The 230,686-nt window shown below is 62.0% G+C and carries 200 protein-coding genes, 3 tRNA genes and 5 pseudogenes (1 of these 208 cut by a window edge); 111 read left to right on the plus strand and 97 right to left on the minus strand.

Annotation, left to right across the window (positions count from 1 at the left end):
* The 8 genes from AB4Y32_RS00005 to AB4Y32_RS00040 all read left to right on the plus strand — a co-directional run.
* The coding region (locus tag AB4Y32_RS00005; protein ID WP_368719971.1) for a type II secretion system protein GspG at positions 1-116 on the plus strand (116 nt) is incomplete at its 5' end.
* Between the two features lie 126 nt (positions 117-242).
* Positions 243-743: a GspH/FimT family pseudopilin gene (locus AB4Y32_RS00010; protein WP_439899690.1), complete on the plus strand. Its 501-nt coding sequence runs from the start codon at positions 243-245 to the stop codon at positions 741-743.
* Positions 743-1,165 (plus strand): type II secretion system minor pseudopilin GspI, encoded by a 423-nt coding sequence (gene gspI, locus AB4Y32_RS00015; RefSeq protein WP_368719392.1) that lies wholly within the window; start codon positions 743-745, stop codon positions 1,163-1,165. The genes AB4Y32_RS00010 and gspI overlap by 1 nt, the downstream gene beginning before the upstream one ends.
* Positions 1,143-1,847 carry a type II secretion system protein J gene (locus AB4Y32_RS00020; protein WP_368719393.1) on the plus strand — a complete coding sequence of 235 codons (705 nt, stop codon included), beginning with the start codon at positions 1,143-1,145 and terminating at the stop codon, positions 1,845-1,847. The genes gspI and AB4Y32_RS00020 overlap by 23 nt, the downstream gene beginning before the upstream one ends.
* Positions 1,848-1,869: 22 nt before the next feature.
* Positions 1,870-2,964, plus strand: a complete 1,095-nt coding sequence (gene gspK / locus AB4Y32_RS00025; RefSeq protein WP_368719394.1) for a type II secretion system minor pseudopilin GspK — start codon at positions 1,870-1,872, stop codon at positions 2,962-2,964.
* A gap of 28 nt (positions 2,965-2,992) precedes the next feature.
* Complete coding sequence (gene gspL, locus AB4Y32_RS00030; protein ID WP_368719395.1) at positions 2,993-4,387, plus strand: type II secretion system protein GspL; 1,395 nt, start codon at positions 2,993-2,995, stop codon at positions 4,385-4,387.
* Positions 4,384-4,887 (plus strand): type II secretion system protein GspM, encoded by a 504-nt coding sequence (gspM, locus tag AB4Y32_RS00035; RefSeq protein WP_368719396.1) that lies wholly within the window; start codon positions 4,384-4,386, stop codon positions 4,885-4,887. The genes gspL and gspM overlap by 4 nt, the downstream gene beginning before the upstream one ends.
* Positions 4,888-4,909: 22 nt before the next feature.
* A complete protein-coding gene (locus AB4Y32_RS00040) occupies positions 4,910-5,689 on the plus strand; it encodes a type II secretion system protein N (RefSeq protein ID WP_368719397.1) in 780 nt (259 codons plus the stop codon).
* 102 nt (positions 5,690-5,791) lie between these two features.
* On the opposite strand, the gene AB4Y32_RS00045 is transcribed toward AB4Y32_RS00040, so the two are convergent.
* Together AB4Y32_RS00045 and AB4Y32_RS00050 are read right to left on the minus strand one after the other, a co-directional pair.
* Positions 5,792-7,390 carry an efflux transporter outer membrane subunit gene (locus AB4Y32_RS00045; protein ID WP_368719398.1) on the minus strand — a complete coding sequence of 533 codons (1,599 nt, stop codon included), beginning with the start codon at positions 7,388-7,390 and terminating at the stop codon, positions 5,792-5,794.
* A gap of 288 nt (positions 7,391-7,678) precedes the next feature.
* Complete coding sequence (locus AB4Y32_RS00050) at positions 7,679-8,041, minus strand: hypothetical protein (protein ID WP_368719399.1); 363 nt, start codon at positions 8,039-8,041, stop codon at positions 7,679-7,681.
* Between the two features lie 277 nt (positions 8,042-8,318).
* On the opposite strand from AB4Y32_RS00050, the gene AB4Y32_RS00055 reads away from it, so the two are divergent.
* Complete coding sequence (locus AB4Y32_RS00055) at positions 8,319-8,855, plus strand: MarR family winged helix-turn-helix transcriptional regulator (RefSeq protein WP_368719400.1); 537 nt, start codon at positions 8,319-8,321, stop codon at positions 8,853-8,855.
* A 138-nt stretch (positions 8,856-8,993) separates the two neighbouring features.
* Positions 8,994-10,637, plus strand: coding sequence for a DHA2 family efflux MFS transporter permease subunit (locus AB4Y32_RS00060; protein ID WP_368719401.1), 1,644 nt, complete (start codon positions 8,994-8,996; stop codon positions 10,635-10,637).
* 56 nt (positions 10,638-10,693) lie between these two features.
* Here AB4Y32_RS00060 and AB4Y32_RS00065 read toward each other — a convergent pair whose 3' ends face one another.
* From AB4Y32_RS00065 to ada, 4 genes are all read right to left on the minus strand, one after another.
* Positions 10,694-11,170 (minus strand): hypothetical protein, encoded by a 477-nt coding sequence (locus tag AB4Y32_RS00065; protein ID WP_368719402.1) that lies wholly within the window; start codon positions 11,168-11,170, stop codon positions 10,694-10,696.
* Between the two features lie 246 nt (positions 11,171-11,416).
* Complete coding sequence (gene gshA / locus AB4Y32_RS00070) at positions 11,417-13,030, minus strand: glutamate--cysteine ligase (RefSeq protein ID WP_368719403.1); 1,614 nt, start codon at positions 13,028-13,030, stop codon at positions 11,417-11,419.
* 283 nt (positions 13,031-13,313) lie between these two features.
* Positions 13,314-14,252, minus strand: coding sequence for a DNA-3-methyladenine glycosylase (locus tag AB4Y32_RS00075; protein ID WP_368719404.1), 939 nt, complete (start codon positions 14,250-14,252; stop codon positions 13,314-13,316).
* Positions 14,249-15,379 (minus strand): bifunctional DNA-binding transcriptional regulator/O6-methylguanine-DNA methyltransferase Ada, encoded by a 1,131-nt coding sequence (ada, locus tag AB4Y32_RS00080; RefSeq protein ID WP_368719405.1) that lies wholly within the window; start codon positions 15,377-15,379, stop codon positions 14,249-14,251. Before ada ends, AB4Y32_RS00075 begins: the two co-directional genes overlap by 4 nt.
* 397 nt (positions 15,380-15,776) lie before the next feature.
* Here ada and AB4Y32_RS00085 point away from each other — a divergent pair, with 397 nt between their 5' ends.
* Positions 15,777-16,190, plus strand: coding sequence for a VOC family protein (locus AB4Y32_RS00085; protein ID WP_368719406.1), 414 nt, complete (start codon positions 15,777-15,779; stop codon positions 16,188-16,190).
* Between the two features lie 42 nt (positions 16,191-16,232).
* On the opposite strand, the gene AB4Y32_RS00090 is transcribed toward AB4Y32_RS00085, so the two are convergent.
* On the minus strand, positions 16,233-16,811 hold the full coding sequence (locus AB4Y32_RS00090; protein WP_368719407.1) for a YaeQ family protein: 579 nt from the start codon (positions 16,809-16,811) through the stop codon (positions 16,233-16,235).
* Positions 16,812-17,342: 531 nt separating this feature from the next.
* Positions 17,343-17,684 carry a surface attachment protein Sap1 gene (sap1, locus tag AB4Y32_RS00095; RefSeq protein ID WP_368719408.1) on the minus strand — a complete coding sequence of 114 codons (342 nt, stop codon included), beginning with the start codon at positions 17,682-17,684 and terminating at the stop codon, positions 17,343-17,345.
* 495 nt (positions 17,685-18,179) lie between these two features.
* On the opposite strand from sap1, the gene AB4Y32_RS00100 reads away from it, so the two are divergent.
* The 4 genes from AB4Y32_RS00100 (at position 18,180) to AB4Y32_RS00115 (ending at position 19,890) form a co-directional block, all read left to right on the plus strand.
* Complete coding sequence (locus AB4Y32_RS00100; protein ID WP_368719409.1) at positions 18,180-18,806, plus strand: LysE family translocator; 627 nt, start codon at positions 18,180-18,182, stop codon at positions 18,804-18,806.
* A gap of 147 nt (positions 18,807-18,953) precedes the next feature.
* Positions 18,954-19,121 carry a hypothetical protein gene (locus AB4Y32_RS00105; RefSeq protein ID WP_162849289.1) on the plus strand — a complete coding sequence of 56 codons (168 nt, stop codon included), beginning with the start codon at positions 18,954-18,956 and terminating at the stop codon, positions 19,119-19,121.
* A 36-nt stretch (positions 19,122-19,157) separates the two neighbouring features.
* The gene (locus AB4Y32_RS00110; RefSeq protein WP_368719410.1) at positions 19,158-19,289 is read left to right on the plus strand and encodes a hypothetical protein; all 132 of its coding nucleotides are present in this window, start codon (positions 19,158-19,160) and stop codon (positions 19,287-19,289) included.
* 307 nt (positions 19,290-19,596) lie between these two features.
* Positions 19,597-19,890, plus strand: a complete 294-nt coding sequence (locus AB4Y32_RS00115; RefSeq protein WP_368719411.1) for a hypothetical protein — start codon at positions 19,597-19,599, stop codon at positions 19,888-19,890.
* 246 nt (positions 19,891-20,136) lie between these two features.
* Here the strand turns inward: AB4Y32_RS00115 and AB4Y32_RS00120 are convergent, their stop codons facing one another.
* Together AB4Y32_RS00120 and mnmE are read right to left on the minus strand one after the other, a co-directional pair.
* Positions 20,137-21,363: a tyrosine-type recombinase/integrase gene (locus AB4Y32_RS00120; protein ID WP_368719972.1), complete on the minus strand. Its 1,227-nt coding sequence runs from the start codon at positions 21,361-21,363 to the stop codon at positions 20,137-20,139.
* 147 nt (positions 21,364-21,510) lie between these two features.
* Positions 21,511-22,911: a tRNA uridine-5-carboxymethylaminomethyl(34) synthesis GTPase MnmE gene (gene mnmE, locus AB4Y32_RS00125; RefSeq protein WP_368719412.1), complete on the minus strand. Its 1,401-nt coding sequence runs from the start codon at positions 22,909-22,911 to the stop codon at positions 21,511-21,513.
* Between the two features lie 357 nt (positions 22,912-23,268).
* Here mnmE and AB4Y32_RS00130 point away from each other — a divergent pair, with 357 nt between their 5' ends.
* A complete protein-coding gene (locus tag AB4Y32_RS00130) occupies positions 23,269-23,691 on the plus strand; it encodes a transcriptional regulator (protein WP_368719413.1) in 423 nt (140 codons plus the stop codon).
* A gap of 97 nt (positions 23,692-23,788) precedes the next feature.
* On the opposite strand, the gene yidC is transcribed toward AB4Y32_RS00130, so the two are convergent.
* The 4 genes from yidC to rpmH all read right to left on the minus strand — a co-directional run bounded on the left by yidC (position 23,789) and on the right by rpmH (position 26,436).
* Positions 23,789-25,441: a membrane protein insertase YidC gene (yidC, locus tag AB4Y32_RS00135; RefSeq protein WP_368719414.1), complete on the minus strand. Its 1,653-nt coding sequence runs from the start codon at positions 25,439-25,441 to the stop codon at positions 23,789-23,791.
* A 30-nt stretch (positions 25,442-25,471) separates the two neighbouring features.
* Positions 25,472-25,702, minus strand: coding sequence for a membrane protein insertion efficiency factor YidD (gene yidD, locus AB4Y32_RS00140; protein ID WP_090873624.1), 231 nt, complete (start codon positions 25,700-25,702; stop codon positions 25,472-25,474).
* Positions 25,703-25,775: 73 nt separating this feature from the next.
* Complete coding sequence (gene rnpA / locus AB4Y32_RS00145; protein WP_439899692.1) at positions 25,776-26,276, minus strand: ribonuclease P protein component; 501 nt, start codon at positions 26,274-26,276, stop codon at positions 25,776-25,778.
* Positions 26,277-26,301: 25 nt separating this feature from the next.
* Positions 26,302-26,436 carry a 50S ribosomal protein L34 gene (gene rpmH / locus AB4Y32_RS00150; protein ID WP_004198824.1) on the minus strand — a complete coding sequence of 45 codons (135 nt, stop codon included), beginning with the start codon at positions 26,434-26,436 and terminating at the stop codon, positions 26,302-26,304.
* Between the two features lie 385 nt (positions 26,437-26,821).
* Between rpmH and dnaA the strand changes: the two genes are divergently transcribed.
* From dnaA to gyrB, 3 genes are all read left to right on the plus strand, one after another.
* Positions 26,822-28,378: a chromosomal replication initiator protein DnaA gene (gene dnaA, locus AB4Y32_RS00155; protein WP_368719416.1), complete on the plus strand. Its 1,557-nt coding sequence runs from the start codon at positions 26,822-26,824 to the stop codon at positions 28,376-28,378.
* A 255-nt stretch (positions 28,379-28,633) separates the two neighbouring features.
* The gene (gene dnaN / locus AB4Y32_RS00160; protein ID WP_087732276.1) at positions 28,634-29,737 is read left to right on the plus strand and encodes a DNA polymerase III subunit beta; all 1,104 of its coding nucleotides are present in this window, start codon (positions 28,634-28,636) and stop codon (positions 29,735-29,737) included.
* 113 nt (positions 29,738-29,850) lie between these two features.
* Complete coding sequence (gene gyrB, locus AB4Y32_RS00165; protein WP_368719417.1) at positions 29,851-32,322, plus strand: DNA topoisomerase (ATP-hydrolyzing) subunit B; 2,472 nt, start codon at positions 29,851-29,853, stop codon at positions 32,320-32,322.
* A 107-nt stretch (positions 32,323-32,429) separates the two neighbouring features.
* On the opposite strand, the gene AB4Y32_RS00170 is transcribed toward gyrB, so the two are convergent.
* Both AB4Y32_RS00170 and AB4Y32_RS00175 read right to left on the minus strand, forming a co-directional pair.
* Positions 32,430-32,657: a hypothetical protein gene (locus tag AB4Y32_RS00170; RefSeq protein ID WP_368719418.1), complete on the minus strand. Its 228-nt coding sequence runs from the start codon at positions 32,655-32,657 to the stop codon at positions 32,430-32,432.
* Between the two features lie 59 nt (positions 32,658-32,716).
* Positions 32,717-33,193, minus strand: a complete 477-nt coding sequence (locus AB4Y32_RS00175) for a GyrI-like domain-containing protein (RefSeq protein ID WP_368719419.1) — start codon at positions 33,191-33,193, stop codon at positions 32,717-32,719.
* A 467-nt stretch (positions 33,194-33,660) separates the two neighbouring features.
* Here AB4Y32_RS00175 and eat point away from each other — a divergent pair, with 467 nt between their 5' ends.
* From eat to eutC, 3 genes are all read left to right on the plus strand, one after another.
* Positions 33,661-35,064, plus strand: coding sequence for an ethanolamine permease (eat, locus tag AB4Y32_RS00180; protein WP_368719420.1), 1,404 nt, complete (start codon positions 33,661-33,663; stop codon positions 35,062-35,064).
* A gap of 83 nt (positions 35,065-35,147) precedes the next feature.
* Entirely contained in the window at positions 35,148-36,542 is a 1,395-nt protein-coding gene (locus AB4Y32_RS00185; RefSeq protein WP_368719421.1) for an ethanolamine ammonia-lyase subunit EutB, read from the plus strand.
* Complete coding sequence (gene eutC / locus AB4Y32_RS00190; protein WP_368719422.1) at positions 36,539-37,330, plus strand: ethanolamine ammonia-lyase subunit EutC; 792 nt, start codon at positions 36,539-36,541, stop codon at positions 37,328-37,330. Before AB4Y32_RS00185 ends, eutC begins: the two co-directional genes overlap by 4 nt.
* Before the next feature lie 62 nt (positions 37,331-37,392).
* Here eutC and AB4Y32_RS00195 read toward each other — a convergent pair whose 3' ends face one another.
* Positions 37,393-37,788, minus strand: a complete 396-nt coding sequence (locus tag AB4Y32_RS00195; RefSeq protein WP_368719423.1) for a DUF779 domain-containing protein — start codon at positions 37,786-37,788, stop codon at positions 37,393-37,395.
* Positions 37,789-37,867: 79 nt separating this feature from the next.
* Complete coding sequence (gene adh, locus AB4Y32_RS00200) at positions 37,868-39,388, minus strand: aldehyde dehydrogenase (protein WP_368719424.1); 1,521 nt, start codon at positions 39,386-39,388, stop codon at positions 37,868-37,870.
* Positions 39,389-39,744: 356 nt separating this feature from the next.
* Between adh and AB4Y32_RS00205 the strand changes: the two genes are divergently transcribed.
* From AB4Y32_RS00205 to AB4Y32_RS00265, 13 genes and pseudogenes are all read left to right on the plus strand, one after another.
* Entirely contained in the window at positions 39,745-40,752 is a 1,008-nt protein-coding gene (locus AB4Y32_RS00205; RefSeq protein WP_368719973.1) for a helix-turn-helix domain-containing protein, read from the plus strand.
* 219 nt (positions 40,753-40,971) lie between these two features.
* A complete protein-coding gene (locus AB4Y32_RS00210; protein ID WP_087732256.1) occupies positions 40,972-41,157 on the plus strand; it encodes a hypothetical protein in 186 nt (61 codons plus the stop codon).
* Positions 41,158-41,172: 15 nt separating this feature from the next.
* Positions 41,173-42,564 carry an ATP-dependent RNA helicase DbpA gene (dbpA, locus tag AB4Y32_RS00215; protein WP_368719425.1) on the plus strand — a complete coding sequence of 464 codons (1,392 nt, stop codon included), beginning with the start codon at positions 41,173-41,175 and terminating at the stop codon, positions 42,562-42,564.
* A 317-nt stretch (positions 42,565-42,881) separates the two neighbouring features.
* A complete protein-coding gene (locus AB4Y32_RS00220) occupies positions 42,882-44,036 on the plus strand; it encodes a pyridoxal phosphate-dependent aminotransferase (RefSeq protein ID WP_368719426.1) in 1,155 nt (384 codons plus the stop codon).
* Positions 44,037-44,046: 10 nt separating this feature from the next.
* Positions 44,047-44,889, plus strand: coding sequence for a carbon-nitrogen hydrolase family protein (locus tag AB4Y32_RS00225; RefSeq protein ID WP_368719427.1), 843 nt, complete (start codon positions 44,047-44,049; stop codon positions 44,887-44,889).
* Positions 44,890-44,912: 23 nt separating this feature from the next.
* Positions 44,913-45,704 carry an ABC transporter substrate-binding protein gene (locus tag AB4Y32_RS00230; RefSeq protein WP_368719428.1) on the plus strand — a complete coding sequence of 264 codons (792 nt, stop codon included), beginning with the start codon at positions 44,913-44,915 and terminating at the stop codon, positions 45,702-45,704.
* Between the two features lie 198 nt (positions 45,705-45,902).
* Complete coding sequence (locus AB4Y32_RS00235) at positions 45,903-46,655, plus strand: anti-sigma factor (protein ID WP_368719429.1); 753 nt, start codon at positions 45,903-45,905, stop codon at positions 46,653-46,655.
* 143 nt (positions 46,656-46,798) lie between these two features.
* Positions 46,799-47,317 (plus strand): RNA polymerase sigma factor, encoded by a 519-nt coding sequence (locus AB4Y32_RS00240; protein WP_368719430.1) that lies wholly within the window; start codon positions 46,799-46,801, stop codon positions 47,315-47,317.
* Complete coding sequence (locus AB4Y32_RS00245) at positions 47,314-48,156, plus strand: anti-sigma factor (RefSeq protein ID WP_368719431.1); 843 nt, start codon at positions 47,314-47,316, stop codon at positions 48,154-48,156. Before AB4Y32_RS00240 ends, AB4Y32_RS00245 begins: the two co-directional genes overlap by 4 nt.
* Positions 48,157-48,350: 194 nt before the next feature.
* Entirely contained in the window at positions 48,351-48,620 is a 270-nt protein-coding gene (locus AB4Y32_RS00250) for a DUF4148 domain-containing protein (RefSeq protein WP_368719432.1), read from the plus strand.
* Positions 48,621-48,916: 296 nt separating this feature from the next.
* Complete coding sequence (locus AB4Y32_RS00255) at positions 48,917-50,368, plus strand: hypothetical protein (protein WP_368719433.1); 1,452 nt, start codon at positions 48,917-48,919, stop codon at positions 50,366-50,368.
* Positions 50,262-50,954, plus strand: a pseudogene (locus tag AB4Y32_RS00260) (IS3 family transposase). The gene AB4Y32_RS00255 and the pseudogene AB4Y32_RS00260 overlap by 107 nt, the downstream one beginning before the upstream one ends.
* A gap of 74 nt (positions 50,955-51,028) precedes the next feature.
* Positions 51,029-53,083, plus strand: coding sequence for an ATP-dependent endonuclease (locus AB4Y32_RS00265; protein WP_368719434.1), 2,055 nt, complete (start codon positions 51,029-51,031; stop codon positions 53,081-53,083).
* A 269-nt stretch (positions 53,084-53,352) separates the two neighbouring features.
* On the opposite strand, the gene AB4Y32_RS00270 is transcribed toward AB4Y32_RS00265, so the two are convergent.
* Positions 53,353-53,428: transfer RNA gene (locus tag AB4Y32_RS00270), tRNA-Lys, on the minus strand.
* Positions 53,429-53,643: 215 nt separating this feature from the next.
* Between AB4Y32_RS00270 and AB4Y32_RS00275 the strand changes: the two genes are divergently transcribed.
* Entirely contained in the window at positions 53,644-54,048 is a 405-nt protein-coding gene (locus AB4Y32_RS00275) for a PaaI family thioesterase (RefSeq protein ID WP_087732290.1), read from the plus strand.
* Between the two features lie 56 nt (positions 54,049-54,104).
* Positions 54,105-54,971: pseudogene (locus AB4Y32_RS00280) on the plus strand (patatin-like phospholipase family protein).
* Positions 54,972-55,016: 45 nt separating this feature from the next.
* Here the strand turns inward: AB4Y32_RS00280 and AB4Y32_RS00285 are convergent.
* Positions 55,017-56,030 carry a D-2-hydroxyacid dehydrogenase family protein gene (locus AB4Y32_RS00285; RefSeq protein ID WP_368719435.1) on the minus strand — a complete coding sequence of 338 codons (1,014 nt, stop codon included), beginning with the start codon at positions 56,028-56,030 and terminating at the stop codon, positions 55,017-55,019.
* 348 nt (positions 56,031-56,378) lie between these two features.
* On the opposite strand from AB4Y32_RS00285, the gene AB4Y32_RS00290 reads away from it, so the two are divergent.
* Both AB4Y32_RS00290 and AB4Y32_RS00295 read left to right on the plus strand, forming a co-directional pair.
* Complete coding sequence (locus tag AB4Y32_RS00290) at positions 56,379-58,235, plus strand: phosphoenolpyruvate carboxykinase (GTP) (RefSeq protein WP_368719436.1); 1,857 nt, start codon at positions 56,379-56,381, stop codon at positions 58,233-58,235.
* 332 nt (positions 58,236-58,567) lie between these two features.
* Positions 58,568-59,659, plus strand: a complete 1,092-nt coding sequence (locus AB4Y32_RS00295; RefSeq protein ID WP_368719437.1) for a LysR family transcriptional regulator — start codon at positions 58,568-58,570, stop codon at positions 59,657-59,659.
* A gap of 153 nt (positions 59,660-59,812) precedes the next feature.
* Here the strand turns inward: AB4Y32_RS00295 and AB4Y32_RS00300 are convergent, their stop codons facing one another.
* The 3 genes from AB4Y32_RS00300 to dprA form a co-directional block, all read right to left on the minus strand.
* A complete protein-coding gene (locus tag AB4Y32_RS00300) occupies positions 59,813-62,473 on the minus strand; it encodes a DNA topoisomerase III (RefSeq protein ID WP_368719438.1) in 2,661 nt (886 codons plus the stop codon).
* Between the two features lie 312 nt (positions 62,474-62,785).
* Entirely contained in the window at positions 62,786-63,163 is a 378-nt protein-coding gene (locus AB4Y32_RS00305) for a thioredoxin family protein (protein ID WP_368719439.1), read from the minus strand.
* 52 nt (positions 63,164-63,215) lie between these two features.
* The gene (gene dprA / locus AB4Y32_RS00310; protein WP_368719440.1) at positions 63,216-64,391 is read right to left on the minus strand and encodes a DNA-processing protein DprA; all 1,176 of its coding nucleotides are present in this window, start codon (positions 64,389-64,391) and stop codon (positions 63,216-63,218) included.
* Between the two features lie 245 nt (positions 64,392-64,636).
* Between dprA and def the strand changes: the two genes are divergently transcribed.
* The 15 genes from def (at position 64,637) to AB4Y32_RS00385 (ending at position 77,237) form a co-directional block, all read left to right on the plus strand.
* On the plus strand, positions 64,637-65,140 hold the full coding sequence (gene def, locus AB4Y32_RS00315; RefSeq protein WP_368719441.1) for a peptide deformylase: 504 nt from the start codon (positions 64,637-64,639) through the stop codon (positions 65,138-65,140).
* 4 nt (positions 65,141-65,144) lie between these two features.
* Complete coding sequence (gene fmt / locus AB4Y32_RS00320; RefSeq protein WP_368719442.1) at positions 65,145-66,128, plus strand: methionyl-tRNA formyltransferase; 984 nt, start codon at positions 65,145-65,147, stop codon at positions 66,126-66,128.
* 101 nt (positions 66,129-66,229) lie between these two features.
* A complete protein-coding gene (locus tag AB4Y32_RS00325; RefSeq protein ID WP_368719443.1) occupies positions 66,230-66,871 on the plus strand; it encodes a LysE family translocator in 642 nt (213 codons plus the stop codon).
* A 104-nt stretch (positions 66,872-66,975) separates the two neighbouring features.
* Entirely contained in the window at positions 66,976-67,833 is an 858-nt protein-coding gene (htpX, locus tag AB4Y32_RS00330) for a zinc metalloprotease HtpX (protein ID WP_368719444.1), read from the plus strand.
* 234 nt (positions 67,834-68,067) lie between these two features.
* The gene (gene rsmB / locus AB4Y32_RS00335) at positions 68,068-69,492 is read left to right on the plus strand and encodes a 16S rRNA (cytosine(967)-C(5))-methyltransferase RsmB (RefSeq protein ID WP_368719445.1); all 1,425 of its coding nucleotides are present in this window, start codon (positions 68,068-68,070) and stop codon (positions 69,490-69,492) included.
* Complete coding sequence (locus tag AB4Y32_RS00340) at positions 69,489-70,079, plus strand: DUF4390 domain-containing protein (RefSeq protein ID WP_087732236.1); 591 nt, start codon at positions 69,489-69,491, stop codon at positions 70,077-70,079. Before rsmB ends, AB4Y32_RS00340 begins: the two co-directional genes overlap by 4 nt.
* Entirely contained in the window at positions 70,069-72,483 is a 2,415-nt protein-coding gene (locus tag AB4Y32_RS00345; protein ID WP_368719446.1) for a sensor histidine kinase, read from the plus strand. Before AB4Y32_RS00340 ends, AB4Y32_RS00345 begins: the two co-directional genes overlap by 11 nt.
* On the plus strand, positions 72,484-73,173 hold the full coding sequence (esaR, locus tag AB4Y32_RS00350; protein WP_368719447.1) for a response regulator transcription factor EsaR: 690 nt from the start codon (positions 72,484-72,486) through the stop codon (positions 73,171-73,173).
* Between the two features lie 81 nt (positions 73,174-73,254).
* A tRNA-Phe gene (locus AB4Y32_RS00355) sits at positions 73,255-73,330 on the plus strand.
* Positions 73,331-73,689: 359 nt separating this feature from the next.
* Positions 73,690-74,421, plus strand: coding sequence for a 7-cyano-7-deazaguanine synthase QueC (gene queC, locus AB4Y32_RS00360; RefSeq protein WP_368719448.1), 732 nt, complete (start codon positions 73,690-73,692; stop codon positions 74,419-74,421).
* A 47-nt stretch (positions 74,422-74,468) separates the two neighbouring features.
* On the plus strand, positions 74,469-75,101 hold the full coding sequence (gene queE / locus AB4Y32_RS00365) for a 7-carboxy-7-deazaguanine synthase (protein WP_368719449.1): 633 nt from the start codon (positions 74,469-74,471) through the stop codon (positions 75,099-75,101).
* A 9-nt stretch (positions 75,102-75,110) separates the two neighbouring features.
* A complete protein-coding gene (gene queD / locus AB4Y32_RS00370; protein WP_090863571.1) occupies positions 75,111-75,554 on the plus strand; it encodes a 6-carboxytetrahydropterin synthase QueD in 444 nt (147 codons plus the stop codon).
* 50 nt (positions 75,555-75,604) lie between these two features.
* Positions 75,605-75,742: a hypothetical protein gene (locus AB4Y32_RS00375; RefSeq protein ID WP_368719450.1), complete on the plus strand. Its 138-nt coding sequence runs from the start codon at positions 75,605-75,607 to the stop codon at positions 75,740-75,742.
* Positions 75,739-76,521 carry an HpcH/HpaI aldolase/citrate lyase family protein gene (locus AB4Y32_RS00380; RefSeq protein WP_368719451.1) on the plus strand — a complete coding sequence of 261 codons (783 nt, stop codon included), beginning with the start codon at positions 75,739-75,741 and terminating at the stop codon, positions 76,519-76,521. The genes AB4Y32_RS00375 and AB4Y32_RS00380 overlap by 4 nt, the downstream gene beginning before the upstream one ends.
* The gene (locus AB4Y32_RS00385) at positions 76,518-77,237 is read left to right on the plus strand and encodes a tetratricopeptide repeat protein (protein ID WP_368719452.1); all 720 of its coding nucleotides are present in this window, start codon (positions 76,518-76,520) and stop codon (positions 77,235-77,237) included. Before AB4Y32_RS00380 ends, AB4Y32_RS00385 begins: the two co-directional genes overlap by 4 nt.
* 65 nt (positions 77,238-77,302) lie before the next feature.
* Here the strand turns inward: AB4Y32_RS00385 and rodA are convergent, their stop codons facing one another.
* The 5 genes from rodA to AB4Y32_RS00410 all read right to left on the minus strand — a co-directional run bounded on the left by rodA (position 77,303) and on the right by AB4Y32_RS00410 (position 83,828).
* On the minus strand, positions 77,303-78,451 hold the full coding sequence (rodA, locus tag AB4Y32_RS00390; RefSeq protein WP_368719453.1) for a rod shape-determining protein RodA: 1,149 nt from the start codon (positions 78,449-78,451) through the stop codon (positions 77,303-77,305).
* A 10-nt stretch (positions 78,452-78,461) separates the two neighbouring features.
* Positions 78,462-80,894 (minus strand): penicillin-binding protein 2, encoded by a 2,433-nt coding sequence (mrdA, locus tag AB4Y32_RS00395; RefSeq protein ID WP_368719454.1) that lies wholly within the window; start codon positions 80,892-80,894, stop codon positions 78,462-78,464.
* A gap of 172 nt (positions 80,895-81,066) precedes the next feature.
* Complete coding sequence (gene mreD, locus AB4Y32_RS00400) at positions 81,067-81,579, minus strand: rod shape-determining protein MreD (protein WP_152760463.1); 513 nt, start codon at positions 81,577-81,579, stop codon at positions 81,067-81,069.
* The gene (mreC, locus tag AB4Y32_RS00405; RefSeq protein ID WP_368719455.1) at positions 81,576-82,667 is read right to left on the minus strand and encodes a rod shape-determining protein MreC; all 1,092 of its coding nucleotides are present in this window, start codon (positions 82,665-82,667) and stop codon (positions 81,576-81,578) included. Before mreC ends, mreD begins: the two co-directional genes overlap by 4 nt.
* Positions 82,668-82,784: 117 nt before the next feature.
* A complete protein-coding gene (locus tag AB4Y32_RS00410) occupies positions 82,785-83,828 on the minus strand; it encodes a rod shape-determining protein (RefSeq protein ID WP_004189550.1) in 1,044 nt (347 codons plus the stop codon).
* Between the two features lie 376 nt (positions 83,829-84,204).
* On the opposite strand from AB4Y32_RS00410, the gene gatC reads away from it, so the two are divergent.
* The 5 genes from gatC (at position 84,205) to AB4Y32_RS00435 (ending at position 89,470) form a co-directional block, all read left to right on the plus strand.
* Entirely contained in the window at positions 84,205-84,504 is a 300-nt protein-coding gene (gatC, locus tag AB4Y32_RS00415) for an Asp-tRNA(Asn)/Glu-tRNA(Gln) amidotransferase subunit GatC (protein WP_368719456.1), read from the plus strand.
* 156 nt (positions 84,505-84,660) lie between these two features.
* Positions 84,661-86,163 (plus strand): Asp-tRNA(Asn)/Glu-tRNA(Gln) amidotransferase subunit GatA, encoded by a 1,503-nt coding sequence (gene gatA / locus AB4Y32_RS00420; RefSeq protein ID WP_368719457.1) that lies wholly within the window; start codon positions 84,661-84,663, stop codon positions 86,161-86,163.
* A 3-nt stretch (positions 86,164-86,166) separates the two neighbouring features.
* Positions 86,167-87,654 carry an Asp-tRNA(Asn)/Glu-tRNA(Gln) amidotransferase subunit GatB gene (gene gatB, locus AB4Y32_RS00425; RefSeq protein WP_368719458.1) on the plus strand — a complete coding sequence of 496 codons (1,488 nt, stop codon included), beginning with the start codon at positions 86,167-86,169 and terminating at the stop codon, positions 87,652-87,654.
* A 156-nt stretch (positions 87,655-87,810) separates the two neighbouring features.
* Positions 87,811-88,647 (plus strand): PPK2 family polyphosphate kinase, encoded by an 837-nt coding sequence (locus tag AB4Y32_RS00430; RefSeq protein WP_368719459.1) that lies wholly within the window; start codon positions 87,811-87,813, stop codon positions 88,645-88,647.
* 43 nt (positions 88,648-88,690) lie between these two features.
* Positions 88,691-89,470, plus strand: coding sequence for an exodeoxyribonuclease III (locus tag AB4Y32_RS00435; RefSeq protein ID WP_368719460.1), 780 nt, complete (start codon positions 88,691-88,693; stop codon positions 89,468-89,470).
* A gap of 11 nt (positions 89,471-89,481) precedes the next feature.
* Here AB4Y32_RS00435 and AB4Y32_RS00440 read toward each other — a convergent pair whose 3' ends face one another.
* The 7 genes from AB4Y32_RS00440 to argB form a co-directional block, all read right to left on the minus strand.
* Positions 89,482-90,696: a M48 family metallopeptidase gene (locus AB4Y32_RS00440; protein WP_368719974.1), complete on the minus strand. Its 1,215-nt coding sequence runs from the start codon at positions 90,694-90,696 to the stop codon at positions 89,482-89,484.
* On the minus strand, positions 90,696-92,090 hold the full coding sequence (locus AB4Y32_RS00445; protein ID WP_368719461.1) for an AmpG family muropeptide MFS transporter: 1,395 nt from the start codon (positions 92,088-92,090) through the stop codon (positions 90,696-90,698). Before AB4Y32_RS00445 ends, AB4Y32_RS00440 begins: the two co-directional genes overlap by 1 nt.
* Before the next feature lie 14 nt (positions 92,091-92,104).
* On the minus strand, positions 92,105-92,713 hold the full coding sequence (gene metW / locus AB4Y32_RS00450; protein ID WP_087732221.1) for a methionine biosynthesis protein MetW: 609 nt from the start codon (positions 92,711-92,713) through the stop codon (positions 92,105-92,107).
* Positions 92,710-93,855: a homoserine O-succinyltransferase MetX gene (gene metX / locus AB4Y32_RS00455; RefSeq protein WP_368719462.1), complete on the minus strand. Its 1,146-nt coding sequence runs from the start codon at positions 93,853-93,855 to the stop codon at positions 92,710-92,712. Before metX ends, metW begins: the two co-directional genes overlap by 4 nt.
* Before the next feature lie 300 nt (positions 93,856-94,155).
* Entirely contained in the window at positions 94,156-94,821 is a 666-nt protein-coding gene (gene slmA, locus AB4Y32_RS00460) for a nucleoid occlusion factor SlmA (protein WP_368719463.1), read from the minus strand.
* Positions 94,788-95,591: a pyrimidine 5'-nucleotidase gene (locus AB4Y32_RS00465; RefSeq protein ID WP_368719464.1), complete on the minus strand. Its 804-nt coding sequence runs from the start codon at positions 95,589-95,591 to the stop codon at positions 94,788-94,790. The genes slmA and AB4Y32_RS00465 overlap by 34 nt, the downstream gene beginning before the upstream one ends.
* Positions 95,592-95,834: 243 nt before the next feature.
* The gene (argB, locus tag AB4Y32_RS00470; protein WP_087732217.1) at positions 95,835-96,734 is read right to left on the minus strand and encodes an acetylglutamate kinase; all 900 of its coding nucleotides are present in this window, start codon (positions 96,732-96,734) and stop codon (positions 95,835-95,837) included.
* Between the two features lie 341 nt (positions 96,735-97,075).
* Between argB and AB4Y32_RS00475 the strand changes: the two genes are divergently transcribed.
* The gene (locus AB4Y32_RS00475) at positions 97,076-97,321 is read left to right on the plus strand and encodes a cysteine-rich CWC family protein (RefSeq protein ID WP_368719975.1); all 246 of its coding nucleotides are present in this window, start codon (positions 97,076-97,078) and stop codon (positions 97,319-97,321) included.
* 5 nt (positions 97,322-97,326) lie between these two features.
* Here the strand turns inward: AB4Y32_RS00475 and AB4Y32_RS00480 are convergent, their stop codons facing one another.
* The gene (locus AB4Y32_RS00480) at positions 97,327-98,961 is read right to left on the minus strand and encodes a tetratricopeptide repeat protein (protein WP_368719465.1); all 1,635 of its coding nucleotides are present in this window, start codon (positions 98,959-98,961) and stop codon (positions 97,327-97,329) included.
* Positions 98,962-99,063: 102 nt separating this feature from the next.
* On the opposite strand from AB4Y32_RS00480, the gene AB4Y32_RS00485 reads away from it, so the two are divergent.
* The gene (locus tag AB4Y32_RS00485; protein WP_368719466.1) at positions 99,064-100,368 is read left to right on the plus strand and encodes an ATP-binding protein; all 1,305 of its coding nucleotides are present in this window, start codon (positions 99,064-99,066) and stop codon (positions 100,366-100,368) included.
* A complete protein-coding gene (locus AB4Y32_RS00490; RefSeq protein WP_368719467.1) occupies positions 100,365-100,907 on the plus strand; it encodes a response regulator transcription factor in 543 nt (180 codons plus the stop codon). Before AB4Y32_RS00485 ends, AB4Y32_RS00490 begins: the two co-directional genes overlap by 4 nt.
* A 133-nt stretch (positions 100,908-101,040) precedes the next feature.
* Here AB4Y32_RS00490 and hslU read toward each other — a convergent pair whose 3' ends face one another.
* From hslU to AB4Y32_RS00535, 9 genes are all read right to left on the minus strand, one after another.
* Entirely contained in the window at positions 101,041-102,381 is a 1,341-nt protein-coding gene (hslU, locus tag AB4Y32_RS00495) for an ATP-dependent protease ATPase subunit HslU (protein ID WP_368719468.1), read from the minus strand.
* 9 nt (positions 102,382-102,390) lie between these two features.
* Entirely contained in the window at positions 102,391-102,927 is a 537-nt protein-coding gene (gene hslV / locus AB4Y32_RS00500; protein WP_087732211.1) for an ATP-dependent protease subunit HslV, read from the minus strand.
* Positions 102,928-103,378: 451 nt separating this feature from the next.
* Entirely contained in the window at positions 103,379-103,798 is a 420-nt protein-coding gene (dksA, locus tag AB4Y32_RS00505; protein ID WP_085228454.1) for an RNA polymerase-binding protein DksA, read from the minus strand.
* A gap of 590 nt (positions 103,799-104,388) precedes the next feature.
* Complete coding sequence (locus tag AB4Y32_RS00510; RefSeq protein WP_368719469.1) at positions 104,389-105,459, minus strand: GTP-binding protein; 1,071 nt, start codon at positions 105,457-105,459, stop codon at positions 104,389-104,391.
* 169 nt (positions 105,460-105,628) lie between these two features.
* A complete protein-coding gene (locus AB4Y32_RS00515; RefSeq protein WP_368719470.1) occupies positions 105,629-106,858 on the minus strand; it encodes a class I SAM-dependent rRNA methyltransferase in 1,230 nt (409 codons plus the stop codon).
* An 85-nt stretch (positions 106,859-106,943) separates the two neighbouring features.
* On the minus strand, positions 106,944-107,867 hold the full coding sequence (gene xerC / locus AB4Y32_RS00520; RefSeq protein ID WP_368719471.1) for a tyrosine recombinase XerC: 924 nt from the start codon (positions 107,865-107,867) through the stop codon (positions 106,944-106,946).
* 11 nt (positions 107,868-107,878) lie between these two features.
* Complete coding sequence (locus AB4Y32_RS00525) at positions 107,879-108,601, minus strand: DUF484 family protein (RefSeq protein WP_368719472.1); 723 nt, start codon at positions 108,599-108,601, stop codon at positions 107,879-107,881.
* A 92-nt stretch (positions 108,602-108,693) separates the two neighbouring features.
* Positions 108,694-109,554: a diaminopimelate epimerase gene (gene dapF / locus AB4Y32_RS00530; RefSeq protein ID WP_368719473.1), complete on the minus strand. Its 861-nt coding sequence runs from the start codon at positions 109,552-109,554 to the stop codon at positions 108,694-108,696.
* A 54-nt stretch (positions 109,555-109,608) separates the two neighbouring features.
* Positions 109,609-110,574 carry a lipid A biosynthesis lauroyl acyltransferase gene (locus AB4Y32_RS00535; protein ID WP_439899697.1) on the minus strand — a complete coding sequence of 322 codons (966 nt, stop codon included), beginning with the start codon at positions 110,572-110,574 and terminating at the stop codon, positions 109,609-109,611.
* 192 nt (positions 110,575-110,766) lie between these two features.
* Here AB4Y32_RS00535 and metK point away from each other — a divergent pair, with 192 nt between their 5' ends.
* Complete coding sequence (gene metK, locus AB4Y32_RS00540) at positions 110,767-111,954, plus strand: methionine adenosyltransferase (protein WP_368719474.1); 1,188 nt, start codon at positions 110,767-110,769, stop codon at positions 111,952-111,954.
* A gap of 337 nt (positions 111,955-112,291) precedes the next feature.
* Here the strand turns inward: metK and AB4Y32_RS00545 are convergent, their stop codons facing one another.
* Positions 112,292-112,681, minus strand: coding sequence for a hypothetical protein (locus tag AB4Y32_RS00545; RefSeq protein WP_368719475.1), 390 nt, complete (start codon positions 112,679-112,681; stop codon positions 112,292-112,294).
* A gap of 402 nt (positions 112,682-113,083) precedes the next feature.
* Here AB4Y32_RS00545 and AB4Y32_RS00550 point away from each other — a divergent pair, with 402 nt between their 5' ends.
* The gene (locus AB4Y32_RS00550) at positions 113,084-113,845 is read left to right on the plus strand and encodes a phytanoyl-CoA dioxygenase family protein (protein ID WP_368719476.1); all 762 of its coding nucleotides are present in this window, start codon (positions 113,084-113,086) and stop codon (positions 113,843-113,845) included.
* Between the two features lie 41 nt (positions 113,846-113,886).
* Here the strand turns inward: AB4Y32_RS00550 and AB4Y32_RS00555 are convergent, their stop codons facing one another.
* Positions 113,887-114,087: a DUF3185 family protein gene (locus AB4Y32_RS00555; RefSeq protein ID WP_368719477.1), complete on the minus strand. Its 201-nt coding sequence runs from the start codon at positions 114,085-114,087 to the stop codon at positions 113,887-113,889.
* A gap of 346 nt (positions 114,088-114,433) precedes the next feature.
* Between AB4Y32_RS00555 and mgrA the strand changes: the two genes are divergently transcribed.
* Entirely contained in the window at positions 114,434-115,477 is a 1,044-nt protein-coding gene (gene mgrA, locus AB4Y32_RS00560) for an L-glyceraldehyde 3-phosphate reductase (RefSeq protein ID WP_368719478.1), read from the plus strand.
* A gap of 136 nt (positions 115,478-115,613) precedes the next feature.
* Here mgrA and AB4Y32_RS00565 read toward each other — a convergent pair whose 3' ends face one another.
* From AB4Y32_RS00565 to AB4Y32_RS00585, 5 genes are all read right to left on the minus strand, one after another.
* The gene (locus AB4Y32_RS00565; RefSeq protein ID WP_007582094.1) at positions 115,614-115,796 is read right to left on the minus strand and encodes a hypothetical protein; all 183 of its coding nucleotides are present in this window, start codon (positions 115,794-115,796) and stop codon (positions 115,614-115,616) included.
* 431 nt (positions 115,797-116,227) lie between these two features.
* Positions 116,228-117,499: an MFS transporter gene (locus AB4Y32_RS00570; RefSeq protein ID WP_368719479.1), complete on the minus strand. Its 1,272-nt coding sequence runs from the start codon at positions 117,497-117,499 to the stop codon at positions 116,228-116,230.
* 138 nt (positions 117,500-117,637) lie between these two features.
* Positions 117,638-119,152 carry an efflux transporter outer membrane subunit gene (locus AB4Y32_RS00575; RefSeq protein ID WP_368719480.1) on the minus strand — a complete coding sequence of 505 codons (1,515 nt, stop codon included), beginning with the start codon at positions 119,150-119,152 and terminating at the stop codon, positions 117,638-117,640.
* Positions 119,149-120,435: an efflux RND transporter periplasmic adaptor subunit gene (locus AB4Y32_RS00580; RefSeq protein ID WP_368719481.1), complete on the minus strand. Its 1,287-nt coding sequence runs from the start codon at positions 120,433-120,435 to the stop codon at positions 119,149-119,151. Before AB4Y32_RS00580 ends, AB4Y32_RS00575 begins: the two co-directional genes overlap by 4 nt.
* A 50-nt stretch (positions 120,436-120,485) precedes the next feature.
* Positions 120,486-123,665 (minus strand): efflux RND transporter permease subunit, encoded by a 3,180-nt coding sequence (locus AB4Y32_RS00585; protein ID WP_368719482.1) that lies wholly within the window; start codon positions 123,663-123,665, stop codon positions 120,486-120,488.
* A 426-nt stretch (positions 123,666-124,091) separates the two neighbouring features.
* Here AB4Y32_RS00585 and AB4Y32_RS00590 point away from each other — a divergent pair, with 426 nt between their 5' ends.
* From AB4Y32_RS00590 to AB4Y32_RS00600, 3 genes are all read left to right on the plus strand, one after another.
* Positions 124,092-124,304 carry a hypothetical protein gene (locus tag AB4Y32_RS00590; RefSeq protein ID WP_087732196.1) on the plus strand — a complete coding sequence of 71 codons (213 nt, stop codon included), beginning with the start codon at positions 124,092-124,094 and terminating at the stop codon, positions 124,302-124,304.
* A gap of 131 nt (positions 124,305-124,435) precedes the next feature.
* Entirely contained in the window at positions 124,436-125,458 is a 1,023-nt protein-coding gene (locus AB4Y32_RS00595; RefSeq protein WP_368719483.1) for a serine/threonine protein kinase, read from the plus strand.
* A 287-nt stretch (positions 125,459-125,745) separates the two neighbouring features.
* Positions 125,746-126,468 (plus strand): PepSY-associated TM helix domain-containing protein, encoded by a 723-nt coding sequence (locus AB4Y32_RS00600; RefSeq protein WP_368719484.1) that lies wholly within the window; start codon positions 125,746-125,748, stop codon positions 126,466-126,468.
* A gap of 28 nt (positions 126,469-126,496) precedes the next feature.
* On the opposite strand, the gene AB4Y32_RS00605 is transcribed toward AB4Y32_RS00600, so the two are convergent.
* The 12 genes from AB4Y32_RS00605 to AB4Y32_RS00660 form a co-directional block, all read right to left on the minus strand.
* On the minus strand, positions 126,497-126,838 hold the full coding sequence (locus AB4Y32_RS00605) for an XRE family transcriptional regulator (protein WP_368719485.1): 342 nt from the start codon (positions 126,836-126,838) through the stop codon (positions 126,497-126,499).
* Positions 126,822-127,196 (minus strand): type II toxin-antitoxin system RelE/ParE family toxin, encoded by a 375-nt coding sequence (locus AB4Y32_RS00610; RefSeq protein WP_368719486.1) that lies wholly within the window; start codon positions 127,194-127,196, stop codon positions 126,822-126,824. Before AB4Y32_RS00610 ends, AB4Y32_RS00605 begins: the two co-directional genes overlap by 17 nt.
* Before the next feature lie 212 nt (positions 127,197-127,408).
* Complete coding sequence (locus AB4Y32_RS00615) at positions 127,409-128,437, minus strand: XdhC family protein (protein WP_368719487.1); 1,029 nt, start codon at positions 128,435-128,437, stop codon at positions 127,409-127,411.
* Positions 128,410-128,997, minus strand: coding sequence for a CoxG family protein (locus tag AB4Y32_RS00620; protein WP_368719488.1), 588 nt, complete (start codon positions 128,995-128,997; stop codon positions 128,410-128,412). The genes AB4Y32_RS00615 and AB4Y32_RS00620 overlap by 28 nt, the downstream gene beginning before the upstream one ends.
* Positions 128,988-130,229, minus strand: coding sequence for a VWA domain-containing protein (locus AB4Y32_RS00625; protein ID WP_368719489.1), 1,242 nt, complete (start codon positions 130,227-130,229; stop codon positions 128,988-128,990). Before AB4Y32_RS00625 ends, AB4Y32_RS00620 begins: the two co-directional genes overlap by 10 nt.
* 5 nt (positions 130,230-130,234) lie before the next feature.
* Positions 130,235-131,122, minus strand: a complete 888-nt coding sequence (locus AB4Y32_RS00630; protein ID WP_368719490.1) for an AAA family ATPase — start codon at positions 131,120-131,122, stop codon at positions 130,235-130,237.
* 115 nt (positions 131,123-131,237) lie between these two features.
* A complete protein-coding gene (locus AB4Y32_RS00635; protein ID WP_368719491.1) occupies positions 131,238-132,035 on the minus strand; it encodes a xanthine dehydrogenase family protein subunit M in 798 nt (265 codons plus the stop codon).
* A 13-nt stretch (positions 132,036-132,048) separates the two neighbouring features.
* Entirely contained in the window at positions 132,049-134,442 is a 2,394-nt protein-coding gene (locus AB4Y32_RS00640) for a xanthine dehydrogenase family protein molybdopterin-binding subunit (protein WP_368719492.1), read from the minus strand.
* Between the two features lie 10 nt (positions 134,443-134,452).
* Positions 134,453-134,953, minus strand: a complete 501-nt coding sequence (locus tag AB4Y32_RS00645) for a (2Fe-2S)-binding protein (protein WP_368719493.1) — start codon at positions 134,951-134,953, stop codon at positions 134,453-134,455.
* Positions 134,954-135,351: 398 nt separating this feature from the next.
* A complete protein-coding gene (locus tag AB4Y32_RS00650; RefSeq protein WP_368719494.1) occupies positions 135,352-136,749 on the minus strand; it encodes an amino acid permease in 1,398 nt (465 codons plus the stop codon).
* Between the two features lie 151 nt (positions 136,750-136,900).
* Positions 136,901-137,557, minus strand: a complete 657-nt coding sequence (gene rqpR / locus AB4Y32_RS00655; protein WP_368719495.1) for a response regulator transcription factor RqpR — start codon at positions 137,555-137,557, stop codon at positions 136,901-136,903.
* 16 nt (positions 137,558-137,573) lie between these two features.
* Entirely contained in the window at positions 137,574-138,467 is an 894-nt protein-coding gene (locus AB4Y32_RS00660; RefSeq protein WP_368719496.1) for a sensor histidine kinase, read from the minus strand.
* 104 nt (positions 138,468-138,571) lie between these two features.
* Between AB4Y32_RS00660 and AB4Y32_RS00665 the strand changes: the two genes are divergently transcribed.
* The gene (locus tag AB4Y32_RS00665) at positions 138,572-138,928 is read left to right on the plus strand and encodes a hypothetical protein (protein WP_368719497.1); all 357 of its coding nucleotides are present in this window, start codon (positions 138,572-138,574) and stop codon (positions 138,926-138,928) included.
* 55 nt (positions 138,929-138,983) lie between these two features.
* Here AB4Y32_RS00665 and AB4Y32_RS00670 read toward each other — a convergent pair whose 3' ends face one another.
* From AB4Y32_RS00670 to AB4Y32_RS00700, 7 genes are all read right to left on the minus strand, one after another.
* Positions 138,984-139,754 carry a ferredoxin--NADP reductase gene (locus tag AB4Y32_RS00670; RefSeq protein WP_368719498.1) on the minus strand — a complete coding sequence of 257 codons (771 nt, stop codon included), beginning with the start codon at positions 139,752-139,754 and terminating at the stop codon, positions 138,984-138,986.
* A 507-nt stretch (positions 139,755-140,261) separates the two neighbouring features.
* The gene (locus tag AB4Y32_RS00675; protein ID WP_368719499.1) at positions 140,262-140,903 is read right to left on the minus strand and encodes a LysE family translocator; all 642 of its coding nucleotides are present in this window, start codon (positions 140,901-140,903) and stop codon (positions 140,262-140,264) included.
* A 120-nt stretch (positions 140,904-141,023) separates the two neighbouring features.
* A complete protein-coding gene (locus AB4Y32_RS00680) occupies positions 141,024-142,016 on the minus strand; it encodes an ABC transporter permease (protein ID WP_368719500.1) in 993 nt (330 codons plus the stop codon).
* 32 nt (positions 142,017-142,048) lie between these two features.
* Positions 142,049-143,056, minus strand: a complete 1,008-nt coding sequence (locus tag AB4Y32_RS00685; protein ID WP_368719501.1) for an ABC transporter permease — start codon at positions 143,054-143,056, stop codon at positions 142,049-142,051.
* Complete coding sequence (locus AB4Y32_RS00690) at positions 143,046-144,611, minus strand: sugar ABC transporter ATP-binding protein (RefSeq protein WP_368719976.1); 1,566 nt, start codon at positions 144,609-144,611, stop codon at positions 143,046-143,048. Before AB4Y32_RS00690 ends, AB4Y32_RS00685 begins: the two co-directional genes overlap by 11 nt.
* 437 nt (positions 144,612-145,048) lie before the next feature.
* On the minus strand, positions 145,049-146,053 hold the full coding sequence (locus AB4Y32_RS00695; protein WP_368719502.1) for an ABC transporter substrate-binding protein: 1,005 nt from the start codon (positions 146,051-146,053) through the stop codon (positions 145,049-145,051).
* A gap of 114 nt (positions 146,054-146,167) precedes the next feature.
* On the minus strand, positions 146,168-147,220 hold the full coding sequence (locus AB4Y32_RS00700) for a LacI family DNA-binding transcriptional regulator (protein ID WP_368719977.1): 1,053 nt from the start codon (positions 147,218-147,220) through the stop codon (positions 146,168-146,170).
* A 298-nt stretch (positions 147,221-147,518) separates the two neighbouring features.
* Here AB4Y32_RS00700 and AB4Y32_RS00705 point away from each other — a divergent pair, with 298 nt between their 5' ends.
* Positions 147,519-148,508, plus strand: coding sequence for an aldose 1-epimerase (locus AB4Y32_RS00705; RefSeq protein ID WP_439899718.1), 990 nt, complete (start codon positions 147,519-147,521; stop codon positions 148,506-148,508).
* Positions 148,509-148,536: 28 nt separating this feature from the next.
* Here the strand turns inward: AB4Y32_RS00705 and AB4Y32_RS00710 are convergent, their stop codons facing one another.
* Positions 148,537-149,334, minus strand: coding sequence for an endonuclease/exonuclease/phosphatase family protein (locus tag AB4Y32_RS00710; RefSeq protein WP_368719504.1), 798 nt, complete (start codon positions 149,332-149,334; stop codon positions 148,537-148,539).
* A 28-nt stretch (positions 149,335-149,362) separates the two neighbouring features.
* Positions 149,363-149,869, minus strand: coding sequence for a hypothetical protein (locus AB4Y32_RS00715; RefSeq protein ID WP_368719505.1), 507 nt, complete (start codon positions 149,867-149,869; stop codon positions 149,363-149,365).
* Between the two features lie 325 nt (positions 149,870-150,194).
* Between AB4Y32_RS00715 and AB4Y32_RS00720 the strand changes: the two genes are divergently transcribed.
* The 5 genes from AB4Y32_RS00720 to AB4Y32_RS00740 all read left to right on the plus strand — a co-directional run bounded on the left by AB4Y32_RS00720 (position 150,195) and on the right by AB4Y32_RS00740 (position 155,259).
* Entirely contained in the window at positions 150,195-151,172 is a 978-nt protein-coding gene (locus tag AB4Y32_RS00720) for an AAA family ATPase (protein WP_368719506.1), read from the plus strand.
* Between the two features lie 223 nt (positions 151,173-151,395).
* Positions 151,396-151,683: a DUF4148 domain-containing protein gene (locus tag AB4Y32_RS00725; RefSeq protein WP_368719507.1), complete on the plus strand. Its 288-nt coding sequence runs from the start codon at positions 151,396-151,398 to the stop codon at positions 151,681-151,683.
* A 292-nt stretch (positions 151,684-151,975) separates the two neighbouring features.
* Entirely contained in the window at positions 151,976-153,082 is a 1,107-nt protein-coding gene (locus AB4Y32_RS00730; protein WP_439899719.1) for an NAD(P)/FAD-dependent oxidoreductase, read from the plus strand.
* A 287-nt stretch (positions 153,083-153,369) separates the two neighbouring features.
* Complete coding sequence (locus AB4Y32_RS00735; RefSeq protein ID WP_087739799.1) at positions 153,370-153,681, plus strand: high-potential iron-sulfur protein; 312 nt, start codon at positions 153,370-153,372, stop codon at positions 153,679-153,681.
* 273 nt (positions 153,682-153,954) lie between these two features.
* Positions 153,955-155,259 (plus strand): MFS transporter, encoded by a 1,305-nt coding sequence (locus AB4Y32_RS00740; protein WP_368719509.1) that lies wholly within the window; start codon positions 153,955-153,957, stop codon positions 155,257-155,259.
* A 28-nt stretch (positions 155,260-155,287) separates the two neighbouring features.
* On the opposite strand, the gene AB4Y32_RS00745 is transcribed toward AB4Y32_RS00740, so the two are convergent.
* Positions 155,288-156,847, minus strand: coding sequence for an amidase (locus tag AB4Y32_RS00745; protein WP_368719510.1), 1,560 nt, complete (start codon positions 156,845-156,847; stop codon positions 155,288-155,290).
* Positions 156,848-156,958: 111 nt separating this feature from the next.
* Positions 156,959-157,657: a dienelactone hydrolase family protein gene (locus AB4Y32_RS00750; RefSeq protein ID WP_368719511.1), complete on the minus strand. Its 699-nt coding sequence runs from the start codon at positions 157,655-157,657 to the stop codon at positions 156,959-156,961.
* A 904-nt stretch (positions 157,658-158,561) separates the two neighbouring features.
* Between AB4Y32_RS00750 and AB4Y32_RS00755 the strand changes: the two genes are divergently transcribed.
* A complete protein-coding gene (locus AB4Y32_RS00755) occupies positions 158,562-159,707 on the plus strand; it encodes a branched-chain amino acid ABC transporter substrate-binding protein (protein ID WP_368719512.1) in 1,146 nt (381 codons plus the stop codon).
* A 227-nt stretch (positions 159,708-159,934) separates the two neighbouring features.
* On the plus strand, positions 159,935-160,933 hold the full coding sequence (locus AB4Y32_RS00760) for a cupin-like domain-containing protein (protein WP_368719978.1): 999 nt from the start codon (positions 159,935-159,937) through the stop codon (positions 160,931-160,933).
* Between the two features lie 376 nt (positions 160,934-161,309).
* On the opposite strand, the gene AB4Y32_RS00765 is transcribed toward AB4Y32_RS00760, so the two are convergent.
* Entirely contained in the window at positions 161,310-162,521 is a 1,212-nt protein-coding gene (locus AB4Y32_RS00765) for an MFS transporter (protein WP_368719513.1), read from the minus strand.
* 198 nt (positions 162,522-162,719) lie between these two features.
* On the opposite strand from AB4Y32_RS00765, the gene AB4Y32_RS00770 reads away from it, so the two are divergent.
* The 3 genes from AB4Y32_RS00770 to AB4Y32_RS00780 all read left to right on the plus strand — a co-directional run bounded on the left by AB4Y32_RS00770 (position 162,720) and on the right by AB4Y32_RS00780 (position 165,492).
* Positions 162,720-163,385, plus strand: coding sequence for a HugZ family protein (locus AB4Y32_RS00770; RefSeq protein WP_368719514.1), 666 nt, complete (start codon positions 162,720-162,722; stop codon positions 163,383-163,385).
* Between the two features lie 355 nt (positions 163,386-163,740).
* Positions 163,741-164,043, plus strand: a complete 303-nt coding sequence (locus AB4Y32_RS00775) for an H-NS histone family protein (RefSeq protein WP_368719515.1) — start codon at positions 163,741-163,743, stop codon at positions 164,041-164,043.
* Between the two features lie 246 nt (positions 164,044-164,289).
* Positions 164,290-165,492, plus strand: coding sequence for a cation diffusion facilitator family transporter (locus AB4Y32_RS00780; RefSeq protein WP_368719516.1), 1,203 nt, complete (start codon positions 164,290-164,292; stop codon positions 165,490-165,492).
* Between the two features lie 21 nt (positions 165,493-165,513).
* On the opposite strand, the gene AB4Y32_RS00785 is transcribed toward AB4Y32_RS00780, so the two are convergent.
* From AB4Y32_RS00785 to AB4Y32_RS00795, 3 genes are all read right to left on the minus strand, one after another.
* Complete coding sequence (locus AB4Y32_RS00785; RefSeq protein ID WP_012399541.1) at positions 165,514-165,972, minus strand: Lrp/AsnC family transcriptional regulator; 459 nt, start codon at positions 165,970-165,972, stop codon at positions 165,514-165,516.
* Positions 165,973-166,063: 91 nt separating this feature from the next.
* The gene (locus AB4Y32_RS00790) at positions 166,064-166,690 is read right to left on the minus strand and encodes an exonuclease (RefSeq protein ID WP_368719517.1); all 627 of its coding nucleotides are present in this window, start codon (positions 166,688-166,690) and stop codon (positions 166,064-166,066) included.
* Positions 166,687-167,331 (minus strand): MBL fold metallo-hydrolase, encoded by a 645-nt coding sequence (locus AB4Y32_RS00795; RefSeq protein ID WP_368719518.1) that lies wholly within the window; start codon positions 167,329-167,331, stop codon positions 166,687-166,689. The genes AB4Y32_RS00790 and AB4Y32_RS00795 overlap by 4 nt, the downstream gene beginning before the upstream one ends.
* Positions 167,332-167,977: 646 nt before the next feature.
* Between AB4Y32_RS00795 and AB4Y32_RS00800 the strand changes: the two genes are divergently transcribed.
* Positions 167,978-168,577 carry a septal ring lytic transglycosylase RlpA family protein gene (locus tag AB4Y32_RS00800; RefSeq protein ID WP_439899699.1) on the plus strand — a complete coding sequence of 200 codons (600 nt, stop codon included), beginning with the start codon at positions 167,978-167,980 and terminating at the stop codon, positions 168,575-168,577.
* A gap of 96 nt (positions 168,578-168,673) precedes the next feature.
* Here AB4Y32_RS00800 and rsmI read toward each other — a convergent pair whose 3' ends face one another.
* On the minus strand, positions 168,674-169,549 hold the full coding sequence (gene rsmI, locus AB4Y32_RS00805) for a 16S rRNA (cytidine(1402)-2'-O)-methyltransferase (protein ID WP_368719519.1): 876 nt from the start codon (positions 169,547-169,549) through the stop codon (positions 168,674-168,676).
* Here rsmI and AB4Y32_RS00810 point away from each other — a divergent pair.
* The 11 genes from AB4Y32_RS00810 to AB4Y32_RS00860 all read left to right on the plus strand — a co-directional run bounded on the left by AB4Y32_RS00810 (position 169,548) and on the right by AB4Y32_RS00860 (position 179,638).
* Positions 169,548-170,030: a YraN family protein gene (locus AB4Y32_RS00810; RefSeq protein WP_368719520.1), complete on the plus strand. Its 483-nt coding sequence runs from the start codon at positions 169,548-169,550 to the stop codon at positions 170,028-170,030. The two genes, rsmI and AB4Y32_RS00810, sit on opposite strands and share 2 nt — an antisense overlap.
* Before the next feature lie 177 nt (positions 170,031-170,207).
* The gene (locus AB4Y32_RS00815) at positions 170,208-170,795 is read left to right on the plus strand and encodes a phosphoheptose isomerase (RefSeq protein WP_368719521.1); all 588 of its coding nucleotides are present in this window, start codon (positions 170,208-170,210) and stop codon (positions 170,793-170,795) included.
* A gap of 20 nt (positions 170,796-170,815) precedes the next feature.
* Entirely contained in the window at positions 170,816-171,619 is an 804-nt protein-coding gene (locus AB4Y32_RS00820; RefSeq protein WP_368719522.1) for a BON domain-containing protein, read from the plus strand.
* Positions 171,616-171,972 carry a c-type cytochrome gene (locus AB4Y32_RS00825; protein WP_368719523.1) on the plus strand — a complete coding sequence of 119 codons (357 nt, stop codon included), beginning with the start codon at positions 171,616-171,618 and terminating at the stop codon, positions 171,970-171,972. The genes AB4Y32_RS00820 and AB4Y32_RS00825 overlap by 4 nt, the downstream gene beginning before the upstream one ends.
* A 56-nt stretch (positions 171,973-172,028) precedes the next feature.
* Positions 172,029-172,104 (plus strand) — tRNA-Ala (locus AB4Y32_RS00830).
* 25 nt (positions 172,105-172,129) lie between these two features.
* Positions 172,130-172,492 (plus strand): DUF3883 domain-containing protein, encoded by a 363-nt coding sequence (locus tag AB4Y32_RS00835; protein ID WP_368719524.1) that lies wholly within the window; start codon positions 172,130-172,132, stop codon positions 172,490-172,492.
* A 650-nt stretch (positions 172,493-173,142) separates the two neighbouring features.
* Positions 173,143-174,000, plus strand: a complete 858-nt coding sequence (locus AB4Y32_RS00840; RefSeq protein WP_368719525.1) for a hypothetical protein — start codon at positions 173,143-173,145, stop codon at positions 173,998-174,000.
* Between the two features lie 333 nt (positions 174,001-174,333).
* On the plus strand, positions 174,334-174,618 hold the full coding sequence (locus tag AB4Y32_RS00845) for a hypothetical protein (RefSeq protein ID WP_368719526.1): 285 nt from the start codon (positions 174,334-174,336) through the stop codon (positions 174,616-174,618).
* Between the two features lies 1 nt (position 174,619).
* Positions 174,620-175,795, plus strand: coding sequence for a hypothetical protein (locus tag AB4Y32_RS00850; protein ID WP_368719527.1), 1,176 nt, complete (start codon positions 174,620-174,622; stop codon positions 175,793-175,795).
* A complete protein-coding gene (locus tag AB4Y32_RS00855; RefSeq protein ID WP_368719528.1) occupies positions 175,792-177,555 on the plus strand; it encodes a YfjI family protein in 1,764 nt (587 codons plus the stop codon). The genes AB4Y32_RS00850 and AB4Y32_RS00855 overlap by 4 nt, the downstream gene beginning before the upstream one ends.
* Before the next feature lie 967 nt (positions 177,556-178,522).
* Positions 178,523-179,638, plus strand: coding sequence for a hypothetical protein (locus AB4Y32_RS00860; RefSeq protein ID WP_368719529.1), 1,116 nt, complete (start codon positions 178,523-178,525; stop codon positions 179,636-179,638).
* Positions 179,639-179,936: 298 nt separating this feature from the next.
* Here the strand turns inward: AB4Y32_RS00860 and AB4Y32_RS00865 are convergent, their stop codons facing one another.
* From AB4Y32_RS00865 to AB4Y32_RS00875, 3 genes are read right to left on the minus strand one after another with little or no spacing between them, the layout of a single operon-like run.
* Positions 179,937-180,836 (minus strand): plasmid partitioning protein RepB C-terminal domain-containing protein, encoded by a 900-nt coding sequence (locus AB4Y32_RS00865; protein WP_368719530.1) that lies wholly within the window; start codon positions 180,834-180,836, stop codon positions 179,937-179,939.
* On the minus strand, positions 180,833-181,747 hold the full coding sequence (locus AB4Y32_RS00870; protein ID WP_368719531.1) for a ParB/RepB/Spo0J family partition protein: 915 nt from the start codon (positions 181,745-181,747) through the stop codon (positions 180,833-180,835). The genes AB4Y32_RS00865 and AB4Y32_RS00870 overlap by 4 nt, the downstream gene beginning before the upstream one ends.
* On the minus strand, positions 181,740-183,311 hold the full coding sequence (locus AB4Y32_RS00875) for a recombinase family protein (RefSeq protein WP_368719532.1): 1,572 nt from the start codon (positions 183,309-183,311) through the stop codon (positions 181,740-181,742). The genes AB4Y32_RS00870 and AB4Y32_RS00875 overlap by 8 nt, the downstream gene beginning before the upstream one ends.
* Before the next feature lie 119 nt (positions 183,312-183,430).
* Here AB4Y32_RS00875 and AB4Y32_RS00880 point away from each other — a divergent pair, with 119 nt between their 5' ends.
* Positions 183,431-183,781: a hypothetical protein gene (locus tag AB4Y32_RS00880; protein WP_368719533.1), complete on the plus strand. Its 351-nt coding sequence runs from the start codon at positions 183,431-183,433 to the stop codon at positions 183,779-183,781.
* Positions 183,782-184,339: 558 nt separating this feature from the next.
* Here AB4Y32_RS00880 and AB4Y32_RS00885 read toward each other — a convergent pair.
* On the minus strand, positions 184,340-186,160 hold the full coding sequence (locus AB4Y32_RS00885) for an ATP-binding protein (RefSeq protein WP_368719534.1): 1,821 nt from the start codon (positions 186,158-186,160) through the stop codon (positions 184,340-184,342).
* A gap of 519 nt (positions 186,161-186,679) precedes the next feature.
* Here AB4Y32_RS00885 and AB4Y32_RS00890 point away from each other — a divergent pair.
* On the plus strand, positions 186,680-188,095 hold the full coding sequence (locus AB4Y32_RS00890; protein WP_368719535.1) for a hypothetical protein: 1,416 nt from the start codon (positions 186,680-186,682) through the stop codon (positions 188,093-188,095).
* A gap of 916 nt (positions 188,096-189,011) precedes the next feature.
* A complete protein-coding gene (locus AB4Y32_RS00900; protein WP_368719536.1) occupies positions 189,012-190,859 on the plus strand; it encodes a phosphoribosyltransferase-like protein in 1,848 nt (615 codons plus the stop codon).
* 255 nt (positions 190,860-191,114) lie between these two features.
* Here AB4Y32_RS00900 and AB4Y32_RS00905 read toward each other — a convergent pair whose 3' ends face one another.
* The 8 genes and pseudogenes from AB4Y32_RS00905 to AB4Y32_RS00940 form a co-directional block, all read right to left on the minus strand.
* Positions 191,115-191,363, minus strand: a complete 249-nt coding sequence (locus AB4Y32_RS00905) for a hypothetical protein (RefSeq protein WP_368719537.1) — start codon at positions 191,361-191,363, stop codon at positions 191,115-191,117.
* A 248-nt stretch (positions 191,364-191,611) separates the two neighbouring features.
* Positions 191,612-192,334, minus strand: a pseudogene (locus AB4Y32_RS00910) (DUF4942 domain-containing protein).
* A gap of 54 nt (positions 192,335-192,388) precedes the next feature.
* Positions 192,389-193,450 (minus strand): hypothetical protein, encoded by a 1,062-nt coding sequence (locus tag AB4Y32_RS00915; RefSeq protein ID WP_368719538.1) that lies wholly within the window; start codon positions 193,448-193,450, stop codon positions 192,389-192,391.
* Positions 193,447-194,379: a recombination directionality factor gene (locus tag AB4Y32_RS00920; RefSeq protein ID WP_368719539.1), complete on the minus strand. Its 933-nt coding sequence runs from the start codon at positions 194,377-194,379 to the stop codon at positions 193,447-193,449. Before AB4Y32_RS00920 ends, AB4Y32_RS00915 begins: the two co-directional genes overlap by 4 nt.
* Before the next feature lie 56 nt (positions 194,380-194,435).
* Positions 194,436-195,434: a YqaJ viral recombinase family protein gene (locus AB4Y32_RS00925; protein ID WP_368719540.1), complete on the minus strand. Its 999-nt coding sequence runs from the start codon at positions 195,432-195,434 to the stop codon at positions 194,436-194,438.
* Positions 195,435-195,580: 146 nt separating this feature from the next.
* Positions 195,581-196,552, minus strand: a complete 972-nt coding sequence (locus AB4Y32_RS00930; RefSeq protein WP_368719541.1) for a DUF932 domain-containing protein — start codon at positions 196,550-196,552, stop codon at positions 195,581-195,583.
* A 149-nt stretch (positions 196,553-196,701) separates the two neighbouring features.
* Positions 196,702-197,043 (minus strand): hypothetical protein, encoded by a 342-nt coding sequence (locus AB4Y32_RS00935; protein ID WP_368719542.1) that lies wholly within the window; start codon positions 197,041-197,043, stop codon positions 196,702-196,704.
* 28 nt (positions 197,044-197,071) lie between these two features.
* Positions 197,072-197,218: a hypothetical protein gene (locus tag AB4Y32_RS00940; protein WP_183315808.1), complete on the minus strand. Its 147-nt coding sequence runs from the start codon at positions 197,216-197,218 to the stop codon at positions 197,072-197,074.
* A gap of 413 nt (positions 197,219-197,631) precedes the next feature.
* On the opposite strand from AB4Y32_RS00940, the gene AB4Y32_RS00945 reads away from it, so the two are divergent.
* From AB4Y32_RS00945 to AB4Y32_RS00960, 4 genes are all read left to right on the plus strand, one after another.
* Positions 197,632-199,653: an AAA family ATPase gene (locus AB4Y32_RS00945; protein WP_368719543.1), complete on the plus strand. Its 2,022-nt coding sequence runs from the start codon at positions 197,632-197,634 to the stop codon at positions 199,651-199,653.
* A 34-nt stretch (positions 199,654-199,687) separates the two neighbouring features.
* Complete coding sequence (locus AB4Y32_RS00950; protein ID WP_368719544.1) at positions 199,688-199,846, plus strand: hypothetical protein; 159 nt, start codon at positions 199,688-199,690, stop codon at positions 199,844-199,846.
* Positions 199,833-200,948 carry a hypothetical protein gene (locus tag AB4Y32_RS00955; RefSeq protein ID WP_368719545.1) on the plus strand — a complete coding sequence of 372 codons (1,116 nt, stop codon included), beginning with the start codon at positions 199,833-199,835 and terminating at the stop codon, positions 200,946-200,948. Before AB4Y32_RS00950 ends, AB4Y32_RS00955 begins: the two co-directional genes overlap by 14 nt.
* Positions 200,949-201,047: 99 nt before the next feature.
* Positions 201,048-201,431, plus strand: a complete 384-nt coding sequence (locus AB4Y32_RS00960; RefSeq protein ID WP_368719546.1) for a DUF7079 family protein — start codon at positions 201,048-201,050, stop codon at positions 201,429-201,431.
* An 86-nt stretch (positions 201,432-201,517) separates the two neighbouring features.
* Here AB4Y32_RS00960 and AB4Y32_RS00965 read toward each other — a convergent pair whose 3' ends face one another.
* The 3 genes from AB4Y32_RS00965 to AB4Y32_RS00975 are packed head-to-tail and all read right to left on the minus strand — an operon-like array spanning position 201,518 to position 204,807.
* Positions 201,518-203,233: a serine/threonine protein kinase gene (locus tag AB4Y32_RS00965; RefSeq protein WP_368719547.1), complete on the minus strand. Its 1,716-nt coding sequence runs from the start codon at positions 203,231-203,233 to the stop codon at positions 201,518-201,520.
* Positions 203,214-203,966: a hypothetical protein gene (locus AB4Y32_RS00970; protein ID WP_368719548.1), complete on the minus strand. Its 753-nt coding sequence runs from the start codon at positions 203,964-203,966 to the stop codon at positions 203,214-203,216. Before AB4Y32_RS00970 ends, AB4Y32_RS00965 begins: the two co-directional genes overlap by 20 nt.
* Before the next feature lie 7 nt (positions 203,967-203,973).
* On the minus strand, positions 203,974-204,807 hold the full coding sequence (locus AB4Y32_RS00975) for a VWA domain-containing protein (protein WP_368719549.1): 834 nt from the start codon (positions 204,805-204,807) through the stop codon (positions 203,974-203,976).
* A 399-nt stretch (positions 204,808-205,206) separates the two neighbouring features.
* Here AB4Y32_RS00975 and AB4Y32_RS00980 point away from each other — a divergent pair, with 399 nt between their 5' ends.
* Positions 205,207-206,487: a hypothetical protein gene (locus AB4Y32_RS00980; RefSeq protein WP_368719550.1), complete on the plus strand. Its 1,281-nt coding sequence runs from the start codon at positions 205,207-205,209 to the stop codon at positions 206,485-206,487.
* A gap of 78 nt (positions 206,488-206,565) precedes the next feature.
* Here the strand turns inward: AB4Y32_RS00980 and AB4Y32_RS00985 are convergent, their stop codons facing one another.
* Positions 206,566-207,492, minus strand: a complete 927-nt coding sequence (locus AB4Y32_RS00985; RefSeq protein WP_368719551.1) for a hypothetical protein — start codon at positions 207,490-207,492, stop codon at positions 206,566-206,568.
* Positions 207,493-208,164: 672 nt separating this feature from the next.
* Here AB4Y32_RS00985 and drmD point away from each other — a divergent pair.
* The 3 genes from drmD to AB4Y32_RS01000 are packed head-to-tail and all read left to right on the plus strand — an operon-like array spanning position 208,165 to position 221,926.
* On the plus strand, positions 208,165-211,425 hold the full coding sequence (drmD, locus tag AB4Y32_RS00990; RefSeq protein WP_368719552.1) for a DISARM system SNF2-like helicase DrmD: 3,261 nt from the start codon (positions 208,165-208,167) through the stop codon (positions 211,423-211,425).
* Positions 211,422-216,512, plus strand: a complete 5,091-nt coding sequence (locus AB4Y32_RS00995; RefSeq protein ID WP_368719553.1) for an Eco57I restriction-modification methylase domain-containing protein — start codon at positions 211,422-211,424, stop codon at positions 216,510-216,512. Before drmD ends, AB4Y32_RS00995 begins: the two co-directional genes overlap by 4 nt.
* On the plus strand, positions 216,512-221,926 hold the full coding sequence (locus tag AB4Y32_RS01000; RefSeq protein WP_368719554.1) for a DEAD/DEAH box helicase: 5,415 nt from the start codon (positions 216,512-216,514) through the stop codon (positions 221,924-221,926). Before AB4Y32_RS00995 ends, AB4Y32_RS01000 begins: the two co-directional genes overlap by 1 nt.
* Before the next feature lie 285 nt (positions 221,927-222,211).
* On the opposite strand, the gene AB4Y32_RS01005 is transcribed toward AB4Y32_RS01000, so the two are convergent.
* Positions 222,212-223,570: a tyrosine-type recombinase/integrase gene (locus AB4Y32_RS01005; protein ID WP_368719555.1), complete on the minus strand. Its 1,359-nt coding sequence runs from the start codon at positions 223,568-223,570 to the stop codon at positions 222,212-222,214.
* Positions 223,571-224,211: 641 nt separating this feature from the next.
* On the opposite strand from AB4Y32_RS01005, the pseudogene AB4Y32_RS01010 reads away from it, so the two are divergent.
* From AB4Y32_RS01010 to AB4Y32_RS01045, 8 genes and pseudogenes are all read left to right on the plus strand, one after another.
* Positions 224,212-224,439 (plus strand): annotated as a pseudogene (locus AB4Y32_RS01010) (type I restriction-modification system subunit M N-terminal domain-containing protein); the annotation flags it as partial.
* Between the two features lie 44 nt (positions 224,440-224,483).
* Positions 224,484-224,640 (plus strand): annotated as a pseudogene (locus AB4Y32_RS01015) (HrgA protein); the annotation flags it as partial.
* Positions 224,641-225,180: 540 nt separating this feature from the next.
* Complete coding sequence (locus tag AB4Y32_RS01020; protein ID WP_368719556.1) at positions 225,181-226,290, plus strand: OpgC domain-containing protein; 1,110 nt, start codon at positions 225,181-225,183, stop codon at positions 226,288-226,290.
* Positions 226,287-228,005 carry a tannase/feruloyl esterase family alpha/beta hydrolase gene (locus AB4Y32_RS01025; protein ID WP_368719557.1) on the plus strand — a complete coding sequence of 573 codons (1,719 nt, stop codon included), beginning with the start codon at positions 226,287-226,289 and terminating at the stop codon, positions 228,003-228,005. The genes AB4Y32_RS01020 and AB4Y32_RS01025 overlap by 4 nt, the downstream gene beginning before the upstream one ends.
* A gap of 262 nt (positions 228,006-228,267) precedes the next feature.
* The gene (locus AB4Y32_RS01030; protein ID WP_368719558.1) at positions 228,268-229,131 is read left to right on the plus strand and encodes an STAS domain-containing protein; all 864 of its coding nucleotides are present in this window, start codon (positions 228,268-228,270) and stop codon (positions 229,129-229,131) included.
* A 9-nt stretch (positions 229,132-229,140) separates the two neighbouring features.
* Positions 229,141-229,497, plus strand: coding sequence for an STAS domain-containing protein (locus tag AB4Y32_RS01035; protein ID WP_368719559.1), 357 nt, complete (start codon positions 229,141-229,143; stop codon positions 229,495-229,497).
* A 19-nt stretch (positions 229,498-229,516) separates the two neighbouring features.
* Positions 229,517-229,942 (plus strand): anti-sigma regulatory factor, encoded by a 426-nt coding sequence (locus AB4Y32_RS01040; RefSeq protein WP_368719560.1) that lies wholly within the window; start codon positions 229,517-229,519, stop codon positions 229,940-229,942.
* A protein-coding gene (locus AB4Y32_RS01045) for an ATP-binding protein (protein WP_368719561.1) crosses the window boundary here: on the plus strand, positions 229,927-230,686 show its 5' portion. Its footprint extends 434 nt past the window's final position; the window shows 760 of its 1,194 coding nt (coding positions 1-760); the start codon lies at positions 229,927-229,929; the stop codon falls past the right edge of the window. Before AB4Y32_RS01040 ends, AB4Y32_RS01045 begins: the two co-directional genes overlap by 16 nt.

Here is a 230,686-nt window from a genome sequence, read left to right on the forward strand (position 1 = left end):
ATACGTATCAGTACCTGAATCCGGGCGTGCACGGCGAGATCGACGTGTTCAGCTACGGCGCGGACGGCAAGCCGGGCGGCGAAGGCAACGATGCCGACGTCGGCTCGTGGCAGTAGGCGTCGTTTAATTCTTTGACGTTGATTGTTACCCGCACCATGCAACTGTCCGACTGCACGCTTTGCGCATCGTCGTCACGTGTGGCCATAAGCGCTAACCACGCTGATGGCGCGCACGGGCACGCATTGCGCGTGATTGCTCACGGGCATGCATCGCGCGCAATTTTGCACCGACGGCAGCGCGGCTTCACGCTGCTCGAAATGCTCGTGGTGCTGGTGATCGCGGGACTGCTGGTGTCGCTCGCGGCGCTGACGATGACCCGCAATCCGCGTACCGATCTGAACGAAGAGGCGCAGCGTCTGGCGCTGCTGTTCGAATCGGCGGGCGACGAAGCGCAGGTGCGCGCGCGGCCGATCGCGTGGCTGCCCGTCGAAGGCGGCTTTCGTTTCGACATCCACACGAACGACGGCTGGCGTCCGCTGCGCGACGACGATCTGCTCGGCCCGCGCCAGTGGGAAGGCGGGGTGACGGGCGTGGCGATCGACTATCCGGGCTCCGACACCCATTCGGAGCGCATCGTGTTCGGCACCGAGAGCATCGATACGCCCGTACAGGTGACGCTGTTTTCCCCCGTCGGCCGCGCGACGATCGTCGGCACCGGCAACGGCCGTTACGAGGTGCGCTGATGATGCGTGCGCTTCGTGTGCGCCGCTCGCGCGGCGCTGCAATTAACGCCCTTGTCGAAGGCTTCACGATGATCGAGGTGCTGGTCGCGCTGGCGATCATCGCGGTGGCGCTGGCGGCGTCGTTGCGCGCCGTCGGCAGTCTCGCGACGGGCGAAGCAGACCTGCACCGGCGCCTGCTGGCCGGCTGGAGCGCGGACAACGCGCTCGCGCAGTTGCATCTGGCGCATACGTGGCCCGATGTCGGCACGCAGAGCTTCGACTGCTCGCAGGGCAACCTGCAGTTGATCTGCACGGAACGTGTGAGCGCGACGCCGAACCCGATATTCAGGCGCGTCGAGCTTTCGGTGACGACGCCCGGACATCCCGGCAATCTCGCACAGCTGGTAACGGTGATCGGGAATGAAACGAACCGTTCGCTCTAGGTCAGGCGTCGCGCGCGCGCGCCGTTCGCCGCTGCTCACGAAGACGGCGGGCGGCTTCACGTTGATCGAGCTGCTCGTCGCGATTGCGATTCTCGCGGTGATCGCGGTGCTGTCATGGCGCGGACTCGATCAGATCATCCGCGGACGGCAAACGATCACCAACGCGATGGAAGACGAGCGCGTGTTCGCGCAGCTGTTCGACCAGATGCGCATCGACGCGCGCAACGCCGCATCGGATGACGAGGCGGGCGAGCCGGCCGTCGCGGTGAACGGCAATGCCCTGCAGATCGTGCGCTACATGCACGCGCCGGGCACGGCGCCGAGGCTCGTGGTCGTGCGCTACCGGATCGCCAGCGGACGCATCATCCGTTATGCGTCGCCGCCGTTGTCGAATGTCGGCGAGGTGCGCCGCGCGCTGGGCGGCGGCGAGAACGAAAACTGGAGTTCCGTGCCGCTGATGGGTGGCGTCGGCGCAATCACGGCCAGGTTGTATGTACCGAAAGTCGGCTGGACGACGCAGATGAAAGACGTGCAGTCGGCGATCACCGAGAACGACAATAACCTCAAGGTCCCGCAGCTGGGCAATGCGCCATTGCCCCGCTCCGTGACGGGGCTCGAGATGAGTGTCGGGGCCAGTTCGCTGGCGCGGCCTGTCGTCCGGGTTTTTCTTGTGGGGGAGTGATATGCGTACTCGCCGTGTCGTCATGCCCTCTCGTCGATTCAGCGGCCAGCGCGGCGCCGCCATCATCAGCGCGCTGCTCGTCGTCGCGCTGTCGGCGATTCTCGTGGCCGGCATGCTCTGGCGGCAGCAGGTGCAGATCCGGCGCATAGAAAACCAGCGGCTGCTCGCGCAGGCGCAGTGGGTGTCGCGTGGCGCGCTCGACTGGACGCGCCTCATTCTGCGCTCCGAGGGCGATACGTCGGCGGGCATCACATACCTCGGCGGCGTGTGGGGCGTGCCCATTGCGCGCACGCGCCTGTCCGACTTTCTCGGGCAGATCGGCGAGGTGCGCGCGCAGGAAGGCGCGGCTACCTATGTCTCTGGCTCGATCGAGGACGCGCAGGCCAAATTCAATCTGCGCAATCTCGTGTCGACGGCCGTGCCCGGCGCACTGACGCTGAACATCCAGCAGGTCCAGGCGTTCCAGCGGCTGCTGCAGTTGCTCGGCATCAACGGCCAGCTCGCGAAGACCACGGCGCTCCAGTTGCGCGCGGGGCTGCGCATGTCGGCGACGCGGTTCCAGACGCCGACCAATCCGCTGACGGGTGCCTCGCTGCAGAGCCCACAGACGACGCCGCAGGGCGGCGCCGTCGGCGGCGGCAACTATACCGATCAGCCCGGCCTCGAAGATACCGACGAGAACGCGCCCGTCGCGCCGATCCAGATGACGGGCGTCGATTCGCTGCTCGACGTGCCAGGCTTCACGCCCGAGATGATCGCGCGGCTGCGCCCGTTCGTGACCGTGCTGCCGACTGCCACGGCCGTCAACATGAATACGGCGCCCGCCGAGGTGATCGCCGCCATCGTGCCGGGGATGAACCTGTCGAGCGCGCAGGCTCTGGTCGCGCGGCGCGAAACCGTGTTCTTTCGCAACGTCGGCGATGTGCAGCTGGCAGTGCGCGGCACGGGCGCCCAGCAACTCGTGTTCGATCCGAACCAGATGGACGTGAACACCAGCTACTTCCTCGTCCACGGCCGCGTCGAGCACGAGCGCGCCGAGGTCGACCGCACCACCCTCATCTACCGCGACGCGCTCACGCACACGACGCGTATCGTATGGGGACGAGACCAGCTATGAACATTGCAATTTCCCGAGAGAGTGGCCTTTGAGCACGCTGATCGTTCTTTTGCCGCCGCGTGATCCGGCGGTGCCGTCGCAGGAATGGCAACTGCCCGACCTGCCGTTCCTGCTGCTCGACAAGTCGGGCCGTATCCAGCGAGCCGGGCGCTCGGCGCCGGGGCTGCTGCCACGCGCGTCGTCGACCGTGCTGATGATCGGCGCGCGCGACTGCCTGATGCTCGCCGCCACCGTCCCGCCGCTCAAAGGCCCGCGCCTGCGTCAGGCGTTGCCGAACGTCGTCGAGGACCAGCTGATCCAGGACCCGCAGACCACCCATATCGCGCTCGACCCGCAGACGCTCGACGGCAATCGCCACGTGCTCGCGATCGTCGATCGCGGCTGGTTCCGCTTTATCGTCGAAGGCTTTACGGCGGCGGGCCATCGCAATGTGAAGGCGGTGCCTGTCGCGCGCTGCCTGCCACAGCCCGCCGCGACCACGGCCGCTGCGCCCGCGCCTGAGGTACATGCGGAACATGCCGTGGCGGCCGGCACGGACGCGGAGTCGCCGCCTTCACGCGAACAACCAGCGGCCCAGGACATCACGCCCGTCGTCGCGGCGGTGCTGGGCAACGTGGTGTCGTCGACGGCCGCGGTGCTCGGCGAGGAAGCCATCGTCGATGCAGCGCCGCCCCGCGTCGAACTCGCGCTCACGCGCGGTTTGCTCGGCGAAGGGCTCGCCTTGCCGGAATCGGCCGTCAACGCGACGGTCGCGGCGCTCGCGGGCAACGCGCCCGTGACGCTCTACACGCTCGTCGATCTGCCCGGCAGTGAGCCGCGCCTGTCGTCGACCGCGCAGCCCGGCCGTGGCTCGCCGATTACCGGCGCACTGCCGCTGTCGTTCGAGACGCTCGCGCGCAACGCGATCCAGTGCCGCTTCGATCTCTGCCAGTTCGAGTTCGCGGTGCAGCCGTGGCGGCTCGATCGCGCGACGCTGCGCCGTCTGCGCCTGCCGCTGTGGCTGCTGGCGGGGACGGTGCTGGTCGCGATCATCGGCGCGAACGTGCAGTGGCTGATGCTCTCGCGCCAGCGCGACGCGGTCAACGCGCAGATGGCGGAGCTGCTGCTCAACACGTTTCCGAAGACCACGGTCGTGCTCGACGCGCCGGACCAGATGGCGCGCCAGTTGCAGCAGTTGCGTGTCGCGGCGGGTGAGCTGTCGCCAGATGATTTCCTCTCGCTCGCGGACGGCCTTGCTCGCTCGCTCGGGCCTGTGCCTGTCAATGGACTTGCCGCGCTCGAGTATCACGACCGGCGGCTCGAGGTGACGTTCAAGCCCGAAGTGAAGGTCGATGCGGATTTCCCGCAGCGTCTGACGCGCAATGGCCTGAACGGCGCGATCGACAGCAACACCGGCAAGTGGACCATCAGGAACGGACAATGAAAGCAGAACTCTTGAACGCATGGGCCGGCTTCTGGGAAGGTCGCACGGCGCGCGAGAAGGCGCTCCTGACGTGGGGCAGCGCGGTGCTGGCCGTCGTGATCGTGTGGTCGGTGCTGTGGGCGCCCGCGCAGGAAGGTCGCGCGCGGCTGCGGGAATCGATACCGGGCCTGCAGCGTCAGCTCTCGCAGATGACGGCGCAGGCGAACGAAGCGCGCACATTGTCGGCGGCGGCCCAGGGCGCCGCGCCGACGGGCGGCGCGCTCAAGGATGCGTTGACGGCCTCGCTGAACGATCACGGTCTGGCGCCGACACAGGTGCAGGTGCTCGGCAACGCCGTGCAGATCCAGCTGAAGAATGCGTCGTTTCCGACATGGACGCAGTGGCTCGACGACGCGCGCAGGCAGTTCAAGGTGCAGGTGTCCGAAGCGCACGTGACGGGGCTGAAGGCGGACGGCCAGGTGGACCTGACGGCATCGCTGCAACCCGCGACCATCAAATGACGAAGCTGTCACGGGACCACGCATGAATGTCTGGATGCGGCGTTTGCGCGTCGCGCTGCCCTGGATCGTCGTTGCGTTTATCGCGAATCTGTTCGTTGTGCTCGTGATGGCGCCTGCCGCGTGGATCACGCCGCAGTTCGCGAAGGCCACGCAAGGGCATGTGAATCTGATCGATCCGTCGGGGTCGTTGTGGCACGGCTCGGCTTCACTGATGCTCGCGGCTGGGCCCAGCGCCGAAGCGGCGACGCTGCTGCCGGGGCGCATCGAATGGCATACGTCGTTCTGGCCGCTCCTCACGGGCCGCGTGCGCATGCAGATGCGGCAAAGCGAAGCGATGCCCGATCCTGTCACCGTCGACGCGACGCTGCGCAGCGCGACGCTCTCGGGGGGCACGATGGCCGTGCCGGCCTCGCTGCTCGCGGGCCTCGGCGCGCCGTTCAACACGCTCGATCTGCAAGGCGACGTGCGCCTCACATGGACCGACTGGCGCAGCTTCAACCGCCAGGCGTACGGCCAGTTGATCGTCACGCTCAACGACATGAGCTCGCGCGTTTCGCGCGTGAAGCCGCTCGGGTCGTATCGGGTCGTGTTCCAGGCGCAGGGCGCGGCAGGCACGCTCGACCTGACGACATCGAAGGGACCGTTGCTGCTCACGGGGCACGGCACGCTCAGCGAAGCCTCGACGTCGTTCAACGGCCAGGCTAGCGCGACGCCCGATGCCGCCGACAATCTCGCCGGGTTGCTGAATGTGCTTGGACGCCCGACGGGTCCCGGACAGGTCGCGCTCACTTTTACCCACTGACCTTCGCGCGGCTCACAGACGATCACAAGCACAACGGCCGCCATGTTTGCGCATGGCGGCCGTTTGCGTTTGCGTTGCGTTCGAGTCGTGCGTAGGGAGGGTTCAGCCTGGAGTTCGACCGGCTGCGGCCGCTTTTGCAACAGGCGCGGCCGGCGCAGCAGGCGCGGGTGCCGCGACGTCGCCCGTCTCGCGGTCCATCTGCGCAGCATCCCAACCGCCGCCCAGCGCCTTGACGAGACCCACCGACGACACCATCCGCTGACCCGCGATGCTCGCGAGCTTCTGCTCGGCCGTGAACGCGGTGGTTTGCGCGCTCAGCACGTTCAGATAACCGACGGTGCCGGACTTGTATTGATTGGTGACGATGTCGAGCGCCTGTTGCGCGGACTGCACGGCTGCCTGCTGAACCGTGATCTCCCGCTCGAGGATGCGCTGCGATGCGAGGTTGTCCTCGACATCCTGGAACGCTGTCAGCACCGTCAGCCGATACGTGGCGACGTCCTGGTCGTACGCGGCGCGCGCCGCCTGAGTCTGGGCGCTGCGCAGGCCTGCATCGAAAATCGTTGCCGCCAGTTGCGGGCCGAGCGTCCAGAAGCGCGCCGGCGCCGTTAGCAGTTGCGAGAACACTGAGCTTTCGAAGCCGCCGCTCGCGGATAGCGTCAGCGTCGGGAAGAACGCGGAAATCGCGACGCCGATCTGCTCGTTCGCCGCCGCGGCCTTGCGTTCCGCCGACGCGATATCCGGCCGCCGTTCGAGCAGCGCGGACGGCAATTGCGCGGGCACGGCAGGCGGCACCGCGTCGAGGGGCGCGGGCGGCAACGAAAAGGTCGAAGCCGGTTCGCCGACCAGCACGGCGATGGCGTGCTCGTTCTGCGCGCGCGCGACGCCGTTGTCGATGGCGGCGGCTTGCGCCGATTGCAGCTGCGTTTGCGCCTGAATCACGTCAGAGCGCGCGGCGACGCCTTGCGCATAGCGGTTCTGCGTGAGCGTGAGCGTGCGCTGATAAGCAGCGACCGTATCGTCGAGCAGCTTTTGCTGCGCGTCGAGTGATCGGATATTGAAGTAGGTTTGCGCGAGCGTCGCCTGCGCGGAAAGGCGCGCATTTGCCAGATCGGCGGCTGCGCTTTGCTGCCCGGCCTTTTGTGCAGCGACGGTGCGGCTGACCTTGCCCCAGAGATCTGGCTCCCAGGTCGCGTCGAGCGACAGGTTGTAGCTGTTGCTGATCGTGCCCGAGCTGCTCAGCGATGACGTCGTGCCGCCTCCTCCGCCCGTCACGGAGCCGCTGAAGTTGCGGCTCGGCGAGCGCGAACGCGTGGCGTCTCCCGACGCGCTGATTATGGGGAAATACGCGGCGCGCGCCTCGCCGACGAGCGCGCGCGCCTGCCGGTACGCAGCGGCGAACTGCGCGATGCTCTGGTTCGCCACATTGAGCTTGTCTTCGAGCGCGTTCAGTTGCGGATCGCTGTAGATGCTCCACCAGGCGCCGCGATCTTGCTGGTCAGCGGGCTGCGCGACTTTCCAGCCGTCGGCGGCTTCCTTGTACGAAGCGGGAACGTCGACGGACGGCCGTTTGTAGTCGGGACCGACGGCGCAGCCGGCGAGCGCGACCATCAGCGCAGCGGCGACGGCCGCGCTCAGGACGCGTGGCCGCGCGACGTTCGCGACTGCGGCGCGGGCGCGCGAAGTTCGATCAAACTGCATGCAAATGAATTCCTGTCGATTCGGATGGCGCAACGCGCCGAGACTTTCGCGGAGCGGCCGTCCGCGCGACAGCCAGCGCGTCTCCGCGATGGCTCGAATGGTAGCTTACGCGGCGCCTGCGACGAAAACAGAAGAGTAATGCGGCACGCGCTTAACGTGTGTTACGGACGGTGAGTCGACGGTTACGCGCCGTTACGGGAAGGCGCGCTGCGCATGGCAAAACGAGGGCCGCCTGTCGCGGCAGCCCTTGGTCGAGGAACAAACGGAAATGAAGTTTAAACGCGCGAATCAGCCGTAGTCTGCCGCGCCTGCTTGCCTGCGGCGGCGGGGCAAGGCGGCGCGGCAAGGCGGCGCATCGGGACGCGCCTGGCAGAGTGTTGCGGCTGGAGCGATCGTCTGACGGTTGCCCGTGGAACGGGCTTTGAGCGGCGCGGCTAGCAGCGCGACGGGCCTGCCCGTCTGCGTGGCCTTGCGAGAGCGCCGACGTTCGATCCACGCGAAGAGCAATACCCCAAGAGACCCACCCGGCAGAACGAAGATCACCGCATACAGGGCCACTTTCCACCAGCGGTTGGCCCCTTGAAGTGTTTGTATCGCGGACTCGGTCAATGAGCGGCTCCAGCCGCCGAGGGTGTTTTTCAGGTACAGCATCGCGGGAATCCTCTGTGCGCCGGTGAAGGACGGGCGCACGCTAGTGCGGGTCAGAACATGGTCTCCGATGACGCAGATCGCGTAACTCGTTGCCTGTCATAATATTGACTATGCAATTAATTTTCAAGATACTGTGCTCCGCAGCGTGGTCTTGTGTTGTTTTTTGGGATTGCGTTTCTTGTCAGCCGTGCACGCGTTTGACCTCGCTGCCTGGGCAGATAGAATCCCCAAAGTCCGCGCGGTGCATACCCTGCCTGCGCTTTTCATCAGCACACTTATGACAGATGGCCCGTATCAGCCGGAGTCGATTCACCTCGAGTCGAGTCTCGGTTATTACCTGACCAAAGCGCGGAACGTGCTGGTCGACCGCACGGATCGCGCGGTCGCGCACCTCGGGCTGACGACGCAGCAGATCGGCGTGATCGTGTTGCTTTCGTGCGGCCGCGCGACGACGCCGTTCGAGCTGTCGCGGGCCATGTCGTACGACAGCGGGTCGATGACGCGGATGCTCGATCGCCTCGAAAAGAAAGGGCTGATCGCTCGCTCGCGCAGCGACAAGGACCGGCGCATCGTGAAGCTGGAACTCACGCCGCAAGGTCTTCACGCGGCGTCGCAATTGCCGGGGATCGGCGCGACCGTGCTCAATGAACAATTGCGCGGTTTTTCCGAAGCGGATCTGTCGACGTTGATCGATCTGCTGAGCCGTTTTATTGCCAACGGCATCGATGCAGGAAGCGGCGCTGGCGGATGTGGCGCAGGCCGCGATCACGAGGAAGAAGAGCACGGATCGTCCGCCCCGCGCGACGTAGTATGAGCGGCCGCGCCTGGCGCGGCTTTGTTTTGGAGATATAGCTGTCTGGGCAGAGAGTGTCAGGACATGAAAGCGCGGCCATATGCGGGTCGCATTTCCATGTCATGGCAAGTTCTTCTGCCGCGACTGGGAGAATAACGAATGAGCGCATCGGCGTCCGCTTCCGACGACACGACGGCTGAATTGCCGGCATCCCCCGACGCGCCCGCGTCCGACGCCGGCCCACCCGCCGCGCCCGTGCCTGGCAGCCATGCTGCACCCGCCCCTGCCCCGCTTGCGGGTGGCACGCTGGCATTGCTCACCGTGGGCCTCGCGTTGGGCACGTTCATGGAAGTGCTCGACACGTCGATCGCCAATGTCGCCGTGCCGACGATTTCCGGCAGCCTCGGCGTTGCGACCAGCGAAGGCACGTGGGTCATTTCGTCGTATTCGGTGGCGTCGGCGATCGCTGTGCCGCTGACGGGCTGGTTCGCGCGACGCGTCGGCGAAGTGCGGCTATTCACGCTGTCCGTGCTGCTGTTTACGCTGGCATCCGCCGCCTGTGGCTTTGCTCAGAACTTCGAATCATTGATCGCATTTCGTCTCATTCAGGGGCTTGTGTCCGGGCCGATGGTGCCTTTGTCGCAGACGATTCTCATGCGTTCGTACCCACTCGAAAAACGCGGGCTCGCACTCGGCTTGTGGGCGATGACGGTGATCGTCGCGCCGATCTTCGGCCCTGTGATGGGCGGCTGGATCACCGACAACTACACGTGGCCGTGGATCTTCTACATCAATCTGCCGATTGGTCTGTTTTCGGCGGCGTGCGCGTTCGTGCTGCTGCGCGGGCGCGAAACGCCGACGACGAAACAGCGCATCGACGGCATCGGGCTTGGCCTGCTCGTGATCGGCGTCGCGTGTCTGCAGATGGTGCTCGACCTCGGCAAGGACCGCGACTGGTTCAACTCGACGTTCATCGTCGCGCTCGCGATCATCGCGGTGACGTCGCTTGCCTTCATGCTCGTGTGGGAGATGACGGAGAAAGAGCCCGTCGTCGACCTGACGCTCTTCAAGGACCGCAATTTCGCACTCGGCGCGCTGATCATCTCGTTCGGCTTCATGGCGTTCTTCGGCTCGGTGGTGATCTTTCCACTGTGGCTACAGACGGTGATGGGTTATACGGCGGGCCTCGCTGGGCTCGCGACGGCGCCTGTCGGCCTGCTCGCGCTCGTGTTATCGCCGATGATCGGGCGCAACATGCATCGGCTGAATCTGCGTATCGTTGCGAGCTTCGCGTTCGTCGTGTTCGCGTTCGTGTCGCTGTGGAACTCGACGTTCACGCTCGATGCGCCGTTCAATCAGGTGATCCTGCCTCGCCTCGTGCAGGGCATCGGCGTTGCGTGCTTCTTCGTGCCGATGACGACGATCACGCTGTCCAGCATTACGGACGAGCGTCTGGCAAGCGCCTCCGGGTTATCGAATTTTCTGCGGACCTTGTCGGGCGCAATCGGTACAGCAATCAGCACGACGTATTGGGAAAACGACGCGATCTATCACCACGCGGTGCTGTCGGAATCGGTGAGCGCCTATTCGGCGAATACGACGTCTTATAGCGATCTGCTGACATCGTTGGGTCTTAAGGGGCAGGCTGTGACGGCGCAACTGAACGAGATCGTCACACAGCAAGGCTACATGATGGCGACCAACGATTTCTTTCGAATTTCGTTTGCGTGTTTCATCGTGCTCGCGTGTCTGGTGTGGGTTACGAAGCCCCAAAAGGGCGCGGCGGCGTCGATGGGCCATTGACGCCGCCGCTGGAACGGAAGCTCTTAAAGATGCTTTGGCGACTCTTGAGTGTGCTCTTACTGAGAGGCCGGCTCCCCTGTTGGCGACGATGTCGATTGGCCGTTCGTTCCAGCCGATTGACCGGACGTCGACGGCGCCGCCAGATGCGGCGAGCCTCCCCGTACGAACTGCTTGAAATCGGCGCCGGCCTCCCAGGGATTCGGCTTGCATCCGAGCGAACTGTCGCAATGCGCGGCGAAACCGATCGTCGATGTGCCGTCGTTGTTCGGCGTCTTCGTGATCTCGAAGGCGAGCGCGCGCTTGCCACCCTCGGGGCCCGTCGTCTGGATCAGCGAATCGGTTGTGGTCGCGACCTCATAGCGAGAATTCGCCGTGACCCACGAGTGCGCGCGCTGCCACCAGGCGTCGCACTGGGCTTTGCTCGTGCAGGTCAGCGGCGCGGTCGCGATCTGCATCACATCGGGATTGACTTGCCCTTGCGTCGAACAGCCGGCGGCCAGCACGCAGAGCACGGCCATCAGACTTTTTCGCATAACGGAGTTCCTCCCATTTATGTGGCCGAGCGCTAAAGCGCTGCGTTATAAAAGTTGGACCGCAGCCGAAGCGGCATGTTTCATCGGGCGAGCATGCCGCACGCGAGCCGATCGGCGTTGAGCAGCGCAACATCTACATGCAGCAATTTCTGGCCCAGACGGGATTTGATGCGGTCACAAAAAAGGCAGCACGGGGCTGCCCTTTTTGCTGCGCGGCTCAGACTCAAACCCTCGCGGTCTTTGCGCTTACACGCTGAAGCGATTCAACGTGTAAGCGCGGTACGCAGCGACGAACGCGTCGAACGAACCGACTTCTTCGCGCTCGAGCTTCTGCTGTTGGGCCAGCGATTCGACGGCCAGCGCGGCGAACTCCTGCGCTTGCGCCTGATCCAGCGGATGCGCGCGGAAATACTGCGCGTGCGCGACGCTTTGAGCGAGGCCGAATGCGAGAAAGCTTTGTTGTTTGTCGCGCATGATCTGCAGTACGCGCGCCGATGGCGTCAGCGACGCGTCCGCGAGCTTCGCGCGTTGCGCAGCGACCGATCGCGCGTGACTGTCGTCGCCGCGAATCTGATCAAGCGCAGCGGCTGCATGGTCGATCTTCGCGAGCAGTTCATCGGCCCAGTCGAGCATCCTGACGGGTTGCCCGTCGCGGATCAGTTCGAGTCCCGGCTTGCGCCCTTCCATCGTCACGCGGCCGAAGTTCTGGTTCGCCTCCGTGTATGCCGGCGGCGGCAGCGGCGTGCTGTCGTCGAGCGCGCAGACAAGCAGGTACGCGTCGAGAAAACGCGCCGTCTCGAGTGAGATGCCCGTCGGCTCGAACGGATCGATGTCCATGCAGCGCACTTCGACGTACTGCACGCCGCGCGCGGCGAGTGCATGCAGCGGCCGCTCGCCCGAATACGTGACGCGCTTCGGACGGATCGTCGAGTAGAACTCGTTTTCGATCTGCAATACGTTGGTGTTGATCTGCACCCATTCGCCGTCGCGCTGCGTGCCGATTGCCTCATACGGCGGATACGGCTGGCTGACGGCTTTCGCGAGCCCGTCGAGATAGCCCTGCAACGTGTCGTAGTCGGCGTGCAGCGCGGCTTGCGCAGTCGTGTTCGAATAGCCGAGGTCGCTCATGCGCAGGCTCGTTGCGTATGGACGATAGAGCGTGTCGGCGTCGAACGTTTCGAGCGTATGCGGACGGCCGCGCAGGAAGCGCGCGTCGAGCGCCGGCGACGCGCCGAACAGATACATCAATAGCCAGCTCGTGCGCCGGAAATTGCGGATTAGCGCGAGATAGCGTTCGGACTGGAAGTCGACGGCGTTTGCCGTCGACTGCTGATCGGCGCGAAGGAGCCGCCACACTTCTTCGTTCAACGAATAGTTGTAGTGGACGCCCGCGATGCATTGCATCGTGCGCCCGTATCGCAGCGCGAGGCCGACGCGGTACACGTACTTCAACCTGCCGATGTTCGACGTGCCGTAGTCCGCAATGGGAATCTCGTCGTCCTCGGGCAGCAGGCCCGGCATCGAGTCGTTCCACAGCAGTTCGTCGCCGATCGCCGAATAGACAAAGCGATGCAGCGTATCGAGACGCTCGAGCGTGGTCGATGCGTCATGCTCGGCTGGCGTGATGAGCTCGAGCAGCGCCTCCGAATAGTCCGTTGTCAGCGAAGGGTGCGTGAGTGCCGAGCCGAGCGCGCGTGGATGCGACGTCATCGCAAGATGGCCGTCCACGGTCACGCGCAGGCTTTCCTTTTCGATGCCGCGCAAACCGGTCGTCAGTGCGTCGCGCTGCGGGCCGGATGTCAGCACGGACAGGCGGTGCAACAGCGCGTCGGTCGTGCGGGAGAGTGTCGTGTTTGGCATTGATGCGGGTCGGACATCGTCGGCCGCCATGCGCCGCACGGTGCTGCTCGGCGCGGTCGACAACGTTCGGCGGAATTTTCGGTAGCGGGCACTTTAACATCTCGCCAGAACGGCTGCTTGCGGCCGTTTCGGGCCGCTTGTCGCGCTCGTGCGCGACCCGTGACCGCGCTCGCCTCGGCACATGACCACGCTTGTCTGCGATGTCCGGTCCGCGTCCTTCACTCTACGCCGCGCAAGGGCACCAAGTCGATTGACGGTATCTGCACAAGTGTGCGGAAGGCCGCTAGCCGCCGCGTGCCGCGCCCGCGCGATCGGCGACCTCGTTCCACAGATGCATCGCCGCATACGAGCGCCAGGGCCGCCATGCGTCGGTGCGCGCGCGTTGCTGGTTGGGGCGGACGAGCGCCGGGTCGCGCGCGGCGATGGCCTGCATCAGCACGAGATCCCACGCGGGCCACGCATCGGCGTCACGCCACGCGCGCATCGCGACGTACTCGACCGTCCACGGACCGATGCCCGGCAGCGCGAGCAGCGACGCGCGCAGTTGCGCCACATCGACGGGCGCGCTGCCGACGTTGCCGACGCTATCGACAGGCACTTCTCCCGACGCGACGGCGCGCGCAAAGCCTTGCAGCGCTTCGATGCGCTTGCCCGGCATGCCAATCTGCGAAAGGTCGACGGCGGCAAGCGCGGCGGGTGTCGGGAAGCGCCAGGCGGTCGTTTCGTGCGGGTGGTCTTCGATGCGCTCGCCGGCGCGCTGAACGATTCGTCCGATGATCGTCGTCGCGGCCTTCACGCTGACCTGCTGGCCGACGATCGCTCGCACGACGAGCTCGAACGCGGACCACGCGCCGGGTACGCGCAGACCCGGCACGGCGGCGACGAGCGGCGCAAGCCAGGGATCGTCAGAAAGGCTCGCGCCGATTGCCTCCGGATCGGCATGCAGGTCGAACATGCGCGCGATCGGCGCGGCGAGCGCCTTCGCGTGACGGCTCGCGGCGCCGTCGATCGTAGCGACGATGCAGCGCCGCTTCGGATGCTTGTGCACGGCAAGCGTGCCGCTGTCGCCGTTCCAGTCGATCGCGCGGCGCCATACGCCGTCTTCGACAGCTTCGACGCCGGGCGTCGCGCGGCCCGCGAAAAAGCGCAGAATGCGCGGCCAGTCGTATGGAGCCTTGAACGGCAGTTCTAGCGTGACGGTGGCGGTCGGCGTGGTGCTCAAGCGGCGTGATCCATGTCGGCGATGGGTTGGGTGGCTTCGTCGTCGGCGTTCGCTTCATGGTGCGCTTCCGCGTCGAGCAGCATCGCCTTGCGCGCGACGCCCCAGCGATAGCCCGCCAGCGCGCCGCCTTTCTGCACGACGCGGTGGCATGGTATCGCGAGCGCGACGGGATTCGACGCGCAGGCGCTCGCGACGGCCCGCACTGCGCGCGGCGAGCCGGCCGCTTCGGCGATCTGCGAGTAGCTGCGCGTCTCGCCGTAGGGGATGCGGCGCAGCGCTTCCCACACGCGCTGCTGGAAGGCGGTCGCGGCGATGTCGAGCGGGAGATCGAAGCGCTGACGTCTGCCGCGCAAGTACGCATCGATCTGCTCGATGAACGGCGCGAGCCGCGCGGGGTCCGCGATCAGTTCCGCGCTTGCGAATTCCTTGCGCAAGCCATCCACGAGCGGCGCTTCATCGTCGCCAAAGGCGATCTTGCAGATACCCTTGTCGGTCGTCGCGATCAGCACGAGACCGAGCGAAGTCGACGCGCTGGCATAGTGGACGCGCAGTCCGGCACCCTTGCGCCGATATTCGGACGGCGCCATGCCGAGCTCCGCCGCCGCTGTATCGTACATGCGCGATGGCGAGCCAAAACCCGCGTCGACGGTCGCGCGCGTGACGTCCGCGCCGCGCTGCAACGCGTCGCGCAGCGCTGCCCCGCGTTGCGCCGCCTGATACTGACGCGGCGACACACCAACCACGCGCTTGAAGAGCCGCTGCAAGTGAAACGGGCTGACGTGCACGGCCTCGCTCAACTGCGCGAGCGTGAGGCGCTGCTGCGGATCGGCATCGAGCGCGGCGCACGCGCGATTGACGATATCGAGTTCACGCGGCAAGCCGCCCGGCTGACAGCGCTTGCATTCGCGATAGCCGGCGGCGCGCGCTTCGTCGGTCGAGCCGAAAAAGTCAACGTTGTCCCGCCGCGGCAGCCGCGACGCGCATGACGGACGGCAGAATACGCCCGTCGTCCGGACGCCGTAGAAGAAGGCGCCGTCGGCGGATACGTCGCGGTTCAGAACGGCCGTCCAGCGTTCGTCGTCAGTGGCGAATGCGGCGGGAGCGGCTTTGGAGAAGGCTGTGTTCATCGTTTGCCCCGAGGGACGGTTTCGATGCTTACCACTTTAGCGAGCAAGCTCACACACTACGCTCCGGTTCTTGCTCTGTCATTTGGCTCGCGTGGCCGGCTTCGGCCGGTGAGCAAATTCCCAAATTTCGGGATAAAACGGGCCTGTGAAAAAATTGGGGTTTTCCCTTAAAAAGTTATTGCGTCGCATCAAGCCGGCGTGTATAGTGGTTTCTGTCTCCTCCATGTCTCCTCCTGATATGGATTCAGCCCGCTCCAATCGAGCGGGCTTTTTTTCGTCCGCAGTTTTTTGGCTCTCCTGATCCCGTTCCGGGCAGGAAGAACCGCCTCAGCCCTCGCACGCGTTTCCTTCTAAACTGGTTCCTTCAACACGAACTCCAGGAACGGGACGCCGTGCCATGAAATTCCAGATTCTCGATATTGATCACGTCGTCATCCGCGCCGCCAATCTGGAGGCGATGACGCGTTTCTACCGTGAGGTGCTGGGCTGCGCGCTGGAGAAGGAACAGCGCGACCTTGGCCTGATCCAGCTTCGGGCGGGACGCTCGCTGATTGACCTGTTGCAGGTCGGTGGGCGCATCGACAGGCCGGAAAGCGGCGTGCCCGGCGTGGGAAGGAATATGGATCACCTCTGCCTGCGCGTGGAGCCGTTCGACGCCGATGCGCTGAAGGTGTGGCTGACCGACCAGAATGTCCAGATCGGCGAGCAGGCGACGCGCTACGGTGCGGATGGTTATGGTCCCTCGCTGTATCTGTTCGATCCCGAGGGCAACATGGTTGAGCTCAAAGGGCCGCCGGATCAGATGGCATGAGCCAAAGACGCGATTTTTAGGTACACAAAGCGGCGGATTGGCTCAACGTTCGCCGCGCACGGCGGGGCGCGCGTCGGCGCCTGCCTTGAGAACCGTCCAGTCGATCGGCACGGCATCGGCGGTTTCGCTGCCGAGCCATGCGGCGTTGTCCTGCACGGTGCATTGCAGGCGCATCGTCCGTTCGGCCAGCGCTGCGAGCGCGGGCGCGACGTTTTCGCCCAATGACCACACGGTCACGTTCCGCAGACGCTCGACCTTGTTGCGTACGCCCTGCCACCAGATGTCCGAAGTCTTGCCGCCGTATGCGATCACGATCACGTCGTTTGCACGACTGCTCGCCTTGGCGATCCGGCGCTCGTCCGGCTGTCCGACTTCGATCCAGGTGTCGACGGCACCAGTCAGGTCTTTGGCCCACAGATCAGGTTCGTCGATATCCGACAGGCCTTTGCAGAATTCGAGGCGTTCCCGTGCAAACAGCGCGAACGCGGCCAGGCGAACCATCATCCGCTCATTGGTTTCCGACGGGTGCAGGGCGATCGTCAGCGAATGGTCCGCGTAGTAGTGCCGGTCCATATCGGCGATCTGGAGTTCAGCCTTATAAATTGTCGATTTCAGAGCCATGCTGTAGCCTGGTCCAGCGAAAGCGGACCGGATAGTGAATAGAGAGTCTGCGTACCTTGCCATGATCGTTCCCTGCCTTGCAGCGGTCACGCCTCGGATCGCGCGTCTCGCCGTTGAACAAACGCACGGTTATCGCGGGGCCGAACTGCGAGCCCCTTGTTGCGTCAACCGCCTGCTTTCGCTTCATTTCGAAAGCAGCAACATGTGTGCCGAACCCGCGTGCCATTGAGCCGTCGCCTGGCAATGCGTCCTGCGGCAAGGTGGGAGCGTGATGATACCGAATATGCTGGGGCGGTATGAAAGCCCGATGAGGCATGCCAGCGGTGCCCGCGACGGCCTGGAACCGAGAAATAGAAGGCTTTGCGGCGAATTGGGGGGACCGACAGAGACTCAAAAGTCGGCTAAAGGCGGCGAGAAAATGGAAATGGCCAGACAATAGTCTGGCCATGCCAAATCCCGAAAGACGTTCTCTCGTTCAGATGTCTGTAATCACCCAACAATCGATGTCGGGTGAAATCGAACTTTAAAAGCCTATTGCTTGATAAAGCGGTCGTTAGTCCAAAGACCCTGAGTGTCGCTATTGCCGGCATTCACGAATTCGACGTCATGGCCGACTACGCGAACGACGCGGAAATCCGAATTCTCCGGCGTCGAGATGCATTGATAACCCGAGAAGAACTCCTGCATTTGCTGCTGCTCGCCCGCCTGTGCGTGCTGGGTGACGGCGTCGAGCTTATCCTTCGACAGGCAGCCATACGCATTCGCCTTGAATTGCACCGTTTGCAGAGGCTTGATCACGACATCCTGTGCCTGCGCAGCAGCGGCCGCGACTAAACCCGACAATGCGAAAAGAATGGCGACTCGCTTTTTCATGGTTAACTCCGTGCGGATTATTGCTCGGTTAGCTATGTGTTTAACTGCCGGAAAAGAGCCACAGCTAAAAATGTAGGAGAACTGGTTTGAGCGGCAAGCACATTTTGTGTGCACTCGCAACAGCGGCGAATTGTCGCAGCGGTCGCGCGACTGTCTGAACGCTTTCCAAATGCCGCTATGAGGCAAATATGCGGTGGATTGCCCATTGAGATTGCCAGCGCAAAGCGTCTCTGGATAACTGTTTGCAGGCGGGATTCGCGTTTACGCCTAAATGGTTTTAGGCGATTTGCGACGACGCATTTTGCATGTTGATGCGCTGCACACAAAGTCATTCGTCTAACTCATCAAATACGGCGGCAGATTGAAGCGGACACAGAATAAAAAGGATGCCTGAGTGCGTTCCACGCTTCGGACGCACGTGCAGGCAGACACTAATTGCGGCTTGCGCAGCCGCAACGTTCGTGGATAAATCGACCGCCTCACAGGAGACTTTTCATGACACTCGCTCAGTGGCTTCCCTTCGCTATCGCGTCCGCAATCCTCGTCGCGATTCCTGGGCCTACCGTGCTGCTTGTAATTTCCTATGCGCTCGGCCACGGCCGGCGTTACGCGTTGGTCACGACCGCGGGCGTCGCACTGGGCGATCTGACATCGATGACTGCGTCGATGCTCGGACTCGGCGTCGTTCTCGCTGCATCGGCGACGCTCTTCACGGCGCTCAAATGGGTTGGCGCGGCGTACCTGATTTACCTCGGCATCAAGCTATGGCGCGCACCCGTCTCGACGGGCGATGCTTCGCCCACGGAAGAAACACGCACGGGCCGCATCTTCGCGCACGCGTACGCGGTGACGGCGCTCAATCCAAAAAGCATCGTGTTCTTCGTGGCCTTCGTTCCGCAGTTCATCGATACGCAGGTTGCCACGTGGTCCCAGATCGCGATCTTCGAAGCCACCTTCGTCACGATCGCGACATTGAATGCGCTCGGGTATGCGCTGCTCGCGTCGGCGGCGCGGCGCGCGATTCGCAGCCCGCGCGTGCAACGTGGCATCAACTGTACGGGCGGAACCCTGCTGATCGGCGCTGGGCTGCTGGCGGCTGCGTGGAAAAAGTCGACTGCCTGACCATTGCCGGATGAGCAAAAGCGACAAAGCGGGCGCGTGTTTTGCGCGGGGAGAAGCGCGCACATGGTGTGCGCGGTGGATCACACGCAGCGGCACGCAACACGCCTACAATGAAATCGTCGCTGTTCCATCGATCTGGAGGACACTGTGATCGAGCATCTGATTCTGGGCGCGTTTCTCATCGTGCCGCTTCTCATCGCCGCCTTTCTGTTTTCCGACGAGCTTTGGCAGGAGCATCGCCAGGCGCTGCACGACGAAGAGCACCACAGGCGGATGGACTGGCGACATCCGATACGCAGCCTGCTTCACCATTGATCGGATCACTGAAGACGAGAGCGGAAGGAGGCTGCCGTGCTGGCCTTCACCTTTTCGTGGACGGAGTACTGGTTGTTTATGCTCGCGCTGATTCTGATCAGCGTCGTGCTGACTTCCCTGTGCGGTTCGATGCCGGGCGCGCCGGAACCGCATGATGACGATGCGTAACCCCATCTTTTAAGCGCGCTCCTTCCCTTCTCCACTTGTTGCTGCGTATGCGCCGTCGGTTCGCGGCGCGGCGTGTTCTGCATCTCCTCCTGTCGCGTCATCGGGATGACGCCCGAACATCCTTCGGTTCCCCGAACTCTCAGGCGACGCGCATGCGTGCGCATGGACTCATGCACGTCGTTTTGTCGTGCGACATCGCGTCAAACCCTATTTGTTTTTATAGGCAGTGACTGGCTAAAATGCGGCTAGAGTAAATAATCAGATGTAAGCGAACTTTGGCCTTATCCGGACATTTCCGGGGGAAAGCATGAACCGACTGATCGATCAGGAAATTGCGCATATTTCGCGCGTCATGTGGCCGGCGCTGCTGGGCGATCTAGGCGGCCCTATCCTTTCTTCGGACTACTGGCGCAAGCGTTTGCACGCACTGCTTGACGCACCCGCGGTTACGAAAGTCCAGCTTTGCGCTCTCGACAGCCTGCTGCTCCAACTCGACGACTACGAGCGGCGAGGCATCGGGCCGTATTCGGCGGCAGTCGCCGATCAATCGACGGATGACTGCGAGGAGCACGGTTCAGAGCCGGTCGCCGTTCAGGGGTGAATCGCGTCGATGACTTGGCGACGTTTTGTTGATTGCGAAACCTCGCGTGTAGCGCGCGAATCCCGCTAAGTTACAGGATCGAGCCTCTTATCTCTTTTCTTGTGTACCTAAAGCCGCGCCTGACGCTGGTTGATGTTCCAACTTGAGCTGCTCACATCGCAACCTCATGTAATCTCGCGCTTACGGCTGTATACAAGGATCGCTGGACGTGGTCGCTCATGCTGTGTACCAATAGCGTCGCGTCAGCTATTTGACGTTCACCACTCGAGGCAATCTCACCGATGCGTGTGCGTCTTCGGTGAACTGTGCATCCGTAAAATCCGCCCACAGTTGCATCTCGTGTTGGGCCGGATCGCATCCATTACGCTCGTGCGTAGCAGCGTTATCCGATTCGCCTTGGCCGTTCTCACCCACAGTCGATTGCATTAAGGCCCGAAGGTGGCTCGAAGCGGTGCGACGAAAATCGTGCAGCACGAAATGCTCGCCCTGTAGTCCCAGCGTCTTGAGCGCCTGATTCAACGTGCCCTTTGCAATTGGGTGATCCCCGCTTCCGCGCGTCGACGGGAAGATGTAAGTGCGGCTTGCCTTCGATTCGCGCAACTCGCGCAGCATCGTTGCTGCCTGCGTCGAAAGACAAATGCGGCGCTCTCGACCGTTGCTGGCGCGTGCGGCGGGTACGGTCCAGATACCGGCGTCGAGATCGAATTCACGCCACGTTGCTTCGATCAATTCCGACTTGCTGGCCATTGTCAGGACGAGCAGATGCAGGGCTAGCTTTAGCGGCCGGCGTATGTCAGAGGTGTAAGTGGCGTGCAGCAGGACTCCGATCTCGGCGGCGGAAAGGACACGAGTGCGGCCGTACTGGTTGGCGACCGTCCGGGCGGGAATGGAGTCGGCGGGATTGGCGGCGGCGAGGTGCCGCGCGATCAGGAATGCGTACAGCCGCTTGACGACGTTGCGCGTGTGCAGCGCCATCTGTGGCGAGCCCCGGCGCTTGATTGCGCCGCAGATCGACTGGATGTCCTCGGTCGTGACCTGCGCGATCGCCTTGTGCCCAATCGCCGGCAGGATGTCCTTATCGAGCGCGCGCTGCGTGGCCCGCCGATACTCGTCGGACTTGCGGGCGATTTCGGAAGCCACGTAAAGCTCGGCGGCATCGCGCAGTATGTCGACGCGCTTTTCGGCGCCTCGATCCTGTCGCGCCATGGATACGGGCGAAAGACCTTCCGCGACCATCTCCGCGTATTTCAGCGCCCGCGCACGGGCGACGCGCAACGACATCAACTGGTAGTCGCCGATCGTAACCATCGGTTGCCGGCGCCCGTTCAGCGTGTAGCGGAAACGCCAGACCTTCTTTCCGGTCGGCATGACTTCGAGGACGAGCCCTTTGCCGTCTGCCACGCTGTAGCGCGCCTCGCGCGGCTGCAAGGCGCGGATCTGGGTTTCGCTGAGTGGTGTCGCGAATTTCGGCATTGATTTGATTTGGTACACAGGGCATGTCGAAACCGCAGTTTACCTTGTTGTGTACCCAAAAAATGAACTTTCCATTGAACTTGTCGGCTTGGGATCGCTGCCTCGCCCTACGCCTACAACGCCGGTCCCAACAAGCGCATGCCCGGTCTATTTGCCGATACAGAACCTGCTGAAAATCACGCCCAGCAGATCATCGGAGGTGAACTCACCCGTAATCGAGTTCAACTGCTCCTGAGCCAGCCGTAGTTCTTCTGCGAAAAGATCGAGCGCCTGCGAGTTCTGATCGGCATGTTCAGCGGCCAGCCTCAGATGTTCTTGAGCGGCTCGAAGCGCGATCAGATGCCGTTCGCGCGCGAGATAGATACTCTCGACGCCAGCCTGCCAACCCGCAATGCGCAGCAGTTCGCCGCGCAGCAGGTTGATTCCGCTCCCCGTCTTTGCTGACAGCCGAACCTCGCACAAGTCGGCGTCGCCGATGCCGTTCAGCCCAACCGCGCCCGGCGCGACGTCCGTGAGGTCCGTCTTGTTGAGCACGCGTACGACAGGAACACCTGATGGAAAGCGCGCGGCGATCGATTCGTCGTCGGGCGTCACGCCCGAGCGCGCGTCGAGCAGATGCAGCACGACGTCGGCGCGCTCGATCTCGCCCCAGGTTCGCTCGATGCCGATCTTTTCCACTTCATCTTCCGTCTCGCGCAAGCCAGCCGTGTCGATCACATGCAATGGAATCCCTTCAACCTGAATCGTCTGCGCGACCTTGTCGCGCGTGGTGCCCGCGATCGGCGTGACGATCGCCAGTTCGGCGCCTGCGAGCGCGTTGAGCAGAGACGATTTGCCGACATTCGGCTGCCCGGCCAGCACGACCGACAAGCCTTCGCGCAGCAGCGCCCCTTGTCGCGCTTCGCTCAGCACGAGCGCGAGACGATCGCGGATGCGCGCGAGCTTGCCGCGCGCGTCTGCTGCTTCGAGAAAGTCGATTTCCTCTTCGGGGAAATCGAGGGTCGCCTCGACGAGCATTCGCAGCGTGATCACCTCTTCGACGAGCGCGTGAATGTCGCGCGAAAACGCGCCTTCCAGCGAACGCCCCGCCGAGCGCACGGCCGCTTCCGTGCTCGCCTCGATCAGATCGGCGACGGCCTCGGCCTGCGCCAGGTCGAGCTTGTCATTGAGGAACGCGCGCCGCGTGAATTCGCCCGGTTCCGCGAGACGCAGGCCGAACGCGCGACCCGCGTCGATGCATCGCTGCAGAACTAGCTGAAGCACGATGGGACCGCCGTGCCCCTGTAGTTCGAGCACATGCTCGCCCGTATAGGAATGCGGCGCAGGGAAATACAGCGCGATGCCGCGGTCGAGTGCGTCGCCGCCGTCGTCGAGAAACGGCACATAGCTCGCATGACGCGGCGCGAGCATTTGTCCCGTCAGCGCCTGCATCATCGGTTGCGCGGCCGCCTCTCCTGCGCGGCCACACGAAATACGCACGACGCCTATCCCGCCTCGGCCGGGGGCAGTGGCAATGGCGACGATGGGATCGGAATCGGTGGCGAGCATGGTGGACAAGCGGAGGAAGCGGGAGAGAACGACCGGAAAAACGTGCGCGAACGGTGCGCCGAACGGCTGGCATTGTAACGCGCGCCTTGCGTGTCTTCGCGCAGACAACGCGCTGCACTCGCTCAGTCTGAGTGCCTGAGCTTATCTCATATGAGATAAGCTGCGTTCAGTATTGGTATAGAAAAACTCTGACTGTTCATGTAGTCTCATCCTTACGCGAGAAGGCTCTGCAGGTCTACAAATCTTCAAAGGGACGAATCCGATCGTGTACTGCCGCGAGATAGGCAAATCTAGGACGCGCTAAATGTAGCGTGTACGGTTGTCTACCTGTGGTACGTCGGACTGCACAATTTGTGGATGCCAACCCTCGAAGAAAAAGCGGCCTTTGCCGAGCGACTGAAGTTCGCGATGAGACGCGCCCCGGAAAAGCTCAAGGGCGGGACCGATCTCGCGCTGCACTTCAATCTGCGCCATCACGGCGACCAGCCCGTCTCACCACAGACGGTACACAAGTGGCTGAGCGGCCGCACGATTCCAACCGACGACAAGCTCCGGACGCTCGCCGAATGGTTCGAAGTGGATGTCCACTGGCTGCACTATGGGCCTTCGCCGAGCGGATCGACGAGAAATGTCCCGAAACCGCTGATGCGCGGCGAGAAATATCCGCTTTCACCTGAGACGCTCGAACTCGCGTCGAAGATCGAATCGCTGACGCCGCATCATCGTTATCTGGTGCAGGAGCTGATCGCGCAGCTCTACGGCGACGCCGACAACTCGTAAGAAAAGCGCAGATAAAAAAACCGCCCGGCACTAACCGGGCGGTTTCCTTTTTTGCAGGTTCGGATCGGATCATTCAACGTCCGATCCCAATGCCCGATCAGGCAGCCTTTCTCTTCTGCCCCATCATGCGCGTGATGTAGTACTGCTGGGCAATCGACAGCACGTTGTTCACGACGTAGTACAGCACGAGACCCGCCGGGAAGAAGAAGAACATCACCGAGAACGCGATCGGCATGAACATCATCATCTTGGCCTGGACCGGGTCCGGCGGCGTCGGGTTGAGCTTCGTCTGAACGAACATTGAGACGGCCATCAGCACCGGCAGGATGAAGTACGGATCTTGTTGCGACAGATCGTGAATCCACATAATCCACGGTGCACCGCGCATTTCCACCGACGACAGCAGCACCCAGTACAGCGAGATAAACACAGGAATCTGAATCACGACGGGCAGACAGCCGCCGAACGGGTTCACCTTCTCAGTCTTGTACAGCTCCATCAGAGCCGCGTTCATCTTCTGCGGATCGCCCTTGAAGCGTTCGCGCAGCGCCTGCATGCGCGGCGTGATTTCCTTCATGCGCGCCATCGACTTGTAGCTTGCCGCCGACAGCGGGAAGAACACGGCCTTGATCAGCAGCGTCAACAGGACAATCGCCCAGCCCCAGTTGCCGACGTAGCTGTGGATCTTTTCGAGCAGCCAGAAGAGCGGCTTCGCGATGATCGTCACCCAGCCATAGTCCTTCACCAGTTCCAGACCCGGCGCGACGCCTTCGAGCATGCGCTCTTCCTCCGGACCGGCGAACAGGCGGGCGGACACGTCGACCGACTGTCCCGGCGCGATCGTCTGCAGCGGCTGCTTGACGCCCACGCGATACAGCGACGGGTCGATCTTCTCGACGTACATATCACGCTTGACGCCCTGCTGCGGAATCCACGCCGACGCGAAATAGTGCTGCACCATCGCGATCCAGCCGTTGTCGGCGGACTTCGCGTAGTCTTCCTTGTTCTTGTCGATGTCACCGAACGTCAGCTTCTGGAAGTGATGCTGCTCCGTGTACACAGCCGGCCCAATGAACGTGTGCGAGAAGCGCGGCGTCTCGACGGGCTGGCTGTCGCGCACGAGTTCCATGTAGGCGGTCGGCGTGACGGGCGTCGAGCCGACGTTCTGGACCTTCGTGTCGACGTTGATCACGTAGCTGCCGCGCGTGAAGGTGTAGGTTTTCACGACCTTCACGCCGGCCTTCACCGGCGATTCAAACGACAGCTTCAGCGTGTTGCCCGTCATGTCGGTCGGCTGACCGGCAACGGGCGTGAACACATCGGTGTGGTTCGGGAAGTCGCCGCCGAGCAGGCCCGTGCGCGCCAGATACGTGTGATCGGCGGTGTGGTCGAACAGCGTGATCACCTGAGCCGGCTGCTTGTCCTCGCCCGGCTTGAACAGCGTGAGCTTCGACAGCGTGCCGCCACGCGTGTCGATCTGGCCACGGTAAACGTCAGTGGTGAAGGAAACCAGCTGCGCCTGCTGCGCGGCGGGTACCGTCGACTCCGGTGCGGCGGCGCTCGTCTGCGGCAGCTCGGCGGTTTGGGTTCCCGTCGTCGACGAACCCGGCGCGGCAGTGCTCGCGGTCTTGGTCTGCGTCGCACTCGGGAAGAACATCGACTGGCGTCCATGGTCGCGCTGCCAGTTGTCGAACAGCATGACAGCTGACATGAAGAAGATGACCCATAGGACGGTGCGTTTGATATCCATGCGTTGTCTCAGTGTCGATGGCACAGCGCGTCAGCGCTTCTTAGGAGTTGGAGGCGGGACAAGATCGATGCCGCCCGCCGAAAACGGGTGACAGCGGCACAGGCGCCTTGCGGCGAGGTAAGTACCACGCGCGGCGCCATGATACTGGATTGCTTCGCGCGCGTAATCCGAACAGGAGGGATAAAAGCGGCACCGATTGCCGAGCATGGGACTTACGGCAATCTTGTAGAAACGCAGTAAAGCGATCAGTACCGTTTGCATGACCAGTGCGGCGGGACTGCACCGCCCGTTGTGAAGCGCTGGACGGCAGCGGCGCTTCGAGACTGTGCGGATGTCATGGCGTGGCGGGCGGCGTGTCCACCCGCTGTGTTGCCGACCCCTCGCGCCGGGCGATTTCGCGTGCCACCTTGTCGAGCAGCACGTCGATTTCACTACGGCACATCGCTTTCAACGGCGGCGACGATCCGCTGGGCATCGCCTTCCGGTCGAATTTCGTATGCAGACGCAGCAGCACGTCCCAGCCGCCAAATTCTGCCCGGCGCACGCGAAATGCTTCGCGCGCGAGACGCTTCACCAGATTACGCGTGACCGCGCGCGGCGCATACTTCTTGCCGATCACGAGGCCGAGGCGCGCTTCATTGCCTGTCGGCCGCGCGTACACGACAAAGTGTGCAGTGCGGCGCCACGGGCGCAAACGAAAAACGGATGAAAATTCATCCGTTTTCAGCAGCCTTGCGGCTTTGGGGAAGGCTGCGGACGCCTGCAACGGAACGACGTTCTGATGCGGCGCGTCTGCCGTTCCCGCAGCGTCACGGGTGTCGGACACAGCGCGCACTCGGCTTGACCGCGTTCTGCCTGCCTTAGATGGCGAGGCGTTTGCGGCCCTTTGCGCGGCGTGCGTTGATGACCTTGCGGCCGCCAGCGGTCTTCATGCGAACGCGGAAGCCATGGGTGCGCTTACGGCGCGTCACGGAAGGTTGGTAAGTACGTTTCATGTTGCTCTCACTTGTTTGAGAAATAACCGCGCGAGCATCGCTGAAAGTGCAATGGCCGGAGGTTCGAAAATTGGTTTTCGCGGAACCCGTTATTTAAACCGGTTTTCTCTGACTCGTCAATAGCTTAGGCGGACGATCCACAGGCGGCGTCGGTCGGTGCTGTTTGATCAGGCCCTGTGGATAACTCACTTGGCCTGCCGTTTTGGCGGTAGAATCTCGCCTTACTTCCCAAGAATCCTGCACGCCGCCCCGGCCCGCTTGACCCCGCAAACCTTTGTGGCACAAGCGTCTGGGGCTTTTCCGCCTGGCAGCTTCGGGCCTCGTCGCGTATCCCGCGATCAGAGCGCCGGCGGAAAAGCGTCGCAAACATAACGATAGCAACTTGATGAACGAATTCTGGCAACACTGTTCCGCACTGCTGGAGCGTGAATTGACGCCCCAGCAGTACGTGACGTGGATCAAACCGTTGGCCCCGGTCGCCTTCGACGCAAATGCGAATACCCTGAGCATCGCTGCGCCGAACCGTTTCAAGCTGGATTGGGTCAAGAGCCAGTTTTCCGGTCGCATCACCGACCTTGCACGCGACTTCTGGCATTCCCCCGTCGACGTCCAGTTCGTCCTCGATCCGAAGGCCGGTGTGCGCACGGCGCCTGTCGCGCCGCCGCGGCCGTCGACGGTCGGTGCGAACAGCGCGGCTGCGGCCGTCGGTGCCGCCGTCGGCGCCGTGCAAGCCGCCCAGTCGGCCCGCGCGGGCGGCATGGGCGGCCTCGGTGCGCCCATGAACGCAGCCCAGCTGACCGACGATGCCGCCGACCTCGATCTGCCCAGTCTCGACGCCAACGAGGCCGCGGCGGGGCGCCGAACGTGGCGTCCGGGTGCGGCCGCGCCGGCGGCGAGCGGCGAGAGCGACTCGATGTACGAGCGCTCGAAGCTGAATCCCGTGCTCACCTTCGACAACTTCGTGACCGGCAAGGCGAACCAGCTGGCTCGCGCGGCCGCGATCCAGGTCGCCGACAACCCGGGCATTTCGTACAACCCGCTGTTCCTGTACGGCGGCGTGGGCCTCGGCAAGACGCACCTGATTCACGCAATCGGCAACCAGTTGCTGATGGACAAGGCCGGCGCGCGCATCCGCTACATCCACGCGGAGCAGTACGTGTCGGACGTGGTGAAGGCGTATCAGCGCAAGGCGTTCGACGATTTCAAGCGCTACTACCACTCGCTCGACCTGCTGCTGATCGACGATATTCAGTTCTTTTCGGGCAAATCCCGTACGCAGGAAGAGTTTTTCTACGCGTTCGAAGCGCTGGTCGCCAACAAGGCGCAGGTGATCATCACCAGCGATACGTATCCGAAGGAAATCTCAGGTATCGACGACCGTCTGATCTCGCGCTTCGATTCCGGGCTGACCGTCGCAATCGAGCCGCCCGAGCTTGAGATGCGCGTCGCGATTCTGATGCGCAAGGCGCAGTCGGAAGGCGTGAGTCTTAACGAGGACGTCGCGTTCTTCGTTGCGAAGCATCTGCGATCGAACGTCCGCGAACTGGAAGGCGCGCTGCGCAAGATTCTCGCGTACTCGAAGTTCCACGGCCGCGAAATCACGATCGAGCTGACCAAGGAAGCGCTGAAAGACCTGCTGACTGTGCAGAACCGGCAGATTTCGGTGGAAAACATCCAGAAGACGGTCGCCGATTTCTACAGCATCAAGGTCGCCGACATGTATTCGAAGAAGCGGCCGGCCAATATCGCGCGGCCGCGCCAGATCGCGATGTATCTGGCGAAGGAGCTGACGCAGAAGAGCCTGCCGGAAATCGGCGAGCTGTTCGGCGGGCGCGACCATACGACGGTGCTGCATGCGGTGCGCAAGATCGCCGACGAGCGAGGCAAGGACGCGCAGTTGAACCACGAGCTGCACGTGCTGGAACAGACGCTGAAGGGCTGAACGGGATAAGGGGCCGGATCTGACCGAAGGGTTCCTCGAACCTGTCGGAAAAATTAATCTGTTTATTGCGCGAGTCACCCCCAATTTAGGGAAGTGCTTCCATTTTCAGGCACAATACAGGTTTAACCGCCCGGCAAAAGCGGGTGGGATTTCACGCCGTGACTGGCGCAGTACGGCGCCGGCGGGGGGCCGGGGCCGCGCGCTTCAACATTGCCGGGCAAGGCGCGCAGGCCGACACATCAACGAAGGAACTCTATGCAACTGGTCAAGACCGAACGCGATAACCTCCTCAGGCCGCTGCAAACGGTGAGCGGCATTGTCGAACGCCGTCATACGTTGCCGATCCTCGCCAATTTGCTGATTACCAAGAACGGCCCGGACGTCTCGTTCCTGTCCACCGACCTCGAACTGCAAATCACCACACATGCCGACTTCGGCGTTGGCGGCGAGTCCGTGGCCACGACGGTAGCGGCGCGAAAGCTCCTCGATATTCTGCGCGCGATGCCCGACGGGCAGGTCACGCTCACCTTGAACGACAAGCGTCTGACGGTGCAGTCCGGCAAGAGCCGTTTCGCGCTGCAAACGCTCGCAGCAGACGAGTTCCCGACGGTCGCTCAAGCTAAAGACTTCGGCGCGAACCTCGCGGTTCCCCAAAAGACGTTCCGCCAGTTGCTCGGCATGGTCCACTTCGCGATGGCGCAGCAGGACATCCGTTACTACCTGAACGGCATGTTGCTGGTGGTCGATGGCGATCAGCTGATGGCCGTCGCGACGGACGGTCACCGTCTCGCCTTTTCGTCGATGAAGATCGAAGGCTCGTTCGCGCGCCAGGAAGTGATCATTCCGCGTAAGACGATTCTCGAACTGCAACGCTTGCTGGAAGACATCGACGACGTGCTCAAGATCGACATCGCGCCGACGCAGGTGAAGTTCACGTTCGGCGGCGTCGAACTGGTGTCGAAGCTGGTCGAAGGCAAGTTCCCGGACTTCCAGCGCGTGATTCCGAAGTCGCACAAGAACACGTTCGTGATCGGCCGCGAAGAACTGCAGCGCTCGCTGCAACGCGCGGCCATTCTGACCTCGGACAAGTTCAAGGGCGTGCGCTGCATCGTCGAGCCGGGCCAGCTGAAGATCATGTCCACCAATGCGGACCAGGAAGAAGCGCAGGAAGAACTCGAAATCGCCTACCAGGGCGACAGCATCGACATCGGTTTCAACGTCACGTATCTGCTCGACGTGCTCGCGAACCTGAAGATCGATATGCTCGAAGTCAGCCTCGGCGACGCCAGCTCGAGCGCGCTGATCACGATTCCCGAGAACGACCAGTTCAAATACGTGGTGATGCCGATGCGCATCTGACGCATCCAACACGAAGAACACACCAAGGGGCGCAGCGCCCCTTTGGTGTTTTTATGGCGTTTTGAAAAGCCTCGAGCAGCAACGAAGCGGTAACGCAGAACCGGAAGAAATCCATGACTGAACTGAACAATTCGCAACCCGATAACAGCTACGGCGCCTCGTCCATTCAGATCCTCGAAGGTCTGGAAGCCGTGCGCAAGCGGCCGGGTATGTATATCGGCGATACGTCGGACGGGACCGGTCTGCATCACCTCGTGTTCGAGGTGCTCGACAATTCGATCGACGAGGCACTCGCCGGTCATTGCGACGAAATTCAGGTCATCATCCACGCGGACAACTCTATTTCCGTGACCGACAACGGCCGTGGCATCCCGACGGGCATCAAGCGCGACGACAAGCACGATCCGAAGCGCAGCGCCGCCGAAATCGTGATGACGGAACTGCACGCGGGTGGCAAGTTCGACCAGAACAGCTACAAGGTGTCGGGCGGCCTGCACGGCGTCGGCGTGTCGTGCGTGAACGCGCTGTCGTCGTGGCTGCGCCTCACCGTGCGCCGCGACGGCAAGAAGCACTTCATGGAATTCCATCGTGGCGTGCCGCAGAACCGCGTGATCGAAGAAGTGGACGGCGAGCGTTTGTCGCCGATTCCCGTTGTCGGCGACACGGAAAATCGCGGCACCGAAGTGCACTTCATGGCCGATGAGAAGATCTTCGGCAACGTCGAGTACCACTACGACATTCTGGCGAAGCGTATCCGCGAACTCTCGTTCCTGAACAACGGCGTGCGGATTCGTCTCACCGATCAACGTTCGGGCAAGGAAGACGATTTTGCGTTCGTCGGAGGCGTGAAGGGCTTCGTCGAGTTCATCAACAAGACGAAGACCGTGCTGCATCCGACGATTTTCCATATCGTCGGCGAGAAGGACGGCGTGGGCGTCGAAGTGGCGATGCAGTGGAACGACAGCTACAACGAAAACGTGCTGTGCTTCACGAACAACATTCCGCAGCGCGATGGCGGCACGCACCTGACGGGCCTGCGCGCGGCGATGACGCGCGTGATCAACAAGTACATCGCCGATCACGAAATCGCGAAGAAGGCGAAGGTCGAGACGTCCGGCGACGACATGCGCGAAGGGCTGTCGTGCGTGCTGTCGGTGAAGGTTCCCGAACCTAAGTTCAGTTCGCAGACGAAGGACAAGCTCGTTTCGTCGGAAGTGCGCGCGCCTTTGGAAGAAGTGGTCGCGAAGGCGCTCGAAGAATTCCTGCTGGAAACGCCGATCGACGCGAAGATCATCTGCGGCAAGATCGTCGATGCGGCGCGTGCTCGGGACGCCGCACGCAAGGCGCGCGAAATGACGCGGCGCAAGGGCGTGCTGGACGGCGTCGGTCTGCCGGGCAAGCTAGCAGACTGCCAGGAGAAAGATCCCGCCAAGTCTGAGATTTATATCGTCGAGGGTGACTCGGCAGGTGGTTCAGCGAAGCAGGGCCGCGACAGAAAATTCCAGGCCATTCTGCCGTTGCGCGGCAAGGTGCTGAACGTCGAGAAGGCGCGTTACGACAAGCTGCTGTCGTCGGAGCAGATCGTTACGCTGATTACTGCGCTCGGTTGCGGCATCGGCAAGGACGACTACAACCTCGACAAGCTGCGTTACCACCGCATCATCATCATGACGGATGCTGACGTCGACGGCGCGCACATCCGTACATTGCTGCTGACGTTCTTCTATCGTCAGATGCCGGAGATGATCGAGCGCGGGTACATCTACATCGCGCAGCCGCCGCTGTACAAGGTGAAGGCGGGCAAGGACGAGCGCTATCTTAAGGACACGGCGGAGTTGAACGCGCATATGCTGCGCCTGGCTCTGAACGGTTCTGAGCTAATTGCGTCCGAAGGCGCGACACCGATTGCAGGCGATGCGTTGGGCGAACTGGCGCGTTCTTATCTGCTGGCGCAGGCTGTCGTAGATCGTCTGAGCAAGCTGTACGACGAAGCGGCGCTCGAGGCCGTGATGGATGGCGCGACGATCGATCTGTCGAGCGAGCAATCGACGGAAGCATCGGCGCGCGCGCTCGAAGCCAAATTGCGTGACGATCCGCTCAAGCCGGAGATCAACGTGATCGCAATGTACGACCCGGTGCGCGAACTGCGTTCGCTGCGCGTCGAGCGCCGTCATCATGGCAATGTCAAGGTCAGCGTCATCGACGAAGAATTCCAGCTGACGGCCGACTATCAGCAACTGGTCAATACCGCGAACACGTTCAAGGGCTTGATCGGCGAGGGCGCGGTGATCAAGCGCGGCGAGCGCAGCATGGCCGTGGGCGACTTCAAGAGCGCGATGAAGTGGTTGATCGCCGATGCAGAACGGAACGTGTCGAAGCAGCGCTACAAGGGACTTGGTGAGATGAATCCCGGACAGCTCTGGGAAACGACGATGGACCCGAGCGTGCGACGTCTGCTGCGCGTGCAGATCGAGGACGCGATTGCGGCGGATGGGATCTTTACGACGCTGATGGGCGACGAGGTGGAGCCGCGTCGGGCGTTTATCGAGAGCAATGCGTTGCGGGCGGGGAATATTGACGTTTAAGTTTTCTTTCTCCGCCGGCCGGCGACCGCGAACATTGCGACGCCTCCCGCTAGCCTTCCAAAAACTCCAACCGGCGACGGTTGGGGTTTTTTATATGGGCTTTAAATTCACCGCAACCTCTTCGCATACCGATCGCGAACCACTTGCGAGATATACGTCGACAGCCCGCGACCACGGACAGCAAGGCGCTTCATTTTCTCGACATCTTGCTGCCCCGGGGTCGCGTAGTCGTACAGATAGACCTTGCCGTCCTTGAACCCGACAAGAATGGCATTTGGAGAGGTTTCATAAGCGACCACGCCCGATCGGCCACTCACATCCCGATACCGTGGCATTTCGCCCTCCGCTCGACGCATCCGACTTCAGACGCGATGCAACACAGCACGAACCATTCCTAAATCAACGGCAAACAGATATCCGTCAGCAAATTTGCCGGCGCAGTCTCTTTCGGGTTGTTCAAGTACTCTTCGAACACAGGCGCGTCCGCGGCCTCGTGTTCCGAGTTCACTAGCCACTCGCCATAGAGCCACTGGTAAGCCGCCGCCATATCCTCGTAAGGCCCTTTGTGCCGCAACACGGCGTACTTGCCGCCGGCGATCGACGTGACGCTGACAGGCCCGCCGCCTGAAACATCGACGGCCCGAGGCAACCATACGCCGGCCTTCGACCGCAATTCATTTTCGGCGACGGCCGTCGGATCGTCGTAGAAAATCCCGATCATCCGCATCTCGCCGGACAGCAGTCCACGCGATGCCAGCCAGCCCATCAGCGTTTCGAACGCCTTGCCGATCTGCATATACGGTCCGACGTGATCGACGGTCAGCACGTCGAAGCCCGCGATATCCCGAATCACTACATCTCTCATCGTCATTTGATTACCTCCTTGAACCGCAAGAGACGGCCGGAACTGGCAATGCGTCCCGGCATTCCGATACTGAGCGGGCTGCATGCGTAAGGCGGCGCTGAACGCCCGCGTGAACGACCGAAAACTGCCATACCCCGCTCCGCGGCATGTCGCTTACCAGGACCGAGGTTGCTCATCGCAATCAATCGTAGAAGAAGGAGCGACAAAGTTCACGACAGCACGCAGCGATTTTCCACATCCTCCGCCAGGCCGCGTGCCGACCACAGAGACAACGCGTCATTCAGCTCACATTATTCAGCGACGGCTTAACCCGAGCCGCTCGCCTACTCGCTGAAAGGCATCCATCTTTGCCGATTTTCGATAACACCTCGATTTATGGCTTCCTACCATCGCCAGATGCCGTCGGTAACGGGCCCGCTGCGAAGGCCAACGACGCGGGTCCATCAACTGGCAACTTCGAAAAGGAGCCTCCGATGAAAGCAGAGTCGCCAACCCAGCACAAAGGCATCGTCACGCATCACGAGTTGAAGCAGACGCTCGGCACCTGGCAGCTTTGGGGCATCGCCGTCGGCCTCGTGATCTCCGGCGAATATTTCGGCTGGAGCTATGGCTGGGCGAGCGCGGGCACGCTCGGCTTCGTGATCACCGCGGTTTTCATCGCCGCGATGTACACGACGTTTATCTTCAGCTTCACCGAACTCACGACGTCGATCCCGCACGCGGGCGGCCCGTTCGCCTACGCGCGGCACGCGTTCGGGCCCACGGGCGGCTATATCGCGGGCGCGGCGACGCTTGTCGAATTCGTGTTTGCGCCGCCCGCAATCGCGCTCGCGATCGGCGCGTACCTGCACGTCCAGTTTCCCGGCCTCGAACCGAAGCACGCGGCAATGGCTGCGTACCTCGTGTTCATGGCGTTGAACATCGTCGGCGTGCAGATCGCGGCGGCGTTCGAACTGTGCGTGACACTGCTCGCGATCTTCGAGCTGCTGGTGTTCATGGGCGTCGTGTCGCCGGGCTTCCAGTGGTCGAACTTCACGAAGGGCGGCTGGGCCGGCTCCGGCACTTTCAGCATGGGCGCGTTCCATGGCATGTTCGCCGCGATTCCGTTCGCGATCTGGTTCTTCCTCGCGATTGAAGGCGTTGCGATGGCCGCCGAGGAAGCGAAGAACCCGAAGCGCTCGATTCCCATCGCCTACGTCACGGGCATTCTGACGCTCGTCGTGCTCGCGGTCGGCGTGATGGTGTTCGCTGGCGCGGCGGACGACTGGACGAAGCTCGCGAACATCAACGACCCGCTGCCGCAAGCGATGAAATACATCGTCGGCGAGAACAGCGGCTGGATGCACATGCTCATATGGCTCGGACTGTTCGGCCTCGTCGCGTCGTTTCACGGCATCATCCTCGGCTACTCGCGGCAGATCTTCGCGCTTGCGCGCGCGGGCTATCTTCCGGAATGGCTGTCGAAAGTGCATCCGCGCTTCAAGACCCCGCATCGCGCGATTCTCGCGGGCGGCGTGGTCGGCATCGCCGCAATTTACAGCGACGAGCTGATCCAGTTCGGCGGGCAGACGCTCACGGCGAATATCGTGACGATGTCGGTGTTTGGCGCTATCGTGATGTACATCATCAGCATGCTCGCGCTGTTCAAGTTGCGCCGCACCGATCCCGACATGGAGCGTCCGTTCCGCGCGCCGCTGTTTCCGTATTTCCCGGCGTTCGCGCTGGTGGCAGCCGTCATTTCGCTCGCGACGATGATTTACTTCAATCTGCTCGTCGCGCTCGTGTTCGCTGCGTTCGTCGCGCTCGGTTACGGCTACTTCCTGATGACGCGTCAGCAACGCGAAGTCGCGCCGGCTGATGCACTGCTCGAAGAATGAACGCGTGTGAGCACCCAATGCACCAGACGCGTTGACGTACACGCAACCGGCCGCGCAGTAGCCGCGGCGACGGAGTACACGATATGAGCTACACGGAGACAATCGGCAGCCGCAAATACCGCTTTGCCGATCTGAAGACGCTGATGGCGAAGGCGAGCCCGCTGCGTTCTGGCGACCAGCTCGCCGGCATCGCGGCGGCGAGCGAGGAGGAGCGCGTCGCTGCGAAGATGGCGCTCGCCGACGTGCCGTTGCGCACGTTCCTCAATGAAGCGTTGATTCCCTATGAGAGCGATGAAGTCACGCGCCTCGTCATCGATATGCACTCGCCCGAAGCATTCGCGGAGATTGCACATCTGACCGTGGGCGAATTCCGCAACTGGCTGTTGTCCACTTCGACGGATACGGCCGCGCTCACGCGTATCACTCAAGGCCTCACGCCCGAAATGGTCGCCGCCGTGTCGAAGCTGATGCGCAATCAGGATTTGATCCTGGCGGCGCGCAAACGGCCTGTCATTACGCGCTTTCGGAATACGGTCGGCTTGCCGGGCCACATGTCGGTGCGCCTGCAACCGAATCATCCGACCGACGATGTGAAGGGCATCGCGGCATCGATGATCGATGGCCTGATGTACGGTTGCGGCGACGCGGTGATCGGCATCAATCCCGCGTCGGACAGTCTATCGGCGATCACGAATCTGCTCGTGATGATCGACGATTTCCGCACGCGCTATCAGGTGCCGACGCAATCGTGCGTGCTCACGCACGTGACGAATACGATTTCGGCGATCGAGAAGGGCGCGCCCGTCGATCTCGTGTTCCAGTCGATCGCCGGCACCGAGAAAGCGAACGCGAGCTTCGGCATTTCGCTCGCGCTATTGCAGGAGGCGTATGAAGCGGCGCTGTCGCTCAAGCGCGGCACGGTCGGTGACAACGTGATGTACTTTGAAACGGGGCAGGGCAGTGCGCTGTCGGCAAATGCGCATCATGGCGTCGATCAGCAGACATGTGAAGTGCGCGCGTATGCCGTCGCACGGCAGTTCAATCCATTTCTGACGAATACGGTGGTGGGCTTTATCGGCCCCGAGTATCTGTACGACGGCAAGCAGATCACGCGCGCCGGTCTCGAAGATCATTTCTGCGGCAAGCTGCTCGGCGTGCCGATGGGGTGCGATATCTGCTACACGAATCACGCGGAAGCCGATCAGGACGACATGGACAATCTGCTGACGCTGCTCGGCGTCGCGGGCATCAACTTCATCATGGGCATTCCCGGCGCGGACGATGTGATGCTCAATTACCAGAGCACGTCGTTTCACGATGCGCTGTACGTGCGTGAGGTGCTGGGCTTGCGCCGCGCGCCGGAGTTCGAAGAGTGGCTTGAGTCGATGCAGATCATCGATGCACGCGGCGCGTTGCTCAATGCGCCCGCGCGCCAGTCGCTTCTCGAAGGCGCAAGCGAATGGATGGGCATCGTATGAGCGACTCGATCGAAAAGAACGCGTGGCAGGCGCTGCGTGCCTTCACGAATGCGCGCATCGCATTGGGCCGCGCGGGCAACTCTTTGCCGACTGCGCCGTTGCTGGCGTTCAATCTTTCGCACGCGCAGGCGCGCGACGCCGTGCACCATCCGCTCGATGCCGACGTCTTGCACGAGCAGTTGCGCGCTCAGGGCTTTACGTCGCTCGACGTGCATAGCGCCGCGCCGGATCGCGAGCACTATTTACGGCGTCCGGATATGGGGCGGCGTCTTTCGGACGAGAGCCGTGATCTATTGAACAACGCCGCGAGCGATGATCCGCCCGAAGTGGTCTTCGTCATCGCCGATGGACTTTCCGCGTTTGCGGCTTCAAAGCAGTCGATTCCTCTGTTGCAGGCCGTCACGAAGCGGCTCGCGGACTGGAAGATCGGGCCTGTCGTGGTCGCGCGTCAATCACGCGTCGCGTTGGGCGATGAGATCGGCGAGTTGCTGAAGGCCAGGCTCGTTGTGATGTTGATCGGCGAACGGCCAGGGCTCAGTTCACCGGATAGCCTGGGCATCTATTTGACGTATGCGCCGAAAGTCGGATGCAGCGATGCGCAACGCAACTGCATTTCGAACGTGCGACCGGAAGGGCTCGACTACGAAGCGGCCGCACACAAGCTGCACTATCTGCTGACGCATGCGCGCCGTTTGGGGCTGACAGGTATCGGTCTGAAGGACGATAGCGATGCGCTTCTTCAAACGTCCGAGGCCGCATTGGTGATCGCGGACGCTTCGAGAAAATAACAAAGCTTCCAGCCGTCATATCGCGGCTGGACGCTTACTGCGTTAACTTCGTCAAGGCAACGTCAGAACGCATCGGCACGACTCACGGGATGCTTGTCGAGCCACGCGTTCTCTTCGTCATCGAAAAGGCGCGAGCGCGTGAGGAATCGCAGCCCTGTCGGCCGTTCCAGTGAAAACATGCCGCCGTTGCCCGGCACGACATCGATGATCAACTGCGTGTGCTGCCAGTACTCGTATTGCGATTCGCTCATGTAGAACGGCACGCCCGCAATCGTGCCGAGCCACACATCCGATGCGCCGACCATGAACTCGTTCGACGGAAAACACATCGGCGCGCTGCCGTCGCAACATCCGCCCGACTGGTGAAAAATGATCGGTCCGTGTTCAGCGCCCAACTGCTGGATCAGTTTGATGGCCGCGTCCGTTGCCACGACACGCGCAACACCTTCGTCATTCATCGCGCTTCCCCTTCATTTGACCCACTGAAAAAAGACGGGCGAACCGCATCACGCGATTCGCCCAGCAGGAGCACGACGCTCAGAAGAAGCCCAATGGTTTGTCGCTATAGCTGACGAGCAAGTTCTTTGTTTGCTGGTAATGGTCGAGCATCATCTTGTGATTCTCGCGGCCGATGCCCGACTGCTTGTAGCCGCCAAACGCCGCGTGCGCCGGATACGCGTGATAACAGTTGGTCCACACGCGGCCCGCCTGAATCTCGCGGCCGAAGCGATACGCGCGCGAACCGTCGCGCGTCCAGACGCCGGCGCCCAGGCCGTAGAGCGTATCGTTGGCGATCTCGAGCGCTTCCTCTTCGTTCTTGAACGTCGTCACGGAGACGACAGGCCCGAAGATTTCTTCCTGGAAGATGCGCATCTTGTTGTGACCGCGGAACACCGTCGGCTTCACGTAGTAGCCTTTCGCGAGTTCGCCGTCGAGCTTGTTCTGCTCGCCGCCGATCAGGCATTGCGCGCCTTCCTGCTTGCCGAGATCGATATACGACAGGATCTTTTCGAGCTGTTCCTTCGATGCCTGCGCGCCGATCATCGTCTTCGCGTCGAGCGGGTGCCCCTGCTGAATGGCGGCGACGCGCTTCAACGCGCGCTCCATGAAGCGGTCGTAAATCGATTCTTCGACCAGCACGCGCGACGGGCACGTGCACACTTCGCCCTGATTCAGCGCGAACATCGCAAAGCCTTCGAGTGCCTTGTCGAAGAAGCTGTCGTCCTTGTCGAGCACGTCGGCGAAGAAGATGTTCGGGCTCTTGCCGCCCAGTTCGAGCGTCACGGGGATGATGTTCTGGCTCGCGTACTGCATGATCAGGCGGCCCGTCGTCGTTTCGCCCGTGAACGCGATCTTCGCGATGCGCTTGTTCGACGCGAGCGGCTTGCCTGCTTCCAGACCAAAGCCATTGACCACGTTCAGCACGCCGGCAGGCAACAGATCCTGAATCAGTTCGACCAGCACGAGTATCGATGCAGGCGTTTGCTCGGCGGGCTTCAGCACGACGCAATTGCCTGCCGCGAGCGCGGGCGCGAGTTTCCACGTGGCCATCAGGATCGGGAAATTCCACGGAATGATCTGGCCGACCACGCCGAGCGGCTCATGAAAGTGATAAGCGACGGTATCGTGATCGATTTCCGAAATGCCGCCTTCCTGCGCGCGGACCGCGCCGGCGAAATAGCGGAAGTGGTCGATCGCGAGGGGGATGTCGGCGGCCATCGTTTCGCGCAGCGGCTTGCCGTTGTCGATCGTCTCGGCGACGGCGAGACGTTGCAGATTTGCTTCGAGACGATCGGCGATCTTGTTGAGGATGTTCGCGCGCTCCGTGGTCGAGGTCTTGCCCCAGGCCGCTTTCGCGCGATGCGCGGCGTCCAGCGCAAGTTCAATGTCGGCTTCGCGTGAGCGCGGAATCGACGTGAACGGCTCGCCCGTAATCGGCGAGACGTTGTCGAAGTACTCGCCGCCCGCCGGCTTCACCCACTCCCCGCCGATGAAATTCTCGTATTGCTTCTTGTACGGAAACTCGGTGGTCAGAAACTTCATCTCTGCGTGATTCATCTGCGTGCTCCTCACATGATCGGATAGTCGATGTATTCGTTTGGGCATGTCGCCCGGCTGAGCGCTCTTCTGCTGCCGCGGGTGCATATCGCCAGAAGTGTGCCAACGAGTGCGCGCGTGCCGTCGATGCCGGTGCACGCGGCACTGTCGCGATGCACGTCACGCGATGCGCGTGAGATTGCTCATAGCAGGCGTTGCATCCATGAGCAGTTCGACACGCGAGTGTTCATCGAATGAACAGCGCTCGCGCATTGGAATGGAGAGTCGCCGAGAGTTCTTTCGGCATGGGACTTGCGTTGACGTCCGCTTGTTTGTTCAATGTCACATGCAGGTGCATGTTCATCATCGACGCCCATATGACGACCGACCTTTCCTCTCCGTTCTCGCGCGTGCCCGTGTGCCGCGTCGAAACGAGCGTCGCGCACGACGCCGATGAACAGGCGCGCAATCTTCGCGGCTGGACGCAGACTTACGATCAGCTCACGGCGGGGCGCTTCGTCGGAAAGCTGACGGGCCTGCATCTCGACGCGATGCACGTATTCTGCGAGACGACGAGCCAGACATTGCGTCAGACCTGCGAAGTGCCGGAGGACGCCTACTGGTTCGGCATTCCCGCCGTCGACGCGGCCTCGGGCCGCATCGACTCGCATGCGATCGGTCACGATGCGCTTGCGTTTCAACGCGGCGGCGTCGAGTTCGAACTGCTGACGCCGGGCGGCTATGCGATCTTCGGCGTGGTCGTGTGCCGTGACGTGCTGCACCGGCATGCGGCCGCCGTCGAACACGCCGACATGGTCGATCAGGCCACGCACACAGGCATCCTTCCAATCGATGTTAAAAACAAAGCGCGATTCTGCGCGCTGTTGCGCGGCGCGCTCGACGATAGGGCAAGCGCCGCGCTTTCCACGCGCGCCCGCTGCAGCCTGCAAGCGTCGGTGATGTCGTCGCTGTTCGATCTGTGCGCGACGGCGTCCGTCGAACCTCTCGCGATTCCCGCGCGTCCGCGCAGACAATCGATCGTTTCCGCCGCACGCGACTATGTGCTCGCGAATCGCGAGCGTCCCGTCAGCGTGCCCGAGTTGTGCGAGTATCTGCACGTCAGCCGCCGCACGTTGCAGTACTGCTTTCATGACGTGCTGGGTCTCGCGCCAGTGAGCTATCTGCGCGCAATCCGCCTGAATGGCGCGCGCCGCGATCTGTGCGATGCAGCGCCCGGCGAGCGCACGGTGCAGGACGTCGCGGCTGCGTGGGGCTTCTGGCATCTGAGCCAGTTCGCGACCGACTATCGCAAGCTGTTCGGCTTGCTTCCTTCAGAGACGCTCAAAACGGTCCATGCGCCCGCGAACGCGCTGCTGACTCACTAAACGTATCTCGCACGTTTTGCCGGGCTCGCCTGTGCGCTTCCGTTAAAATTGCGGAATGCGCGAATTTCTTTCGCCGCCCGATCAACCATCCTCATCGACGACATAGCAGGCTGCGCTGTATCCGTTCCATTGCGTGGACCGATCGATCAGCGCCTTGCGTGCATTCGCGTTCTTCGCATGCGACAGAACGCGCTCAACCGATCAAGCTGGAGAGTCAACGTGTTTACTTGCATCAACCAGAGCTGCGGCGCGCAGTGGGAGCAGTCCGACGTCGTCATCAAGAACGAAGGGCAGGGTCTGCTGTTTCGCTGTCCGATGTGCGGCGCCCGCAACTATGTCGAGCGTTTCGACGCCGACGACGGCACGATCGTCTACGAGCAGATCGAAGGCCGCCCGTATAACTGAAGCCCGCACAACGACATGACAGACAAGGCACGTCCCTTCAGCGAACTGCCGCTCTCGCCGGCGGCGCTCGCGAATCTCACGCAACTCGGCTATGTCGAGATGACGCCGATCCAGGCAGCGAGCCTGCCGATCGCGCTCGCCGGTCACGACCTGATCGCGCAGGCGAAGACGGGCAGCGGCAAGACGGCGGCGTTCTCGCTCGCCTTGCTCGCGCGGCTCGATGCGCGGCGTTACGCGGTGCAGGCGCTGGTGCTGTGCCCGACGCGCGAACTCGCCGATCAGGTCACGCAGGAAATCCGCAGGCTCGCGCGCGCCGAAGAGAACATCAAGGTGCTGACGCTGTGCGGCGGCACGCCGATGCGTCCGCAGACGGCGAGCCTCGAACACGGCGCGCACATCATCGTCGGCACGCCGGGGCGCATCATGGACCATCTGGAGCGCGGCAGCCTCGCGTTCGACGCGCTCAACACGCTCGTGCTCGACGAAGCGGACCGCATGCTCGACATGGGCTTCTTCGACGACATCGCGAAAGTCGCGCGTCAATGCCCGAAGGAGCGGCAAACGCTGCTGTTCTCCGCGACGTACCCCGAGGGCATCGCGAAACTGAGCCAGCAGTTCTTGCGCAACCCGAAGGAAGTGAAGCTCGAAGAGCGTCACGACGACAGCAAGATTCGCCAGCGCTTCTACGAAGTGACGGAGGACGAGCGTCTGCATGCCGTCGGTATGTTGCTGAACCACTACCGGCCTGTGAGCACGATCGCGTTCTGCAACACGAAGAACCAGTGCCGCGATCTGCTCGACGTACTGCGCGCGCAGGGCTTTCACGCGCTCGCGCTGCATGGCGAACTCGAGCAGCGCGAGCGCGATCAGGTGCTGATCCAGTTTGCGAATCGCAGTTGCTCAGTGCTCGTTGCAACCGACGTCGCCGCGCGCGGCCTCGACATCGCGCAACTGGAAGCGGTGATCAACGTCGACGTGACGCCTGACCCCGAAGTGCACGTGCATCGCATCGGCCGCACGGGCCGCGCGGATCAGGAGGGCTGGGCGCTGAGCCTCGCGAGCATGAACGAAATGGGGCGCGTGGGCGGCATCGAAGAGGCGCAAGGGCGCGACGTCGAGTGGCATCCGCTTTCCGGACTGAAGGCTGCAAGCGACGAGCCGCTGTTGCCGCCGATGGAGACGCTTCAGATACTCGGCGGCCGCAAGGAAAAAATCCGCCCCGGTGACGTGCTCGGCGCGTTGACGGGGGAAGCCGGCTTCAACGGTTCGCAGATCGGCAAGATCAACGTGACGGAGTTTTCGACTTACGTCGCCGTCGATCGCAGCATCGCCCGTGACGCGCTGCGCAAACTGAGCGCGGGCAAGGTCAAGGGCAAGAAAGTGAAAGTGCGTCTGATGGACGAATGACGGCATGACGGCAGCGCGCGGCGCGCGCTGCTCTCTCTCTTCTGCAAAGCTGCTGCAATACACCCCTCGCATCACGCCTCTTCATACCTGCGGGATTACCCTGCCTTCGTCCGCATTCCGCGTTGTCCCGTCAATGCAAGCGCCTTTGCGTGTTGTCGCGCTTCGCGCCGCAGCATTCGCCGCATGAGCGAAACGCATGCCGCGCATGACAAACTTTCGTTTGTTCTCGCGCGCGCGTTGTTGCCTAATCGTTCAAACTGGACGGGACCGACGCATCACGCATGGCCCGCCGATTTGCAGCGAGGAGGAGGAATTTCATGCAGAGCGCTTTGCAAGCCCGCTCGAAGTTGCCGGACGTCGGCACGACGATCTTCACGGTCATCGGCCAACTGGCCGCCGAACACAATGCGCTGAACCTGTCGCAAGGCGCGCCGAATTTCTCGCCCGATGAAGCGCTAGTCGATGGCGTGACCAAGGCGATGCGCGCGGGTCACAACCAGTACGCGCCGATGGCGGGCATTGGCGCATTGCGCGCGGTGCTCTCGGCGAAAGTGGAAACGCTGTACGGCGTGCACTACGATCCGTCGACGGAAGTGACCGTGATCGCGAGCGCGAGCGAAGGGCTGTACTCGACGATCAGCGCGCTCGTGCATCCCGGCGACGAAGTGATCTACTTCGAGCCGTCGTTCGACAGCTATGCGCCCATCGTGCGTCTGCAAGGCGCGAAGCCGATCGCGATCAAGCTCACATCGCAAGACTTCCGCGTGAACTGGGACGAAGTGTCCGCAGCAATCACGCCGAAGACGCGGATGATCATCGTCAACACGCCGCACAATCCGACCGCGACGATCTTCAGCGACGCCGATATCGAGCGCCTGAAAGCGGTCACTCGCAACACGGATATCGTGATTCTGTCTGACGAAGTGTATGAGCACGTCGTGTTCGACGGCGCGAAGCATCACAGCATGGCGCGTCATCGCGAGCTCGCGGAGCGCAGCGTGATCGTGTCGTCGTTCGGCAAGTCGTATCACGTGACGGGCTGGCGCGTCGGCTACTGCCTTGCGCCCGCCGCGCTGATGGACGAGATTCGCAAGGTCCATCAGTTCATGGTGTTTTCCGCCGATACGCCGATGCAATACGCGTTCGTCGAAGCGCTCGCGAATCCGCAGAGCTATCTGGGCCTCTCGGAGTTTTATCAGCACAAGCGCGATCTGCTGACGCGCGAGTTGCGCGACTCGCGTTTCGAGCTGTTGCCGAGCGAAGGCAGCTTCTTCGTGCTCGCGCGTTTTCGCGGCTTCTCTGACGAAAAGGACAGCGACTTCGTGCTGCGCCTGATCCGCGATGCGAAGGTCGCGACCATTCCGCTGTCGGCGTTCTATACGGACGGCACCGATGGCGGCCTCATCCGTCTGAGTTTTTCGAAGGACGACGACACGCTGATCGAAGGCGCGCGCCGTCTGCGCTCGATTTGAGGACCACGCGATGATGCAGGAATCGATCAAGGCCGCCGTCGTGCAGATGAGCAGTAGCGCGGACGTCCAGCAAAATCTCGGCGAAGCGCGGCGTTGGGTGCACGAGGCGGCGCGCGAGGGCGCAACGCTGATCTGCCTGCCCGAATACTTCTGCTGGATCGGCGATGACGAAATGCAGCGCGTCGCTCTCGCCGAAGCATTCGGCGATGGCCCGATTCAACACGCGCTATCCGAACTGGCGCGCGAGACGAAGGCGTGGCTGATCGGCGGCACGGTGCCGATCCGGCCGTCGCAGGGTCCACAGGTCGGCACGCATGCGTACAACACGTCGCTTGTGTTCGATCCGTCGGGGCAGTGCGCGGCACGCTACGACAAGATTCATCTGTTCAGCTTCAATCAGGGCGCCGAGCAGCACGCGGAAGGCGATACGATGGTCGGCGGCGACAGCATCGGCACGGTTAAAGGTCCGTTCGGAGCGCTGCGTTTGTCGGTGTGCTACGACTTGCGCTTTCCCGAGCTATATCGCGCGGGGCCTGATGCCGACGTGATCGCCGTGCCCGCCGCCTTCACGCACACGACGGGGCTCGCGCATTGGGAGTTGCTGCTGCGGGCGCGGGCCGTCGAAAATCAGGCCTTCGTGCTCGCGTCCGGTCAGTGCGGCATGCACTCGAACGGGTGGCGGACTTTTGGCCACAGTATGATCGTCGGGCCGTGGGGTGAAGTGCTCGCGCGTCACGACGACGAACCCGGCATCGCTCTCGCGACGCTGACCCAGGCCGCGCTCGACGAAGCGCGCAACCGTCTGCCGGTGCTTCAGCATCGGCGCATCGCTACGCCGTCTGACGTGCGTTGAAAATAAAGGGAAGGAGATCAACGATGAAGCTTGTGAAGAATCTGCTGATGCTGGCGTGCGCGTTTGCGTCGGTTGCGACGGCGTCGGCGATGGCCGCCGATGCGACGACGCTGCGCTATGGACTCGAAGCGCAATATCCGCCGTTCGAATCGAAGGGATCGAATGGCGAATTGCAGGGCTTCGATATCGACATCGGTAACGCGGTCTGCAAGACCGCAAACCTGAAGTGCAGCTGGGTCGAGACGTCGTTCGACGGTTTGATTCCGGCGCTGCAAGGCCGCAAGTTCGACGCGATCAACTCGGCGATGAACGCAACGGAAAAGCGCCGCCAGGCCATCGACTTCACCAACGTGATCTACCGCGTGCCGACGCAGCTGATCGCGCGCAAGGACAGCGGCCTGCTGCCCACGCCCGAATCGCTGAAGGGCAAGCGCGTCGGCGTGTTGCAGGCGTCGATTCAGGAAACGTATGCGAAGGCGCACTGGGAGAACGCCGGCGTGGCGGTCGTGCCGTATCAGGACCAGAACCAGGTGTACACGGATCTCGTCGCGGGCCGTCTCGATGCGACGCTCGTACTTGCGCCTGCGGGGCAAACGGGCTTTCTGTCGCGTCCCGACGGCAAGGACTACGCGTTTGTCGGCCAGCCCGTGCGCGACGACAAGATTCTCGGCAGCGGCATTGCGTTCGGCGTTCGCAAGGGCGATACGGCGCTGCGCGACCAGTTGAACGCGGCCATCGCGAAGGTGCAGGCGGACGGCACGGTCAAGACGCTTGCGCAGAAATACTTCGGCAATATCGACGTTTCGGCGAAGTAAGCCGCTTCGGTTCTCTGCCTCTTTTTGCGCGGCATTTTCTGCCGCATTTTTCTGTATTACGCGCCGCATGGCTTCCGTCATGTGGCGCGTTTCTTTTTGCCTAACATCTGACGAATGAGTCGTTGAAAGCGGCTGGAATAAAGTCCGCAATGGTCCTGTTAGCGCAACAGGAGCCTCATTCTGTACGACCGAACCGTCATGTCCCTCACTCATTCGCCGACCGACACGCCGCTCACCGAAGCGGACATGCAGGCGTTCGCCGACGGCAATCTGCCGCCGGAACGGGCGGCGCGCGTGCGCAAGTACCTGGGCTTGCGGCCGCGCGAGGCCGAGCGGATCGCGTTCTACCGGCATCTGAACATGCAGATGCGCGACGTTTTTGAGGGCGCGTTTGCGCAGCGCATTCGCGCGTCGCGCGCCGACCGTGCGCAGACTGCCAATTTCCGTTCGAGGGCGCGCAGGTTCTTTCTGCAGCGTGTTGGCGTGGCGTTGCTTGGCGTCGCGCTGCTTGTAGCGTCGGTGAGCGGGTGGTTTTTCGCGTCGCGTGTATCGACGGAAATGCTCGAAGCGACGGCCGTGATGGCGTTGATGCGCGCTTCGGTGCAGCGGAGCGGCGGAGCGGCGGTGGCTGTGCCGAACGATCCGCACGCCGCCGATCTTGCGCCGCTGGGGCTGAAGCTCGTCGATGTGCGGACGCGTCGTCCGAACGCATTCGCCCATATCGACATACTCGACTACAGGAACGCGGACGGTGATGCAGTCGTGCTGGTTTCGTCGTGGGCGCCGTTCGCAGCCGACAAGCCGCATTGGTTCGCGCAACGCGTCGGTGACGTGCGGCTTCTGATGTGGACGGCCGACGGCAAGCGTTACGTGCTGGCAGGACGCGCAACCACGCACGGACTGATGCGCGCCGCCGATGCGCTGACAATGCGCCAACAAAACGTTGAGTGAACGCACGGACGGCTTGTCGATTTGCGCGCGCGTGAGGTCATTGAAAACCGCGCGGAATAAAATTCAGCAGATTGTGTTCTCTGCATCGAGAGGCGACGCGCGCGGCGGTATGCGTGCCGAGCGATACCTGATGAGTAGAGGAAATGGACATCCGTAACGAGTTGATGGAGCACGTGCCGCGATTGCGCCGTTATGCAAGGGCGCTGATAAGCAATCGCGATCTCGCGGACGATCTCGTGCAGGACACGCTCGAACGCGCGCTGACGCGCACGAAAATGTTCCAGGCCGGAACGGATTTGCGTGCGTGGCTTTTCACGATCATGCACAACGTATTCATCAATCAGGTGCGCAAGTCGTCGACGCGCGCGGTCCATGTTTCCGTCGATGACGAGAGCATTGTCGAAAGCGAATTCGCCGTGTCGGGCGAGCAGACACGCTCGCTCGAAGTGCGCGACCTCGATTACGCATTGCAGCGGCTGCCTGCGGATCAGCGCGAAGTCGTGTTGCTCGTCGGGCTCGAGGAAATGAGTTACGCCGAAGTGGCGATTGCGCTCGACATACCCGTCGGCACGGTGATGTCGAGGCTTTCGCGCGGACGCGAGCGTTTGCGTGCGTTGATGGCGGGTGCTCAACCCGGCGCAAAACTGAAGGTGGTGCGATGAGCGATCAACAGACTCCGATCAGCGACGAAGACATTCACGCGTATGTGGACGGAACGCTGTCCGATGAACGCCGTGAAGAAGTGGAGCGCGCGCTCGAAATGAACCCTGCGTTGGCCGCGCGCGTCAGCGATTACTTCTCGTTGAACAACATGTTCCATGAGCGCTATGACCGTGTGTTGAACGAGCCGGTGCCTGCGCGTTTGCGTATGCACGAGCGTCGCTGGCTCAGTGCGGCGAACTGGCCGCAGTTCGCGGGGATGGCAGCGGCGCTGGTGTTGGGCATCGGCATTGGCGTCGGCACGAACATGGGCAAGTACATGCCTGCGCCGTGGGCGAGTTCGTCACAGGGGCCGTCGCAGGGTTCGTCGAATACGCGACCAGTGAGCGCGGATATTTCCGAAGTCTTTGCACAAAAGGCGGCGTTGGCGCATGTCGTGTATATGCCTGCCGTCGATCGTCCCACGGATATCGACGAGGGGCACGAGGAAGATTTCGTGCAATACCTGTCGAACAAGCTGGGCACCGATGTGCATCCGCCGATGCTCACCAAAAGCGGATTCCAGCTCGCCGGCGGCCGCGTATTGCCGGGCGACGATGGGCCTGTCGCGCAGTTCATGTATCACAACGCCAAAGGCGAGCGCGTGACGCTTTGCATTTCCCATCGGAAGGCGAGCGCGAATACGACTGCGTTCAAGCTGTATCAGGAAGGGCCGGTGAATGTGTTCTATTGGGTCGACGGCGATTTCGGATATGCGGTGTCGGGTGGGATCGATCGCAATGTGATGCTGCAGATCGCCCACGACGTCTATGCGCAATTGACGGGCGCGACACCGGGCTGATCGCTTGACCGCTTATGCGTTGACGGCTGCATCTTTGGATGCAGCCATTTTTTGTTTTGCATAGATAGTTAGTGATACATAATTATTTGGGAAGGTACGTTGTGGTTGGCAATTCTTTTTGATCGACGGGAATAGATCGCGGTGACGCGTGGTTTATCAGCGTGCGTACCGCACGTTTTTCAAAGGAGTTGGCAATGAAGATGTTCGCAATGTTGGCCGTATCCGTCGCGGCCCTCGGTTCGACGAATGTATTCGCGCAGAGCAAGACGCGCGCGCAGGTGTATCAGGAACTGATCGAGGCGCAGCAGAACGGGCTGAACTTCGTCACGGACGCTTCGTATCCGGATGTGAATCCGGCGTTTCAAGGAACCGTCGAGTATCTGAAGAAGCAGGCGATTGCGAAGGCCGAAAGCGCAAACCGTATGGCGAAGGCCGCTTCGGATGCGGCGGTACCTGGGAATTGAATCGAAGCCGTTCGGGGGACCTTTAGAGGCGGTTGAAAGAGCAAAAGGCCGGTCAGCTTTCGCTAGACCGGCCTTTTTAGATTTCTTGGTGGGACGTGAGTGACTCGAACACTCGACCTACGGATTAAGAGTTCCCGCGTTTTCGTGTTGCTTTGACAATAAATGACAAGTTTTAGGGCCAGAAAACATTGATCCCCGCCGCGCGGCGGGGTTATAAGCGGGACAGGCCGTAACAGGCCGACATCGCGGCCCGCCTGAATCCGTATTTGCAGTCCTGACTTTGGGTCGCGTCTCTCATGAAACCCACCAAGGAGGCGCGCCTATCCATGGCGACACGTCACGGTCAACCGCATCACCCCGCCGCACCGGCGGCACCAGAAACGCCTCAACTTCCACAGTGGCAACCTCTGAACTGGAGCTTTCCTTTCGTACCCACCAGCGGCAATGACGCCGATCCCCAGACATGGCTGAGTGCGCTGTCCAATTCTGACGGCGGGTTCTATCCGCTTGGCCTGAGTGGCATGTATCACGGCGGCATCCACTTCGACGCGGGCACAGGCGGCAAGCTGAAACAGGGCGATGGCGTCAGGGCCATTGCCGATGGCGAGGTGGTGGCCTACCGGCTGGATTCCGCTTATCCCCAACTGATCTATCCGACCACACCGCCGCGCTACGCGCTGTACTCGACGGGCTTCGTGCTGATTCGCCACAGGCTTGTGCTGCCGCCCGCGCCGAGCACATCGGGACCATCTGGCGCATCATCAACGGCGGCAACTCCGGCTTCGGGTGCGTCCGCAACGACCGCCAGCGGCCCGCAGGCTTACCAGCCACCCGCCGACGACGTACTGGAGTTCTACAGCCTGTACATGCATCAGCTTGACTGGAAGGGATATCAGGCCGCGCAGACGGAGGGCGGCAACCCGCGTGCGCCGTCAATTCACCCGCTGCCCTTCTGGCACGGCGAGAGGCAATTCCTGGTCGGTAGCAAGGCAAACGGCCACCAGGCCCTGCCCCGGCAACCCAGCACGCCGCTGAACTTCGGCACGCATTCGGGCGCGCTGGACGAGGGCACGCTGGGCAGTGGCGCGTTGCTCGGGAGTGCTGCATCAGGCCCGGCCCTGGGAAGCGTTGATGCGCTCTCAAAGTATCCGGACAGGGTGCGGTACACCGTGCCGCCAGCCAGTCCGGCAGACGCTCTGCAGAATGCCATTACGCCCCAAACCGGTGTTCGCATCTGTGACCGTGCATCGGGCTCGGTCATCGGCCTGTTGCCGCGCGGTGGCGAACTCAAGGTCGTAGGTAATGCCGCAAAAGGCTGGGCGCAGATTGCAACCGTTACGAAGGGTACACCGATTGCCGCTCTCGCTGGGGGGACGGCCGATCCGCGCGCCGCGACGGGCTGGGTAAATCTTGATGAACTCCAGGCGGTTGTCGATCCGAAGCCGCTGGATACGATCGTCGTGCTCGATACGCCATTCAAGGTTAACGCGGGCGATGTGGTGGGCTATCTGGGCGAGTACCAGACCTCCACCCAGGCGAGCACGCTGCCGCCGAAGCCCGCCCGCCCGCTGCTTCACGTCGAGGTGTTCACTGGGGCGCAGATTACGGATTTCATCAAGCACAGCCAAGGTACCGCACCAGGTGTACACGGCAGAGTTCAAGAAAGCGGCCGTGCAACGAGTCAGGGACGGGCAAAGCGTAAGCGCTGTGGCCCGCGAACTGGGCATGTCGATGCAGACGCTGCGTAACTGGCTCAAAGCGTCGGAAGCCGGCAAGCTCAATGGTCCCGGGGCGAAGGTCGTCACAGCGGAACAGATGGAGCTTTCGCGTCTGCGGGCGGAGAACAAGCGCTTGCAGATGGAGCTGGAAATCGCAAAAAAAGCGGCGGCGTTCTTCGCGAAGGACCTCCTGTGAAGTTCGCCTGGATTGACACGCAGTGCCGACACTATCCGCTGTCGGCGCTGTGCGAGGTCCTTGGTGTAAGCGTCAATGGCTACCGCGCGTGGAAGCGCGGCGGCACACCCGAGCGACAGCGGCTCACCGATGCCCAGTTGCTCACGTTGATTCGAACGATTCATGCCAAGTTCAAAGGTGCCTACGGTTCGCCGCGCATGACCGACGAGGTGCGCTCTCGCGGCTTTCCGGCCAGCAAAGCACGGGTGGAGCGGCTGATGAGCGCCAACGGTACACGGCACGAGGTATCGCACGCATCGCGAAGCCATTGCGGACTTGTTCGAATACATCGAAGTGTTTTATAACCGCAGTCGTCGTCATTCATCGCTCGGCTTCACGTCGCCAACTCAGTTCATGCAAGACTGGCTTCCCGCTCCATAGACTAGCGGATGCGGGGGCGAAGCCGCTCATAAAGTGAGAGGCGAGTTATATCAAATTGAAAAAACGGAGAGGCCATGCATTTGCAATCGCTAAAGGTTGTTAATTTTCGTGCGCTTAAGAATATTGAAATCGAATTTGATAATCAGGTCAATGTCATAGTTGGACCAAATGCCATTGGGAAAAGTACGATTCTTGAGGCAATTAGACTTGTAAAAGCGATGCTGTCGCCTAGAACGCAAAATGAAAGTAATCAAGCGTTATTTGCATTGGGTGCAGCATCGCCGCATATCCCAAACAGGTTGAAGATGAACGCGATTGCACAGGACGAAACGCAGCCCGTCGTCATTTCCTGCCGATATAAATTTACGGACGAAGAAGTGAGTTGGCTTAGAGCTTCGACGGAGCAAATCGCCACCAATGTCGTTCAAGCCCGAATGGGTCAATCATTTGCAAGTCCTGGCGCTCTCATTTCGTTTTTATCATCACCACAAGGAAAAAACGAAATCGAAAAAGCGACCAACGAAATAAGGGGCGAATGGGCGGCGATCGATGGGGCCGCTCAAAGGCTGTTGCTCGAACTTACAATTACGCCCGGTGTCGGGCCGACTTCTACCGGTAGCCAGATAGGACCGGTTTTGTTGGCAGCGTTGGAGGCCCGCAACCCGCCGGGTCGAACGATATTTAGCTACTTCCCTGCCGATCGTGCCCTTCCGTCAGGCGAACAACCCGTACAATTAGGGGCGGGTGATTCAGGCCAACAACTTGAATCGCACAATTCTCAACCGCAGCTTAAATATGCGAGATTGAAAAACACTATCTTTTCCGCCATCGTAATGAGCGAACAAGATAGGGAGCAGTTGTTTAGTGAATTTCATCGAATTTTTTCTGGCATCCTGAAAGGAAGGCATATCAAGGGCGTTGGTATCAACGAACTCGGCCTGCTTTCAATAATGATCGAGGACGAAACTGGTCGGCAGTTCGATTTAGACAGCATGAGCAGCGGTGAAAAGGGACTAATACTGACTTTTTTACTCGTTGAGCGAACGTTAGTTGAAGGCGGTTTGATTTTATTGGACGAACCCGAACTTCACCTTAACCCGGCCGTAAGCAAGGAACTTCTGCCTTTTATCGTGGATCAATACGCAACGCGAAAAAATCTACAACTCATCATCTGTTCGCATTCGCCCGAAATTCTAGCGGGCGCATTTGATCGAGACGAATGCTCGCTTTATAGCTTAACGTCCGGGAGCATGCTTACGAAGGTGAGGCGACAAGATCAAGACGTTATTGCGTCCGCGTTGCGAAAATTGGGAACATCAGAAAGTGAAGAGCTTTTGTATAAAGGAATAATCTTTGTAGAAGGACCCGACGATGTTTTGGTTTTAGAAACGGGTTTCGGGGATATGTTGCGACGGCTCAAGTTGAAAGATCTGGGCGGTCGTATTGAAGTTGAAAGGCAAATTGAATTACTGCAATCAGCGGAAAAGGACGCTCCGTCAACATCAATGCGGTACTTTATCTTTGATAAAGACGATGCGCCGAGCAATCTTAAGAGCACTGAAACGGTCAAGGTTCTACAGTGGGATCGACGCTGTCTCGAAAATTATTTGCTAGACATCGATGCAATTACCGATCTTTTGATGGACCCGGAAATCGTGAAAGAACCTTTCGCAAGCATGGGTGAAGTAAATCAATTCCTCAAATCTTTCGCTTTCAATCAACTTACAGAACGGGCTGCGCGAGAAGTGTATGCAAGCCACGAGTTTGGGGATGTCGGTATGCGACCCAACGACATAAAGGGAAAAGATACGCCGGGGATTGCGAGTACCTTATTTGCGCGGTTGATTGCAATGAAAGACCGGCTGGATGCAGTCTCAGAAGACGGCTGGAAGCCGGAATTCGAAAAGGCCTGTGCTGCTCGAAAAGAGCAACTTCAAGCAGTTTGGGAGATCAAGTGGCGGGAAGAATGCGATGGAAAGCGACTTTTTCAGGACATCGGCGCATCGGGGCGACTTCGAATGAACGTTCGGAATTTTAAGAAGCGGGTTATTGTTCAAATGAGAAACACCCAGTCCGAGAATTGGCGTTCCGTAAAGAGCCTAATATCTGCGCTGACGGGTGCTATGTAGGAAGGTGCAAGGCGCGATGCGCCGGGGGCAAACGCCAGTGCATTGCCAATGTCTACGCCGACGTGCCCCAAGCGCGGGCGCGTCGCTGGCGTCAAACTCAAATGCCCGGTGCGCCCGTGCCAATCTAACGGTCGGGAATGCAGCGGGTGAGCTTCCATTAATGTGGCTAGGCTGTGCCCGATTGATCGTGAGTGCCTACACAGTGCCTACACGAAATCCAGAAAGCAAAAAGCCCGGTCGCAATTACCGGGCTAAGTGCTTGAATTCTTTGGTGGGGCGTGAGTGACTCGAACACTCGACCTACGGATTAAGAGTCCGCTGCTCTACCAACTGAGCTAACGCCCCAAACAGAAGAAAGAGTATGCAGGAGTTTTTCCAGCTTGGCAAGCGTATCTCGCAAATTTCTTAAAAACGATTCGCGCGGTTTCGCGATCGCCGGGCCCGAGAGGACCGCACGAAAGTCACCGACAGCGCCATCGAAGCGCACGGGCGTTCGTCCCGGTATCATGTCGCGACACCACGCCACGCGGCGTTCCGCGTGGCCCGAACGGGAAATCATGATGGACGAAAACGAAGTCCGGGCGTTGCTCGATCGAGTGCTCGCGCCGTGGGTGCGGGCGTTGTCGATGACCCCAGTAAAAGTGGACGACGAGAGCGCCACGCTGACGCTGCCGTTCTCGGGCGAACTGCGGCACAGCGGCGGCGTGATCTGCGGACAGGTCTTCATGGCGGCCGCCGACACGGCGATGGTCGTCGCCATTTCCGCAGCGCTCGGCGGATTCAAGCCGATGACGACCGTTTCGCTGAACATCAGCTTCATGCGCGCCGTCCGCAAGGGCGATGTCGTCATCACGGCGCGCGTGCTTCGGATGGGCCGCAATCTCGTGTTCGGCGAAGTCGAGCTGTTCGACGAGGCCGGCAAGATGGCCGTGCATGCCACCACGACTTACGCGCTGCTCGACTGAGGCCGCGCGCCCGCCGACGACGCCAACGCGCTTCGGCAACGGAAGGAAATCAACGGATGTTCGATCAGGTCGTATTCGCCGGCGGCGGTAATCGCTGCTGGTGGCAAGCAGGCTTCTGGGACATCGTCCAGCCGGAACTGGACATTAGACCGCGCGTCATCACGGGCATCTCGGCGGGCGCGGCCACCGCGTGCATGCTCTACACGCGCGACGCCGACTGGGTGATGCGCTATTACTAGAACGCGCTGCGCAACAACGCGAAGAACGCTTACTGGGGCAACCTGCTGCGCGGCGAGTCGGTGTTTCCGCACTACCGGATCTACCGACAGGCGCTGCTCGACATCTACGGCGAGAAGTTTTCGCAACTGGCGAAGGCGCCTGAAATACGCATCGGCGTGTCGCATGTGCCGCGCTGGCTGGGCGCGCGCAGCGCGGTCGCTGCCGGACTGATCGCGTACAACATCGAGAAATACATTCGCAAGACCTTGCATCCGACGCTCGGTCAGTCGCTCGGCTTTCATCCGGAATTCGTGCGTGCGCAGGATTGCGCGAACGCCGACGAGCTCGCGGACCTGATTCTCCAGTCGTCTTGCACGCCGCCGTTCACGCCCGTCCTGCGTCGCAACGGGCGGCCCGTGCTGGATGGCGGAATGGTCGACAACGTGCCAGTCGGCGCGCTCGACCCTACGCCCGGCAACGTGCTGGTGATGGTGACGCGGATTTATCCGCGTCCGCGGATGTTCATCGTGCCGCACGGCGCGCAGCAGCGGCTGTATGTCCAGCCGTCGTGCAAGGTGCCGATTTCGAGCTGGGACTACACGAGTCCGTCACAGATGCAGCACGCCTACAATCTCGGCCGCGCGGACGGTGAGCATTTTCTACAACGAATTCCAGAACTGATCGAGGCCGCCGCTCACGACTGAAGCGTTCGGGGCAGTGCAGCGGCCCGCGAAGGGGCCGCGCGCAACTCACTTCCGGCGACCGCCCTGCAACGCTTCCGGATTCGCGACGCTCGACGTGTCGCCCTGATCGAACGCGAGAATGTTCCTGAACGCCGCGCCGAAGTAAAGCTCGTAGCTTTCCTTTTCGACGTAGCCGATGTGCGGCGAGCAGATCACGTTTTCCATCCGTAGCAGGCTGTAGCCTTGCAGGATCGGCTCGCTTTCGTAGACGTCGATCGCAACCATGCCCGGCCGGTTGTGCGACAGCGCGCCGATCAGCGCGTTTTCTTCCAGCAGCTCGGCGCGGCTCGTGTTGACGAAGAGCGCAGTCGGTTTCATGCGCAACAGATCGTCCTGTTTGACGATGCCGCGCGTGTCGTCGTGCAGACGCAAATGCAGCGACAGCACGTCGCTCTGCTCGAACAGCGCTTCACGGCTTTCCGCGACTGTGTAGCCGTCGGCGACTGCCGCTTCGCGCGTATGCTCGCGGCCCCAGATCAACACGTTCATGCCGAACGCCTTGCCGTATCCGGCGACGAGCCGGCCGATCTTGCCGTAACCCCAGATACCGAGCGTCTGTCCGCGCAACACCTGACCCAGTCCGAAGTTCGGCGGCAGCGCCGACGTTTTCAGGCCCGATTGTTGCCATGCCCCCTGTTTAAGGTTTGCCACGTATTGCGGAATCCGTCTCTGCGCGGCCATGATGAGAGCCCACGTCAGTTCGGCGGGAGCGATGGGCGACCCGACGCCTTCGAGCACGGCAATCCCGCGTTCCGTACAGGCTGCCATGTCGATATGGCTTCCTGCCTTCCCCGTCTGGCTGATCATGCGCAGGTGCGGAAGCTTGTCGAGCAGTTGCGAGCTGATGCGGGTACGTTCGCGAATCAGGACCAGCGCGTCGACTTCTGACAGACGACTGGCGAGCTGGCCGAGGCCGCGCACGGTATTGTTGAAAACCTTGACCTCGTGGTCGGCGAGCAGTTGGAAACAGTCGAGCTTGCGGACGGCGTCTTGATAGTCGTCAAGGATGGCAATCTTCATGGCGTATGTGTTTTGCGGCGCACCACGCGGGTGCGGAACGGAGTGTCTGTTTGGGTGTCCCATCATGTGACCTGGACCACATGATGCTTATATTGAATGCCGTACCGTATAAAGACCCGCTATGACGGAGCCACGACGGTAAGGCAAATTCTCTAATTTTTAACAGTTTGTTGCATGTCCACGCAAGCCGCTTTACACACGGTTTCACGTGCCTGCGACAGGCTGTAAAGGCCCTTACGACCTGCACCATCGCGCGAGGAAAAATCTCGTGCGCGGATTGCGCCTCTCGCATGCAGCGTTGCAGGGCTAGCACCGTTTTTCTTCTTCTACCAAAACGGAGACAGCTCGATGAATCATCCCGCATTTGCAGGCCAAACAACCGTGGAAGCGCCTGCCTGGGTCAAACACCAAAAACTGATCGAGTGGGTGCAGCGCATCGCGGCGCTGGCGAAGCCTGAGCGGATTGTCTGGTGCGACGGTTCACAGGAGGAATACGACCGCCTGTCAGCGCAGATGGTCGCAGCCGGCACCCTCATAAAGCTCAACCCGGCCAAACGGCCGAATTCCTATCTCGCATGCTCCGATCCATCCGACGTCGCGCGCGTCGAGGACCGCACGTTCATCTGCTCGCAGCGCCACGAGGACGCCGGTCCGACCAACAACTGGATCGAGCCCGCCGAAATGCGCGCGACGCTCGACGGCCTGTTCGACGGCGCGATGCGCGGCCGCACGATGTTTGTCGTGCCGTTCTCGATGGGGCCGCTCGGTTCGCCGATCGCGCATATCGGCGTGGAACTGACGGACAGCCCGTACGTCGTCACGAACATGCGGATCATGACGCGCATGGGTCGCAAGGTGTACGACGTGCTCGGCGAGAATGGCGAGTTCGTGCCATGCGTGCATTCCGTCGGCGCGCCGCTCGCGGCCGGCCAGAAAGACGTGCGCTGGCCGTGCAACGACACGAAGTACATCGTGCATTTCCCGGAAGCGCGTGAAATCTGGAGCTACGGCTCGGGCTATGGCGGCAACGCGCTGCTCGGCAAGAAGTGCTTTGCGCTGCGCATCGCGTCGACGATGGGCCGCGACCAGGGCTGGCTCGCCGAACACATGCTGGTGCTCGGCGTGACATCGCCGGAAGGCAAGAAGCATCACGTCGCGGCCGCGTTCCCGTCGGCGTGCGGCAAGACCAATTTCGCGATGCTGATTCCGCCGACAGGGATGAACGGCTGGAAGATCACGACGATCGGCGACGATATCGCGTGGATCAAGCCGGGCAAGGACGGGCGCCTCTACGCGATCAATCCTGAAGCCGGCTATTTCGGCGTCGCGCCGGGCACGAGCGAAAAGACGAACTTCAACGCGATGGCGACGCTGAAGGAAAACGTGATCTTCACGAACGTCGCGCTGACCGACGACGGCGACGTCTGGTGGGAAGGCATGACGGATGAACCGCCCGCGCACCTGATCGACTGGCAAGGCAACGACTGGACGCCGGCGATCGCGAAGGAAACGGGCCGCAAGGCCGCGCATCCGAATGCGCGCTTCACGGCGTCCGCTTCGCAATGTCCTTCGATCGACGCCGATTGGGAGAACCCCGAGGGCGTGCCGATCGACGCGTTCATCTTCGGCGGGCGCCGCTCGACGACGGTGCCGCTCGTCACGGAAGCGCGCGACTGGGTGGAAGGCGTCTACATGGCCGCGACGATGGGCTCCGAAACGACGGCCGCGGCGGCCGGCCAGCAGGGCGTCGTGCGGCGCGATCCGTTCGCGATGCTGCCGTTTTGCGGCTACAACATGAGCGATTACTTCGGCCACTGGCTGAAAACGGGCGCAAGGCTCGAGCAGATGAGCGTGCGCGCACCGAAGATCTTCTGCGTCAACTGGTTCCGCAAGGGCGACGACGGCAAATTTGTGTGGCCCGGGTTCGGCGAGAACATGCGCGTATTGCGCTGGATGGTGGACCGGATCGAAGGCAGGGCGCAGGGCGAGGAGCACGCGTTCGGCATTTCGCCGCGCTACGAGGACATCGACTGGAGCGGACTCGATTTCACCCGCCAGCAGTTCCAAAAGGTGATTTCCGTCGATGACGCCGCGTGGCGCAAGGAACTGAAGTTGCACGCCGAACTTTTCGAGAAGCTGAAGCACGGACTGCCTGCGGCATTGCAAGATACGCGAAACGCGCTTGAGAAAAAGTTCGTCGCATAGTCATGTAAGTGCTCACTGACAACTGCTCAAGCCGCCTTCGGGCGGCTTTTTCATGTCCCGGCGCGACCTCGCAACGATGCTTTCGACCTGATTGGCGACGCCGACCGGCTGCTTCGCTATTTACGCTTTTTGGACGGTTTCGACGCAATGCAGCAAATTATTTCGCAGAGAGGAACAATCGATCGTTCGCTATTCCGTCCTCGAAGATATTGACTCGAAATTTTATAAAATTTCCGGAATCGTGGGCAACTTCTGCAGGATTTCCCTGGTCGTAGGAAAATTCCAAGTGTGCTTCCTGTTCCGAGGGAGCTGCAATACGGCAGGAGTTGTCCATGGATCATTTGCAGTCGATGCGAGTATTCGTCAAGGTGGCGGATCTCGGAAGTTTCGCCCGCGCGGCTAGCGCGATGGATATTTCGAACGCAGTCGCAACCCGTCACGTCGCCGATCTCGAAGGCCGTCTTGGTACCCGACTGCTCAACCGCACCACCCGTAGTCTTTCTCTGACCGAGTCCGGTCAGGTTTATCTCGAACGCGCTCGCCAGATCCTCGACGAGCTGGAGGACGTCGAACAGATGGTCGTCGCGCGCAATCACGAGCCTGTTGGCACGCTGCGCATCGTCGCGCCTGTCGTGTTCGGCCTGCACAACCTCGCTCCCGTGCTCCAGACATATGCCGAGCGCTATCCCAAGGTGATTCCCGATGTGACGCTGGTCGACCGTCAGGTGGATCTCGTTGAAGAAGGCTTCGACGTGGGCGTCGTGATCGCGCGCCATATGCGCAGCGCGAGCATCGTGACGCGCCGTCTGACGACCGGCTGCATGACCGTCTGCGCGACGCCGGCGTATCTGGAGAAGCACGGCACGCCGACGCGGCCGGAGCAGTTGCTGGAGCATCCGTGCCTGTCGCTGCCGTCCGAATACTGGGGCGACGAGCGCGTGTTCACGGGCCCGGACGGCGAAGTGCGCGTGCGTCCGACCAACGTGATCGTCGCGAACAACACGGAAATGCTGCGTCAGTTCGCGCTGCTCGGCATGGGCATCGCGATCCTCCCGAGCTACCTGATTGGCCGCGATACGACACGCGGCAAGCTGGTGCGTCTGTTGAGCGACTATCGTCTGCCGCAGGTCGAGATCAACATCGCGTATCCGAGCCGGCGTCACCTGCCCGCCAAGGTGCGCACGTTCATCGATCACCTCGTCGAGCACTTCAACCAGACGCCGAACAGCCAGCTTGGCGAGCAGTGGGTGAAGGATGGCGTGGATCGGACGCCGGCGATGCTGGAATCCTCGGCGATGTCGATGCCGCCCGAAGCGTTCGATGGCGCCGAGCCGCTGTCGAGCCTGCTGGACGCCGATATTCCCGCGAAGCCGTCGACGCGCACGATGAACCGTTCGCGCAGCGTCGCTTCGTCCACGCACTGAGCGAGTGACTGGTGCGCGTTTGTCAAAGAGAGCAGGCGTAAGTGCCGCGTAAAGGCGTAGCAAATTGCCGCGGAAAATAAAAAACGCAGTCGCCTGTTAAGGCAGACTGCGTTTTTTGTTGCGCGGACATTTGCGGCGCGAGCCGCGCGGGCCTTATGAGCCTGTCTTGCGCGCCGTGGTCTTCGATGCCGTCTTTGTGGCGGCCTTCCTTGCGGGCGCTTTCTTGGCGGCGGCCGTTTTTGCTGCAGCCTTTTTCACGGGCGCTTCGTTCTCGGCCTCTGCATCGGCGTCGTCAGCGACAGGCGCTGCCTTGCCCGCAGACTTCGCGGCCGCCGTTTTGGCCGCACCTTCCTTCGCTTCCTTCTTTTCGAACTCGAAGCCGATCTTGCCGTCGTTCTGCTTGACGAGATAGGCCTTGAAGTTGCGGCCCGTGCGCGACGATTTGAAATTCGTCAGCAGGTCAGTACGTCCGTCCTGAAGCAGCTTTGCCATCTGCTCACGCGCAATTTCCTGTTGCAGGATGACCTTGCCCGAGCGGAAATCGCACGTCTTCGGACTCGCGACCGAGTTCCCGCAGACGTAGCTCATGCCGTGCTCGAAAACCTTGCCGCCGCACTTCGGACACGCGCCGACGGACTCCTGCTCGGAAAAGTCCGGTGCTTCGCCGTCTTCGCCGCCCTGATCCTGTCCGAAATCGAATTCGAGCTTGTAGTTCTTTGTCTCTTCGTCGAACGAGAGTTTGAGAATCGCGGAAAACGGCCGGCCCATCTTGCTGCGGAAACCCGACAGCGGCCCGATTTCCTTCTTCTGCATCAACTCCTCGACTTCTTCGATTTCGAATTGCCGGCCGCCCGGAATCTTCGAGATTGAGAACTCGCATTTGGTACAGGCGAAACGGCGATAGTTTTCCTTCACCTGTCCGCCGCAATTCGGGCAGGGTGCTTGCAGCGTCGCGTAGTCGCCGGGAATCGTGTCGGAATCGTATTCCTTCGCGCGCTTGACGATGGTCTGCGTCATGCGGGCGATTTCCTGCATGAACGCGTCGCGCGGCAGCTTGCCGCGCTCCATTTGCGACAGCTTGTACTCCCATTCGCCCGTCAGTTCGGGCGCGGTCAGTTCCTTCACGCTGAGGCCGCGCAGGAGCGTCATCAGCTGGAAAGCCTTCGCGGTCGGAATCAGCTCGCGGCCTTCGCGGACCAGATACTTTTCGCCGAGCAGCCCTTCGATGATCGCCGCGCGCGTGGCCGGCGTGCCGAGCCCCTTCGCAGCCATCGCTTCGCGCAGTTCGTCGTCTTCGACGAGCTTGCCCGCGCCTTCCATCGCCGAGAGCAGCGTCGCTTCGTTGTAGCGTGCGGGCGGCTTGGTGACGAGTTGCTGCGCGGCGATCTTGTCCGTCTTGACCTTCTCGTCCTTTTTCACGGGGACGAGGTTCGCATCTTCGCTGCCCGTTTCGCGGCCATAGACCTGAAGCCAGCCCGCTTCGACAAGCACCTTCCCTTCGGTCTTGAAATGATGGCCGACGACCTCCGTGACGCGCGTGGTCACGCGGTATTCGGCAGCCGGGAAGAACACGGCGAGGAAGCGCTTGACGACGAGGTCATACAGCTTCTGCTCGGGTTCGGATAGCACTTTTGGCGCCTGCAGCGTCGGGATGATGGCGAAGTGATCGCTGATCTTCGAGTTGTCGAAGATGCGCTTGTTTGGCTTCACCCAGCCCTTGTCGAGCACCTGCTTCGCGTGCGGCAGATAGTTGTTGCTCTCCTTGAGCATCTCCATCGTGTGCTTGACCGTCTCCAGATAGTCTTCCGGCAGCGCGCGCGCGTCGGTACGCGGATAGGTCAGCACCTTGTGCTTTTCGTACAGCGCCTGGGCGAGCGCGAGCGTGTTCTTCGCCGAGAAGCCGAAGCGGCCGTTGGCCTCGCGCTGGAGACTGGTGAGGTCGAAGAGCGCCGGGGACAACTGCGTCGACGGCTTCGATTCTTCCGTCACATTGCCGATCTGCCCACGACACGCGGCGACGATCGTTTCGGCCGCCGGCAGGCTCCAGAGACGCGAATCGCGCTTCTCCGGATCGAATTCGTCTCTCTTGAACTTCGGATCAAACCAGCGGCCTTCGTAGAAGCCCGCGCCGCAGACGAATTCCGCCTTCACTTCCCAGTAATCACGCGGCACGAAGCGGCGAATTTTCTCTTCGCGCTCGACGACGATCGACAGCGTCGGCGTCTGCACGCGCCCGACCGTGGTCAGGAAGAAGCCGCCGCCTTTGCTGTTGAACGCGGTCATCGCGCGCGTGCCGTTGATGCCGACGAGCCAGTCCGCTTCCGAGCGGCATCGCGCGGCGTCCGCGAGCGGTTGCATCTCGGAGTCGCTGCGCAATTGCGCGAAGCCTTCGCGGATCGCGGCGGGCGTCATCGACTGCAGCCACAGACGCTGCACCGGCTGTTTCGCTTTTGCGTGCTGCGCGATCAGGCGGAAAATCAGCTCGCCCTCGCGCCCCGCGTCGCATGCGTTAATCAGTCGGTCGACGTCTTTTCGCCTGATCAGCTTGTTCAGCACCTTCAGCCTGGATTCGCTTTTTGCAATCGGATTCAGGTCGAAATGGGGCGGAATAACGGGAAGATTGGCGAAACTCCATTTTCCCCGTTTGACTTCGTATTCTTCCGGCGCCGCGATCTCGAGCAGATGGCCGACCGCCGACGAGAGGACGAAATCGTCGCTCTCGAAGTACTCGTCATGCTTGGTAAAACCGCCCAAAGCCCGCGCGATGTCGTTCGCGACAGATGGCTTTTCGGCGATGATCAGTGCTTTGGACATGACTGAAAATAAATTGGTGGATTCGGGTTGGTACCTCGGGTTTTCCCGCCCGGGTTTGGCACCCATTAACGACCGCTTTATAGCACACGCCGCAGCAGCGGCAATCGGTGAGCCCAAAAAAGCGGGTCATCATAATTGCGCGCAGATCGATTGGGCAAGCGTGTGACGGCCGTTGTCAGGTGCGCCTTTCGAAGGCACGTCGTGCGACTTTTGCCGCGTCCGGCAGCGATTTCCGCAATCGTCGTGCCGGTCGGGCGGCCGCCGCAGCCGCGCACCGCAATCAGACGCGATTTGTTGCGTTTCTGGTACGAATCAGGCTTCGAGCAACGCTGGGCGCATTTTCGGCGCGCCTTTCACGCCCGGCAGCGCCGTCAGATCGACGAGCATCCGTTCGACGATCGACGCTTGCGGCAATACAGTTCCAAAAAACCGCGTGGTCGTGCTGTCCTCAATAAGAATTGTTGGGAAATTCTCAACATCAAGGTCGTCAAAACGGTCCGCGTGCGTTTCGATATCGATCCACGCAAAGCAAATGTCGGGATGCTTGTCCGCCAGCACGTCGAACGCCGCGCGGTATTCCCGGCAGGTGCCGCACCATTCCGCGCACAGGCACGCAACGAAAAGCGTCTCGCGGTCATTGACGCGCTCGGCGATCCGTTTCGAGTCTGAGTCCAGGTTGAACGCGGGCATGGTGGTTCCTTCGGCATGACATGGTTATTTGGCGCGAATGTAGCACGAGGCCTTATGCGCCGTGCGCAGCGCGAACGTATCGGCCGCCGGGCAGCGCACACAGTTCTCCGGCTAGCTCCAGCCGCAGCAGCGTGCTTTGCAGCAGCGTGTCGTCCATTTCGGTGCGTTCGGCCAGAATTTCAAGCGTCGCGGGCGAATGGCCAAGCGCGTCGAGCAGGCGCCCGGCCTCGGCAGTCAATCCGCAATCGCCTTCGCCGCGCGCGGATTCGTCGGCGGACCGTATTTGCGGCAGCGCCCGCAGCCGACGCGTCGGCACGGGCGCCGGCGGCGGCGTGGCGAATCCCAACTCTTCGAGCACATCTTCCGGCGTTTCGACGAGCTTCGCTCCCTGCTTGATCATCCGGTGACAGCCGCGCGCCAGCGGAGCGTGGATCGAACCGGGAATCGCGAATACGTCACGACCCATTTCGTTGGCAAGCCGGGCGGTGATCAGCGAGCCCGAGCGCATGGCTGCCTCGACGATCAGCACGCCGCTCACGAGCCCGGCAATCAGCCGGTTGCGCTGCGGAAAGTGCGCGGAGCGGGCGGGCGTGCCGAGCGGCCATTCCGACATGATCGCGCCGCGTTCCGCGATCTGTTGTGCGAGAGCTTGATGCGAAGGCGGATAGACGATATCCGCGCCCGTCCCGATAACGGCGATCGTGCTGCCGCGCCCCTGAAGCGCGCCGCGATGCGCCGCGCCGTCTATCCCCAAGGCCAGCCCCGACACAATGGTCAATCCTGCATCGGACAGCGTGAGCGCAAAGCGGGCGGCGTCTTCGAGGCCCTGCGGCGTCGCGCTTCGGCTGCCGACGACTGCGACGCCGCGAGCATGCAGCAACTCGATGCGCCCCTTTACATATAGCAGCGGCGGTGGATCGGGCATGGTCAGGAGCGCGGGCGGGTAGGCGGGATCGTCGAGCGTGACGAGCGCGTTGCCGGGCAGTTCGCGCCATGCTCGCGCCGCATCGAGCAGCGCGGCGAAGTCCGGTGCTGGCGGCGCGAGGGCGGCGCGGGCGGAGGCTTCGTCGGTTGTCTGAGCGAGCGCGGCGAACGGTTGCGCGAGCACCGCGTCCGGAAGGCCGAAGGCGGTCAACATCTCGCGCAGCGCTGCTGGCTTCAGTCCGGGCGCCATCGCGAGCCGCAGCCAGGCGGACAGTTCGTCGTCAGTGAGGGGAAGGGTCTGCATCGCTTGCGTCCTCGCGCACGGCAACCGGCCTGGCGGTCGCCATGCTAAAATTTTCATCATCCGAAATAAACCGAAACCACTGCTGCGCCGCGTTCGCGCGCGCCGGCCGACATGCGTTTGGGCATTGAATCGATACGGTTCGGTCACCATCTATCGTGTGCGTGTCGCGATCGGCGAACAACCTGGCCGAATGGCTATTGCGCGACTGTGTTCAACTGCGTCGGCGCCCAATCAATTTCAGGACCATGGCTTTACTCAACATCCTCAATTACCCGGACAAGCGTCTGCACAAGATCGCAAAGCCTGTCGAAAAGGTCGATGACCGTATCCGCAAGCTCGTTGCAGACATGGCCGAGACCATGTACTCCGCGCCCGGCGTAGGCCTCGCGGCAACTCAAGTCGACGTGCACGAGCGCGTGATCGTGATCGACGTGTCGGACGCGCACGACGAGCTGCGCGCGTTCATCAATCCGGAAATTCTCTGGTCGAGCGACGAAAAGAAGATCAACGAGGAAGGCTGCCTGTCGGTGCCGGGCATCTACGACAACGTCGAGCGTGCCGAGAAGGTGCGCGTGCGCGCGCTGAACGAGAAGGGCGAAACGTTCGAGATCGACTGCGAAGGGCTGCTCGCCGTCTGCATCCAGCACGAAATGGATCACCTGATGGGTCGCGTCTTCGTCGAATATCTGTCGCCGCTCAAGCAGACGCGCATCAAGAGCAAGATGAAAAAGCTCGCGCACGCGATGTGACGCCATGAGCCATTCGTTGCGCGTCATCTTTGCCGGCACGCCGGAATTTGCCGCCGCGGCGCTCGCCGCAATTCACGAGGCCGGCTTCCCGGTGCCGCTCGTCCTCACCCAGCCGGACCGCCCGGCGGGCCGCGGCATGAAATTGCAGACGAGCCCCGTGAAGCGGTATGCGCAGGAGCACGGCATCGAGGTCGCGCAGCCGCCCTCGTTGCGCCGTAACGGCAAATTCCCCGCTGAAGCCACGGCCGCCATCGACCAGTTGCGCGCCACGCCGCACGACGTGATGGTGGTGGCCGCTTACGGTCTGCTGTTGCCGCAGGAAGTGCTCGATATTCCGCCGCACGGCTGCATCAACATTCACGCTTCGTTGCTGCCGCGCTGGCGCGGCGCCGCGCCGATCCACCGCGCGATCGAGGCGGGCGACGCGGAAACGGGCATCACGCTGATGCAGATGGACGCGGGCCTCGATACGGGCGCGATGATTTCCGAAGTGCGCATGACGATCCACGACACCGATACGACCGCGACGCTCCACGACCGTCTCGCCGAAGCGGGCGCGAAGCTGATCGTCGATGCGCTGATCGAACTGGAGCGCAACGGCAAGCTCGCATCGACGCCTCAGCCCGCCGAAGGCGCGACTTACGCCGAGAAGATCGGCAAGCACGAGGCGGTGCTCGACTGGCGCCGTCCTGCGGCGGAACTCGCGCGGCAAGTGCGCGCGTTCGATCCGTTCCCCGGCGGCGCGGCGGCGCTCGACGGCTCTGTGCTGAAAATCTGGTTGGCGTGCGCAGCCGAAGCGACACGCAAAGCGGAGCCGGGCACGATCGTCGATGTGTCGCCGGAAGGCGTCGTCGTGGCGTGCGGCGAGGGCGCGCTGCGCATCGCGCAACTGCAAAAGCCGGGTGGCAAACGCCTTGCCGTGCGCGATTTCCTGGCCGGCTCGACGCTCGCTGCGGGCCAGCATTTCGACCTCGTACAGCCACAATAAGCGACAGGTTATCGGGGGCGCAATCTGCCGTTCGGCCAGGTCACGCCGACTTCCTGTGGCGCGTTAGAATCTTCGATGCAACCCTGCCTGAAGAGGTTTCCATGTTCGGCATCACCCATTTCGAGTTCTTCATCGCCGCCGTTTTTCTGCTCAACGTCACGCCCGGCCCCGACACCGCTTACATCGTCGGCCGAAGCGTCGCGCAAGGGCGCGGCGCGGGGCTGATGTCGGCGCTGGGCATTTCGGCGGGGTGTTGCGTGCACTCGCTCGCCTGCGCATTCGGGCTGACAGCGCTGCTGGCCGCGTCCGCGACGGCATTCACCGTGATCAAGTTCGTTGGCGCGATCTACCTGATCTACCTTGGCGTTCGGCTCATCCTGACGAAGCCGGAAGCTGCCGAGGCCGTGGGCGCTGCGCGCGCGACCGGCGCGCCGAAGTCGCTGCGCCAGCTTTTCCTGCAAGGATTCTGGACCAACGTACTGAACCCGAAGGTCGTGCTGTTCTTCGTGTCGTTCTTTCCGCAATTTGTGTCCGCAGGCAGCGATCACAAGACCTTCGCGTTTCTCACGCTCGGCGTCGTTTTCGTCGTGATGAGCATGGTGTGGAACAGCTTTGTCGCGTGGATTGCGGGCAGCGTCACGCGCAAGTTCTCCGGTAAGCCGGGCGTCAAGAAGTGGCTGGATCGCGGCGTCGGCAGTGCATTCGTGGGGCTTGGCATCAAGCTCGCCACGGCAACGCGGTGATTGAATTTTTCCCGCCCGTCCATATCTAACAGTTCGCTTACAATCGTTCGCCGCAAATTGGCGGCACCAATAAAGAACCGCGTGACGGGCAAGGAGTTCTGGATATGTTCAACTGGGTTAAAACCGCGATGCTGATGGCCGCAATCACGGCGCTCTTCATCGTGATCGGCGGCATGATCGGCGGCCAGCGCGGCATGATGCTCGCGTTGCTGATCGCGCTCGGGATGAATTTCTTTTCGTACTGGTTTTCGGACAAGATGGTCTTGCGCATGTACAACGCGCAGGAAGTGGACGAAACGAGCGCGCCGCAGTTCTACCGGATGGTTCGCGACCTGGCGACGCGCGCCAATCTGCCGATGCCGCGCGTCTACCTGATCGACGAAGAACAACCCAATGCGTTCGCGACGGGCCGCAATCCCGAACACGCCGCCGTGGCCGCGACGACGGGTATTCTGCGCGCGCTGTCGGAGCGTGAAATGCGCGGCGTGATGGCGCACGAACTCTCGCACGTGAAGCACCGCGACATCCTGATCTCGACCATTTCGGCAACGATGGCAGGCGCGATTTCAGCACTGGCGAACTTTGCAATGTTCTTCGGCGGTCGCGACGAGAATGGCCGTCCGGCAAACCCGATCGCGAGCATCGCCGTCGCGCTTCTCGCGCCGATCGCGGGCGCGCTGATCCAGATGGCGATTTCGCGGGCGCGCGAGTTCGAGGCGGACCGTGGCGGCGCGCAGATTTCGGGCGACCCTCAGGCGCTCGCGTCGGCGCTCGACAAGATTCACCGCTATGCGAACGGCATCCCGTTCCCGACGGCCGAGGCGCACCCGGCCACCGCGCAGATGATGATCATGAATCCGCTGTCGGGCGGCGGCATCCAGAACCTATTCTCGACGCACCCGTCCACCGAGGAGCGCATCGCGCGCCTGATGGAGATGGCACGCACGGGGCGCTTCGACTAAGCGCGCCCGCATCGTTCTGCCAGGCATCCCGCGACGGAAGCGCAAACAGGGGCGAGGAGACTCGCCCCTGTTTCTTTCTGGCTCGAAATCCGCGCCATCGCTGAAAAAGGCTCGATCGGGAAAAGACGGGCATTCAAAGGCCATCGAAGGCCGCGCGCCAGTCCCCCGTCGGCGTCACGCTACAATGTGGCGTTTGCGCGACACCCTCCGTAAGCGCCCGTTTCCCGCCTCTTCATGACCCGAAAGCCTTCTCATCGTCCCATTTTGCCGCCGCGTTCGCGCGACACCCGTCTGTCGACGTTGCATCTCGCGCCAGAATCGCTCGGCTTCGCGCTCGACTGCGCAGCCCAGGCAGTCGGCGCAGTTCGCCAGGGCGCGGCACTGCCCGCAGCCCTGCATTCGATTTTCATGTCGCTGCCGGAAGGTGTCGCGGCGGCATCGCGTGGCGCCGTGCAAGACATCGCTTACCGGACGATGCGCCGGCTCGGCACCGCCGAATGGCTGGTCGCGAAACTCGTGCGCAAGGCCCCGCCGCCGCATGTCGGACACGTGCTGGTCTGTGCGCTCGCGTTGCTAGTCGATGAAGAGAGCAACGCTGCCTACGCGCCGTTCACGGTCGTCGATCAGGCGGTGAATGCGATCGGCGCGCGGCGCGAGTTTGCGTTCGCGAAGGGGCTGGTCAACGCGGTGCTGCGCAATTTTTTGCGTGAGCGCGAAACGCGGCTGGCCGACGCGCAGAACGTTGAAGTCGCGCGCTGGAACTACCCCGTCTGGTGGATCGACGCCGTTCGCAAAGCGTGGCCCGATGCGTGGCAAGACATCCTCACCGCCGGCAACTGCCAGGGCCCGCTGACGCTGCGCGTGAATGCGCGTCACGCGACGGTCGATGCGTATCTGCAAACGTTGCGCGAGCATCAGATTCCGGCGACGCAGATTGGCGATCACGCTGTTCGTCTCGACGCGCCGATGCCCGTCGATCGCATTCCGGGCTTCAACGAAGGCGTGGTCTCCGTGCAGGACGCGGGTGCGCAGCTCGCGGCGCAATGGCTCGGCGTGCGCGACGGCATGCGCGTGCTCGATGCGTGCGCCGCGCCCGGTGGCAAGACGGGACATCTGCTCGAACTCGCGAACATCGACCTGATCGCGCTCGAAAGCGACGCGACGCGGGCGCGGCGTATCGGCGAAAACCTGCAGCGTCTGAAGCTGAACGCTCATGTGCGCATCGGCGATGCAGGCAATCCCACGCAATGGCATGACGCCGCCGATCAGCCATTCGATCGCATTCTCGCCGACGTGCCGTGCTCCGCGTCGGGCATCGTGCGTCGTCATCCGGACATTCGCTGGCTGCGACGCGCGTCGGATATTCCCGCGCTCGTCGAAGAACAGCGCCGCATTCTCGAAGCGCTGTGGCCGCTCGTCAGACCGGGCGGCGAATTGCTGTACGTTACGTGCTCGATCTTTCCCGAAGAAGGCGAGTTGCAGGCCCAGTGGTTTGGAAACCGACACGCGGATGCGGTACGATTGGACGCGCCGGGGCAACTGCTCCCAGCAGTCGCCCGCGCGCCCGCCGACGTTTCGGCTGGTTCCCGCGCCGGACAAAGCACTGGTTCGAGCTTAGACCACGACGGATTCTTCTACGCGCGCTTTCAGAAACGGTGATCATCAAACGCTTCCTTCCGCTACGGCTTGCGGCCGCGCTCTGGATTGCGCTGGCCCTTTGCCTGACGGCAGCCGGACCGGCGCGTGCCGAATCGATCGCCGTGCAACGTGCGTCCCTGCAATCCGACGGCAGCGGGTGGAGCCTCGACGCGCGCTTCGACTTCGAGTTGAACAGCAATCTCGAAGATGCCGTCAACAAGGGCATACCGCTTTACTTCACAACGGACTTCGAACTGAGCCGGCCGCGCTGGTACTGGTTCGATGAACAACCGGTGAGCGTATCGCAAAGCATTCGACTATCGTTCCAGCCGCTCACGCGCGAGTACCGCGTATCGACGGGCGGCCTGCAACTCGGCTTCGCCTCGCTCAACGAGGCGCTGGCCGTCATCAAGCATGTCACGTCGTGGCATGTGATCGATCGCAACCAGGTTCATGCGGGAGAAACGTACAACGCATCGGTGCGCATGCAGCTCGATATCGCATTGATGCCCAAGCCGTTCCAGATCGACGCGGTCAACAACCGCGACTGGAACCTTGCTTCCGACTGGAAGCGTTTTACTTTCACGGTGACCGAACGTGCTAAATAAAGTGCGCCGCGCCACCAGTGTCAGCAGCGTCGTCGTCCGGTTGCTCGTGTCGACGGTGGCCGTCACGGCCGTCCTGCTGCTCGTGCTGCTCGCGGCGGCGAGCGCGAACACCGAGTTCTTCGACCGCTATTACGGCTGGCTCTACGCGGCCAATGTCGTGGTTGCGCTGATCTTCATGCTGATCGTCGCGGTGCTCGTGGTGATCATCGTCACGCGATTACGCAAGGGCAAATTCGGCACGAGGCTGCTCGCGAAGCTCGCGTTCTTCTTCGCGCTCGTCGGCGTGGTGCCGGGCGGCATCATTTACATCGTGTCGTATCAGTTCGTGTCGCGCAGTATCGAGTCATGGTTCGACGTGAATGTCGAAACCGCGCTCACATCCGGGCTGAATCTCGGACGCGGGATGCTCGACGCATCGCTGTCCGATCTGCAGACGAAGGGCCGTCTGATGGCCGAGCAGCTCGCGAGTGCCGATTCCGCAGGGACGACGCTCACGCTTTTGCGTCTGCGCGATCAGTTCGGCGTGCAGGACGCGACGATCGTCGAGCCGGCGCGCAGCATGTCGGGCGCGGCGCCGGACATGCACGTCGTCGCGCAGGCGACGAGCAACTATGCATCGCTCGTGCCGAGCGACCTGCCCACGCCGATGATGATCGATCAGGCGCGCGGCCGCGGCTTCGCGTCGATCGAAGGCGAAGTGGACGGCGACCCCAAGGCGCGCGGCGCAAAGGGCGCATTGCGTCTGCGTATCGTGCAGCGCATTCCCGACACCAACGCGTCGCTGCTGCAGCCCAACGAGCGCTTCCTGCAACTCACGCAGCCGGTTTCGCAGACATTGGCGCGCAATGCGGATGCCGTGCAGCGCGCGTATCGCGAGTACCAGGAGAAGGCGATCGGGCGCACGGGCTTGCGCAAGATGTACATCGGCACGCTGACGCTCGCGCTCTTTCTCGCGACCTTCATCGCGATGATGCTTGCGCTCGCGCTCGGCAATCAGCTTGCGCGGCCGCTCTTTCTGCTCGCGCAGGGCACGAAAGAAGTGACGGAAGGCGACTACACGCCGAAGCGCGAAATCAAGTCGCGCGACGAACTCGGCTTCCTCACGCAGTCGTTCAACGCGATGACGCGCCAGTTGTCGGAAGCGCGCGCAGCCGTCGAGGCCAACCGCGTCGCGCTCGAACATTCGAAGGCTTACCTCGAAAGCATTCTTGCGAACCTGACGGCGGGCGTGTTCGTGTTCGACAGGCAGTTTCGTTTGATGACGGTCAATCGAGGCGCGGAGCGCATCTTCCGCCAGCCGTTCGCGTCGATGCTCGGTTCGTCGCTCGATCGCATCGGCGTGTTGAGCGAATTCGGCTCGATGGTGCGCAAGGCGTTTGCCGATCTCGAAGCGGCAGGCGGCGATCAGGACGACACGGGACACTGGCAGCAGCAGATGGCCCTGCAAATACCGGGCGAAGCCGATCCGCTGACGCTGCTTGCGCGCGGCGCGCGGCTCGTGTCGGCGGCGGGCAACGACAGCGACGATGAAGAGACGTCTGGCTATGTCGTCGTGTTCGACGATATTTCCGATGTGATCTCCGCGCAGCGTTCGATCGCATGGGGCGAAGTCGCGCGGCGTCTCGCGCACGAGATCAAGAATCCATTGACGCCGATCCAGCTTTCCGCCGAGCGCTTGCAGATGAAGCTCTCCGACAAGCTCGCGCCGTCGGATGCCGAAGTGTTGAAACGTGGCGCTACTACAATCGTGAATCAGGTCGCGGCGATGAAGCAGATGGTCGACGATTTCCGCGACTATGCGCGCACGCCGCCAGCCGTGCTCGCGAATCTGCAACTGAACGAACTCGTGAGCGAAGTGCTCACGCTGTACGGAATCGAAGAGGGCAAGAGCGCGATTGTCGTCGAAATGGCGGACTTGCCCGTTATACGCGGAGACGCGACGCAATTGCGTCAGGTGATCCATAACCTGCTGCAGAACGCGCAGGATGCTGTCGCCGATGTCGAGCACCCCCGTGTGTTGCTCGAGACGAGGACAGTAGAATATGGCGATCCCGATGCGGACGGCAAAGTGAGCGTCGCGGTGCGATTGACCGTGTCGGACAACGGTCCGGGCTTCCCCGCGCGCATTCTCACGCGCGCGTTCGAACCTTATGTGACGACCAAAGCCAAAGGTACAGGTCTCGGACTTGCCATGGTCAAGAAGATCGTCGATGAACACGGCGCACGAATCGATATACGCAATCGTCTGAAAGCGGGCGACGTAATCGAAGGCGCGCAAATTTCCATCCTCTTCCTTCAACTCGCAGATAACAATGCTGCGGCGCCTGGAAGCGGGCCGCAGGCGGCGCATGGCAGCGCGCCGCAGGGAAAGACAAAAGCAACAGTGCAGACAAGGGCAGCGTAAATGGCAACCATCCTGGTGGTAGATGATGAAATGGGCATCCGGGAATTGCTCTCGGAGATCCTGAGCGACGAGGGACATGTCGTGGACGTCGCGGAAAACGCGCAGGAGGCGCGTGACTACCGGCTTCGTCAGGCACCCGATCTGGTGCTGCTCGACATCTGGATGCCCGATACCGATGGCGTAACGCTGCTCAAGGAGTGGGCCGCGCAAGCGCTTCTGTCGATGCCCGTCATCATGATGTCGGGCCACGCGACCATCGACACCGCTGTCGAAGCGACGAAGATCGGCGCGCTCAACTTCCTCGAAAAGCCGATCGCGCTGCAAAAGCTGCTGAAGGCCGTCGAGCAGGGGCTCGCGCGCGGCAGCGCGTCTCCCGCCGCGGGCGGCATGTCGGCCAAGCCGGCGATGGCGGCGAATGCGTCGGCTGTGGCATCGGCGGCGGCGCTGCCGATGATGTCCGCGGACAACCTGGGCGGCGGCATGCTGTCGGCACAGACGGCGTCGATTTCGTTCGATATCCCGCTGCGTGACGCACGCGATGCGTTCGAGCGTGCGTACTTCGAGTATCACCTCGCGCGCGAGAACGGCAGCATGACGCGCGTCGCGGAAAAGACCGGGCTCGAACGCACGCACCTGTATCGCAAGCTCAAGCAGTTGGGCGTCGATCTCGGCAAGAATAAGGGCGAGTAGGCGAAGCGATTTCGGCAGGAAGTTTTTTCGGGAAGGGCTTGAGAATCAGAAAGTCACTTGCTATACTCTCGCTTCTTCGTTGGCCCGGTAGCTCAGTTGGTAGAGCAGCGGATTGAAAATCCGCGTGTCGGTGGTTCGATTCCGCCCCAGGCCACCAGGATTCGGCCCCAGGAAATCGCAAGATTCCTGGGGCTTTTCCTATGTGCGGTTGATATGCCGACTCGCCGCAGAACATCGCGCGGCGGCCGCGAGCGGGCCCGGGCTCCGCGTGATAAAATTATGTTTTATCAAGGACTTGCCACGTGTTCTTCGCAAGTCCTTTTTCGTTTCAGGTCCGAGGCATCGTGCGGCGTGAAACTCCTTGGCGGACAATTAGCGGTATAGATCCAGGCAGCTTGGCGCGTGAAGGCAGCAGCCTATACTGCTTGAGCCGGCATCTGTGCCGGCCCGCGTGCCGCAAGGCGAGGCTACCTGGCACCGCTTGTGCGCGGCATTCAACATACACGGAGTTTCGCAGTGACCCGCAAAGACGCCAAGAGTAGCGCCCTGGTGCTGTTTTCCGGTGGGCAGGATTCGGCAACGTGTCTCGCCTGGGCGCTGGATCGGTACGAAACAGTCGAAACGCTGGGCTTCGACTACGGGCAAAGGCATCGGGTCGAGTTGGAATGCCGCGAGGGTTTCCGCAGCGCGGTGAGCTGCACCTTCCCCGAGTGGGGCGAACGGCTCGGCGACGATCACATGATCGATCTGTCCGTGCTCGGCTCGATCAGCGAAACGGCGATGACGCGCGACATCGAGATTCACGCGGCCTCGAATGGCCTGCCGAACACGTTCGTGCCCGGCCGCAATCTGATGTTCATGACGATTGCGGCGGCAATTGCGTATCGTCGCGGGTTGCGCGTGCTGGTTGGCGGAATGTGTGAGACGGACTTTTCCGGCTACCCGGATTGCCGCGACGACACGATGAAGGCGCTGCAAGTCGCGCTGAATCTCGGCATGGACAGCCGTTTCGTGCTGGAGACGCCGCTGATGTGGATCGACAAGGCCGACACGTGGCGTCTCGCGCATACGCTGGGCGGTGACGCATTGGTCGAACTGATCCGCATCGAAACGCACACGTGCTATCTCGGCGAGCGCTCGGAGTTGCATGCGTGGGGTTTTGGCTGCGGCGAGTGCCCTGCGTGCCGCTTGCGCAAGCGCGGGTACGAAGCGTATCTGAACGGCGAGCAGGTCACGGAACCTGCCTAAGCGAAAGAGAGATCAACAGGCTTCATGGAGCATCAGGCAGAAGCAGCATGACGTACGCGGTCAAGGAAATTTTCTACACGTTGCAGGGCGAAGGCGCGAACGCAGGGCGCCCGGCCGTGTTTTGCCGGTTCGCCGGATGCAATCTGTGGTCGGGCCGTGAAGAAGATCGCGCCGACGCCGTGTGCAAGTTCTGCGATACCGATTTCGTCGGCACAGACGGCGAGAACGGCGGCAAATTCCGCACGCCCGAAGAACTGGCCGCGAAGATCGCTTCGCTGTGGCCGGAAGGCGAAGGCCAGCGCTTTGTGGTGTGCACGGGAGGCGAGCCGATGTTGCAGATCGATCAGCCGTTCGTCGACGCGCTGCACGCGGCCGGCTTCGAAATCGCCATCGAGACGAACGGCTCGCTGCCCGTGCTCGACACGATCGACTGGATCTGCGTGAGCCCGAAAGCCGACGCGCCGCTCGTGCAGACCAAAGGCAACGAACTGAAAGTGGTCGTGCCGCAGGAGAACCAGCGCCTCGCCGACTACGCGAAGCTCGACTTCGACTATTTCCTCGTGCAGCCGATGGACGGCCCTTCGCGCGACATCAACACGAAGCTCGCGATCGACTGGTGCAAGCGCCATCCGCAGTGGCGTCTGTCGATGCAGACTCACAAGTACCTGAACATTCCCTGATTTGCCGTGCTGACGATTACCCGAAAACTCGAATTCGACGCGGGCCACCGCATTCCAGATCACCGCAGCCAGTGCCGTAATCTGCACGGGCATCGCTACGTGCTCGAAATCACGCTGCAAGGCGATCTCGTCGAAACGGAAGGCGCGCCGGATCGCGGCATGGTGATGGATTTCGCCGACGTGAAGGCGCTCGCGAACGAGCATCTGGTCGACAAGTGGGATCACGCGTTCCTCGTCTATGAAGGCGATACGCAGGTGCGCGGTTTTCTCGACTCGATGGCCGGTCACAAGACGGTCGTGCTCGACCGCATTCCGACCGTCGAAAACCTCGCGGCCGTTGCGTTCGAGATTCTCGCGAACGTCTACGACGCGCACTACGGCGTCAATCTGCGTCTGCACAAGGTACGTCTGTATGAGACGCCGAATTGCTGGGCCGACGTGGTCCGCGACTAGACGGTTTATTGTCAAGGTATGATCGTTTCGATAATCACACGGAGCGAGACATGCCGGTCACCGCGATTTGCAGCGGGCGCCACGCCCGCCACAATGACGATACCTTTCACGTCGGCCGTTCGGGCCGCGTAGTCTTTCGCTCAAGCCTGTCCGCGGCCGCGTTCGACGGCGACGGAGGCGCGCAATGAGCACGTTCACGAATCCACTCAAGCTGCGCCTGAGAGAGCCGGACCCGCTCTTCGGCTTGTGGCTGTCGCTCGGCAGCGACAGCGCCGCCGAAGCGCTCGCGCACGCCGGTTTCGACTGGCTGCTGATCGATATGGAGCACGCGCCGAACGACAGCATCGACGTGACGGGACAATTGCGTGCAATTGCGGCAGCGCATCTGCCTACCGAGCCCGTCGTTCGCTTGCCCGCCATTGAGCCGTGGCTCGTCAAGCGCGTGCTCGACGCGGGCGCGCGTACGCTGATGTTTCCGAACATCGAGACGGCTGACGAAGCGGCCCATGCCGTCCGGCTGACCCAATATGCGACTTCGGAAGGACCGGACGGCCTGCGTGGCGTGGCAGGCGCGGTTCGTGCAGCGGCATACGGAATGCGACGCGACTATTTGCAGAACGCGAACGCGCAAATTGCCACGATCGTGCAGATCGAGTCGACGCGCGCGCTCGAGCATCTGGAGCAGATCGCGGCGACGCCGGGGATCGATTGCCTGTTTGTCGGGCCGGCGGATCTCGCAGCGAGTCTCGGTCATCTCGGCGATTCGAAACACCCGGAAGTTCAGGACGCGATGAAGCACATTCTGGATGTTGCGCATCGGGCGCGCGTCGCGACGGGCATTTTTGCCATGGATGTCGCGAGCGCGCGGCAATACCGGTCGGAAGGCTTTCGTTTCATCGCGCTCGCCGCCGACGTAATGTGGCTGTTGCGCACCACGCGACAGGCATTGCAGGAGGTTCGGTCATGAAGCTGTTGTCGTTGAGCGCGGCGCGCATAGCAGGTTGCGCGGCTCGCGCTGTCGTATTGACCGCGTTGGCGGCGGGCGCGGCGGCGCATGCGCAGAACAAGATGCCGCCCGCGTCGGATCTGGAAACGCAAACGGCCGTCGCCGATTACAACGCCGGCAACTTCACGTCGGCGCTCGCCGAGTTTCGCAAGGCCGCGCAGCGCGGCAGCCGTCTCGCCGAATTCAACTACGCGATGATGTTGCTCAACGGCGAAGGTGGCCCCGTCAATGTCGAAGAAGGCAAGAAGTGGCTGCGCAAGGCCGCTGACGCCAACATGTCGCATGCGCAATACGTGTACGGGAAGATGTACGATGACGGCGAGTTCGTCACGCGCGATCCCGTGGAGGCGCATCAATGGTTTCTGAAGGCGGCGCAGCAAGGGCACATTCAGGCCGAACTGGCGCTCGCGAACCAGTTTCTCGACGGACGCGGCACCGCGCGCGATAACCAGCAGGCGTTCGTCTGGTACAAGAAGGCGGCCGAGGGCGGCGACATGACTGCGCAGTATGTGACGGGCTCGTTTTACGAGCGCGGCGGCGACGGTGTTCCGCAGAATCTGAACGTGGCGCGCGCCTATTACGCGGCGGCCGCCGCGCAGGGCGATCCGGCGGCGCGGCTCAAGTATCAGCAACTGAGCGCGCAACTGCGCGAGTCGCACGAAGCGAAGCCTCAATAAAAAACAGCGCCTGACAATTTTCAGGCGCTGTTTTGCTTTGCGGATAGGAACGTAGGACTCGCGGATTAACTCTGCATCAGACGCTTCTGCCGCCCGACGTTCATGATGAGACCAACCGCAAAACCGAGCGTCGTCAGCGCAGTGCCGCCGTAACTCATGAACGGCAAAGGCACACCCACCACGGGAAGAATCCCGCTCACCATGCCGATGTTCACGAACGCGTAGGTGAAGAAGGCCATCGTCAGCGATCCGGCAAGTAATCGGCCGAACAGCGTCGCGCCATTCGCAGCGATGTACAGACCGCGTGCGATCAACGCCATATAGAGCGTCAACAGAACGACGCCGCCCGCCAGGCCGAATTCCTCGGCGAACACCGCGAAGATGAAGTCGGTGTGCTTCTCGGGAATGAACTCGAGGTGCGCTTGAGTGCCTTTCAGCCAGCCCTTGCCGAGCGGCCCGCCCGAGCCGATCGCGATCACGGCCTGAATCGTATGGAAGCCTTTGCCGAGCGGGTCGGATGTCGGATCGAGCAGCGTGCAGATGCGGTGCTTCTGATAATCGTGCATCAGCGGCCACTGCACTTCCGGCTGACAGATCTTGTTCTGGAAAGTCGCAATCGCGCCGACGGCAATCACGCCCGCAACCAGCACGGGGACGATCAGCTTGAAGCTCAGTCCCGCGAAGTAGATGACGAAGAGCCCCGACGCGAACACGAGCACGGCCGTGCCGAGATCGGGCTGCTTCGCAATCAGGCCGACGGGCACGGCGAGAATGATCAGACCGACGATGTAGTCCCACCAGCGGATATTGCTCTCGCGCCGCTGGTAGTACCACGCGAGCATCAGCGGCGTCGCGATCTTCAGAATCTCCGACGGCTGGATCACCACCCCGACATTGATCCAGCGCTTCGCGCCCTTGCGCGTCAGGCCGAACATCGCGACGGCCACGAGCAACGCGACCCCGAATGTGTAGATGGGAACGGCGAAGCGCATCAGCGTCGTCGGCGGGATGTTTGCCAGCACCCACATCAGCACGAACGTCAGGATGATGTTGCGCAACTGGTCTTCGACACGTCCGGGCATGTCGATGCTCGCGCTGTAGAGCGTCACGATGCCGACGCACAGCAGCAGGAATACGATCAGTGCGAGCGGCCGATCGAAGCCCGCGAACATGTTCTTGATGCGATCGAGCCAGGCGCGCTTGTCGATTTGCATGCCTTTCTCCTTACTCGTCGATGCCGCCGGACACAGGACCGCGCGGGGCGGCCTGCGATTCGTCGTTACGCGATGGCGCAGCGGCGGATGGCCGCGCTTCGCTGGCCGGGCGGGGTTTGCGTGGTGACTTGCGCGCGTCGGAGGCCTTGATGGGGGCCGCAGCCGTGGTCGATGTCGCGACGGACGCCGCCGCCGATGGCGCGGCCGTTGCCGACGCGCCGCGCGGCGCCTTGGCGGATTTCGCGGATTTCGCAACCGAAGCGGGCACGGGTGCAGCTGCCGACCCTGAAGCCGACGCAGCCGGTGCCGAAGCCGCCACGGCACCTGAGGCCCCAACGCCCGCCGCATTCGCGCCGGACGCATCCGATGCGGGCGCGGCATGCGGCGTCGATGCGCCCACGGGCAGCGGCAGTGCAGTGAAGCCCGCCGCGACCGACACAGGCTGAATCTCGCCGTTGGGCGCGGGCGGTGCGCTGCCAATGACAGGCGCCGAAGTTTCTTCCGTCGCTGATGCAGCCGCCGTGACGGCCGCGGCCTCGACGCCTGGCTTCGCGCGGTCGACGAGGTAGTAGTCGAGCACGCGACGCGCGATCGGGCCCGCCGCTTGCGCACCCCAGCCGCCGTTTTCGACGATCAGCGCGAGCGCGATCTTCGGATTGTCGGCGGGCGCGAACGCGATGAAGAGCGCGTGGTCGCGCAGATTTTCAGCGAGTGCGTGACCGTGATACTTCTGGCCTTGCAGCGAGAACACCTGCGCCGTCCCCGTCTTGCCCGCCGACAGATACGCGGCATTGCGGAACACCTGGTACGCAGTGCCCGACGGGTTCATCGTCACGTTTTCCATGCCGCGCTTGATGACGTCGATGTCCGACTGCTTCACGTCGATGTGTCCGTCGTCCTTCGGCACGGTGGCGCGCAGCGCACGGGTGATCGGATTCTCGATTTCCTTCACGAGGTGCGGCTTCATGACGGTGGCGTTGTTCGCGAGTGTCGCCGTCGCGTGCGCAAGTTGCAGGATCGTATACGAGTTGTAGCCCTGGCCGATGCCGAGGCTGATCGTCTCGCCTTCGTACCATTTCTGCTGCTCGGGCTTGCGGTACGCCTTGCGCTTCCAGTCCGTCGAAGGCAGGATGCCGCGCGCTTCGCCGGCAATGTCGATGCCCGTTATCTGGCCGAAGCCCCACGGCTTCATGAAGTTCGCGATCGCATTGACGCCGAGATCGTGCGCGAGCATGTAGAAGTACGTGTCGTTCGACACCATGATCGCGCGGTTCATGTCGATCCAGCCTTGGCCTTGCGGCACGTCGTTGCGGAACGTGTGGCCACCGAACGTGTACGAGCCCGGGTCCTGGAAGCCCCATTGCGGCGTGCGCTTGTGCAGCGTCAGCGCGGCGAGCGCCATGAACGGCTTGTACGTGGAGCCAGGCGGATAGGTGCCGTGCAGCGGACGGTTGAGCAGCGGGTGATCGGGTGAGTTGTTCAGCTCGTCCCAGGTCTGCTGGTCGATGCCGTCGACGAACGCATTCGGATCGAAGCTCGGCGCCGACACGAACGCGAGCACGTCGCCCGTCGACGGTTCGATCGCGACCAGCGCGCCGCGGCGTCCCGCGAACGCCTGCTCGGCGACCTGCTGCAAGCCGATATCGAGCGACAGCACGAGGTTGTTGCCCGGTGTCGCCTGCGTGCGCGAGAGCGTGCGCACGGGCCGCCCGCCCGCCGTGACTTCGACTTCCTCGAAACCCGTCAGGCCGTGCAACTCCGTTTCGTAGCTCTGCTCGACGCCGATCTTGCCGATGTAGTCGGTCCCCTTGTAGTTGTTCGCATCGAGGCGCGGATCGTAGTGCTCGGGATCGCTGTCGTTCTGATCGCTGGCATCGTCGATGCGGTCCTGGTCGCGCTGCGAAATGCGGCCGATATAGCCGATCACGTGCGCAGCCGTCGGCCCGAGCGGATATTGGCGGAACAGCCGCGCGCGCACTTCAACGCCCGGAAAGCGGAAGCGCTGCGCGGTGAAGCGCGCGACTTCGTCGTCGGTGAGGCGCGTGCGGATCGGCAGGCTCTCGAAGTTCTTCGAGTCCTCCAGCAGCTTGCGGAAGCGCCGGCGGTCGCGCGCATCGATGTTGACCACGGTCGACAGATTGTCGATCACGTTGTCGAGCGAGTCGTTCAGCTTCGACGGCGTGATTTCGAGCGTGTACGCGGAGTAGTTCCTCGCGAGCACGACGCCGTTGCGGTCCGTGATGATGCCGCGGTTCGGCACGATGGGCGCGACTGAGATGCGGTTCTCGTCGGCTTGCAGCGAGTACTTGCTGTAGTGCCAGACCTGCAGGAACAGGAAGCGGAATGCAATCAGCCCAAAGCAGACGAACACGAACAGCCCCGCCGCCGCGACGCGCAGGCGGAATTTCGTGAGCTGCTGCTGGGTGTCCTTGAATTCGGTCATGCGGTTGGGCAGGGGTTGCCGGTTATGCGGTTTGATTCAGTTCGACGGTCATGCGCCAACGCGCAGCCGGCCTTGGCGCCGCTTCGTCTTGCCGCGAAGCGCGTTGCGCCGCCTGACGATCGTGAAGGCGGCAATACAGTGGCGCGTTCATCAGCGAGCGGGCGGCGCGTGGTCAGATGGGGCGCGTGTCGTCCGGATCGGCGGGACGGCGCTGCGGCATCAACAGCAGAATGCTCGCGATGGGCCAGAGCGCGGCCTCGACGAAACCGTCGATCAGATAGCCCCAGCCCGGAAACGATGCACCCGTCAGCAGGCGGATCACGAAGGGCACGAGTTGCGCGACGACGAGCAGCGGCATCACGGCGAAAATCTGCACGCCGATCGGCATCCACAGCACGCGGCGATGGATCGTGATCGCGCCATACGAGAGCAGCGTGTATGCGAGCGCGTGTTCGCCGAGCAGGCTTGCGTTGTGGACATCCATCAACAGGCCGAGCATGAACGCGATGCCCATGCCGACTTTGCGCGGCTGATGCACGTTCCAGAACAGCAGCACGAGCGCGACGAAATCGGGTATGCCGATCAGGCGTCCCCACGGCATCATGTTCAGCAGGAACGCGGCGGCCAGGCTGAAGGCGATGAAGTAGGGATTGACGGGCTGCAGGATGTACTGCGGGCGATTCATTGCTGGGCCCCTTGCGCGGCTTGCGGCTTCGCGTTCTTTTCGGCGGCTGGCTTCTTCTCGGTCGTGGCCTTGCCGGCGGGCTTGACCGACGACGCGGGTTTTGCCGCAGCCGCCGCTGCGGGCGTCGACGCGGCCTGCGCCGGCTTCGCGTCTTTCTCGCCAGGCTTGCCTTTCTCCGGCGCTTTCGCGTTCTTCTTTTTCGCTTCCTTCGCGGCGGCGGCCGGATCGGGTTCGTCGGCGGGACGCGGCGGCACGGTGGTTTCGTAGTGCAGGACAAGCAGATCGCGAGCACCGCGCACAGGGGCGATCGGCTGGCAGACCACGCGCGCGAAAGCCGTATCCGCCTGCTTGTCGACGCGCACGATCTTCGCGACGGGCAGCCCCGGCGGATACACGCCGTCGAGACCGCTCGTCACCAGTTCATCGCCTGCGAGCACGTCGGCGCTGATCGGCACGAAACGCAGATCGAGCGCGTCGCCCTTGGGCGTGCCATAGATCACGCTGCGCAAGCCAGTGCGGACGATTTGCACGGGCACGGCCTGATCCTTGTCGGTGAGCAGCGTGACTTCCGATTGCATCGGGAACACGCGCGTCACCTGGCCGATCACGCCGTCTTCGTTGACGACGGGCGAACCACCCTTGATGCCCTGCTGCGAGCCGCGGCCGATCACGACTTTCTGCGTGAACGGATCGCGCGTGTCGTACTGGATTTCGGCGGGAATCGATTGCGTCGTCATCTTCTGCGACAGCTGCAACAGATTGCGCAGATGCGTATTTTCAACGCCGAGCTGCGCGGCCTCGTTGGCCTGTTGCGACAACTGCAGATTGCGCGTGCGCAGCCTCGCGTTTTCATTGCGCAGCGTGGCGCCCGTGACGGCGAGATCGGCGGCGCCCATGAAGATGTCACGCGGCACGAGCGCCGCGCGCTGCAACGGATATAAGCCCGTGCCGAGCACGCCGCGAACGATCTCGAGCGTATTGAAGCGCGCGTCGGAAATGAGCAGGGCGAGCGCCACCAGCACGAAGAAAATCAGTCGTGCGAGCGCCGAGGGGCCTTGCTTGAATAGTGGCGGCGGACTGTATTCCATGGTCGCCGGGAGTGAGCGAATGGGTGAGACTTCAGCGCGCCAGATTGCGCGCACAACGCACAAAGGCTGGCGGAGCCAGCCTTTCAGTGCGTGTTGCCGACATGGGGACTGACAAGCTTACTCGTACGAGAAGATGCTGCCGAGCTTGTCCATGCGTTCGAGCGCCATGCCCGAGCCGCGCACGACGCACGTCAGCGGATCTTCGGCGACCAGCACGGGCAGGCCGGTTTCTTCTGCGAGCAAGCGGTCGAGGTCGCGCAGCAGCGCGCCGCCACCCGTCAGCATCATGCCGCGTTCGGCGATGTCGGCGCCCAGTTCCGGCGGTGTCTGCTCCAGCGCGATCTTTACCGACGACACGATCTGGTTCAGCGGATCGGTCAGTGCTTCGAGAATCTCGTTGCTCGAAATGGTGAAGCTGCGCGGAATGCCTTCCGACAGGTTGCGGCCCTTCACTTCCATTTCCTTGACTTCCGAGCCGGGGAACGCGGAGCCGATTTCCTTCTTGATGGCTTCGGCCGTCTGTTCGCCGATCAGCATGCCGTAGTTGCGGCGGATGTAGTTGACGATCGCTTCGTCGAACTTGTCGCCGCCGACGCGCACCGAGCCCTTGTACACGATGCCGCCCAGCGAGATCACGCCGACTTCCGTCGTGCCGCCGCCGATATCGACGACCATCGAGCCCGTCGCTTCCGACACCGGCAGACCCGCGCCGATCGCGGCCGCCATCGGCTCTTCGATCAGGTACACCTGCGATGCGCCCGCGCCATGTGCCGCTTCCTTGATTGCGCGGCGCTCGACCTGCGTCGAGCCGCACGGCACGCAGATGATGATGCGCGGCGACGGCGAGAACATGCGCGATTCGTGCGCGGTCTTGATGAACTGCTTGATCATCTGTTCCGTCACGGTGAAGTCGGCGATCACGCCGTCCTTCATCGGGCGGATCGCCTCGATGTTGCCCGGCACCTTGCCGAGCATCTGCTTTGCTTCCTTGCCGACTGCCTGAATGGTCTTCTTGCCATTCGGGCCGCCTTCCTGGCGAATCGAAACGACGGACGGCTCGTCGAGAACGATACCTTTGCCACGCATGTAGATGAGCGTGTTGGCCGTGCCGAGGTCAATGGCCAGATCGTTGGAGAAATAGCTGCGCAAAAAACCGAACATTCAAAATCCTGTCTCGCTGGTGGCCGGGCCTCGCATCGTATGCATAGGGCGGCAGCGGAATAAAGTTAGCAGCCTCACGTTCAGCCGTCGCGGCCGTGGAAGCATGAAACTGCGAGGAAAACGCACCGGAGGCTATAGCAAGGCGGCAGATCTGTCGTTCAGCGATCTCTGAAAATGCCAGAAAGGCCTTGGTAAGTCGGTCCGGGTTTGGGTCGAACGCGTAATGATACCTTATAATTTTGCTTGATTTAAAGGAAACGAACGGCACTTTTTGCCGTCGCCGGCCCCAATTTCGAGGGCCTGCTCCAATGACCTAACCTGCTGTCGCAGCATCGTTTTTCATCGTTGCGGCAGACCGCACTATTCCGGTGATTGCATGGCCTTGACCCTGACCGATGTGAAACGCATCGCCCATCTCGCACGGCTCGAATTGCCCGATGCCGACGCCCAGCACACGCTCGCGCAGCTCAACGATTTCTTTGGTCTTGTCGAGCAGATGCAGGCGGTCGACACCACAGGTATCGCGCCGCTCGCCCACCCTATCGAGCAGATCGAAGACGTGGCGCTGCGTCTGCGCAACGACGCCATCACCGAAAGCGTGAATCGCGATGAATACCAGCGTCCGGCGCCCGCTGTGCAGGACGGCCTGTATCTGGTGCCGAAGGTCATCGAGTAAGCGCCCGGGCAGGCGTGATTAAGCACAGGGTTCTGTGTCACGCGTGCGACGTTGCGCGCGCAACACGTCCCGCATTTTTCGGCCCGGCCTGCCGGCGGGCGGCCGGATGCCAATACGGCGGCGCATCGCGCCGTCGCGCTTTCCAGGAAAAACGCAATGCATGAGAAAAGCTTGACCGAACTGCGTGCCGCGCTCGACGCGAAGCAATGCTCCGCAGTCGAACTGGCGCGGACGTATCTGAAGCGGATCGCAGACCATGGCGCGTTGAACGCATTCGTTCACGTCGACGAACAGCAGACGCTCGCGCAGGCGCAAGCCGCCGACGCGCAGCTCGCCGCAGGCAACGCCGGCCCGCTGACGGGCGTGCCCATCGCGCACAAGGACGTGTTCGTCACGCGCAACTGGCGTTCGACGGCCGGCTCGAAGATGCTCGAAAACTACGTGAGCCCGTTCGATGCAACCGTCGTCGAACGTCTCGCGCGCGCGGGCATGGTGTGTGTCGGCAAGACCAATATGGACGAGTTCGCGATGGGCTCGTCGAACGAGAATTCGCACTTCGGCCCGGTGCAGAATCCGTGGGATCGCAAGGCCGTGCCGGGCGGCTCGTCGGGCGGCTCTGCGGCGGCCGTCGCCGCGCGCCTCGCGCCCGCCGCGACGGGCACGGATACGGGCGGCTCGATCCGTCAGCCCGCGTCGTTCTCCGGCATCACGGGCATCAAGCCGACGTACGGACGCGTGTCGCGTTACGGGATGATCGCGTTCGCCTCGTCGCTCGATCAGGGCGGTCCGATGGCGCAGACGGCCACGGACTGCGCGTTGCTGCTCAACGCAATGGCGGGCTTCGACGAGCGCGATTCGACGAGCCTCACGCACGATCACGAAGACTACACGCGCTACCTCGGCCAGACGTGGAAGGGCGCGGGTAATTCGGGCGATACGGCCGGCAAGCCGCTCGCGGGCTTGCGCATCGGCCTGCCGAAGGAGTACTTCGGCGCGGGCCTCGCCGAGGACGTGCGCGCGTCCATCGACGCCGCATTGAAGCAATATGAAGCGCTCGGCGCGACGCTCGTCGAAGTGTCGCTGCCGAAGACAGAGCTGTCGATTCCCGTCTACTACGTGATCGCCCCGGCGGAAGCGTCGTCGAACCTGTCGCGTTTCGATGGCGTGCGCTACGGCCATCGCGCGACCGAGTATCGCGATCTGCTCGACATGTACAAGAAGTCGCGCGCCGAAGGCTTCGGCCCTGAAGTGAAGCGCCGCATTCTGGTCGGCACGTATGTGCTGTCGCACGGCTACTACGACGCGTACTACCTGCAGGCGCAGAAGATTCGCCGCATCATCGCGCAGGACTTCCAGGAAGCGTTCAGGAAGTGCGATGTGATCATGGGCCCCGTCGCGCCGTCGGTCGCGTGGGATATCGGCGCGAAGGGCGACGACCCTGTGCAGATGTATCTCGCGGACATCTACACGCTGTCGGTGAGCCTCGCTGGCCTGCCCGGCATGAGCGTGCCGTGCGGCTTCGGCGCGGGCGCGAATGCGCAGCGTCCCGTCGGCTTGCAGATCATCGGCAACTATTTCAACGAAGCACGCATGCTCCAGGTGGCGGACGCGTTCCAGCGCGTCACCGACTGGCATCGCAAGGCGCCGGCGGGAGTTTGAGTTATGACAACACAATGGGAAGTCGTCATCGGTCTCGAGACGCACACGCAACTGTCGACAGTCTCGAAGATTTTCTCGGGCGCGGCCACGCAGTTCGGCGCCGAGCCCAACACGCAGGCCTGCGCCGTCGATCTGGCATTGCCGGGCGTGCTGCCCGTGATGAACAAGGGCGCCGTCGAGCGCGCGATCCAGTTCGGTCTCGCGATCGACGCGACGATCGCGCCGCGCAGCATCTTTGCGCGCAAGAACTACTTCTACCCTGATCTGCCGAAGGGCTATCAGATCAGCCAGTATGAGATCCCGGTCGTGCAGGGTGGGCAGATCACGATCCAGGTGCCCGCGAACGAAAAGGCGGGCGTTCCGGCTTATGAAAAGACCGTCAACCTGACGCGCGCTCACCTCGAAGAGGATGCGGGCAAGTCGCTGCACGAAGACTTCGCGGGCATGACGGGCATCGACCTGAATCGCGCCGGCACACCGCTGCTCGAAATCGTCACAGAGCCGGAAATGCGCAGCGCTGCTGAAGCCGTTGCGTATGCGAAGGCGTTGCATGGTCTCGTCGTGTGGCTCGGCATCTGCGATGGCAACATGCAGGAAGGCTCGTTCCGCTGCGATGCGAACGTGTCGGTGCGTCCGTTCGGCCAGAAGGAATTCGGCACGCGTGCCGAGATCAAGAACCTGAACTCGTTCCGCTTCCTCGAAGAAGCGATCCAGTACGAAGTGCGCCGTCAGATCGAGCTGATCGAAGATGGCGGCACCGTGGTGCAGGAAACGCGTCTGTACGATCCGGACAAGCGCGAAACGCGGTCGATGCGCAGCAAGGAAGACGCGCACGACTACCGCTATTTCCCCGATCCCGATCTGATGCCGCTCGTGATCGACGCGTCGTGGGTCGAGCGCGTGAAGGGCGAGTTGCCGGAGCTGCCCGCGGCGATGCAGAAGCGTTTCGTCGAGCAGTACGGCCTGACTTCGTACGATGCCGGCGTCGTCGCGTCGAGCAAGGCGATGGCCGCGTACTACGAAGCCGTGGTGGCGAAAGCCGGCGCAGATAAGGACAAAGCCCAGGCGAAGGTCGCGGCGAACTGGCTGATGGGCGAAGTGTCGTCGCAACTGAACCGCGAAGGCCTCGACATCGCCGACAGCCCCGTTTCGGCCGCGCAGCTCGCGTTGGTGCTGCAGCGTATCGCCGACGGCACGATTTCGAACAAGATCGCGAAGGAAATCTTCCTTTCGATCTGGGAAGAGAAGGCCACCGACGAAGCCGCCGCCGACCGCATCATCGAAGCGAAGGGGCTCAAGCAGATTTCGGATACGGGGGCGCTCGAAGCGATCATCGACGAAGTGCTCGCCGCGAACCAGAAGTCGGTTGAAGAATTCCGCGCGGGCAAGGAGAAAGCGTTCAACGCGCTGATCGGTCAGGCGATGAAGGCGACCAAGGGCAAGGCGAATCCCCAGCAGGTCAATGAGTTGCTGAGGAAGAAACTGGGCTGAGTAGTGGGATCGGTAGCGGGATCGGCTCTTGCGCGCAGCGTATCGCGCGCGGAGCCATGACGGGCTGTTGTCGCATCGAAAGTGGCGCAACGGCCCGTTTGCTTTTTCATTCGGCGTGACGTGCTGCCCGCGACGGAGAAACAGGAGAAAACAGCAATGGCAAAGAAGAACGGTCTCGACGGATATTGTGTGCCCTTTTTCGACGACGGCAACAAGTCGAAATTTTCTCTCGCCAGCATCGATCCGTCGTCGAAGCCGTTTTCAACGGGATCGAAGGAGACCGATCGCGAACGTCTCGCTGAAATCGGCGTGCTGCTCGACGCGCAGCAGGAGCGTCTGCATGCGCAGCGCGTTCAGCGCGTGCTGCTCGTGCTGCAAGGGATGGACACGAGCGGCAAGGACGGCACGATACGCGCCGTGTTTCATGAAGTCGATCCGCTCGGCTTGCGCATCGTGCCGTTCAAGGCGCCGACGCCGATCGAGCTCGCGCACGACTTTCTGTGGCGCGTGCATGCGCAGGCGCCCGCTGCCGGCGAACTGACGATCTTCAATCGCAGTCACTACGAAGACGTGCTGGTGCCGTATGTTCTCGGCTCGCTGGACAAGGAAGAGCGCATTCGCCGCTACGGGCACATTCGCGACTTCGAGCGGATGCTTGCGGAAAGCGGCACGACGATCGTCAAGTGCATGCTGTACATATCGAAGGACGAGCAGCGCGAGCGTTTGCAGGCGCGCATCGACGATCCGACGAAGCACTGGAAATTCGACGTCTCCGATCTCGACGCGCGCAAGCTGTGGAACAAGTATCAGGTCGCGTACGAGGAAGCACTCGCGGCGACATCGACGGAATACGCGCCGTGGTATGTGATACCCGCCGACTCGAAGACGCATCGCAACGTGATGGTCGGCGAGCTGCTGCTGCGCACGTTCGAATCGCTGAAGCTGGAATTCCCGCCCGCCAAAGAATCGCTGAAAGGCGTGATAGTCGAATGAACTTCACGTCGCCGAATAAACGAAAACATAACGAAGGAAAAACATGTTGCGTGTGATCACCGCCAATCTGAACGGCATCCGTTCGGCGGCCAAGAAAGGCTTTTTCGAGTGGTTCGGCGAGCAGAAGGCCGATGTCGTGTGCGTGCAGGAAATCAAATGCTCTCAGGACGACATGACGCCGGAATTCCTCGCGCCGCACGGCTTTACCGGCTATTTCCAGCACGCCGTGAAGAAGGGCTATAGCGGCGCGGGCGTTTATACGCGTCACGAGCCCGATGAAGTCGTGATCGGCTTCGGCAGCGAAGAGTTCGATCCCGAAGGGCGTTACGTGGAGGCGCGTTTCGGCAATCTGTCGGTGATCTCGGTGTATGTGCCGTCGGGGTCGAGCGGCGACGACCGTCAGCAGGCCAAGTATCGTTTCATGGATGTGTTCATGCCGCATCTCGCCGAACTGTCGAAGGAACGCGAAGTGATCCTGTGCGGCGACGTGAACATCGTGCACAAGGAAATCGACATCAAGAACTGGAAGGGCAATCAGAAGAACTCGGGCTGTCTGCCGGAAGAACGCGCGTGGCTCACGCAGCTCTTCGACGACGTCGGTTACGTCGACGTATTCCGCACGCTCGACCCGCGGCCCGAGCAATTCACGTGGTGGAGCAATCGCGGCCAGGCGTATGCGAAGAACGTCGGGTGGCGTATCGATTATCAGATCGCGACGCCGGGCATTGCGGCCACCGCGAAAACGACCTCGATTTTCCGCGACATCAAGTTCAGCGATCACGCGCCGCTGACCATCGACTACAACCACAAGCTCGCGAAATAACCGCTTGCGCGTTAGTCGCTCGCGGTCGTACGGCGCGGGCGGCCGATGCCCGCGTAGTCGGGCAGCGCATCGACCGCCTTGCCGATCGCCTTCGCGTACAGCGGCAGCATGTCGGGCAGGCGCTTCATGATGTCCGCGCGGCGCACCGGGTTGTACGGATGCACGTAGATGAAGCCCTGATCGCGGTTATTGCGCGTCGCGACGGCGAGCTTGTCCCATAGCGTGATCGCCGCGCGCGGATCGAAGCCCGCACGCGACGCAATCTCGCTGCCGATCACATCCGCTTCCGTTTCGTCGGCGCGTTCGTACTTCATTTCCAGCAGCTGCGTGCCGATGCCGAGCGGCGCCTCGCCGAGATCGGCGAGGCCGAAGAGCGGCGGCATCGTCCCCGAGCCCAGTTGCGCGGCCTGCTGTTCGCCGAGACGCTCGCGCGCGTGCTCGCGCAGCGCATGGGCGATCTCATGACCGAGCAGCACGCCGAGCTCGTTGTCGTTCAGGCGCACCTTGTCGAGCATGCCCCCATAAACGACGATCTTGCCGCCCGGCAGGCAATACGCGCGAATGTCCGATGAGCGTAGCACCGCAATGTCCCACTTCCAGTTCTTCGCGCGATCGCTCCACTTCAGCGAATACGGGATCAGCTTGTCGACGATCGATTGCACGCGCTTCACGCGCGCATCCGATGGCGGATAAAGCCGGTTCATGTGCTCGGCGCCGCGCGCGATCTGATCGAATTCCTCAGCGGATTGGGCTTCCAGCATCGGCGATGGAATCAGATTGCGAAACACCGCGTAGTTGCCGTAGCGCAATTGCTGGTTCGGCTGAAACGCGGCCGGCGCCGACGCAGCGGAAGCGGGCGCGGGATTGCGCGCCGTGACGGGCGCGGGCGGCGGCGCGGAGCCCGCAGTCGATGGCGCCGATGCGCCCGACGCAGCGGATGCCGCCGATTCGGCCTTGGGCGCGGACGGTGCAGACGGTGCCGATGGCGCAGAAGGAGCGGCGGGTGTGGAGGGTGCGGAGGGCGCATTCGCGGCGGGCGGCGCGCTGACGTTCGACGCCGTATCGGCGGCGCGCGCCTGCCACGACGCAGCGCCCAACATCACGCACGCAGCGCCGACGGCCAGATGCAACGCATGCGCGCGTGCGAGCACGCGATATGCAGGAGCCTGAGCGGAACGGGCGCGCAGGGCCGATCGACTGGCTGCGCGCCGTGACGCGAACAACATCACGACTGCTTTCTCCAAGGGGCGATCCGGAACAACAGTAGCATGCCGGGCAAAGCGAGCGCCGTGCAGACGATGAAGTAGTCGAACCAGCCGATTCGCGCGACGACAAAGCCGCTCGCCGCCGATGCGAGCGTGCGCGGCACGGAAGCCAGCGACGTGAAGAGCGCGAATTGGGTCGCCGTATAGCGTGGGTCGGTGGTGCTCGCGATGTATGCGGTGAACGCAGCAAGTGTCAGGCCCGTCGCGAACGTTTCGAAGCCGTAGACGAGCGCGAGCGCAACCGACATCGGATCGAGCTGCACCGTCCAGCCGATGCCGAGCAGCGACAGCAGTTTCGTCGTGGCCGCGCTCAGCGCGACGGCGATGTCGTACACGACCGTCAGTCCCGGCGACGTCGGCCCGACATGCGCAAGCCACGCGAAGCCGAGCGTCGACACCATCTGCAGGATGCCGAAGATCCACAGCCCGCGGCCGATGCCGATGCGCATCAGCGCGATGCCGCCGATGATGCCGCCCGCGAGGCTCGCACCGAACGCCGTCGTCTTCGCGATCACGCCGATCTGCGTGCGCGAGAAGCCGACGTCGAGAAAGAACGATGTGGACAGCGTGGTCGCCATCGTATCGCCGAGCTTGTACAGAAAGATGAAGCCGAGCACGAACAGCGCGCCGCGCCAGCCGTCGCGCAGAATGAATTCGTGAAACGGCTCGATGATGGCGTCGCGCAGATTCTTCGGCGGCGCGCCGTGCACTTCGGGTTCGCGCACGACGAGCGTCATGACCATGCCGGGCAGCATGAACGCAGCCGTCACGATGAACACGGTCGCCCACGGCAGATGATCGGAGAGAATCAGCGCGAGCGAACCGGGCACGAGCGCCGCGACCTTGTACGCGTTCACGTGCACTGCGTTGCCGAGGCCCTGCTCGGTATCGTGCAGCAGTTCGCGCCGATAGGCGTCGATCGAAATGTCCTGGCTCGCCCCGAAGAACGCGACGAGTGCCGTCAGCGCGGCGACCGTCCAGATCGAATCGCGCGGCGACACGATGCCGAGCGACGCAATCGCAGCGGCGACGAGAATCTGCGTGACGAGCATCCAGCCTCGCCGGCGCCCCGCTTGCCAGCCTGGCAGACGCGGCACGTAGCGGTCCATCAGCGGCGCCCAGACGAATTTCCACGTATAGGGAAACTGGATCAGCGCGAACAGACCGATTTCCTTCAGGTTCACGCCCTCTGAGCGCAGCCAGGCCTGGACGAGATAGACGAGCGTGAAGAGCGGCAACCCCGACGTGAAGCCGAGGAAGACACAGATCAGCATGCGCGCGTTGAGAAACGCGCGCCAGCCGGGATGTTCTTCGTGAGCGGTAAGTGCGGGCGCCTCGTGTGGCGGGTTCGACATGAGTTTGAGTGGCGTTAGCTTTTCTTGACGCGATAGACCGCAAGACTACCACGCCAGTTCACGCCCCAACGCACCGCCTGTCCGCCGTGCAGCACCACGCGATCGAGAATCTCGATGCCGACTTCCGGCGCGAGCGCCTCGAAGTCCTTGATCGTCAGCACGCGTACGTTCGGCGTGTTGTGCCACTGATAAGGCAGCGACTTCGACACGGGCATGCGTCCCTTCAATACCGACAGACGGTGCGCCCAATACCCGAAGTTCGGGAACGAAACGATGCATTCCTTGCCGACGCGCACGGTCTCGCGCAGGATCGCGGCCGTCTGATGAATGGTCTGCAGCGTTTGGGAAAGGATCGCGAAATCGAAGCTGCCGTCTTCGAAAAGACGCAAGCCGTCTTCCAGATTTTGCTGGATCACGTTGATGCCGTTCTTCGTCGACGCAAGCACGCCGGCGTCGTTGATCTCGATGCCGTAGCCGCTGACTTCGAGTTCTTCGGTGAGCAGCGACAGCAGCGAGCCGTCGCCGCAACCCAGATCGAGCACCGTCGCACGCGGTTCGACCCAGCGGGCGATCGCGCGGAAATCGGGGCGCGTCGCAAGATAATCGAAAGCGCGCTCGTTCATGCGTTCACCTCTGCTGCAATGCGTTCGTAGTAGGCGCGCATCAGGTTGTGATAGCGCGCGTCGTCGAGAAGGAAGGCATCGTGGCCGTGCGGCGCGTCGATCTCGCCGTACGTCACCTGACGCTTGTGATCGAGCAGCGCCTTCACCAGTTCGCGCGAGCGCGCGGGCGCAAAACGCCAGTCGGTCGCGAAGCTCGCGATCAGATACTTCGCCTTCGTGTACGCGAGCGCGGCCGTGAGGTCGCCGTCGTAGGCCTTGGCGGGGTCGAAGTAATCGAGCGCACGCGTGATCAATAGATATGTGTTCGCGTCGAAATAGTCGGCGAACTTCTCGCCCTGATAGCGCAGATACGATTCCACTTCGAACTCCACGTCGAAGTTGAAGTTGTACACGTCCTCCGCGCCTTCCGCGCGGCGCAGCGCACGGCCGAACTTCGCGGCCATGTCGTCGTCGGACAGATACGTGATGTGGCCGATCATCCGCGCGACGCGCAGCCCGCGCTTCGGCTTCACGCCGTGCGCGTAGTAGTCGCCGCCGTGAAAGTCCGGGTCGGACAGGATCGACGAGCGCGCGACCTCGTTGAACGCGATGTTCTGCGCGGACAGCTTCGGCGTCGACGCGATCACGATGCAATGCGCGATCCGGTCCGGATACATCATGCTCCACGCGAGCGCCTGCATGCCGCCGAGGCTGCCGCCCATCACCGCGGCGAATTTCTCGATGCCGAACGCGTCGGCCACGAGCGCCTGCGCATTCACCCAGTCTTCGACGGTCACGACGGGAAAGCTCGCGCCATACGGGCGGCCCGTTGACGGATCGATACTCATCGGGCCCGTCGAGCCGAAACACGAACCGAGGTTGTTCACGCCGATCACGAAGAACCGATTCGTATCGAGCGGCTTGCCGGGACCGACCATGTTGTCCCACCAGCCGACGTTCTTCGGATCATCCGCGTAGACGCCCGCGACGTGATGCGACGCGTTGAGCGCGTGGCACACGAGCACGGCATTGCTGCGCGCAGCGTTGAGCGTGCCATACGTTTCGACCACGAGGTCGTAGTTCGCAAGCGAACTGCCGCTTTGCAGCCGCAGCGGCTCGGAGAAATGCATTGTTTGTGGAGCGACGATCCCGATCGATTCCATTCCCTTCCGCCTTCTGACATGGGGCGGCTAAATGGTGTCGGCGATTGCGCGAAGGAAGAATGTGCGCGGCTGACGACCTCTTTAGCCGCATTTATAGTGAACCGCGAAGACCGATAGATCACATCCGCTGGTTCGCGCGCCCGCAATCGAGTCAGCAAATCGGCGCGCTTGTACTGCTTTATTGGACCGTCAGAAACGGTCAAGCGCAAAGTATAGCGGAAAATGCGCGGAAAAATCGGCGGAACGACGGAGCGCGAATCGCAGCGGTTTCGACGGCCGGGCATCACTGAACCGAACTACTCACTGAAGGATCAGCCGCAACTGCGCGTCGGCGTGTTCGATGGGTGCGCGTGCGAAGCCGCTGCGCGCATAGCGATGCCAGCGTCCGACGATGTAGCTGAGCAGCAGGCTCGCGCGCACGACGGGATCGTAGTCGGCGGGAAGGGGGATCGCGTTTGGCTCGTTCTGGTTCGACGCATCCATCAGCCCGAGCCGCAGACATTGCTTGAGTGACGCCTCGACGCGTTCGAGCAGCTGGTTGACGCGTTCGGTGAGCCTCTCGTGCTCGCCGACGAGCGCCTCGCACGTCAGCACGCGCGTCATGCCCGGATTCTTCGCGGAAAAGTTGAGCAGCGTAAGCGCGATCGCGCGCGCCTGCAACACGCCGTTCGGCTCCTTCGCGACGATCTGGTTGATGAGCCCGAACAGCGTTTGCTCGATGAATTCGATCAGCCCTTCGAACATCTGCGCCTTGCTCGCGAAATGACGATACAGCGCGGCCTCCGATACGCCGATGCGCGCCGCGAGTGCCGCTGTCGTGATCTTTTCGTTCTTCGGGGCCTCCAGCATCGCGGCGAGCATCTGGAGGATGTGCCCGCGCCGCTCGCCGGGCTTCATGCGGGTGGCGCGCGCGGTGGTCGACTGCTCTTCGGTTACGTTCTCGTCATGCTTGCGAATAGGCTGCATGTCTGTCGTCCCTGTTGTAGCCCCGCCTCTCGTACCGCGCGGGTCCCGAGTCTCAATGATTTTAGCGAACGAATCCGGCGGTCGACATAGTGCGGGCGGCCCGTTCCCGGCAGGCGCGCAAGGCTGCCGTCCGCACGCCTCGGACGCGGTAGATGGCCGACGATCCACACCGTGCGGATGCCGAGCCGCCGATAGTTCTTCAGATGGCTGCGCGTGTCCTCGACGAGAATCGCATCAGCGAGACGCACGTGCGCGTCGCGCATCGCACGGCGCAGCATCGCGTGATCGGGCTTCGCGCGCCACATGCGCTGGTCGCGCATGTGCTCGATCGCGATCACGCGCTCGAACAGCCGCTCGATGCCCAGCTCTTTCAGCACATCGAGCGCGTACGTTTCGGGCGCGTTGGTCAGCACGATCTTGCGGCCAGGCAGCGCATCGACGAGACGCTTCAGGCCGCGCTCGCTGCGCAGCATCGAGCGCAGATCGGGGAACGTGTGGACGACTTTCAGGAAGTCATGCGGATCGACGGGATGATGGCGCGTGAGCCCCAGCAGCGCCGCGCCGTAGCGCTGCGTGTAGCCGGTGCGCAGACGGTTCGCCTCGTCATGCTCGACTTGCAGCGCGTCGATGATGTACTGCGTCATCGCCGTGTTGATCGCCGGAAAGATCGCGTGCGACGCGTGATGCAGCGTGTTGTCGAGATCGAACAGCCAGACGGGATTGCCGGCGTGAATCTGCGGCCGACGACGCTTCGGACGGGAAGTGCGCATGATGTGACGCGTGACGTTTCGCGCGCAGGGTGACGACGGCTGCGATATGAAGCAGGCGGCGCGCGATGCGTGCGGGGAAGAAGCGTGAGACAGCGCAGCGTGCTGCGCGAAAAGACGGAAGACCAGTATGCCTTCTGTGAAGCACGGCTGCCAGCGTGCCGTGCTTCGCGTGATGCTTTGTACCTTGCTTTGTAGCCGAGATGCCGCGCAGAAACGCGGCGGCCCGACCGACGCGCGATGCGCTCAGTGCGAGCGGATCATCGTGCCGAACGGCTGTTCCGTCAGGATTTCGAGCAGCACGGAGTGCTCGATGCGGCCGTCGATGATGTGCACCGAACGCACGCCGCTCTTCGCGGCGTCGAGTGCGGACGAGATCTTCGGCAGCATGCCGCCCGAGATCGTGCCGTCCGCGAACAGCGCATCGATTTCGCGCGCCGACAGATCGGTCAGCAGCGTGCCTTCCTTGTCCATCACGCCGGGGATGTTCGTCATCATCACGAGCTTCTCGGCGTTCAGCACGACGGCGAGCTTGCCCGCGACCAGGTCCGCATTGATGTTGTACGACAGACCGTCTTCACCGAAGCCGATGGGCGAAATGACGGGGATGAACGCGTCGTCCTGCAGCGCTTTCACCACGGCCGGGTTGATCTGCTCGACTTCGCCGACCTGGCCGATATCGACATACTGGCCCGGGTTGTCGCGGTCCGGCATCATCAGCTTGCGCGCGTGGATCAGGCCGCCGTCCTTGCCCGTCAGACCGACCGCGTGGCCGCCGAAGTGGTTGATCAGCGTGACGATGTCCTGCTGTACTTCGCCGCCCAACACCCATTCGACGACTTCCATCGTCTCTTCGTCAGTGACGCGCATGCCCTGGATGAACGTGCCCTGCTTGCCGATCTTCTTCAACGCCTGATCGATTTGCGGACCGCCGCCGTGCACGATCACCGGGTTGATGCCGACCAGTTTCAACAGGATCACGTCGCGTGCGAAGCCCTGCTTCAGGCGTTCTTCCGTCATCGCGTTGCCACCGTATTTGATGACGACGGTCTTGCCGTGGTACTGGCGAATATAGGGCAGAGCCTCGGCGAGAATTTCAGCCTTCAGCGTGGGGGCGATCTGGGACAGGTCGGGAATCTCGGACATGGCGGCGGCTCGGACGGGAAACGGTTAAAACAAGGCCGAATTGTACACAACTGGCGCGGTGCAACAGGGATTTCGACGCGTGCTGCCAGGGCGATTGCGGCCGCTTTCCCGCAGTGCGCAAACGGGCGTTTCAGGGGCGGGCAGCGACCGTTTTCTGACGGGCGCCGAACAGGGTTTTGGGCCACGATCCGGCGGGGAAGTTCTCGTGCCGATGGACTTCTTTCCGGACACCTGTCGAGGCCGCCTCGCGGTCCTATTCCCGTCGCGACGGGCCGGCGTTTTGCTCATCCGCCGGAAGTGGCATCATGTTTTGTGTCACCGACCGGTTTCATCCTTCTGTCATGAGCCCGTCCACATCCAGATTGCCTGAATTCTCCGAAGCATCCAGCGCGCGCTGCCCGCGCTGCCGCCGCGTGTTCGACTGCGGCGCGCGCGGCGACAGGTCGACGTGCTGGTGCGTTGCGATGCCCACGTTACCCGCCGATGCGCTGAAGGCGGGCACCGGCTGCTTGTGCCCCGAATGTCTTGCCGATGCGATCGCGCGCGAACGCGCGTCGGCGCAAGGCGTGGCCGCCGCGCCTGAATAGGCGGGCTACGGGCGCGCGCGGGCCAGCGCCGTGAGATCGTTCGTCAGCTTGTCGAACACGGGTTCCCACTGCGCGAACTGTGGTTGCCGGTACAAGGTCGCGGTCGGATACCAGGGGCTGTCGGCGCGATCGAGCAGCCACACCCAATGCGGGTTGACGTCGAGCAGCACCCACGTTCGCTGCCCGATTGCGCCGCTCAGATGCGCGACCGACGTACACACGGTAATCACCAGATCGAGCGCGCCGATGTACGCGGCGGTGTCGTCGAACGTCTTGAACTCCGACGTGTGATCGGCGATATCGAGCCCCGCGGTGCGCGCGGCGGCCACATCGGCGCCCGCGCCGGGTTGCAGCGAATAGAAGGCGACGTCGTCGAGTTCGCGGAAGTAATCGACGTAACGCTCGAGGCCGACCCGGCGGTACGGATTGCGTTGATGCCCGTGGCTGCCCGTCCAGACGAGACCCACTTTCAGCCGCTTTTCGCTTGCGAGCCGGTTGCGCCAGGCGTCGACGGCTGATGGGTCGGCCTGCAGATACGGAACATCCGATGGAATCGTGTCTTCTCGCGTGTCGAACAGCAAGGGCAGCGACAGCAGCGAGATTTCGTAGTCGAACTTCGGCAGCATCTCGACGCCGCCGCCCAGCGTGAACTCATCGGCGTGCTGCGCGAGCGTGCGGCCGAGCAGCGCGCCCATTTGCGGAAACGAGTTCCAGACGAGCCGCCCGCTTTCTCGATGCACGCGCTCGGCGAGCAGCGGAACGTAGCGGCAGAATTGCAGCAGATCGCCCATGCCCTGTTCGCCCCACAGAAGCAGCGTCTTGCCAGCGAGCGGCTCGCCGCGCCACGCGGGGCCGGGCAGCGCGGGCCGCCTGCCGGCCAGTTCCTTCGAGCCGTCCCAGCGTGCTTCATGCTCTCGCCAGCCGTCGGCGTCGTTGCCGCGCAGCAGGTGGATCATGCTGAGATTGGACACGTACGACGGGTTATCCGGTGCCATGCGATGCGCGGCCAATGTGAAGCGCTCCGCGTCGTCCCATTGCTGGGCTTCGCGCAACGTCTGCCCGTGATTGCCCAGCGCGACGGGACTGTTGGGCTGAAGTTCGAGCGCACGCCGTTCGGCTTCGAGGGCGCTGTCGAGTTCGAAGCGGGCGAGGTGCGTTTTGCCGAGGTTGATCCACGCATTCGCGTCGGCCGGATTCTTTTCGAGCGCGGTCTTGAGCAACATGAGCGCCTCCGTTGACGCCGGATCGGCCGATATCAGCGCGCCCGCCAGATTGTTGCGCAGGCTGTGCAAATCGGGAGCGATGGCGAGCGCCGCGCGGTAGGGCGCGATCGCATCGGCGTGGCGGTTCAGCCACTGCAGCGTGTAGCCCAGGCGAAAGAGCGCGCGCGCGTCGCCGGGGACAAGTGCAACGAAGGCACGGGCAACGGATTCGGCCTGGGCGGCGCATTGTCGTGCCGTCAGTTGCTGGCACATCGCGTCCAGCGAGTCGGGATCGGTCGGAAACAGGTGAGAGGCAGCCTGAAGCCAGATGTCATGCGCGGCTTGATCGCCTCGCTGTTGCGCGGCGGCCGCATGACGCACGAATGTCTGGAAGGATTCCAAAAGAACTTGATCTGGATCAAAGGGCGTTTTAAGCATTATCAGTAAAGAGTGGCGAGCGCCCGTTAAACGACAATCGACACTATAGTTCCGGAAGTCCAATCGATGAATCGGACCGCTCCCAACAGGTAAACTTTCAGGATGCAGCGCATAACCCTTACCGGCCGGGTCAACCTCGGACATCTCTTCTGGCTACGCAGTCTCGCCATCATTGGCCAGCTCGTGACGATCGCGTTCGTCCAGATCTTTGTCGGCGTGAAGCTGCCGTTGCCGGCAATGCTTCTCATCATCGGTCTCGAAGTGGTATTCAACGGCCTCACGTGGCTGCGCGTGTCGCGTCAGAAGCCCGAGTCGAGCCTCGAATTGTTCGGGCAGCTATGGGTCGATCTCGGCGCGCTGTCGGCGCTGCTGTTTCTCTCGGGCGGAACGACCAATCCATTCGTCTCGCTGTATCTGCCGTCGCTGGCCATTGCGGCCGCCGTGTTGCCGTGGCATCTGATGGCGTGGCTCGCGGCGTTCGCGGTCGCGTGTTATGCGGTGCTCGGCTTCGAATCAGTGCCGCTCAATCTCGACAATCCCGCGAACCTGTTCGACTACTACCGCGCCGGCATGTGGGTGAACTTCATGGTGAGCGTCGGCCTGATCGCGTGGTTCGTGGCGCGCATGTCACGCGCGCTGCGTCAGCGCGATGCCGCGCTCGGCGATGCGCAACAGCGTCTGCTGCGCGACGAGCGTGCCGTGGCGCTCGGCGTGCAGGCCGCGACGGTCGCGCATGAGATCGGCACGCCGCTTTCGACGATCGCGATGCTCACCGAGGAACTGCGCGATGCCGCGCGCACGGACGCGGGCCTCGAGCCCTACGCCGCCGATCTCGACATCCTCGACCAGCAGATGGCCTTGTGCAAATCGGCGCTCGCGCGTCTGCGCAGCCGCGCGTCGACGCAAGGCAGCCGCCAGCGTGTCGACGAATGGCTCGGCTCATTCGCCGATCAGTGGCGGCTACGCCATCCGCACGTCAAATTCGAGCGCCTGGGCGAGCCGCCTGCCGATGTCTCCATCGACGACACGGTTGCCGTCAGCCAGATTCTCACGATCCTGCTCGACAACGCCGCGCGCGCGAGCCGCGATCACGTGACGCTGGCCGCGAAGCTCGCGCCGCATGATTCGATCGAGTTCGAAGTCTGCGACGCGGGGCCGGGTGTGCCGGCATCGTTGCGCAGCGTGCTCGGCGCGGCACCCGTCGACAGCACGCAAGGCGGGCACGGCGTCGGGCTGTATCTGGCGTTTTCGGCGGCGGCGCGGCTCGGCGGATCGATCGAGCTCACCGATGTCAGTGAAATCAAGCCGCGCGGAACGCGCGCAGTGTTGCGGTTGCCTCTGGCCCGCGAGCAAACGGGCGCGGGCCGGCACGGCGCCGCGTCGTCCAATACGGAGAAACAAGCATGAGCGACAAGAATTTTCTGGTGATCGACGACGACGAAGTGTTCTCCGGCATCCTCGCACGCGGTTTGACGCGCCGGGGCTACACGGTGTCCGAAGCGCACAATGCCGACGAAGCGATCCGCCTCGCGAATCAGCAGAAGTTCGGGCAGATCACGGTCGACCTGCATCTGGGCAACGACTCGGGTCTGAATCTCGTCGCGCCGCTGCGCGACCTGCAGCCCGACGCGCGGATGCTGGTGCTGACGGGCTACGCGAGCATCGCGACGGCGGTGCAGGCGGTGAAAGATGGCGCGGACAACTATCTGGCGAAGCCCGCGAACGTCGAGACGATTCTCTCCGCGCTGCAAACGGAAGCGAGCGTGCTGCAAGCCGAAGAGGCCATCGAGAAGCCGGTGCCGCTTTCGGTGGCGCGGCTCGAATGGGAGCACATTCAGCGCGTGCTCGCGGAGAACGGCGGCAACATTTCGGCGACGGCGCGCGCGTTGAACATGCACCGACGCACGTTGCAGCGCAAGCTGGCGAAGCGGCCCGTCAAGCAATGATGTCCTCACCATTACATCGAATGTGATAGTCAACTGCTGCGCACGCATGTGAAAACGGGCGACGCTCCTTGCGGAGCGCCGCCCGTTTCGTTTTGCTTTTCGTTCGCGTGCCTGCCGACGAGGCCAACGCGAATCAGAGCACGTAACGCGACAGGTCCTCGTCTTGCGCGACGTCGTTCAGCGCGCGATCGACATACGCCGCGTCGATCACCACGCTCTTGCCCGCGTGGTTGCCGGCCGAGAACGACACATCTTCGAGCAGCTTCTCGATCACCGTATAGAGACGGCGCGCGCCGATGTTTTCCGTCTTCTCGTTTACCGAGTAGGCGATTTCCGCGAGACGGCGGATGCCGTCGTCGGCGAATTCGAGGTGCACGTCTTCCGTCTCGAGCAACGCCTGGTATTGCTTGACGAGGCTCGCGTCGGTGGCGACGAGAATCGCTTCGAAGTCCTTCACCGACAGCGAATCGAGTTCGACGCGAATCGGAAAGCGGCCTTGCAGTTCGGGAATCAGGTCGCTCGGCTTCGCGAGATGAAACGCGCCGCTCGCGATGAACAGGATGTGATCGGTCTTCACCATCCCGTACTTCGTGCTGATCGTCGTGCCTTCGACGAGCGGCAGCAGATCGCGCTGCACGCCCTGACGCGAGACTTCGCCAGTGCCTGCTTCGTTGCGCGACGCGATCTTGTCGATTTCGTCGAGGAACACGATGCCGTTCTGCTCGACGTTCTGCACGGCCCGCGTCTTGACCTCTTCGTCGTTCAGCATCTTCGCGGCTTCTTCGTCCGTGAGGAGCTTCAGCGCTTCTCTCACCTTCACCTTGCGGCGCGTCTTCTTGCCGCCGCCGAGATTCGCGAACATCGAGCGGATCTGCTCGGTCATGTCTTCCATGCCCGGCGGCCCCATGATGTCCATCGCCGGCTGCGGCATTTCGATGTCGAGCTCGAGTTCCTTGTCGTCGAGCTGCCCTTCGCGCAGGCGCTTGCGGAACGTCTGACGCGTCGTGTTCGATTCGTCGCCGCTCGCTTCGTGACCCGAGCCGAAGCCGACCGTGCGCGCGCCCGGCAGCAGGATATCGAGGATGCGGTCTTCGGCGAGATCTTCGGCCTTCGTGCGGACCTTGCGCATTTCGGTCTCGCGCGTCTGCTTGACGGAGATTTCCATCAGGTCGCGCACGATGCTGTCGACGTCGCGGCCGACATAGCCGACTTCCGTGAACTTGGTCGCTTCGATCTTGATGAACGGCGCGTCCGCGAGCTTCGCGAGACGCCGCGCGATTTCCGTCTTGCCGACGCCCGTCGGCCCGATCATCAGGATGTTCTTCGGCGTGATTTCCTGGCGCAGCGGCTCGGCAACCTGCTGGCGGCGCCAGCGGTTGCGCAGCGCCACCGCGACGGCTTTCTTCGCGCGATGCTGGCCGATGATGTGCTTGTCGAGTTCCGAGACGATCTCGGCGGGAGTCATGGTGCTCATCGTGTGTCCTTACTCGATCGTTTCGATGACGCGGTTGTGGTTCGTGTAGATACACATGTCGCCGGCAATCACCAGCGCCTTTTCGACGATGTCGCGCGGCGAAAGATCCGTGTTGTCCGCGAGCGCCCTCGCTGCGGCCTGCGCGTACGCGCCGCCCGAGCCGATCGCGCAGATGCCGCCCTCGGGATCGAGCACGTCGCCGTTGCCGGTGATGACCAGCGTGGTGGTCGCGTCGGCTGTGATCAGCATCGCTTCGAGACGGCGCAGCATGCGGTCGGTGCGCCAGTCTTTAGCCAGCTCGACGGCAGCGCGCGTGAGATTGCCCTGATGCTTTTCGAGCTTCGCTTCGAAGCGGTCGAGCAGCGAGAAGGCGTCGGCCGTGCCGCCCGCGAAGCCGACCAGCACCTTGCCGTTGTAGATGCGCCGGACTTTCTTCGCGCCGCCTTTCATGACGATGTTGCCCAGCGTGACCTGGCCGTCGCCGCCGAGCGCGACCTTGTCGCCGCGTCGCACGGAAACGATCGTCGTGCCGTGAAATTGCTCCATATGCGTTCCTTTTGCAAAACCGCAATTAATTGCGTGGGGCCGAAGCAAGCGCCAAAGCACCGACTTCGGCCGACAGGGAGGACGTGGAGGCGCCGATGCGCCACCACGGAATCCGGAGCGGACGCCGCGCGATGCCAGGCGCCGCGCGCGCGTGCAACGCATGTCCGATTTATTTTAGGGCGGGCGCTGCCATATCAAGAGCGGAAGTCTCGACAGCTTGAGAAAAGCAGAAAAAGAGCCCGGCCGATTCAGCGGTAAAAGGTGCTGACGTCAGTCGGCATCAAGGTCGATGCGATGCGCATTTACCGATTGCCGGATGATTGGCGGGTCGATATGGGCGCAGACATCGTTAAAGATGCGCTTTACAAAAGAAAAGAGGCGCACGTTTCACCGTGCGCCTCTCACGAAGCGTCGAAGGGGCGCGGACCCCGAAAACCGCGCCGTCGGGCGATCAGTCGCCGAACAGCTTCTGGCGCAATTCGCGGCGTTCCTGCGCTTCGAGCGACAGGGTCGCCGTCGGCCGCGCAAGCAGACGCGGAATGCCGATAGGCTCACCCGTTTCCTCGCACCATCCGTACTCGCCCGATTCGATGCGCGCAAGCGACTGCTGCACCTTCTTCAGCAGCTTGCGCTCGCGGTCGCGCGTGCGCAGTTCCAGCGCATGCTCTTCCTCGATCGTCGCGCGGTCGGCCGGGTCCGGCACGATCACGGTTTCGCGCAGATTTTCGGTGGTCTGGCCGGCGTTGCGGAGGATTTCCGCCTGCAGCTGTTCGAGCCGGTTCTTGAAGAAAGCGAGCTGATCCTCATTCATGTAATCCTTGTCGCTCATCTTCAGGATTTCGGCTTCGGTCAAGAGTCGTTTCGTCGTCATCTGGCTTGCTTCTTCAATGTGAGGCAAATCATTGCCCGCACTTTCGTGTTGCCCGCAAAGGCGCCTCGATGACGCTCGATTGAGCGCCGGCGAACACGGACGGTGGGCTGTCGTGACGCCGAAGCGCCGTTGCGGGGCCGAACTCCTCTGGAAACCGATTCTTCAAATGCTCCTGAGGCAATGCTTCCCGGCAGCGCGTTATGAGCCGGAGTGCGCCGGCCGGCTATCGGCGATATCCCCGGATGAGATTTTCCGGCGCCGTTTTCAGGCCCGGCACGGCTGCGACGCGGCGACGCGTTTTAGACCGGGCAAAATCGTTCTCTTTCTCCAGTGGGGCCGTATTGTAACTGAATCACAATACGAAACCGCAAGCGGGGGAAATCCCTGCCGCAAACCGCACTTATCGTGAAAATATAACGCGCTGTCCGCTAAAAAGCGATGGTCGTACACGTATTCTCACAACAGGGTTTTCACGTGCTTTGACCGGGAACCGGCCGTTTAATTGCCGTGCCTACGCGTTTGAATCGATTTTCGCGCGCCAGCGGCGAGAAAATGGCGGTTGGGGCAGACATGAAGCAGATAAGACCGATTTAGGCGAGGCAGGCTTGGAGCCCGTCGGTGATCAGATCCTGCGGCAACTCGATGCCGATGAACACCATCTTGTTCGTCTTCTTCTCAATGGGCTGCCATTTGGCTGCGAGATCGCTGCCCATCATCTGATGCACGCCCTGGAAGACGACCTTTCGATCGACGCCCTTCATGTACAGCACGCCCTTGTAGCGCAGCAGACGCTCGCCATAAATCTGCAGAATGCCGCCGAGGAAGTCTTCGAGCTTGTTCGGATCGAACGGGCGATCGCTGCGGAAAACGAACGACTTGATCTTGTCGTCGTGATGCGCGTGATGGTGGTGGTGATGCCCGTGATCGTGGCCTTCGTGATCGCATTGGCCATGATCGTGATCGCAGTTCGCGTGGTCATGGTCGTGATCGTGCGCGTGGCCGTGCTCGTCTTCGGCGAGGAAGTCCGGGTCGATTTCCAGCTTCGCGTTCAGGTTGAAGCCGCGCAGATCGAAGACTTCCTTGATGTCTGCATCGCCAAAGTTCACGACGCGAATCTGCGCTCTCGGATTCATGTGCAGCAGGCGGTGGCGCAGATCGCTGAGCGTTGCGTCATCGACGAGATCGGCCTTCGTCAAGAACAGGCGGTCCGCGAAGCCGATCTGGCGCTGCACGACTTCGTGCTCGTCGAGCTGCTGATCGCCGTGCTTCGCATCGACGAGCGTGATGATCGCGTCGAGCAGGAATTCGTCGGCGATCTGGTTATCCATGAAGAACGTCTGCGCGACGGGGCCCGGATTGGCGAGGCCCGTCGTCTCGATCACGACGCGGTCGAAATCGAGCTTGCCTTCCTGCTTCTGCGCGGCGAGGTCGCCGAGCACGCGCGACAGGTCGCCGCGAATCGTGCAGCAGATGCAGCCGTTGCTCATCTGGATGATCTGCTCGCCGGTGTCCTGAACGAGGATGTCGTTGTCGATGTTCTCTTCGCCGAACTCGTTCTCGATCACGGCGATCTTCATGCCGTGCTTCTCGTTCAGGATGCGCTTGAGCAGCGTGGTTTTGCCGCTGCCGAGGAAGCCGGTCAGGATAGTAACTGGGATCATGTTGTTCGCCATGTGAAGTCGCCTTGTGTTCGTCAATCTGGGGTGCAGACCGCGCAGGGCCCGAACCGCAGGAATCCAACGGAATATTGAAGCATAACTGCCGGGGCGCCGCTGCCGGGCGGTTAAAGCCCCGTCGCTGCCGGGGAAATAAACGCCTAACTATGGGCGATCAGGCAGTTTGCAACAATAGGCCTTTCAGATATTCGCCTTCGGGGAACGCCGTCAGCAGCGGATGATCGACGCCCGCGCCCAGCCGCTTGAGGATGCGCGCATCGACGCGCGCGTCGGCGGCCGCGCCCGCGACGATCTTCTGGAACAGCTCAGCATCGATCGCGCCCGAGCACGAATATGTGAACAGCAGCCCGCCCGGCCGCAGCAGCTTGAGCCCGGTCAGGTTGATGTCCTTGTACGCGCGCGCGGCGCGGTCCACGTGCTCGCGCGAAGGCGCGAACTTCGGCGGATCGAGCACCACGAGGTCGAAACGCTCGCCGTCGTCGTACAGGCGGCGCAGCGTCTTGAATGCGTCGGCGTCGAGCCATGTGGCGCGCTGCGCGTCGAAGCCGTTGGCCGCGACGTTCTGCTGCGCAATCGCCAGTGCCTCGCCCGACGAATCGATCGACACGACGCGCTTCGCGCCGCCCGTGAGCGCCGCGAGCGAAAAGCCTCCCGTGTAGCAGAAGCAGTTCAGCACGTCGCGGTCGTTCGACAGCTCCTGCACCAGCGCGCGGTTGTCGCGCTGATCGACGTAGAAGCCCGTCTTGTGGCCGTTGCGCACGTCGACGTGATAGCGCACGCCGTTCTCGCTGACGATCAGCGTTTCGGGCGGCGCGTCGCCGGCGAGCACGCCCGTCGTCTGATCGAGCCCTTCCTTTTCGCGGATCGACACATCCGAGCGCTCATACACGTTCGGGCATCCCGTCGCGCCCGTCAGCGCTTGCACGATCGCGTCCTTCCACGCTTCGACGCCCGCCGCCATGAACTGGCAGACGATCTGGCCGCGCTTGCCCGCGTCCGTAAGAGCCACCGGGTTGGTTGCGTCGTCCGCGATGTAGTAATCGACGATCAGCCCCGGCAGGCCGTCCGCCTCGCCGAAGATCAGCCGCACCGCGCCCGTGCCGCGCACCATCGCCAGACGATGCGCAAGCGCGCGCTGTACGCGGCGCTTGAAGAACGCGTGATCGATGGGTTCGTTTTCATCGAAGCTCCAGACGCGCGCGCGGATCTGCGAATGCGGGCTCCACGCGGCGCGCGCGAGAAAGCGGCCGTCGTGCGCGCGCACCAGCACCGTCGTGCCGGCGGCGGGCTTGCCGTCGACGCGATCGATCGCATTCGCGTAGACCCACGGATGGCGGCGCAGCAGCGATTTCTCTTTCGACGGTTTCAGCGTAACGGTATTCATGACTTCGTGAGAATTTCAGCGGAACAATGTGCCGCGCGAAGCGGCAAAGCGGATATGACTGATTGCCTGCAAAGCGCGGGCAGCGTCAGTCGCGTTTTTTTGCGCGCGGGTGCGCCTGGTCGTAGATTCGCGCGAGGTGCTGGAAATCGAGGCCCGTGTACACCTGGGTCGCGGCAATGCTCGCGTGACCGAGCAGTTCCTGCACGGCGCGCAGGTCGCCGCTCGATTGCAGCACGTGCGTCGCGAACGAATGGCGCAGCACGTGCGGATGCACGTTCGCCGGAATGCCCGCAGTGAGCGCCGCGCGTTTCACGCGTTCGCGCACGACGTTCGGCGACATCCGGTTGCAGCGCGCCGACAGAAACAGCGGATGCGGATCGTGCTTCACCAGCTCGCCGCGCACGGCAAGCCACGCGCGCAACGCATCGAGCGCCTTGCTGCCGACAGGCACCGAACGCCGCCGGTTGCCTTTGCCGAGCACTTCGACTTCCGCCTCGTCGAGCTTCAGCCAGCCTGCCGAGCGGTAGCCGTCGGCATCCACGAAATGCACGTCGAGGCCAACCAGTTCCGAGAGCCGCAAGCCCGACGAGTAGAACAGCTCGAGCATCGCGTGATCGCGCAGCCCTTCGGCTGTGGCCGTCGCGGGGGATTCCATCAGCGTGTGCGCGTCGTCGACCGACAATGCTTTCGGCAGCGTCTTCGCGCGCTTCGGCGCGCGCACGGTGGCGACGGGGTTGGCGGGTAAATCGATGCGCCCCGCGAGCCAGCGATAAAACGCGCGCCACGCCGACAGCCGATGTCCGATCGAGCGCGCCGACAGGCCGCCTGAATGCGCGCGTGCGACGGCGCCGCGGATATCGATGGCCGTGAGGCTTTCGAGCGGCCGTCCGTTGGCGAGCTTCTTCAGTTCGTCGAGTTCGTGCGTGTAGGCGCGCAGCGTATGCGCCGACAACCGCCGCTCGTGCTCGAGGCTCGACAGATAGACGGCGATCGGATCGGCGGTTGTCACGTGACGAGCGCTTAGCGCGGCAGCAGACGGCTCAGCGCCGCGCTGGCGAGCGCGCCGATCTGCGTGAGGAAGTCGGTGGCCATGCCGTCGTGGAAGCGGCGCGGATCGGGCGAGCCCATCACCAGCAGGCCGAACGCAGCGGCTTCGTCTTTGGCCTCGGGATCGCGCAGCGCGATCAGCGCGATCGATTCGGTGCCGTTGGCGGGCGGCGTGCCTTCGGCCGTCGTCGCGGCGTCGCCGGAAACAGCCGGGACTGACGGCGTCAGCCATTGCGCCGCCTCGAAGCCCGTGTTCGCGCCGCAGTACGGCGTGGCGAGGCTATTCGCGAAGATGCGCACTTCCTCGCCGACGTGACGCGTGAAGTCCGCCTGCGAATACGGCTCGGACACGTCCCACACGCGCAGCGCGGCTTGCGGCACATCGAATACGTCGCGCAGCCCGTTTGCAATCGTGCGCGGCAGCGCGCCCGGATCGCGCTCGGCCATCACGCGGGTCGTCCAGCGGCCGAACTTCGACGCGATGCTGTCGTTCTCATGCCCATAGCGCAGCAATTCAGCCAGACGCCGTTCGAGATGCTTGTTCTTCTCGCGCAGAATGTCCATCTGACGCTCTTGCAGCGACACGGCGGCCTTGCCATGCGGATTCGCGAGCCGCACGGACGCCAGCAGTTCCGCGTGTTCGGCGAAGAATTCGGGGTTGGCTAGCAGATAGTCGGCGACTTCGCGATCGTTCATGATTTCGGCTTTGGGTTGCGCGCTTGCGTGCTGTCTTGCTGCTGGGCTGCTGCCGTCTATGGACCGCGCAGCGGTAAGGGATTCAATCAGAGTCAATCGGCTATTTCGATTTCGCCTTCGAACACCGTGGCCGCCGGGCCCGCCATCATCAGCGGCGACGTGGACTCGCCGCTCCACGCGATCGTGAGCATTCCGCCATGCGTGTGCACTTTCACGGGCGCGTCCAGCAGCCCGCGACGGATGCCCGCCGCAACGGCCGCGCATGCGCCCGTGCCGCACGCGAGCGTTTCGCCCGCGCCGCGTTCGTAGACGCGCAGCCTGATCTCGTTGCGGTTCACGATCTGCATGAAGCCTGCGTTGACCCGCTCCGGAAATCGCGCGTGATGTTCGATCACAGGACCGTCGACGTGCACAGGAAACGCATCGACGTCGTCCACCACCTGCACCGCGTGCGGATTGCCCATCGACACGACCGACACCCAGCGCGTCGCGCCGTTGACGTCGAGCGGATAGAGCGAGTCGTTGCCTTCGTGGCGCGCGCCGAGGCCGCTTGCATCGAACGGCACTTGAGCCGGCTCGAACACAGGCGCGCCCATGTCGACGACGACTTCGCCGTTGTCCTGCATGGTCAGCGTGATGACGCCCTTTTGCACCTGCACGCGGACACTGCGCTTGTCGGTGAGGCGCGTGTCGCGCACGAACTTCACGAAGCAGCGCGCGCCGTTGCCGCAGTGCTCGACCTCGCCGCCGTCGCAATTGAAGATGCGATATCTGAAATCGACGCCTTCGACGGTCGCCTTTTCGACGACGAGCAACTGGTCCGCGCCGACGCCGAAGTGCCGGTTCGCGAGCGCGCGCACCTGCGCTTGCGTCAACGAGAGCGGCTGCGTGTAGCCGTCGAGCACGACGAAGTCGTTGCCCGCGCCATGCATCTTGGTGAATTTCAGTTTCATGCCGCTATTGTAAGTGACTGGTTGTCAGTCTCGCCCACTGTGTGCAGACGCGTTTCAGTAAAAGCTCGGATCGCCTGGCGGACGGGTCTTGAAGCGCTTGTGCACCCAGTAATACTGCTCGGGCATGTCGGGAATGTGCTCTTCGAGGAATTCGTTCATGCGGCGCGCGTCGGTGTCGTCGTCGCCCGTCGGGTAGTTGTCCCAAGGCTTGAACACCTTCAGCCGATAGCCCTTGTAGTTCGGCAGCACTTCGCCGATGAACGGCACCAGCTGCGCGCGCCCGACTTTCGCCAGTCGGCCGACGGCCGTCAGCGTGCACGTCGGCACGCCGAAGAACGGCACGAACGTCGAATTGCGCATTCCATAGTCCATGTCCGCGCCGAGCATCACCGGCTTGCGCTCGCGCAGCCAGCGCAGCACGATGCGCGCGCTGTCCGCGCGGCTCGCCATTTCGGCGTCGAAGCGGCCGCGCTGCGCTTTCGCGACTTCCTCCAGCTGCAGGTTCGACATCGGCTGATACAGCGAACCGCAAGTGCGCTTCAGCGAATAGTTGAGAAAAATCGAACCGGCCTCGATGCCGACGAAATGGAAGCCGAGAAACAGCGTCGGCGGCAGGTTGGGATCGGTGAGATCGATTTCGCTGTCGAGCTGAATCAGCTTTTCGAGCTTCTTTGCCGAACCGAACCATTGCACGCTGCGCTCCAGATAGCTGCGGATCGCATGCCGGAAGTGCTTTTGCGCGACTTCCTCGCGGCGCTCGTCGCTCCACTCGGGAAAGCACAGCTTCAGGTTGATATGGACGATGCGCCGGCGGCGGCTCGGAATCTGGTAGAGCAGCCAGCCGAGCCCGTCGCCGAGGCGTGCGACGAAACCATAGGGCAGCAGGGCGAACAGCTTGAGAAGACCAATTGCGAACGTGATGCCCAGGCGGCTCAGCATGCGGTTGCTCCGATGAGCACCCGGGGCCTCGGTGGGTAAAGAAAAACGGCGAAAGGGTCGATATACCGCACGCGCAGACACTCTGTGACAAATGAGAGAAGTCGCTATAATAAGGGCTTCGCCGAGTTAATAGACAACTTGCGGGGCGAAGCCGGCGGGCGGTGGTCTTTCAGATCGTCGTCCGGTGGTACAGAAATCCGCTAAAGCGTCGCCGCTTCAGGCTCGAAGCAGGCTACGTGAAACTCAACCGTAACCAAAAAAGGAGCCTGCAACGTGGCTAACGATTACCTCTTCACCTCCGAATCCGTCTCCGAAGGTCATCCGGACAAGGTCGCGGACCAGATTTCGGACGCCATTCTCGACGCGATCCTCGCGCAGGACAAATACTCGCGTGTCGCAGCGGAAACGCTGTGCAACACGGGCCTCGTCGTCCTCGCAGGCGAAATCACCACGACGGCCAACGTCGACTACATCCAGGTCGCGCGCGAAACCATCAAGCGCATCGGCTACGACAACACCGACTACGGCATCGACTATCGCGGCTGCGCGGTGCTTGTCGCGTACGACAAGCAATCGCCGGATATCGCGCAAGGCGTCGACCGCGCGCATGACGACAACCTCGATCAGGGCGCGGGCGACCAGGGCCTGATGTTCGGCTACGCATGCGACGAAACGCCCGAGCTGATGCCGCTGCCGATTCACCTGTCGCACCGTCTCGTCGAGCGTCAGGCCAATCTGCGCCGCGATGGCCGTCTGCCGTGGCTGCGTCCGGACGCGAAGTCGCAAGTCACCGTCCGCTATGTCGACGGCAAGCCGCATTCGATCGACACCGTCGTTCTGTCGACGCAGCACGCGCCGGAAATCGAGCTGTCGACGCTGCGCGAGGCCGTGATCGAAGAGATCATCAAGCCGACGCTGCCGGCGGAACTGATCAAGGGCGACATCAAGTTCCTCGTGAACCCGACCGGCCGGTTCGTGATCGGCGGCCCGCAGGGCGACTGCGGCCTGACGGGCCGCAAGATCATCGTCGATACGTACGGCGGCGCGGCTCCGCACGGCGGCGGCGCGTTCTCGGGCAAGGACCCGTCGAAGGTGGACCGCTCGGCTGCCTACGCTGGCCGCTATGTCGCGAAGAACATCGTCGCGGCGGGCCTCGCATCGCGCGCGCTGATCCAGGTGTCGTACGCGATCGGCGTTGCTCAGCCGACGTCGGTGATGGTCAACACGTTCGGCACGGGTCGCGTGTCGGATGCGACGATCACGCGTCTCGTCCAGGAACACTTCGACCTGCGTCCGAAGGGCATCATCCAGATGCTCGACCTGCTGCGCCCGATCTACGAAAAGACGGCTGCATATGGCCACTTCGGCCGTGAAGAGCCGGAATTCTCGTGGGAAGCCGCTGATAAGGCGCTCGTGCTGGCCGAGGCCGCCGGCACGGAGCCGGTTGCGGCGCTCGCCTGAGCCGGTTCGGTTCAGCGAAGGATTCGCGCGGCTGAATGCCGCGCGGTTCGGCCTGGTCGCAAGACCGGAGCAAAAAACGCCCTGCATGCGCTGTGAAGCACATGCGGGGCGTTGTCTTTTGTGTCTTTGGCGCGCTTTTACGCGTAACACGCCTGGCGCAGGGAAAACCGGGCGATGCTCGCGTCGGCAGCGAGCATCAGGCGCGATCGCGCGCAAACGCGATCATCAATCGACGCAAGCCCGCCGACGCAAGCCCGCCGACGCAAGCCCGCCGACGCAAGCCCGCCGACGCAAGCCCGCCGACGCAAGCCCGCCGACGCAAGCCCGCCGGCCAACCTCAGTGCGCGAATGCAAACCAGCCTTCGCTCGTCGCCGATACGCGGCGTGGACGGCGGCTCGTGCCACGCGGCGAACTCGCGGGCTTGGGGGCGCCCGCAAGCACGACTTGCTTCGCGGCGCGCGGCGAAACGCCGAGCATGCGCACGGACGACGGGTTGCGCAGCAGCGTGCGCAGCGACAAGCGGCGCGAGGCGCCCTGCATGCGCAATGCGCTGAAGAAGATGCGGAACCACACGCGCACGCTATCGACGGGCTTCGCGTCGCGCAACTGCGCCGCGAGCGCGCGCGTGCGTGCGGAATGATGGCGGAGTGCACGCACCACATGGCGGCGTGCGGGACGCGCGGCGTTGAACGCGCGGGTGAGTCGAGTGCTCAATGGACTGTGCATGGCATTGGGATCAGGCAGCGTGACACGCGACGAAGAGTGCTGCGAAAGCAGCACCGTTTATGCCAGCGGGTGGGACGCAATAGCCTGAGGAAAGGCGGTATATGGCGGCAGCGGCGGCGAATGGCCGTGCCGACGGCGATGAGGCGTGCAGTGCGATCGACATGCGTGCAAGGCTACACGTGATCGATGACCGTCGAAAGTCCGATGCGCTCAGGGTTTTTACGAGGACGATGCCCGCCTGATTGCGCCCTTTGCGCTCGACGAACGCGCACGGATGCCCATGCCGCGTGCAATGCCGCCCGTTCGCATTGCATGCCGGCCGCGCGGCGGCGCACAGTCCGATCGTGCCCGTTTTACAATGACTACTGGGTTTTCGAAGAACACCAGTTGAGCGGAACGTCCATGTCAGTCCATTCGAAGAAAGAACAGATTCAGGTGCTGCGGGAACAGGGTTTTGTCGTGGTGCCTGATCTCATTGCGCCCGAGCGGTGTGAAGAGATGAAACGGATCGTGCGTGAGCAGTTGCGCGAAGCGGCGGCGCCCATCGAATTCGAAGCAGACCTGCGCTATCCGGGCGCGCCCGAGTCGAAGCACGCGCCGGGTGGCCACACGGTGCGGCGCCTGCTCGATGCGTACGCGCGTCATCCGCGCTTTGCCGAATGGGCGACGGCGCCCGAAATCCGCGGCTGGATGGAGCTGTATTTCGGCGAAGAGCCGCGCCTGTCGCGCGCGCATCACAACTGCGCGATGACCAAGCATCCCGCGTATGGCAGCCTCACCGGCTGGCATCGCGACGTGCGGTACTGGTCGTTCGAACGGGACGATCTGGTGTCGGTGTGGCTCGCGCTCGGCGACGAGACCGTGGACAACGGCGCGCTATGGTTCGTGCCGGGCTCGCACACAGCGGCCTTCACGTCGGAGCGCTTCGACGAAGCGAAGTTCTTCCGCTCGGATCTGCCGGAGAATCAGTTGCTGATCCAGAAGGCGGTGTCGCCTGCGCTGAAGGCGGGCGATGTCGTGTTCTTCCACTGCAACACGCTGCATTCGGCGGGCAAGAATCTCACCGATCAGGTGAAGTTCTCGCTTGTTTTCACCTATCACGGCGCGAGCAACGTGCCGCTGCCGGGCTCGCGCTCCGCGTCGAAGCCCGAAGTGGCATTCTGAGGCGAGCCGTCGAGAGCGGACCGCGCCTGATCAGCACCCGATCAGCGCTTCGACGACGCGAGCCCGATCAATCCGGCTAGCGTCGCGATGATGCCGCCTGCAATCAGAAAGATGGTCTTGTTGGTCGGCGCGCCGGTGAACACGCGCGACACGTCGTTGCTGAACGAATGAAACGACTGGCCGCCGAAGTACAGAAGCACGATGCCGCCGACGATCAATGCGAGCGAAATCGCTTTGGTCATGAACGATCCTCTTCGATGGATGAAAGTGGCCGAAGTCTATGTGACCGACACTGCCGAGTCTAGGCTCCGTCCCGCAATTTGAGCAACTGCAGCATGCGCGGCGATTGGCTAACATAGCGCCTTGGGCCGTTGCCGCGTGGTTGCACGTTGTGTACCGTGCGCTTGCAGTTTCCGGAACCGTCTTTGATACCGGTATCAAAGACGTAGTAGCCACGTAGTAGCCACGTAGTAGCGACAGTCAACGGCACGCCCGAAACCCAACGCCGCCATTAAGAACACCCTTCATCACGCGATGCGCAGCCTCGCATCGCGGACTTCACTCCTGTTCTCGACAAGGACTCCATCAATGGCTTACGAAGCAGCTTCAGCACGCTATTCGGACATGCAGTACCGCGTTTGCGGCAAGTCAGGTCTCAAACTGCCGGCGCTGTCGCTTGGCCTGTGGCACAACTTCGGCGACACCACGCCGATCTCGACGCAACGCGAAATCCTGCGCACGTCGTTCGATCTCGGCATCACGCACTTCGACCTCGCGAACAATTACGGCCCGCCGTACGGCAGCGCGGAAACGAACTTCGGCCGCATCTTCAAGGACGACTTCAAGCCGTACCGCGATGAACTGCTGATCTCGTCGAAGGCGGGCTGGGACATGTGGCCCGGTCCGTACGGACAGGGCGGCGGCTCGCGCAAGTACATCCTCGCGAGTCTCGATCAAAGCCTGCAACGCATGGGTCTCGACTACGTCGACATCTTCTATTCGCACCGTTTCGACATCGACACGCCGCTCGAAGAAACGGCAGGCGCGCTGGCGAGCGCGGTGCAACAGGGCAAGGCGCTGTACATCGGCATCTCGTCGTACTCGGCGCAAAAGACGCGCGAAATGGCGAAGCTGCTCGCCGAATACAAAGTGCCGCTGCTGATCCATCAGCCGTCGTACAACATGCTGAACCGCTGGATCGAAAAGGACCTGCTCGGTGCGCTCGAAGAGAACGGCTCGGGCGCCATCGCGTTCACGCCGCTCGCGCAAGGCCTGTTGACGAGCAAGTACCTGAACGGCGTGCCCGAGGATGCACGCGTCAACAAGGCGGGCGGCGGCTCGCTGAAGCAGGAGCACCTGAGCGCGCAGAACATCGAGCGCGTGCGCAAGCTCAACGACATCGCGCAGCGCCGCGGACAGAGCCTCGCGCAGATGGCGCTCGCGTGGACGCTGCGCGATCAGCGCGTGACGTCGGCGCTCATCGGCGCGAGCAAGGCCGAGCAGGTGCGCGAGAACGTCGCGGCGCTGAAGAACCTGTCGTTCACGTCGGAAGAACTCGCGGAGATCGACAGTCATGCGACGGAAGGCGGCGTGAACCTGTGGGAAAAGCCGTCGACGGACCAGCACATCTGATCCACGTTCTTGCACAGGATCACTGGGCAAACAACCCGGCGCAAAAATGGAAAAGCCGCCTGCGAGGGCGGCTTTTTTATGGTTCATCGGAAGACGGCGACACGCCGCTCGTCATGGATGAAGAGCGGGTGGTTCGCTAGACGAGCGCGGGAAGACCTTCGACGAGCACGACCGCAAACACGACTCCGAGCAGCGCGCCTAGCACGCGCAACGTGTTGTGCCTGAACTCGGTTTTGCAGGGCAGAGCGCCGAGAAAGAGAGCCCCGGCCAGTGCCATCGGGATGACCAGAATGAAATCACCGATCGTGAAATAGTGCATGCTCGTCTCCTATGTCGACGGGAGTTGGCGCTTCAGCGCCTACTCCCGTCCCACGCACGGCGGTCGACCAGAGTTGGCGCTTCAGCGCCTACTCCCGTCCCATGCAAGATGGTTGCATTTGTACTCGTCTGACGCGCGGCGTCGGCATTGAACGATTGCATGCGGCGCGCCTGCAACGAGTATAGGCGACGGTGTCGAGGCAATGTGTGGGATGCGGCGCACGCGCGCTTCTGTCGGCGGCGCGGCAAACCAAAGCGGCGCAAGGCTCGGCGCGTCGTGCCCACTGTCCGCGCATTCCTTTGCGTTGCGGGACGTTCCCTTACACAGGCCTTTCCGAATATGCGTTTTGTCCGTCGAACGGGGCGGCGCGAGCTACTACTTTTGTGGTCGGTTGCGCCCGTCTCGTGCACGGATCGGCTGACGCGCGCACTTTACGCCGCGCCGATGCGTTCGCGTGAGCGCAGGCGAGCCGACGCGACAATGCCGATCAGCAGCAGTCCGCCGACAAGCGCTGCGACGCCCGGCCACGCGTACGCGGTCCACACGCGCCCGCCATACGATCCGACGATGCTCGACCCGAGGTAGTACGCGAGCAGATAGAGCGCGGCCGCCTGGCCCTTGGCTTCCTTCGCGATCCGCCCGACCCAGCCGCTAGCGACGGCATGCCCGGCGAAGAACCCGAACGTCACGCAGGCGATGCCGCACGCGATCAGCGTGAGCGATTGGGTCATGGTCAGCAGCAGACCGCATAGCATGACGACGATGCTGCCGATCAGCACGCGTGCGCGTCCGAAGTTGTCAGCCATGCGGCCAGACCACGGCGACGCGACGACGCCCGTCAGATACACGACGAAGATGCCGCCGATCGCCGTCTGGCTCAGATGAAACGGCGCCGCGAGCAGCCGGTAGCCGATGTAGTTGTAGAGCGTGACGAAGCTGCCCATCAGCACGAACGCCATCAGGAACAGCAGTGGCAGGCCGGGACGCCGCAAATGCTTCAGCAATGCCGCGCGGTGATGCGAAAAGCCGAGGCCGCGGCGCGGCACGAAATGGCGCGACGGTGGCAACAGCGAGCGGAACGCGAGCATCGACAGGATGCCGAGCACGCCGATCGTGCCGATCGCGACGCGCCATGAGAACAGGTCGGCGACGACGCCCGTGATTACGCGCCCGGCCATTCCGCCGATCGCCGTGCCGCCGACGTAGAGGCCCATCGCGAGACCCAGGCCGTCGGGGTGCACCTCCTCCGCGAGATAGGCCATCGCGACGGCGGGCACGCCGCCGAGCGCGAGCCCTTCGAGCGCGCGCAACAGCAGCAGCGCATGCCATTGCGGCGTGAACGCGACGGCGAGCGTCAGCAGCGACGATGCGGTGAGCGAAGCCGTCATCAGCCGGTGACGGCTCCATCCTTCCGACACGAAGCCGGCGATGAAGATCGCGAGTGCGAGCGCCGCCGTCGTCAGCGACAGCGAAAGACTGCTCTGCGCGGGGCTGACATCGAATGATGTCGAGAACGCCGGCAGGAGCGGCTGCACGCAGTAGAGCAGCGAGAACGTCGCGTAGCCGGCGAACAGCAGCGCGAGACTCGCGCGCCAGTACGCGCGCGTGCCGCGTTCGAGATACGGCACACCGTTGGCAGAGGAAGTGGATGAAGCAGAAGAGGATGAAGCAGCGGGCCGACTCGGGTCCGACGATGCGGTCACAACAAAACTCCCGGAAACGATGGCAAACGACGCGTAGAACGCGCTGAGACGCGTGCAAAGGCTCAACGATACGCTGGTTGAGCGGTCGGCGTCGTCGAGCCGGGCAGTCTCAGGTTCGCCCGTCGGCCTGAACGTGCGCTAGCCGGGCGCCACGTTTTGCGCGTCCGGCGCGCTCGCGGGCCGGCGGGCGGTATCGGGATGCGTGAGCTGCTCGTCGGTGGGCAGCGCCGACGCGTCCCAGCCGCCACCGAGCGCCTTCACCAGCGCGACGCTCGCGGCCATCCGGCGGCGCGCGATCGAGACGGCATTGCGCTCGTTGGTGAGCGCCGTCGTCTGCGCGACCACCACGTCGAGATACGTGATCGCGCCGTTCTTGTAGCGGTTCGTGACGATCGCAAGCGAGCGCTGCGCCGCGGCGACGGCGTCGTCCTGCGCTTGGGCCTCCTGTTCAAGCACGCGCAGCGCGGCGATGTTGTCCTCGACCTGGCCGAACGCCGTGAGCACCGTTTGCCGATACTGCGCGACGCCTGCGTCGTAATTCGCCTGCGCTTGCGCCTTTTGCGCGTCGCGCGCGCCGAAGTCGAGCAGCGTGCCCGCGAGCGTCGGCCCGAGCGACCAGAAGCGGCTCGGCGCAAGCAGCCACTGACTGAAGTTAGTCGCTTCCAGTCCGCCCGTCATCGACAGGATCAGGTTCGGAAAATACGCCGCCGTCGCCACGCCGATCTGCGCATTCAGATCGACGACATGCCGTTCGGCGGCGGCGATGTCGGGCCGCCGCTCGAGCAGCGCCGACGGCACGCCGACGGGCGCGATCACGGGCACGGCGACGAGCGGCGCGACGGGCACTGAGAACGTCGACGGCGTCTGGCCGATCAGGATCGCGATCGCGTGTTCGAGCTGCGCGCGCTGCACGCCGAGATCGATCGATTGCGCCTGCGTCGTGCGCAATTGCGTCTGCGCCTGGGCGACGTCGGCATCCGTGGCGATGCCGCCTTTGTAGCGGTTCTGCGTGAGCTCGACGGCTTCCTTGTACGCGGAGATCGTGTCGTCGAGCAGTTGCCGCTCGCGGTCGATGCCGCGCAGTTCGAAATAATCGGTGGCGAGTTCGGCCTGCATCGACAGCAGCGCGCTTTGCGCATCGGCGGCGCTGGCCTGAGCGCTCGCCTTCGCGCCTTCGACGCTGCGCGACACGCGGCCCCACAGATCGGGCTCCCATGTCGCGTCCGCGCCGACGATCCAGTCATCGAGCGTCTTGCCCGCCGTCGACTTGAACTTCACGTTCTCCGACGAGCGCGCGCGTGAATAGCCGCCGCTTGCAGTGACGACGGGGAAGAACTGCGAGCGGAACTGCGCGACCTGCGCGCGCGCCGCGCGAAAGCGCGCCTGTGCGGCCTGCACGTTCTGATTCGCGCTCGCGACCTGCTGTTCGAGCGCGTTCAGCGCGGGATCGTCGTAGACCTCCCACCAGGCGCTGCGAATCTGCGTGTCGGCGGGCTGTGCGTTCTTCCAGCCGCTGCCTTCGAGTTCCTTGTACGTGGCGGCCGTCACCGTGGCGGGCCGCTTGTAGTCGGGCCCCATCGTGCAAGCGGCGACGAGACCGGCGCACGCAAGCACGAGAACCGTTGGACGAAAACGGATGCGTCGCGTGTTCATTCTTGCGCCTTCGCGGTCTGCTCGTTCGCGCCCGAACTGTCTGCCGCACCGGAAGCACCTGATGCACCTGATGTACCTGACGCAGCGGCGGCGCCACTCGCCTTCGGATGCACGATGCGCACCGACGCGCCATCGACGATCGAATCCTGCGGATTCACGATCACCAGTTCGTCGCCCTTCAGACCCGACGCGACGGCGACGCGCGTGCCGTAGTCGGTGCCGAGCGCCACCTTGACGAGCTTCACGTGCTGTCGCGCATCGACGGTCGCGACTTTCACGCCGTCGGGGCGGAACAGAAACGCGTTGCCCGGCAGCGTGAACGGCGCGGCCTGCGCGCTCAGCGCGAAGTGAACCTGCGCATACGCGCCCGGCAGCAGATCGCCGCTGCTGTTATCGACGTCCACTTCGACGAGCATCGTGCGCTGCTGCGGATCGACGGCGCCCGACGCGCGCGCGACCGTGCCGGGATAATGCTTCGACGGCGCTTCCGTCAGCGTCAGATACGCGGTCTGCCGCGCCTTCACATCCTGAGCGTAGGCCTGTGGCACGTTCACGTAGACGCGCAGCCTGTCCGCCTGCGCGACATGGAACAGCTCCTTCGCCGGACCGCCCGCGCTGCCCGCGTCGATCAGAGCGCCGACGTCGACGTTGCGCGCCGTCACGATGCCGTCGAATGGCGCGAAGACCTTCTGGAACGACTGCGTCTTTTCGAGCCGCGCGACGTTGAAACGGGCGGCATCGAGCGAGCCTTTCTTCGCGAGCATGTCGCCGACCTTTTCGTCGGTTTCCTGCTTCGAGACGGAATTGCTTTTCAGCATTTCCGTCCAGCGCTCGGCGGTGCTTTTCGCGAGCGCGTAATTCGCTTCGGCGTTCGCGAGATCGGCGCGCGCGGCCTTCAGTTGATCGTCGACTTCAGGCGTGTCGATTTCCGCGAGCAGCTGACCCGCTTTCACGCGCGCGCCGATGTCGGCGTACCACTTCTTCAGATAGCCGTTGGTGCGCGCGTAGATCGGCGTATCGAGAAACGCCTGCACGTTGCCGGGCAGCACGAGGTCGAGCGCCGCCGTCGACTTTTGCGGCTTCACTACCTCGACGCTCAGTTGCGCGGCATGCTGCGCGTCGCGTTCGAGCGCGGCCTGCGCGTCGTGTCGCGACCAGATGCCCTGCACTGCGAGCGCGATCACGACGATGGCCGCGCCTGCCGCGATCCAGCGTGAGCGTTTCGATGAGGCGCGCGGGCCTTCCCCGTGCGACGCGGACTCATCAGGACGTTTCCCTTCCATCGGCACTCCAGATCCTGTGCTTGTGCATCGTTGTTATGGCTGCGGCCGCATCACTGCGGTCGGTGGACGACGTGCGCGGCCGCGCGTGCGCGCCGGTCCGACAGCCGTCGATAAATCATCGAAAACACCACGGGTACGAACACGAGCGTCGCGACCGTGCCGATGGCGAGACCGCCGATCACAGCGCGTCCGAGCGGCGCGTTCTGCTCGCCGCCTTCGCCGAGGCCGATCGCCATCGGCACCATGCCGATCACCATCGCGAGCGCCGTCATCAGCACGGGGCGAAAGCGCGTGAAGCCCGCTTCGATTGCGGCGCGCGTCGCGTCGCCATGTTCGAGCAACTGCTCGCGCGCAAAGCTGACGACGAGAATCGAGTTGGCCGTCGCGATGCCGATACACATGATCGCGCCCGTCAACGAGGGAATCGACAGCGTGGTGTGCGTGAGGAACAGCATCCACACGATGCCCGCCAGCGCGCCCGGCAAGCCCGTGACGATGATGAACGGGTCGAGCCACGACTGGAAGTTCACGACGATCAGCAGATAGACGAGCACGATCGCGAAGATCAGGCCCGCAAACAGGCCGGAGAACGAATCGTTCATCGTCTGCACCTGGCCGCGCAGTTCGATCGTGGAGCCCTTCGGCAATTGCGCCCTGGTGTCGGCGATCGCTTTCTTGATTTCGTCGGAAACCGCGCCGAGATCGCGGCCGTCGGCAGTGCCGTAGATGTCGATCGTGGTCTGCGCGTTGTAGTGCGTGAGCACGGCGTTGCCCGACGTGCGCTGCATCGTCGACAGCGCGCCGAGAATGTTCGTGTGGCCGTTCGCGTTCAACGGAATGTTGGCGAGCGATTGCAGCGAATCCATCGTGTATTGCGGCGCTTCCGTGATCACGTTGTAGCTCACGCCGTTGCGCGGATTGAGCCAGAACGTCGGCGTCGTCTGCTGGCTGCCGGACAGCGTGATCAGCAGATTGCTCGCGATGTCGCGTTGCGAGAAGCCCGCCTGTTGCGCGCGCGTGCGGTCGATGTCGACGAAGATGCGCGGCAGGTCCGAAGGCTGTTGAAGGCGCGCGTCGGCGAGGCCGGGTATTGCGCGCAGCTTGTCGAGCAGCATTGCCGCGAACGCGCGATTGCCCTGCACGTCGCGCCCGACGATCTGAATGTCGATTGGCGACGGCATGCCGAAGTTCAACGTCTGACTGACGATATCGGCGGGCAGAAACGCGAACTGCACGCCGGGGAATTCGTCGGTGAGCGTGCGGCGCAGCTTGCGCACGTAGCCGGCCGTCGGATGATGATCCGGGTTCAGGCTGATCAGCACGTCGGCATCCGATGTGCCGATCGTGCCCGTGTTGCTGTACGACAGGTTGATGCCCGACACGGGCAAGCCGATGTTGTCGATGATCGAATGCAGCTCGCCGGGCGGAATGAGCTGGCGGATGCGCGCGTCGACGCGATCCGTGACCACGGCTGTTTCCTCGACTCGCATGCCAGTCTTCGCGCGCAGATGCAGTGCGATCGTGCCGGCATCGACGGAAGGGAAGAAGTCGCGGCCAAGGAACGGCATCAGCAGAAGCGACAGGCCGCAGCACAACAGAAAGACCGTCACGAAGATGCTGGGCCGCGCGACGCGCGCAACGAGAAAGTCGCGATAGCGCTCGCGCACGTTCGCGAAGCCGCGCTCGAACGCGAGGTGAATGCGCATGAACGGATTGCGCGTGTTCGAATGATGGAAGTCGGCGGGCCGGTGGTGATAGCGCAGCAGATACTTCGCGAGCGTCGGCACGAGCGTCCGCGAGAAGAAGTACGACGCGAGCATCGCAAACACGACGGCTTCCGCGAGCGGGATGAACAGGTAGTGCGCGACGCCCGTCAGTAGGAACATTGGCACGAACACGATGCAGATGGACAGCGTGGACACGAGCGTCGGAATCGCGATCTGATGCGCGCCGTCGAGAATCGCCTGCTCGAGGTTCTTGCCCTGTTCGAGTTGATGACTGATGTTCTCGATTGCAACGGTCGCGTCGTCGACGAGAATGCCGACGGCGAGTGCGAGCCCGCCGAGCGTCATGATGTTGATCGTCTCGCCGAGTGCGGAGAGCGCGATGATCGACGTGATCATCGACAGTGGAATCGACACGGCGATGATCAGCGTCGCGCGCCAGTTGCCGAGGAACAGCAGGATCATCAAGCCCGTCAGGCACGCGGCGATCAACGCCTCGCGCAGCACGCCCTGCACCGATGCGCGCACGAACAGCGACTGATCCGCGACGGGGTCGATGTTCAGCGACTCGGGCACGAGATTGCGCAGCGCCGGCATCATGTTCTTGATGCGATCGACGATTTCGAGCGTCGACGTGTTGCCGCTCTTGTTGATCGTCAGCAGCGACGCGCGCTGGCCGTTCACGCGCACGATATTCGTCTGCGGCTGATAACCGTCGCGCACATGCGCGACATCGCGGATATAGATGGTGCCGTTGGGCCCCGACTTGATCGGGATGTTGTTCAGGCCGGCGAGCGAATCCGGGCTCGAATTCATCTGCACCGAGTATTCGGTCGAGCCGATTTTCGCGGTGCCTGTCGGCACGATCAGATTTTGCGCGGTGATCGAGTTCACGACGTCCATCGGCGACAGGTTGCGCTCCTGCAGCTTGCGCGAATCGATGTCGACCATGATCTGCCGCTGCTTGCCGCCATAAGGCAACGGCGCCGACGCGCCCGGAACCGTTGCGAGCTGCGTCTTCAGGAAGTTGTTACCGTAGTCGAACAGCTCTTGCTCGGTGAGCGATGGCGACGACAGCGAGAGCCGCAGAATCGGCACGGTCGACGCGTTGTAGCGCAGGATGAACGGCGGCGTGATGCCAGGCGGCAACGAGCGCAGTTGCGATTGCGACAGTGCGGTGACCTGGGCGAGCGCCTCGCTGATATTCGCGTGCGGCTGGAAGAAGATCTTGACGACGGCGATGCCGTTCAGCGAAGCCGATTCGACGTGCTCGATATCGTTCACTGCGACGGAAAGCCCGCGCTCGTAGTTCAACACGATGCGCCGTTCCATCTCGTCGGCGGGCAGGCCGTTATATGTCCAGATGACGGACAGCACCGGGATGTCGATGTTCGGGAAGATATCGGTAGGCGTGCGCAGGATCGTCAGCGGGCCGATGATCAGCAGCAACAGCGCGAGGACGACGAACGTATAGGGGCGCCGCAGCGCGAGACGTACGATCCACATGAAAAGTGCGATCCGGTGAGGGCGGGGAGCGGCTGCTTCTGGTGGCAGCGTGCGTTGCGCGAACGGCAGCCCGGCCGGCGTGCGCGACAGGAATATAACGCGTATCGTAGCTTACATCGGCATTTTTGAGACGCGTGTGCGGCGCGGTTTATGATGGCCCTGTTACGAGAGGTTACAGTCAGGGATTCGTAAGCCGAATTGACCGGACGGCGGCCTCGCGAGGCGCTACTTTTTACTTTGCCAAAGTGCGCAAACAGGCAACAATGGACTCCGGCCCGCGTCGGGGTGCCCGATGCGAAGGCCTGAGGAGCGCTTCGTTTTTCGAACCAGGTGCGCACGCAACCTTCGCATGTTGCGGCGCTTTTATCAGCACATTGACCGGCGCAGTCCCGAACAAGCCGGCAATAGGGAGGACGGGGAAAGATCATGCAAGTCGGTTCTATTGTTCGATCCGTGCATATCGCCGTGCCACAAGGCGCGCGCGGAATCGTGATGCGCATTCTGGGTGACATGGCGATGGTGGCGTGGTACGCCGGCGAGCCCGGAACGTCGAAGCAACTGAACACGGAACCCTTTTTCCTCGAGGATCTGATCGATACGGGCGAATTCGTCCGCCCCGCAGGCGCGCAGATACATTGATTGCGGGCGACTGCCTCGCGCTTTTCCGTCTGTGACGATGTGCGCCCTCGTCGGGCGTGTGGCGCAGCGCGCGTGACGCTCGTGCTTTCCTGGCGCTCGTCTTTGCGCGCGGCACGGCGCACAATGCGGGCATGATCGAAGACACTCCATTTCCGCAGGACGGCCACGCCGTCCCCTTCGCACGGCTTACGCCGGAAGTCGTGCTCGACGCGCTCGATAGCGTGCTCGATACCATCGGCGTGCGCACCGACGGGCGCATGCTGCCACTCAACAGTTACGAGAATCGCGTCTATCAGGTGGGCGTAGAGGACGGACCGCCTGTTGTCGCGAAGTTCTACCGTCCCGAGCGCTGGACCGACGAAGCGATTCTCGAAGAGCACGCATTCATCGCCGAACTGGCGGCACGTGAAATTCCCGCCGTGCCGGCCCGCGCATTCGATGGCCGTACGCTGCACACGTTCGATGGTTTTCGATTCTCCGTCTTCGAACGGCGCGGCGGCCGCGCGCCTGAGCTCGATCGCAAAGATACGCTCGAATGGCTGGGCCGCTTTATCGGGCGTATTCACGCCGTGGGTCAAACGGTGGACTATGCGGCGCGTCCTGTGCTCGACATTCACACCTTTGGTTACGAGCCGCGTCAGTACCTGCTCGCGCAAGGCTTCGTGCCCGCCGATGTGCGCGCCGCGTGGGAAGCGGCTGTCAATCTCGCGCTAGAGGGCGTCGAGCGCGCATTCGAAGCGGCGGGCGACGTGCGGCGCATCCGCATGCACGGCGACTGTCATCCGAGCAACGTGTTGTGGACCGACGCCGGCCCGCATTTCGTCGATTTCGACGATAGCCGGATGGGTCCCGCCATTCAGGATCTGTGGCTGCTGCTGCCGGGCGAGCGAAAAGAAGCGTCGCGCGCGCTCACCGATCTCCTCGCCGGCTATGAAGACTTCTGCGAGTTCGATCAGCGCGAACTGCATCTGATCGAAGCGTTGCGGACATTGAGGCTGATTCACTACTCGGCGTGGCTCGCGCGCCGTTGGGATGATCCCGCGTTTCCTGTCGCATTTCCGTGGTTCAACACTCAGCGCTATTGGGAAGACCGCATTCTCGAATTGCGCGAGCAGATCGGCGCGATGCAGGAAGGGCCGCTCTGGCCCGTGTGACTCTCGCGCAATCCGCGCGATTGAGAAAAACGCCTTTCTGTGTAATGATAGTCATTCTCATCGGAAAGGCGTCGCCAGCTTTTTGTCATCTTTCTCCCAGGTGATCGCCAGCCAGCCTTTCGATGATCGCCCTGCTTTGTCCCGCGCATTCGCCGCCGCCGTCTGACGGACGGTGAGCGCTTGCGCGCCGGGCATCCGTCTTCCCGTCCGGAACGACACCTCCCGTTTTCAATTGACCGCGTTGCCGTGCGCCGGCGACGTACGACCCGTTTTGCCAGGAGCCCGACTTGAACGCGCCCGAATCGATCGAACTGAAGCCTGCCGCTCCTGCCGGCGTCATGCCTGAGAGCGTGCACCCGATGGACGCGGACGAACTCGCCGCGCGGCGCCAGCGCTCGCGGCGCGCGACCTTCATCAAGTGGCTGCGCAAGGTGCACGGCTGGGTCGGCCTGTGGGGCGCCGTGCTGGGCCTGCTGTTCGGCACGACGGGCTTTCTGCTGAATCATCGCGGAGCGCCGCTGCGGGTGTCGTCGGGCGAGCCGCAGGTCGAGCAGTTGCAGATCGCGCTTCCGCAACAAGGCTTCAAGTCGCCCGCCGATATGTCGCGCTGGCTGAAGGACGAACTGCATATCGACGGCAAGTCCGGCAAGCCGCGCCGCGAGCCGGCGCATCCTGTCGCGTGGGGCGACCATAGCGCGGTGCAGCCGGAGTCCTGGCAGGTGGGCATTGCCGGTCCGCACCAGAACGTGCAGGCCGAGTATTGGGTGGGCAACGGTTTCGTGTCGGTGAAGCGCACGCAGAACTCGTTTCTGGGCACGATGAACAACTTGCACAAAGGCGTGGGAATGAGCATCGGCTGGGTGCTGCTCGTCGATACGATCGCGGGCGGCCTCATTCTGCTGTCGCTGACGGGTGTGCTGCTGTGGACGGAGTTGAGCCGACGTCGGACGGTAGGCGTTGTGCTGGTGCTCGGGTCGATCGCCGCGGCTGTGGCTTGTGGGTTGATGTGACGAGTGGGCGCTCGTTCGTGGCGCCCGTTTAGTCGTCCTGGGCGGGTTCGCGCACGGGTTCGTCGAGTTGCGCGAAGTTCGTGATCCGTACCTCGCCTTCAGGAAAGCGCGCGATGATTTCAAGTTCGCCGCCGAGCGCGCGAATATGATCGCGCAGCGTCGAAATATACATATCCGTGCGCTGTTCGAGTTTTGCGATGCTCGGTTGCTTGATATTGAGCCGCTTCGCGAGCGCTTCCTGGGACAAACCGCGCGCATGACGTAGTTCATGCAAAGGCATTTCGGCGCGGAGTTTGTTCGCCAGTGCCTTTGCGCGCGCCCGCGATTCAGCTGACATGCCTGCCCGCAGTTCTTCAAATTTTCTCGCCATCTCTGGTTTCTCCGTGCGCTAGCTGCATGAGATGCAACCGATAAAGAATTTCCGCTCGCGGTACGTTCTGTTCATACCAACGGTCATGCCCTGTCTTATCGCCGCCTGCGAGCAGAATCGCGACGCGCCTTGGGTCGAACGCATACAGCACGCGGTAGGGTCTGCCGCGATGTTGAATTCTCAACTCGCGCAAGTTGCCGAACTGCGAGCGAATGATTCGACTCGAATGCGGGAAGGACAAAGCCGGACCGCATTCTTCCAGCAAGTGCACCGTCGCGTCGATGGATTCCTGTTCGGCCTCTCGCAAGCCCTCCCACCAGGCCTGAAATGCGTCGGTGTACTCAACGACCCATGGCATCGAAAATATACCTCCGAGGGAATATTCCGTCAAGGGAATAATGACGGCTTCGGACCTGCTGCCACACGAGCCTGAAGCTCGCGTCAGCCATCCGCAAAAATTCGATGCTAGGGATCAGAGAGACCCGGCGACAGTCAGCCGAATGGCCGATGCCGGGCAAGAGAAATCGACCACGAGCGACTCGTCATCTCGCGGCCGAACACAGCTAAAAACTAATCCGGAATACTACAAGTCGCTCCGCTGTTGGCCGCGATCTCACGCGCAGCCTTGGCGCCTTCGACTTGCAGCAAGGTCGGCAGCGACACGCCGTTCTTCGCCGCCGTCACTTCGGCAAGAATCGACACGGCGATTTCAGGCGGCGTCCTGCTGCCGATATAAATCCCGACAGGCCCATGCAGCCGCGCGAGTTCGGTTTCAGTGAGATCGAACTCCTTCAGCCTTTCGCGTCGCGCCGCGTTATTGCGCCGCGAGCCCAAAGCGCCGACGTAAAACGCGGGCGTTTTCAAAGCCTCCATCAACGCGAGATCGTCGAGCTTCGGATCGTGCGTCAATGCGATTACTGCGCAGCGCTCGTCGAGCTTCATGTCGAGCACCGTGTCGTCGGGCATCGTGCGGACCACTTTCGTGCCCGGCACGTCCCATTCATCCGTGTACTCTTCGCGCGGGTCGCACACCGTCACCTGATAATCGAGGCCCACCGCGATATTGCACAGATAGCGCGACAGCTGCCCCGCGCCGATCACGAGCATCCGGTAACGCGGGCCGTGTATCGTCAGCAGGCGTTTGTCCTCGAAGTCGACGCCATCGGTGGCCTGCGCGGGCGAAAGACTGGCGACGCCCGTTTCCATATCGAGCGTGCGCGCAACGAGGCGGCCCGCTTCGACGGCTTCGCATAGTTCGGCGATGCCGCTCGCTTTCGTCAACGGTTCCAGCACGAGCTGAATCGTGCCGCCGCATGGCAGACCGAAACGATGCGCCTCTTCCGCCGTGATGCCGTACTTCACCGCTTCGGGTTTCGTCTGCTCGATGCCGCGCTGACGCACGCGATCGATCAGATCGTCTTCGATACAGCCGCCCGACACCGAGCCAACCACCGCGCCATCGTCGCGCACCACGAGCATCGCGCCCTCGGGACGCGGCGACGAACCCCATGTCTTCACCACCGTCACGAGAAGCGCGCGATGTCCCTGATCGAGCCAGCGCGCGCTGGACTTCAGGACTTCGAGATCCACGCTGTCCATGATTTCTTCCTCTTCGGTTCTTCACCTTCGCCACCGCCATTGGCGGCAGCTTCGCCGTCAGCGGCTTCACTTACAGTGTCGCCCGAGTCGCCGGTTTTTGCTTGCGCGGCGTCACTGCCGCCCGTCACTTGCTCGCCGAAGCGTCTGAAGAACTCGCCGGCGAGCTTGCGTGCCGCGCCGTCGACGAGCCGCGAGCCGATCTGCGCGAGCTTGCCGCCGACCTGCGCGTGAGCCGTGTAGGTGAGCTTCGTCGCGTCGTCGCCGTCGGCTTCGAGCGTCACGTGCGTCTGGCCTTTGCCGAAACCTGCCGCGCCGCCCTGGCCTTCGAACACGATCGTATAGGTGTGAGGCGCGTCGATATCGGTGAGTTCCATGCGGCCCTTGAAGCGCGCTTTCACGGGACCGACGGCCGCGCTCAGCGTGACCGCGTACGCATTCTCGCCATCGGGTTCGATGCTGTCGCAGCCGGGAATCGACGCGCGCAGGATCTCCGTGTCGTTCAGCGCGTCCCATGCCTGCTGCTGCGGCACCGGCAGCGTATAGGTTTCGGTCAACTCCATGACGTTGCTCCTCCAGATAGGGCGGCGCGCGCGGCGTCGCGGGGCACGCGCGTCAATTGCGCGAGATCGCGGCCGAACGCAGCCAGGCTGTCGAGATTGTGAACAGGCTTGTGGGCATCGACGAACGGCAGCATCGCCTGAACGCCGCGCGCCTTCGGCGCAAACTCGCTGTACCGCAGCAGCGGATTGAGCCACACGATCCGATGCGCGAAGCGGCGCAAGCGGGCCATTTCTGCTTCCAGCACGTCGATCGCTTCGTGATCGAGGCCGTCTGTGACGAGCAGCACGGTCGCTCTGCCCGTCAGCACTCTGCGTGCCCAGCGCCGGTTGAATTCGGCGAGCGCCGCGCCGATCCGCGTGCCGCCCGACCAGTCGACGACCTGATCCGCAAGCGCCGCAATCGCGACGTCGGGATCGCGTTCCTTCAGCGCGCGCGTCGCGTTCGTGAGGCGCGTGCCGAACAGAAACACCTGCAAGCGTTCGCGCGATTGCAACAGCGCATGACAGAAGTAAAGCACGGCGCGCGAATAGCTGCTCATCGAGCCCGAAATGTCGAGCAGCAGCACGAGCGGCGGCTTGCGCGCGACGACGGCGCGATACTTCCACACGGTCCAGTCGCCGCCCGCGCGCACCGCATGCCGTGCGCTTGCGCGCAAATCGGCATGCGTGCCGTGCGACGCCGCTTTCAATCGACGTGTCGGTTCCATCGCGAGGGGCAAACGCTGCGCGCGAATCAGATGGCGCAGTGTGCGCCATTCATCCGCTGTGAGCGTATCGAAATCGCGATGACGCAAGCGCTCTTCGGCGCTGAATGTCACGTGCGCGTGCAGTTCGAGTTTGTCCTTGTCGTCGGATGGCGCGGCCTGCTTGCGCTGGTTCGCGTGACGCACGGCGAGCGCATCGGCGAGCCGGTTGTTGCGCTTCGGCGGCGGCACGCCACTCGTCACTTTGGGCAACAGCAGTGCGCGCAGCTTGCCTTCCCAATCGGGATCGCGCCAGAAGAGATCGAACGCGGCATTGAAGAGCTCGCGCTCATCGGGCGCGCGCACGAGCAACGCAGCGAGCGCCGCGCGCACATCGTCGCGACGATCGAGTTCGATGAAGTGCAGCGCTTCGAGCGCATCGACGGCCTGCGCAGGCGACATCGGCAGGCCCGCGCCGCGCAACAGCCGCACGAAGTGCACGACGTTGCGCGCGAGCGTCGGAGAGCCGAAATCGCGGTCGGGCATCATCGACGCTACTCCGTCGCCTCGAGACATTGCTGGATCTGCGCGGCGTCGAAACGCGCGAGATCGTCCTGATACTTGAGCAGCACGCCCAGCGTGTTCTGCACCGATTGCGGATCGAGTTCCGTCACGCTGAGCGCCGCGAGCGCGCGGCACCAGTCGATCGTTTCGGCAATGCCGGGCGCCTTGAACAGATCCATCCCGCGCAGACGATGCACGAAATCGACGGCCCGGCGTTGCAGCGCTTCTCCTGTTTCCGGCGCGCGCGCCGCGACGATCGCCAGTTCGCGTTCGCGCTCGGGATAACCGATCCACTGATACAGGCAGCGGCGCTTCAACGCATCGTGCACTTCGCGCGTGCGGTTCGACGTCATCACGACGAGGGGCGGATGCTCGGCGCGCACCGTGCCGTATTCGGGAATCGACACCTGGAAGTCCGACAGCAGTTCGAGGAGGAACGCTTCGAACGGTTCGTCGGCGCGGTCTATCTCGTCGATCAGCAGCACGCGCCGCGCGCCCGGATGGTTTTCATCGGGCAACAGCGCCTGCAGCAGAGGGCGCTTCAGCAAGAACTCGCCGCGATACAGCGTGCTGTTGTCGGGCTTTTCGCCGGCCGCTTCAGCGAGACGCAGCGCCATGATCTGCCGCGGATAGTCCCACTCGTACAACGCGCTCGCCGTATCGAGCCCTTCGTAGCATTGCAGGCGCAGCATCGACGTGCCGAGCATGCCCGCGGCCGCCTTCGCCAACTCCGTCTTGCCGACGCCCGGCTCGCCTTCGACGAAGAGCGGCCGTTCCATGCGCAGCGCGAGATAGAGCGCGCTCGCGAGGTCGCGGCTCGCGTAGTAGCCTTGGCGCGCGAGCAGCGCGAGTGTTTCGTCGATTGAAGCTGGCTGCATGGTTCTCCCGGACGCGTCGGCTCACATGGCCTAAAACAAACGACGCCGATAAACGAAATGGCCCGGACGCGCCGGGCCTCTGCATGCTCAAACGCTTTGCGGCGTCACTTGCCCGCTAGCCCAATGCCGTTCGTACCGCGCGCGCCGTCAGCACCGGTATCAGATGCGCGCGATATTCGGCGCTCGCGTGCAGATCGGTGTTGAGGTCGTCGGGTGCGATCGTCACGCCGCGCGCGGCCGCTTCGGTGAAGTTCGCGTTCAGCGCATTCTCCAACCCGGTCGCGCGGAACACCGATGGCGCGGCGCCCGTGATTGCGACGCGCACGCCGCCCGCCATCTTCGCGACGAACACGCCCGTCAGCGCGAAGTGCGATGCGGGATTCTTGAACTTCTCGTACGCCGCTTTTTCCGGCACGGAAAACTCGACCGCGACGATCAGTTCATCGGCGTGCAACGCGGTCTCATACATGCCGACGAAAAAGTCGGCAGCGGGGATGCTGCGCCGGTCAGTCACGACGGTTGCATCGAGTCCGAGCACGGCAGCGGGATAGTCCGCCGCCGGATCGTTGTTCGCGATCGATCCGCCGATCGTGCCGAGAGCGCGCACCTGGTGGTCGCCGATATCTCCGGCGAGAAGCGCGAGCGCGGGCAACACGCGCTGCACGTCCGCGTTGTTCGCCACGTCCGCATGACAGACGGCCGCGCCGATCGTCACCTTCTGCGGCTCGACGCGAATCTCCTTCAATTGCGGAATGCGCGTGACGTCGATCAGCTTCGACGGCTGCGCGAGACGCAGGCGCATCGTCGGCAAGAGGCTTTGCCCGCCTGCCAGAAACTTCGCTTCGCTGTCGGCGGTCAGTGCGGATACGGCGCTCTTCGGATCGGCTGCACGTTGATAGTCGAATGAATACATAGTCGGCCTCCGCTTAAGGACGCGCTTGTGCGCTTTGTGCAGCGTGGATCGCGGACCACACGCGATGCGGCGTGGCGGGCATCTGCAGGTCCTTGACGCCGAGCGGCGCGAGCGCGTCGATGATCGCGTTGATCACGGCGGGCGGCGAGCCGATCGCGCCCGCTTCGCCGCAGCCCTTCACGCCGAGCGGATTGTGCGTGCACGGCGTGCCTTTCGCGGTCTCGACGGTGAACGACGGCAGATCCGACGAATGCGGCATCGCGTAGTCCATGTACGAGCCGGACAGCAACTGGCCGCTTTCGTTGTCGTACACGCAGCGTTCCAGCATCGCCTGGCCGATGCCCTGGCCAAGACCGCCATGCACCTGTCCTTCGACGATCATCGGATTGATCACGTTGCCGAAGTCGTCGACGGCCGTGAAGCGCTCGATGCGCGTCTCGCCCGTATCGACGTCCACTTCGACTTCGCAGATATACGCACCCGACGGATAGGTGAAGTTCGACGGATCATAGAACGCGCTTTCGTCGAGACCCGGCTCGAGCTTGTCGAGGGGGTAGTTGTGCGGCACATAAGCGGCGAGCGAGACGTCGGCGAATGTCTTCGTGCGGTCCGTGCCTGCGACGCGGAACGTGCCGTCCTTGAACTCGATGTCGTCGGCCGATGCTTCGAGCAGATGCGCGGCGATCTTCTTCGCTTTCGATTCGATTTTGTCGAGCGCCTTCATGATCGCCGAGCCGCCGACGGCAATCGAACGCGAGCCATACGTGCCCATGCCGAACGGAATGCGCCCTGTGTCGCCGTGCACGATCTCGATGTTGTCGAGCGGCACGCCGAGGCGATCCGACACGACTTGCGCGAACGTCGTCTCGTGGCCCTGGCCGTGACTGTGCGAGCCGGTGAAGACGGTGACGGAGCCCGTCGGATGCACGCGCACTTCGCCTGCTTCGAAGAGGCCCGCGCGCGCGCCGAGCGCACCCGCGATGTTCGAAGGCGCGAGGCCGCACGCTTCGATGTAGCACGAGTAGCCGAGGCCGCGACGCTTGCCGTTCTTTTCCGACACCTGCCGGCGCGCGTCGAAGCCTTTCACGTCCGCGAGTTCCAGCGCGCGACTCAGGCAGGCTTCATAGTCGCCTGTGTCGTAGGTGAGGCCGACGGGCGTCGCATACGGGAACGAGCGGATGAAATTGCGCCGGCGGATTTCAGCGGGCTCGATGTTCATTTCGCGCGCGGCCGTTTCGACGAGCCGCTCGACGACATACGTCGCTTCGGGGCGGCCCGCGCCGCGATACGCATCGACGGGCACCGTGTTCGTGAACACTGCTTTCACTTCGGCGTAGATCGCGGGCGTCGCGTACTGGCCCGCGAGCAGCGTCGCGTAGAGGATGGTCGGTATGCTCGACGCGAACGTCGACAGATACGCGCCCATGTTCGCAATCGTATGCACGCGCATCGCGAGGAACTTGCCGTCGGCGTCCATCGCGAGTTCGGCTTTCGTCACGTGATCGCGGCCGTGCGCATCAGACAGAAACGCTTCGGAACGCTCGGCAGTCCACTTCACCGGACGGCGGATTTTCTTCGAGGCCCACGTCAGCGCGACGTCTTCCGCGTAGAGGAAAATCTTCGAGCCGAAGCCGCCGCCGACATCCGGCGCGACCACGCGCACTTTCGATTCCGGCAGCGACAGCACGAACGCCGCCATCAGCAGCCGTTCGACGTGCGGATTCTGATTCGCCACATAGACGGTGTAGCTGTCGTCCTGCGCGGAATAGCTCGCGTTGACTGCGCGCGGCTCGATTGCGTTCGGCACGAGGCGGTTGTTGACGATGTCGAGCGTCGTCACGTGATGGGCTTTCGCGAATGCGGCATCCGTGGCCGCCTTGTCGCCGTGGCCCCATGTGTAGCAGGTGTTGTCGGGCACTTCGTCGTGCACGGCGGCCTGGCCGGAATCGGCGGCATGCGCGGTGTCGACGACGGCGGGCAGCTCGTCGTAGATCACATCGATCAGCTCGGCGGCGTCTTTCGCCGCTTTCACCGAATCGGCGATCACGAGCGCGACCTGATCGCCTACGTGGCGCACTTTCGTATGCGCAATCACCGGGTGCGGCGGCTCGTTCATCGGCTTGCCGTCGACGCTGTGAATCAGCCAGCCGCACGGCAGCCCGCCGACGTTTTCAGCGGCGAGATCGGCGCCCGTGAAGATCGCGACCACGCCGGGCGACTGCTTCGCCGCTTCGGTGTCGATGCTTTTGATGCGCGCGTGCGCGTGTGGCGAGCGCAGGAATATGGCGTAGGTCTGGCCGTGTAGAACGATGTCGTCGGTGTACTGGCCGTTGCCCGTCAGGAAGCGATAGTCTTCCTTGCGCTTGACGGGCATGCCCACCATGCGCTGCGTATCGGGTGCGTTCATGGCGGGCTCCTCAGGCGGTCGCGCCGGCTGTCGACGACGCGCCGGCTTTCATGCCGGCCGCGCCCTGAATGACGGCCTTGACGATGTTGTGATAGCCCGTGCAGCGGCACAGGTTGCCGACGAGCTGACGACGCACGTCGTCTTCCGTGAGGTCCGGATTCGCTTCGGCGAGCGCGGTCGCGCTCATCACCATGCCCGGCGTGCAGAAGCCGCACTGCAGGCCATGGCATTCGCGGAAAGCCGCTTGCATCGGATGCAGCTCGCCGTTCTTCGACAGCCCTTCGATCGTCGTGATTTGCTGGCCTTCGGCCTGCACGGCGAGCATGTTGCAGGACTTGATCGCGCGGCCGTTCAGATGAACCGTGCACGCGCCGCATTGTGCGGTGTCGCAGCCAACGTGCGTACCCGTCAACCGCAACTGTTCGCGTAGAAACTGGACAAGCAGGGTGTGTGGCTCGACGTTCGCGGTGACGGGTGAACCGTTCACCGTCAGACTGATGCTGATCGCCATGAACTGTCTCCTTGGGGACGCCCTTGGAATGAGCCCCGGATGGGGCGAAACCGGCTCGGGCCCGCGTTCACTACCTACCGCCTGCCTGCTGTGAGGGTCCGGTTCGGTTGGTGCTTTTATCTTTGTGCCAAAAAGTAAAACACAAAAAAGGGTAGCAGGCTATGGGGCGAACCGCACAGGGAATGACAGATCGTTGAGTTTGAGAAGATGCTGCGGTGCACGTGCTTGCATTGCGCTTGCGTCGTTGCGCCTAGGGTGTGGAACGTGCGCGGCACGCGTCCCCGATTGACGGCTTGACGCCTCGACATCTTGAAGCCTGAAATGCAAAACGGCACGCCGCGCGTGCCGTTTCGTTCAATGCGCCTTTGTTATTGCTGTGGCGGCGCGCGCGTTTGCGATCAATGCTGACCGTGCGCCAGTTTCGAATGACGGCGCGAGTAGCCGAAGTACACGAGCATGCCGATCACGAGCCAGATCACGAACGCGATCCACGTGACGGCGCTTAGGTTGACCATCAGGAACAGGCACGATGCGACGGCGAGCACGGGCAAGACGGGCACGCCCGGGCAGCGGAACGCGCGCGGCAGGTCGGGATGCGTGCGGCGCAGGACGAGTACGGCGATCGACACCATCGAGAACGCCGCGAGCGTGCCGATGTTGATCAGTTCAGCCAGCACGTTGAGCGGCACGAGCGCGCCGATCAGACCGAAGACGATGCCGACGAGCCACGTCGTCGCGAACGGCGTCGCGAAGCGCGGATGCACCTTCGACAGCGCGGCGGGCAACAGGCCGTCGCGCGACATCGCGAAGATCACGCGCGTCTGGCCGTATGCCATCACGAGAATCACGGTCAGCATGCCGAGCACGGCGCCGAGATCGATGAAGCCGGCGACCCAGTTCTGCCCCGCGACCTGCAACGCGTACGACACCGGGTGCGAGACGTCCGCGAATTGCGCGGACGGCACGATGCCCGTCACGACGGCGGCCACGGCGACATACAGCACCGCGCACACGCCGAGCGACGCGATGATGCCGATGGGCAGATCGCGCTTCGGGTTCTTCACTTCTTCCGCCGCCGACGACACCGAGTCGAAGCCGATGAACGCGAAGAACATCACAGCCGCCGCGCCGAACACGCCGTTCCAGCCGTTCGGCATGAACGGATGCCATTTTGCGGGCGTCACATGGAACGCGCCGACGGCGATCACCAGCAGCACGACCGTCACCTTGATCGCGACCATCAGGTTGTTGACACGCGTCGATTCGCGCACGCCGACGGACAGCAGCGTGGTGATCGCCATCATCACGAGGAAGGCGGGCAGGTTGAAGAGCGTCTCGTGACCGGGCAGCGCGCCGGACGCCGCCGTCAGCGCGACGGGCAGCGATATGCCGAAGCCCGACAGCAGCGATTGCAGATAGCCGGACCAGCCGACCGACACCGCCGATGTCGCCAGGCCGTATTCGAGCATCAGATCCCAGCCGATGATCCACGCGGCCAGTTCGCCGAGCGTCGCGTACGAATAGGTGTAGATCGAGCCGGCGACGGGAATCGTCGACGCGAATTCGGCGTAGGCGAGCGCCGCGAAGCCGCACGCGATGGCCGCGATGATGAACGACAGCATCAGCGCCGGGCCGGCCTGCACGGCGCCCGTGCCCGTGAGCACGAAGATGCCGGTGCCGATGATGGCGCCGACGCCGAGAAAGGTGAGGTCGAGCGCGCCGAGCGCTTTCTTCAGGCCGGCGGCCTGTGCGCCGGCGATCATGTGTTCGACGTTCTTCTTACGAAAAAGGGACATCTGGCGGGGTCTCCTGTGAAGCACGCGTGTGGGGCGCGGCCAATGTCGGGGAAAACCCGCAATTTTAGCGGAAGTGGGCTGGTGAACCCTTTCTGGCGCGCAACGGGCACGCGCGACTTGCGGTCGCGGCGCGGCGTCGCCGTGCGATCGATCAGGCCGTCATCGCCGGATTCAGGTCGACGAGACGGTTGCTCATCACATAGAAGGTGAGCTCGGCGTTGTTGCGCAGCTTCATCTTTTCGAGCAGCCGCGTTCGGTAGACGCTCACCGTCTTCACCGATAGCGACAGCGCAACCGCAATGTCCGTCAGACGTTTGCCCGACGCGAGCATGCACAGCGTCTGGTATTCGCGGTCCGAGAGCTTTTCGTGCGGCATCTGCTCGCCGTCGTATGACACGTAGTCGGCAAGCGCTTCCGCCATCGCGGGGCTCACGTACTTGCGGCCCGCCGCGACCTGCTGGATCGCGGAGATCATCTGCACGGTGTCGACCGTCTTCGACAGATAGCCGGCCGCGCCCGCCTTCAGCGCGCGCACCGCGTACTGGTCCTCGCGATACATCGAGAACATCAGCACGGGGATGCGCGGCACCTTGCGCTTCAGGCGCTTCAACACCTCGACGCCATTGATGTCCGGCAGCGAGATGTCGAGCAGGATCACGTCGTACACGTGCTTCGAGGCCTGCGCGAGCGCTTCGGCGCCCGTCTGCGCCTCGTCGACGTCATCGGCGACGCCGCGGTCGATCAACAACTGCCGCACGCCCTCGCGAACGACGGCGTGGTCTTCGGCAATCAGAATGCGCAAGCTCATGAGGAAATACCGGTATTCACAGACGGATTGCAGTGCGCCGCGCGCGCGGGCGCGACGCGTTGCCGAGCAGCGCTTTCCACGCGAAACGGGCCCGTACGGTGGTGCCGCGCGGCTGACCGGCGGGAGCGGCGGCAATGCGCAAGTCGCCGTCGAACGCATTGCAGCGCGCGCGCATGCCCGCGAGGCCGAACTGGCGCTCGTCCTGGCCCGCGTGCGGCGGAATGCCGATGCCGTCGTCGCTGACGACGATGCTCAGATGGGTGGCAGTGGTTTCGATGCGCATGTCGGCGCCCGCCGCACGCGCGTGCTTCGCGACGTTGTTGAGCGCTTCCTGGGCGACGCGGAACACGGCCAGCGACGCATCGGCGGAAAGCCGCGTGAGGCGCGCATCGGCGGCGCACACGAAGCTCATGCGCAAGCCCGTGCGCGCGGCGAAGCTGTGGGTCCAGTGCGACAGCGCGTTGACGATGCCTTTGTCGAGGGGCGGCGCGTGCAGGTCGGCGACGGCGTGCTGGGCGGCTTCCGTCACGGCGTCGAGTGACCGCTGCGCCGTTGCGAGCGCGGTCGCGCATTGCGCCGGCGCGTCGGCGGGCAGCCACGTTTCGATGCCGGCCAGCGCGAAGCGCGCGGCCGTCAGTTCTGCGCCCACGCTGTCGTGCAGTTCATGCGCGACCTGGCGGCGCGTGGCTTCCTGCGTGCGCGTCAGTTCGACGGCCAGTTCTCGCACGCGCGCCTGCAGACGCGCGACCTCATCGCGCGATGCTGCCTGCGTGGCGGGAGCCGCCGGCTTGCGGGCGGTGCGGGAACGGCTCGCGAGACGATCGGACGCGCGCGGTTCCGGCTGCTGCGCGTCGCTCGCGAGCGCGGCCGCGCTGTGCGCGTGCATCGGGACGACGATCGACGTATCCATGGTCCCGCTCACGAAACCGATGGGCCGAAACGGCAGCCAGATATCGACAGCTCATAGACGAAAGAACGCATGCGAACCTGATCCCCAGATATGCCCGCCGCAGCATGATTCGCGACGGAAAAACGCTACGCCACAGCGTAACGAAATTTACATTCTGTAACAAAAAGACGGCAGTTTTGTTAATAGTCTGTCAAATGAAGCCGCGCTGCGATCATATCTTAAAAAAAGAAAAAATGGCTGTCCATGTTGGTTTGCCGCGTATTTTTTACGCAGTGAATCAGGTCGGCGGCCATTTGTGTCAGAAAAATTCCTACACAGAAAATGGATTGGCTGCCATGGAATTTGTAACCGCGCGTCCGACCCGGTTGCCGGGCGGTGACGCGCGTTCCGCGAGCCGTTCCCCGAGAGGAAAGGGCGCACCAAAAGAAAAACCGGAGCGCGAAGGCTCCGGTTTCGGGTGATGCGGCTTGCGTGGCCGCGACGAAGGGCCGCGCCGCGTCTCGTGCGGCTAAATGCTCAGCCGACGAACGCCTTTTCGACGACGTAGTGACCAGGCGAGTTGTTGCTGCCTTCCTGGAAGCCCAGGCTGTCGAGCAGTTCACGCGTGTCGCGCAGCATGTGCGGGCTGCCGCAGAGCATTACGCGGTCGTTTTCCAGCGAGAAGTGAGGCAGGTCGAGGTCGTCGAACAGCTTCTTCGTTTCGATCAGATCCGTGATGCGGCCACGGTTCGCAAACGCCTCGCGCGTGACGGTCGGGTAGTACACCAGCTTGTCGCGGATCAGTTCGCCGATGTGCTCGTGCGCCGGCAGGTGATCCGTGATGTATTCCTTGTACGCCAGTTCGTCGACGAAACGGCAAGTGTGCGTCAGCACGACCTTTTCGTAGCGGTCGTAGATGTCCGGGTCCTTGATGATAGACATGAAGGGAGCCAGGCCCGTGCCCGTCGACAGCAGCCACAGCGTCTTGCCGGGCAGCAGGTTGTCGGCCATCAGCGTGCCCGTCGGCTTCTTGCCGATCAGCACCTGGTCACCGACCTTCAGGTGCTGCAGACGCGACGTCAGCGGGCCGTCCTGCACCTTGATGCTCAGGAATTCGAGGTTCTCTTCGTAGTTCGCGCTCGCCATGCTGTAAGCGCGGATCAGCGGCTTGCCGTCGACTTCGAGGCCGACCATCGTGAACTGGCCATTCTCGAAGCGGAACGACGCATCGCGCGTGCAGGTGAAGCTGAAAAGCGTATCGGTCCAGTGATGGACGCTCAGGACGGTTTGTGGATTCAGGTTGCTCATGGCTTCTTCGATGGTGCGAAAACAAGGTCGGCCACACAAAAAGCGGGGCCGGCACGGCAAAGGCGATGCATCGTCCCGTGTCGGCAGCGACGTGGGCATGATGCGCAATCCGTTATTTTAGCGCGTCAGCACACCGGGCATTGCCGCGGCGGGTTGGACGGTGAACCGGGGATCTGTCCAGCGCCGGCGCAGGTGTTGTTCGGGCTGTCGCTCGATTCGCCGGAACGGACGACTGCGGCGCGGCTAGAGCGCACTGCTGGGGTGGTTCGGAACTGGGTCCTGTGCCCGGTTGTCGACCGTCGCGGGTGTTGCCCTTCGGGTCTCGCCCATCCCGGCGGGCTCCGGACTACGCCCGCGTGACGGGCGCTTGCCTGTAGTCGTCGAATGACGGCAGCCGCTCCACAGGGCGCTGGTAAGCGCTATTTCAGGATAATACCGGAAACGGATCACGCACCGCAGCATTGACCCTTCTGGCGAAGCTGGAACCGTGGGGTGTCGCGTGTGCCGTCAGCTTTCCGCCGCGAGCTTCGCGCCGAGCCCGACGAGCACCGCGCCGCACAGGCCGTCGATGGGCCGGCGCAGGCGTCGATAGCCGCGCTGCGTGCGCTCCGTCGCGAACATCAGCGCGACGCTGCTGTACCAGCTCGCCGACATCGTCGCGATCATCGCGAGCGCGACGCCGTAGAACCACATCGGCGGATGCGCGGGAAACATCGTCGCGAACACGCTGGTCCAGAACGCGCACGACTTCGGATTCGTCAGGCACGTGAGCAGGCCCGAGCGCCACGCGCGGAAGTATGCGCCGCGGTCGCTGGCGGGTGGCGTCTCGACCACGACAGCGGCGGCGTCGCCGCGCTTCGCGCTCGAACGCAGCAGCTTGAAGCCGAACCACACGAGATACACCGCTCCCGCGATGCGGATGCCGTTGTACAGCCAGTCGATCCGCTGCAGCACAGTCGCGAAGCCGAGCATCGCGAGCGAGGCCCAGATCGTCGATGCCGTGCCGACGCCCAGCGCCGACGCCGCGCCGAGTCCGCGCCGTCCCGCCAGCGAAAGCTGCGTGATCATGAAGAAGTTAGGGCCGGGACTCACGAGCGCGATCAGATAGACGATGGCGATTTGCAGCAGGATCGGCAGGTAGTGGTGCATGGCGACGATATGCCGCACCGGACGGCGGCGTGTTGGGCTGAAAGGGAACGACGGGAACCGCGATCTTACTCTCGCCAACGCCCGTTTGAATGCCGGCGACGCATGGATTCAACCCGGATTTCAACCCGCAGCCGGTCCCGCGTCCGCGTCCGCGCCGGTTTCCGCGAACGGGTGCTTGTGCGCGCGCTGCTTGAGCACGCGCGCTTGCAGCACGATCACGAGCAGCAGGAACACGCCGCGAATCACCGACTGCCAATACGCCGACAGGCTGATATAGCCGAGCCCGTTCTCGAAGTTCAGCAGGTTGAACACGAGGCCGAGCAGCAACACACCCGCGATCGTCATCGCAATCGATCCTTCGCCGCCCGTCAGCAGCGTGCCGCCCAGCACGACGGCGGAAATCGCGAACAGCTCCCAGCCGACGCCTTCGTTCGGCTGCCCCGCGCCGAACTGCGCGGCGAGGATCACGCCCGCCAGCCCCGCCAGCAAGCCGCTTACCGCGTACACGGCGACTAGCGTGCGATTGACGTTCAGGCCCATCAGCCGCGCCGCTTCCTCGCTGCCCCCGATCGCCAGCGAATGCCGGCCAAAGCGCGTGCTGCGCAGCGCGAGCCAGCCGGTGACGGCGGCGACGAGCGCGATGAGCCCGGGAATCGGCAGGCCGAACAGATCGCCCTGGCCGAAGTTGGCGAAGTTCGTTTCCGACGAGACCGACACCGCATCGTTCTTGCCGAGCAGCAGCGCGAGGCCGTGCGCGCCGAGGCTCGTCGCGAGCGTCGTGATGAACGGCAGGATCTTCATCCGCGTGATGATGACGCCGTTGATCACGCCGACCAGCAGCCCCGCGCCCGCGCCCGCGATCACCGCGATCCAGCCGCCGTATGGACTCGCGAGAGCCGACACGACGCTCGCCAGCGCGGCGACCGTGCCGACGGACAAATCGATGCCGCCCGTGACGATCACGAAGGCCATGCCGACGGAGATCAGCGCGAACATCGAGTTGTAGCGCCAGAAGGACATGATGTTGTACCCGGACGCAAAGTGCTCGTAGCGCACGAGGCCGAGCACGATCAGCGCGCCGAGCGCGATCAGGATGGGCAGGTTCTTTTTCATCGGATCGTGTCTCGCAAGATCGTTCGAGTGCTTCAGCGCGAGCGCCGCTGAACGTACACCGCCGCAATGATGATGGCCGCCTTGACGACGAGCGCGGCCGCATCGGGAATGCCGTGCGCGAGCAGCGTGTAGCGCAGCAGCTGGATGATCAGCGCGCCGATCAGCGTGCCGCCGATATACGCCTTGCCGCCCATCAGCGCCGTGCCGCCGACCGCGACGGCGGCAATCGCGTCGAGTTCGATGCCGAGCCCGACGACGTTCGCATCCGACGACGAATTCACCGAAATCGAAATCAGCCCCGCAAGCCCCGACAGCGCCGCGCACAGCGTGTACGCGATCATCTTCACGCGCGCGGTCGGCACGCCGCTCAGGTACGCCGACTTCTCGTTGCCGCCCGTCACGAGCAGATACTGGCCGAACAGCGTCTTGCGCACGACCCACGCGAAGAACGCGACGAGCGCGAACATCAGCAGCACCTGGAACGGAATGCCCGCCACCTTGCCGAGCGCGATCCACTGGAACGCGGGATTGTTGAAGGCCTGAAGATTGCCGTCGGTGACGACCTGTGCGATGCCGCGTCCGGCGATGAACAGCACGAGCGTCGCGACGATCGGCTGCACGGCTAGCCTTGTCACGAGAAAGCCGTTGAACACGCCGCAAAGCGCGGCGGCCAGCACGGGCAGCACAAACGCGAGCGCGATGCCGGACGGGCCGGCGATGTGCATGAAGAGCATCGGCGCGAGCGCGCCCGCAATCGCCATCGATGCGCCCACGGACAGATCGATGCCGCCCGTCGCCACAACCAGTGTCATGCCGATGCCGACGATCACGATCGTCACGACCTGCGTCAGATTGACGTTGAAGGTTTGCAGCGACCAGAAGTGCTGCGTGAACAGCAGATTGAAGACGAGCATCGCGAGCAGTACGACGATTTCGCGCTGAATCGCGAGACGTCGTTTCTTCTTCACCGTCTGCGTGTCAGGCGCCGATGCCGTCGCGCCGATCCGCGCGGCGTCGTTGCGCAGCGACTCATGAGCCATGACGGTTGCCCTCCAGTGCATCGCCGACATGCGCGGACTGCGCCGCTTCCACCAGTTGCGACGTGCCCGCGTTGCCCCAGGCAATCGCATCCATGATCGCGGATTCGCTCATGTGCGCGCCGTCGAGTTCGGCGACCGTGCGTCCGTCGCGGATCACGACGGCGCGATCGGCGACGGCCGTCAATTCTTCGAGTTCGGACGCGGACAGCAGCACCGCCATGCCTTCGTCGCGCAGCTCACGCACGATCTTCGCGACATCGGCCTTGGCGCCGACGTCGATGCCGCGCGTCGGTTCGTCGAGCAACAGCAGCGACGGCTGCGCGGCGAGCCAGCGCGCGAGCAGCACCTTCTGCTGGTTGCCGCCCGACAGCTCGCGGATCGGCTGATCGGGCGAGCGCAGCTTGATGCCGAGCGATGCGATGAAGCGCTCGACGATCGCCTGCTGCTTCTTCACATCGACGACACCATGCTTCGACAGCATGCGCAGACAGACGAGCGTGAGGTTGTCGCGCACCGACAGGTCCGGCACGATGCCCTCCGCCTTGCGGTCTTCCGTGAGATACGCGAGACCGCGCGCGATCGCGTCTTGCGGCGACTTGAGCGCGACCGTCTCGCCGTTGATCGATAGTGCGCCGCGCTCGGCCGGGTCCGCGCCGAACAGCAGGCGCATCGTTTCCGTGCGGCCGGAGCCGAGCAGGCCGGCGAGGCCGACCGCTTCGCCCGCGTGCACGTCGAGCGACACGTCGCTCACTTTCGGACGCGCGGCGAGATGGTGCGCGGAGATCGCCTTGTCACCGCGACGCGCGAGATTCGCTTCGCGCGCGGCGCTGTCGTCCTGCACGACGGCGGCGAGAGTGCGGCCGAGCATCGTCGTGACGAGCTGGCGCTTGTCGATGTCCTTCATCGTGCTCTGCGCGACCGTCTGCCCGTCGCGCATTACCGTTACGCGGTCGCACAGCGCATACAGTTCGTCGAGACGATGCGACACGAAGATCACCGCGCGTCCGTCGTCGCGCAGCTTGCGCACGACGCTGAACAGCAGCTCGACTTCACGTTCGTCGAGCGACGAAGTCGACTCGTCCATGATGACCATCTTCGCGTCCGACGAAACGGCGCGCGCGAGCGCAACCATCTGTTGAATCGCCGTCGAATAGCTGCCCGCGGGCTTTCTCACATCGATCTGCAAGCCGAACGATTCGAGCAGCGCCGACGCGCGCCGCTGCACTTCGCGCCAGTCGATGAGACCGAAGCGGCGCGGCTCGCGTCCGAGAAAGATGTTTTCGGCGACCGAGCGGAACGGCACCAGGTTGATCTCCTGATAGATCGTGCTGATGCCCGCTTCGCGCGCTTCCTTCGGCGTGCGGAAGTCGATCTCGCGGCCTTCGAAGCGCACGCTGCCGCCCGAGCGCCGATAGGCGCCCGTGAGGATCTTGATCATCGTCGATTTGCCCGCGCCGTTCTGGCCGATCAGCGCGTGCACTTCGCCCGCCGCGACGGTGAGATTCGCGCCGCGCAACGCGGGCACGCCGCCGAACGAAATGTCGATGCCCTGCATGTCGAGCAGGGGCGCGCGCGCGGAAGACTGTGGAGCGTCGGAATGCGCGTCGGCTTGCGTCACATACGTCTCCTTACGTGTCGACGGGAGTTAGCGCTTTAGCGCTTGCTCCCGTCCCATGCAGAGCGGCCGACGCGAGCTGCCGTGTCGACCGATGCCTTTGCTGCGTGAGCCTCAGCGTAGTGGCGACGGACAGCGCCGCGCGACGAAGAACGGCCGCCGTCGGACCGCGACGTCCATGGTACGCCCGACAAAGCGAAGCGACGGCCCGTCGAGCGCGGAAACGCGCGCAACGGACACGTCGCTTCGAACCCTTCCCGTCAGCGGGGCGCGCGTGCGCCTCGATGAGGCACTGCCTGTCCGGCCTTGCTGCGCGTCTCTTGCTGCATGGATCGAGGCGCGCACGGCCGGGTCACTGCTCGATGAACGCCAGCCGCTCAGTAACCGTACTGCATGCTTTCCTGAACGTTGCTCTTGTCGTAGAAGCGGTCCGACACCTTGACCCAAGTCGGAATCTTTTCGCCCTTCGCGAAGCGCTGCGCGACATCGCACGCGAGCGGGCCGAAGAACGGGCTCGACTGCACGCTCGCGCCGAGTTCGCCCGAGGCGATCGCGTCGAGGCCGCCCTTCGTGCCGTCGATGGTCACGATCTGGATGTCCTTGCCCGGCTGCTTGCCGGCCGCCTTGATCGCGGCGATCGCGCCGAGCGCCATTTCGTCGTTGTGCGCGTAGACTGCCGTCACGTCCGGGTGCGCCTGCAACAGCGTTTCCATCACCTGGCGTCCTTTGTCGCGCGCGAAGTCGCCGCTTTGCGACGCGATGATCGACATGCCGGATTGCTTCGCGATCACTTCATCGAAGCCCTTCTTGCGGTCGTTCGCAGCGGAGGCGCCCGTCGTGCCTTCAAGCTCGATGATCTTCGCCTTGCCGCCCGTCGCCTTGATGAGCCAGTCGGCGGCGCGGTGGCCCTGGTCGATGAAGTCGGAGCCGATGAACGTGATGTAGTCGCGGCCCGCCTTCGCGACCGACTGATCGACGTTGCGGTCGACGAGAATCACGGGAATGCCCGCCTTCTTGGCTTGCAGCACGACGGGTGCGAGCGGCTTCTCTTCGCGCGGCGGGAACACGAGCAGATCGACATGCTGCGCGATCATGCTCTGAATGTCGGAGACCTGTTTCGAGTTCGACCCGTTTGCATCGGTCATCACGAGCTGCCAGCCGCACTTCGCGGCGATCTCCTTGAAGCTTCTCGTTTCGGCAAGACGCCACGGATTGTTGCTCTCCGTCTGCGCGAAGCCGACTTTCAGCGGCGTTTTGGTGGCGAGCTTCGGCAGGTCGTCGGCCTGTGCCGACGCGACGCCGAAACCCAGAGCGACTGCCACGAGCGATGCGGCGAGCGGCTGAAGCCGTTGCCGGCGCGAATCCCGATTGTGCGACGCCATGTCTTCCTCCAGGTACCAGTTGGGTATGTTGTGTTTTTTTGCTTCAACTGCCGCCGGCACTCCGGTGATGACGTGACCGGTCGCGCCGATTATTTCATCGCGAATTATTATCAGTCAATCACTAATAATATTAATTGCTGGCGCTTTTGCCTCGGTAATTACCCCGACCGATCCGCGCTCGATCAGCGGACCGTCGAGCTTCACCATCCGATGACGGACGGGCGCGCCCGCCGCCTGGTTCTGCACTTCCTGAAGCAGCGTTTCGACGGCCCAGCGGCCAAGTTCGTAGTTCGGCAGCACGACGGTCGAAAGCGGCGGATGCGTGTGGCGTGCGATCTCCTGATCGTCGTAGCCGAGCACGGAGACGTCGTCGGGGACGCGATAGCCGAGTTGCTTCAGCGCCTCGATCGCGCCGAGCGCCATCAGGTCGTTCGCGCAGAAGATCGCCGTAGGCGGATGCGGCTCGCGCATCAGCGAAAGCGTGTGCTCGAAGCCCGTGCCCGAGCTCCAGTCGCCATCGCGCACCATCTCCGGCGCGAACGGCAGGTCGGCGGTGGCAAGCGCGGTGCGGTAGCCCTTCAGACGGTCTTTCGCGGCGTCCTGCCAGTGCTCGCCGTTGATATAGCCGATGCGCCTATGGCCCGCGCGCAGCAGGTATTCCGTCGCAACATGGCCGCCCGCGACTTCAGCTGGCACGATCGACGACTGGCCTCCCTCGCTCGTGTAGCAGTTCAGCAGCACGGTCGGCACGCGCGACAGCGCGGCGGGCAGCGTCACCTTGCGCGTGTAGACGGTCGCGTAGATCACGCCGAATACGGTCGGGCTCGCGAGCACGGCATCGAGCACCTGCTGCTCGATGTCCGCGTTGCCGTGCGTCGAGTACACGGCGAGCAGCTTGCCGCTTGCATACGCGGCGTCGCGCGCGCCGTCGACGTTCACGACGGGGTGCGGGCTCGTCGAGATCTCGTCGGCGAGATAGATGATCAGGTTGCGCTCGTCGGAAGACCGCGGCAGCGGTTCGCGCGGGGCGAGCCGGTAGCCGAGTTCCTGCGCCGTCTTCAGCACCTTGTTGCGCGTGGCTTCAGAGAACTTCGCGCTGGTCGCGTTGTTGAGGACGAGGGAAACAGTCGATTGCGATACGCCGGTGAGCTTGGCGATATCGGTCATCGTCGGGCGGCGCTGGGTCGATTTTTTCATTGATCTGGCCGCGCAACGCGGCTTGTAGACAGGGATGCCGCAGGCATCGTCGTGCAGACGGTAGCACTAATAATATGCGCCGGACAACACGCGCAAACCCCGCTTTTCTGGCCGTCGCTCGTCAGTCTGATGAGCCGCCTTTCCGGATAAATTATTACTAATAATATTGACCGCAAGGCTTCGACGTGCGATTCTCGGTCGCGCGAGCCGCTTCGGCATGATGGGACGCCGCCTTGCGCCGCAACCGCCCACGCCAACTCAAACGATCATGCGCGAAGCCTTCTTCACACCGTCTGCCGCCGACGACGTGGCCACCGATTTGCGCCTCGACGATCCTTTGCTCGTCGTGCTGACGAGCGGCGATACGACGCTCGTGGTCGCGCCGCACGTCGGCGGATCGATCGCCGCTTATTACGAAACGGTACGTGAATGTATGTCGCGACGCGTGCTGCACTGGCTGCGTCCCGCGACGCGCGCGGCCATCGCCGGATGCGATCCGCTGCGGATGGCGAGCTTCCCACTCTTTCCGTACTGCAACCGCATTCGAGATGCGCGCTTCGAGTTCGACGGACGCACGATCGATCTGGCTTCGGACGACGACGGGTTCGCGCACGCGCTGCACGGTCACGCGTGGAAGAGACTGTGGCGAGTCGGCGCGCGCACGGCCACATCCGTCGAACTGCATTTCGAGCATGTGCCCGATCCCGCAGTGCGCGGCGACTGGCCGTTCCGTTATCGCGCGAGCCAGCGCGTCGAATTGCTGGGCAACGCGCTGCGCATCACGCTTGCTGCGCAGAATGTGTCGAGCGATCCGATGCCGTTCGGCATGGGTCATCATCCGTATTACCCGCGCACGGCGAATACGACGATCACCGCGAACGTCGGGCAGATGTGGCACACCGACGTCGACGTGCTGCCGACTCACCTCGGGCCTCATCCCGCCGTCGACGCGCTGAAGCACGGCATGAGCGCCGATGCGTTCGATCTCGACAACAACTTCAGCGGCTGGGCGCGCGAAGCGACGGTTGCGTGGCGGGACGAGCGTCGTCGGTTGACGTTGACGGCCGAAGCGCCGTTCGATCATCTGGTGGTTTTTGCGCCTGCAAACGAGGCGCAATTGTGCGTCGAGCCCGTCACGAACACGACCGACTGCTTCAACGCGAAGGACATGCAGGTGCGCGAGCGCGCAGGCTACCGGGTGCTAAAGCCCGGCGAAACGATCAGTGCGCAACTCGTCTGGACGCCGCGGCGCGACTGACCGCGAAGTTCGCAACGCAAATTCGCGTTTATTCGACGCGCAGCCGCGCCATATACGGCAGGTGATCCGATAGCCACGCGGTTTCCTGCGCGGGCTGTATCCATTCGATGGGCTTCATGCCGCGCACGAACATCTTGTCGAGCGCGAGCGCAGGCGAGAACGCGGGGAACGTGCGGCCCGGCTCGCCGAGCAGCGTCGCCACTTCTTCGAGGCCGTGTTCGCGGAAGAGCGGCACCGAATCGTTGCGCCAGTCGTTGAAGTCCCCCGCGAGCACGAGCGGACCGTCCGGCGCTTCCTTCGAGATCCAGTGCGCGATCCAGTGCATCTGACGCAGCCTGGCTTGCCGTGTCAGCGCGAGGTGCGCGCACAGTAGCGTCACCGCATGGCCGCCGAACGTCGCGCGCGCGACCAGCAGCCCGCGCCGCTCGAAACGGTGCGCGGAAATGTCCCAGCGTCCGCCGAGATCGAGCGGATGCGGCGACAGGATCGCATTGCCATGCCGCCACGACGGCTTGAACACGTTCGGTCCGAGCGCGATCTGCAAATCCAGCGACTCGGCGATTTCGGTTGCCTGGCAATGCCATACGTCGTTATCGAAATCGCTCATGCGTGCGCCGAACGCGCTGGCCAGCACGGGCGCGGGCATCCGGCGAGCCATCGCTTCCTGCAGGAAATACGCATCGGCATGAACGGACTGCACCCAGCGCTGCATCGCCTGCCATGCCTGGAAGCCGAGCGGCGAACGGCCCTTGTGCAGATTCCAGCTCACCGCGATGAAGTCTTTCGGGTCGATGTTTTCGCGTATCAGTTCTTCGGGGTTTCGCATGCCGCGTTATCCACGTCGTTCGTTGAGTTCACGGATTGTCTGCGACGCTTGCACGCAACCGATAGACGAGATTCGGGTCCTTGTCGACGATCGTCCATGTGGTCCAGTCGCCCGGCGGCACCTTCAGCGCCGGATGATTCGCGCTCACCTGGCGCGGCTGTGGCGGCAGTTTGCATCCGGTGTCCGTGGTGCGCATGCCCGGCTCTTCGAGCGTTTCCTGCGCGTCGATCGAAAACGTGACGCCGGTCGTATCCACCTGTGTCGGCGAGACGGTCAGCGTGCGCGCGAGATCGATGCTGCCCGCCGGCACGTCCTTGCAGCCGACGCTGTTCTGCACCACGTGATGATGCGTGTCGGTGCGCGCCTGGCCGACGGTCGTCGTGCCGTCGAACGTATCGATCTGCTGGCCGTCGCGGATCACCTGCAGTTCCCATTTGACGACGGCCGTCGCGGGGCGCTGTTGCGCTTGAGCCATCGGGGCCTGTGCGATCAGCGCGGTGCCGAGCAGGACGGCGGCGAAGCTGGTTTTCAACATGAAAAGAGAGTCTCCGGAATCGCTGCGTTTCGCTAAGCGTGCGGTATCCGCGCGTTCTTTCTCGCGACCGCCGACCATCTTACGCTTTATCGGGATAACGGTTTTCTGACACCCGATCCGGAGCCAAGGTTCAGGGTCCGGCGGTAACAGTGCATTGCAGATAAGTGCGCGGACGTGGCGATTCAAGCAAGCGCCACGTCAGCCGAGGCGTTAGCAGCACACCCGCGTGGCTGCTGGCTTGCATGGGATTGCAGCGTCGTTACACTGAAACGGGAGCGGCGTCCGGGGCGCTGCGGCTGCAAGTCCGGCACGACGGGGTGAAGCGATGACAACGGCCATGGTGAAACAGGAAATCGCGGTTGCATCGTTCAGCAAGGTCTACGACCTCGATCAGGTGGAGACGGCGCTGAACGAACTGAGCGAAGGCGCCAGCGACGCACTGCGTTCGACGTACGAGAAGATGCTGAAGGTCGGCAATCTGCGTTTTTGCGTGAAGCCGAACCGGATGCCGTCCATCGACGATCTGATCGGCGCGCTGCCCAACTTCACCGAGCCGCTCGACGATATCCGCAAGCAGGTCGCGCTGTGTCTCGAAACGGACGACCGGCTGGAGCTGATGCCGATCCTGCTGCTCGGTGATCCGGGCATCGGCAAGACGCACTTCGCGAAGCAGCTCGCGCGCATGCTCGGCACGTCGTATCACTATGTCGCGATGAGTTCGCTGACGGCGGGCTGGATTCTGTCGGGCGCGTCGTCGCAATGGAAGAACGCGAAGCCGGGCAAGGTTTTCGACGCGCTCGTGCACGGCAGCTATGCGAACCCGGTGATCGCCGTCGATGAGATCGACAAGGCCACGGGCGATTCGCAATACGATCCGCTTGGCGCGCTCTACGCATTGCTCGAACACGACACCGCGCAGACATTCATCGATGAGTTCGCGGAGATTCCGATCAACGCCGGCCATGTGATCTGGATCGCAACCGCGAACGACGAGCGCGCGATTCCCGAGCCGATCCTCAACCGGATGAACGTCTACGAGATTCCGCCGCCGGATCATGAGGGCTCGCGGCGCATCGCGCAGTCGATCTACGACGAGATCCGCTCGGCGCATGGCTGGGGGCAGCGCTTCCCTGCGGAAATGGGCGAAGAAGCGCTCGATGCGCTGGCGCAAGCGTCGCCGCGCGAAATGAGGCGAGCGATCCTGAACGGCTTCGGCTCGGCGCGCATCGCGGGCCGCGACCACATAAGCGCCGACGATATCCGCCTCGACTACAACTCGCGCCGCAAACCGATCGGTTTCTAGCGGCACCAGCGCCAGATATGCGAAAGGGCCGCGCTTGCGCGGTCTTTTTATTGTTCCAATGATGCGGCTATTCCACGCCGCGTGAAGGGCGATTCGCGTCCAATATGGATGAATCCAGCAACAGTCAATTCCATTAATCAAGGTCGGCAACGTGATAGGCGAGGACTAGACTTCGTTCATCGAAATGCGAACCGCGTTTCCAACATCACGTCAGGAACGGATCATGAAAAAGTCTTCGCTTGCAGCGCTGCTAATTTCCGCGGTGGTCTCCGTCCCGGCTTTCGCGAGCGGCTATAGCCCGGCTCCGTCGCAAACTCTGTCCACGCAGAACGGCCCGAAGACGCGCGCCGAAGTGAGGGCGGAACTGGCGCAAGCGCGCGCAAACGGCGAATTGAGTCTGAATCCGAACGCCCCCGCGTACCCGCAGCAGTTCGCTATGGGCGGCTATACCGTGCCCGTCGCGCAAGTGAATCTGCAGCATCTTTTCAAACACACAACTGCCGCGGATTGATCAACCCTGTTGTGGCGCGCGCGGAACGCCAGCCCGCGAGAGTGCGCGCGAATTCACCAAGAATGCGCGTCGTCGGCGTACACTGAGTCAAACGCGCCAGCGTTCCCACATATCGATGCCCGCAGCCGGATAAGGCTGCGGGCATTTGTGTCTGTGGCGCGCTGTGCGATTTCGCATTGTGCATGCGAAGCGTTCGACAGCGCGCGGCCACGGTTCATACGGTGCCGCACGCTTTCGATATCCAGGTGGATGACGAGACAGAACGCGGCACATCGAGCCGCGTCCAATGGACATGGATCAGATCGAATGTGTGGTGATCGGCGCTGGCGTCGTCGGTCTTGCCGTCGCGCGCGCTCTGGCTGCGCGCGGGCGTGAAGTGATCGTGCTCGAAGCGGCCGAAGCCATCGGCGTCGGCACGAGCTCGCGCAACAGCGAAGTGATACACGCGGGCATCTACTATTCGCGCGGCTCGCTCAAGGCGACGCTGTGCGTGCGCGGTCGCGAAATGCTCTACGACTACTGCGCGGAACGCGGCGTGCCGCATCAGCGCTGCGGCAAGCTGCTGGTCGCGACTGCGCGCAATCAGATTCCTCAACTCGAAAGCATCATGGCGCGCGGCAAGGAAAACGGCGTGCTCGACCTGATGCGCATCTCCGGCGAGGAAGCGCAGGAACTGGAGCCGTCGCTACGATGCGTCGAAGCGGTGTTTTCGCCGCAGACGGGCATCGTCGACAGCCATCAGCTGATGCTGGCGCTGCTCGGCGACGCCGAACGCGACGGTGCGATCTGCGCGTTCCATGCGCCCGTCGAAGCGGTCGAGGCGATCAACGGACGTTTTGTCGTGAAAGTCGGCGGCAGTTCGCCGACTACGATCGGCGCCGCGTGCGTGATCAACAGCGCCGGCCTGCATGCGAACGCGCTCGCGCGCAAGATTCGCGGACTCGACGCGCGCCACGTGCCGCCGCTCTATCTCGCGCGCGGCAATTACTTCAGCATTTCGGGCCGCGCGCCGTTTAGCCGCCTGATCTATCCGATGCCGAACGAAGCGGGGCTCGGCGTGCATCTGACGATCGATCTCGGCGGCCAGACGCGTTTCGGTCCCGACGTCGAATGGGTCGATTCGATCGGCTACGACGTCGATCCGCGTCGCGCTGAGTCGTTCTATGCGGCGATCCGCGCGTACTGGCCCGGGCTGCCCGACGAAGCACTGCAACCGGCGTATGCGGGCATTCGCCCGAAGCTGTCGGGGCCCGGTGAGCCAGCCGCCGACTTCCTGATTCAGGGCCCCGCCGCGCACGGCGTCCGTGGGCTGGTGAACCTGTTCGGCATCGAGTCGCCGGGGCTGACGGCATCGCTTGCGATCGCGCAGCGCGTATGCGAAGTGAGCGGTCGCGCGTAGCCGCGAGCGGTTCGCAAAGGGCAACGGCGGATTCGCAAAAGCCAACGGCGGGTGCGCAAATGCCAACGGTGCGAACGCGCGAGCGCCGATATGTAGCGAAGGTGACGCCGCCGTGACACGCATCGGCTCTCCATAAGCCGACCGCGCGCGATTCCGCGTTCACGCTACGAATTTGCTTATGACGGGCATTTCAAGCATCACGCGCGTCGGCTTCATTGCTATGCTTGGGGACGGCTGTCGTCAGAACGGCTCGATCAATACCCACAAGAGAACTGGAGTGAGTCCACATGAAGAATTCCCGTCGTACGTTTTTGATCACGAGCATCGGCGTTGCGTCTTCGCTCGCGCTGTCCCGCCAGGCATTCGCCGATGCGCCGAAGGTCGCCGAATCCGATCCGACCGCGCAGGCACTCGGCTACAAGGAAGACGCGACGAAGGTCGACAAGGCCAAGTACGCGAAATATGCCGCCGGCCAGGACTGCGGCAACTGCAGCTTCTTCCAGGGCAAGCCCACCGACGCCTATGCACCATGCCCGATGTTCGCCGGCAAGCAGGTGGCGAACAAGGGCTGGTGCAGCGCATATAACAAGAAGGCCTGAGCGAAGCGTCACGAAGTTCCACGGGGCGCGAGATGGGCGATGCGTCGCAGCATCGTTCGGCGCGCCTTTCCCGGCAGCCGAAGAGAGCGCCCGCCGCGCAATGCGGCGTGGCGCTCTCTTGTCTTGTGAACGCGCTTTTGCCTTATGAATGTGGTTGAAACGGGATGTCGTGCTCTTATACACTCGCAAGGCGTGCGCGCGGGGCTTCGCCGCCCCATTCGAATCAACTTCAATCCAACGCACCCGACGCCTTGACGAAGGCGGGAGACACCGATGTCGACAGCATCGAGGAGGGCATCCAGGAGCCTCAATACCCGTGCGGTCACGGCGGCCGTCATCGGTAACGCGCTCGAATGGTATGACTTCACCGTCTTCGGATTTCTCACCGTCGTCATCGCGGAACTCTTCTTTCCCACCAGCAGCGACTACTCATCGATTCTCCTGACGACCGCGAGCTTCGGCGTTGCGTTCGTCATGCGGCCAGTCGGGGGCATCGTGCTCGGTCTGTACGCGGACCGCGCGGGACGCAAGGCAGCGCTCTCGCTCGTGATTGCGCTGATGACGCTCGGCATTCTGCTGCTCGCGATCGCGCCGCCGTACTCGGCGATCGGCATCGGCGCGCCGATCGTCATCGTGATCGGCCGATTGCTGCAAGGCTTCTCCGCGGGCGGCGAGTTCGGCAGTTCGACCGCGCTGCTGATCGAAGCGGCGCCGTTCTCGAAACGCGGCTTCTATGGCGGCTGGCAGATGGCGAGCCAGGCGGCGGCACTACTGCTCGGCGCCGTCGTCGGCGCGCTGGTGACGCGCGGGTTGTCGCCGGACGCGCTCAAGTCCTGGGGCTGGCGCGTGCCGTTCATCATCGGGCTCGTGATCGGGCCAACCGGCTACTACATCCGCCGGCATCTCGCGGATTCCGAAGCATTTCTGCACGCGAAGCAGACCGCGCGCCGCGCGACGCTCCGTGAGCTTTTCGCCCACCATAGCCGCGACGTGCTATGCGGACTCGGCTCGGTGATTGCGCTCACGGTTTCGATCTACGTGCTGATCAGCTATCTGCCGACCTTCGCGGTCACGCAACTGAAGCTGCCTTACGCGGATTCGTTCACGGCAGTGATAGTCGGCAATCTGCTGCTCGTGGTGCTGTCGCCCGTGATGGGCGCCTGGTCGGACCGCATCGGGCGCAAGGGCATTTCGCTGTGGTCGCTGATCCTCACGCTGATGCTGATCTATCCGCTGCTCGTATGGCTCGAAGCGGCGCCGAGCGTATCGAAGCTGATCGTCGTGCAGGGGATCCTGTCAATCACGCTTTCCGGCTACTACGGCCCGTTTGGCGCGCTGATGGCTGAACTCTTTCCCGCGAACGTGCGCTCGACCGGCCTTTCGCTCGCGTACAACTTCACAGTGATGCTGTTCGGCGGCTTCGGCCAGTTCATCGTCACGTGGCTCATCAAGACGACGGGTTCTCCGCTCGCGCCGACGTACTACGTGATGTGCGGGCTCGCGCTGTCGATCGTCGCCGTCGCGTGCGTGCCCGCCCAGCGTCACGCCGATCTCGACGCGATGCGCAAGCCCGCCTGAGCGTTTTCGCCGTGCTCTTCGCGACGGCCTAGATTCGCGCGGGCATCAGCGGCGGCCGCCTGTCGAACCACGGACGCGCCGTCTCCAGTTGAGCCGCGAGCCGCAGCAACGTCGCTTCGCCGCCTTCGCGCGTCGCGAACTGCACGCCGATCGGCAGGCCGCGCGCATTCCAGTAGAGCGGCACGGACATCGCCGGCTGGCCCGTCAGATTGAAGAGCTCCGTGCAGCCCGCCCACGCGAACGCCTTGTTCGAGACATCCGTCAGCAGCTTGCGCATCAGCGGTTCGACGGGGACGGTCGTGATCGCGCGCATCTGCATTTTCTCGGCGGCAGTCGGCTGCATCTCGCCGATCTTGATCGGTGCGGATGCAAGCGTCGCGCATAGGATCACGTCGTAACGCGTCATCAGATCGGCGAGTCTCGCGCTGACGCTGCGTTGCACCTCGAGCGCCTCGGGCAGCTCGCGCTCGCCGAGCTTGCGGCCGATGTGGCCCATCGTCCACGTCGCGATTTCGAATTCGTCGCGGTTCGGCTTGCGGCCCGTGATCTGATCGGCCTTTAGCACGAGATTCTGGGCGCTGATCGACCAGATCATCAGAAACGCTTCGCGAAGACTCGCGAAGTCGATGCCGAGCGAAACGGGCGCGATGCGATGGCCCAGCGACGCCGCGAGCTGCGCGGCATCGTCGAGCGCGGCGCGGGCGTCGGCGGACAGCGCGGGCGCGAACATCGGGTCCGTCACGAATGCGATGTGCAGCGGCTTGCACGGTTCGCGCGTCGCGGCGAGGAAAGTGCCGGGCGCGCCCATTGGGCGCTGCGCGTTGCCGGAGGTGAGGTCGAGCAGCAACGCGCTGTCACGCACGCTGCGCGAGACGGCGTGATCGATGCCGAGGTCGCCGGGCGCTGGCACGGCATTCGTCGGCTGGCGTCCGCGCGACGGCTTGAGCCCGAAGAGGCCGCAGCACGAAGCGGGAATGCGGATCGAACCGCCGCCATCCGACGCGTGCGCGAGCGGCACGATGCCCGCCGCGACGGCCGCGGCCGAACCGCCGCTCGAACCGCCCGGCGTGTGATCGAGATTCCACGGATTGCGGCACGGGCCGAAAAGTTCGGGCTCCGTAAAAGGCATCTGGCCCATCTCCGAGGTGCTCGTCTTGCCGAAGATGTTGAGGCCGGCGGCGCGGGTCAGCGTGACGAGCGGGGCGTCTTCGGTGGGAACGTAGTGCCGGTAGTGGCGGCTGCCCATCGACATGCGCAGCCCTTTGACGGGCAGCCCCAGATCCTTGATCAGATACGGCACGCCTGCAAGCGGGCCGTTGCAGAGCGCGTCGGCGCCCGGCGCGTCGGCGCCCGGCGCGTCGGCGCCCGGCGCGTCGGTGCCCGACGCAAACGCGCCTCCGTTCACGCGCTCGCGCGACGCGCGCTGACGGGCGGCGTCGTAATCCTTCAGAACGATCGCGTTGATTGCGGGATTGGCGGCCTCGGCGCGCGCGATCGCCGTTTCGAGCAGCTCGCGCGCGCTCACCTTGCGTTTGCGCACGAGATCGGCGAGGCCGATCGCATCATGATCGAGATAATCGGCTTGCACGACGAAGACCCCCGCCCGGATTGGCATGTTGTTGACGACACGCGCGGGCTGCCGGTGACGTGACGCACAGAGGTCAGGCGCGACGCAGCCACGTCACGCCTCTAGCGTAACTTACGCGTGGGTGGCGAGGAAAGTCAGCGTGCGGCCGTGCGCGAGCGCTGCCGAGTGCTGGTGATAGCTCGCGCGCTCGGTGCAGTTGAAGCCGTGATCGGCGTTCGGGTAGATGTACAGCTCGGCGTCGTCGCGGCCCGCGAAGCGCTCCTTCACTTCGCCGACTGCCGACAGCGGAATGCCGTGGTCCAGCTCGCCGTAGTGGAACTGCATCGGCACCTTGATCTGCGGCGCCTTGTCCAGCTGATTCTGGATGCCGCCGCCGTAGTACGACACAGCGATATCGAGCGTACCTTCCGCTGCTGCCAGATAAGCGAGACGTCCGCCGAAGCAGTAGCCGATGCCCGCAACCTTGCCCGTCACTTCGGGCATCGCGCGCAGCGCAGCCGCTGTTGCGCCGATGTCCGCGACAGCGAGTTCGACGTTGGTCTTTTGCAGGATCTCGATGCCCTTGTCGCGGTCCGCGCCCACGTACCCGAGTTCGACGCGCGGCTGCGTGCGCCAGAAAATGTCCGGTGCGATCGCGATATAGCCGTCCTGCGCATATTGATCGACGACGTCGCGAATGTGGCCGTTCACGCCGAAGATCTCCTGAATGATGATGACGGCCGGACCCTTGCCGCTTTTCGGCGTCGACATGTAGGCGCCAAACGAATCATTGCCGGTCGGAATGTCGATCCATCGGGAAGTCACGCTCACGTTTTTTCTCCTTGCATAAACGGGATGCCACGGTCGGGGCCGCTGCTGTCGGACTGTGCTGCGGGCAGACAATCGTTTGCGCGCGCCTGGCCCGCGGCGGGCGCTCAGTGTGCCATCAAAGGAAGGCAGCTGCAGCGGGCGCTCCCGCGCGCTGACGGTTGACTGGACGCGCTTCGCCGACGGCGCCGCTCCCGTAAGCGGATTGAAACGATTGCGATGGTTCGCCCGTCCTGCTGCGCAGGCTTCGCAAGCGTCGACGCATCAGTTGCGCACGTGTCCACGCACTCGTCTGAGGAACGCGATCCTGAATGAGCCGATTCGACGCAAGCGCTGAGAAAGCGTGTGTCCGGTGATACTGATCGGGGCGCTCTACCGGGAGTTTCGTGTGAGAGCCATGGGCACGCGCGCGCGTCAAACACAGAAGGTAGCGCTTGCACCTACTCCTATATATGCGATTGGCTAATCAGAAAAAACGAGAATGTTCTCAGGGCTTCTTTATCACGTTTGCGTTCACGCGTTATGACGGGATCGGCGCATATCCGGCGCATTAACGGACGATGCCGGCAAAGCTTGAGGCCCACGTTATAGAAGAAAGCCTCGTGTTCCCGAGAGCCCCGCGGATTGGCGCTTCCGGAACAGCGTTGTGGCCCGATTCACGACTAAATGGGACAAACGCTATTGGTAGTGTTCCCACTTACTCAAAAAAACCCCACAAATTAATTTGATGGCCTACACTTGCGCGCAAGCGCGGGGCGCCACCTGCCACAAACAGGCTGGAACGCGTGCTTGCCAAGTGCATGAACGATGCATCCGGCGGAGTCGTCCACGGGATTTGAGCGACACGTGAAGGAAGCGGGGCACAAGGGCGATTACGTTGTTTTTGGGACCGAAATCGGAGACTTACATGAACATCAAAATTCAAAAGCTGTTGCCGATCAGCGCTGCGGCGATGCTGTTTGCAACGTTGGCGACGACGGCTTCGGCCGACACCGTTGTCAAGATCGGCCATGTTGCACCCTTGACTGGGGGCATCGCTCACCTGGGCAAGGACAACGAGAATGGCGCACGTCTCGCAGTCGAGGAAATCAACGCGAAGGGCCTGACGGTCGGCGGCCAGAAGGTCACGCTTCAACTGGACGCACAGGACGACGCAGCCGACCCGCGTACGGCTACGCAGGTCGCGCAGAAGCTGGTCGACGACAAGGTTGTCGCCGTCGTCGGCCACCTGAACTCGGGCACGTCGATTCCGGCTTCGAAGATCTACAGCGATGCAGGCATCGTCCAGATCTCGCCGTCGGCAACGAACCCGGCATACACGCAACAGGGCTTCAAGACGACGTACCGCGTCGTGGCGACCGACGCGCAGCAAGGTCCGGCACTGGCTAACTACGCAGGCAAGGTGCTGAAGGTGAAGAGCGTCGCGATCGTCGACGACTCGACGGCTTACGGCCAGGGTCTCGCAAATGAATTCGAGAAGACGGCCAAGTCGCTGGGTCTGAACGTGCTGTCGCACGACGCGACGAACGACAAGGCTGTCGACTTCCGCGCCATTCTGACGAAGATCAAGGGCGAAAACCCGGACGCGATCATGTACGGCGGCATGGACGCAACGGGCGGCCCGTTCGCGAAGCAGGCGAAGCAGCTCGGCCTGCGCGCGAAGGTGCTGGCTGGCGACGGCGTGTGTACCGACAAGCTGTCTGACCTGGCAGGCGACGCAACCGACAATATCGTCTGCTCGGAAGCTGGCATGGCACTCGAGAAGATGGAAGGCGGCGCGGCGTTCCAGGCGAAGTATCAGAAGCGCTTCGGCCAGCCGATCCAGATCTACGCTCCGTTCACGTATGACGCTGTGTACATCATCGTCGACGCAATGAAGCGTTCGAACTCGACCGATCCGTCGAAGATCCTCGCAGCGATGCCGAACACCGACTACAAGGGTGTGATCGGCGAAACCACGTTCGACTCGAAGGGCGACCTGAAGCATGGCGTGATCTCGCTGTACAACTACAAGGCAGGCAAGAAGACGCTGCTCGACGTCGTCAAGATGTAAGAGCGGTTGTCGCGGACGGATGAGCGGCTCGCCGCTTTCCGTCTGACGCAAGCCGGCCGGAAGGCGCCAGGAAGGCACGCGGGTTTCGACCCGCGTGCCTTTTGTTTTTCATGCGAGTCGGGCTTGCTTCGCGGGCGCACGCCTTGCGCATCGCTTTGCACGTTCGTACGCAATGCCGGAGATATTGTCGGACGGGACATCAACGTTTGAGGGCTGTCGTGACACGTCTGATCGATGACGAATGGCGTCGCTGGATCGCCGAAAATCTGTTGCTCGACGCAGCGCCCGAAACCGTGCATGCCTTGCTCGTTCAACACGGGTTCGAGCACGATAACGCAATATGCGAAATCGATAGCACGCTGAAAAGCCCTTATTTTCAAGCCGGTTCGCGCTTGCGCAATCGTTTGCGCAAGCGCGAATGGATGCTTTCCGTGTACGGCGACCTGAATCGCTTGCGCGCCGGAGCGGATTCCATCGAACGATGCGCGCGTCTGCCGCGCGATGCGTTTTACGAGCAGTTCTATTTCCAGAACCGGCCTGTGATCATTACGGCCATGTTCGATTCGTGGCCCGCGCGCGAGCGATGGAATTTCGACTACTTTCGCGCGCGCTGCGGTGACGCGGTAGTCGAGGTGCAGTTTGGGCGCAATGCGGACGCCGACTATGAGATCAACCAGCCCGCGTTGAAGCGCACAATGCGTTTTCGCGACTACGTCGATCTCGTCGAGCAGAGCGGCGTGACGAACGACTTCTATATGACGGCGAACAACGCGTCGCGCAACCGTGAGGCGCTCGCGGCGTTATGGACCGATGTGCTACCGGTTCGCGAGTATCTGGATGCGAGCGCCGCCGACGCGGGCTTTTTCTGGTTTGGACCGGCCGGCACGAAGACCCCTTTCCATCACGATCTGACCAACAACATGATGGCGCAGGTGGTCGGACGCAAGCGCGTGCTGCTGGTGCCGTTCACCGATACCGCGCACATGTACAACCATCTGCATTGCTATTCGCAGATCGACGGCGGCGCGATCGACGTCGAGCGCTTTCCTTCCGTCCAGCAGGTGCGAATGATCGAGTGCACGCTCGAACCGGGCGAACTGCTGTTTCTGCCGATCGGCTGGTGGCATTACGTCGAAGCGCTCGACGCGTCGGTGACGATGACCTACACGAATTTTCTCGAACGCAACGACTTCGGGCAGACGTACAGCACGTTTCAAGAACTGTGACTGATCGAGACGGAGCGGCGCTCGCTCATCGCGCCAGGCAACGATGCGGCGATAAATACGGCGGACCGCTGTCGCCGTCCGCCGTCCTCCCTGACGCGCCGATTGCCGTCGTTATTTGTTCGGGTGAGGCGATGAGCATGTCAGCGTCGCGCATCGTCTGATGTTTGAGCAAACCTATGCCATTGCGCACACGGCGCTTGCCATCGCTTGGCATCGTCTGGAACCCTAACAAAATCAATGGGTTCAGTGCGAAGGGCGGAATGCGTGCAGATTTGCCGGGAGGTGGCGCAAGGTGAAACGTCGCGCGCATCGCGTAGTACGTTACGTAACGTCGCGCCGCACGACGCGCCAGCGAGCCCAACGCGAGCGGAGGCGCTCAGATGCCGAGCCAGCGCAACACCTTCGGCCCGATGAACGCGACGAGCGCCGCGCACAGCGCGACGACGGACAGGCCGATCGGCAGATTCGTCACCTGCGCGACGCCGCCGATGATCACCGGCCCGAGCAGCAGGCCGAAGTACGCGAGGCCCGCCACATGCGCGAGGCCTTCGGCGGCGTGAATGCCTTTCACGCGCGCGGCTGCCGCGAACAGCACCGGCATCATGTTGGCGAGCCCGAGGCCCATCATCGTGAAGCCCGTCAGCGCGGCGACAGCATTCGGCAGGAGCAGCGCGCCGATCATGCCCGCGCACGCAAGCGACGCGCTCGCGGCGGTCAGCTGCGGCGCGCCGAAACGCGCGCGCACGGCGTCGCCGGCGAAACGTGCGGCCGCCATTCCGCCGGAGAAGGCCGCATAGGCCGCGCTGGCGACAGCGGGCGTCGATGCAACGACGTCGCGCATATAGACGGTCGCCCAGTCGTACATCGCGCCTTCGGCGATCAGCGCGATCAGCGCGATTGCGCCGAGCGCCCACAGCGCCGGCGAGCGCCAGCGGTTCGCGCGCGGCGTGAGCGCATCCGGATGCTCGGCGTGCGGCACATGCGGCAACACGGCAGGACACGCGGCGACGAGCACGCCCGCGCTGACGAGCGATGCGAGCAGCAGATGCAGCGCGGGCGCCATGCCGTGCGCGAGCGCCGTGCCGCCGACAGCCGCGCCCGCCATCCCGCCGGCGCTGAACATCCCGTGCAGCGACGACATGATCGGCCGGCCTAGCGCCTCTTCGACCGCGCTCGCCTCGGCGTTCATCGCGACGTCGAGTGTCGCCATGCCCGCGCCGAAGATCGCGAGCACGACGAGCAGCATCCAGTACCACGGGACAACGAGGATCAACGCGCCGCAAGCCGACATCGCGAGCCCGCCCGCGAGACACGCGCGGCGCGTGCCGACGCGCGCAATCCATGGCGCATTCGTCACCATCGCGCCGATCGAGCCGCCCGCGACCGCGAAAAGCGCGAGTGACAGCATCGCGGGATTCAGATGGAAACGGTCGCGCACCGTCGGCACATGAACGCCCCATGACGCATACATCATCCCCGCGATGAAAAAGAGCGCCATCGTTGCGTAGCGGGCGCGGTTGCGCGCGCCGACGGGCAGATTGCGGTGCGCGGCGGGCAGCGAGGCGGAATCGGACGGACGATCGGACACGGAGATCTCGGTGAAAGGGACGACAGCAGGAGGGAAAGCGCGCTGAAAGCGATTTTGGATTCTAGCGAAGCATCCCGCGTCGTGCCGGCAAGCCCTTGAACTAATATTGACTTTCCACGCGCGGCGCGTCTGCATCGCATCGGCTCATCCATTGGATTCTTCGCCCGCCGCCGCATCCACTCCACCGAGGGCGCGCACTTGAACATCCCTGCTCACGCACCGTTGCATCTGCTGCATCGGGCTTCGATTGGCACGCTCGCGACGCACGCGCGTCAGCCGCAAGGCTTTCCGTATCCGACCGTGCTGCCGTTTGCGCCCGACGCGTGCCACCGCCCGACCATCCTCGTGAGCCGGCTTGCCGAACACACGCGCAATCTGCATTCCGACCCGCGCGCCGGTTTCCTGATCGTCCATGCGCCGGACGGCGATGTGCTCAACGGCCAGCGGATCACGCTGATCGGCACGTTCGAGCACGTCGAGCCGTCGCCGCCCGTGATCCACCGCTACCTCCGCTATCACCCGGACGCCGGGCGCTATCTCGTGCTGGGCGATTTCTCGTTCTGGGTGATGTCGGTCGAACGCATGCGCTACATCGGCGGCTTTGGCGCGATGGGTTGGCTGACTGCGGATGAACTCGATCCGCTCGGCCCGGTGTCGTTCGACGAAGAAGAGAGGCTGGTCGAATTCTTCGAGCGTCATCCGCGCCGGCCGCCGCATGTGCGATTGGAGGGAGTGGACCGCTACGGCGTCGACCTCGAACTGACAGGCGCACGCAGCCGTGTTCCGTTCGAGACGCCTGCACCCGATGAAAATACCCTGCGCGCGTCATTGGAGGATTGCATCGAACAGATGACGGGGTCGTGAATCCCGTTCGATCGCAGCCTTTAACGTCACTGTAAAAGATGATTTTGCATTTCATGGTGCAAGTTCGCACGGCATGAAATGTTCCAGAGTAAATTAACTCTTGTTTTTCATCTTTTGCCAGTTAATTGGAGCCTTATTACCAGGCCAGGTTTTTCAGGGAAAGAGTAATAGAGCGATGCGGCTTGACAATTGTGACGGTGGTGAAAGTTTATGAAATTGAGATTAATTAATTTCGCTTGGAGTCTTTTCTCCGGTTTCTATTTTGTGTTAATCTCGCCAGCAAAATCCGAGGCATGATCACTTTCCGGACTAATCGGCACAGACCGTCGTCCATTTATCGAACCACAAGGGAACTATGTCCTCCTACAGGGAACTACTCGCGCAGCGCGAAAAGCTCGAGAAGCAGATCGAAGAGGCGAAAGCGCGCGAATATGCGGAAGTGCTAAACGAAATCAAGCAGAAAATGGCTGATTACGGCATTACTTTGGCTGAACTCGGCGGTAGCCGTGCAAAGGCGGCGAAGGCGGCGTCGCGTCCGCGCGCTGGAGTTGCGCCGAAATATCGCGATCCCGCCAGTGGAAGCACATGGTCGGGCCGTGGTAAGCCGCCGCGCTGGATCGCAGGTCAGGATCGCGAAAAATTTCTCATCGAGAAATAATATGACTTAATGCTCCTCTCGCGAGCTATGCATTAAACAAAACCGCAGCGCTTTTCGGGTTGCGGTTTTTTATTGGCCTATGATTACCCGACTGCGCTATTGAACTTCATACGCAACGCGCCGGCGCACAATGAGAATGCTTCGCGTTTTGATAAGCACATGATTTGAAAGATGTTTTTTCTTCGTTTAACGGCGGCTTCACCAAGCAGCGGGTAGAATTAAACTATACAACCTGCTTTCTTTCACATGCCTTCCAACGTGGCCGAGCAATCGGCGGAAAAACAGCGCGTCGCACGCAAAAGCACTTACGTCAGCATCGGACTCAATATGGTGTTGATGTCGGTACAGATCGTCGTGGGCGTAATTGCGCATTCCCAGGCACTCGTCGCGGACGGCGTGCATTCGCTTGCCGATCTTATTTCGGATTTTGTCGTATTGATCGCCAATCGACATAGCGGCGCCGAACCGGACGCCGATCACAATTACGGACATAGCCGCTACGAAACGGTTGCTTCGCTTTTTCTAGGCGGATTGCTGATCTCGGTCGGCGTCGGCATGTTGTGGCGCGCGGGCACGCGGCTCACCGATCTCCAACACATCCCGGCCGTGCATATGAGTGCGCTGGCCGTGGCCGTGGTCGTGCTGCTGTCGAAGGAAGGGCTCTTTCGCTACATGCTGCATGAGGCGCAGCGCGTGCGTTCCGCGATGCTGATTGCGAACGCGTGGCATGCGCGGTCGGACGCGGCGTCGTCGCTGGTGGTTGCGCTCGGCATTCTCGGGAGCCTTGCCGGCGTGAGACTGCTCGATCCCATCGCCGCGGCCATCGTCGGCTTCATGGTCGCGCGCATGGGTTGGACGTTCGGCTGGGACGCGCTACAGGATCTGTCTGATCGCGCGCTCGACGAATCGGCCACGGCCGATCTGCGCACGCGGCTGATGTCGACGCCCGGCGTGCGCGACGTGCACGAGTTGCGTACGCGCAAGATGGGCGACTTCGCGCTCGTCGACGCGCACATTCTCGTCGATCCGATGATCTCGGTTTCCGAAGGCCACTACATCGCGGAAACGGCGCGCTCGCGCGTGCTGGCCGACAGCCGCGTGCTCGACGCGCTGATTCACGTGGACCCGGAAAATGATGCGATCGCGCGGCCGCCCGTCAATTTGCCGCCGCGTGCGAAGATCGCCGCTGAAGTCGAATCGGCGCTCGCCGCGCAAGGGCTCACGGCGGCCACGGTGAACTTGCACTATCTCAGCACGGGGCTCGACGTCGAGGTCACGCTGCAGCCGTCGAGGCTCGGCGCGCTCGAAAGCGAAGCGCAGCAACTTGCGCGGGTCGATCTCGATGCGCTCAAGCGCAAGCTGGGCGCGCGCAAGCTGAACGTCACGCACGCGGTCGATGTATCGACGGCCGGCGAGGAACTCGCGCGCGAGCCGCGCGGCGATGCGTGAGCCGTCGCCTGCGCGGCGGCTTCAGAGCGGCAACTGCGTATCGAACTTGATCTCGCGCAGCACGACGCTCGTGCGCACCTGTGCGACGGCGGGAATCTTGAAGATGCGGTCGTGAAGGAAGGTGTCGTACGCCTTGATGTCGGGCGCGACGATCTTCAGGATGTAATCCGATTCGCCTGTCGTGCTATAGCACTCGGTCACTTCCGGGCAGGTGGCGATTTCCCGCTCGAACTGTTCGACGCCGCCTTCCGTGTGACGCGTGAGGTGGATATGCGCAAGCGCGCAGACATGGAGACCGAGTTTTTCGCGGTCGAGCAGCGCTGTGTAGCGCTGGATGATGCCCGATTGCTCCATGTCCTTGATGCGGCGCCAGCATGGTGTGCTGGAGAGCCCGACCTGATCGGATATTTCCTGCACCGAACGGCGCGCGTCGAGCTGCAAAAGACGCAGGATCTTTTGAGAGAACGTATCGAGTGTCAACTGCGCCTCCGTTTTCGCGTCGCCTTTTCGTCAATGTTAGAGGCACGGAAAACGAAACGCAACCGAAGCTGCCCTTGGTGAGGGAGATTACCTAATTTCGCGCCGGGTCGTTGGCGTTTTCTGCTGAGTCGTCCCCTTCAGCATCGGACAAGATCAAGCTCTGACGCGCCCGCAGGTCGGCGAGCATATTGCAAAAGAGCGCGCCTTGCTCGATGGCGTCGTCGAGCGCTACGTGCGTGTGCGGATGATCGTCGAACCAGTGCTTCGGAAAACGCGGCTTGATGCACTTGCGATACGGCAGCCCCGTCATCGCGAACGCGAGCGTCTTGATGTCGAGCGCGGACCACGAGAACGGGCAGCGGCCGGCAAAACGCATCATGTACCAGAACATGAACGTGAAATCGAAGCCCGCCGGCATCGCCACGAACACCTGCTTGCCCGGCAACGCCTCGACCCACTCGACATACGCGACGAGCGCGGCCTCCGGCTGCTGCAAGTCCTTGCGGCACGCGGCCCACGCTTCGGGCTGCGTCTTCCACCATGCTTCCTGTACGGGATGCGGCGCCGCGCCTTCGAGCAATTCGAGATTCGCCGAGAACGTGCCGATCAGCTGCTTGTCCGCCGTATAAGCCGCCGATGCGAAGCTCAGCATCGAATGCGGGCCGGGAATCGGGCCGTCCGCTTCGACGTCGGTGCTCACATAGATTTCCGCAGTCATGCGCCCACTCCGTCCGCGACGTACGGATTCGTGCGCCGCTCGTCACCGAATGTCGATGTCGGACCGTGGCCCGGGACGAAGGTGACGTCGTCGCCGAGAGGCCAGAGCTTTTCGCGGATCGAGCGGATCAGATCACCGTGATTTCCGCGCGGAAAGTCCGTGCGTCCGATCGAGCCCGCGAACAGCACGTCGCCGACCAGCGCGAGACGATGCGCGCGGCTGAAGAAGATCACGTGCCCTGGCGTGTGGCCAGGGCAGTGATAGACCTCGAGCGTTTCGTTGCCGAACGTCACCGTGTCGTTGTCGTCGAGCCAGCGGTCCGGCTCGAACGCATCTGCAGCGGGAAAGCCGAAGCGCGTGCTTTGTTCGGGCAGCTTGTCGAGCCAGAAACGCTCGTCGACATGCGGACCTTCGACCGGCACGCCGTAATGCGCGGCGAGCGTCTTCGCGCCGGCGCAATGATCGATGTGGCCGTGCGTCAGCAGCACCTTTTCGACCGACACTTTCTGGCGCTCCACCTCGCCCTTGATGATATCGAGATCGCCGCCCGGATCGACGACGGTCGCGCGCCCGGTCTGCTCGCAGACGAGCAGCGAACTGTTCTGCTGGAACGGCGTGACGGGGATCAGGGTGACTTTCATGAGTGGCGGCGCGGTGCGTGAAAAGCTCGATTGTACCGACCGTCGCGGGACGTGCCATTGGCCGGAAAGCCGAGTGGCGAATGCCCATTTTTACAGTAATAGTGAGAATTCATCGACGAAATCAACAGGTAGGGAACGCGGAATTGGGTTTTTGCTATAATGCGCGTATCGAGCGTGGGAGACCGCGCTGTCTTACGGGTGAGCAGCTGCCGTTTCGTCATATGAAACGGGAATGAACGGTGCTGATTCACCATCAAGCAAGTGCTGTCGGGTGTATCCGATGGCAAATCCAGCATCGATCGCTTTTATCGATGCGCACGTCCTGTCCAGCCAGGTGCCACGCGCCTGCTACGGCCTCGCTGCCGTAACGCCGGATGGGGCCTACGCCGCCTTCCTGAGCGCTGTGTGTTTCCGGCGCTGAGCGTGTGAACGTTCGATGGCGGCTTGTGGGGTCTGGCGAATCTGCGGGGACAGGTTGCGTCAGACGTGAAAACTAACCGTGCGGTTGCGGCTGAATGTGCCGCGTCCGGGCTTTTGTCGTTCTGCGCCAGCGTTGCGCAGCGCGCGCTGGACCCTTGCCGCCGGAGTCGCAAGCAAACACGCAGCCATTCGCGTGATGCGGCTCGCATTTGTATCAATTCGTATTATGAAAACTCGGCTACCCCGACGCGTTGGGAGCGTTTTTGCCTTTTTGGCACTGGCCGGCTGTGCGGTGCCTCCGGGCGCGAACACCCAGGCCAGCGGTGTCTCCGCGGCAACGAAGGACGCGCAAGCTGCGCTCGCGCCGCTGTCGTATGGTTCAGGTTTGAAAGAACTGCCGGATGCGGCAGGTCAGAAGGGCAAGCTCGCGGACGCTGAGCCGCTGACGGACGGTCCCAATATCGCCGACTTCCATCAACTGGGTCGCGCGTCCTGGTACGGCCGCGGCTTCCACGGACGCAAGACGGCGAACGGCGAGCGCTTCGACATGCACGCGCTGACAGCGGCTCATCGCACGCTGCCGCTCGGCTCGTATGTGCGCGTGACCAACCCGGCGACCAACGACGCCGTCGTCGTGCGGATCAACGACCGCGGCCCGTATGCGCGTGGCCGGGTGATCGATCTGTCGTATGCGGCCGCGAAAGTCCTGCACCTTGCTCGCATCGGTACGGCGCGCGTGAAGATCGAAGGACTGACGCAGCGCGAGGCGAAGGCCGAGATGAACCAGATCCTGGCTTCGAACCAGAGCGATTCGACCGACAAATAAGTTCGTTTCGTCATTGCCAGAATGGCTGCGGAGACGCGATCTTCGCGAAGAGAAGGGCTGCAAAAAGGGCTGCGGTATTGCAGCCCTTTTTTGCTTTCAGTCGTCCTTTTTCAGCGCGAGCGCGCGCGTGTACAACGTGTTGCGCGATGAGCCCGTGAGTGCTGCCGCAATCCTCGCCGCGCTGCTCACCGACAACTCCTCCAGCAACAAACCCAGCAGCGCGTCGTGATCGTGCTCGTCTTCGGCATCGACGCGCGCGCCTTCTACGACCAGCACGAATTCTCCACGCTGCCGGTTCGCATCTTCTTCGAGCCACTTAGGCCCTTCGGCCAGGGTGCAGCGATGCAATCCCTCATGTAACTTTGTCAACTCGCGGCCAATCAACAGACGCCGTTCGCCGCCAAAGGCATCAGCGAGCGCCTGCACCGTTTCGACGATGCGATGTGGCGCTTCGTAGAACACCATCGCGTGCGGATGCTTCGCGAGCGGCGCGAGCGCGGCAGCTCGTTGTTTGGCTTTGGTCGGCAGGAAGCCGAGAAACGTGAACGTCGAGACCCAGTCGCCTGCCACGCTGAGTGCGGTCGCGAGCGCGCTTGCGCCGGGCAGCGGCACGACGGCGAAACCGGCTTCGCGTACGGCATCGACGAGTTTTGCGCCCGGATCGGAAATGCCGGGCGTGCCCGCATCGGAGACATACGCGATGCGCTCGCCTGCCCGCAGATACTCGACGATGCGCTGCGCGGCCTCGCGTTCGTTGTGCTGATGCACGGCGACGAGCGGCTTCGCGATGCCGTAGCGCGACAGCAGTTGTCCTGTGTTGCGCGTGTCCTCGGCGGCGATACGATCGACGAGACCGAGAACGTGCAGCGCGCGCAACGTGATGTCGGCGATGTTGCCGATCGGCGTCGCCACGACATAGAGCGCGGAAGCGGGATAGTGCTGCCCTTGCGCGAGTTCGGAAAGAGGAGTCATGACACGAAAGACGCAGACACACGAAACAAGGCCGACATTGTGCCACGCAGCCGCGCGTGCACAAGGGCACACGCGTGATGGCGGGAGCCGCGCGAACAACTTTTCCGATGGCGCCCGGTCCAAAACCGTCGGAGCAGCATTCGAAACGCGCGCGATGACATTCCTTCAGCGGCAGCGCTTGCGATTCGTCGCGCGCAATGTCGTTTGCCGTGGCGGCGAAATCGATCTCGTGATGAAGGAGCCGGACGGCGCGCTGGTGTTCGTCGAGGTGCGGGCGCGCGCGCAAAGCCGATACGGCGGCGCGGCGGCGAGCGTCGCGTGGCGCAAGCAGCAACGCATCGTGCGCGCAGCGCAGCACTTTTTGTCCGCGCACGATGGCGCGATGCCCGCGTGCCGCTTCGATGTAATTGCGTTCGAGCGCGGACGTCTGCTATGGCTGCGCGATGCTTTTCGCGCGGACGACTGCGCTGGCGACTGTTGAGGCGCCGGATTCGCAGTGTGAGTACGATAAACTTGCGGACGCGCACGGGGCGGCGCGCTATCGTATCGGAGCGCGCCAATTGGAGCGCGCCGTATGCAGTCGCGCGGGGAAGGACAAACGTCAACATGAACCAGCGTCGCCGGGCGGGTGACGCATGCAGTACACGATAGAGAGTCGATGTCAGTCGAACGCATTCAACAACACTTCCGCGACAGCGCGGCAGTCACACTCGCAGCATTAGAAAGCCTGTCGATGCCGATTGCGGCGGCCGTCGACACGATGTTTGCCGCGCTCGCGAACGGCAACAAGATTCTGGCGTGCGGCAACGGCGGGTCCGCTGCCGGCGCGCAATACTTCGCCGCCGAACTGATCGGCGGCTTCGAGCGCGAACGGCCGGCGTTGCCCGCCATCGCGCTGACGACGAATTCGTCGGTCCTCACTGGCATTGCCAACGACGCCTCGCTCGATCAGATCTTCGCGACGCAGATTCGTGCGCTCGGACAGCCGGGCGACGTGCTGTTCGCCATCTCGACATCCGGCAATCCCGCGAATATCCTCGCCGCCATCGAAGATGCGCACGACCGCGAGATGATCGTCGTCGTGCTGTCGGGCAAGGGCGGCGGAAAGATCAATGAAGTACTGCACGATACCGACATCCATCTTTGCGCGCCGTCCGATCGGACGGCGCGCGTGCAGGAAGTGCATCTGTTGACGATCCATAGTCTGTGCGACGGCATCGATGCCATGTTGCTCGGTGAAGAATGATTCCGAAGGAGAGCGAGTTGATGAGCGCATATCGCGTGAAGAGTACGTTTGTGAGGACCACGCTGGTGGTTGGGCTCGTCGCCGGACTGGCCGCGACGCTGCAGGGGTGCGTGCTGGCTCTCGGCGCGGCGGCCGGCGGCAGCGCGCTCGTCGCGACCGATCGGCGCACGCTCGGCGCGCAGACGGAAGACCGCGAGATCCAGGTCAAGGCGATGTCGCTGATCAGCCAGAACCTGCCGGACAATGCGCACGTGAACGTGACGGTGTTCAACCGGCGCGTGCTGCTGACGGGCGAAGTGGCCGGCGAGGTGTCGAAGGCGCGCGCGGAAAGCGTCGTGCGAAGCCTCAACAACGTGAATGCGATCGTCAACGAGCTGGCCATTGCGCCGGCGAGCGATTTCTCGTCGCGCAGCAATGACACGTATCTCGAGGGGCGCGTGAAGACGGCGCTGATCGCCGAGAAGAACATTTCGGCGAACAACTACAAGGTGGTGTGCGAGCGTGGGACGCTGTATCTGATGGGGCTCGTGACCGCTGATGAAGGCAACCGGGGCGCGGATGTCGCGAGCCGGGTACCGGGCGTCGTGCAGGTTGTGAAGGTATTCCAGTACATCCAGCCGCAGGAGGCGGTGGCTGCATCGGCGGGGACTGCTTCGGCTGCTTCCGGTCCGCCGGCGGCCGCCGCGCAACCGGAAGCTGCGGATGTGACGGCGGGGGCGGTGCCGGATTCGTCGGTGACTTCGCGCCCATTGGAACAGCAGTCGCCTGCGCCCGTCAGCAATTCGACGTCTGTTCATCCGGGCAATCCTAAGGCGGCGCAATGAGGTTCGGCTTCCTTGTCGGGCGCGGGCTGGGCAGAGTATTGATGACATTGGCTGTGGGGGTGTTTTCGGTGTCTGCGTCCGCTGCCGATACGCCGCGTGGGCTCGCGATCGCGCGAAGCAATGCGTGCATGGGGTGTCACGCTGTCGATCGAAAACTCGTTGGACCTTCGTTTCAACAGGTCGCGGAGAAGTACAAGGGCAATGCCGGGGCTCCCACAATGCTCGCGCGTAAGGTGAAGGATGGCGGGTCCGGCGTGTGGGGCGCGATTCCGATGCCGGCCCATCCGGCGATGAGCGATGCGGATATCCGCATCGTCGTCGATTGGGTGCTGGCTGGGGCGCCGGCTAAATGACGCTGGTTGTGCGCTGGTGCATTAAGAATGCGCTGTGCTAGAATCGCGTGATCGTGGGGGCGGTAGCTCAGCTGGGAGAGCGTCGCGTTCGCAATGCGAAGGTCGTGAGTTCGATCCTCATCCGCTCCACCAATAAAATCAAAGGGTTACAGGCGATTTGCCTGTAACCCTTTTGTGTTTCTGGACGCCGTGTAACTGCTATGTAACCCAATTTGGTCAACGTCGGTCAATCTCGCTCTACGGTGAGCCGAGCGTGCGAGAACTGCAAGCATGCTGTGCTCCGCCGCGTTGGATCGAAGTAAAATCGACTTCGGGCGTCGATGGCCGGTTCGACTGGTCGCGCAAGGAGTTCGAGAGGGCGTTACGCGAGCGGGATCGCTACGAATTGTGGCGCGTCTATCGCGTCGCCGACAACACACCAGTCGCGAAGTGCTTTCCCAATCCGGCACGCATGCTTGGTACGCGCCAGATCGCCCTCGAGCTCGGCATGCTGCGTGCAAACATCGAGAAGCTAGATTGAGGCTCTGAAGATAAGATACGAAAAGGCGTTTCGGTTGCCGCCGGATTCCGGCTGGCATCGGTAGCTAGCTCCCTAAAATGCGCATCACGGGCTAAGTCTAGTCCGACTCCTGCTCGCTCTGTCAAGGCCAGCCTCACCGATCCGCGGCAACGACTACTACGAGGTTCACTGCCGACGTTGCGATTCAAGCTGGCAACAACCGCAACTGGCCGCCGACTCCGGTCGGATTTATCAGCCGACATCGGTCATTCGCCAACGCTGTGTTTGTGTCGCAAGCGATCGCAATGGTCAGCAGACGATTCATCCGCGGTCCTCTAGCCAAAGCCGGATGCCGTCAAGTTGGAATTTGGATGGGAAGCCAGAGGGATGAGGCTATGCACGATAGAATCGCTCGAACTAGACGACGGCTCGGTGTCGCTGAGCAATTGACACGCGGATACGGGGCTATGGCCGAAGAACAATCACCACAAGAGCCCATCGCTGCCGCGAGGCAGCTTTATGCCGTGTTGAAGGAGTACCCTGACACCGCGCTGAAGTAATCCAGGCGCGACAGGAGTCGGCGGCACCGATACCACTGTCGTCCTGCCATCATTCCGCAACTCGTACGAATATCTTTTTGATCACTTCAGGAACTGCCGCGCGGACAGCTCATGGCGACCAATATCAAGCTTCCTGGCTCGGAAATTATCGATTTCAACCTGAAGGTGGAAATCGAGGCGAAGTACTTCTACGGTTTCGCGACGTGGACTCCCGTCATGGGGGCGTTACTAATGTCTGGGATCGTACCGACTGACCACTGGCGTAAGGTCCTAGACTCGGCAGAAAGCGCAAACAAAAGCGCGTCTTTCTGGACCGACCAGTTGCGGCGATTGATATACGAGCTTTGGGAGAACGACGGCACGGGCGCGGAAACGATCCCTGAGAGAAACCGTAAGCATCTGCGCGGGCTGGATGGTGAAACGCAGGCGACAACCGCGTCAACGCGATTCCAAAACGCACATCGGGTGCTGAGACACTGGGGGGAGAAATGCGAGGATGAAGGACAGTATCTGTCGGAAGTCGAACCCGTCATCTTCGTAGCTTGGTTGGAAGAGCTTTGCCTGTATGACGAGATTCTTTTTTTCGACCGGACATGGCTGGATGCTTTCCTGAAGTTGCACGGATTAGGGGCGACGAAAATCGTTCTTCCTGCCAGCGTCGTGGAGTCGTTTCTGAAGGTGACGGACATAGGCGACGACGGCGGGTGGCATCCCTTAGGTTCCGATATTTTGAAGGCGCAGCGTGAAGCCATCTCGCGAGGCAGCGACCCTTACGCGATTGAGATCATTTTTCCTATAGTGAGTCGCATTCTCGACGACCGCGGCGCAATCAACAGGTCGAGCGAGAAATATGAGTCAGGCAGGGTGCTGCCGGTGACGCTTGAAGACGGGGGGCCGTACGTGCTTAAACGCGATTCGTTGCGAGTGCAATTGGGCCGTCTTAAATCCAGGCGCTACACGTCGCCGTAATAATCGGACGCACACACGCCGTTTTCCACTGTTTGGGACGGATGTGTTCGGCTCGCCTTCGTTGCCGGGTTCCCATGCTCGGTGCCATACCAGTGTTCCATAGGCGGCCTTTGATTCTACCCGCTCGCCCGCCTTTTCACGTGTGTCCTGATGCGCGCCCGCCACGCACGTTTTCGTACATTCGCGTACATCGAGGCGACCCCGCCGCAACCGCTCCATAAATTTGTCATGCGCTGCAATTCGTGGAGCTAGAGCGCTCAACGGCCTTTAACGGTGATTGGCTCTCCGGCTCCAAGAGGCGCGAAACGACATTTCGCACTTATGGAGAACTTCATGTCCAGCAATCTGAACAAGGCGCTGCACGCCGAGCATCAGCGCCAGATCGAGGAGCAACTGACGGATGTGCACGGCCGCGCGCAGTTTATGCCGTCGTCGCGCAGTGGTTACCTCACGACCGAGGCAATGGCTGATACGGTCGGCGTCCAGGCTCAGTCAGTCCGCAAGCGCTATTCGCAGACAGGCACGTACTTCGGTCTGAAGCCGGTCAAATTGCCCAACCGCCGCCTGATGTGGGAGGCCAATGCGGTCGCGAAATTCCTGCGCGGGGAGGAAGCCTGAGATGTTCACGCGCTTGTTCATCACTTCTGTGCGCGGTCGCGCAAACCCCGCCGCGCCGCGTAGCCCGGTAGTCCAGCCGCGGATCACGCGCTTCCAGCATTTGTTGGCGTCGTTGATCGCGACTCTGACGACGTTGACTTCGCTTGGCATTGCGACGTACACAGCGTGGCATCGCGCTGGGCTGAGCGTCGAACGTTTGATGACCGTGGCGCTAAGCGCGGTAGCCGTGTTGTGCGTGCATCTGCTGCCCGTCGCATGGCGCGTCCTGCACGTTCGCGGCCGCGTGGCTGCTGCGGCTCTATGGGTCTTCAGTTTCGGGGTTGTGCTCTTCGGGCAGGTCTCGTTCTTCGTGGTGTCGCAGCAGCATGCTGGCAACGAGCGTGCGGCCTTGATTCCGATGCGCGCCACGCCGACAACCCTGAACACGCCCGCCGGTCGCACTTTAACCGAGATCGCCAATGATGCAGCGAAACTGAATGCGGATCTGGCTATCGTAAAAGCACGTAATTGCGTGGGCGACTGTCCGACTCTGAAAGCGCGCTCGGCAATCATTGCGGCAAAGCTCGCTGCATTGAATACCGAAGCGGACGAGGCAAGACGTCGAGAAGCTTCGGAAGACCGTCAGAACGAGCTGGTCGATCGTGAGGAGGCAGAGCGCGCGACACTGCGCGCTGACCCGATCGCGTCGGTGGTCGCGTCCTGGCTGCACACGACCGAAAGCTTTCTTGAACTGATGCTGGCGGTCGCGTGTGCGGTCGTGCTCGAAGGCGCTGCCATCATGGGCTGGCTGCTGGTGTCGGTCGCGAGCGGTCGTGCCGGCGGTCGGGACGACGACCGCGCTGCGGCCGTGTCAGGTCGCGAGACGGTCGTGGCGAATCCCGATGCGGTCGCGCACCAATCGAAAATAGCGACCGCTGACAGTAGAGTGTTGACGGCCGAATCACTAGGAGCTGCGGCAGCTCAAGGTGCGACCACCACGGCAGACGACGTAAGTGCGGTTGCATCGGATGACGAACGGCTGCTCAAAAAGATTCATCAAGCCGCGCTCTGCGGCGAGCTCGATCCCACCCAGGATTCCATTCGTAAGCTTCTGCGCTGCCGTCAACCGAAGGCCGGTCGGCTCAATCGCCTGTATCAGGAGCGCTTTGGCGGCGTCCAGAACCGGAGGGCTGCATGATGGAATTCGGAAATCAGTTTGAGTCCCCGACCGCGTGCGAGGCGACCACCGAGGCCGGTTCGGCAGCAGGAACGGTCGCAACCACGACTGGTGACGATGCGCAGTCGACGGTGCCGGCCTGCGAAACGCCCGCGAGTCACAATGACGGGCGTAAGCCGCCGTTTCCCGACTACGTGCCTCGCACCGACTTCCCGTGGCAAGCGTTGCCCGAGACTATCCGGGGTGCAGTGCTTGAAATTTGCAACAACGACAAACTCGCAGTACCTCTCGCGGTGCAGGCTGTTTTGACTGCGGTGTCATTGGCGTGCCAAGACCTCGTTCTGGTCGATCGCGGTATCGGTGGCGACCCGTCGGTCTGCTCGCTCTTCATGCTGGCAGTCGCTGATTCGGGTGCCCGGAAGACCCGTGCTGATCGAGCCGTTACGCCTGTGATCGAGGTCTACGACCAAGTAGGCAAGGCCGACTATGAGCGGAAAAAAGCAGCCTATCAAAACGAGCTGAAAGCGCGCCAGGACAAAGAAAGGGCGCTGCAACGCACTCTTGCAAGTCTTACCCGGAAAGCGCATTGCGCGTCGGCGGAAGAAGCGCAGGAGGCGGAGGCATCGCTTGAGAACGTTGAGCGATTGTTGCAAGAGCTGCGCAGTCAGCCGTTCACGAACGCCATACCGTTGCTCAGGCGCGTTCTGTACTCGGCAATAGCGATGCGCGACCTCGAGCGCAGCCTTTGCCAGAACTGGCCGTCAGCCGGTCTGATTTCGAGCGAAGCAGCTGACATCCTGACCGCGCGTAGCGAGTCGGACATGGCGCGGCTGGATCGGCTTTGGGACGGGCAGCGGATCGACGTCGTCGGGCGCTCGGCGAAGGAGAGTTTTTCGGTTGCCGATCCACGTCTGACTGTTTCGCTCATGATCCAGCCAACCGTATTCGACCGCTTTCTTGCGCGTAAGGGCGAATCGGCTAAGGGCATTGGCTTCATGCCGCGGACGTTGATTTCGCGCGCGGAGACACCGTACGGCGATCGTATGGCCGATAGTTCTGTTCCCCGTTCGACTGCGTGGATCGAACGATTCAACAAGCGTGTGACGGATCTGCTCGAACACGGCCGGACCGAGATTGAGAAACGAGCGCAGAACCGGATGGTTCTCTCTTTCGCGCCAGCCGCGCAGCAGTTGTGGGAAAGCGATCAGAACGAGAAGGAGGCTCAGACGGTCGAAGGCGGTCAGTATGTGCACGAGCGAGAATTCGTTAATCGGTATTCCGAGCACGTTGCCCGCCTGGCTGCGCTGTTTCACTTCTTTGAACGTGGATATACAAATGCTGCAGAATTGCCGAGCATGGGCGGGCTGAACCAGCTTGAGATCCCGGATCATACGGTGGCGAGCGCCATTGAAGTATGTGAGTGGTATCTGTCGGAGTTCAGTCGCATTTTCAATCCCGACATGGTGATGGAAGAAGTCGCCGGGCACGTGCTGCAAAAACTGAAAGAGCGCTTGTCGTTGAAAAATGACGGCAAGGTGCCTGATGAGTACGCGATGGGCTACCAAAACGCTCAATTCGAAGCGAGCGAATTGCGAAACTTTTGCACGCGGTTCGGTCTGAGAAAAGATTTGATGCTATATAAGTCCGCATTGACCTGGCTTCAGGAACGGAGAAAGATTTTGCTCGTTACTGGAAATACGACGACGTCGACGAGGCAGACGATGTTCGTCCGGCTCAATATCGAGATACGGCCCGGCAGTTGGCGGCAGCAACGGTATTAATGCGAGATGAAGGCGGTGGCTAAAGCCACCGCCTTCATTTGCGACTTTCATCAACCTGGCAGTCCGGTTGGCAGCTATCTTTGTTGCCGCCGGAATATCTTTGCCACGGCCTCCCAGACAGCCCCCTGTCTTCAACGCGCACCTCACTTTGTTGCGGCAGCGCTTCTCGCGATCCCCGAGTTGAACCCAATCTCCGGCCGTGTTGTGCCGACGCTTGCGTATTGACCTAAAACAGCGCCGCGCAAGAAAACGTTGCGCGCGCAGGCAATTGAAATCTGCTTTCTTGCTCTTTGGGCAGCAAAAAAAGCAGGTTCAAATCGTGCGCGGGCATGATGTTCTCTTCACACACGGGTTGAGCCTGCCTGACGGTACCGCAATCAATCACTGGCGCGTCGTCCGAAGTGGTTCCTCTCGCACTTGGGTGGAGAGGGTGCGGCCGATCATGGGCTAGGGCTCGCGTCTGAATATCTTTTTACTGCGTGCGTATGTATGTATATGAGGAGCGTCATAGAAAGCCGCGCTTCTCGTGGATGTCGTTGACTGAATCATCGCGATTACGCGTTATTCAAATGCTTCCCACTTCTGCTTCCTATGGAATAGAAATAAAAATAATAGAAATAGGAGTATTCACTTAAGTATTCGGAAGTAAATCAGAAAGCTACTCCGATGCATGCTTCATTGCCATGCAGTAGGAAAGGCACTTCGCAAGTTCTATTGTGAACGTCACATCGAGAGCGAAATGCGTCTTCAATGACGCTTCATTTCGATCAGTCAATGACAAAAAATAAGGTCTCCCGTACATCGTGCTCTGAGCATTCGCTGGCAGGTGTTATCGGTACCACGACGAACAAGAGACCGAACATCAATCACCGTCGCCATGAGAGCGACGACACATCATTACGCAACCATGTACACAATCAATGAAGACCAGGAAGCTCTGGAGGTAATCGCTCGCCTCGATGAGCGTATGAACCTCGAAGAAACCGACGTTGATGGCAAGAGGAAAACGATCATCCACAAGGGCTATGCTTCAAGACACCTCTTCAATATCGAGAAGTTCGTTCAGTCTATCGAGACGGGACGGGGAGGGTTCGTCGAAGAGATAACCCGTTATAGCCGTGTGAAGAAGATTCATGAGCTTTTCCTTGGCAAGCGCTACTACCGGTATGTGAACGACTGGCTCCAACGATACTCGGAGGTGCATCGCTATTCGGCTCGGGTCGACGCGTTCTACGATGTCTGCAATGAGCTTGGTCTGATCGGTCAGCGGACTTTCTGGTTCGGCGAGCCCGGTGATCTCGCCCGTGCTGACGGCGTGCGATACATGGACGTGTTCAACATGCTGATCGAACTGATCCGCGTACGTTGTCAATCACGTGAGTTCAAGGAGCGTGAGCGTCTGAGGAAGATGAACGCACGACGCAATGAGCAGCGAGTATTGGGATTGGAAGAGGCGATGTTTTCCCTGGAGACGGGTAGGTCTCGATGGCTGGTGCTTTCGTTGACGTTGCGCTACAAGCCGAAGTTCCGTCGCTGGATCACGCTTGAGACGATTCAGGAGCATCGCGAGCGCTTCTTTGCGGCACGACGTTTTAACAAGCTGATGTCAGGTATCAAGAACTATGTCTGGGCAATCGAGCAGGGTGAAGACACGGGGCTGCACCTGCACGTGATCCTGTTCTATTCGGCAGATCACAACCGCGACGAGTATATCGGGCAGCAGATCGGTGAATACTGGGCCGATGTGGTGACGGAGGGGAAGGGCGATTACTGGAACAGCAATGCGCAGTGGCTGAAGAAGAGCTACAAGAAGAAGCGTGGTGTCGGTGTGGGCCAGATTAACTGGAACGACGCTGAGAAGCGCAAGACGCTACGCGAGAATCTCGTCTATCTCGCCAAGGCCGAGCAGTATGTGATGATAACGGGCGCGGAGCGTATTCGCACGTTCGACATGGGTCAGGTGCCGAAGAAAATGAAGGCCGGGCGCCCTCGCGTGGATGCCGATGTGAGCAATGCGAGTGGAAATGCGTTCGATGTGGAGTCGTTCGGTGAGGTGGATGAAAGCGCAACGAATGCGATCTGAATCAGAACGAGTAAATGGGATCATAACAGTTCGATGTGTCGACTGGTAAGTGCGGGCGACAGGCTAGGACAGCCGTCAGCGGGCTGTAATTGGCGCCCGGCGGCTGTCTCGCCGGATCGCTTACAACACTGCATTGACCTGACACCGTTCAACGTGACGGTTCTTTCTACGGCGTGCAGCGTTGGACCGTAGCCAGACGTGCGAGCTGTTACGTCGCGCGCAGAATGAACGGAAACGGGAACGGTCGTCGCGTGCCTGCCACCCAGCTCGGCGGCTTGCAGGGACGACGATAGGCGTATCATTCACGCTCTGTAACGCGATTGTCAGCCGCGATAGCATCCATTGTCGAGACCAGGCTGGCAAGCAGGTCGCCGTGGTGGCGCTTCAAATGTCCTTGAATGTTCTCGTTTCGAAGCAGGCGTGCCATGAAGCTTTTGGCGACGACCAGCGACAGCATGGTGTCGCCGATCTCGTCCTGGACGGCCTGGCAGTCTTGCCGCAGCCGCTCCATTTCGCTCTCCATCTTCGCGAGGTCCTCCGTCGATATTTCATCTTTCTTTTTCGGCTTCGCCCCCTCGACCAACGCCTCCGCGCGCGTGGCCACGAGAATCATTTCGGCGTAGGTGGCCGTGAACTTGTTGGCTGCGACCATCATTTCGGCCGCCTCGATTTGCCGGTATGGCTTCATTTTCTTCAAGACCGAAAAGACCTTCGGGGCGGTCTGCCGGGTTTTGAGGATTGAGGCGGCCTCGGGCGCTACACCGTCCAGCAAAGTCGCCCGTTCCCGAATACTTCGGACATCCATGCGAAGCACTTCGGCTATTCGCTTCTCCGACGCTCCCTTTGCCAGAGCGGCCCGGATCATCCTGTGCTCTTGTACTGCCGAAAGGCGAGTGATGTGCCGGTTGAACGTGAAGCCTTCGTCATCAGTCGAGATCATGCAGGGGGCGGTCTCCCGGCCTAGTTCTTTGAGCGCCTCAAGTCGCAGCCTCCCATCGAGCAGTTCGTAGTCACCCAGCCGCCGAGGGGAGCGAAACACCGCGAGCGGCTCTATTACTCCCAACTCCGCAATGGAGCCGAGGATCGTTTTGTATTTCGAGGTCGCCAGGATGCCTTTGGTCAAGGATGAGTCCGCGGTGATTCGTTCAACTGGAATCTCAACGACATTTGGTTCAAATCCATGTCTGACATTGCTCATGGCATAAGCTCCGGTGGGATACGGTTCGCGACTGCTTCGGGAATGTCCTTGAAGCCCTCGGCCCGCAAGAGCGTCCTGAAATGGTCATCGGCGAGAAAGCGCCTCAGAGCGGATGTGATCAGCAGCAACCTCTGCTCTTGCAGATTCGCGTTCTGCACGATCATCTTCTGGCGGCGAACCTCGTTTTTGTATGTTCGCAGCAGTCTTTGCGGAGTCGGCTTTTCGCGCGGGGCCGGGCGGCCGTGCATCTTTTTACCTGCCACTTCTCGTTTGCTTAGAATCCTTCGCACACGCAGCAATTGGTCTCCGGTCAGCGTCTTGGACTCGTAGGCGGCAACCATCGCGGCCTGGACCTCGTCGGTTGAGGCGCGGGCGACCTCGACGGCAAGCCATAGCGGCATGACGCGATTTTCCACCGCCTGTATCAACCGTTGCTCACCCTTCTCCAACAGTTGCAGGATGCCGTTTATGTAGGAGTCTTCCAGATTAGTTTTCCTGGCGATCTGCTCGGTTGTGTAGCCCTTCGCGCGGAGAACCTGTAAGCCGCTCAAAAGCTCGGCGGTGGAATGTCGTCGCCGGGCGATGTTCTCCGTCAACGTGATGAGGTAGCGGTCGACCTCGGTGGCTTCGACAACGCAGCATGGAATCATCGTCTCGCCCAGCGCCTTCAGCGCTTCGAGGCGGCCCTGGCCGCACAACACCTCATGCCACTCGCCCTCGGCGTCGCGTCCACCGTGGGCGACCGTGATCGGCCGTTTGAGCCCGACCGACGCGATGCTCTCGACGAGCTGAGAAAAGAAGTACGGATTGCGCGTCCGGGGATTCAGCACTCGAAGCCGCTCAACAGGAATCAGGGTGATCTGCTCACTGCGCGAAAGCGCGGAGACGATCTTGTCGACGCGGTCATTCATAGCTGACTCCCTTCAGTGGGACCCGACGCGCCAGATGGCAAAGCATGTCGAGGTCTTCGTAGCGATAAGCCTCAAATCCGAAGTCATTGTGGTCGCCCAAACGGACAACGTCCGACGAGACATCGATGGCCGGTAACAGGTAGTAGTCGCGGATCGACTTCGCATCGAGCTCCATGCGCACCGCGACGGTGATATCAGGGCGAAGCGCGTTGTCGAAACGGATGATCCAGCGATTCGAACCGGCCTCGGTCGGACGACAACGAGACAGGGCCAGAGAGACCTTGAACTCCTCGTTGACCCATAGCAACCCGGACACGGCGTCTCTTTCGACTCGCGCTCCCGTGTCGGCCATCGCACGCTCGGCAAGCGAGACGACCTCGGGGTGGAGCTCCCGCAGGCGACGGTTGAGCTCGACGTAGCGATAGTCACGCGCAGGCGTGTAGCCGATCAGGTCGTATGTTCGAAGCAAGCTCCCGAAGCGATTCGCGTAAGCGCTGCTGGAAGGGCATCCGGGCGCCTCGTCGATGACGATGCCGGACAGATAGCCGTTGCGCAACAGCAGCTTGCGCAGCGCGTCCAACATGTCGATGTCGGTCAGGCGGTATGAGCGAGCGAGAATGATTTGGCGAGCGGCCTCGAAGATGATTCGATCGACGATCGGCTCGAACGCGTTATCCGCGCGAATCCACGAGGCCGGCGGATTGCGGACGCGCTCCTGTTTGAGCTTGAACGACACGCGGTTCCAAACGTTATCTCCGACGTATTTGTCGTTGATGAGGATCTGGTGAACTGTCCCACGAGTCCACGGGGTGCCGCGATCCGTGCGAATGCCCGTCTCATTCAGAACGGCGGCGATTTCGGACTCTGAGCGTCCTTCATGGACGAATTGGCGATAGATGGCTCGCACCGTCGCCAATTCGTCGGGCGGCCCAGGAACGAGAATGACCCGATCCGTCTGGATGGCCTTGTGTTCTCCGCGGCTCAGTTCGCCTTTGATGACGCCTGTCTGGTCTACGCGAACGCGCCGCAAGCCGTAGCCGGCCGGGCCGCCTTGGCGAAAGCCGTTGCGGATGTGTCTGCATTGGCCTGCGTGAACCTTCACGCTGAGTTCCCGGCTGTATTCGCCGGCCATGGTTCGCTTGACGCTCTTGATGATGCTCGACACTGGGCTGCCGTCATTCTCGAACTGCTCGGCGCAGTAGAGCACCCGTACGCCCGCGTGCTTGCAGCGAATTTCGTAGCTCGCGCTCTCGTCCGGATCTTGGAAACGCCCCCAGCGGCTGACGTCATAGACAAGGATCACAGAAAAATCAGCGGTTCCCGATTCCACGTCCCGCAGCAGGGCTTTAAGGGAATCCCGCCCGTCCAGGCGCAAACCGCTTTTCCCTTCGTCGGCATATACGTGAACGACGTCAAGGTTTCTGCTTTCGGCGAAAGCCAAAATGACGTCTTTCTGATTTTCGGTTGAGTATTGTTGGTGCTCCGTCGACATTCGCACATACGCCGCCGCGCGGCCTCGGCCGCCAGCGGCTTGCGGGTTTTTGTTGCGCGATGTCCGTTCCACCCTGCCTCCCGTGAACCGCGAGGGGCGGCTCTTGTCGCTGGATGCTCCCTCAAAGAGGATACAAGCGGGCCCCTTCTCATTTCTTCCGTTCAGGGAATATAGTTTTGGAGGAGCGAAAAATGTTGCCGACAACACGCAAGAATTTGCGCGGGAAGAAAGAAGAAATCGGCGCGGAATATCCCCTCGCGATCGCCATGGCGCTTAAGGAAGAGCTTGGGGGGTCCCGGCAGACGATCAAGAAGCTAGCGCGCTGGACTGGCGCGAGCGAAAGAACGGTGCAGAATTGGCTAGGCGGCGTTCGGGGCCCGAGTGGTCCGCACCTGGTGGCCTTGGCGAAGCACTCCCCAGCCGTTCACTTCGCCTACCTGTCCATGACCGGTAGGGCCGACGGGCCGATGCCGGACGTCAACGCGTCCGTGGCGCTGCTGCGGGAGGCGCTCGCCCTGCTGACCGCTCGTCGTCTTTCGTAGCCGGCATTATCGGCGTGTTGGGAGTCCGGACCTGAAGCCCGGTGACGTCGCGTTCTGGCGATCACGGCGTACTGGCATAGTGCGATGCCCCAACGCTCACTGGCACGTCGGAATTGCTGTGGATGACGGGCGCACGCTTGACAATGATTGGTGGTCGGGTAAGCCGGAAGAGTACTCCGTGAGCCGGCTCTGTTCGACATTCGCCTATGCGCGTCGCGCACCATGAGCATGGGCGCGCCGAATCAGGGGGCCCTGCGGGGTGTGCGCGGTACATGAGAAGGTCTGCTCCGTTTAATGAAATGAGGTGTTGGCATGAGGCAGAGTTCTACGGTTAGGTTAGGTCCGGTCCTTCGTAGTCGGATGGGGAACGTCTGCTCACGAGCTACGACGAGCATTCATTTAGCAGAGGCGACGGCGACCGACGTTTCGCTAAGCGGGGCAGATTCACTTTAAAACGCTATGTGCGGCGGCTCAGAATTCGACGCCACCAATAGAGCCTTCCGTTCGTGCGATCTGCCCCAGGTGGTCCTTGCTCTCTCGATGATCCCGCGTCACTTGCTACAGCATTTCACCGATGCGGCGGAACCAGCCGGCTATTTCGCCGTCCGGGTCTCGCTCAGCAAGCCGCGCCGCGCTCATTTTCGAGAATGCTTTCTCCGCCAGCCGTTGCTTTGCCTTCGTATCCGACATCACGGCGTCGGTCTTCTGTTTAGCAAAGAAAGCCTCTGCAAAGAGTTTGGGCACGGCTTTTCCCTGGGCGTCGGGATGATCGGCTACGGCGACTTCTACATCGAACGCTTCCCGAATCGCATCGGCATGCAGATAGCACTCGATTTCGTGCTTGGTGGTCAGCGCGGCCCAAGAGCCGTCACTTCGCAGATTCACGGCGGCAACTGATTCACCGTACTTCGGAACGTCATTATCGTAGATGTGCACCTCCTTGCGATTGAGCGCGCGTAGATAGTGCTGAGTAACCCAATGTTTGAGCGTCGACCCGCCGAGTAGCACAAAGGCAACCCGGTCTTCCTTGCTGAGATCCGGGAGGGTGTTGTCAGCTTCATTCAAAACTCGGCTCAGATGCTTGAATGCGGAAACATCGGTCGGACCTTCAACACAAAACAGGACCTTCACGCGGCTATCTGGTACAACTCCGAGGGTTTCTGCAACCTGTCCGAACACATCTGCGCCTTCCTGGATCACCGGACGGCCGTCTGCGCGCGTCACGAACCTTATGCTGGCCGTCGGCAGTTCGGCCGCGAAGCCCGGACTGTGGGTGGTCAGCAGTACCTGACAGCCCAACTCTGACGCGAGCGTTTTGAACGATTCGATGAGGATGCGTTGATTGTTCGGGTGTTGTGCTGTTTCAGGCTCTTCGATCGCGTAGATGATGCTACGGCTGGGGCCGGTCTTCAGCCTGCGATCGGCCTCCGCCTTAAAAAAGCTGACCAACACTAGGCGGCGCACACCGCTACCCCGCTTATTCAGCGGAATGCCGTCGTCGGTGTCCATGCCAACCGCAAACAGTCCGGTCCATTTGGCCGCGGTCGGCGGGGTAAATTGCGGCGTCAGTTCCTTGGCCAGATTCGGGTCGATCGTTTTCAGTGCCTCATGAGTGCTTGCGGCGATCTGCTCGGCCTTTTCTTGGACCTTAGCCTGAATGCGATTGATGTCGTCTTGCACTTCTGCAATGGCGGCCGCGACGGCGGCCTTCATCGGATTCTGCACCTCGCCATCGGAATCGCGGCTGCTGCGTTCGCTCTGAAACAGCGCGTATATCGGCAGGTAGTTTTCGAGCTGGTCCCAGATCCGTTTGCTGTCTTCCTTCGGCTTTGAAACCGGCAGCGCAACCTCCTGCAGGCCCAATTCACCGACTGCAGCCCAGAGAGCTTGGCGCATGCCGGGGTTGCCCTTCAGCGCGACATCAAGCTTTTGTTCCTTGACGAGCTTCTGCAGATCCTTTTCTTTCTGATCCAGCAAATCCGCTACGCCGGCAGCCGTGGGATGGTTCGCGAGAATGAAAACCTCGCTGCTGGGTGTTTTCTTGCTGCAGTCAAATACTTTTTGAATCTTTAGCGTACCGGCGGCAGAGAGCAGATATTCCGTCGCGAGCGTGGTATCTGCGCCGGCATCGAGCGTCAATTTGTCCGGCAGTTCCGAGAACTCGCAGGTGATCGATACGAACGGATCGCCGCTGTATATGTTGGCGTCGCCCTGCTCGATCTTTACTGTGTCGTTGTTAAAGAAAATCTCCAATGCTTCAAGGATCGAAGACTTCCCAATGTCGTTCTTGCCGACAAAGGTAGTCAGATCGGCTATGGACACTGTTACCTCTTCCCGGTAGCAGCGAAAGTTTTTTATCGAAACAGATTCCAGTCTCATCGCACAGCCCTCGCTATGTTATTCGTGCCCGCAATTTGAGCAGTGAAATAATACTTTTGAAGGACCATTCCCGGCGATGTTTTCCTTCCGACGTGCGAGCGTAGAGCGAAGAGACGGGATCGAACCAAACTGCGCGCAGCACCTGTGAACGACGAAATGCCAAATGGGTCGCCGATGGACCGGCAATCGACTTTTTCGATGCGTACAGAATCACGGTTGGCGAGGAAGCACGGCGGCGACTGAGAATCGGAGGCCGCTCGACACTGACGTTATAGTACGGTACGCGACAATCTCGATGCTCTGCCAAGCACCGTACCCTGCCGTCCTTTGAGTTGGGAGCTGTTGACCCGCATTTGATAAACCCGGGTAAGATTTAGTCGTGCAAGCAATGATTGCGCTGGGATGCGGCCGCGTAGGTATGGCTAGTAACCTTGGGTAAATCATCGGCATCTTACAGAACGTTCACGACCGTAAGCATCTGCGGTGAGATGACACCGCTAAGCGGCGAATGGAGGCGTCTTGCTACTGGGGAATCAATATTTCGGTGCTCGCGAACCGTGGATTCCCGAGCACGGTTACTTGCTCGGAGTTGCAGCCCAGCGGTTCGAAGAGCTGGAAAACGACCTTGCTGTACGCAGTATTTGTAGTCAAGCGATTCAGACGATCCCCGCGGCGATGCGCAGACGTGGGATGCTATGTTTCATCAGTACTGTTCGTGGTCGCCTGACGCACGTCGCGCGTAGCATCGTTTACTACCCCGCAGAATCCGGCAAAGACAAGCTCGACATCTGGAATCTCACGCCCCTGCCGGCGCCAGTTCTTGTTTCGGCCATAAAGAAGAAACTCAAGGGGAAGCAGGCTTGGCGCGCCAGGCGAGCCCTAGACGGCGGGCACATTTCATCGTCTGCGTTCAAGCTGGTGATGGACGCGTTGCAAGACGTGGACGAGGCTGCCTTCCGAGTCGCAGATGGTTTGATTGATCGTCGTCCACCGCCACCTGATGCGACTCCAACGTCAGCTAGGACTAATTGGGCGTATCAGCGAGATGCGGTAGTTACTTGCCTTGAGATCGCCAGAATTCCAAAGGAACAGCTGGAGATCGCGCCTCAGCTGGGCGAGGATGCATCAGTTGGCCTGACGTCGATTTTTGACAATGATGAAGACGTTACAACCATAGAAGACCTCGCAATCCTGCAAGACCTTGATGTTGCCGACGAAGGGTGGCAATTTGTGAAGCGTCAGCGTTATCCCGCGAGGCTCTTCACGAACGGAGACACTCGTCTGACTGTCATCTTGGCGAACAAACAAAGCCTTGAGACACAGCTCGGAGTTGATCTGATCTATGTCAATGAAACGCTGAAAGCGGTCGTCTTTGTACAGTACAAGATGTTTACTGGGGTTGACGGAGAAGGTGGTTACCGCCCTAATGAGCAATTGAGTAAAGAGATTGCGCGAATGGACACGCTCGCTGAGACGCTTGCAACAATAAAATCGGACGAGACGTGCGAAGGTTATCGATTCGGTGCCGATCCGTTCTTCTTGAAGTTCTGCAGCAAACTGCTCACGCACGAGGACAAAGGCCACGTCCCCGGAATTTACGTGCCTCTCAGTTACTGGAAGCGATTAGCGAAGTCGCCGGCGGTGAAAGGGAAGAGGAAAGGCACAATCGTATACGCGAATACGTTCGGCCGTCGGCACTTCACGCCCACGCATTTCATTGATATGGTTGGCCGAGGATGGATCGGCACAACGGGGCTGCAAACCGACGTGATAGTCCCATATCTTAAAGCCGCGATCGAAGGAAAGAAGGGTGTCGTTCTGGCGGTCCAATCGTCCGTGGTCTCCGAAATAGAAGACGAGGAGCCACCGCGACGAAGCCCAACGCTGCGAAAACCTCGTTATCCCGGCAAGAAGGCAAAAGTTATTCAGATTTGAAAGTAACTATCGGGCCTTTTATGAACATCGGCGTCCCCATCGCCCATCATCCGCGCTGATGAGCGCAAGTGCCAACGGCCTCCCGCGCCGAGGGACGTCACACCGAGGCGTCAACGGGTATGCACCTGTCCATGACCGGTAGGGCCGACGGGCCGGTGCCGGACGTCAACGCGTCCGTGGCGCTGCTGCGGGAGGCGCTTGACCTGCTGATCTTCGTTGTCTTTCGAAGGCAGTATTGTTGGCGTTTTGGGCATTGGACCTGAAGCTCGGTGACGTCGAGTTCTGGCGACCACGGCACACTGGCATAGTTCGACCGAAATTGGACGTGGTGGATGACGGCGGCTTTGCAACCGGGCTAAAATTCTGCAGCTTAGTACACACAGGGTCCCTAGGGGCCGCTGCTCCCAGGATTTACACGTGACGCCGTGAGTCATGTACGTCCTTGCATGATTCTCTTCCGCCGCTTGACGGGCGAAGCAGAGTCTTCAGTCAGAGAATTCGAAGACGCCGACTCTTCCGATCTGCGGCGAGCGCTGCAGGATGAGATCGGTGATGTAACCCGGCAGCAGCGCGCGAGGCACGTTGGCCGGCACGTTCTCCACGAGTTGCGACGGAACGTTAACGATGAACTGGTCCGAGGCACCTTTCAGCCTGTTTTCGTAAGCCGACGCGATAGTCCGTGATTCTCCCGGCCTAGTGCGTGGTCGTATGGTGCGAGATTTTACTAAGGCATGAAACGGGGGAGCCGGGGAAGCTCCACGATCGCCCGTGGCGCTCGAACCGACAAAAAATGGTTCTTCGCGGATTTCCGGAGCGATGAATGCGCCATCGGTTGCGGAAGCCACAATGGCCTAAACGCGATAGCGCGGCCGTAGTTGGCTGGCCAACAACTGTCTCCTTGCTTTAAGCTGTAACCATGAGCCCAAAACTTTTCCCCGAGATCACCCACACGACCGTGCTTGAGGCAATTGGCCGTACTCCCTACATAGACCTACAGTGGCAGTTTCTCGACGTATCGGAAGTCGCACGTCGAGCCGATCAGACCAAAGCGTACGTCCCTCGTGGACAAAAGTTCAGTGTGTGGAACGCCGACCGCGACCGAAAGAACAAACTGCTTATAAATGTTCCTCCCCCCAACGTCCGCTTCCACAAGCTAGACATTTACAGCGATTACGTCCTTGGGCTTCGCACCGATGACTTTAAAGCAAAGCGTTTAACTGACTTGTATCACCGCTTTCGAGAATATGTCGAGAAAGATGTGATCGCAAAGCCGGATGCTGTCTCAGCAAATGTAGTCTGTTCGCTCCTCCTAACCCCGGTAATGAAGTGGAGACACTCCGCGCCGACTGTTGGACGCGACCTCGTTGAAACTCTTGAAGCCATTCTCGATGTAGTTTCTGCTGAGCTTCGTACTGCATTCAATCCAGACCTGCTTGCGTTTCAGAACTGGATCTTCTTCACCTACATCGTCACTGCAGAGATCACCAAAATTGGGATTCGTGCCGATGTCGGTTGGTACTTCCTAAAAGTGTTCCGCTCGGCCAGCCCCAGCAAGTGGGCAGCAACGAGAACTGATGTGCGGGTTCAGTTCGCGGCGCTCATGTTGGCCTTCACGATGCGCTTCTATAAACTGGACAAGCCCTTCGAAACCAAGCTCGGTTTTAGCCACAACGTTCTAGCGGAACTGCGTTCGGTTTTTCAGGAGACGGGAAACGCCGAACTCGAGGCCACGTTTACTCCTTCCCAGTGGGTCTTCCGGTGGCTAGTCGATAAGCTAGACGCCGAGGTATTCAGCCCGCTCCGCCGCGCTGAAATTTCAGGATTGGCGGCCTTGGGCCCCGTAGAACAAAACCTAGCTGTAGAACTCGCCCGGCGGTTTGCAACATACAGAGTGCCGGTTTCGGTCGAGTCTCTTGCTAGCTTCCTACTTCAGTTCGGCACCACGCGGCGAATTCGAGGCGCACTTAGATTGCTGACGCACGTCAAGTTTTACCCGCTGTGGGAACTCGCTCAGGCAATCGAGCGAACGCTTACTGCCGAGCTTACTCGCACCGGCGAAAGTCAATTGGTGATCTCTGCTTTCGGAGAGCACACGGGAAGTGCAGCCATCATGAACTATCTCGTTGCGCACTCTCAGCTAGCTAGTGCACTGAAGTTTGAACCGAATCTGCCAGCTGCGCTTGCGGCCACACCGAGCGACGGCGCTATTTATGTCGTGGATGACTGCCTGCTAAGCGGAACACAGGGGCTCAATACCCTTGGAGACCTGATGGGAACGCGAGTGAGAAAGAGCCATCACACCGTGCACGCACCAGAGTTATCCACGGAGGATAAGAGGCGCCTTAAGACGCGCCACCTTCGATTTACCTATGGGGTGGCCATGGACGAAGGGATTAAACGCTTCCAAGGGGACGAGTACGCGAAGACGGGGCTAGAAAAGGCACGCTCAGCGGTACTCGCCGGCACTATTGAACCGGTCAGCTCTAAGATCTTCGAACCGCTTGGACCGGTCGGCTGGCTTAACGAAGAGGAACGTGACGACATGAAGGCATTTTGCGAGGAGATCGGCTTCAAGGCTCTAGAGCGTCGGTCGAAGGACAAAGGGTGGGCTGACGATCGACGAAAGGAAAGCGCGCTGGGGTTCTCAGACATGCAACGTTTACTTGTCTTCCCCTACAACGTTCCGAAGACAACGTTAACACTACTGTGGGAACGATCTTCCGGCGATTTCAAATGGCACCCGCTGTTCCCAGGTTTCGATTGACTCTCATCGCAACCGCGATCAGCAGACTATTCGTTCAAACAATTCAGATGTACACATTGCGGTTTGGATGAACTCACGTGAATGGCGGGTCTTGACCGCCGATCGCGGCCGGTTTGCGCATCATTCCCCGTAAATCTGCGAAGAGCCAAAAAAAAATGAATGACAAGGAACGATGGCTGGTGCGCTGTCGCGCACCAGCCCCGCCCCTGTCAGCGGCACTGGCGGGGTTCGTGCAGAAATTTCTGGATCAGCATGTCAGTAATCGTCCGGTAAGAGAACGGTTGTCGCGGAGCGGTCCCATTCCGTAATGAGCCACACGGTCTGCTGGTTCGGCAGCACGTAGCTTGAGAGGACGTGCAACCCCGCCTCAATCGACAGATCGTTCTGCTGGCGGTCACTGTCGGACAGGTTTCCCCAATCGCCGCTCACGTGACGCAGCAGCAGTTCGAGCGGCGAAACGCCCGCATTGCGCAGAACGTCGAGTGCGGCGAGCGTGACAAACACGCGACCGGGCCGAAAGCGCGGCCGGAAAAAAACGGAAGTACGGTGGAATCATGTTGTTTGCTCCAGAAAGCAGGCGTGCGTCGTCCTCCAGCAAAGCCGGACGCGCATTCACCTTGGGAAGAAGGAAGCTGAGCGCAGGACGCGCCCAGTGACGAGGAAGGACTACCGCGCTTCGGAAGCGAGCGCGTTCGGATACTGTTTCGCGAGAATCCTGTTCATCTTCCCGACCAGACCGGAACGCTTGAACGTCAGGTGTCCATTGCGTTCTTGGACCAGCGCAGGTGGAACCAAGCGTTTTCCGCCTCAGTGCGTCCGGTCTGCTGGGCGTCCGAGACTAAGCAGTACGCGCCGTGGCGGTGGTCGGGTTCGGGCTGTCCATCGAGCACGCAAAACGCGCGGACCAGGTCGTCCAGTTCGTTGGTCACGCGATGATTCGTGCTGCCCTGCGAGAGCAGGTACTTCACGATGATCTTCTTGCCGAATTTAAACGGCTGATTGGATCTGTAATCCCACGAGAGCCGTCGGAAGCACTAGATCACACCGCGTTCGAACATGTCGCCACGCGCACCGCAGAGCTGGGTGAACGTGGCCTCGATGTTGGCGGCGGTCAGTTCAGGTACGTCGCCCTCTGCCAGTTGCCGGTCCCATTGCTCGCGCGCCTTCGCATCCATGAAGGTACGCAGGCCCGACCCCGAGAGCAGATAGCTCCAGCCCCTGACGTCGATCACGCCCGTAATGGCGCCTTCGGCCTTGTCGCGTTTTGCGTGCTTCCTAGTAACGGTCGGCCTGCCGCGACAGGCATAAGCGTCGTCGAGCACAAGCCGCGGAAAACCCAGATGCGCCGCCCTGGCGAGCTGCTCGGCTTCATTGAGCAGGGCCGAGCGCACGAAGCACGCGGTCGACGACAGCAACCCGCTGGTTGGCGAGATTGGTGATGCTGATGCTTTGACGAGATCGGTGGTCGTGTCCATACCCGCTCCGTTTGGTGGATTGCAAAAGAGAAAGTCGGGCACGAAGCCCGGCGCTTATGCCGTCACATTGCGTTCGGCGAGTTGTCGTCGCAGAGCCGCTGCGCGGGCCTGCGAGCAGCCTAGGTACCGGCGGATGTCGTAGACCGTCGCGCGCACGCGACCTTCGGTCACCTCCGTGACGAGCCGCGCGAGTTCCGCGTCGGGCGTTTCAACGGGCCTGAGCGATGACGCCCGGGCGCGAACCGGGATGCGAGCAGCGGGCTCCATGTCGTGACGCACGGGCTCGGGTTCCGTATCGGTTTCCATATCGGGCTGCGTGAGCGGCTTCGTGACTGATGAGGTGAGCGGTGCCGTGTCGGGTAACGCGCCGGGTACAGTCGTGACGGGCGTCAGAACTGTGGACGTGACTGGCGCATCCGTGACTGCGGTTCGTGACTGAAGGGCAACTGTCCACAGCAGGCACGCCACACCTTCGAGGACGGCGGCGAACATCAGTCCTGCCAGCAGATCGAGTCGCGTGACCGTCGTACCGAGTAACGTCGCCAGTCGTGCGGTCACGGGATCGGCCCGTAACGCGTCACGCTGCGTCGTGACCCGGTCCTCGGCGGCCTGATGACGCCTGACATCGTCAGCCTCAGCTTCAAGGGCGTCGAGCTTCGCCGCCAGCATGACCCGACGCGATTCCAGTTGCGAACAGTCACGCGAACAGCGTTGCAACCGCGCCCACGCGAGCTGACGCGTCGCCGTCGCCCGCTCAGTCATGAGGTCTACCAGACTACGACCGGATGCAACCGGGATCGCAACGGTGACGGCGTTCGCGCGTGCCTCGCCCGCATGCTGCTGCGCGAGCAGGAAGAACGTGGCGTGCCCGTAGCAGGCGCTCGTCATGCACGCGGCCCACAGCACCGCTGCCACACCGCGCACCACAGGCGACGCGCCCCGAACGAGCGCGGGCAACAGATGGGCGCTGACGACCAGCACGATGCCGAGCGCGATCCAGACGACCCGCTCGGGCAGCGTGCCGCCGCGTTGCCAGCCCGCCAGCACCGACAGGCACAACGCGGTGGCCGTCGCCACAACCGCCAGCGCGACAGTCCAGCGGGAAGCGGCCGTCATGCTGCTTCGCCGCCCAGCAGGGCCGCCTTGCGCTCCAGCCGCTGGTGTAGCGTCGGGCGCGAGACTTCAGTTGGGCCCGGCTGCTCGGGCTGCGCGGGTCCGTTCGTTGATGCGCCGTCTGCCGGATGGCTGTCGGGATAGAACTCTTCGGCTACCGCAGCGTGCTCTTCCTGACGGTCCTCGAACGCGCCATTGGCAAACCCCAGACGCGCAGCGGCATCGAGCGCCGCCTGATCGAAGCCGCTCGCACGTCGGCGCTGATCGAGTTCGCGCGCCTGCGTGATGGCGTCCTCCAGCGTGCTGCCCGTCCTCACGCCGAGATCCACGTAGTAGATGGCCGAACGAAAGCTCTGCGTGGTGGATTTGCCGCGCAGCTTCAGTTCGAGCGGCAGGCACGCGAGCAGGCCGCCCGAGACCGCATTGAAGTAATGCAGGCGGGCCGCGAGCGTCCGGATGGAGTTGTAGGACGTCGTGCGCAGGACGAAAGAGCCGAGTTCATCATCGTCGCCGATGGTGACGTTCAGTCGCGCATAGGGCTTGCAGCCGCCGCGCTGACCGAAGGTGCAACCATCGGGCGACGCGCACGGCTGCTGCTGGATGCCCTCATCGGTGACCCGCATGCAGGTCTCTCCATTGCCGACGCACACGGGTCGCCCGGTCTCGCGGTCAAAGAGGCTGTAATCGGCACGCAGGTTCAGGTCGGGGTCGTTGAACAGCATGCGCACGGGAATCGCGCGCAGCTTGCCGGTCGTCGCCTTGCGCAGCGTATCGTTGAGCGGATGCAACATCCATCCATCACGGTTCTGCACCTGGGTCGTCAACGTGAACTGATCGTCCTTTTCCGGCAGGCGCTTACCGTTTTTCTCGACCACGCGTCCAATCGAGATGCGCCCGATCACGGGCGGGGTAATCGCGAGTCCTTTCAACATGATGGTTCTCCTGGTAGATTGAACTACAGGCAGCTGACGTGGCACTCGTGCCGCCGTCAGACCGAGACAAGAAAGCGGCGCGAGCCGGGTTTCGTGAGGGGGTACTGCTGGGCGATGGCGGGGTTGTCGGCCAGCAGCCGTTTGAGATCGACACTGGCACTGTCGCGACTGCGTTTGAACGACACCGAGCCCGTTTCGAAGATGGCCCGGTCGGCTTCGCCCATCGCCTGCTGGATCGTCTGCTTGAGCAATGCTTCCTGTGTCTCGCGCTGCTCGATGTCGGCGCGTACCGCCACGAGATCAGCGAACACTGACGACAGTCGCCGGTCGTCCGTGAAGTCCAGTGTGCCGCCCGTACCCGGATACAGACAGCGCAGCGCGCGATCGGCGGATTCCGAGCCATCGGCGGGTGGCGGCGTATCGGTTTCGACGTAGCGCCAGAACTGCGCTTCGAGCGGAATCAGCCGTGCGATCAGCGCATCGTCGCGCTCGATGCGGTGCACGTCCAGCTGCTGACCGCACAGCAGCACGGCGACATCGGCTGCCGCCTTGCCGGTGACAGCGAGCTGGTGCTGCACCTGAAGCTGCACGTATTCCGGCACGCCCTCGCGCCAGTGACGGGCGCCAAACTCGCCGGCCGTCTTGCATTCCAGAATCTGCACGCCGGGCACGCCGATCACTTCGCGATCGAGGTTCGCCAGCATGAACGGAATCGTCGGATGCTGAAGCACCGCGTGGACCTTGCGCACGCGGTTACCGGTCTGCTGGGTGTAGGCGGCGGCAACAATCGGCTCCAGCAGCGTGCCCCAGTACACGGGTTCCGTCGTGTCGTTCGGATCAGGTTTCGGCAGACCGGCATCGCGGCCGGTCTTTTCGAGCCACAGTTCGAGCTGGCTTTTGTAGGGATTCAGGCCGACTGCGGCGGCGGCGTCCGAACCGCCAATCCCGGTGCGACGCACCTGTAGCCAGTCGGTGCGGCTCAGGCCCCGCGTTTCAACGAGACGTAAGGCGGGTGCAGCGTTGGTGGGCTGGTGATCCAGGATCAGGGGTGACATGGCAGGCTCCAGAGGGCACAAAAAGGCAAAAAAGCCCGGTGAGCACAAGCTCAACCGGGCCGTTGGGAAGGGACATCAATGAGACGGACGTTGATGAAACGAACGCTGGTGAAAGATCGTGAGCGACAGCAGACGACCGGGCGGCGTCAGACCATGAGCTTGAGGGCTTCATCCCAGGCCTTCTGCTTGAGCGTCGCACCCGCGCCGAACCAGGCAGCGTCGCGCCGGTGGTCGTCGCTCCGCGCACGGCGCTGGTGGTCCACATACTCCGTGACGCTGTTGAGCAACCCCCAAGCGGTGCCAGCTGCCGAGGCATATTCCGCGCCCTTGCCCTGGCCGTTGTAAAGCGCCTGCACGGCTTTCACCGCACTGTCGTTGGTCGCCGCCACGGGACGGTCGGCGGTACTGCCCGGGTGATAGGTGAGCACGCGTTTGAAATACGCTTCCGCCGATTCCGTGCTCACCTTGCGTTCGGACAACGCCTTCATGCGCGCCATGAAGCCATCCCACGACGAGATTGCGATGCCCAGTTGCCGCTTGACGGCCTGCGCGTCGAACTGGCTGCGGTGCGGGACTTTCACGCTGCCAGTGCTGTCGCCAAGCGCAATAGCAAGCGTGTTGTTGCACACGACGCGCACCGACGTGAACTGTGCGGTCGTGGCGAGGGTGCCGTCGCAGGCTGTGGCGAGCAGCAGATAGCCGTTCACGCGGTCACGGCCCTTGTGCGTGGCGCTCTGGCCGGTCTTTGCAAGCGCCCAGAACTTGCGTCCTTCCTTGAGCACACCAGCCGTCTCCAGTTCAAAGCCGCCGACTTCCGTGAGGTCGCGGTAAAACTCTAGGATCTCGGATGGCTGCACGACCTGGTAGCGGCTGGAAACCACCGAGAGTGGCGCTTTCGTATCCGACCGATACAGCACCTTCTGCTCGGGAAACGCGTGGATGGAACCGAGGTTCGACCCGGCGCTACCGGACACAAAGCGCACTTCGGTTTCCTCGATGCGCCAGTTCATACCGGCCTGCTTCGCCCATACTTCGAGCGTCTGGTTCTGCGCAAGCTGGTTACCCAGGCCGTGCCACGGGGTTTCGTTGACGTAGGCCATTGTCTGGACGAGATGCATGGTGAACTCCTGTAAATGGATGAGCGCGAACAGCCCGGTCGCGACCGGGCTGCATGAAAGATGGAAAGGGAAAAACGGGAAACGAGAGAAAACGGCGTGAAGAAACCTTCACGCCGATGAGAGCAGCACAAATGAAGCGGCGCGCGTAGCTACCGATAGCCGACACTGAACGTGTGCCCACACGAACGGCATCGACAGTTGTCGAGCACGTTCGAATCAATCGCATCACCGACGGCGACGCCCGTGGCACAACCGGCGGCGGCACCGAGCAGACCGGCAATCACCGCGCCTGCAATGCTGCCCACCACCACACCGGCGGGCCCAGCGAATGCACCAACTGTCGCACCGACGGCGGCACCGGCTTCGGTACCCGAGAGCACAGTGCCCGCGCCACTGGCTGCACCGGCCACCGTGCCGATGGCACCGCCGACCTTCTTCGCGTAGTGACGGGTCTCGACGCGCGTGGAATCACAGATGGGACATTGGATCATTGGAAGCGCCTCCGTACTCTGGAGGCGTTCAGGCGGCACGTGCTGTCGGCGCACGACCAGCGGCCTTGAGCCGCTCGACGTACTTCAGGATCGCCGTGGTGGACAGCACGGCGGTGGCAAAGACGATGGCAAACGCGATGAGGGTATCGATGGGGGAATTGATGGGTGGCATCATGACTGGCTCCATGTTGAGTACGCGGCGAAATGGCGTGACGACGGACAGAACCAGCGACAGTCCCGGTTCTGCTCATGGAGGTGATATAGGTTTGAGATTTTGTTGAATCGACGTGCCAACAACATAAAGCCCGAAGACGTATGCCTTCGGGACGGGTTGCAAAAAGTAGCGAAAAGCCCATCAAAGAACAGGCTTGCTTTTTTGGCGGTCCGCGACATACCGCAAATGCGATCGGCGACAAGGCCAACGATGTATTCGAACCGGTCGGCCAGAGCAATGCGCGGATCACACGGCGTGCGATATAACGGCAGCCAGCGACGATTACCTTTCGCAGTCGCGGTGTAGACTACGGTGAACATATTTGCCGTATCGCCTTCATCAAACAAACTGAAACTAACAACGGAGGGCTTTCCGTGAAGCTGGAGTCATTTCGGGTCTGCAACTATCGCTCCATCAACGACAGTGGGGAAATTTCGGTCTCCCGGATCACTGCCCTTCTAGGCAGAAACGAAAGCGGCAAGTCCAATCTGTTGCGCGCGCTATACAGCCTGAACCCGGATGAAGGTTTCGAGGCACTGAGTCCAATCAAGGATTTTCCCCGACACCGACGCTTAGAGGAATGCACGAATGACACGCCGGTTCTTTCGACCACATGGTTGCTGGACGAAGACAACAGAGCAGCGCTCCAGGCTGTGTTGCCACGAGCCACCGAGGTAACCAAAGTCAACGTCGAGCGGACCTACCAGTCGAGAAGCGTCAGCTTTCCGGAGCTTGGGGCGATCACATTCGATGAATCCTACATCCGGAGCCAGGTGAAGAAAGTCGCGGCGGCCGTTCGTGCCGTCGCCCAGAAGCAGGAAACGCCAGCGACATTGGAAGGCCACGCGGACTCATTCGAAGCGGCCGTCTTGGTCACGAAAGAGCCCAAGGTGTGGGCGGCCGATGCGACGACGGCATCAAGAGCCCTTCGTACGGCTTTGGCCGGAGCCGACGCTGAATTGACCGATAAGCAGGAAGAGGTGCTCTGCGAACTGGAAGAACTGGCGAAGGACATTACGGGTGATGATGCTGCCCGGCAGAAGGCGCAGGATTGGGTCATTCAGGCGCTGCCCACGTTCATTTACGTTGACGAGTATCCTGAACTCGACGGCCACCAGAACATTGCCGACTACTTGCAGCGCAAGTCGATCAGTCAACGAAGCAACGCTGACAAGAACTTCGAAAAGCTATGCAAGGTGGCGGGACTAAAGCCTGACGAGCTTCAGCGGCTGCTCGGACAGAATGATCACGAAACGCGCAATCAGTTGGCAAACCGCGCCAGCGCTGTTGTCACGGGCGAGATCAAGCGACTGTGGAAGGATCGCGCACTGAAAATCCGTTTCAATCTCGATGGCAATCACCTGGAGACGCTCATTTCTGACCCCACGGCGACGTACGATGTGGAAGTCAATCTGAGTGACAGAAGCCGTGGCTTCCAGTGGTTTTTCGCCTTCTACATTACGTTCTCCGCAGACACCGATGGTGGGGACGCCGAAAATGCGGTGCTACTGCTCGACGAGCCCGGTCTGTATCTGCATGCGAAGTCGCAGTCCGACCTGCTGCGCCACTTCGAACATGACTTTTCGAACCAAATCCTCTACTCGACGCACTCCCCGTTTATGGTGCCAACACACGCGCTTGACTCGGTGCGTACCGTCAACATCGCGGAGAATCTTGGGACGACCGTTACGAATGACCCCACTGGGGACGCCCGAACATTGTTCCCACTACAGGCTGCATTAGGTTATGACCTCGCGCAAAGCTTGTTTGTCGGCCCCAACAATCTGGTTGTCGAAGGCGTTACGGACTTCTGGATCATCAGTGCCGTCAGTGCCTATCTGAGTGAATTGGGCAAAAGGGCACTTAAGGCTGACATCACCTTGACGCCCGCTGGCGGTGCGCAAAAGGTTTCGTACATGGTGGCCCTGTTGACATCGGAATCGCTTAACGTCCTTGTGCTGCTCGACGCCGAGCGTGACGCGAGAGCCACCCGGGATGAACTGCTGAAGAGCAAACTTATTCATAACCAGAATGTCGTCTTCGTGTCGGAAGCGTTTTCAACGCCGCCGAATGAGGCCGACATTGAGGATCTGTTAGACGCTTCGGTATACGAGGCGCTGGTGCGTGAAGCCTATAGCGCCGAGCTGAAGGGCAAGACGTTGAAGCTCAATGAGCACGTCCCGCGAATCGCACGACGCATTGAAGCGGGTTTGGACGAACTTGGCATTCCGTTCCACAAGACCCGGCCCACGCGCCTGTTTCTGAGGAAAATGGCGTCCGAGCCGGACTCCGTTCTGCCGGCAACGAGCATTGCGCGCTTCGAGGCGCTGTTTGCCCTTATCAATGAGCGGCTGGACAAGCACGTCGCGAAAAGCCCGCAGCCCTTCCAGATGTAGTTGATGTTCCTCCCCGACGATGGTCCGTCTCAATATGGATACTGCCGCGCTGCGAGACATCTTGCGTCCGATCATGGGAGACCTGAAGGATCGCATCACCCATGACACCCTCCCGGCGCTCTGCATGGATCTCGGCATGCCCGTTGTGGATGCCATTGGATCGAAACGTGACCAGTTGCATGCCAGCGGATGATCGCTGCCCGGCCATTCCGCTACGCTTTCGCCGCGAACTTGCCCGATCGCTTCAACAGGTACCACTGTACGGGGACGCACGACGCTTTAACGATCTGTTGCAAAAGTTGTGGATTATTGAGTACGACCCGTGGGCCAGTCTGTTAGAGCGACAGGACAACAGCCTAGCGGCCGAGATTGATCGGCACGTCTTTCGCAATCCGGATGACTGGTCGGTGGACTACCTGTTCGAACAGATAGGCGCCTACGACGCACCCGATCCGCGATTCGTGCGATTCATCGAGGGCATGGCGACCGGAGAAGTCCGGCCTGACATCGCCGATCTGCAGGACTTCGTCGAATGCGCCAATCGGGCGTTAAACCAGTGCGGCGCGCAACTCAGAGAGACGGGCATCAAGGCCGGGTATCCCGAATACTCGCTGGTCTCGCTTTATGGTCCGTCAAACGAGCGCCCCAAGAACATCATCTTTGCATCGGCCTGCAAACCCGATCTGCGCTTTCGCGATGCGCTCAATAACGACATCGAGATTGTTACGAATGCGGACGAGGTGCTTGTCTATGACCGGCCCATCGGCAATGACGGCCTGAGCTGGCAGGCATTGCAAGCGTGGTGGAGCGAGCAACAGGGCATCGACAACGATGACGACGCCAAACGCTCGCTCTACCGGCGACTCAAAAGCATCCTGCCCGACGACTCGCCCCCGCAACATCGGCTATTCGTCTCGTTTTTCAAGGCGTTTGGCAAAGCAGTCCCCCACCTTCCCGCGCTGCTGCCCGAAGTGTGGTTGCATTGGGACCCGCAAACGGTGCGAGAGCGGGGTGCGGATGCGCTACTGCGCTTTCGCATGGACTTTCTGCTGCTGCTTCCACACGGCATCCGCGTCGTGATTGAGGTCGATGGCATGCATCACTACGGCGACCCCGACACCCGTCAGGCTGATCCGCACCGGTACGCGCAGATGGTCGCCGGAGATCGGGAGCTGAAGTTCTCGGGATACGAGGTCTATCGCTTTGGCGCGGCCGAGTTGCTCGGAGACCACGCAGAAGCCAGCGCGGTATCGCTTTTTCACAAGCTTTTCCGGCGGTACAACCTGACGTGGTGAAGCGCATCGTCAGAGGGGGCCGGGCGATCGTCGTCGGCAGGCTCGCACGTCGGGGAGATTGCAACGCCCCCAACACGCAGACATGCAGGAATTCATGAAATGGCCGATTTGGTGAGCCCGCTCGAGCGGCGCAACTGCTGGCTCGTGATGTCGGACCTGTTCGTCGATAGCGCGGTCGACTACCAGGCCGTGGCCGAAGCGCTCGTGCGCGACTGTCCCAACATGACCCAGACCGAACTGAAACGCATGCTCTTCGAGGAGGTCGCGCCCGTACTCGGCACCAATGGTCTGACGCCCGCGCCAAGCGTCTGGACCGGATTTGATGGTGATGCGGTCATCCGCGACATAGGTGACCGGCTCGCCCAGCAACACCTGTCACTGCTTGCCAGAGCCCGCGACGCACTATGGAACGCCATCTGCCGCTTGATTTTTCGCTCGTTCTACCGGCCTGCAGCGCGAGCTGCGGACGCTCGAAAAGCTTGACCGGTAACGGCACAGTTTGCCTCTCGCCGGGTTGAGGACTCAGACATGGCGTTCAAGGTTTCATGCGCGGGCTGCGTCACCGTCCATCAGCCGAACAACCACCGCAGAAGTCTCGAGATGAGGCCTTTCTCTGGTTGTCGAAGTTCAGGAGGCGGTCCTCCACCAATTGGCTGATGAGTGGCGATGGGTCGAGATTGCGTCGGCGGCGGTGTCGGTCTACGAGTCGGCGGCGGCACCTGACTCGATTTAATCCGGTCGAGGACGGCCTGATTTGGCGAAACTCGCACAGGCGAAGGTTTAATTCCCGGCGACGCGGACGGAACAGGCCGCGCAGGCGGACTGGAAGTTTGTCTGGCCTGCGGGCGCGCATTTGAGGACACGGTTGGACGTGCTCCGCTCTGGAACCGCTCCAGGATTTCAATGTTGCGAGCGACTTTCGGCGGGCTCACTGCGCCGCTTTGCGGCCCAGCAAGGCGCCAACGCGCATCTTCTTCGGACAGGACCACCATTTGTCCGACCGTCGTGACGTTCACTGAAAGGTGCGAATACTTCAGCTTCCTGTTTTCGTAGGGCGGCTCCATCAAGCCAACAACGCTGACCCACTTTCCGATCCAGGAATCGTCCGGGGTCGCACGCAAAGCATCGAGTCCGTCGCTCCAGATTGCAATCTTGAAGATGCGTCCGCGCCACGGCCCGAAGTTTATGAAAATGTAGGGCTTCCCGTTCTTCGCGCGACCCGGTTTCACCTCGATAATCTTGCCAATAACTTCGACCTTGTTCCCGACGAGGCTCAAACAAGCCCCGTAGTCGGTGGCCGACAGCACGTCGTATGCGCCGATATAGCCGGGCCTTGGTTTGCCCTCGGCGGGCTTGCCTGCCAACACAACGCTTGCGGACGGAAACGGAACATTCTTGCCCGCAATGAACTCACCCAGCGTTGGCGCCTTCTGTATCGGTGACGAGCAGATGACCGCGAATGCCTTGGCCCGCTGCGACAATGCGGCGTTTGCCGCGAGCAACGCAAACACGGGCGAAGATTCCGGATCGATGAAGTCATTCGCGCGGAAGACAATCGCGTCTATTTCGGAATTTGTCTTCCGCCAGATCGAGGGATCGGTCCGGAGTGCCTCGATGGCAAACCACAAGGAGATGAGCGAAAAACGATCGAGCGTCGCATCGAAAGGATTTGACGCTTTGCGGCCCGGGTGCTGGAAGTTGACGTGGCCCAGTTCAGCGCTGCCGAGATCCTTGATCTCGTCGATCCACATGCCATCGTAGTCGATGAGCTGGATGCCCGCGCCGCCGCCGGACACCATCAGATTGCCGGTTTGAATATCGCCGTGAGCGATCCGCTCTTTCTCCAGAAACGCCGAAAGTGCCACCAACGATGACGCCAACGCCGCGAGCGCCTGCGGTGAGCCGTGGTTGTCTTCCAGGAACTCTCCGAGCGTCTCGCCTTTCGCCCAGGCCATCTTGACGATCGGATACTGCCCTCCGTCAATGCGAATGCCCTTGGACTGGAACTTGAAGTCCAGAAAATATGGCGAACGCAGCGCCGACAATCGCTGGGAAATCGCGGTGTATCGCCGCTCCAACGCTTTCGACTCGCGATGGAAGCACCGAACAGCATATTTCCTTGAGCCGGCTGTGACGGTGTAGGTCAGCGCAAACCCGCCACTGATGGCGAGTGGCAAACCCATGCCAGTGGTCGCGACAGACCCAGCCTTGAGCTCCGGATCGGTTAGCCAGATCGAATGGTCGTTGAAAGCGTTGTTGTATTGTTCAAGAGACGGGTAAGCCATCGCGCTCTTCACATTCAAACGAAAGAGCGAGCAGCGTCGAATCGTCGATCCGCATGCGCTTCGCCGCGCGCTCTCTCAATACCAACTCTGCCAGTTGCTCCTCGCTTTGCAGTGATAGCAAATCGAAGATGCCGGAATCTTTGTCGCGCAGAGATCGTAGCGCCCATTCGCCCAACGCGTCCGTCACGCACAGCAGTCGCGGCGTACGTAACTCGGCGAGTTGGATAATCTTTACATGTTTCGTCCGAAAATCGCCGTGCGCAACAAAATCGTTGTGCCGCGCGACAGTCGACAGCAGCGATGGTCGGTCCTGAAATCGCTCTGGATCATCGAGAGGCCAGGCGCAGACCAGTTCGTCGGCCTCGAACAGCAGCGCAACACTGTCGCCAACGCCAAGCAGTTCCACGGCACGATGCTCGGGAAAATATTCGCCACCCAGGAGAGTCGCAAAGCTCCCTCGCTCAAACGCGGCTTGTTTCGACCAGGACATCGACGCGAGATCATGCGCGGCCGCGTAGTCCGCCAGCGCCGCGCCGACCCACTCGGCGTTCAGGCCAGGGTCGTCCAGAAATTTGTTGGCCAGAAGATTGGCCCACAACTTTGAGTTAAACGAATCGCTGGCGCCGTCGGAAAGCGCGAAGCGCTGTCCGTCATCGGACAGCGCAAGCGCATCCTCATTGGCCTGCGGACTCGAAAATTCCTTCGGAACGCTGCCGGCAAACGCGCGCTTCACTTGAAGATCATCTGAGTTGAGCAGCCCTCGTACCGATGTCGAAGAACTGCACGATTTCCGCCGCCTCCGCGTTGAACGTAAAGCCACGCGCCTCCATCCCGACGGAAACGCCCTCGCCTTGCGCGAACCGGATAAGATGGTCAGGCAGCGGGCTCGACATGCGAAACAGTAGCTTCGCGAAGGCGTCGGGCAGACCTGACTCGGCGGATGGGAATCGAATCGGCTCGTGGCCGAGCGTGCTTGCATGGAGATTGAACAGGAGCACCTCGCCGTCGTTTGTGCGGATTTGCCGAAGGTGACCCGCGAGTTCCTCGGGATCTCCGTCGGTCGAATCGCCGTCGGTGACGTGCAAAATGGTCGGCGGATAGCTGTCGGGGTGAGCGTCGCACCAGGCGACAATCTCTTCAGCGGCTCGTGTGAGGGCTGCGCGCATCGGCGTTCCGCCCGACGCGACGGGATCGAACCAGATCGGGAATTTGACTGTCGTCTCGACGATGCCGCCAGCCCCGTCATCCAACTTCCGCTTCCGGTCTTCAATTCGTGATGGATTTTGCTCGAATGCAGAGATCGGGTGAAGCACCTGCGCGCCCAATGCACCGGAGAGACCGTTCGAAACGCCGCTTCCCCCATATCCCAGCACGCCGACTTCGAAATAGTCGCGAACCCCTTCGGATTTGGTACAACGCGTAACCAGGTTCATCAACGTCCGATTCAGTGCGTCAGCAACGAACTCCGCCTTACTTTTGCCAGACGACATCTTGTCCGACATCGAGGCGGATTGGTCAACGACAAACAAAAAGGCGGTCGGGCTGCTGCGGCTGATCTGTGCTTCATATGCCATCGTCAAATCTCCGAAAGGGTCGGGGGAATAATAACAGCGAGATGGTCTTGCCCCCAAACCCAGGCAGGCGGCGTTCGCGACACGAGGCCAGCACTTGGGGCCACCGTGCAGCAATTGAGATCAATCGCCGCATTTCCGCCCGCAGGCGATGTGCCTCTTAAATGCATTTGATTATGCAAAGTGGATACGCACAGGGAGTCTTATAATTTGCAAACGTCAGTGACAGGTGATCGACGCTCCCAAGCTCGACCCTATAGAGATCCAAGCTTGTGCCATTCTGCCTCTCGGCCAAAACAATTGTCGCCGTGCAACCGCGCTTGCGCGACAATCAACCCTTTTTTCGACGAGGGCTCTCGTCGAAAAGATGACTCCCATCATTGATGCGCCCGGAGCCACCGCGTGACCGACCCGAACACCATCGCACCATTAATCGCCACATTCCTGTCAACCTACGATGCTCAGCAGAAAGACCAGACCTGGCAACAGTTGAGTCAACGGATTCGACATTTCTGGACGGCGCGTATTCTCTCCGACGGCACGGACCCGCTTTCGGATGCAGAGTGCGATGAAATCATCCGGATTCTCGACAGGAACGGAAAGGGCAACACACGCGACGACGAAGCTGTCGCCAAGGTCATGGTGCCGCAGGGCGCCTGGCGGCGCATGCTGAATGAATTTCATAGCAACCGGCCACTGGGAGACCTCGTCTACAGCGTGTTGAGCGAGGGTGACGATGCGCGCAGGGCGGGATTGATCGACGATCTTTACCGAAGGAATGCTGGCCAGAAAAACAATCTGACCGGCCCTAGCGGCAACACCGTTGGTGCCTATCTCGCAGCCTTCGACCCCGTACGGAACCTCTCGATTATTTCGCTTAAGGACCGACGTGCTGTCATCCAGTATTTCGGCCTTTCAAATGACATCGATTGGGACGCAGCCCCGATTGGCGAGCGTATCGTCGCGTCGAATCGCGTGATTCTCGACGGCATGCGCCGCCTAGGTCTGGAGGGAACTGCACGAACAATTGCATGCTTCTTCTATCACCCTCTCGTGAAAGAACTCTGGAAAGGCGAAGAGACAGTCAAGCGCATCGATAATAAAAGCATCAGCGTGACGGTACCGACAGTCCCTGATGAGGAGGAGGACTCGGTCGATGGTGATGTGGTACGTGAGTCCATGCAGATACAAGGGCTGATCGCCCGCATTGGTGCGGCAATGGGCTTCAGCGTCTGGTTGCCCAAGGCCGACCGCAGTCGCGTGCTCAAGGTCTGGCAGGCAGCACCCGGTGTGTTGCTCGACGAATTGCCGCTGAGCTACGACTCCACCACGATGAAAACAATCGAACAGATCGACGTCCTATGGCTGCGAAAACGATCAATCGTGCGTGCATTCGAAGTCGAACATACGACCTCCGTCTATTCCGGCCTGTTGCGTATGGCCGACCTTGTCGCGCTGCAGCCCAATATCCACATCCGACTCCACATCGTGGCACCCGCTGAAAAACGGGAGAAGGTGCTGCAGGAGATCCGGCGCCCGGTATTCTCGCTGCTCGAAGGGCGGGCGCTCAGCGAAATGTGCACGTACCTCTCGTACGACAACGCGAAAGAGATCGGCGAACTGCGACATCTCGCTCGGATGTCCGACGAAGTCATTGAAGATTACGAGGAAGCTGCGGAATAGTAAGCTCGGCTGCGGTAAGCGATTTCGCCATCGGAAACACATTGGAGCGGTCGAGGCTATCAACCGACAGTCGGTACACTATTCGTCATCATCTTCCTCGTCCTCAAAGTCCTCATTAAGGAACTGGAACAGGTGGTTGAATAGATCGACAGGCGATTCGTCGTACCTCACCTGCAGATCGTAGTAAAGGGCACGAATTGCAGGAAAGTGCTCAATCCGAAGTCGAGTGCTGCTTGGTTCCGCGTGCACTTCAAGGTCAGAGTCGCTAAACCTCTGGATACATTCGTCCATGGCTTCTGAGCCATAGATTTCGGCCAGTTCCATCATCCGCGCATCCTGCCGGTAAAAGTCCTCAGGCAACATATCACTTGAGTTTTCCAGCACCCAGCACACGCAGGCAAGGATGAAGTACAACTCTGCCGCTGTATAGCCGGCCGCCTCGTATCTCGCCTCTTTTCGAACGTAGTCGTCTTCGCTAAGATGCCGATCGACTACAGCCTCTATCGTGGACTGAGGCATTTCGATAAAGGTCAACAGGTAGCGGGGATTAATAACGCGGATGTTTTCCGTCTTCGCCAGCTCGTTCGTTATCGCGGCAAGTCGTTTAGCATGTTTCCTGGAATCACCAGCGAGAAGAACGTAGTAGCGGTCCAGACGACAATCGTAACGATCGTTAGCGTTGAAATACCCTGATTTCAGATCCTTCGACAAATCGTTCGTCTTATCTGCGATCTCGTTGTATGACTTGATCTGTAGTGCGACATATCGCTCCGGGGAATCCTCCTGGTCTACGCTCTTGAGAAGCACGTCGACGCCTTGGTCACGAGGCCCCTGCACCATGTGTGAAATGTGTTGGTACTTGCTAAACGAGCCTAGCATGAGTTCAATTTGGTCTTCGACCCTGCGACAAATATCGTCGTGGGTAAGCGCAGCCAGGTTTGCGGTTCGGGAAGGCCCCGCCTGCCGGTAACGGAGCAATTCTTCGAGCAGCGTCGCAGGTGTCATTTCTCATTCGCCAAAGGGTTTTTGCTTGATCGACCGCCGTCGGTAAACCCGACGTGCGCTCATGGTTGTCGGCAGAACGTGCGGTCTCTTTACCCCCGCCGCACTGTTCGGCCCATTCGACGTCACGCCACAGTGAAAGTATGCCGCATGGATACTTCGATGCGCCCTCCGTGAGGGCGACAGCCAATCGAAAATTCAAAAGAGGACGGATAGATAGGCATCAAGGCTCCCGGGGGAGGTTCGCAAACACGGGATTGCGCGGACGGAGAGGGCGGGCTGCGGCCGTGTTCGTCGAGGGCCATATATCTTTATAAAAACCGCACAGCGCGGTCGGTCAACAGGCATGCGGTTGGTGGCCAGTTGCCGGAGGGAAGCGAGTTTGTCAACGCTGATATTGAGTACAATTTGTCACAAACAAGGTTGATCAACAGCTGACATGCGTGTACGGCCTGGAATTTTGGTTCCCGCCGGTGTCGTCGACAGGGAGAAACGACTGCCTGAGCGTCGTTCCGAGGGCTTGCGCGAATACAGCACGATCAACCGGCCTGAATGGACTTCCGGCTGTACTTTGAGGGGGAGCGTGTGCCTCATTCGTGTGAGCCGTTTCTTCGTGGCTCTAGCAAGCGCCCACTTTTCCCGTCTCTCCAACATTTCAATTCAACATCTAGGTCAATGACCATCGACCAACTTCAGTTGCCCAGAGTCGGCATGCTTGCCACCGTCCGGAATCGCCGCGGGGTCGTCTCGGCAGTGGAGCCCTACGCCGCTTCGAAGACTTCAGAGTTACTCCACCTGGTCACCATTGAGTTCAGCGACTCCGATGGCGACCCAGAGGAAATCCTATTGTGGGAGCGCGAGCGCCAGCCTGTCGTGCTGGAACCCAATGCTTTACCTCGGGTAGATGTGGACGCGCCGATGCGCATGCATGAATTCTTGGCGTTGCAACGGGCCACCCGTTGGACGGCAATCACGCCCTTCCTCTCAGCCGAGAACTCAGAGTGCCAAGCCGAACCCGTGCCAACCGCACCGGTCTATGGCGCCGTCAGCGCTGACGACTTCCAGCTTGTGCCATTGGCCCGGGCCATGCGCATGCCGCGAGTCTCTCTGCTACTGGCCGATGACGTTGGCCTAGGCAAGACAGTGGAGGCCGGCCTGATCCTGGCCGAGTTGGTGCGCAAACGACGCATCAGACGCGTCTTGATCGTCACCCCGGCCTCTTTGCGCACCCAGTGGCAACAGGAAATGGAAGAGAAGTTCTCGCTGGGCTTTGACATCGTTGACAAGGCTTCCACTCATCGCCTACAGAAGGAGATGGGACTGGATTCAAATCCATGGCGCGTCTTGCCCCGCATCATCACCTCGTACCACTACCTGCGCCAGCCGGATGTGCTGGAGCAGTTCATCGCCAACTGCCGGTCAACACAAGCGCACCAAGGCGCCCAGCTCCCATGGGATCTGCTGATCGTTGACGAGGCACACAACCTCATGCCTTCCAACTTCGGCCAGGATAGCGATCTGGCCGAGATGCTTCGCCTTTTGACACCTTGGTTCGAGCACCGGTTGTTTTTGACCGCTACGCCGCACAACGGCCACACTCGCTGTTTCTCAGGCTTGCTGGAGCAACTCGATCCTGTGCGCTTTACCCGCACACCTGCGTTCACAGACAAAGAGCGCGCGATGATCGGTGACGTGCTAATCCGACGCTTGAAGAGCGAGATCAACTCTCAAGACAAGGAGGCCGGGCGCGCGCCACGCTTCGCCAACCGTTACTTGGAGCCCCTGCCACTCTACATGCCGCGGGCCGAGAAGGAGCTGGCAACAGCGGTGCGCGGCTTCTGTACGGCCCTTAAGCAACAGATTATGGCCGCGCCCGAAGCGCGAATGGTGCTGAACTTCGCCATCGAAGTTCTGCGCAAGCGTCTGTTGTCGAGCGCGGTCACGTTTGCCGACAGCTGGTTGCGCTTCAAAGCTGGTCTGGCTACTCATGACTCCACCTCGGCAAGTGAGGTGCTGGCGGCGCGGCGCGCGGTCGAAGAGGACATAGACGATGACCAGGAACGTGAAAGTCGAAGCCTGCATGCGGCGCACGTGGTTGGCGCTTGGATGCATCCCTACCTTGGAATGCTGGAGAGCGAAGTCGCTAGCGTTGACGCGGCGCTTCAGGCGCTGGCGCTCACCGAACTACCAGTGACCTGCAAAGAGCCGACGGTGGATGCACGATTCGATCGACTCAGGGACCTGATCCGCCAGCGCCTGCGCAACGCAGAGGCGTGGAACCGCGATGAGCGCCTCATCGTCTTCACCGAATACAAGACCACGCTGGACTACCTGGTACAGCGTTTGGAGCGTGAATTCGGCAGCGATACCGGCGCTATCGTTCAGCTCTATGGCGGGATGAGCGACGAGGAGCGCGAGCGAATCAAGCTGTCGTTCAACGACCCGGCATCGCCAGTGCAGATTCTGGTTGCAACCGATGCCGCTTCGGAGGGCTTGAACCTGCAAACCACTGCCCGCTTGTTGCTCCACTTCGAGATTCCATGGAACCCCTCGCGCCTGGAGCAGCGCAACGGCCGTATCGATCGGCACGGCCAGGCTCGGGACGTCACGATCTTTCACTTCGTCAGCGATGACGATGCCGACTTGACCTTCGTAGCGCGTGTACTGGAGAAGGTCAACGATATCCGCGAGGATCTCGGTTCGGTTGGCGAATTGTTTGATGCCGCATTTCAGCGGCGGATGATGGAGTTGAATGACGACAAGGACGTGCTCGCCGACTTGGACCGGGAGATCCTGACGCGGCAACACGCGACCGACGACGCGCGGGTTGTCACGGTCGAGCGCGGCACTGAGGACCTGGCCAGGCTGGAGAGCCTTCTTGCTGACCTTGATCTGACGCCGCAGACGTTGGAGGATACGCTGCGCATCGCACTGGGCCTCGGCTCAGCCCAGGAGCCGCTGCAAGGGCCGGACGCGCAGGGCCGCATGCGTCTGCGCACACCCCTGCCGGCCCGCTGGCAAGCCGTGGCCGATGACAGCTTGCGTCTGCGTGGCGATCGCGGTGTGGCCGGCGCCATGCCGTGGCTGGTGTTCGACAGTGGCTATTTCATTCACACCGTCAACGGGCGGCAAGTGTTTCGACCTTCGCCCGATACAGTGCTGATGCACTTAGGCCACCCAGTCATGCGCCAGGCCCTCACGTCGTTCGCCCGGTTGCGCTTTCCAGGTGGGCAAAGCGAATTCGCGCCGCCCAGCCGATGGGTTGTCACACGGGGGGGCATACCGGCTGATGCGGACGCCCTCGTACTTCTCACCATTGAGGAACTGGGTATCAACGAGTTGCGCGAAACGCTGCATCACTGGGTGCGCACGGTGGCCTTGCCGGTCGCCGGTGGGAAGCTCGGCATGATGTTGCCTTATCTCAGGCCGCACTCATGGGAGCAGGCCGCTACGGAAGACGCTAGTGGCGCAGAAGCCGCGCGCGAGGTCTGGGATGAGATCGATGCTGATGTCAGAGCATGGCTCACCAAGTATCGTGCGCAGCTCACGGAAACTCTCGCGAAGGAGTTGAAATCCGCCGGGGACGTCGCGACCGAACACGAAAAGGCCGCCTTCGAGCGTCGCATCCGCGAAGTGGCCTCTCTTCAGCGTGAGCAGAGCATTGAGAAGATCAAGCGGGAGATTGAGGAGCGGCGCACGGCCCAGCTTCAGTATTCCCTGCTCGAAGACGTTAGCGAGCGTGCTGAACGTGAGCTGCGCGATCTGCATGACGAACTCAAGCGCCGCCAAGGGCAGTTCGGTGATCTGCTGGAGCGACTCAAGGACGAGCGTGATCGAATACTCAAACACGTCATGCCACACCGCTTCGTTCTGCTGGGTTCCGCCCAGGTTTTCCCGGTCACCATCGAAATCCGCCTTCCGGGGAGGTCCACATGAGCGCCATGATCGATTGGTGGAGCAGCCTCAAGCATGGCGGTCTCTTGATCTCCCCAGATAAAGTTGCGAGCGACTTTCCTGTTGCGCTTGATCCGCTGCCGCTCTGGCAGGCAGAGCGCCTGCGTCGTGCCCTGACAGCCTTCGATGGCAGCAACGACCGGCTCAGTGCCCTGCTTGACTTTATGCTGCACGACTTGTCGGCGTTGCCCGGCGACGAATGGCAGAAGGCCCAGGCCGTCGAAGCACGTTGGACTCTGCGCAGCTTCACGGGTGTGATGGTCAAGCCACGGCGTCTTTGGCAAGGGCCGCAAGGCGAAGTGTTGCCGGTGTTCGTGCCAGACGACGGTGCGTCGCGACAATTCAGCGGGCGACTAGGCGTTGGCCGCTCGCGCCAACGGCTTAGCCGCGTAGTCGAGTGGCTGCGCCAGAAGCAACAGCCTCTTGCGCTAGTTACCAATGGCCGCCAGTGGCGCCTGGTGCATGCAGGTCAGGACTATGACGCTTGGTGCGAGTGGGACATTGACCTCTGGTTCATTGAGGGCTCACCGGGGCCACAGGTCACCGCCTGGCGGCAATTGCTTTGCCGTGAGGCACTGGTTGCTCCGTCGGGGCAGCGTAACAGCCCCGTGCTCAGCGCCATCTTGGCCTCCCGCAAGGGGCAGGCAGACTTGTCCTCCGTACTGGGCGAACGTGTCCGTCAGGCCGTCGAAGAGCTGATCACGGCGTCGCATGGGGCCATCGAGCGAGCCCAACAAGCCGGCATAGCGCCTGCTTTTGCCGACCTCTACGTCGCCGGTTCACGCATCGTCATGCGCTGCATCATCACGCTCTTTGCTGAGGCGCGGAATCTGCTGCCAGTGGATCACCTTGTCTACCAGCGGGCCTACAGTTTGGAGGGCCTTCGGCAGAGCTTGGACAGGCGAGCCGGCGGCCGAGGAAACGAGCGCTTGGCGCAGGGCCGTAGTGCTTGGCCCCGGTTGATGGCGCTGTTCAAACTAATCCACGAGGGCTCTTCGCACGAGGCCTTGCCAGTTCCACACTACAGCGGCGAGCTGTTCGCGTCTGGAGACGCCAACTCCAAGGATGGCATCGCCCGCGCGCTGGCGTTGCTGGAGGGGTCCCAGAATGCAATCACCGATCGCCAAGTTCAGCGCATTCTGCGGCTGCTCACTCGAACCCGCATCCGTGTACGCCAAGGGCGGGTGAACAAGCTGGTCGATGCTCCGGTGGACTTTTCGGCGCTGTCGTCGGAGTACATCGGCATACTTTACGAAGGGCTGCTGGACTTTGAGCTCAAACAAGCAGCGGCCGATGATCCTGTCATCTTTCTTGCGGTTGGCAACGAACCAGCACTGACGCTTTCCCAGCTGGAAGGAATGGACGATGCCATCATCAAGCAGCTGTTTGATGCCCTGAAAAAGAAGGACAAGGCTGGGGCAGGTGACGATGATGAGGGTGATGTATCCGAAGACGACGAAGATGCCGACACGGATGAGGATGCTGGCGCAGACATAGAGACCAGCGAAGACGTGACCGAGGTTCAAAACAACGCCGGGTCGTCGACTGTCGATGACGATCTCTCGCTCAGCGAAGACCACGTTGCCCGCGCGCAAGCTTGGCTAGAACGAGCCGCCATCGTCGCAGGACTGGTCAAAAAGCCCCGCGGCCGCAAGGGTGCAAAGGCTCAGACAGCTGATGAAGTTGAGGCCTTGGCCAAGGCCTCTCGCAGCCTATGCTCGCGCCTGGTTGCTCCTGGGCAGTTCTTTCTGGTGCGCTGGGGCGGTACTCGTAAGGGCGCCGGCACCTTCTATACGCGTCCACAGTTGGCTGCGCCGACGGTACGGCGCACCCTGCAGCCGCTGACGTTTGAGCCCGTGCGCTCGGAGGTGGACGCTCGCACCGGTTTGACGGAGGTGGTCGAGTGGCGACCGCGGCGACCCGAGGTCATCTTGGCACTCAAGGTCTGTGATCCCGCCATGGGCTCAGGCTCGTTCTTGGCCGGTGCGCTGCGCTATCTCACTGATGCGTTGGTGGCTTCGCTATACCACTACGGGCTGATCGAGCGCGCCGAAGACGGCGGTGTGCCGCGCATGGCCGATGGCCAGATCAGCGAGGTGCTGAGTGACGAGCTGCTGAAGCTCAACCCCACGCATGAGGGCTTTGAAGACGCGCTACGCGCGCAGCTCAAGCGCCACATTGTAGAGCGCTGCCTGTACGGGGTGGATCTGGACCCCCTCGCGGTAGAGCTGGGGCGTATGGCGTTGTGGGTGGAGACGATGGACCGTGATCTACCGTTCGGCTTCCTAGACCACAAACTGAAAGTGGGTAACGCGTTGGTCGGCACTTGGTTCGACGCTTACCGCGACTATCCGGCGCTAGCTTGGGAGCGCGAGGGTGGCGACAAGGACTACCAAAAGGACAAGCCGCAGAACCTCGTCAACCACTTCTATACCGATGTTCGAGGCAAGACGCGCGGCGACAAGTTCACGGCCGCCATCAGTGCCCGCGCCAAGGCAGTGCCAGAGCAGCTGATCAACCAGTTGAATGGCCAGATGGCCTTGGGCACTGCGCTGGAAGCCAGCGCAGTGCATGACGAGCTCTTGAAGGTGTTCCGCAAGCTGCATCGCTTGCCTGTGCATGACAGTGACCGTCGCGCCGCTGTCTACCGCGACGAAATCTTGGCCAACCCGAACTACCATGCGCTGAAGGCCCGCATGGACTTGTGGTGCGCGTTGTGGTTTTGGCCCGGCGACTCTATTGATAAGGCCCCCCTGCCGCAGGACTTCATCGAGCCGAGCGCGCAAGCATTGGCCTTGGCGACTGAAATCGCCGCGCGGCGTCGCTTCTTTCACTGGGAGCTGGAGTTTCCGGACGTATTCACGTCGAACCAGCAAGGCTTCGATGCGTTGCTGGGTAACCCACCGTGGGAGATCCAAAAGCCAAGCTCCAAGGAATTCTTCTCCAACCACGATCCGCTCTACCGTGCCTACGGCAAACAAGAAGCTTTGACCAAACAGGTGGACTATTTCCGCGCCGTGCCACAGTTGGAACACAATTGGATTGCCTACGTCGGCGGCCTAAAGGCCATGTCGAACTGGGTGAGGTGCGTTGGCCAGCCGTTTGGGAACCGGGTTGTCACCGACAAGGACGGTAAGAAGAAGCATGACCTGAACTTGGGCGGTCGTGGGCGGGACAGCTTTGCCATCTCCCTGCGCCTGCACGACAAGTGGCAGGCGCAGCGCAAGAAGCGCAGGGGCTTCGTCGATGCTGACCATCCCTTTGTGCACCAAGGTTCGGCTGACCTGAATACATACAAGATGTTTTTGGAGCTCAGCCACGCGCTGCTGAGGCCAGAGGGGCGCATGGGCATGATCGTGCCCAGCGGTATTTACACCGACAAGGGCACAACGGCGCTGCGCACGTTGTTCCTCGACGCCTGTGACTGGCAGTGGCTGTTTGGTTTTGAGAATCGCGAAGGCATTTTCGACATCCACCGTTCGTTTAAGTTCTGCCCCTTGATTATCCAGAAGGGCGGCACCACGCATGCCATTAGGGCGGCTTTCATGCATCGCAATGTGGATGACTGGGAGCAAGCAGGGCATCACGTTCTGGCATACCCGCGCGAGCGGGTGTTGGAATTCTCGCCTTTTTCCAGGGCGATTCTTGAGATTCGAAGGGAACAGGACCTGCGGGTGCTTCAAAAGATCTTCGTGAATGGCGTGCTACTCGGCGATCGGGGTGAACGCGGTTGGGGGATCAGGTATGCCACTGAGTTCCACATGACCAACGACTCCAAGCTGTTCCCGCTACGCTCGAAGTGGGAAGCGGATGGCTACCGGGCGGACGAGTACGGTCATTGGCTTAAGGGACCGTGGCAGACGTATCAAGGCTCGACGAGCATTCTTGACCGCGAGCCGGGACTGGTGCTTACGCGCGATCGATCGCATGCGATGCATGTCGACGAGATAGTGGATATCGCATTGCCGCTGTATCAGGGCGGTATGGTGAACGTCTACGACAACATCGCATCTGGTTTCTCCGCATCGTCAAGCGCACAAGCAACATGGAATCCCATGGAATTCGGTGCGAAAGAAATACTTCCACAGTTTTTGATAGGACTCGATGATTGCGCGAGGCGGGGCGATCGATTCGACCCTGGCCTGAAACTTGGATTTCGAGATATCGCGAGGAATACCGACACGCGGTCGGCTATTGGAAGTGTCATCGATGGCTTCCCCTGCGGCAATACCTTAGGCGTCTTCTCCGCGGCAGCGGAGTCAATCGCTGCGGTGGCTTTTGCGTTCTCTTCCATCGCATTTGATTGGGTGCTCAGAAAACGGCTTGGCGGCACTCATGTCAATCTTTTCGTTGCGGAAGAATGCACTATTGCCGAGAGCTTTCGAACCTGCCGTCGAAGCTTCATTGAACCACTACTTCGATTGACTTACCCGGATCTGACTGGCGCCAGAGCTTGGGCAGCGTTTGATGGCGTGATCTCGAAACAAGTTTCTTGGCGCCGTCTGTGGGCAGTTACTGATCATGAGCGTAGCCGCCTGAAGGCAATTCTTGAGGCAATTGCTTTCCATCTTTATGGGCTCGATCAAGCGGATGTCTTGGAAATATTGGCTGGTTCAGATTTTCCCGCTGAGCAGCTAAAGAATGAGTTGTTTTGCAAATCACTCGACGCTCGTGGCTTCTGGCGTATAGATAAGGATAAAGCCCCTGAGCTACGACATACTGTACTTTCAATGATCGCCTTCCACGACTTGAAGGAGAAGGGCCTAGATGCATTCCTGGAGCAGAACGGCGGAGAAGGCTGGCTGATTCCAGACACCCTACGCTTATCTGATTACGGTCTTGGGCACGATCAGCGGGCGACGGAGCACCAACCGGTCGGCTTGCGCTTTGGCCCGCGGTTCCGCGACTGGCAGCTCAACGAGGACGTGGAGCGTTCGTGGTTGGAATGTGTGGCTCACGCTGATCTGATTGGCCGAATCGTGCCAGTACTTGCGTCCGACGGCGCACAGGCGATTGCGGATGTTGCGGCCGTGGACAAGAATAAACAATCACAAGGAGCGCTGTTCTGATGCTAAACCCCATCGCCTATACCGAGCAGGTGGTCAGCGACTTCCTGCGGTACCAACTAAGCACTTACGCGTTTGCTGATGAAAGCTTGTACCAGCAGATGCGCGCCCTGCTCAACCTTGAGCAAACGCGTAACACGCCGCTAATGAAAGGGCCGTACATCTCACTGTCGCGCATCTTCAAGCAGGGGGCAACGCTCGAGCAGTTGGTGAAGGAAGGCGTGCTGCATCCGCATATCCGCCAACTGTCGCCGTATCCTTCCGCCTACTTGCACCAGGAGCAGGCCTTCCGTTCCATCCACGACGGCCAGCCCACGCTGGTAGCCACGGGTACCGGTTCAGGCAAGACAGAGTCGTTCCTCTTCCCAATAATTAGCCGTTGCTTGCAACTGCGTGACGAGGACGCACCCGCCGGCATCACCGCTGTGATCGTCTACCCGATGAACGCGCTGGCCGAAGATCAGCTGCAACGTATGCGGGTGCTACTCGCCGGGACAGGTGTGACGTTCGGCATGTACGTGGGCAAGACTCCGAAGAAGGAGTCTGACGTGGTAGGTGTGCGCCTGCCCCCGGGTAGCACGGCGGCCGACTACCAAGCCAAGCTGGCCGACATGCAACATAAGAAGCAGGATGTAGCGCTGCACCCGGCCGAAGAGCGCGTGAGTCGGGACGCCATGCGCACGCTGGGCCAACAACCTCGCATCCTACTCACGAACGTGAAGCAGCTGGAGCTACTGTTGACCCGTCAGCAAGACTTGGAGCTGTTTGACAACGCCCGACTCGAGTTCATGGTGTTCGATGAGGCGCATACGTTCACAGGAGCGCAAGGTGCTGAGACGGCATGCCTGATCCGCCGGCTGCGCGCCTACTGCGGCAAAGATGAAGCCAGCACGACCTGCATTGCTACCTCCGCCACAATCGCCGACCCGGTCAAGGGGCTGGATGCAGGACGGGAGTTCGCCAGCCGCTTCTTCGGCGTGGACGGCAAGAACGTGGCGCTGGTGGGCGAGTCGTATGAGGCCGATATATGGGGCTCACCGCGCACCGCTAGCCCTCCGCTCAACGGCGATCAATCGCTCCAGCTGCAGACGCTACTGGAGGTCTTGTCCTTGGTCGATCGCGAGGATGCCACCGAAAGCGACGTACAAGCACTGCGTGTGTGGTTCACCTCAGCCACCGGAAACCGTTTGAAGGCTGGACCGTGGCGCGAAGCTGTCGGCCACTGGCTGAGTCACAACGAGGTGGTGTACCAACTTGCGGAAGCACTGCGCCGGCCGCGCCGGTTGGAGGACCTGCTGTCAGAACTAACCTCGACCTTAGGTCGAGTGATCTCGCAAGAGGAGATCCTAGTGTGGCTGGCACTGGGGGCAGCAGCCCGCCAAGAAGGCCGGCCGCTATTGCGGCCGGTCGTCCATGGATTCATACGTGGCGTCAGCGGCGCAGTGGTGACTTTCCCAGACCAGACGACGGATGCCAGATTGTGGCTCTCGGCCGAGGACGCACTGGCCAACACCGCGGATCTGCATCGCTTTCCGCTGCTGAGCTGCACGACGTGCGGGCAGCACTACTTCGAGCATGGACTCGAAGACTTCAACTTCACAGGTCCGCGGCCTGGAGGTGGTAGCGCAGAGGGCAGCGGGCGAGTGTGGCGCGGCACCGAGATCAATCTCGGCGGCGTGCGAGCGCTGTCACTGGACCATCAGGTCGGCGCGGACGCTGAGGATGACCCCGTTCGTACCGAGTCCCTGTTCGCCTGCCGTTACTGCGGCACCGTTCATGACCATCAGATGTCCGAGTGCGCCGGCTGCGGTCGCAACAAGCCGCTCAAGCCACTGTACTTCGTGCAACAGCAAGAAGAGCACGTCGGCAAGCTGACGCGGTGCGTGTCCTGTGGCGCGGCGGGCCGGCGCTTCAGCGGCAATTACCGTGAGCCGGCACGGCCGGTGCGTGCCACAACGGTTGCCGACGTGCATGTGCTAGCTCAGAGCATGATCCATCGGGCCGAACGCCGCCGCTTGCTGGTATTTGCTGACAATCGGCAGGACGCCGCGTTCCAGGCAGGGTGGATGCAGGACCGTTCGCGCCGATACCGTCTGCGCGAGCTGCTCTATCAAAAGCTGAAGCAAGGTCCGATTTCGGTCAGCGACCTGACTCAGTGGCTTGACCAACACCTGGAGGCTGATGACGAGCTGTCTCGGTCGTTGATTCCCGAGGTGTGGCGTTTTGAGCCGAAGTCAGAGACTGGTCAGGCACATGGCCAGGAGCGCAAGTGGTTCTTGCGAATTCAGATCCTGCGCGAGCTCGCCGTTGGCGGCCGGCAGCGGGTTGGCCTTGAGCCGATGGGACGTCTGAAGGTGGACTATCTGGGCTTAACGGGGGCGCGCCCCGAGATCCAGCGGTGGGCGGTCAAGCTAGGTTGCCAGCCCGAGGTTTTAGCTCAGGGCGTTGCATCACTGTTGGATTCTGCTAGGTCACGGCGCATGTTATTTGACAAGGTAACAGGCGTTTATTCGAAAGTGTGGTTGGATGGCGAAACGCAGATGACGCGGGGGTATCTGCCGTCTATGAGAGGGGTTCCCTCTGCGTTGAAGTTCCAGCGAGACGGTCAGGACGACGAAGCCCGAATCAAACAGTGGTTCAGCGCGTATGCGACGGTGGCCAAACAGGCTGCGAGCGCTTGGGGAGTCCGGCCAGATGAGATAGAGGCTTTCCTGGGTGAGATGTGGCGACTGCTTACGGAAGAGTTGCTGCTATTGGCGCCGGTGCAGTTGAAGGGGGCACGGGGAAGGTTGTTGCCGGGGTGCGTGGGGGCGTTCCAAGTAGATGTGGACCGGCTGACGATGCGTCCAGACAAGGGCATGTACCGTTGCCAAACCTGCCGCCGTTTGCACAGCAGGCCTAACCCTACGCTGTCGTGCATGGCGTGGCGCTGCGGCGGCAAGCTCATGCTCGAACACGAGAATCCGGACGACTACGACCTGTTGCAGCTCGACCAAGAATTCGCCATGCTGCGTGTCAGGGAGCATTCGGCGCAGATCCCGGGTGCCGACCGGGAGCGCATCGAGAATGTCTTCAAGGGCGACAACGAGCGGATCAACACCTTGGTGTGCACCCCGACGTTAGAGATGGGCGTGAACATCGGTGCGCTGGACGCGGTGCTGATGCGCAACGTGCCGCCTCTGCCAGCCAACTATTGGCAGCGTGCCGGCCGTGCTGGGCGTCAGTTTCGCATGGCGTTAGACATCACCTACGCCCGCGCCGCCAGCCATGATCGGGCCTACTTTAACGAGCCACTGAAGATGCTGGAGGGCTTAGTCGAGCCACCAAGCTTCAACCTGCGCAACCCCATCATGGTGGCCAAACACGTGCACGCAACGGTGCTTACCGCCGTGTTCAAGATGCTACGTGACAAGTCATTGCCGCAGGCCGCGCTAGATGAATTGCAGGAGGCAGTACGCACCTGCTTGCCGACGCAGATCAAGACCTACCTATTTAGCGCCGAAGGCATGGTGCGAGCTGAGCCGCTAAAGGTATCAGTGCTTCAGACGGCGATTTTGCGTCATCGAATCGCGTTGCTGGGCGCTACCATGAACGCTTTCCAGCAGGGCTGGCCGGCAGCAGATGCGGACGTTGTGAGCCAGGCGAATGTGGAGGCCATCATCGATGGTTTCGCAGAGAGACTGCAGCAAGTAGTGGACCGCCTGTTCCAGAGACTGCAGTGGGCACTGAACCAGCTCGAAAGGCTGCGTAAAGTGGCTGAGGCTAAAGGTGCGCTGGGGCCGGATGAGGAGGCACTGCGCAGTCGTTGCGAGCGCCTGGTGAAGAAGCTGAAGGGAGAAGCTCGTCGCCGCGCCAACCAGGCAGAGGGGGTGGACGACACGAATACCTACGGTGTGCTCGCCGCGGAAGGCTTCCTGCCTGGATACGGCCTAGACACGGGCGCCGTGACCATAACGCACATTGCACCACGGTTTGGGGCGGATATCTCCGATTGGGAGCTGCGGCGCAACAGCGCGCTTGCCGTTCGCGAGTACGTTCCAGGCAACCTGATCTATGCCAACGCGCACAAGTTTGTGCCTCGGACCTTTCACTTGGTGCCAGAGGAACCGATCGTGTTTGCGGTGGACTTGACGAACGAGGCGATTCGGGAGGTCGGCGGTCTGGGCAAAGCCGCCGCTCCAACGCAAGCAGAGTCCGTCGGCGTTAGCAGCATCTTCGCTGTGCAGGTCTGTGATGTCGATGCACCGCACCAGTCCTACATCTCCGACGATGAAGACTACCGCTTCCAGCTACCTGTGGCTGTCTTCTGCGAGGATCAGGGACGTCACTCGGGCGGAAAGGTCTACGAGTGGGGCTCGGTCACACTGCACCTTAAACATGGGCTACACATGCGATTGGTTAATGTGGGCACGGCATCGCAAGTTAGGTCATCGGGCGAGATGGGTTACCCAGTATGCATGGTCTGCGGACAAAGCCGTTCGCCGATGAGCACGTCGAATGAGCTTGACGCCTTCAATGAACACCATGCCGAGCGATGCGGCCGGCCGATCCAGAAGATCGCGTTCTACGCCGAAGTGGTCGCGGATGCGCTGTTGCTTCCCGATTGCGCGTCCAAAGAGACAGCATACAGCGTCATTGAGGCCTTACGGCAGGGGGCGTCGGGTGTTCTGGATATGGAGATATCTGATCTTCAGGTTCAAGTGCTAGGCAAACCAGGTTCTGAAAAATACGACGCAATTCTCTACGACCCGATGCCTGGCGGATCGGGCCTGCTGGAACAGATATTGGAACACTGGCCGTCAGTGGTTAAGCACGCATTGAGCCTGGTAGAGGATTGCTCGTCAGCTTGCGAAACGTCGTGTATCGACTGCCTTCAGAATTTCCGTAATTCGTTCTACCACGAACACCTGAACCGTCACGCAGCGCAGGCTCAGCTGGCTGATTGGGGTAACAACATCACGTTGAGCCACGAGATCCCCGCTGTGCTCCCCGACGACACACAGACTAAGAGGCCAGGCAATCTACCCGAGCAGCAGTTGGCTGCGATGCTAAAGGCGGCTGGTCTAATTAGCTTCGAGACGGAGAAGCCGATTGAACTGAGCGGCGGCGTGGTCACCCGACCAGATGTGTATTTTCACGCGCCGAACGACCAATTCGAAGGCGTCTGTGTGTACTTGGACGGCATGAGCCAGCATCTGCATGGAAATGCGCAAACGGCCGTCCAGGACCGCCAGATTCGAGAGGAACTGCGAAACACCGATTTCGAGGTCGTCGCGATTCAGTACCAAGAGCTTTATGACAAGACGGTCATGAGGACACACATGCGCCGTATTGCCAAGGCGGTGGTAGGGAGGTCAAAGGCAAAAGATGTCGAGGCAGATGACAGTTGGTTCGACGCTTCGCCTGGCATAGATTGATCGGTAACTCGGGCCGCCTATTAAAACAATGAAATGAATGTCGCGGCCCACGACCCTTTCTTCTGCGTGAGACGTGCGCGGGGCGTGAAGGACAAGTTAGGGCAGGGACGCAAGGCTGGGGGCACTTTTGGGGGCATCTTTGCGTTCCCTGTTCGGGTCCGGTTACCTTTATTGCGGTCGGGAGTTCGATCCTCCACTTTGAAAGTATTGGAGCATCTTGGTAGGGGCCGCATCAGGGGTTCGCCGGACCCTGAAAACGGCGTAGAACATGCGAACCGCGCTGCGTCAGGGCCCAGACTTGATCTTCGCCTGCTCGAGCATCCAAGCCTCGATTTTGTCATGCCACATGCGCAGGAGATCGAGAGGGCGGCGCCTGTAATGCTTCTCCGCGATTGCCGAAGGCTTATGCCCTTGAATTTGCGCCACGACACCGACCGGAACCTCTACCCACTCAGACAAAGTGCCGAATGAGCGGCGCAGTCCATGCAGCGAAATGTGAGGCAAACCTGTCGGCGCCAACGCGCGATTATGTGCATGACGCGGCTCGGAAATCTTCCCATCCGACGCGGTCTTGCTGGCGAACACCCACTCGGACGGCTCCCACTGCTCGCCCCTTTGTGCAAGACGCGTGATTTGACGTTTGTTGGGACGGGTTTCGTTCAGCCGTTGAAGGTTCAACAATAGGCTCGCTAAGTACGGAGTGAGCGGAATAGTTCGACCGCCGGTACCTTCCACTTTGTCGTTCATTGTTAGGCTCCGCCATCTGAAGTCCACGTCTTCCCAGCGCAATGCGGCCAGTTCCTCTCGACGAGCTCCAGTAATTAGGAGTCCTTGCAGATAGGCGCTGATGACTGGATTCGCGATGCCACGTACCGCGGCAAACCAAACAGACAGCTGCTCGCGCTGCAGGCAGTCGTCCTTCGCGGTGCTGCGAGGGAGAATGCCCTTGACCCTCGGCGAAGCATAGGCATCTGGTGGGATTATGCCCGCATAGGTCTCGTGAGTGTCGCACCACCTAATGAACGCCTTGAAAAGTCCGAAGGCGTGGCCGGCATTCGTTGGCCCCCGGGGTATTTCGACCTCGAGCCACTCGGACATGGATGTTGCAGTGATCTCGGTCAACCTGCGCGGCATGAGCGGAGCTAACGGCCCACGCACTTTTTCTTTGCCACCGCGTTTTGCGATACCTCCGCCTTGCGACGAGAGGTTGATATGGTCGAGGATGTATCTCTCCGACCGAGGTTTTTTCGTTTTTGGCGAAATCCTTGTTCGAAGATGCTCCAAGTAATGCTCCCACGCTTCGCCGACAGTTACATCCTGACGGCGCTTCGCCGCCTGGCGGGCTTCGTGTGCGGCCTTCTGCTCTGCCTCTCGTTCACGCGGATCAACACCGCCGTCGATAAGCGTCTGGAGACTACGCGCTCGTTCCTGAGCCCCGTCGATCGTCCAGCTCCTCGGATCGCCAATCGTAATCCGCACGGTCGAACCATGGATCTTCCCTTGGAAAATGTAAGCCTTGGCTCCGCCGGCTGTGGCTCGCAAGCCGAGCCCAGGAGTCTTGCTGTCCCAAAGAAACGACTGCGACTTACCCTGTTCGCAGCAATGCGCCTCTACGCGAGCCGCCGTGAAGTTTACCTTCGCCACCTAACCCCCTCGCTCGAAGTCGGCAATCCCATGTAACCGCCATGTAACCAGATTATGCGGCAATGAAGGTATGTCGATCAACATCGATGAGAAGTTGGTAAGGTGAAAATCATTAAAATACAATTACTTACGAATATGAGTCAACGACGATTCATGTCAAGAAACGTCGACTTGTTCGTATTCGCAATGCGAAGGTCGTGAGTTCGATCCTCATCCGCCCAATAGACATTCCAGACAGTTCCGCTGTATTCCGCAAACCCCGCGTCCCGTAAAGCTCGCGGGGTTTTTTGTTTCCGGAACATCCGATTCGTCAATTGGCGAATACAGACTGTGCGCGGAGTCAGATTTGGTGCCGCACCCGCGCCTCACCCGCCCCGAGATCATCAGGATGGACTACAGCATGACCAACGGTTCGATCCGAATGCGCGTGCGCGCTGCAGTCGCGGGCTACATGTTTCTTCGCTGGAGCGTCGATGCGTCACCCGATCACAGTCGCAAAAAAGAGCAGTACCATCTTTGGCTGAGCGACCCGTTGGCCTCGTACGGGGTAGGGCACGCAAGGTTCGCGCCGGGGTATCGACCACCGGTCAGTGCTGTGAAGAAATAGCAATCGACAAATTTAGACAGTATTTAGAAACCTCATGCAAAGCGCACAAAACCAAAACCTGGTCGGGTTCATCTGGAATATTGCCAATAAACTGCGCGGCCCCTACCGTCCACCGCAGTATCGCCGCGTCATGCAGCCGCTGATTGTTCTGCGCCGCTTCGACCTGGTGCTGGTCGAGAACAAGCAGAAGGTGCTGGACGAAAAAAGGCGTTTGGAACACAAACGCATCATTGGCCTTGCGCTGGAAAAGGCACTTTCGCGTATCGCTGCCCCTGACCGCAAGCAAGAGCTGTTTAACACCAGCGGCTTGCGGCTCGCGAAAGAGATGAGATCGATTGGGATATGGTCAACCGGCTGGCGACCGAAAACCGCGATTTTCTGCAGTATGTGAAGCTGGTGAGGCAGTTACCAGACCGGCGAGGCGCGCCCGGCGGATTGGGACGTTCCCGAGACGGAGGACTGAGGGGTCTATTCCAGATGTCCGAGCACTTCGAGGCGTACGTCGCCGCGCTGAAACGCGCCGAACCGGCTATCCCCGGAGTCGATGCGGGCTCGGCTTAATGGATGAGGCAACTTTGGGGCACCTAGGTGGACTTGACATGCCCCGGATTCCGTGCGGCTTGCATTTCTTTTACTCATCACACCCTCCCGTCACTTCACCGCTTAAGTGCCGCGGCGCCATCCCCGCCAAATAAGCGGCCCCGCTCACACAAATATCGACGGATCATCGCCTACACATCCCTGACGCACGAACTCACGAACTCCGGCACAACTCCAAACCCTCTGAAATCTCCCACCCCCCAAAAAAATTTCAACTCCCTTCCCACCGCACTTCATTCTCACAACAACGGGTAAACCCGGGAACGTTCTGAATCAAAACAGTTCTTACTGCACGTAAACCCGGAAGTACGCGGCTGCCAGCGTGACAAAAAGCCGTCGTGAGCAACGGTCGCATCGCGCCCGCCAACCTCAAGCACGAGCAAGCCCCCAACCGAGCCCTCGAATGCAAACCCGCGCCTCACGCTCGATCGAAGTGGATTTCTTCCGAGGGATCGTGCTGATCGTGATCGTGCTGGACCACATTCCAGGCGGCGTGCTGCAGCACCTTATGCTGCACGCCTACGCCTTATGCGACTCAGCCGAAGTCTTCGTCTGCCTCGGAGGATATGCATCCGCAGCAGCCTACGATGCCGTGCTGGCCAAAAAGGGCCAAAAATCCGCCCAAAACCGCTTCTACAAACGCAGCTGGGAAATCTACCGTGCCTATCTGCTGACAGCGCTACTCACACTGCTATCGGGCGCGGTCCTTCAGTTCCTGCACCTGAATCGCCCGATGGTCGACCTGACAGACTGGTCATCTTTCTCATCGGCGCCGATAAGGGAGGCCGTCAACATCGCCACCCTCAGGCGCCAGCCCTATCTGTCCAGCGTCCTCCCGATGTATGTGCTCTTCGCGATCACCGTCCCTTTCATCGTGCCGCTCGCGCGAAAATCGGCGGTATCGGTCCTTACCCTGAGCCTCACGATGTGGACGCTCGCCATTCCACTGGCGAAGTTCTTCGCGATCGACGATGTCAGCAACTGGGCCTTCAATCCCTTTGCCTGGCAACTGATGTTCGTCATCGGTATCCTTTGCCGTGTGCAGCCGGTGTCGGACCGCTTCCAGTTGTCGAAAACCGGCCACTGGCTCACCGGTATCGCCATAGCAGCCGTGCTAGCCTTCGCCATCGTCAGGCTTTTCGTCCTGACGCAGCCGCTTCCCGGCCATCTGAAACAGAACCTGTCGATCGAACGCGTGATCAACTTCCTTGCCATTGCCTGGGTCGCCGCCGTGCTCGTCCGCACGGGCCACATCGCGAAACTCGCGCGCCGGATGCCCGCCGTCATCAAGGTCGGCCGGACAGGCCTCGTCTGTTTCGTCGGCGGCACGCTGATTTCGCAGATCGTCGATACGGCGACGCCGCACAACTTCCACGGTCTGAGTCACGGACTCGCCGCGTTCGCGGGCGATCTCGTCGCGATCATCGCCCTGCTGCTGCTCGCCCGCATCTGGACCGAATGGAAGGGGCCGACCCAGCCGCGCGCGGCTGTGCACGGAGCCGATTGCCGATGAAGCGCGGTATCGCATGGCCGCGTGCGGCGCTCGGGCTCGCACGCGCGCTCATTTACGCCGCCATGGTTTACGGCGCGCAATCGGCTTTGGCGGCCGCCATTGCGACGAACAACGCCTCGCCGACCGGGCAGCCCCCGACGCAGAAGCACAACGAACCGCCATTCGCCACTCGCTGCACGGACCTCGGCGGCATCTGGATCGACGCTGATTCGATCGCTCTGCCCACGCACGGCGCGCACATCGAATCGGCGACGATGATTTCCGCGCAAACGTCCGGCAACGGCGCGGGCGACTTTTGCCGGATCACGGGCGTCATTCGTGCGATCAAAGGCACGACGCCCGACATCCGCTTCGACGTGAATCTGCCGAAGAACTGGAGCGGCCGCGCGTTGCAGGTGGGCGGCGGCGGCTACAACGGCTTTGTCGTGACGGGCATCGGCGTGATGCCGTTCTCGCCGGTACGCGCGCCGCTCGCGCAAGGCTACGTGACTTTCGGCGACGACTCGGGACATGTCGGCAATTCGGCGCTCGCGGTGTTCGGTCTCGTCGACGAAGCCGTCGTGAACTTCGGCTACGCGCATCTGAAGAAGACGCATGACGCGGCGCTCGGCGTGATCGTGCGCATGTACGGCCATCCGCCGGGGCGCATGTACTTCGCGGGCGGCTCGACGGGCGGGCGCGAAGGCTACACGGTGATCCAGCGCTTCCCCGATGACTACGACGGCGTGATCGCCGATTCGCCCGCGCTGAACTTCTCTGGCGTGCGGCTGATCGGCGTGCGCGTCGGCCAGGCCGAATACGCGAAGCCCGGTGGCTTCATACCGCCCGCGCTGCTCGAGCGCGTGTATCAGAAGTCGCTCGAAGTCTGTGACAAGCTCGACGGCGCGCCGGATGGTATCGTCAGCGACGTCGTCGAATGCCGCAGACACGAAGCGGAGATCATCGATGCGCTGCGCTGCCACCGCGGCACTTCATACGCGCAAGAAGGCGGCTGCCTCAGCGACGCGCAACTCTCGACGTTGCTCGTGCTGCGCGACGGGCTGAGCCTGCCGTACAAGCTCGCCTACGACGTGAGCGGCTATCGCGGCTACAACGTCTTCCAGGGCACGCGCTTTGCGGGCGTGCTCGGACTCGGCCGCGACCCCGTGCGTCAGACGTCGCCGACGTTCGGCAGCAATGGCTATCTGTTCGCGCAAGGCGACGGCTATATCCGCTATTTCGTCGCGCAGGACGCCACGTTCGATTCGATGAAATTCGACGTGCTGCATCCGGGCAAGTATCAGAAGCAGGTCATCGCGCTGTCGCAGACGATCGGCGCGATGAATCCGGACCTGAGCCGCTTCATCGCAAAGGGCGGCAAGCTGATCACGATGCAGGGCCTCGCCGACGAAGTCATCAGCCCGAGCCAGACCATCGCGTACTACGACCGGCTCGTCGATCAGTACGGCGACGAAACCGTGAATGCCTTCATGCGTCTATACATGGTGCCGGGTTTTCAGCACGGCAGCGGCGTGTTCATTCCTTCCGTCGATCTGCTCGGCGCGCTCGACAACTGGGTCACGCGCGGCATCGCGCCGGAGACGCTGCTCGCCACCGATATCGCCGCGGCCACCAATGGACGCTCGCGCCCGCTGTGCCGCTATCCGATGTTTCCGCGCTATCTCGGCAAGGGCAATCTGAACAACGCGAATAACTTCGCGTGCAGCGAGCCCTGATCTCCCCGATTGCTACACATCACAGCTATGCGAGCGTGAAGCAACGCTGAATCGGCTGCCACGCATTGCACATTTCAGCCCTCATTTGTATCGTCAGTTGCGTGGTGCGCCTGTAGTATGGGTCGATCATGTGGCAAGACGCTGCTAACTATCTATCGTCATCGACGCGTGATCCGGTAATGTTTGCGGGAATCGAATGCACGCGAACAGTTTGTACGCAAGCAAATCAGCAAAATTTGCAGCACTATTCCCCGGAGAGCTTATGAACGCATCGAAAACGGAAGCCCTCGTCGAGGTGCTGACGCGTCATCGCGATACGCTGCTTGCCGACTGGTTGAGTCAGCATCTATCGATCGCGCTGCGTCGTGGCCTGACGACGGACGCTGAGATGAACGATCAGTTCCGCAACTTCCTGAACGTCTTCTCCGATACGCTCGCGAATGCCGAGACGCTCGACGCGAGCCGTCCCGAATGGGAACCCGTGCGCGCGTTTCTCGCCGACATATCCTCGCACCGCGCGCGCCAGGGCTTCACGCCCGCCGAAACGGCAACATTCGTGTTCTCGCTGAAGCAGCCGCTCTATTCGCGCCTGCGCATCGAGTTCGACGCACGACCGAAAGAACTCGCTGATGTGAGCTGGACCGTGAACATTTTGCTCGACGCACTCGGCCTTTACACGACGGAAGTGTTCCAGCGCAGCCGCGAAGCAATCATCTCGCGTCAGCAGGAAGAGCTGCTCGAACTGTCGACGCCTGTCGTGCAACTCTGGGAAGGCATTCTCGCGCTGCCGCTCATCGGCACGCTCGACTCGGCGCGCACCCAGATCGTGATGGAGAGCCTGTTGCAGAAGATCGTCGAAACGGGCGCGGCGATTGCGATCATCGACATCACGGGCGTACCCACCGTCGATACGCTCGTCGCGCAACATCTGCTGAAGACGGTCGCGGCCGCGCGTCTGATGGGCGCGGACTGCATCATCAGCGGCATTCGTCCGCAGATCGCTCAGACCATCGTGCATCTCGGCGTCGATCTGACGAACGTGATCACGAAGTCGACGCTCGCCGATGCGTTCGTCGTTGCGCTGCAAAAGAGCGGGTCGAGCATCTCGACGCGCTCCGCCAGCTAAGGTGGCGACATGGACCGCATTCCAATCCTGCGGCTGGGCGATTGCCTGATCGTCTCGATTCAGGTGGACATGCACGACCGTCTCGCGATCGCGCTTCAGGACGACCTGACGGCGCGCATCGTGAAGGACAGGGCGAAGGGCGTGCTGATCGACATCTCGGCGCTCGACATCGTCGATTCGTTCATCGGCCGCATGATCGGCAACACGGCTGCGATGGCCACCGTGCTCGATGCGCAGACGGTCGTCGTCGGCATGCAGCCTTCCGTGGCGATCACGCTGGTCGAACTCGGGCTCACGCTAAGCGGCGTGCGCACTGCGCTCAACGTCGAACGAGGCATGGCGCTGCTTCAGCAGCGGCAGCGCTGATCAATCAGGGCGCTCGCACATGGACTCATTCGGCGTAGTGGTGGCGTCGACTCTCGAAGTCGGTCTGCGCTCGGATCAGGAGATCGTCAAGCTCCGCCAGCGCGTGCGCGACGAGGCCATCGCGCAAGGCTTCTCGCTCGTCGATCAGACGAAGTTCGTCACCGCCGCAAGCGAACTGGCACGCAACACGCTAATGCATGGCGGAGGCGGCGAAGCGACGTTGAACGTGCTCGTCAACGGCGCGCGCAAAGGGCTCAGGCTCACGTTCGTCGACAAGGGCGCGGGCATCGCGGATATCGATCGCGCGATGCAGGACGGCTTCACGAGCGGAGCGGGCCTCGGTCTCGGGCTCGGCGGCGCGTGCCGTCTGTGCGACGAGTTCGAGATCCGGTCGGAACCAGGCAAAGGCACGACGGTGTCGATCACCAAATGGAAACTTCGCTAAGCGGTCTGCGCGGGATGCACACGTCGTTCGAAATCGCCGACGCGAGCGGCGTCGCGTTCGCGCGCCGCGGCGCTAATGACGCGGCGCAGAAAGGCGCGCTCAACGACACCGATACGGGCCGCGTCGCGCTTATCTTGACGGAAGCGGCGACCAACATTCTCAAGCATGCACAGCATGGCGAACTGCTCGTGCGCGCGCTGCCTGCGGATGCGGCGGGCGCGCTCACCGACGGCGTCGAGATCATCGCCGTCGACAAGGGCCCGGGTATGCAGGACGTGCGCCACGCCTTTCACGACGGACGCTCGACGGCAGGTTCGCCCGGCACGGGACTCGGCGCGATCAATCGTCTGTCGGATGAATTGTGCATGTACTCGCAGCCGCGTCTCGGGACCGTGCTGCGCGCCGTCGTGCGCAGCCGCAGCGCGAACGCTCGCGCGGCGACGGGCGCGGGCCGCCCGGCATTGGGCACGGACATCGGCGGCATCTCTGTGCCTTATCCGGGCGAATCCGTGTGCGGCGATGCGTGGAGCGTCGACGCCGATCAGCACGGCCTCACGATCACCGTCGCCGATGGTCTCGGTCATGGACCGGACGCGCACGTGGCGGCGGCGAGCGCGATCGACGTCGTGCACCGGCGCGCGGGCCGCTCGCCCGCCACGCTGATGCAAATGGCGCACGACGCGCTGCGTCCGACGCGCGGCGCGGCCGTCGCCATTGCGCGGCTCGATCTTGCGCGCGCGCAGC

This window comes from Paraburkholderia phymatum (assembly GCF_040965635.1).
Classification (GTDB): domain Bacteria; phylum Pseudomonadota; class Gammaproteobacteria; order Burkholderiales; family Burkholderiaceae; genus Paraburkholderia; species Paraburkholderia phymatum_B.

Excerpts from the sequence above, each read along its gene's own strand:
- gspI (WP_368719392.1), top strand. The coding sequence starts at position 743 with ATGATGCGTGCGCTTCGTGTGCGCCGCTCGCGCGGCGCTGCAATTAAC.
- AB4Y32_RS00020 (WP_368719393.1), top strand. The coding sequence starts at position 1,143 with ATGAAACGAACCGTTCGCTCTAGGTCAGGCGTCGCGCGCGCGCGCCGT.
- gspK (WP_368719394.1), top strand. The coding sequence starts at position 1,870 with ATGCCCTCTCGTCGATTCAGCGGCCAGCGCGGCGCCGCCATCATCAGC.
- gspM (WP_368719396.1), top strand. The coding sequence starts at position 4,384 with ATGAAAGCAGAACTCTTGAACGCATGGGCCGGCTTCTGGGAAGGTCGC.
- AB4Y32_RS00040 (WP_368719397.1), top strand. The coding sequence starts at position 4,910 with ATGAATGTCTGGATGCGGCGTTTGCGCGTCGCGCTGCCCTGGATCGTC.
- AB4Y32_RS00045 (WP_368719398.1), bottom strand. The coding sequence starts at position 7,390 with ATGCAGTTTGATCGAACTTCGCGCGCCCGCGCCGCAGTCGCGAACGTC.
- AB4Y32_RS00050 (WP_368719399.1), bottom strand. The coding sequence starts at position 8,041 with ATGCTGTACCTGAAAAACACCCTCGGCGGCTGGAGCCGCTCATTGACC.
- AB4Y32_RS00055 (WP_368719400.1), top strand. The coding sequence starts at position 8,319 with ATGACAGATGGCCCGTATCAGCCGGAGTCGATTCACCTCGAGTCGAGT.
- AB4Y32_RS00060 (WP_368719401.1), top strand. The coding sequence starts at position 8,994 with ATGAGCGCATCGGCGTCCGCTTCCGACGACACGACGGCTGAATTGCCG.
- AB4Y32_RS00065 (WP_368719402.1), bottom strand. The coding sequence starts at position 11,170 with ATGCGAAAAAGTCTGATGGCCGTGCTCTGCGTGCTGGCCGCCGGCTGT.
- gshA (WP_368719403.1), bottom strand. The coding sequence starts at position 13,030 with ATGCCAAACACGACACTCTCCCGCACGACCGACGCGCTGTTGCACCGC.
- ada (WP_368719405.1), bottom strand. The coding sequence starts at position 15,379 with ATGAACACAGCCTTCTCCAAAGCCGCTCCCGCCGCATTCGCCACTGAC.
- AB4Y32_RS00085 (WP_368719406.1), top strand. The coding sequence starts at position 15,777 with ATGAAATTCCAGATTCTCGATATTGATCACGTCGTCATCCGCGCCGCC.
- AB4Y32_RS00090 (WP_368719407.1), bottom strand. The coding sequence starts at position 16,811 with ATGGCTCTGAAATCGACAATTTATAAGGCTGAACTCCAGATCGCCGAT.
- sap1 (WP_368719408.1), bottom strand. The coding sequence starts at position 17,684 with ATGAAAAAGCGAGTCGCCATTCTTTTCGCATTGTCGGGTTTAGTCGCG.
- AB4Y32_RS00100 (WP_368719409.1), top strand. The coding sequence starts at position 18,180 with ATGACACTCGCTCAGTGGCTTCCCTTCGCTATCGCGTCCGCAATCCTC.
- AB4Y32_RS00115 (WP_368719411.1), top strand. The coding sequence starts at position 19,597 with ATGAACCGACTGATCGATCAGGAAATTGCGCATATTTCGCGCGTCATG.
- AB4Y32_RS00120 (WP_368719972.1), bottom strand. The coding sequence starts at position 21,363 with ATGCCGAAATTCGCGACACCACTCAGCGAAACCCAGATCCGCGCCTTG.
- mnmE (WP_368719412.1), bottom strand. The coding sequence starts at position 22,911 with ATGCTCGCCACCGATTCCGATCCCATCGTCGCCATTGCCACTGCCCCC.
- AB4Y32_RS00130 (WP_368719413.1), top strand. The coding sequence starts at position 23,269 with ATGCCAACCCTCGAAGAAAAAGCGGCCTTTGCCGAGCGACTGAAGTTC.
- yidC (WP_368719414.1), bottom strand. The coding sequence starts at position 25,441 with ATGGATATCAAACGCACCGTCCTATGGGTCATCTTCTTCATGTCAGCT.
- yidD (WP_090873624.1), bottom strand. The coding sequence starts at position 25,702 with ATGCAAACGGTACTGATCGCTTTACTGCGTTTCTACAAGATTGCCGTA.
- rpmH (WP_004198824.1), bottom strand. The coding sequence starts at position 26,436 with ATGAAACGTACTTACCAACCTTCCGTGACGCGCCGTAAGCGCACCCAT.
- dnaA (WP_368719416.1), top strand. The coding sequence starts at position 26,822 with ATGAACGAATTCTGGCAACACTGTTCCGCACTGCTGGAGCGTGAATTG.
- dnaN (WP_087732276.1), top strand. The coding sequence starts at position 28,634 with ATGCAACTGGTCAAGACCGAACGCGATAACCTCCTCAGGCCGCTGCAA.
- gyrB (WP_368719417.1), top strand. The coding sequence starts at position 29,851 with ATGACTGAACTGAACAATTCGCAACCCGATAACAGCTACGGCGCCTCG.
- AB4Y32_RS00170 (WP_368719418.1), bottom strand. The coding sequence starts at position 32,657 with ATGCCACGGTATCGGGATGTGAGTGGCCGATCGGGCGTGGTCGCTTAT.
- AB4Y32_RS00175 (WP_368719419.1), bottom strand. The coding sequence starts at position 33,193 with ATGACGATGAGAGATGTAGTGATTCGGGATATCGCGGGCTTCGACGTG.
- eat (WP_368719420.1), top strand. The coding sequence starts at position 33,661 with ATGAAAGCAGAGTCGCCAACCCAGCACAAAGGCATCGTCACGCATCAC.
- AB4Y32_RS00185 (WP_368719421.1), top strand. The coding sequence starts at position 35,148 with ATGAGCTACACGGAGACAATCGGCAGCCGCAAATACCGCTTTGCCGAT.
- eutC (WP_368719422.1), top strand. The coding sequence starts at position 36,539 with ATGAGCGACTCGATCGAAAAGAACGCGTGGCAGGCGCTGCGTGCCTTC.
- AB4Y32_RS00195 (WP_368719423.1), bottom strand. The coding sequence starts at position 37,788 with ATGAATGACGAAGGTGTTGCGCGTGTCGTGGCAACGGACGCGGCCATC.
- adh (WP_368719424.1), bottom strand. The coding sequence starts at position 39,388 with ATGAATCACGCAGAGATGAAGTTTCTGACCACCGAGTTTCCGTACAAG.
- AB4Y32_RS00205 (WP_368719973.1), top strand. The coding sequence starts at position 39,745 with ATGACGACCGACCTTTCCTCTCCGTTCTCGCGCGTGCCCGTGTGCCGC.
- dbpA (WP_368719425.1), top strand. The coding sequence starts at position 41,173 with ATGACAGACAAGGCACGTCCCTTCAGCGAACTGCCGCTCTCGCCGGCG.
- AB4Y32_RS00220 (WP_368719426.1), top strand. The coding sequence starts at position 42,882 with ATGCAGAGCGCTTTGCAAGCCCGCTCGAAGTTGCCGGACGTCGGCACG.
- AB4Y32_RS00225 (WP_368719427.1), top strand. The coding sequence starts at position 44,047 with ATGATGCAGGAATCGATCAAGGCCGCCGTCGTGCAGATGAGCAGTAGC.
- AB4Y32_RS00230 (WP_368719428.1), top strand. The coding sequence starts at position 44,913 with ATGAAGCTTGTGAAGAATCTGCTGATGCTGGCGTGCGCGTTTGCGTCG.
- AB4Y32_RS00235 (WP_368719429.1), top strand. The coding sequence starts at position 45,903 with ATGTCCCTCACTCATTCGCCGACCGACACGCCGCTCACCGAAGCGGAC.
- AB4Y32_RS00240 (WP_368719430.1), top strand. The coding sequence starts at position 46,799 with ATGGACATCCGTAACGAGTTGATGGAGCACGTGCCGCGATTGCGCCGT.
- AB4Y32_RS00245 (WP_368719431.1), top strand. The coding sequence starts at position 47,314 with ATGAGCGATCAACAGACTCCGATCAGCGACGAAGACATTCACGCGTAT.
- AB4Y32_RS00250 (WP_368719432.1), top strand. The coding sequence starts at position 48,351 with ATGAAGATGTTCGCAATGTTGGCCGTATCCGTCGCGGCCCTCGGTTCG.
- AB4Y32_RS00255 (WP_368719433.1), top strand. The coding sequence starts at position 48,917 with ATGAAACCCACCAAGGAGGCGCGCCTATCCATGGCGACACGTCACGGT.
- AB4Y32_RS00265 (WP_368719434.1), top strand. The coding sequence starts at position 51,029 with ATGCATTTGCAATCGCTAAAGGTTGTTAATTTTCGTGCGCTTAAGAAT.
- AB4Y32_RS00275 (WP_087732290.1), top strand. The coding sequence starts at position 53,644 with ATGGACGAAAACGAAGTCCGGGCGTTGCTCGATCGAGTGCTCGCGCCG.
- AB4Y32_RS00285 (WP_368719435.1), bottom strand. The coding sequence starts at position 56,030 with ATGAAGATTGCCATCCTTGACGACTATCAAGACGCCGTCCGCAAGCTC.
- AB4Y32_RS00290 (WP_368719436.1), top strand. The coding sequence starts at position 56,379 with ATGAATCATCCCGCATTTGCAGGCCAAACAACCGTGGAAGCGCCTGCC.
- AB4Y32_RS00295 (WP_368719437.1), top strand. The coding sequence starts at position 58,568 with ATGGATCATTTGCAGTCGATGCGAGTATTCGTCAAGGTGGCGGATCTC.
- AB4Y32_RS00300 (WP_368719438.1), bottom strand. The coding sequence starts at position 62,473 with ATGTCCAAAGCACTGATCATCGCCGAAAAGCCATCTGTCGCGAACGAC.
- AB4Y32_RS00305 (WP_368719439.1), bottom strand. The coding sequence starts at position 63,163 with ATGCCCGCGTTCAACCTGGACTCAGACTCGAAACGGATCGCCGAGCGC.
- dprA (WP_368719440.1), bottom strand. The coding sequence starts at position 64,391 with ATGCAGACCCTTCCCCTCACTGACGACGAACTGTCCGCCTGGCTGCGG.
- def (WP_368719441.1), top strand. The coding sequence starts at position 64,637 with ATGGCTTTACTCAACATCCTCAATTACCCGGACAAGCGTCTGCACAAG.
- fmt (WP_368719442.1), top strand. The coding sequence starts at position 65,145 with ATGAGCCATTCGTTGCGCGTCATCTTTGCCGGCACGCCGGAATTTGCC.
- AB4Y32_RS00325 (WP_368719443.1), top strand. The coding sequence starts at position 66,230 with ATGTTCGGCATCACCCATTTCGAGTTCTTCATCGCCGCCGTTTTTCTG.
- htpX (WP_368719444.1), top strand. The coding sequence starts at position 66,976 with ATGTTCAACTGGGTTAAAACCGCGATGCTGATGGCCGCAATCACGGCG.
- rsmB (WP_368719445.1), top strand. The coding sequence starts at position 68,068 with ATGACCCGAAAGCCTTCTCATCGTCCCATTTTGCCGCCGCGTTCGCGC.
- esaR (WP_368719447.1), top strand. The coding sequence starts at position 72,484 with ATGGCAACCATCCTGGTGGTAGATGATGAAATGGGCATCCGGGAATTG.
- queE (WP_368719449.1), top strand. The coding sequence starts at position 74,469 with ATGACGTACGCGGTCAAGGAAATTTTCTACACGTTGCAGGGCGAAGGC.
- AB4Y32_RS00375 (WP_368719450.1), top strand. The coding sequence starts at position 75,605 with ATGCCGGTCACCGCGATTTGCAGCGGGCGCCACGCCCGCCACAATGAC.
- AB4Y32_RS00380 (WP_368719451.1), top strand. The coding sequence starts at position 75,739 with ATGAGCACGTTCACGAATCCACTCAAGCTGCGCCTGAGAGAGCCGGAC.
- AB4Y32_RS00385 (WP_368719452.1), top strand. The coding sequence starts at position 76,518 with ATGAAGCTGTTGTCGTTGAGCGCGGCGCGCATAGCAGGTTGCGCGGCT.
- rodA (WP_368719453.1), bottom strand. The coding sequence starts at position 78,451 with ATGCAAATCGACAAGCGCGCCTGGCTCGATCGCATCAAGAACATGTTC.
- mrdA (WP_368719454.1), bottom strand. The coding sequence starts at position 80,894 with ATGACCGAATTCAAGGACACCCAGCAGCAGCTCACGAAATTCCGCCTG.
- mreD (WP_152760463.1), bottom strand. The coding sequence starts at position 81,579 with ATGAATCGCCCGCAGTACATCCTGCAGCCCGTCAATCCCTACTTCATC.
- mreC (WP_368719455.1), bottom strand. The coding sequence starts at position 82,667 with ATGGAATACAGTCCGCCGCCACTATTCAAGCAAGGCCCCTCGGCGCTC.
- AB4Y32_RS00410 (WP_004189550.1), bottom strand. The coding sequence starts at position 83,828 with ATGTTCGGTTTTTTGCGCAGCTATTTCTCCAACGATCTGGCCATTGAC.
- gatC (WP_368719456.1), top strand. The coding sequence starts at position 84,205 with ATGGCCTTGACCCTGACCGATGTGAAACGCATCGCCCATCTCGCACGG.
- gatA (WP_368719457.1), top strand. The coding sequence starts at position 84,661 with ATGCATGAGAAAAGCTTGACCGAACTGCGTGCCGCGCTCGACGCGAAG.
- gatB (WP_368719458.1), top strand. The coding sequence starts at position 86,167 with ATGACAACACAATGGGAAGTCGTCATCGGTCTCGAGACGCACACGCAA.
- AB4Y32_RS00430 (WP_368719459.1), top strand. The coding sequence starts at position 87,811 with ATGGCAAAGAAGAACGGTCTCGACGGATATTGTGTGCCCTTTTTCGAC.
- AB4Y32_RS00435 (WP_368719460.1), top strand. The coding sequence starts at position 88,691 with ATGTTGCGTGTGATCACCGCCAATCTGAACGGCATCCGTTCGGCGGCC.
- AB4Y32_RS00440 (WP_368719974.1), bottom strand. The coding sequence starts at position 90,696 with ATGTTGTTCGCGTCACGGCGCGCAGCCAGTCGATCGGCCCTGCGCGCC.
- AB4Y32_RS00445 (WP_368719461.1), bottom strand. The coding sequence starts at position 92,090 with ATGTCGAACCCGCCACACGAGGCGCCCGCACTTACCGCTCACGAAGAA.
- metW (WP_087732221.1), bottom strand. The coding sequence starts at position 92,713 with ATGAACGAGCGCGCTTTCGATTATCTTGCGACGCGCCCCGATTTCCGC.
- metX (WP_368719462.1), bottom strand. The coding sequence starts at position 93,855 with ATGGAATCGATCGGGATCGTCGCTCCACAAACAATGCATTTCTCCGAG.
- slmA (WP_368719463.1), bottom strand. The coding sequence starts at position 94,821 with ATGCAGCCTATTCGCAAGCATGACGAGAACGTAACCGAAGAGCAGTCG.
- AB4Y32_RS00465 (WP_368719464.1), bottom strand. The coding sequence starts at position 95,591 with ATGCGCACTTCCCGTCCGAAGCGTCGTCGGCCGCAGATTCACGCCGGC.
- argB (WP_087732217.1), bottom strand. The coding sequence starts at position 96,734 with ATGTCCGAGATTCCCGACCTGTCCCAGATCGCCCCCACGCTGAAGGCT.
- AB4Y32_RS00475 (WP_368719975.1), top strand. The coding sequence starts at position 97,076 with ATGAGCCCGTCCACATCCAGATTGCCTGAATTCTCCGAAGCATCCAGC.
- AB4Y32_RS00480 (WP_368719465.1), bottom strand. The coding sequence starts at position 98,961 with ATGCTTAAAACGCCCTTTGATCCAGATCAAGTTCTTTTGGAATCCTTC.
- AB4Y32_RS00485 (WP_368719466.1), top strand. The coding sequence starts at position 99,064 with ATGCAGCGCATAACCCTTACCGGCCGGGTCAACCTCGGACATCTCTTC.
- AB4Y32_RS00490 (WP_368719467.1), top strand. The coding sequence starts at position 100,365 with ATGAGCGACAAGAATTTTCTGGTGATCGACGACGACGAAGTGTTCTCC.
- hslU (WP_368719468.1), bottom strand. The coding sequence starts at position 102,381 with ATGAGCACCATGACTCCCGCCGAGATCGTCTCGGAACTCGACAAGCAC.
- hslV (WP_087732211.1), bottom strand. The coding sequence starts at position 102,927 with ATGGAGCAATTTCACGGCACGACGATCGTTTCCGTGCGACGCGGCGAC.
- dksA (WP_085228454.1), bottom strand. The coding sequence starts at position 103,798 with ATGACGACGAAACGACTCTTGACCGAAGCCGAAATCCTGAAGATGAGC.
- AB4Y32_RS00510 (WP_368719469.1), bottom strand. The coding sequence starts at position 105,459 with ATGATCCCAGTTACTATCCTGACCGGCTTCCTCGGCAGCGGCAAAACC.
- AB4Y32_RS00515 (WP_368719470.1), bottom strand. The coding sequence starts at position 106,858 with ATGAATACCGTTACGCTGAAACCGTCGAAAGAGAAATCGCTGCTGCGC.
- AB4Y32_RS00525 (WP_368719472.1), bottom strand. The coding sequence starts at position 108,601 with ATGAACGATCGCGAAGTCGCCGACTATCTGCTAGCCAACCCCGAATTC.
- dapF (WP_368719473.1), bottom strand. The coding sequence starts at position 109,554 with ATGAAACTGAAATTCACCAAGATGCATGGCGCGGGCAACGACTTCGTC.
- AB4Y32_RS00545 (WP_368719475.1), bottom strand. The coding sequence starts at position 112,681 with ATGCACAGTCCATTGAGCACTCGACTCACCCGCGCGTTCAACGCCGCG.
- AB4Y32_RS00550 (WP_368719476.1), top strand. The coding sequence starts at position 113,084 with ATGTCAGTCCATTCGAAGAAAGAACAGATTCAGGTGCTGCGGGAACAG.
- AB4Y32_RS00555 (WP_368719477.1), bottom strand. The coding sequence starts at position 114,087 with ATGACCAAAGCGATTTCGCTCGCATTGATCGTCGGCGGCATCGTGCTT.
- mgrA (WP_368719478.1), top strand. The coding sequence starts at position 114,434 with ATGGCTTACGAAGCAGCTTCAGCACGCTATTCGGACATGCAGTACCGC.
- AB4Y32_RS00565 (WP_007582094.1), bottom strand. The coding sequence starts at position 115,796 with ATGCACTATTTCACGATCGGTGATTTCATTCTGGTCATCCCGATGGCA.
- AB4Y32_RS00575 (WP_368719480.1), bottom strand. The coding sequence starts at position 119,152 with ATGAACACGCGACGCATCCGTTTTCGTCCAACGGTTCTCGTGCTTGCG.
- AB4Y32_RS00580 (WP_368719481.1), bottom strand. The coding sequence starts at position 120,435 with ATGGAAGGGAAACGTCCTGATGAGTCCGCGTCGCACGGGGAAGGCCCG.
- AB4Y32_RS00585 (WP_368719482.1), bottom strand. The coding sequence starts at position 123,665 with ATGTGGATCGTACGTCTCGCGCTGCGGCGCCCCTATACGTTCGTCGTC.
- AB4Y32_RS00590 (WP_087732196.1), top strand. The coding sequence starts at position 124,092 with ATGCAAGTCGGTTCTATTGTTCGATCCGTGCATATCGCCGTGCCACAA.
- AB4Y32_RS00595 (WP_368719483.1), top strand. The coding sequence starts at position 124,436 with ATGATCGAAGACACTCCATTTCCGCAGGACGGCCACGCCGTCCCCTTC.
- AB4Y32_RS00605 (WP_368719485.1), bottom strand. The coding sequence starts at position 126,838 with ATGGCGAGAAAATTTGAAGAACTGCGGGCAGGCATGTCAGCTGAATCG.
- AB4Y32_RS00610 (WP_368719486.1), bottom strand. The coding sequence starts at position 127,196 with ATGCCATGGGTCGTTGAGTACACCGACGCATTTCAGGCCTGGTGGGAG.
- AB4Y32_RS00615 (WP_368719487.1), bottom strand. The coding sequence starts at position 128,437 with ATGGACAGCGTGGATCTCGAAGTCCTGAAGTCCAGCGCGCGCTGGCTC.
- AB4Y32_RS00620 (WP_368719488.1), bottom strand. The coding sequence starts at position 128,997 with ATGGAGTTGACCGAAACCTATACGCTGCCGGTGCCGCAGCAGCAGGCA.
- AB4Y32_RS00625 (WP_368719489.1), bottom strand. The coding sequence starts at position 130,229 with ATGATGCCCGACCGCGATTTCGGCTCTCCGACGCTCGCGCGCAACGTC.
- AB4Y32_RS00630 (WP_368719490.1), bottom strand. The coding sequence starts at position 131,122 with ATGCAGCCAGCTTCAATCGACGAAACACTCGCGCTGCTCGCGCGCCAA.
- AB4Y32_RS00635 (WP_368719491.1), bottom strand. The coding sequence starts at position 132,035 with ATGTATTCATTCGACTATCAACGTGCAGCCGATCCGAAGAGCGCCGTA.
- AB4Y32_RS00640 (WP_368719492.1), bottom strand. The coding sequence starts at position 134,442 with ATGAACGCACCCGATACGCAGCGCATGGTGGGCATGCCCGTCAAGCGC.
- AB4Y32_RS00645 (WP_368719493.1), bottom strand. The coding sequence starts at position 134,953 with ATGGCGATCAGCATCAGTCTGACGGTGAACGGTTCACCCGTCACCGCG.
- AB4Y32_RS00650 (WP_368719494.1), bottom strand. The coding sequence starts at position 136,749 with ATGTCCCTTTTTCGTAAGAAGAACGTCGAACACATGATCGCCGGCGCA.
- rqpR (WP_368719495.1), bottom strand. The coding sequence starts at position 137,557 with ATGAGCTTGCGCATTCTGATTGCCGAAGACCACGCCGTCGTTCGCGAG.
- AB4Y32_RS00660 (WP_368719496.1), bottom strand. The coding sequence starts at position 138,467 with ATGGATACGTCGATCGTCGTCCCGATGCACGCGCACAGCGCGGCCGCG.
- AB4Y32_RS00665 (WP_368719497.1), top strand. The coding sequence starts at position 138,572 with ATGATTCGCGACGGAAAAACGCTACGCCACAGCGTAACGAAATTTACA.
- AB4Y32_RS00670 (WP_368719498.1), bottom strand. The coding sequence starts at position 139,754 with ATGAGCAACCTGAATCCACAAACCGTCCTGAGCGTCCATCACTGGACC.
- AB4Y32_RS00675 (WP_368719499.1), bottom strand. The coding sequence starts at position 140,903 with ATGCACCACTACCTGCCGATCCTGCTGCAAATCGCCATCGTCTATCTG.
- AB4Y32_RS00680 (WP_368719500.1), bottom strand. The coding sequence starts at position 142,016 with ATGAAAAAGAACCTGCCCATCCTGATCGCGCTCGGCGCGCTGATCGTG.
- AB4Y32_RS00685 (WP_368719501.1), bottom strand. The coding sequence starts at position 143,056 with ATGGCTCATGAGTCGCTGCGCAACGACGCCGCGCGGATCGGCGCGACG.
- AB4Y32_RS00690 (WP_368719976.1), bottom strand. The coding sequence starts at position 144,611 with ATGCAGGGCATCGACATTTCGTTCGGCGGCGTGCCCGCGTTGCGCGGC.
- AB4Y32_RS00695 (WP_368719502.1), bottom strand. The coding sequence starts at position 146,053 with ATGGCGTCGCACAATCGGGATTCGCGCCGGCAACGGCTTCAGCCGCTC.
- AB4Y32_RS00700 (WP_368719977.1), bottom strand. The coding sequence starts at position 147,220 with ATGACCGATATCGCCAAGCTCACCGGCGTATCGCAATCGACTGTTTCC.
- AB4Y32_RS00705 (WP_439899718.1), top strand. The coding sequence starts at position 147,519 with ATGCGCGAAGCCTTCTTCACACCGTCTGCCGCCGACGACGTGGCCACC.
- AB4Y32_RS00710 (WP_368719504.1), bottom strand. The coding sequence starts at position 149,334 with ATGCGAAACCCCGAAGAACTGATACGCGAAAACATCGACCCGAAAGAC.
- AB4Y32_RS00715 (WP_368719505.1), bottom strand. The coding sequence starts at position 149,869 with ATGTTGAAAACCAGCTTCGCCGCCGTCCTGCTCGGCACCGCGCTGATC.
- AB4Y32_RS00720 (WP_368719506.1), top strand. The coding sequence starts at position 150,195 with ATGACAACGGCCATGGTGAAACAGGAAATCGCGGTTGCATCGTTCAGC.
- AB4Y32_RS00725 (WP_368719507.1), top strand. The coding sequence starts at position 151,396 with ATGAAAAAGTCTTCGCTTGCAGCGCTGCTAATTTCCGCGGTGGTCTCC.
- AB4Y32_RS00730 (WP_439899719.1), top strand. The coding sequence starts at position 151,976 with ATGGATCAGATCGAATGTGTGGTGATCGGCGCTGGCGTCGTCGGTCTT.
- AB4Y32_RS00735 (WP_087739799.1), top strand. The coding sequence starts at position 153,370 with ATGAAGAATTCCCGTCGTACGTTTTTGATCACGAGCATCGGCGTTGCG.
- AB4Y32_RS00740 (WP_368719509.1), top strand. The coding sequence starts at position 153,955 with ATGTCGACAGCATCGAGGAGGGCATCCAGGAGCCTCAATACCCGTGCG.
- AB4Y32_RS00755 (WP_368719512.1), top strand. The coding sequence starts at position 158,562 with ATGAACATCAAAATTCAAAAGCTGTTGCCGATCAGCGCTGCGGCGATG.
- AB4Y32_RS00775 (WP_368719515.1), top strand. The coding sequence starts at position 163,741 with ATGTCCTCCTACAGGGAACTACTCGCGCAGCGCGAAAAGCTCGAGAAG.
- AB4Y32_RS00780 (WP_368719516.1), top strand. The coding sequence starts at position 164,290 with ATGCCTTCCAACGTGGCCGAGCAATCGGCGGAAAAACAGCGCGTCGCA.
- AB4Y32_RS00790 (WP_368719517.1), bottom strand. The coding sequence starts at position 166,690 with ATGACTGCGGAAATCTATGTGAGCACCGACGTCGAAGCGGACGGCCCG.
- AB4Y32_RS00795 (WP_368719518.1), bottom strand. The coding sequence starts at position 167,331 with ATGAAAGTCACCCTGATCCCCGTCACGCCGTTCCAGCAGAACAGTTCG.
- AB4Y32_RS00800 (WP_439899699.1), top strand. The coding sequence starts at position 167,978 with ATGAAAACTCGGCTACCCCGACGCGTTGGGAGCGTTTTTGCCTTTTTG.
- AB4Y32_RS00810 (WP_368719520.1), top strand. The coding sequence starts at position 169,548 with ATGACACGAAAGACGCAGACACACGAAACAAGGCCGACATTGTGCCAC.
- rsmI (WP_368719519.1), bottom strand. The coding sequence starts at position 169,549 with ATGACTCCTCTTTCCGAACTCGCGCAAGGGCAGCACTATCCCGCTTCC.
- AB4Y32_RS00815 (WP_368719521.1), top strand. The coding sequence starts at position 170,208 with ATGTCAGTCGAACGCATTCAACAACACTTCCGCGACAGCGCGGCAGTC.
- AB4Y32_RS00820 (WP_368719522.1), top strand. The coding sequence starts at position 170,816 with ATGAGCGCATATCGCGTGAAGAGTACGTTTGTGAGGACCACGCTGGTG.
- AB4Y32_RS00825 (WP_368719523.1), top strand. The coding sequence starts at position 171,616 with ATGAGGTTCGGCTTCCTTGTCGGGCGCGGGCTGGGCAGAGTATTGATG.
- AB4Y32_RS00840 (WP_368719525.1), top strand. The coding sequence starts at position 173,143 with ATGGCGACCAATATCAAGCTTCCTGGCTCGGAAATTATCGATTTCAAC.
- AB4Y32_RS00845 (WP_368719526.1), top strand. The coding sequence starts at position 174,334 with ATGTCCAGCAATCTGAACAAGGCGCTGCACGCCGAGCATCAGCGCCAG.
- AB4Y32_RS00850 (WP_368719527.1), top strand. The coding sequence starts at position 174,620 with ATGTTCACGCGCTTGTTCATCACTTCTGTGCGCGGTCGCGCAAACCCC.
- AB4Y32_RS00855 (WP_368719528.1), top strand. The coding sequence starts at position 175,792 with ATGATGGAATTCGGAAATCAGTTTGAGTCCCCGACCGCGTGCGAGGCG.
- AB4Y32_RS00860 (WP_368719529.1), top strand. The coding sequence starts at position 178,523 with ATGAACCTCGAAGAAACCGACGTTGATGGCAAGAGGAAAACGATCATC.
- AB4Y32_RS00865 (WP_368719530.1), bottom strand. The coding sequence starts at position 180,836 with ATGAGCAATGTCAGACATGGATTTGAACCAAATGTCGTTGAGATTCCA.
- AB4Y32_RS00870 (WP_368719531.1), bottom strand. The coding sequence starts at position 181,747 with ATGAATGACCGCGTCGACAAGATCGTCTCCGCGCTTTCGCGCAGTGAG.
- AB4Y32_RS00880 (WP_368719533.1), top strand. The coding sequence starts at position 183,431 with ATGTTGCCGACAACACGCAAGAATTTGCGCGGGAAGAAAGAAGAAATC.
- AB4Y32_RS00885 (WP_368719534.1), bottom strand. The coding sequence starts at position 186,160 with ATGAGACTGGAATCTGTTTCGATAAAAAACTTTCGCTGCTACCGGGAA.
- AB4Y32_RS00900 (WP_368719536.1), top strand. The coding sequence starts at position 189,012 with ATGAGCCCAAAACTTTTCCCCGAGATCACCCACACGACCGTGCTTGAG.
- AB4Y32_RS00915 (WP_368719538.1), bottom strand. The coding sequence starts at position 193,450 with ATGACGGCCGCTTCCCGCTGGACTGTCGCGCTGGCGGTTGTGGCGACG.
- AB4Y32_RS00920 (WP_368719539.1), bottom strand. The coding sequence starts at position 194,379 with ATGTTGAAAGGACTCGCGATTACCCCGCCCGTGATCGGGCGCATCTCG.
- AB4Y32_RS00925 (WP_368719540.1), bottom strand. The coding sequence starts at position 195,434 with ATGTCACCCCTGATCCTGGATCACCAGCCCACCAACGCTGCACCCGCC.
- AB4Y32_RS00930 (WP_368719541.1), bottom strand. The coding sequence starts at position 196,552 with ATGCATCTCGTCCAGACAATGGCCTACGTCAACGAAACCCCGTGGCAC.
- AB4Y32_RS00935 (WP_368719542.1), bottom strand. The coding sequence starts at position 197,043 with ATGATCCAATGTCCCATCTGTGATTCCACGCGCGTCGAGACCCGTCAC.
- AB4Y32_RS00940 (WP_183315808.1), bottom strand. The coding sequence starts at position 197,218 with ATGATGCCACCCATCAATTCCCCCATCGATACCCTCATCGCGTTTGCC.
- AB4Y32_RS00950 (WP_368719544.1), top strand. The coding sequence starts at position 199,688 with ATGGATACTGCCGCGCTGCGAGACATCTTGCGTCCGATCATGGGAGAC.
- AB4Y32_RS00955 (WP_368719545.1), top strand. The coding sequence starts at position 199,833 with ATGCCAGCGGATGATCGCTGCCCGGCCATTCCGCTACGCTTTCGCCGC.
- AB4Y32_RS00960 (WP_368719546.1), top strand. The coding sequence starts at position 201,048 with ATGGCCGATTTGGTGAGCCCGCTCGAGCGGCGCAACTGCTGGCTCGTG.
- AB4Y32_RS00965 (WP_368719547.1), bottom strand. The coding sequence starts at position 203,233 with ATGGCTTACCCGTCTCTTGAACAATACAACAACGCTTTCAACGACCAT.
- AB4Y32_RS00975 (WP_368719549.1), bottom strand. The coding sequence starts at position 204,807 with ATGGCATATGAAGCACAGATCAGCCGCAGCAGCCCGACCGCCTTTTTG.
- AB4Y32_RS00985 (WP_368719551.1), bottom strand. The coding sequence starts at position 207,492 with ATGACACCTGCGACGCTGCTCGAAGAATTGCTCCGTTACCGGCAGGCG.
- drmD (WP_368719552.1), top strand. The coding sequence starts at position 208,165 with ATGACCATCGACCAACTTCAGTTGCCCAGAGTCGGCATGCTTGCCACC.
- AB4Y32_RS00995 (WP_368719553.1), top strand. The coding sequence starts at position 211,422 with ATGAGCGCCATGATCGATTGGTGGAGCAGCCTCAAGCATGGCGGTCTC.
- AB4Y32_RS01000 (WP_368719554.1), top strand. The coding sequence starts at position 216,512 with ATGCTAAACCCCATCGCCTATACCGAGCAGGTGGTCAGCGACTTCCTG.
- AB4Y32_RS01020 (WP_368719556.1), top strand. The coding sequence starts at position 225,181 with ATGCAAACCCGCGCCTCACGCTCGATCGAAGTGGATTTCTTCCGAGGG.
- AB4Y32_RS01025 (WP_368719557.1), top strand. The coding sequence starts at position 226,287 with ATGAAGCGCGGTATCGCATGGCCGCGTGCGGCGCTCGGGCTCGCACGC.
- AB4Y32_RS01030 (WP_368719558.1), top strand. The coding sequence starts at position 228,268 with ATGAACGCATCGAAAACGGAAGCCCTCGTCGAGGTGCTGACGCGTCAT.
- AB4Y32_RS01035 (WP_368719559.1), top strand. The coding sequence starts at position 229,141 with ATGGACCGCATTCCAATCCTGCGGCTGGGCGATTGCCTGATCGTCTCG.
- AB4Y32_RS01040 (WP_368719560.1), top strand. The coding sequence starts at position 229,517 with ATGGACTCATTCGGCGTAGTGGTGGCGTCGACTCTCGAAGTCGGTCTG.